Here is a 224681-nt window from a genome sequence, read left to right on the forward strand (position 1 = left end):
CCAGAGCAGTGCATAGGTGGGTTCAAATTGATGATTGGTCATTGGGACTCCTCTGGCATGGGGTTGTTGACCTCCGGTCGACCACTAAAGGGAACAAAAGACACCGCAGAACGGCGAGAGTTGGTGGTGAACTGCTGCGCGGCCTTATTGAACCAAAGCCACTGCGTGTAGTGCTGTACATCGCCGTTGCGTTGCTTATGCAGCTCCAGCTTTGCATCTGGCTTGTCGGGGTCTACAGACGTGTCGTTTTCGTCCTTGCGGGCGCTCCAGACTGTGAACACGTTGTCTGCCCCGTCCGTGATCTTGGAAGACCCAGCTACATCCAACTTTCCCGGTCCCTTGCTCTCATCTGCGCCTTTGCGGGGGTGGGCCACCAAGTGCAGGTGGCAGCCATTGCGGCGCGCGAAGTCACACATCTTGCGCATGGCCTCTTTCTGAGCGGTCATAGCGCCTGATCCGTCCTCTGGAACATCGGTCATCATCAAACTGTCGATCACGAAATGACGGATGCCATAGCGCTTGCTGGCGTACAGGAACACTGCCAAAAGGCGATCCAAGCCCGCACTGCCAACCACGTTGAACAACCAGATGCGGTTATGCACCCATTGCCCAATGGCATCGAGGTATTGCATGGATGGGCGATCCAGCCCCGCCGCTTGCTTAGCCATGCGCTTCAATTGGCGCTCCGGGGTCATTTCGCCCGAGAACACCATGAAGCGCTCGCCTTGATCCACAAGGCCCAGCTCAACCTGGGAGAGCATCAAGCTCTTGCCGTGGCCGTTGTAGCCGGTCCAGACTGTTACCTCCCCGTGGCGAAACTCGAACCATTCCAGATCCTTGTCCAGGCGCAAAACCGGGTCACGGTCGTCATCATGGGCCGGGTAGAAAAGCGACTTGACCTTGGACATGAATTCGCTGGCCTGGCGCATCTCCTCAGGGTCCATCGGCTGTGCTTTGTCGATGTACTCCTGAAAATCCTGGTCGATGGCACCCTTCTGCAGGAACTCATTGGCGTCTTTCTCGGGCAGCTTCACGCGCTTGCAGCGGTCGATGCCTAAGCGACGAACCACCTCCTGCGCGCCCTTCTCGCCCGATTCGTCTCCATCAAAGAAGATCAGGATTTCACTGAACCGCTCCAGGCGCTCCCAGTCGTTTTCCAGCCATTGGTGGTTGCCAGCTCCCGCATTGACCGACAGCGCGGGGATACCGCACTGGTGCAGTGTCATGGCGTCGATTTCGCCCTCACAAAGCGCCACAACACGGGCCTTAGGGTCGATCAGGTGCCAGCCGAACAGGCAAGGCTCCGCCCCTCCCTCCTGGCGCATGTCGCGCTTTTCCGCAATGTTGCGGTACTTGACGTTGACCAGCTCGCCGTCTCGCAGGTACGGGAACAGCGCATAGGTCTTGCCGCCCTTGACCTGCTCGGCGATTTTGAAGGCCGCAATGGTCTCGTCCGTTAAGCCGCGCCCTCTCAGCCACTCCAGCGCCCCAGCCTTGGCCGTCTGGCAGCTAGGCTTTTCAGGCCGCTTGAAGTTCGGCTTTTCCCGCTCTGGCATCGTGTCGCGGATACCCAGGTACTGCTTCGCATCGCGCAGGGCCTCTGCCATCGAGCAGCCCCGCACCGCCACAAACAAATCGAGCAAGTCGCCGGATTCGCCGGTGGAGAAGTCCGACCAGACACCAGCCTTTGCGCCCTTGATCCGCACCGACAGCGACTGCCCCGGCTCGCCATTCACGCTGCCAGCCTTCCACTCCTGGCCAGAGCGCTTGCCCTGCGGAAGCAGGAACGAGGCGACGTTGGCCGCGTCTTGTGCGAGTCGCTGAGAGACTTCTGCCGCGTTCATAGCACCACCGCCTTTTTCTTGCCGTCACGGAATTCATGGGCGTTTCGTTCGTTGCAACCCTCGTTCTGGGCCTCCCATCGGTTGGCAAAGCCTGCACTGATCGCCCAGTCTGGCTTGTGTTCATTGCTGGTATGGGCCATCGTTTCGCTCGGTTTCAGCCATTCAGCCTGCAAGCCCTGCGATCCGCGCATGCACCAGACCTGCAGAAACGCCTCCAAGCTCAACCCAGCCTTCTCCGCCTCTTTCCTTGCCCCGATCAAAACCGTGTGGGTGACATTCGCCTTTTTTTGCTTCCGCAGCGCCAACCAGTCCTTCCAGGTTTGGGGCTGCACATCTGCCGGGCATTCCATCGGTGGAGTAGCCGTGCGTTTGCGCGCGGCGGTGCTCTCTCCCTGTCTTACTGATGTATTAATGGTGTCTATGGATGTATCAGGTGCACGTCGTGCCCCCCCGGGTGCATGTGGTGCACGGGTACTGGTGCACGTCGTGCCTGGGTGGTGGTGCACGTCCTGCACGGGTGCATCTGGTGCACGGGTGCATGTGGTGCCTTGGTCTTGGTCAAAATCTAGGTCATCAACCCGTGCACCTGGTGCCTGGGTACTGGTGCACGTCGTGCCTGGGTTAGCAGCCTCTTCACGCAGCTTTTCCAGATCGATTTCGCACCGGCTGTTCTTTCCAGCAATCTTGTTTACCTGAACAATTCCAGCTTGAGCCAGATCATCAAGCGCATTCATGACGGCACGCCGACTAAAGCACGTCCATTCGCACAGCCATGCCAAGGATGGCCAAGCTATGCCGTTGTCATCGGCGCGATCAGCCAGGGCCATCAGAACGCATTTACGCACTGGCTGAAGGCGTAGAGGTCTGCAGAGATTGGTAATGATGTTGCTCATTCCCACCTACTCAGAACGGCACGCCGTCATCGGCCTGCAGAGCACCGCTCTGGGCGTACTCCTTGTTGATCGCATCGCATGCTGCCCGCCACTCATCCAACTCTTGCTGGCTTGGCAGCGACAAAATCCAGAGCGTCCCGTATTCATAGACCTCGGCATACCAGCCGCGTGCTTCTAACCAGGCTTCAAAGCCGGTATGGATGAGGCCGTTGTACTCAGGCATATCCACGTAGCGATATGGCCCAATGGGCTCGCCAGGAGCGATCTCTGCCTCTCCACAGACCACTACGCCGATGGAATCGGTATGTCCTTGCCATGTACTCAAGGAAACCGGTCTGCTGCCAGGGAAGGTTGCTTGCAGCTCTGCGATCAAAGCGATCTCGTCAGAAGCTGTTTTGACTGTTGGTTTCATCAACCCACCTTTCAATCTTTGATTGGCACCTTTGAAAACACCATCGGCAGGCGGAAGGTGGAACCGCTTTTCGGGAGCTACCCTAGCCATGGCATCAAACTTGTCTCAGCTCCTGGGGAGCCTCTTCGTATTCCTGCAGCCACTTTGCTGACTCGATTTGTTCTCGCAGGCTGGCCGCGATCCGCTCTGCCTCTGCTAACTCGGCTTCGAGCTGCTCGACAGACTTTTCTGGGGGCGTCATGCTGGCGCCTCTTCGCGCATCGTGCGCACCGGCAGATCAACATGACGGCGCTCGTCAGCTGGCTTGCCTGCTTTGTGCTTTGCCTGCAAGATGGCGAATAGCCGGGCCTGGGCGGCCATGGAATCAGCAAACTCCTTGGTGATTCGCGTCATTTCTGGGTCGGTGATCTTCTTGTCCGCGTAGCTGCTAGTGGACTCAGCCAGGTACTCGCCAAACTCCCGCGCAGCGGCAGTGAGTTGCTCGATGTATTCCTGGTCTGTGTCGGTTCCCTCTTGGGCGATGGGAACAAGCACATAGCCCAGTGCCTTGGCCATGGCCTGTATTGGCGCGTGATCGCCTGTGAGCTGGCAGATGGCTATCACCTCTTCCGGGCTGCAGTGCGCGCTCGGATAGGTGGGGCTGACTTTATGGCTGAGACTGGTTGAGGTCAGGCCCATGTAGCCAGACAAACCAACAGCTCCATTGGAGTCCTCGGGCTGCGGGCCGCGAAAGCAACGTACTGCGTTGTAGAGCAATGCTCGAATGTTCATTTGTGACTCCTTGCCAGATTTCTGAATTTGTTGGCAGTGACTTTGTGCGCGGCACCGGCCAAACTGAGAAGCATGAAAACGCAAACCACCTCCACCGCCCGCCGCCCCCAAATGCTTGGGAAGTTGATCCACCAATCGACGCAAACTCGACTTGCTGAAAATGCAGACGAATTCGGTAAGACGCACCGCACCCTGCAGACCAGTGCTCTACAAATGACTTGGATTGCTGGGGAGCTGTGCATTGCGTGCCGGGTCAGTCAGGTAGATCTGCCTGGGGCGAGGCGCTAAGTGAAGGCGATCTCACCCATGGGCCACCTCCTTTTGATTGGGGAGAGACTTAGCACCATAGATGTGGTCATAGGTCAACGCGACCCCAAGACCGGCAGCGAAAGTAATTAGGTTCTTGGCGACGTTTGGCGGCAGAGTCTGCCCGCGCTCATAGTTGCCAACATTGCCCTGCGTGCAGCCAAGACCTGAGGCTAGAGCCCGCTGGGTGACACCAAGGTAGGTTCGGATTGGCTTGAGGTTGTGCATGCCTCAATTATCAGTCCGACTAATTTATATGTCAACAGTCCGACTGTTTGATTTTTATCAGTATTACTTATAACCTCGCACCCATGCCTGCCCTGCCACTCACAGACGAACAACTGGCTGATGCTTCTCGCCTCAAATCACTGTATGAACAGTGGAAGTTGCAGCGCAAGGAGGAAGGACAGCCAGCAAGTCAGATGGCACTTGGCCACGCCTTGGAAATTAACCAAAGCTCGATAAGTCAATACTTAAACGGCACGATTCCGCTCAATACTGCTGCTGCAGCAAAGTTCGCCAAAGTGTTTGGCTGTCAGATAGACGACTTTAGCCCTGCCCTTGCCAAAGAAGCCCTGGGAATCGGAGAAGCAGTCAGTGCTCTTGTTTCTGATCCAAGTCCTGTCACTCTTGACCTGACATCTTTGACGAAACTTGAAATGCAGTTGGTTTTGATGTTCAGGCAGATGCCTGATGCGTTCAAAGATGAGGTCTTACATCTAGCCCAACAGCTACACACCGAAGCCAACCCGGTGAAATCAGCGGCCAATCCATTCCCTGCTGCTCCGCCACTTTCAAGATCAGCGCCGTCCCCAGCAAAAGAGAAAGCGCTAAAACGCACAACCAAGAAGACTGGCGAGTCTCAGTCTCATTGAATTCGGTGTACAAAAAACCGCCCTTGAGAGCGGCTAAATAATTTAGGCGGCTGCCCTATTCGATTGGATTGGCCTACCCTCTTCCAGCTCGAAGTCAGAAATCAAGCCGCCTTCACCCACTGCACCCAGGACAGGGATCATGTACGAGCTCCTGTAGTGCACTAGGCCACCCAGCGTGATTGCCTGGGCTTGCTGTTCTGGAGTCAAGCGTTCATAGACTGTTGCCAACCAGGCTGCATAGTAGGCGCCAACGTCACGGGGCCTTGGGATTGGCAGCTCCGGCGAGCTGATCAGCTTCAAGATTTCGTCCTTGGTCATTTCCACTCCTTCTAGATTTTTGCGGTAGCGAATCGTCCGCCGCCAAGATAGTTGTCCAAGCGAACCGGCTGAAAGGGCTCGCCAAACAAGAGCTTGTGCGCACAAACGCAGTACATCGCAGCCAGTTGACCTAGCTGCAGGGCTGACGGGCAACTTGCACCCGTCTCCCACGCGGACACCGATTGCCGCGTCACACCCAGAGTCTCAGCAACAAATTCTTGAGACGCTTCCGCCTCCTTCCTTGCTGCTTTGAGCCTGCTTCCAAGTAGCTGTTTTTGTTCTTTCGTCATCTCAAAAGTACTGTATGTCCTTACAGTGTTGCACAGTATTTTGAACAGTGCAACTGCAAATTGACACTGCGCAAAACAGGTTTGCGCAAGCCAGATTTGCATCTTCGTGAAGCCTTTGCCCTGCCTCAAACCACGCTACAAGAAAAACTTTTTTGAAGAAAATATTAGTCTGACTGTTAACATTAAATATCAGTCGGACTAATATTCATCCATCGCAGCAACAAACGCGATCCAGCAACTCCGAGGCGATTGGTAAGCGCAGGGGAAGCAAAGCCGGTGAATCACCGCTGGCGGCTGGAGGGCAGGCCCGACACACAGGGATGACCTTGCAGAGGTTGCACCAGGCGATGAGTGCCAGTGATCGCGCCAGCACCCTCAAGGTCTTTAAAAGTCTGCCCTGCCGATGTTGCTTGCCCTACCTGTGGGGCATTCGTCCGGCTCAATGCATCTGCGGGCATGGCCGCAGCTCTGTGCGGTGCCCAGCCGTAACCCTGCAAGGTTGAATCTGGTGAGGGGAAGACGCCCGAGAACAGAAATGGTCACGCTGGTTGGAATCCCGGCGCGCCTGCCCGGAGCGGATCCGGGCGGGAAACCCAAGCCTTGTGACAGAGGGCTTAGGTTTACCCCGAACAGTTGCGCTAGGATGAAGTAAGCAAAAATTAAATCACCAAGGGGATAGATGTGCTCAAGTTTGTGATCTTCATGTTGATCTTGCTCACCGCATGGAACATCTACACCCACTATCCAGAGCAACAGTCCCCTGATGCTCCAAACTCCTTGCTCTCCGAAATTCAAGCGGACTCACTTGCTTCGCCGAATCCAAATTTTCAGTGTGATGGGAGAACCCAATGCTCTCAAATGACATCTTGTCAGGAAGCAACTTTCTTTCTGGAAAACTGTCCCAGTACCAAGATGGATGGCGATGGCGATGGAGTGCCGTGCGAGCGACAACTGTGTGCTGTATCAAAGCGGCCCTAGTCCAAGATCTACCTTCTAAATCCCCTGGCAGCAGCTCTACCCGAGCGGGAAGCCCAAGCCTTGTGACAGATGGCTTAGGTTTTCGATTCCAGGCTTGCCCTAAGGTGCCCCCTATTGCGGGAGTTAATGAACTGCGAAATACTTGTTACAAGTATTGATCAACCAGCCTTGATAGCCATCCCATGACAGAAGTTTCCGACCTTAAAAAGTTATCAACTCGCACTGTGAACGCACTGGCGCAGAATGGCATTCATTCGGTTGACGAGATCATGGCGAACTATCCCATAAGACTTTTGCGCCTAACAGGATTTGGAATACATGCTCTTCGAGAGGTGGAGGCTGCATTCTTTCCAGGATTCAAGTACGAACCACGTTCCCGCAAAACAAAGAGGCGGTCTAGCGTGGAACTGCTTATTTACAAGCAATCCACTCTACCGCCTCGCTCAAAAAAGTAGCTCGGCATTCACAACGTTTTCGCCGGTCCAAGCGTGTCCTTCTCCGCGCTTGGCTTGCCCTCACGGGACCGGCACCATTCATCCACCAGCCCGCGGCACCAGCGGGCTTTTTCTTTTCTAGGAGCCCATCATGGCTGATCCCACCCCTACCCCACCCAAGCGCTGCGGAAGCTGCGGCGCACCCGTAGAACGCGAACCAGAACCAGGCGAAGGCCTGCCCTGCGGTCATTGATCAACCCAATGATACGAACGGAGGCCAAACATGGCAAAGCAACTCTCCTTCTTCCTCTGCCTGTACCGCATGCGAAGGCATTCCGCTGGCCCCATTGAAGCGGCCAAATGGGCGTTTGAACTCTGCCACCGCAACCGGCAGACCAACAAGCAGCGCGCCCGTCTAGATCGCCGCGAAGAAGTTGAGCGCGCTGCGCGCCAGCGCCTGTGAAAGAAAACGAATTAAGTAAAACGTTTTCATTGTTCCCCTGCTCCTCATTTTCAGAAACTGCACCCATGACACTCGAAATCACAGGCGCCGAGACCGGCGACCAACTCATCAAATTGCTAGTTAAGGTTCGCCACAATGTCCGCCTGCTCGATAAGACGCGGACGAGCTGGCGCCAGACTCAGGCGATTTGGCAAGACGCACTCAAGAATGCTGGGGATGATTCAGAACTGAAGGATCGCATAACCCAGGGCATCGCCAGGTGCAAAGAAGCGGTCATGGAACTCCGATTTGATGAGATCGAAATTGGAAATTTCACCATGACGCTGTGCCGTCACCTGGACGAGAAGGCAGATCGTGAAAGCGTGCTGGATGCTTTGAATGTTGGCCGCGCCGCACGGAACTCTGACGAGATCAAGAAGTACGGCAAGACAACCGCAGACCTGATCTACGTGCTGCAGCTTGAGAATTCTTCAGACAGACGCGGCGAAGACTGGTACATCCCACCTCTCGCAATGTGCTGCCATCTGGCCTTCATGAACAAGATGAAGACGAACCCAGAGTTCGACCGGGCCGCGCACGACGTGATGAACGAGGTCTTCAATGGCTACTGGGGCGAATATCAAGAGCGGCCCTTGCTGGAGCGGCTTACTGGGGCGGCAGTTTGAAGGGGGTAGCATTTGGCGATCCCATCCACTAGAAAGTTCTAGTGTTTGATCAGGGCTGACGGTTATTTGGCGAGCGCTTCTTCATACCTTCCACTTTGGCTTCTTTTTGATCCAAATACGTACTCAAATGCCACCCAGCTTTGCAGAGCAGGTCGATTGCATCTTTAACCGCCGCAGCAGCAACAGGATGCTCTCTACCTGTTAGGAAGTGCTGAACTGCTTGCGCAACTGTGCGGTACTCACTCTGTTCTAGTAATTCAGCGATTAGCGCCACCACCTGCCGTCCTGCGCCCAAGTCTTCAGCAGTCAGCTTCCCCCCTTCAAACGCAGACTCAATGACCGCGTAATAAGCGTTGAAAAGGGTAGCGAGCTCGTGATATCGCATTCGATACAGCTCGGCCTCCTTCCGCAGCTGGCTTGATTCATCGAGGAATGTATTCCATTGATCTGTGTCCGTTTTCTTCCGCCTGCTTAACTCATGTTGTGTGTTTTCCAGCACCTGATTGAGCACCTGCATCTGCCTATGAAGTTCACCCATTTGCTGCCGCAGATTTGCCGACTCCTCGAGCGATCCAATGATTTCAGCGTTAAGACTCTTAGAGGTTGCCTTGGCTTGCTCGGACAGCCGTTGATGCAAGCTCTTCGGGATGCGCAATGTGATTCGGGTGTAGAGGTCGTCATCTTCCATGGTCTCAATTTTCCACCAAAACAGTGTCACTGGCTATTGACACCATAACAGTGTCACATTCATAATCCAAACGCGACACCATAACAGTGTCACATGAAAGGTTTGCTATGAGCAGCAACCAAGATCAAGTCACCTTCACCCTGAGAGTGCCAGCCGCGTTGCAGGAGGCCGCCAAGACACATGCAAAGCAAGAGCACATCAGCCTGAATAGCCTGATCGTCCGTCTACTTGAGCGCGAAGTCGCACAGAAAGGAAAGCAATGAGTCTCGCCACTCTCGCCGAAGTTGGCATCAAGGCCCTGCGATTGCAGGAGGCAATCGACAAGAAGCGCACCGCACGTCGCGCACTGGATGCAGCCTATACCGCCTACAAGCAACGTCGCCACGGTGGCGGTGGCGGTATTCGCTACGACAGGGACAGTGATGAGTATTCGCTAATGCTGCTCGCCACTGATCGTGAGCATTCAGCCCTCTGTACTGCCAAATACGATTTGGGTCTTGCCCAGCGCAGCTTGGAGCGTGCATGCAAGCGTGCACATAAGGAGTTGAAAGCCGGAGCCTCTGCAGAGGCTGCTGTGCGCCGAATTATGGAGAAAGCTGTATGAGCAATTCCGTCATAGTCCTCGAATACGACGGCACACCCGTGCGCTTCACGGACGAGGGCTGGTTCAACGCCACTCACGTTGCAGCCCAGTTCGACAAAGAGCCATTCGACTGGTTGCGCCAAACCGAAACCGTGAAGTACATGGTGGCGCTATGCAAGGCCATGGGCAATTCCGGTTTCGTACCGGAGTTCAACAAAATCAACGAATTAGCCGAAAAGGGGAAAGATGTTCGCCGACTATTGGTAGATCTCGGGAAGCGCACCGGTCTGGTGAAAACCAAGGCAGGAGCTCCCGAGAACGGCGGCGGTACTTGGATGCATCCAAAACTTGGCGTCCCCTACGCTCGCTGGCTCGACGTGAACTTCGCCGTGTGGTGCGATATGCAGATTGAGAACATCCTTCGCGGCGGCGCGACCTCTCCTGTAGCACTGCGGATGGAATACATCACTGGCTACCACGAACTTCATGACGTGATCCAGGTGAAGTCCGCGGCCTCTTCCAAGCCTTGGGCCTCACACATGAATGTGAATAAGGTCATCAACAAGACTCTTGATATTCAGCCGGGCCAACGTGACTCCTTGCCAGCTGGGAAACTTGCGCTTGCAACAGTAGCGCAGCAGATCGCTTGCGCTGCATTTGCAGTGGCCCACGATCATCACGACGGGTACGAAAACACGAAGGTGGCACTGGCAAGTCTTGGCAAGTTGCTGCCGAGTGAGGGTCCCATCGTGATCGAGCAAACCGCTCACCCGCCTACCCGGAAAAAGCGAAAGGCCAGCAGCGTCAACTGCCAGCCTTTGCCCGAAACCCGCACAGCGTCAACTGTGCAGACCTCTTAGCTCGAAACCCTTCTCACAAGGAACGAACCATGGAAGCGATTATCGCGCACCCCGCGAAGGGTGCCAAGCGGAGCCCTGCCCGCAAGACGGCTGTAAAGCCTGCGCCAGCAACAACCAGCCCCAAAAACGAAGCTGAAGTATTGCAGGAAGCCGCACTGCAAATCCTCATGTTCATGGGGTCAGAGATCGCAAATGCTGATCTTGATGGGCTTGGGAATGCCAAGGAGATTGCCATTGGCGTGGACGGAATTGTGTATTCCATCCTGAACCCAGATCCTGCCGACAGCCATTCCTTTGATGTGCTGGATGACCTTATCACCATACGTCATCAACTCAGCAACCTCTCTGCATGCCTTGAAGGAGCCACGGGCCTCCGGGTCGCTGCAGCAGTGTTTGCGGCTGGCCTGGTTCTGCAGGCCGACCAATACGCTGAGCGCTTGCATGCGGCAATATTCGGCCTGCCCGCCACGCTCGAAGACCTCCGCGCCTTGACTACCTTCGCCGGAGTCAGGCCATTCCGCGACCGCCCTACGCCGCCAATCCGGCGCATTCAGCCGGGAACTGGTGAGAAGACGCCAGCCCAGCTAATGCGGGTGCTGCAGTTCGCGGCGGAACAAGCCGGGAATGCAAACGACATTTTGATGATGCTCCAGGCCATTCCCAAGCTGAGCCATGAAGTTTATGTACTGATCAATTCGGCCCAGGCCATCACTCAATACGTCGGTGCAGCTGCGGATGATGCCCTGGGAGGCGACATTTCCGGAGACTTTGAGCACTGGACCTATGGACCAAATTTCGCTGACGCAGGTAAGGGAGTATGAGCATGGATGCCGTAATTGAAAAGCGCACCACCAAAGCCCGCGCCCACAAAGCTGCAACACCAGAGAAAGCGCCAGCACCGGCTGTATCCAAGGTGCAAACCTTGTTCGCACAAGCAGGCGACTTTCTGGTCAAGGCCAGCGGTACTGATGAAGATCACACATTCAGCGGTGAATCCGACCGGCTACTGAGCATTGGGGCCGGGATTGCCTTGGATGCCGCACAGGGGAAGCTGTCCAACTCGACCCCGGAAAACACAGCCTACGATGTAGCAGCTTGCATCAATGCTGCTCGGCTTGTGCCAGAAGATTCTGAGTCAGTAGATCGCACGATTTATATCGACAACGCCGCGAAGTGTTTGGAAGCCATCACTGGAACAGCGGTACATCGCATGATCTTCACCGATGTGCCTCGGCCAGTCAGGGGCTCAGCGCTGACTCTTGAACCTGCACCAGTTGCAGGTAAGCAGTTCACAGAGGAACAGCTTAAAGAGCTGTACTGGCAAGCCTACCTCTATGCAGACTGCGCGCGCAAAGTTCTATTTCACTATGCGAGTGATGCGGCGTCTGACGAGGTTTTTGCGTTTCGTGACCTTCTGGACAAGTACCTCAGTAGAGCAGAGGCAAGACTGGATGCAGATACGGTCGGAACACTGATTGATGGCGACCTCCCAGAAATCTCTGCGGACCTGTGCAAAGTATTGTCCCTACTCGATCCATACGCTACTGAAAAAGACGACGGGGTTCTCCATGGCGTGGTCTATCAGCTCAGGAGCGCCAAGCGGATCGCAGATGGCGATCTGGGGGTGCTGGAATGACTCAACAGCAAGCGAATCAAGGTGCTCCCGCAGAGAAAACGCAATTGTTGCCAAGTGCTATCAAACCAGCGTCTTCTGTACCTGCAGGAGCGATGCCGAGTGTAGATGACTTGCCGCTCAGTGTCGCAAGTGAATGCGAGGAGGCGAACATTGATTACAAACCACCCGCATCGGCGGCGCTGTTCTACGAGTGCAGGCCAGGATTGAAAAGGAATAGAGAGCATGGCAACCGCAAAGACTGAGCAGCCAGCAGTGAACGCGGCCAGGTTCGTCACTGTAGAGCTGGCCGCTACGATGACCGGCCTTTCTGCTGCGGCTATTCGCAAGCGCACCGAGCGCGGCGTGTGGCTCGAAGGGAAGGAATGGCGGCGCGGGCCTGATGGGCGCGTCTGGATAGACACAAAAGGAATTGAAGCATGGGTGCTCCAAAAATCGGGAATGGCGTAGAAATTCGGGAAAAGAGCATCCGGCTCTTTTTCGTGTGGAACGGGAAGCGATATAGGGAAACACTCACCATCGGCGGAATTGTGGCCCGCCCTACCTCCGCCAATTCCAAGCATGCACACCGGGTTGCCCAAGAGATTCGCCACCAGATCGCAATTGGCACCTTTGACTTGGCAGAGCACTTTCCAGACTCTCCAAGGGCCAAAAAGCTAGCAGGCACTTCCACTCGCACATTTGGCCAGTGGTGCGACCTCTGGCTTGAGACAAAGGGGCGACTTGCCAAAAACACCCTCTCTCAGTACCGCAATGCCTTGCTTGTCTGGAAATCCATGTATGGCGAAGACACGCCTATGGAAGACCTCACTCATGCTGTCGTCGCAGCCAAGGTAGGCAATACGCCATGGAAATCGGCCAAACTCCTGAATAACTACCTGATCTGCTTGCGCGGGGTCTTTGCGCTGGCAGGCCGCGAAATGAAGCTGGATGATCCCATGGAGGGCATCGAGAATAGTAAGCACCAACCTCCGACGCCCGACCCATTGACCCCTGACGAGATGGAACAGATTCTGGAGCGTATCCGCAGGAATTCGGATATTCGGGCCTGGGCCTATTTCGAGTTCGCATTTATGACCGGCATGCGGCCAGAGGAGATTATTGAGTTGCGCTGGAGCGATGTGGATTGGCGAAACAGAACGATCCGCGTGGAAAGAGCACGCACGGCAGGGGAAGCAAAGCCCCTCAAGACCTACAACGCCCGCGATGTAGACCTTGTGACACGGGCAATAGTTGCGCTTGAAACCATGAAGCCATGGACGATGCTCGGAGGGAGCAGCGAAGGGGATGCCGAGCTGGGGCGCAGGATCTTCGAGAACCCAGGCACAAATAAGCCTTGGCACGATGAGCGCAGCCAGCGCGACACCTATTGGCGCCCCGCGCTACGGGGTGCGGGCATACGCTGGCGCAGGCCATACCAAACCCGCCACACCTACGCCACGAACGCCTTGGGGGCAGGAGTAAACCCGGCCTATATCGCTAGGCAGATGGGGCACAAGAACGCGAAGATGCTTTTCACGGTCTACGCCAAGTGGATTGATGGAGCTGACCGGGGCCGGGAGTTGGCCAAGCTGGAGCAGGTGCTCGGAAATGAAAAAACCGCCCTAAGAAAGGCGGTTTGATCAAGTAAGAACCTTGGAGAAGTTCCCCAGCAGTTCCCTGGGTGTCTGAAGTCTGGTTTCCTTCAGAGGGAAAATTTGGTAGGCGCGATTGGACTCGAACCAACGACCCCCACCATGTCAAGGTGGTGCTCTAACCAGCTGAGCTACGCGCCTGTCGTTGAAGACTTGAATTATAGACCGAAAAATTCAGCGTTCTGGTAAACATGGCTACTTTTTCCAAAATCTGCGTTTTTAGCGGCCGGACACACCCGAGGTTACCGCCGCCGCGCCGAACGCACGCCGGAAACCGTGGCTACTGCAGCCAGCACCTTGGCCAGCCGGCCCGAATCCGAAATCTCCACGGTGAAAGTCATCCATGCCGTTCCTTTGACAGACTGGGTCTGCACGCCGATCACATTCGTCTTGTCCCTGGCAAAGACTTCGGAAATATCGCGCAGCAGGCCCTGGCGGTCGTGCGCCTCCACCGCCACATCCACGGGATACACGGCTTCGCTGGCCGCCTGGCGTCCACCATAGCCCCACTCGACTTCGATCACGCGCTCCGGATTGCGCGCGCGCATCTCCCGGAAATTGCTGCAGTCGCAGCGGTGCACGCTCACACCCTTGCCCCGGGTGACAAAACCGCCAATCACATCCGGAGGCGCGGGCTTGCAGCATTTGGCCAGCTGGGTCATCAGTGAATCAACACCCACCACCAACACCCCGCCCTTGCCAGAGCCATCGCTCGCCTTGCGCGGGCGGTTGAGCAGTAATTCGTCCTGCGGTGCTTGTGGTTCAGGCGGGCGCAGTATGTTTTCGATGGCACGCAGCGATAGCTCGTCTTTGCCAACCACCTCGAACAACGCCTCGGCAGTCTTGAAGCCCAGTTGCTCCGCCAGGTCATCGTGCTTGAGAGACGTCTTGCCCTCCCTCTGCAGCAGTTTTTCCACCAGTTCGCGACCCCGGCTCACGTTCTCGTGGGTGATCTGTGCATTGAACCAGGCGCGCACCTTTGCCTTGGCGCGCGAGCTGACCAGGTAACCCAGCTCGGCATTGAGCCAGTCACGCGACGGCCGCCCTTCCTTGACAGCAACCACTTCCACCGTCTGGCCGTTCTGCAGCGCGGTGTTGAGTGGCACCATCTGCCCATCGACCTTGGCACCGCGGCAGCGGTGGCCCAGCTCGGTGTGGACGGAGTAGGCGAAATCGACCGGGGTGGCACCCTGGGGCAGCTCAATCACAGCTGCGTCCGGAGTCAGCACGTAGATATGGTCATCAAACAGACCACTGTCCTGCGTCTGCCCGACCAGATCCTTGCGCCATGCCAGCAGCTGGCGCAGCACGGCAATCTTGGCGTCGTAATCACTGCTGGCAGTGACACCCGCATAGCCCTTGGCCCCGGCTTCCTTGTAGGCCCAGTGCGCTGCCACGCCATTTTCGGCATGGTCATGCATGGCCTGGGTGCGGATCTGGATTTCAATGGCCTTGCCATTGTCATCGCGCACCACGGTGTGCAGCGATTGGTAGCCGTTGGGCTTGGGCTTGGCAATGTAGTCGTCGAATTCAGACTCGATGGGCGCGAATGTTTCGTGCACAAACGACAAGGCTGCGTAGCAATCTTTCACCGTGGGCACCACCACACGCAAAGCGCGGATGTCAAACAATTGCTCGAAATCCAGCGACTTGCCTCGCATCTTCTTGATGATGCTGTAGATGTGCTTGGGCCTGCCCGCCACGGTGGCGCTGATGCTGTGGGAACGCAGCGCCGATTCGAGCCGCTCGCGCAGGGTCACCATGTACAGCTCTCGCTCCACACGGGTCTCGTCCAGCAGCTTTGCTATCTTCTTGTAGGTGTCGGGCTCCAGAAAGCGGAAGGACAGGTCTTCCAGCTCCCATTTGATCTGCCAGATGCCCAGCCGGTTGGCCAGTGGCGCAAACACCTGCAGGCTCTCGCGCGCAATGGCCGGCGACACCGGCCTTTTGCTGGCGGCGTACCAGCGCAGGGTCTGCAGGCGTGAGGTGAGCCGCAGCATCACCACCCGCAGGTCGCGCGAAAACGCCAACAGCATCTTGCGGATGTTCTCGGTCTGGGTGGCAGGGTCGTCCACCAGATGGCCGGCATCGGCCTGGCGTGCCTGAGCCTGCACCTTCATCAGCGCAACGGTCTCGACTGCCAGCGATGCATAGCTTTCGCCAAACACCTTGCCAATGACTTCGCGCGGCTTGTTCAGCTGTTCGCTGGCGTGCACCAGGTAGGCTGCGGCCTGCATCGCTTCGGAGCCCCCAATGTGCTTGAGGATGGCTGCCACCGCATCGGCGTGCTGCAACGCGTTTTCACCCGTATCCAGGGTTTCCTCGGCAATCAGGGGCAACGCGAAGGAGCGTGCCCGGGCCAGCACATCGTCCTGTGCAGGCAGTGCATGGGCGGTTGCAGCCACCAGAGGAGAAACCGGCTCTGCCGGAAGATGTTCTGCGCCGGGCGCAGGCTGAGCGACTGCCGTCAAACTTTTCATGTTGTCACCACACTCTTGCACTCCCCCGCCAGGAATGCACTACGAACCGCACAAAAAGGCCAGCACCGCAGCTACTTGATCAAAAGATACCAGGGTGGGCGCATGGCCGACCCCCGCAAATTCAATGACGCGGGCTCTGGGCCCGCGTTCCGCCATAGATTGGGCTGTTTTGGCAGAAAGCAAGTCCGATTCTGCACCACGCAGCACCAAGGTATCGGCACCAATGCTGTCATACAGTTGCCAGAGGAGCTGCTCGCCTGCGGCTGCCATCTCCGGTGTCATGGCCCGCATGGGCTCACCAATGGCCGGGTCGTAATGCAGGCGCACTGCCAAGCCGCTTTCAGGCCGAAGCATCGGACGCGACAGCGCGAGCCACTCATCCGGCGTATGCGGACCAAAACCCCGGGACAGTTGCCACAGCGCCTCCACCGCCTGCGCTTCGCTGGCATATACCATGTTCTTTCCGACATAGCCACCGATACGGACGAGCGATGCCGGCTCGATAACCGGCCCCACATCGTTCAACACCAGGCGCCGGATCGGCACAGGCAGCACCGGCTGAATGCTTTTTTCTCCCGCCAGCCCCATGCCGATCAGGCCACCCATACTCGTGCCAACCCAATCGAGACTGCCAATGGGTGCCGCCTTGTGCACCTGCTGCAGCAGCGCCAGCATATCGGCCACATACAAGGGCACCTGGTAGCCCTGGGGATTGTCGAGCCAGTCGCTGTAGCCCCGCCCTACCACATCAGGGCAGATCACCCGCGCATGCAGCGCCAGTTGGCTGGCCAGTGCATCAAAATCGCGCCCCTGCCGCGTGAGCCCATGCACGCAGACGATGACATGCGGATGCCGCAGATCGCCGGTATGGTTCCATTCCCAATAGGCCATGCGGTGGGTGGCATTGCTCCGCCCTGCCTCCGTATTGCCAGCGACCGCACAGGTGACATATTGCAAGCGTGGTTGTTCAAGCATGGTTTTCCAAGTGGCAGGCCACCCTTGCATTTGGTTTAGGATGGCCGGTGGGAATGAACCAATAGTAACTGGAGATACTGAATGCTGAAAGGTAAAACCGCGCTGGTCACCGGATCGACAAGCGGCATCGGCCTGGGAATTGCGAAGGCACTGGCGCGCCAGGGCGCCCACACCATCCTCAATGGCTTTGGCGACGCCGAAGGCCCGAAGGCCGAAGTACGCGACGCCACGGCCGGGTCTGGCGCTCGCATTGGCTACCATGGCGCCGACATGAGCAAGGCCGCAGACATCGAAGCCATGTTTGCCTACGCCGCGCAGGAGTTTGGCCAGGTGGACATTCTGGTCAACAACGCTGGTATCCAGCATGTGGCCAATGTGCAGGATTTTCCTGTGGAACGCTGGGACGCCGTCATCGCCATCAACCTGACAAGCGCCTTCCACACCAGCCGGCTCGCACTGCCTGCCATGCAAAAAAGCGGCTGGGGCCGCATCATCAATGTGGCCTCGGTGCACGGCCTGGTGGGTTCTGCCGGTAAATCGGCCTACGTGGCGGCCAAGCACGGCATTGTGGGCCTGACCAAGGTGACTGCACTGGAAAACGCAGCCTCGGGCATCACCTGTAACGCCATCTGCCCCGGCTGGGTGCTGACCCCCCTGGTACAAAAGCAGGTAGACGCCAAAGCCGAACAACTCAAGATCAGCAACGAAGAAGCCAAAAAGCTGCTGCTGGGAGAGAAAGAGCCTTCGATGCAGTTCACCACCCCGGAAGAACTGGGCGAGCTTGCGGTGTTCTTCTGCTCCCCCGCTGCCAACAATGTGCGCGGCGTCGCCTGGAACATGGACGGCGGCTGGGTGGCCCAATAAAAACGGTTTCAATCCTGCACACCAACGGCGCGCATTGCGCCGTTTTTTTCACCCTTTTCATGTAATGCTTTAATTGCATAACCAATGAAACATTTTTCACAGACCCATAGCAATCTAAAAAAATTAATGAAATTTCACGAAAAATAGAGATAGAAAACGGAAATTGAGAACTTGATAGCCTTTCCAGCCATGCATATGTAACGCAAATTTTGTAACTTAGCGTCAAATTTTGGTCCAAAAACGCCTTTTTTCTGAAAAAGAGGTCAAAATGTAAAAGTTACAAATCAGCTGGAGGAAATCACCCATGGTGACTGCAACCAACCGTGTAGACAAAATTCTGGTCGTGGATGACGACGCCCGTATCCGCGACCTGCTGCGCCGCTACCTGTCGCATGAAGGTTTCGAGGTCATGATTGCCGAAGACGGCAAGGGCCTGCAGCGCATCCTGCTGCGCGAAACCGTCGATCTGATCGTGCTGGATCTGATGATGCCCGGTGAAGACGGCCTGTCGATCTGCCGCCGCCTGCGCGCCAGCAACGACCGCACCCCCATCATCATGCTGACCGCCAAGGGCGAAGACGTGGACCGCATCGTTGGCCTGGAAGTGGGCGCAGATGACTACATCGGCAAGCCTTTCAACCCGCGTGAACTGCTGGCCCGTATCCACGCCGTGTTGCGCCGTCGCCCACCCCAGGAAGCGCCTGGTGCGCCTTCCGGCGAAAACGAAGTGGTCAACTTCGGCCCCTTCACATTTGACATGAGCACCCGGGTGCTGACCAAGGATGGCGAAGAGCTACCCCTGACCACGGGCGAATTCGCCATGCTCAAGACCCTGGTACGCCACCCCCGCCAGCCGCTGTCGCGCGAAAAGCTGGCCCTGCTGGCACGTGGCCGTGAGTTCGAACCCTTTGACCGCAGCCTGGACGTGCAGGTCTCGCGGCTGCGCAAGCTGGTCGAAGTCGACCCCGCAGCGCCGCGCTACATCCAGACCGTGTGGGGCGTAGGCTATGTGTTCGTGCCAGACGGCGCCAACTGATCACGCTCTTCATAGAGAACGAGTTGCCAACCGCCCCCAGAGCCCCTGCGGGCGGTTTTTCTTTGCCGGTGCCCAGATTTTCAGCGTCATCTGCTCCATTTGCGCATGGCGCACAATGCTGGAAGACTGCACAGCCCTTTTGAATTGATTTCCCTCATGGCATCCAACCCCGCTCACGACGCAGACCACTCCGGCCTGACACCGCTGGAAGGCACGGCCGGTGCCCGAGCACGCGCCAGCAAGCGCACCCGCGTGGGCCTCAACCTGTTCTGGCGCACTTTCTTCCTGCTGGCCATTCTGCTGACCGGCAGCATTCTGGCCTGGGTGCAGACCCTGCGCTCCCTGGAGACCGAGCCACGCGCCATTCAGACGGCGCAGCAGATTGCCTCGCTCGTCAACCTCAGCCGAGCGGCGCTGCTGCACTCAGACGCGATTGCCCGCGTATCCCTCGTCAAGACCATGGCCGACCAGGAAGGCGTGCGCATCGTGCCGCGCGAGCCCAAGGACACCTACGAGCCCATGGATACCTCCACGCCGCTGGGCGCGCGCCTGACGCAGGAGCTGACACGTCGCCTGGGCCCGGGAACCGTGGTGGCCAGCAGCGTCAACCACGAAGAAGGCCTGTGGGTGGGCTTTACCATCGATGGCGACCAGAACTGGTTCCTCATCGAGCCCTCGCGCTTCAACCCTGCGGGCGGCAAGACCTGGCTGATCTGGGTGCTGACGGCAGCAGCCCTGTCGCTGGCGGGTGCTGCCGTGATCGCAGGCCTCATCAACCGGCCGCTCAAGCAACTGTCAAGCGCCACCAACCGCCTGCGCGAGGGCGATTTCGCCGCGCAGCTGGACGAAGACGCGGTCACCAGCGAAATCCGTGAAGTGAACATCGGCTTCAACCGCATGAGCGAACGCCTGGCCAAGCTGGAGCAGGACCGGGCGGTCATGCTGGCGGGTATCTCGCACGACCTGCGCACGCCGCTGGCGCGGCTGCGGCTGGAGACCGAAATGAGCGTGTTCGACGATGTGGCCCGCGAGCACATGGTGGCCGACATCGTGCAACTCGATGCCACCATCGACAAATTCCTGGATTACGCGCGGCCCGATCATGCTGCCAAGCTCACCCCCGTCAACGTCTATGGCGTCGTGTCGTCCTGCGTCTACGCCGTGCAGGACCACCAGGAGCTGCAGATCAACATGACCGTGCCAGAAGAGCTGATGGCCAGCGCCGATGAGATCGAACTCTCGCGCGTGCTCTCCAACGTGCTGGAAAATGCGCGCCGCTATGGCAAATCGCCCGGCACCAACTACACACGGGTGGACATCACCGTCAAGTTCAGCGATACCACCGTCACCATCCGCATGCGCGACCATGGCCCCGGCGTATCCGCAGACCAGCTGACCAACCTCACCAAGCCCTTCTTCCGGGGCGACACCGCCCGCACCGCTGCAGCGGGTGCTGGCCTGGGTCTTTCCATCGTCGAAAAAACCGTGCAACGCATGGGCGGACGCCTCACCATGGCCAATGCATCCGATGGCAGCACCGGCCTGGTCACCAGCATCTATCTGCGCCGCGCACCTGACCAGCCCCAGGGCAAGGAGCCCAAGCGCCGCCTGCAACGTCCGCAGATCAAGCGCCATCTGCCCGGCCAGCCCACCAACCTGGGAGACCTGCAGTAACAGAGGCACAGCGGGTTGGAGTGAAATCGGGCGACTTCTACGCACTGGCCCTTGCTTGCCACCCCGGTGCAAGCTGCGGCCCAACGCATCGAACCCATCCCGATTGCACTCCAACCCGGCTGCGCAGAGATCGCAAACACATTCTTAAGCACCGGCACTCGGGCGTCATTCTCATTTGAACAGTTGTGCCGAGCGGCCGACCATGTCTAGAATGCGGGCACACTCCCATTCTCCAAGGAAGCTGCCATGCAAGCCCAGTGCCTCTGTGGCGCCGTTCATGTGACTGCGCCCACCTTTCTCCAGGTTCATGTCTGCCATTGCACCATGTGCCAGCGCTGGAATGGAGGCCCGGGCTTCAGTCTCGAAGGCGGAACCGAAGTGGAAGTGAGCGGCCCCGTCACCCGCTACGCCTCGTCGGAATGGGCGGAGCGCGCCTTCTGCAGCCGCTGCGGCACCCATCTGTTCTACCGCCTGGTGGAGAACAATGCGCACTACCTGTCGGCCGGCCTTTTCCAGGACGAAGACGGCTTGCAGCTCACCCAGCAGATCTACATCGACGAAAAGCCCGCCTACTATGCGCTGGCCAATGAAGTGTGCACCCTGACGGGCGCGCAGTTCATGGCCCGGCATGAGGGCGGCGAGGCTTGAGCAGAACATTCAAGGAAGTGCCCCGCTCCCCACAATAGGATCAGTTGCCGCCAAACCTGATCCACAAGCCGCCAGGGCCTTTCCGGAAAGCGCCTCCAGCCACCAAAGCCCTACAAACCCGCGCGCACCAGCAGCACCACGGCACGCGCTTCCATGGCGGCACCCTGCCCCACCGGCCCCATTTTCTCTGCGGTCTTGGCTTTGACGTTGACCTGTGCCTCGTCGATACCCAAGGCCCTGGCGATGCTGGCACGCATGGCGGGAATGTGTGGCGCCAGCTTAGGGGCTTGCGCAATCACCGTGCTGTCGACGTTGTTCACCACCCAGCCCTGCTCGCCCACGCGGCGCATGGCCTCGGTCAGCAACACGGCCGAATTGGCGCCGCAAAAGCGTTCATCCGTGTCCGGAAAGTGTGTACCGATATCACCCAGGCCCGCAGCGCCCACCAGCGCATCGGTAATCGCATGCAGCAGGGCATCGGCATCCGAATGCCCCAGCAAGCCCGCCGTATGTGGAATGGTGACGCCTCCCAGCACCAGATCGCGCCCTGGTACCAGCGCATGAATATCCCAGCCTTCACCAATCCGCATTGCCAACATCACGTACCTTTTTCATTCAAGTTTCAGTTAAACATTCCATGCATGCCCATCCCATGTGGGGCTTGCTTTCGAAGGCCTCATTGCCTGCAGCACGCCCCAGGCAACTCAGCAATTAGCCTCCAGCCCTTATTCATCGCGCGCCGCCTTGCCAAAAATGATAGCAATCTGGCTTTCTCCTGCGGCCATGCGCTGTGTCAACAAGGCCTCTGCCAGCGCAAAATCGTCTGGATAGGTGATCTTGAAATTGAAGCTGCTGCCCGCCACCAGGCGCGGGTGCAGGCCGGCGGCTTCAATGGCGCTTGCCTCGTCCGTTACATCCTGGCATTGCGCCAAGGCATCCAGCAAGGTGCCAATCCGGAACATCTGCGGCGTCTGCGCCAGCCACTTGTCGACACGCGGCAAGGTCGTGCTGACACGGCTTTGTCCATGCGCGTCAATTTTTGCGGCTTTGAGCGTGTCGGGCAACGGCAGGGCCAGCAAGCCGCCCACGGCATCTGCCGCACATTCCTGCATCAGCTGCTCGATCTGGCCGGGCTTGATGAGGCAACGCGCCGCATCGTGCACCAGAACCCAGTCATGGCGCTGTGCGCCTTGATCGAGCAGGCTGCGCAGGCCGCCCGCCACCGTATCGGCACGCGTGGGCCCTCCACAGGGGCTGATCGCAAAGCCAGCGTGCGCGTAGCGCTGCAGAAAATCATCACCACTGCTCACACCCACCAGCACGCCGGCGAGCGGCTTGACCGCCATGAAGGCAGCCAGGGTATGCAACACCAGGGGCCAGCCCGCCACCTTCTGGTATTGCTTGGGCACGTGGGCCGGACGCGTGGCATCCACCGCTCGCGCGCCCACACCGGCGCAGGGCAGAAAAGCCCAATACCGGGCAATCACGTCACGGCTTGCCTCGTCCAGCGTCTGCGTGGCCGCACCCGTGTCTGCGGGCAATGGCGCTGGCTGCGGAATCGCTGCAGCAGGTGCGGCTGCGGGCACCACAGGGATCAAATCATTGCGGACAGACTGGTTCATGCGTCTATTTTAGAATGGTCCGGACTTTTGATTTGACGCACGGAGCCTGGGAAGGCTCTGCAAAACCCTCACCGGATGGAATGGACGCGGATCGCCCGAGACCACGCTCAGGCCATGGCAGCGAGGTTTGCAGAGGCCCCCTTGGGCTTTCCGTGCTTTTGTTGTTCTGCTTCCCGCTGCTAGCCCGCTACCAGCGGGCTCAGTTGTTGTGAAGGTAACCCATTCGCCAAGATGGGTTGTTGATACCATGGATCTCCCCAAACTCACCGCCGGCAAACGCTTCCAGTCCCCGATGCCGCCCGGCAGCGCCGACGCATTGCTGCTGGCGCGCCTGGCCGAACGCGAAGCCTCGGGCAAGCGTGTCACCGCCATCGTCACGGCCGATGCGAGCGACGCGCATCGCCTGCAGGACGAGATGGCTTTTTTTGCGCCCGAGCTGCGCACCGCCCTTTTCCCGGATTGGGAAACGCTGCCGTACGACACCTTTTCGCCGCACCAGGATCTGATCAGCGAACGCCTGGCCACGCTGTGGCGCATCAGCCAGGGCGAGGCGGACGTGGTGCTGATCCCCGCCACCACGGCCCTGTACCGCCTGGCGCCGCCATCCTTCCTGGCAAGCTATACCTTCGCCTTCCAGGCCGGGCAGAAGCTCGACGAGGCCAAGCTCAAGGCGCAGCTCACGCTGGCTGGCTACAACCATGTGTCGCAGGTGGTCAGCCATGGCGAATACTCCGTGCGGGGCGGGCTGATCGATCTGTTTCCCATGGGCTCGCTCGTGCCCTACCGGGTCGATCTGTTTGACGACGAGATCGACTCCATCCGCACTTTCGACCCCGATACCCAACGCAGCCTGTACCCGGTCAAGGACGTGCGCCTGCTGCCTGGGCGCGAGTTCCCCATGGATGACGAGGCGCGTGCGCGCTTTCGCAACCGCTGGCGGGAGCTGTTGGAAGGCGACCCGACCAAGAGCCGCATCTACAAGGACATGGGCAACGGCGTGGCCACGGCCGGCATCGAATACTACCTGCCGCTGTTCTTTGACAGCACCGCCACCGTGTTTGATTACCTGGGGGCGCACGCCACCTTGGTGCTGCATGGCGATCTGGAGCCCGCTTTCCAGCGCTTCTGGCAAGACACCAAGGACCGCTACCGGCTGGTGCAGGGTGACCCGGAGCGCCCGGCGCTGCCGCCTGAAACCCTGTTCCTGACCGCAGACCAGTTCTACACCACCGCCAGGGAAACAGCCCAGTTTGCGCTGCGCCCGCAGGTGGAGGATGTGGAGGACGCAGCCGTTTTCCAGAAACTGGAAGACCTGGCCGTGGTGCGCGGCGCCGAAGACCCGCTTGCCAAACTGCAGCGGCACATTGCATCCGGCAAGGCACGCACGCTGCTCTTGGCGGAAAGCGATGGCAGGCGCGAGAGCCTGCTCGATTTCTTCCGTGCGAGCGGCCTGAACCCGCCAGCCTTTGATTCGCTGGCCGAGTTCCAGCAGACCACGGACGAGAAAATCGGCATCGCCACTGCTGCGCTTGCCAAGGGCTTTCGCTGGGCCGAGCAAGGGATCGACTTCGTCACCGAGACCGAACTGTTCGCCGCCACCGGCAGCGCACGCCGCCGCCGCAGGCAGGAACAGGCCAGCGATGTCGAGGCGCTGATCAAGGACCTGTCGGAGCTCAAGGTCGGCGACCCGGTGGTCCATGCCCAGCACGGCATTGGCCGCTACCATGGCCTCATCAACATGGATGTGGGCCAGAAGAACCCCGACGGCTCGCCCGCGCTGCAGGAGTTTCTGCACCTCGAATACGCAGACAAGGCGGTGCTGTATGTACCGGTAAGCCAGCTCGCGCAGATCAGCCGCTACACCGGAGTATCGGCAGACGAAGCTCCATTGCACAAACTGGGCAGCGGCCAGTGGGAAAAAGCCCGGCGCAAGGCCGCAGAACAGGTGCGCGACACGGCCGCCGAGCTGCTCAACATCTACGCCCGCCGCGCCGCGCGCGAGGGCCACGCCTTCCGCTATAGCCCGCAGGACTATGAGCAGTTCGCCAACGACTTCGGCTTTGATGAAACCGCCGACCAGCGCGCTGCCATCCACGCGGTGATTCAGGACATGATCTCGCCCCGCCCCATGGACCGGCTGGTGTGCGGCGATGTGGGCTTTGGCAAGACCGAGGTTGCGCTGCGCGCAGCCTTTGTCGCAGTGACCGGCGGCAAGCAGGTCGCACTGTTGGCGCCCACCACCTTGCTGGCCGAGCAGCACTACCAGACGCTGGTAGACCGTTTTTCCAAGTGGCCGATCAAGGTGGCGCTGGTGTCGCGCTTCCGCTCAGGCAAGGAAGTCAATGCCACCATCAAAGGGCTGGATGACGGCACGGTCGACATCGTGGTGGGTACGCACAAGCTCCTGTCGGAGAAGACCCAGTTCAAGAACCTGGGCCTGCTCATCATCGACGAAGAGCATCGTTTCGGCGTGCGCCACAAGGAAGCCATGAAGGCCATGCGCGCCGAGGTGGACGTGCTCACGCTTACCGCCACCCCCATTCCGCGCACCATGGGCATGGCGCTCGACGGGCTGCGCGATCTGTCCGTCATTGCCACGGCGCCGCAGCGGCGCCTGGCCATCAAGACCTTTGTGCGCAACGAAGGCACCGGTGTCATCCGCGAAGCCGTGCTGCGCGAATTGAAGCGCGGCGGCCAGGTCTACTTTCTGCACAACGAGGTCGAGACCATCGAGAACCGGCGCCAGAAGCTGGAAGAAATTCTGCCCGAAGCACGCATCGCCGTGGCCCACGGCCAGATGCCCGAGCGCGAGCTCGAACGCGTGATGCGCGACTTCGTCGCCCAGCGCTACAACATCCTGCTGTGCTCGACCATCATCGAGACCGGCATCGACGTGCCCAGCGCCAACACCATCATCATCAGCCGTGCCGACAAGTTTGGCCTGGCCCAGTTGCACCAGTTGCGTGGCCGCGTAGGCCGCAGCTATCACCAGGCCTACGCCTACCTGATGGTGCCGGACATGGAAGGCCTGACCAAGCAGGCGGCGCAGCGGCTCGAAGCCATTCAGCAGATGGAAGAACTGGGCAGCGGCTTCTACCTCGCCATGCACGACCTGGAAATCCGGGGCGCGGGCGAAGTGCTGGGCGACAACCAGAGCGGCAACATGATGGAGATCGGCTACCAGCTGTACAACGAGATGCTGTCCGAAGCCGTGCGCAGCCTGAAAAACGGCAAGGAGCCCGATCTGCTCTCGCCGATGGCGGCCACCACCGACATCAACCTGCACGCCCCGGCCCTGCTGCCCAACGACTACTGCGGCGATGTGCACCTGCGCCTGTCGTTCTACAAGAAGCTGGCAACCGCCAAGACGGCCGACCAGATCGACGGCCTGCTCGAAGAAATCGTCGACCGCTTCGGCAAGCTGCCGGCGCAGGCGCAGACGCTCATCGACGTACACCGCCTGCGGGTGCTGTGCGAGCCGTTTGGCGTGCAGAAGGTCGATGCGGCGCCGGGTGTGATCAGCATCAGCTTCCACCCCAACCCGCCCATCGACCCGATGACCATCATCGGCCTGATCCAGAAGAACAAGGCCATCAAGCTGGCTGGCAACGACAAGCTGCGCATCGAACGCGCCCTGCCCGAGGTAAAGGACCGCGTGCAGATGGTGCGCGATGTGGTGCGCAGCCTTGGCAAGCCGCTGGCAAACACCCCCAGGACCGAAGGTGCAACGGCGTAGAGTTGGCACAGAAAATATAGAAATATGACCGATGGCGCGCGCCCACTGTGCGCCAGCACTCTTTTATTCATAGCAAATTCTTCCCAGTCCTGCCCCGGTGGCCTCGATCCTCGTACCGCGCCATGGACAGCGCCTCTGGGTAGAATCAGCGCCAGACGCCCGCAGCGCCCAAGCAGCGACCCCATCCACGAAAGCATCCACCCCCATGACTGCCACGCCCCCGCCCACCATCGAAATCAAAGGCACGCTTCCCTTCAACAAGCTGGCTGATTACAAGCTGATCGCGTTCGACATGGATTCGACCCTGATCACCATCGAGTGCATCGACGAGATTGCCGACATCACCGGCAAGAAGGCCGAGGTGGCAGCCATCACCGAGGCGGCGATGCGCGGCGAGATTACCGATTACAAGGAAAGCCTGCGCCAGCGCATGGCTCTCCTCAAGGGCGTGCCGATTGCCGACATCGAGCGCGTGCTGCAGGAGCGCCTGCAGTTGACCCCAGGCGCCAAGACCTTGATCGACGCTGCCCATGCAGCAGGCCTCAAGGTGCTGCTGGTATCGGGCGGCTTCACCTTCTTTGCAGACCATGTCAAAGCCCAGTTGGGCATTGATTTTGTGCGCGCCAACATCTTTGAAGTGCAGGATGGCAAGCTCACCGGAGGCCTGGTGGAGCAAAGCTGGGGCGACATCTGCGACGGCGAGGAAAAGCGCCGCACGGTGCTGGGCCTGGCGTCGCTGATGGGCATTGCGCCTGCCCAGGTGATTGCCGTGGGCGATGGCAGCAACGACCTGCCGATGATGCGCGAGGTGGGCCTGTCCGTGGCCTACCATGCCAAGCCCCGCGTACGCGCCGAGGCCAAGGTGGCCATCAATCAGGGCGGTCTGGATCAATTGCTGGAAGTGTTTCCATAAACTCCTCCATGTCCAGCCGCAGGCCCAGCTCGCGGCTGAGCAGGTCATGCAGTTGGCGTGGGTCGATGGGCTTGTGCATCAGGGTGGCGCCCATGGTATTGGCCAGTTGCAACCGCCCTGGCGCGGTGTCGCCCGTCAGGATGATGTAGTGCGGCAGGTGCGTCTGCCATGGCGGGTAATGGGCAATCGCTTCGCGCATCGCCATCACCACCATGCTGCCGTCTTCGGTCTTTGACAGCCGCAAGTCGGTCAGCACCACATCGAACGGGCGGCTTGCACTGTCCTGCGCACGCCGCAGCAGGCGCTGCACCTGGCCAACGGTTGCCGCACTCGCCACCTCGCACTGCCACTGCTCCAGCATGCTTGACAGGCCAATGCGCACCAAAGGCTCGTCGTCCACTACCAGCACCCTCATGCCGGCAAGCGGCTCATACCCCGCATTGTCGGCGTCTTCCCACAGGCCCGACACCAGGCCATAGCCACCCGCAGGCGCGGCCTCTGCCATCAACGCAACGCGGAACACCGAGCCCTTGCCCAGCCGCGATGACAGCGACACCTGCACGTTCAGGATGTCTGCCAGCTCCCGCACGATGGCCAGCCCCAGGCCAAGCCCTTTGCCGCCGGGTCCATGGTCCTCACCGACCTGTCGGAACTCCTGAAAGATCAGCTCATGGTGGGTAGGCGCAATTCCCAGGCCTGTATCCCACACTTCAATGCAGCGCTGCAGGCCGCGCTTGCGCACTGCCAGCAGCACGCCACCCTGGTCGGTATAGCGCAGCGCGTTGGAGACCAGATTGCGCAACAGCATGAAAAGCAGCGACTGGTCGGTGTAGACCCAGTCCTCGCTGTCCCGCACCCGGAAAAGCAGGCCCGCCGCATCGGCCTGTGGGCCAAACTCCTTCTCCAGGCGGCGCAGAATGCCGGCAATGGCCACCGGCTGGAGCTTGGCGTCCAGCACGCCGGCCTCGATGCGCGAGTAGTCCATCAGCGTATCGAGCATCTCGCGGCTTGCGGCACTGGCCGCGCGCGCGTGCTCCAGCACGCTCGCCTGCGGCGGCGTCAGGCCCGAGCCGCGCAGGGTTTCCAGAAACAGGTTGAGTGCCTGCACCGGTTGGCGCAGGTCATGGCTCACACCGGCAAGGACACGGTTCTTGTCGTGCACCGCATTCTGCGCATGACGGGCATGGTCGCTCAGGTGCTTTTTGTACGACGCAATGGCATGCGCCAGCTGATCAATCTCATCGCCATGGAGGTCGGGCGCGGTGTGGATACCGCCGAATTCGTCATCGCGCACTTCGCGTTGCAGACTGACAATCCGCCGCGATACCGAGGCATCCATATAGATGCCGGCAGCGATCACAATCAGAATCAACGCAGTCACCAGCCAGTTGAGGCGCTCCTGCTGGTTGGCCACGTCGCGCGAGAGCTGGCGGCCTCTCTCATTGAGCTCGCGGCGCAGGTCTGCGGCCACATGGCTGGCCAGCAAGGAGAGCTTGGTGGCAAGAGCCTGGCTGCCCGCCACCAGCGCGTCGGTCTGCATCGCTGCTTCGCCATTGACCGAGGGCTCGAACACTGCGCCGCTCAACTGGCCCACCTTCACCCGAAGCGCTTCGCGCGCGGTGACCAGTTGCGGGCCCAGATCGCGCAGATCGCCACTCGCCACCAGCTCGGTCACCAGCTTGTCCAGCCACAGCATGCGGTCGGTCAGCTCCATCATGTTCAGGCGCCGTTCGCTCTGGCTGTTGCTTTGCCCCACCAGGCGCGCGTAGCTTGCCACCATCTCGCTTTGCTGCATCAACCGGGTGCTGGCAACCAGTTGCTCCATTTCGACGTTTGCCAGGCGCCGCACTTCCTGGTCAGTCCGCTTGAGCCCCCGGATCGCAAATACAAAGACCAGGGCAATGCCCAGTGCGACTACCGTCAGGATGATCAGCAGCCTGGCAGTGACCGAAGGCCTGGCGAGCTTCAAGGAGCGGGACATGCGCCTACGCCCATGAACACCAGACAGGAAAGACACCCTTGCGCGCGGCGGCCCGAAAGCCCCGCTTGGCAACGCCCGCCTTCATAACCTGGCTGTAGAGATGGAAAAACATGGTGATTCGTGCTTCTGTTCATTGGATTGCATTGAAACCCGTCACACCCCGATACCCGTGAACACCAATCGCTCCATCGCTCTGTTATTGAAAGGGCTTGCAGAGACTGCATGGCTTCACTCAGTTCTGCCAACGCAGGTTCTCTATCGCAAACACGGGGACCGGGCAGTGCTCCCACATACCTGTCAGCTCGCGACGGATGAAATTTCGCTCGGGCCGCAGCTGGATGAAGAGATTGACCGCATCCTCCGTGATCTGGCGCTGGGCCTGCCCCAACTGTTCGTTGCGTTCGGCGTCGCTGCGCGCGGCGCGGACCTTCTCCCAGATTTTCTTGAAGGCGCGGTTGTCATAGTTGAAGTAGTAGCCGTTGCGGGCGTAGATGTTCAGGTCCATGGGCTCGACGTGCATGATGACGGTCATGTCGTAGTCCTTCTGCTTGAATACCTTGTCCAGCCAGGTCGGCCAGTCCATGGTCACGATTTCGACCTGAATACCGATGGCCTCCATCTGCCGGGCCACGATCAGGCTGCCATAGCGCCCATAGTCCGTGGGCGGCAAGGCCAGCTTCAACACCGTACCCGGCGCCACCCCGGCTTCACGCAGCAATGCCTTGGCGCGTTCCACGTCATAGGGGTAGCGGTTCACCAGGTTCACGTACGCAGGGTGGAATGGCGAGAAATGCGAACCGATGGGCACAGCCTGGATCAGCGGCCCATAGATGCCATGGTATTCACGGCGGTCGATGGCATGGCTCAGCGCCCGGCGTACACGCACGTCATTGAGCGGCGCACGGGCATTGTTCAGCGCCACGATCTGCTTGCCCTCGACGCCGCGCGAAGTCATCACATAGTCGGACCGTCCCGCGAAGGCGCCAGTCAGCCGCGTTACGCTGCTCAGCACATCAATGCGGCCTTCGGCAAGCATGCTCTCCGTCTCGAACGAGGTGGTCATGAAAAGGAACTGCGCCTCACGTATCTGCGGTTTCTGGGAGTTCCACCAGGAGTCATTGCGCACCAGGCTCACCGAATGGCCGCGCTTCCACGGCTGCACCCTGTACGGCCCCGTGCCCACCGGTCGTACGGCATTGGTGTCGGCCGTATCGGGATGCACCATGACGGCGCCCGGCAGCGCCAGCGCATAAGGCAACAGACTGTCAGGTGCGGAAAGGTGGATGCGCAGCATCTGTTCATCCACTGCCTCGACCGACGCGACCTTGTCGAACCATTCGAGGTAGGCATTCATGCCCGTCATCTTCATCATGCGCTGCAGGCTGAAGACTGCCGTATCTGCATTGAATGGTTTGCCGTCGTGGTAGAGCACCTGCTTGCGCAGCTCGAAGTCGACCGTCTTTCCATCCTTGCTGACCTGCCACTGCGTTGCCAGCCGAGGCCGCACCTGACCTTCCCCGTCGATGAAGGTCAGGCCTTCATAGACGTTGGCATAGGTGATCTCACTGGCAGTCCCTGCGCTGGTCGTGGTGATGTCCAGCGATGGAGGCTCCAGTTGGATGCCGATGCGCAGGCTGTCCGAGCCAGCCCAGGCGGGCAGCAGACCCAGCCAGCACACCAGTCCCAACAACCATGACCGCCATTGCCGCAGCAGGCTGACAAGCTGCTGGCCCAACCCGCCTGCCGGGTGTCTGCGCTCAACTCCAGTGCCTTGCTCTGCCATACTGCATTCCTCCTGCCCACCGCCCGCGCCATCTGCTGCATGGGCTGGCGCTTGTGTCTACTTGATCGGCATGGCCGGCAGAACGCCACTGCGCTGCGCGTTCAGCACGGCCTGGGTACGGGTTTCAGCGCCAAAATGCTTCAACACCGATGCCACCTGGTTGCGGATGGTGTGCTCGCTCAGGCCAAACTGCCTGGCAATTGCCTTGTTGCTATAACCCTTGGCCAGCATCTTGAGCACTTCGTACTGGCGCACCGGTAGTTCGCTCTCTCCTTGCGCCAGCGGTGGCACGGTACAGAGGTTCACGGGTTTGCTGCGGCTGACTGGCTCCATTCCCGGGCTCCTGCGCAACCAGTGCTGAACCTGGGCGCATATCGCATCGGGTTGCATGGATTTGGACATGAAGCCTGACGCCCCCTGGCGCACTGCGTCCTTCATCAACTCCGGATGGTCATGGCCGGAGAGCATCACCACGAAGGCACGCGGCCAGCGCTTGCGCACATGGTCAATGCCGGCCAGTCCATCGCAGCCGGGCATGCTGATGTCCAGCAACACCAGATCTGCCCAACACTGCAGCGCAACCGCCTCCTCCACGGAACTCGCCTCATGAATATGGGCCTGCACCATGTCGCTGGTCGACAGCATCATTCGCAGCCCCTTGCGGAACATGGGGTGGTCATCAACCAGCACAACCGATGGCAATGGAAGCGTCATGTTCACCCCTCGTCTTTCTCTTTTGATAATTTTTGGTGCAAACGCATACATGTCGTTACCTTACATCCAAAACAATCCGTAACCAATAGTTCATTTGTACTAATTCCGATACAGCAATGACTTTGCCATCAATTTGCCCAACTATGAAAATTAACAAGCAATTGATAAATATATAAAAAACAATCAAATTGAACCATCGACCCGGCGCGGCTTAATCGATTTTTCCCGCCGTAGCCTAGTACATCTGAACTATTTACGATTGTTCACCAAAAAATGACGATGCAGCCATGCGAAGGCATTGCTGCGATGCAGTCAGTGCACTCGCACTTCCATCCGCCTGGCCTGCAGCAGGCGGATCCACCAATGCGAGGACGACATGAAAAAAACCACCACCTATCTGGCCGTTGGCTTGCTGACGGCGACCGCCCAGGTCCATGCACAGGGCTGGCTCGGCGAATCCGTGCCATGGCAGTTCCAGACCAGTGCCGACCGTGCCAACCGTGCCTTGGTCAACGATCTGGTAGAGAAGAAAAAAGGAGGCTACTACGACGCCTTCAAAAGCACCTACATCACCAACATCGAGCGGCAGGTCAACTGCAATTTCCAGCCCACCTCGGCTGGCAACAGCAGCGCTGCCGACCAGGCCAACAACGTGGCATCGCCAGTGACCAATGCCTCGTCGGGCACCAGTGCCAGCAGCACCGGCAGCTCCAGCGAGAGCCGCGACAACCTCGGCCGCGGCGGGGTCTCCAACAACAACCAGAGCAACACGGGGCCCATCACCAGCGGCGTGCAGGGCAGCCCCTCGACCACTACCACGGCGCCCATCAACAGCGATCGCTCCAATGGCCAGCAGGACATGCAGGTCGCGCAGAACAACAGCGGCAACCAGACCACGAACGTGAACGGCAGCTCCGCCTGCCAGTTCAGCTCCAGCGGTGCCATCAACTAAGCGCGGCGGAGGACACCATGCTCACACTCACCAAGCACACAGGTCCCGCACTGCAGGCGGGGCGCAGCAAAGTCCTGCCCCTGTCCACCCTGGCGTCCGCCTTGCTGTTGGGCGGCTGCGCGCTGCCCACCTACCAGCAGGTGCAGATGGCCGAAGGGGAAGCCGCTGTCATGCAAGGCCCCGGACCGCGCCACAACGGCACTCCGCTCGACGGCGTGCTGGCCTGCATGTCGCACCGCATCGTCGCGCAGCAGGGCGGAAGGGCCCCCCTGTCCGTGGCCGTCGGCGACATCAAGGACTACACCGGCAAGTACTCGCAGGGCGATGGCAATGTCGTCACCCAGGGCGGCGCACTGATGGTCTACTCGGCGCTGGGCAAGCTCGGCGGCGCGATTGACGTGCGGGAGCGCTTCGACACCCGCGTGGCCGAGCTGGAGCTGGCCTACACCGACCGGCGCCAGCTGGGAGACGGCAACTCGCATGCCCTTGCTGACGACAAGGGCCAGCGCGCCGTGCCCTGGCTTCCGTACTACGGTGGCTCCATCCTCAAGTCCGACTACTACATCATCGGCGGCCTGACCGAGGTGAACTACAACATCCAGTCCGGCGGCATCGAGGCCCAGGTCAACCAGATCGGTCCACGGTACCGGGTCTTCACCATGAATGTGGGTGCGGACCTGCGCATTGTCGAGACCCGAACCCTGCGTGTGGTGCGTGCCGTCAGCCTGCAAAAGCAGATCGTGGGCCGGGAAATCGGTGCCGGCATCTTCCGCTTCTTCGGCAGCAACCTGTTCGACATCAACGCCGGCAGCAAGGATCTGGAGCCCGTGCAGTTGGGCGTGCGCACCACGCTGGAGCAAGGCGTGATCGAGCTCATCAGCACCATCACCCAGACACCGGCAGCACCCTGCATGGAAAAACCAGGTACCGCCGAGCAGGTGAAGGCAACCGCCGCAGCACCGGAAGAACCTCCTCCCCCCTCTACCCCGGCCCAGCCCACTGCAGTTGCTCCGCAAGCCGCAGTGGCCACCGAGCCGCTGCAGGAAAGCACAGCCGCTGCACTCACTGCACTGGATGTGGTTTTCGAGGAGAACTCCAACCGCATTGCACAGCAATCGGCTACTGCGGCTGAAACCGTCTCCACGCGCCTGCGTGCCGGCCAGGGCGTGCGCATCGCCTTGCTCGCCCGCGAGCGCGAAGCCGACCAGAACCCCACCCGCCGCGACGAATTGACCGACGCGCGCATTCAGGCCTTTCGCGGCCTGCTGGCACAGCATGGCGTACCGCCCGATCAGATACGTGTCACCTGGCGGCCATCCCCAGGCGACAACACCGTGCATCGCTACGGCGCCGGCTACCGGCTGCTGACAAAGCTGCAGGTAACACCCTGAGACTTCACCGCATGTGGACTGGTATCAAAAACATAGCTGATAGCGCCCAGGTCAAAAGCGCTTGAGGCCAATTTCATCCCTTTTTCAAGAGTTCCTCCCCCGCCACGCTCCATTTTTCCAAGGAGAGCACCATGTCACGTCACACCACATCCCCATCACGCCGCCTTCCACGGCACCATCTGGCGCCCCTGGCCGCAGCCGTGGCCCTGCTGAGTGCTGCCCTCGGAGCGCAGGCACAGATCATCAGTGCTGGCCCGCCCTCGGTCATCGGGTCCACGCCATCACAAAGCAGCAGTGGCCCCATCACTGCAAATGGCGGTGCAAACCTGGTTCTCGGTACTCTGGACCCGGTAACCACCAACAACAGCAACAACAGCATTGGCTCCAGCGCTCACGGCAATGAGCACCAGTTGGCCCCTGGAGCCACAGAAGCGCTCTCCATCACCAGCCAGGCCGGAGCGGTGAACCCCGTTGTAGCCGCAACCCAGTTGGTCACAGGCGCGGTCACTGCCAATACCACCAACTCAACCATCGGCATCGACACCACCGGCGCTGTGAATGCGCTGGCCAATGCGGGCAGCCGCATCGGCGCCACGGCCAATGTCAGCGGCAACGAGGTGTCCTCTCAGGCCACAGGCAATTCCGACGTCGCAACCATGGCCATCAGCGCCCCAACCCTGGTGCTGGCCACGCCTGCGATTGCCGGCTCCGCACAAACAGCGGCAAGCAACATATCGGCCAACACTGCGGTGCGACTGCTGGGCGCCAGCATTCAGCCCCGCAGCGGCAGCTGGACGGATCTGACGATCAACGTCTCCGGCAACGCGGCAGACACCAACGCCACGGCCAACCAATCCAAAGCCGGCATCAGCGTCACCGCACCGGCAGATCTGACCATCTCCGCCAGCGGCGCGCTCATCAGCGGCGCGACCCAGCAGCAGGCCGGCACCACCAGAGCCATCAGCACCGTAGACACGCTCGGCACCCTGATCCAGGGCACCCTCATCTCGCCCAGCCCCTCGGACAGCAGTTTCAACACCAGCGGCAACCAGGCCACGGCATCGGCACAGGGCAACCAGCAAAGCAACCAGATTGCGGTAGCTGCAGGCTCCGTCCAGCTTGATGGCACACTGCCTGCGTTTGCCAACACGATCCAGACAGCCAGCGGCAGCACCCAGGCGCAGAGCGTCGTAGGGACGCTGGGCGTCAGCAACGGGTCTACCAATTCGTCGGGCAACCAATACATCGTCAACGGCAATACCGCAGGCGCCAGCGCCAGCGGCAATGCAGGAAGCACTGGTGTTTCCGTTCTGGCAGACAGCAACATCTCAGGTCCTGCGGCCATGGGACCCGAAGCCATTGTGACGGTGGGTAACACCCAGACCTTTGCGGGCACGGGGGTCAGCGCCCTCACCAAGATCACACTGCTGGGCTCCTCCATGGCTCCATCGCCTCTTGGCAACTCCAGCGGCGACACCCAGACCATTTCAGGGAACAAGGTCTACGCCTCTGCCCAGGGCTCGGATGCCACCAATACCGCCACCCTGCAAGCCAGCGGCGGCATCGACAATACCGGCGCTGCAATGACCAACCTGCAAAACCACGTAAGTGGCAATGTCAGCGCCACCACCGAGGTGACGGCACTGGGCAGCCGGGCACTCTTCTCCCAGGATGGAAGCCAGACGGTGACCGGCAACAGCCTGCAGGCCACGGCGCAAAGCACCCGGGCAAGCAATGCAGTCTCCATTACAGGCGGTGCGCTCGACTTCACCCCTGCAGCCATTGTCAATACCCAGACGCATACAGCGGGCAACACCAGCGCCACCGTGGATGTGGCGCAGTTGGGCAGCGTCCGCACCACGCTGGGCCCCTTGCCCATCAACACCTTCACCCGGGACCAGCAAACGGTGAGCGGCAACACCCTCACCGCCGTCGCCAGCAGCCAGACCGCCAGCAACCAGGCAGCGATCAGCGGCAGCAGCCTGGACAACGCGGGCGCGCTCATCGCCAACACGCAGACCCATGTCTCGGGCAATGTCAGCGCCACGGTGGCCAACCTCAACCAGGTCAGCCCTGCCCCAGCACCAAGCCCCATCATGACAATGGTGGGCGTTGGCGCACTGTCCTTGTCTGGCGGGCAAAGCGTCGTATCGGGCAACAACGCCAGCGCCGATGCCAACATCAACCTCGCGGCCAACAGTGCTGCACTGAAAAGTGACACCAGCATGAATGGCGCTGGCAGCGGTGCCATCCTGGGCAACGTGCAGGATGCGCAAGGCGGTAATGCAAGCTCGCTGGTACAGGTCGATTTCGGGGTGTCGGGCCTGCGCTCGGGCGGGCATGAGGCCATCGTCTCGGACAACAGCGCCAGAGCCAGCGCCAGCCAGAACCAGGCCATCAATGCCATCAGCCTGAAGGCCGGGACCAATCTGGTGGCGCCCACCCTTCAGTTGGGCAGTGACCAGAAGGCCGCTGGCAATACCAGCGCCACGGTCACCACCAACCTGCTGACCGGCACGGGCGCGGGCAACAGTGGAGCCACGACCGTCAGCGACAACCAGGCAAGCACCAGCGCACGCGCCAACGTTGCCAACAACGTACTCGCTCTTGACTCGGTCACCGCCAGCGGCGGCCTTGCAGGCGTGCTGTCGAACGTGCAGGCCAATGGTGGCCAGGTCAATGCCAACACCACCATGACAATCGGAGTGCAGGGCGCCCTTGACACGGGAGCCGTCACCGTCTCCGGCAACGCGGTCGATGCGCTGGGAGCAGGCAATGCCGCGCTCAACAGCATCAACGCTGCGGCAGGCACCGCCTTCAACGGCAACAGTGCGAATCTGTTGAACACGCAGACCAACAACGGCGCCATCACCGCCACTGCCGCGCTGAACGCTCCCGCAGGCCAGCCCATGGTGAGCGGCGGTGCCAGTGGCTCCAATCTGCTGAACAACACGGTCACCGCCACGGCCTATGGCAACAATGCAGTCAACCAGATCAACATTGTCGCCTTGCCCGGCCAATTGGCAGCCAGCACCAACCTGACCTCGACGCAGATCAACACCGGTGCGGTGACCGCCACTGCCGGTGGAAATATCAGCAGCGGCGGTGTGTCGACTGGCAACAATATCTCCGGCAACCGCATCAGCGCCGTGGCCGTGGGCAACAACTCGGTGTCGTCCATGACACTGGGCGTGAAATAAGCGGCACCCTCACTGCCGCCCGGGCGGACGCATCGTCCCTCGCCGTCCGCCCTTTTGCCCACCACCGGTGGGCTCTTTTGCCTCTGCCTTGCTCAGGGCAGCCCGTGATTTTGCACGGCGTCCGAAGCAGCGCAGAAGCACCATGCCCTACAATCAGCTTCAGCTTGCGCTACCCAGAACGAATAACCAAAGCGCAGCCTCCTGGCCACTGTTTCTGCTTGCAACGCGCAGCTTGATATCCGCAGTGGTGGCCCTCATCTCTCCAGGGTCGGCATGACACTGCATTCGCAGGCTGTCACCTGCCTTTGGCTGTTTTTCTTGAATGGGACACTTGTGAATTCTTCGTTTCGTACATCCGCCTCCGTGATCGCTTTGACCGTTGCTGGCCTGGTGCTGCCAGGGCTGGCCCATGCCAAGCGCATGGGTGGCGGTTTCAAATCGCGCCCTGCAGCTACGCAGAAGGCCGCGCCTGCGCCTGCAGCCACGCCCGCTGCCAATACAGCAACCAAAGCAGCCCCCGCCCCTGCTGCACAAACACCCGCCGCTACCAATTCTGCAGCAGCAGCGACGCCAGCCGCTCCTGCCGCTGCCGCCCGCCCCAGCATGATGGGCACCATGGGCGCCGCAGCCGTGGGCGCTGTTGCAGGCACCATGGCAGGCAGTGCCATGGCCGGAGCCATGGGTGGCGACAAGGCCAAGGAAGAGGCCGCCGCCAAGCAAGCCGAAGCCAAGAAGGCAGAAGCCGAGGCAGCCGACTTGCAGAAGAAGGCCGACGAAGCCAAGGCCAAGGCAGAAGCCGCACGCGCTGCTGCCAAGTAAGCAGCCCGCTCGGGCTGTACAGCCCGGTGGTTAAAAAACAAAAGCCCGCAATGCGGGCTTTTTTCTCGTTATGGGGCGAGAAAAGAACCCGGTCCCCCGTGCAGTGCGGTAGCTCCCAAGGTGCTGCCAGCAACCGCTCAACGCTTTGGCTCTGGCAATTGCTCGGCCAGCGCTGCGCGCAAGGGCCGCAGCAGCTCGCCCAGGCCGTTGTGGTCGATTTCATGCATCAGCGCCAGCAGCCTGCCCAGATCGCCCTTGGGAAAGCCTTCGCGGGCAAACCAGTTCAGATAGTTGCCGGGCAAATCAGCAATCGCGCGGCCCTGGTACTTGCCAAAAGGCATGGTGGTGGTCAGCAGGCGCAGCAACTGTGCAGGATCGGAGCCCAAGGCATTGGCGGAGGTCATGGCAGCAAGCATAGCGGAGCGAAACTGCGTCAATATCATATAAAGACATTAATCCTTATAACCAAATCTCTTTATATTCTTTGGACGAGGCTTTTTTTGCCGCTAGACTTGGCACCCATCTTGGTTCAGTCCCATCAAGAAAGACTTCATGTGTTGCCGGGGCTGGTCTTTTTACTATTGCAAAACACCATGTTCAAAAAAACGCTTTCCGTTCTCGCCATCGCGGCTCTGGCCGTGTCTGCCCACGCTGCCGACGTGGTTCTGAAAGTGGCTGCGACGCCCGTGCCGCACGCCGAAATTCTGAATTTCGTCAAACCCAAGCTCAAGACTGAGGGCGTGGACCTGCAGGTCAAGGAGTTCAGCGATTATGTGCAGCCCAACGCCGCCGTCGAAGACAAGCAGCTCGATGCCAACTTCTTCCAGCACCAGCCTTATCTCGACAGCTACAACAAGGACCGCAAGAGCAGCATCGTGGCCGTCCCCAATGGCAAGGTGCACGTGGAGCCCTTTGGCGCCTACTCCAGCAAGATCAAGAACATCAAGGATCTGAAGGACGGCGCAACCGTTGCCATCCCCAATGATCCCTCCAATGGCGGCCGCGCCCTGCTGCTGCTGCAAAAGCATGGCCTGATCGAGCTCAAGGACGCCACCAAGCTGACCTCCACCCCGCTGGACATCGCCAAGAACCCCAAGAAGCTGAAGTTCAAGGAACTGGAAGCGCCCCTCCTGCCACGCGCACTGGCAGACGTGGATGTGGCCCTGATCAACACCAACTACGCCATTGAGGCCAAGCTGAACCCGACCAAGGACGCGCTGTTCATCGAAAGCTCGGATTCGCCCTACACCAACATCGTTGCCGCCCGTGCCGATCGCGCCAATGACGAAGCCATTGCCAAGCTGACCCGCGCCCTGCACAGCGAAGATGTGAAGAAATTCATCCTGGAAAAGTACAAGGGCGCCGTGGTGCCTGCCAACTGAACTGACACCAGCACCTGCTTGCGGCGACAAACCTATGACCCCGACAAGGATTTAGCTGCCGTTAACAATGCTTGCATTGACCGCTGATTACAAAAGGCACTCATTGAGAGTGCCTTTTGTCTTGGTGGCTCCTGTAACATGAAGGGTCTGCGAAGGGCGATGGCCCCATTGCACCCCGATTCCGCGATTTCTCCCTCTGTATGTCCAAACTCATCGTGCACGGCGGCACACCCTTGCAGGGCCGCATCATTCCCTCGTCCAACAAAAACGCCGTGCTGCCCGTGCTATGCGCCACCCTGCTGACCAGCGAGCCGCTGGCCCTGCATGGCGTGCCTGACATCACCGACGTGCGCAAGATTCTCGATATCTTCGAGAAGCTCGGCTCCAGCGTTGACATGGACTACCAGACGGGTGAGCTGAGGCTGCACCACCGCGACACACATTTCGACGCCTGCAAGCACCACCTGCCCGAAGAGATGCGCTCATCCATCATGCTGGTGCCGCCGCTGCTGGCCCGCTTTGGCGTGGCGCGGCTGGAGGACAACGTCAAGGGCTGCACCCTGGGCGTGCGCGAGATCGATCCGCATATCGAGGTCTTCCGCCGCTTTGGCGGGCGCGTGGAGCACGGCGAAGGCTCGCTGATCGTGCGTGCCGACGAGAAACTGCACGCTACCCAGCACTGGCTGGATTACGCCTCCGTCACCACCACCGAGAACTTCGTGCTGTGCGCAGCCACGGCCCAGGGCACCTCAGTGCTGACCAATGCAGCCTGCGAGCCGCATGTGCAGGAGTTCTGCCGCTTCATGGCCATGCTGGGCGCGCAGATCGAAGGCATCGGCACTTCGCGTCTGACGGTGCATGGCGTGCAGAAGCTGGGCGGCGGCGATTTCCACTTCGAGGAAGACTTTCACGAAATCACCACCTTCCTGGCGCTCGGCGCCATCACCGGTGGTGACGTGCAGGTACGTAACCGCACGCCTGATAACTTTCCGCTGATCGACCGCACCTTTGCCAAGTTCGGCGTGCAGATCGAACACAAGGACGGCTGGTCGCGTGCCATCCGCACCGGCCCGCTCAAGGTCGAAACGCCCTTCACCCGCAATGTGCTCACCAAGGTCGAAGCGGCTCCCTGGCCTTACTTCCCGGTCGACCTGCTGCCGATCTTCATCGCCCTGGGCGTGCGCGCCGAAGGCAATGCCATGTTCTGGAACAAGGTGTACGACGGCGCTCTGGGCTGGACGGGCGAGCTGTCCAAGTTTGGCGCCCACGTCTTCTCGTCCGACCCGCACCGTATTGTGACCCTGGGCGGCAACCCGCTGAGCCCCGCCGTGGTCGAGAGCCCCTACATCATCCGCGTGGCCATCGCCCTGTTCATGGTGGCCGCCAGCATCCCCGGCCGCTCCGAGATTCGCAACGCCGCCCCCATCAAACGCGCGCATCCCCGTTTTGTTGAAAACCTGCAAAGCCTGGGCGCCAAGGTGGAATGGGCTGGCGAAAACTAAAGCTACACTTTAGATAGCAAAAAGCGCTTGCTGCATCTGCGGCAAGCGCTTTTTTATTACCCGTTTCAGCCAAGAAACGCCGTCAGACAACCGCCTGCGTATCTCTTGCAGCCTTCTGCGGCACGGGCGCTGTGGCAGGTGCTGGCCTTGAGGTGAGCGCGCTGCCCATGGCCGCCACCATGATGGCGCCGATGGCCGACCACTGGACCGGGCTCAGATGTTCCCCGAGCACCAGCATACCGGCAATCGCCGCAATGGCAGGTTCTGTGGCCAGCATGGTCGAGAACGTACCGGGCGACAGCCGCTTCAAGGCAAACATTTCGAGCGAATACGGGATCGCACTCGACACGGCGGCCACAGCCAGCCCGTAGAGCAGGATCGAAGGGCTCAGAAGCTTGGCGCCCGCCTCGGCAATGCCAAACGGCACCACCACAAATGCAGCGGCCAACAGCCCCAGCGACACGACCATGCCGCCATGCATATGGCCGGCCCGCTTGCCCAGCACGATGTAGCCGGCCCAGCAGGCGGCGGCAATGCCGGCATACAGCAGGCCCAGCGGATCGAGGTGCCCCACCTGCACGCCGAACATCGGCAGAATCAGCAGCATGAACAGACCCGTGGCCGCCAGCCCCAGCCAGAAAAAGTCCAGCCAGCGCCGCGATGTGAGCACGGCCACGGACAGCGGGCCGATGAACTCGATTGCCACCGTCACCCCGAACGGCAGGCGCTTGATCGCCATGTAGAACAGCAGGTTCATCAAACCCAGCACAGCGCCGAAGATGGCAATCTGCCGCAGATTGGCACGGCTTGGCCCAAAACGCCATGGGCGCCAGATGGCCAGCAGCAGCAGCGCCGAAAAGCCCACCCGCAGCGCCGTGGTGCCCTGCGCACCAACGACAGGAAACAAGTGCTTGGCAAAGCTAGTGCCCAGGCACAGAGATGTGACCGAAGCCAGGACCGCCACCGATGGCAGCACGCGCTGCCCCAAGGAATTTTGCATGGACGAGATAATATTGCGAAGCTGCCAAGTAAATTGCGCAAAATTGCACTGCAACATGCAACTTCCACTCTGTCCGCCATGGCAATGTGAGCCTCGCCGATGAAAGCCGATCTCGACCCCTTTGACTGGGCCATTCTGGCCATTCTGCAAAGGAACAACCTCACCCCGCAACGCGAAATTGCCGAACGGGTGCATCTGTCGCCCGCCGCCGTGCAGCGGCGCATTCGTCGCCTGCAGGACAGCGGGGTGATCGCGGCCAATACCGCCCAGCTCAACCCCGAAGCCGTCGGCCGGCCACTGACGATTCTGATCGAGGTGCAGCTGGTCAATGAGCTCGATGCACTGACCGCCGGATTTCGTACCCGCGTGGCGGCCGAGCCCGCCGTGCAGCAGTGCTACAGCACCACAGGGCACACGGATTACCTGCTCGTCGTCACGGCCGCCGACATGCAGGAGTACCAGGCCATCACCCAGCGACTGTTCGGCGGCGACCAGAACATCCAGCGCTTCACGACCTCCATCGCCCTGGCTACTCTCAAGCGCAGCCTGCAGATGCCATTGCCAGGCTGAACAAACCGTGTCCGCATCGGAGTCTGAATTCGCTATTCAAAATATAGCAATCCGTATTCACCGGCTGCACGGAATGGCCTGATCCATTGGTATATCTGCAGAATTTGGGCGTCCGTTTTAGGTCCATTTGGCAGCTTTCGCCCGCACTCTACCGAGCATTGCATTTGACCTTCTCACCACCATCTACTTGCTATCTGTAGCAGGCGGGCAGAAGCCTCCTGCGCTCTCTTCAAGAGGACGCACCATGCAAGACAACCACCCCACCATCATCCTCAGCGCCCAGGCCCTGGACCAACGCCTGCCGGGCATCGATCCGTTCATCTTCGGCATGTACCACCAGGACCGCTATCCCGCAGGCAATGGCCAGTTGGGTCCCGGGCAGGAGTTGCTGCAAGGCCGCGAGATCGGCATGGACTTCAGCGGCAAGGACGGCTTCAGCATGTACCACGGCGAGCAGGTGCCGGGTTTTCCTGCGCACCCGCACCGAGGGTTCGAGACAGTCACCATCGTGCGCAAGGGTCTGGTGGACCATGCAGACTCCCTGGGCGCCACAGCCCGCTATGGCGAAGGTGATGTGCAGTGGCTCACCACCGGCTCGGGCGTGCAGCATGGAGAGATGTTTCCCCTGGTGCACGAGGACAAGGACAACACGCTCGATCTGCTTCAGATCTGGCTGAACCTGCCCGCCAAGAACAAGATGGCGCCGCCCGATTTCACCATGTTCTGGGCGCATGACATTCCGCATGTGCGGCAATCCGATGCCCAGGGCCGCCAAAGCGAGGTGGAAGTGATTGCGGGCGATTACGTACCCGTTCATTCAGGCGCTGGCGACAGACCGACGCTGGCGAGGGCGCTGGTACCGCCCACCCATTCCTGGGCCAGCGAGCCGGGGGCTGATGTGGCGATCTGGATCATCCGCCTGGAGCCCGGTGCCAGCCTGGTGCTGCCCGCCGCCAGCAGCCAGGCGCGCCGCGCACTCTATCTGACAACAGGCTCTACCCTGACGGTGGACGGCCAGCGCTTTCACCAGCCGGTGATGGTGGAAGTGCTGCCCGATCACCCTGCGCCGCTGCGCAACGACGGCAACGAGGTGGTCGAAGTGCTAATGCTGCAAGGCAAGCCCATTGGCGAGCCCGTGGCATCTCACGGCCCGATTGTGATGAACACCCAGCAAGAGGTCATTCAGGCGGTGCATGATTTTCAGCGCACCCAGTTTGGCGGCTGGCCCTGGCCCAGCCATGCCCATACCCATGGCACCAGGGGCCGGTTTGCCCAGCATCCCGATGGCCGGGTGGAAACGCCGCAGGCCTGACCTGCCGCTACTCGAAGAAATGCCACAAAAGCAGAACCCGCCAATGGCGGGTTCTCTTCGTATTAATCAGTGCATGGCACCCATCCTGGGTGGAAATTGATATTCATCAAGATCGTAAATTACGCAGCGATCTGATCCAGCCCGCCATACACCCACCAAGCCAGGGTCAGCATCATCACGCCGGTCAGCCCATCAAGAATGCGCCAGGAAAGCGGATTGGCAAACAGCTTCTGCATGCGCTTGCCCGCATGTGCCAGGGTGACGAACCAGGTGAGGCTGGCACAGGCTGCGCCCAGCACAAACACCCATTTGAGCATGCCGTCCTGGCGGGCGCCGATGGAGCCGACCAGCACGACCGTATCCAGGTATACGTGCGGGTTGAACAAGGTGATGACCACCAGCGCGCCCAGCACGCTCCAGAGGCTGCGACGGGCGGCGGCGGTGGTCTTCTCGGCAGCGTCGCCATCGGCGCTCGCGCCCAAAGAAGCATCAGGCGCCGTCACCATGCGCCACAGCGCCATCAGGCCGTAGGCGAGCAGAAAGATCGCGCCGCCCAGCGTGAGGTAATAGGCCAGCCTGGGCGAATCGCCCAGCACTTGCGCCATGCCAGCCACACCGATACCGATCAGCAGGGCATCGGCCAGCACGCACCAGGCCACGCAGGCTCGGATGTGCTGCCCATTGACGGCCTGGCGCAGCACATACAGGTTCTGCGCGCCGATCGACACGATGAGGGACAGGCAGACGGTAAAGCCTGCCAGCCAGGTAGAAGTCATTGTTGTAGTCCACATAGGCGGTGATTGTGCGCCGCCGCAATAATTAAGTAAAATTAAATAATCTGAATCATATGAAGCAATGCTAAATGCTGGACTACCTGGGATTGGCCGCTCTTGCCGCCGTGGTGCGTGAAGGCAGCTTTGAGCGCGCCGCCAAGAAATTGCATGTCACGCCTTCGGCGGTGTCGCAGCGCGTCAAGCAGCTCGAAGAGCGCACCGGCCAGGTGCTGGTGCAGCGCGGCAACCCTTGCACCGGCACCGAGGCGGGTCGGCGCCTGTGCCTGCATCTGGAGCAGGTGGCACTGCTGGAAAACGAGCTGCGCCGCAGCAACCCCGATCTGCTGCCCGAGGCGCCGGTGGCACCCACGCTCAAGCTGGCGGTGAACGCGGATTCGCTCTCCACCTGGTTCATGGATGCCATGGCCGAGTTCACAGCGGGCGGCAATGAGCTGCTTGATCTGCGCATCGATGACCAGGACCACACGGCGCAGGCCCTGCGCGAGGGCGCCGTGATTGGCGCGGTCACCGGCACCAGCAGCCAGATCCCCGGATGCAATAGCTGGCCACTGGGAACCATGCGCTATGTTGCCGCTGCCAGCCCCGGCTTTGTGGCGCGCTACTTTGCGAACGGGGTGACCGCAGAGGCGCTGGCCCGTGCACCGATCATGACGTTCGACCGCAAGGACCGCCTGCAGGACCAGTGGATGCAGGCCAACGGTCTGGCCTCGCGCAACAGCGGTCCACGCCATTTCCTGCCGTCCAACTACGGCTACGTGCGCGCCTGCGAGATCGGCATGGGCTGGGGCATGCACCCGGAGGTGCTGATTGACGAGCAGTTGGCGCGCGGCCGCCTCGTGCCCTTGATTGCGGGCACGCCGCTGGACGTGCCCCTGTTCTGGGCCTTGCCGCGCAGCGCGCAAACCAGCCTTGGGCGGCTGACCGACTGCGTCATGCGGGCGGCGGCAGAGGTGCTGACGCCCGCTTGATCAACAGCCGCAGTATCGAAACTGTAGCAACTATGCCGCACTACCTTTGACCGCCTGACGCAAAATTCTGGTAAACCGCAGCAAGCACTCCTATCATTGCGGAAATAAAAACATCCACATCCTCGAGGGGCAGCGCCAGGCTGAGCGCGAGAAGGATGCCGCCCTCCACGGCGGCATGCCCAGCGGTCCCTGCAACACACTGCATGCCATGGCTTTATCCACCGATTTCACGCCTCTATCACTGGCCGTGCTGCCCCGCCGCAAGCGCAGCCTGCTCAAGCGCCTGCTGAGGCTTTTCGTGATTGCCTTGGTACTGCTGGCAATTGCAGGCGCCGCCGCCTGGTGGCAGTTGACCTACCCCGGCGTCAAAGCCCGTACCCTGCCCGCAACGGCGCAATCGCTGCGTGGCTCTGGGGGCGCCTCGGAGGAACGCCTGCAAGCCCATGTCAGAGCGCTGAGCGAGAACTTTCCCGGTCGCAGCTTTGACCAGCCCGCACAGCTCGATCTGGCGTCCAACTACATCCACGCCCAATTGCAAGCCCTGGGCGCCGCGCCTTCTCGCCAGCCCGTACGGGTGGATGGACAAGCGCACTACCACAATATCGTTGTGCGCCTCGGCCCCAAAAAAGGCGAGGCAGGGGGCGATGCGCCGCTGCTGGTGATTGGCGCGCATTACGACGCAGTGCGCACCAACGGTGTCGCAGCAGACTCTGCCCCAGATGCCCATAGCCACACGCCCGGTGCAGACGACAATGCAAGCGGCGTAGCGGGGTTGCTGGAACTGGCCCGCATGCTGGTCGCCCACCCACCCAGGCAACCTGTGGAACTGGTGGCATACACCTTGGAAGAACCACCCCAGTTCCGCACTCCGCAAATGGGCAGCTACCAGCACGCAGCTGCATTGGCCAACGCCAGGCAGCCGCTGCGCATGATGCTGTCGCTGGAAATGATTGGCTACTTTGACGACCGACCTGCCAGCCAGCACTATCCGGTGCCGGGCATGACAGCCATCTACCCCAGCGCAGGCAATTTTCTGGCGCTGATCGGGCAGTTGAGCCACTTTGCAGCAACGCGCGAAACCTATGCCCAAATGCTGGGTGGCGCACAGATCGACGCCGCTGGCACCGCGCCGCTGCCCGTGCGCGCACTCAGCGCGCCTGCGTCGCTGCGCGGCATCGATTACTCCGACCACCAGAACTACTGGCGCTTTGGCTACCCCGCGCTGATGGTGACGGACACCTCGTTCATGCGCAACCCGCATTACCACCGCAGCACGGACACCTGGGACAAACTCGATTACCGCCGCATGGCACAGGCGGTGAACGCCGTGCTGGCCGTGGCCCTGGCCGACCCTGCAGACCCCGGCCAGGGCGTTGTGCCCCGGGCCGGTGATTTTTTGCGCTAAATTGCATAGCTCAGGCAAGGCAGGCCCGCGCACAGGAATGCGCCTGGAGCGCGCCACCGGCCATGCATTGGACAGCAATGAAATTTTCTGCAGAACAGGCACCATGATTGAGGTACAGAACCTGATCGTTGACTACCCCGGCCACCGGGCATTGCATGGCATCAGCCTGCAGATTGCCGCGGGAACGGTCACGGCGCTCGTCGGCCCCAATGGCGCGGGCAAATCCACCTTGTTGCGCTGCATGGCCGGGCTGGAATCACCGCTCGCCGGCAGCGTGCATGTGGCTGAAGTGGATGTGCAGGAAAACCCGCGCCGCGCCCACCAGCACATGGGCTACCTGTCCGATTTCTTCGGCCTGTACGAGGCCTTGTCCGTTGCCCAGTGCCTGCAGTACGCGGCAGAAAGCCAGGGCCTGAGCCGCCAGGCCGCCGCCCAGCGCGTGCAAGCCGTGGCCCGCCAGTTGGCACTGACCGACAAGCTCGGCAATGCAGCGCGCAACCTCTCGCGCGGCCAGCGCCAGCGCGTGGCCATCGGCCAGGCCATCATCCACCAGCCGCAGGTGCTGCTGCTCGACGAGCCCGCCAGCGGGCTCGATCCGGAGGCGCGCAGCAGCCTCTCGGCCCTCTTTCGCCAGTTGCACGCCCAGGGCATGACCCTGGTGGTATCCAGCCATATCCTGAGCGAGCTGGATGAGTACTGCACGCACATCCTGTCGATCCGGGAGGGCCGCATCACCAGCCATGAAGCGCTGAATGCGGCCCCGCACACCAGCGGCACCGGCGCGCAGACGGGCGAACTGGTGATGCAGGTCGAGCTGGCTGCACCATTGGCAAACAGCAGTACGGCCCTGGATGGCTACCGGCTCGTGGACATGCGCGCCACTGGCGAGGCGAGCCACGCGCTTTGGCTTGCCCTGCCCGCCAACAGCGACGCCGCGCGCGTGCAACTGCTGCAACAACTGGTCGCCCACGGGGCCCAGGTGCTGAGCTACCACCCGGCCCGCACCAGCCTGCAGGAGCGCTACCAGCAGAGCCTGCAGACGGGTACCGCACCCGTCGCTGGTGCTCCTGCCGATCTTTTTGCCAAGGAGCCGGAATGAACCCGGAACTGCGCCGCCAGCTCTCGCTGGAGCTCACCTCGTCGCGCCTGGTGCTGATGCCCGCCATCCTGCTGCTGATGGCGGTCTGCGTCTTCATGATCGAGCAGCAGGAGCCGCTGCTCTACCTGCACCAGGGTGCGCTGGTCGTCATGGGCCTGCTCGCCGCCTGTGTAGGCACATTCACGGCCCTCTCCAGCATCAATGACGAGGTGAACGAACGCACCTGGGACCAGCAGCGCATGAGCGCCATGGGCCCCTGGCGCATGGCATGGGGCAAGTTACTGGGCGGCCCGAGCTACGCCTGGTACGGCGCCCTGCTGTGTGCGGCGGCAGCCTTTGCAAGCGGCGTGCTGCTGGGCCGCACCGGCCACACACTGCAGACCGTGCTGCTGTGTGTGCTGGGTGTGGGTGCGCTGCACTGCGCACTGATGGCCAGTCGGCTGTATGGCATGGACCCGGCCAAACCTGCAGGCAGCCGCAGCACCTGGGGGCTGGTGATCATCGTGTTCATTCTGGTGCAGATGGTTGGCGGCCTGGTCGTCGGGCTCGACAGCCTGCTCGGCAATCGGGAAGCGGTGCGCTGGTGGGGCATGCCGGTGGCAGCCCCTCGGCTGGCGCTGTTTCTCGCGGCATTCGCCCTGCTGCTGGGCCTGCTGGCGCTATGGCGCGCCATGGCCATGCAACTGTCGGTGCCCACCACGCCGTGGGCGTGGGCGCTGGGCAATGCGGCCGCCTGTGTGCTGCTGCTCGGCCTGGTACCAGACAACACGGCCCGCGTGCTCGGCGCCATCGCCTTGCTGGTGCTCGCCACCTACTATGCTGCGGCTCTGGAGAACCAGGTGGCCCAACGCTGGCGCAGCGTGCTCTACAACGCCCGCCATGGCCGGTGGCGGCGGGTCTTGCAAAGCCTGCCGCTATGGCCCGTGAGCTGGTGCATGGCTTTTGCGGTGCTGCTGCCCGCCTATATCCTGTGGAACGCAGACCCACTGGCGGCACGCGACCACCTCGGTCCCTTTGTGCTGATGGTATTGCTGCATGTGCTGCGCGACTGCGGCATCCATCTGTTCTTTGCGCTGCGCAACAGCTACCGCTCCCCGCTGGGCATGACGATGCTGGTATTGCTGGTACTGGGAGGCATCCTGCCCGCCATGCTCTGGTCCACCGGCCTTGCCCCGCTGTTCGAGCCCTTGTTTGGGGCCTTGGCCGCTCCGCTGCGCCACACCATGACCAATACCCCGGCCCTGGGCTGGTTGGCCTGGATCGGCATGCTGGTGCAGTTGGTCGCCGTGGCTGCGGCCATCCTGTGGCGCTTTCGACAGCTGGCCCCCACAGCACAAGGCACGCAGTGGCCGCTACAGGCAACCGGCAGCTGAACGCCAGGGGTCACCATGGCGCAGGCAAGGCCGGTGCTTGACCTCCGTCCAGTCCGGCGCACCGGGTGTTTTTTGCGCAAAGCAAGCTTGGCACTCACCCTGCGATGGCCTCAAGCTACCTATCTGCGAGCAAATACCCCCACATCACCCAATGCATCAGAACGCCGAAGAGCGATCCTCTTCGGCCTTGGCTGCCTGCCGCAACGGATGAAAGTTCAGCAGTCGGGTTGCCATCATGGTCTCGATCATGAAGCAGCACAGCGCCGACACGAAGCTCACCACCCCGAGGCCAAAGCTGATCATCGCCGCCATCGACCAGGCCCGCGCATCGATTTCCGCCGCCGCCGTCTGGCCGATGAACAGCAGGATGATGGTCAGCGCAATCAGCGCGCCACACCCCGTAAGCAGCCCGATGCAGACATTGGCCAGGCGCCCGCGCCGGCGCAGGAAACCCAACTCCAGCATGGAGCGCTGGATGTAATCCGCATCCTTGGAGGCGCTCATGCGGTCCTCGAGCACACGGCCACGGTCGATGATGCGCGCCAGCCGCCCGGCCACCGCACCGATCATTCCGGCCACGCCGGTCAAAAAGAAAACAGGAGCCACAGCAAGCTGGATGCTGTGGGTGATATTGCTGACGTCGATGGCCATGGTTGCGATAAAAACTTAGGGAAAACCAGTATTGCCAAACGATTTTAAAGATCAAGGCAGTACCTGTCTCAGCTATCGCAAGAAACGGGCCAAATAGAGGGCACTAGAGTGGTGCCTAAGCGACGCCCTTTGGAATCACTGGGAGAAATGGCGTCTGAATCTTATCCAGCATGCGCTATTAGCTACAAATTAAATAGCATATTGCAGTGACTCCTGGCAAAGTGGGAGGCCTCAATAGTGCGGCGGCAGCTCATCCCGCAGATTGCGTACGTTGGCGCCACCGCCCTGCTCGGGCAGGCGCTGCTGCACATCCAGCAGCATTTGCTGCAGGCGGTCAATCTGTTGCTGCTGCTTGTAGATCGTCAGGTTCAGATCTTCCAGCAGGTCTTCGGCGTAGGCCGATTTGATCTCCAGCGCTTCAACGCGGGCCTGGAGCTGTTCGGTAGTGGTCATGGCAAATCCTGCAAGTGCAAGTGCAAGTGCGTTCCGGAACGATAACGCCGGTGTGTGAAACCTCACACACCGGCGTCAGGAACGAAACGTGTTTATAAAATCAGAACGCCTTGGCCAGACGTGCCATGCCTTCTTCGATCTTGGGGATATCAGCCGTGGCAAAGGACAGGCGCAGGGTGGAAGGGTCGGGGTTCTGCGCAAAGAACGGCGTGCCGGGCACAAAGGCCACACCTTGCTCGATGGCCCGCTTGGCCAGAGCGTTGCCGTCCTTCTCCTGGCCGTTGGCTCCGGTCAGTTGCACCCAGATGAACATGCCGCCTTGCGGCTGCACAAAGCGCACCGCATCTCCCAGGTGGCTGCGCAGCGCATCGCCCATGGCCTTGCTGCGTGCCGCGTAGGTTGTACGCACACGTGCCAGCGTGGCTGGCATGCGGCCCGCCTTGAGGTACTGCGCAGCGGTGGCCTGCGTGAAGGTGCTGGTATGCGCATCGCTGAACTGCTTGCACATCACACATTTGGCCAGCAGCTCGGCCGGTGCGATCAGCCAGCCCAGGCGCAGGCCGGGGCTGAGCACCTTGCTCATGCTGCCGCAGTGGGCGAGATACTCGCGGCTGCCCGGCACGGTGTGGGAGAGCGCCAGCATGCTGGGGGGCGGGGGAGCGTCGAAGTACAGGTCACCATAGGGATCGTCTTCCACCACCAGGGTCTGGTGGCGCACGGCCATCTCCAGCACCTGCTTGCGGCGCTCCAGGCTCAGCAATGCACCGCTGGGGTTGCCAAAGGTGGGCACCAGGTACACCAGCTTGGGTTTGTGCTGGGCGATCAGCCGGTCCAGCTCTTCTGTGATCACGCCATGCTCGTCGATCGGTGCGCTGATGACTTCAGCCCCGTAGAGTCGGAAACACTGGATCGTGGCGAGAAAGGTCGGCCCTTCAACAATCACCTTGTCGCCGGGCGAGATCATGGTCTTGCCCAGCAGATCCAGCGCCTGCTGGCTTCCGGTCGTGGTGATCAGCTGCTCGGGCGCAAGATTCTGCACGCCCTTGCCAGCCATGAAGCTGGCAATCTGCTCGCGAAAAGGCTGGTAGCCCTCGGTGGCGCCGTACTGCAAGGCCGCGCCCGGCTCTTCCTTCAGTGCAGCATTCGCCGCCTGCTGCACACCATCCACATCGAACATGGCGGCATCTGGAAAGCCCCCGGCAAAGCTGATGATGCCGGGTTTGCCCAGCAGCTTGAACAGTTCACGGATGGCGGACGTCTCGACATTGTCGAGGCGAGAGGCGAAACGCAGTGTCATGGAGCTTTCTCTCAAGGATCAAAAACAGGACAGCCCGGCACCTGGGCCGGTGGCCAGTGCCGCAAATTCAGAGGTGCGCGGCATGGCAATTCTGCCATTTTGCAGCTTTTTGCCGCCCACAGGCGTCGCTCTGGCATCGGCCGACAACCAGCTCAGTGCCGGCGCGCCCCTGCGGGTGGCAGTTTTGAACAGGTTCTTGGGTTTTGCATACCCGCGCATCGTCTATGCTTGCAGCCAGACAGAATCTGCGGACGGGCGCTCCCGTTCTGCAGCCACAAAGCCTACGCCCCCTGGGCATGAATGACATGCGGATTGCCGGTTTCTTTTTTGCCATTGCCAAGCTGATCGCCTCGCTCCTGATGCTGGCCGGTGTGGTCTGGGCCTGCGGGGCTCTGTGGTTTCAGTTGGCGCAAACAGTCAAATCTGGCTCGGCGCGGGGCCTGATTCTGGGCATCTGGGTCGGCTTTGGCCTCTACAGCATCTATCTTTTGTGGCAGCAGCGCGTGCCCAAGGGCTTGCTGATCTACGGCGTGCTGCTGGGCGCCATTCTCGTGTGGTGGAGCACCATCCACCCCTCGAACACGCGCCGTTGGGCGCCCGATGTGGCCCAACAGCTATCCGGCAGCATCAGCGGCGACATCGCCACGCTGCACAATGTCCGCAATTTTGACTGGCAGACCGCCACCCGCGCCACCCCGCGCTGGGAAGACCGCAGCTATGACCTGAACCAGCTGGTATCGGTGGACATGGCCACCTCGTACTGGATGGGACCGGCCATTGCGCATACCCTGGTGTCGTTTGGCTTTGACGATGGCAAGGGCCCGCGCAGGTACCTGACGTTCTCGGTCGAAATCCGCAAGGAGGCGGGCGAGTCGTTCTCGGCCATTGGCGGCTTCTTCAAGCAGTTCGAACTGAGCCTGGTTGCCGCCGAAGAGCGCGACATTCTGCGCGTGCGCAGCAACCTGCGCGGCGAAGAGGTCTACCTCTACAGCATTCAGATGCCGCGCGCCGCCATGCGCTCGCTGTTTGCCGCCTATGTCGACAAGGCCAACGCCCTGGTGGAAACGCCTGCGTTCTACCACACGGTATTTGCCAATTGCACCACCATCGTGTTCGACATGGTACGCAGCATCGTTCCCGGCCTGCCGCTCGATTGGCGCCTGCTGGCCAGCGGCTATCTGCCGCAGTATGTGGACAGCCTGGGCGCGCTGGCCCGCCCCCATGATTTCGAAGCGCTGCGCAGCGCAGCCCATATCAATGACCGCGCCAGGGCAGCGCTGCCCGGCGAGGATTTTTCAGCAGCCATCCGCAAAGGCGTGCCGCAGGCGCCCGCCCTGCCCTGATCCGCTGCACAAATCTTGATGCGAATCAAGAATCAAGCGCTTGTCCGGCCATACAGCCGCGTCAGACGCCTTGCAGCAGCGGGCTGCGCAACTGGCTGTAGCCGCTGGCCTGGTCATAGGCGTGGCCGAGCTGCAGCACCGCCCAATCTGCCCGCAGGCCGCCCACGATCTGGATACCGGCCGGCAATCCCTGGGCGCTGATGCCGGCAGGCACGGCAAGCGTGGGCAGGCCCGCCATGGTGGCAGCAATCACCACTTCCATCCAGCGGTGGTAGGTGTCCATCTCGCGTTCGCCCACCATGTGCGGCCAGTCCAGTTCCACCGCGAATGGGTAGACCTGGGTGCCGGGCATCGCCAGATAGTCAAAGCGCTGCAGAAGGCCGTGCAGCTGGAGGTACCAGCTGCTGCGCACCTTGGCAGCCTCGTAGATGCGCATGCCTGACAGACGCATCCCACGCTCGATCTCCCACACCGCTTCGGGCTTGAGCAGGCTGCGCTTGGCCGGATCGGTGTAGAGCACCAGATTGGCACCCGCCACCTGCAGGCTGCGCACATCCAGCCAGGCCTCCCACAATTGCTCCAGATCGAAGTCGAGCACGGCAGGCTCCACCACCGCCCCCAGGCTGCGAAAGTGCTCCAGCGCCGCCTCCTGCTGCGCCAGCAGGCCGGGCTCCATGGCCAGATGGCCGCCCCAGTCGCCCAGCCACCCGATGCGCGCGCCCTGAAAATCGCGCTGCAGGCCGTCCACCGCAAAGGCACCGGTGGGCCACTCGCGCGCCAGCGGGGTGCGGGTGTCGGCGCCGGCCATCACCTGCATCTGCAGGGCCAGGTCGGGCACATTGCGAGCCATGGGGCCGTTGGTGCTGTACTGCTGCAGGAACAGTTCCTCAGCCGGGCCATAGGGCACGGCCCCCAGCGATGGCCGAAAGCCAAACACGTTGTTGAAGGCCGCTGGCGTGCGCAGCGAGCCCATCATGTCCGAGCCATCGGCAAACGGCAGCATATGCAAGGCGGTGGCAACTGCCGCGCCGCCCGAGCTGCCTCCGGCCGAGCGCGTGGGCGCCCAGGCGTTGCGTGTGGCGCCGTACACCAGGTTGTAGGTATGGCCGCCGAGGCCGAATTCGGGTGAATTGGTGCGGCCGACAAACACCGCACCGCTGGCGCGCATGCGCTCGAAGTGAATGGCATCGGCCTCGGACACCTGGCCTGCAAACAGTGGTGAGCCTCGCGTTGTCACCATGCCCTGCACCGGCAGAATGTCCTTGGGGGCTTGCGGAATGCCATGCAGCAGCCCGCGCGAGCGGCCCTGCGCCAGCTCCAGATCCAGCCGCTGCGCCTGGGTCAGCAGGGTTTCGCGGTCCTGCAGGGCCACAATGGCGTTGACCTGCGGGTTGAGCGCATCGATCTGCGCCAGGTAGGCATGCAGCACATCCACGCAGGAGACGTGGCGCGCATGGATGGCGGCGGACAGCGCAACACCCGATAGTTCGGTGATCTGGGCGGGCAGGTTGGGCATGGCGGCTCCTTGAAGGCTTGGCATCCATACTAACCAGCGCGCACAAATCCCCGGCAAGCCGACTGTCGCCTCCGTGCATGGCGATAATCGCGGTCAAATCCATCAACGACGGATGCAGATCAGGCGCAGGCCAGACGCTTGCCTGCCAGAGGCTCCCCCTTGGCACCTCGGCTTTGTGCCAGACCATGCATCAAAACAAGTTGCCCCCATGAAAACCGCCGATATCGAACCGTTTTTCGCCACGCTGAAGGCTGCCAACCCCTCGCCACAGACCGAGCTGGAGTACACCTCGGTGTTCGAGCTGCTCACCGCTGTGCTGCTGTCGGCCCAGGCCACCGATGTGGGCGTGAACAAGGCCACGCGCAAGCTCTTTCCGGTTGCCAACACACCGCAGGCCATTCTGGACCTGGGCCTCGAAGGCCTGGAGAGCCATATCAAGACCATTGGCCTGTACCGCAGCAAGGCCAAGCACCTGATGGAAACCTGCCGCATGCTGGTGCAGCTCCATGGCGGCAAGGTCCCCGACACCCGCGAAGCGCTGGAGGCCCTGCCAGGCGTGGGCCGCAAGACGGCCAATGTGGTGCTGAACGTGGCATTTGGCCAGCCGACCATGGCAGTCGATACGCACATCTTCCGCGTCGGCAACCGCACGGGTCTGGCACCTGGCAAGAACCCGCTGGAAGTGGAAAAGCAGCTGATGAAGCGCGTACCCGACGAATACGCCGTCGATTCGCACCACTGGCTGATTCTGCTGGGCCGCTATGTGTGCCAGGCGCGCAAACCGCGCTGCTGGGAATGCGTGGTGGCGCCCTACTGCGATTTCACGCCAAAGACGCCAGCGCCAGCTTCGGGCATGCGCTGAGCAGAAAACGCTACCAAAATAATAGCAAATTGCGCTTCCCCATTGGGCGCGAGCAGCCTCTTTTGATCAACTCTGCTGGCTGACCCCGGCAGATGCAAAGCTCGCCATCTCGCGCAGGATGGCGCAGGCCGACTGCAACAGCGGCCAGACCAGTGCAGCGCCCGAGCCTTCGCCCAGCCGCAGTTGCCAATCGAGCAGCAGCTGCGCATGCAGATGGGCCAGCATGCGCGTGTGGCCCGGCTCACCCGAGCGGTGGGCGTAGACGCAGCGCTCCAGCACGGCAGGCTGCAGGCGGCTGGCCACCAGCACGGCCGCCGTGGTGATGAAGCCATCGACCACAATCACGCGGCGCTCCACGGCAGCCTGCAGCACGGCACCCACCATGGTGGCGATCTCCAGCCCGCCCATCGCGCACAGTACATCCAGCGGCTCCTGCGCGCCAGCATGCAGGTCCAGCACCTGGCGCAGCACTTCCACCTTGCGCGCAAGGCCTGCCGCATCGAGCCCGGTGCCGACGCCAGTCACCGCCTCGATCGGTTCATTGCACAAACGCGCCAGCAGCAGCGAAGCGCTGGAGGTGTTGCCGATCCCCATCTCACCCAGCAGCAGTGCATTGCCCGGCAATTGCTGCACCAGCACCATGCCGTTGCGCAGGGCCATCGCGCATTGCTCTGCCGTCATCGCCGGGCCCGCGCTGCAATCGGCAGAACCGTAGGCAATCTTGCGGCGCCACAGACGGGGCTCGCCGGGCACGGGCAGCTTGTGCGCCGGGTCCTGCTCGCGCGCGGCAAAATCCCTGGCCACGCCGCAATCCACCACATTCAGTGCAATGCCGTTGTGCCGCGCCAGCACGCTGACGGCAGCGCCTCCTGCCAGAAAATTCTCGACCATCTGCCAGGTCACATCGACCGGATATGCCGAAACCCCCCGCGCCGCCAGGCCGTGATCGGCTGCAAACACCAGCATCTGCGGCGCCTGCAGCACAGGCTGCTCATCTCCCAGAATGCAGGCAATGCGCAGCGCGAGCTGCTCCAGCTGGCCCAGAGAGCCCACCGGCTTGGTCTTCTGATCAAGCAAATGCTGAACCCGGCTTTGCAGGCCAGCGTCGTGAAGCGAGGAAACGGAAGGGATGGATGCGATCGTGCGGATATCAGACATGGTGCGAAATGCTGGGGACAGGCTTGGGGCACAGCGGCGCAAGCCATCCAAGCCAGAGGCGCATAGTATCGCGCTACCGCCAACACGTTGCAGGGCCTCTGGCCCATACCAAAAGAAAACGCTCTGACCGGTTGCCCGGCCAGAGCGCAAATTCGGATGGGTGCACTGGCGTGTTACACACCCGTCCGAGAGAGCTCAGGCGTGATCGGATGCGTGCAGACGCACCTACGCGCTGCCTCAGAACGTGTTTACGATCTCAGGGCTTGGCCGGAACGGTGTAGGTGTATTCGCGCAGAATACCGCCGCCCTGCACGGAGCCGCTGTCCTGGCCGTTGGTCACCCGATCCACGCAGGCACGCCTGTCTTCTTCGACCCGAAACACGCCGCAGCGGGCCACGGCGTTGCCGGCGTACTGGTCACTGCTGCGGTCGGTCAGTTGTCCCTGTCGGCCGGCCTGAAGGGCGGCGGCGGCCTCTCGGGCGCTGGAGCTGCCATCGGCCACGTTGCGATCCGCGCGTTGATGGGCTTTGCCGCCCTTGTGCGGATGCTGCGCGTGTTTGGCGGGAGCTTTTTCGGGCGCGGCTGGCTGTGCAGACGCAAAACCGGTCACACCCAAGGCAACCGCAGCAATGGCAATTTGCAAGGATTGGCGGACAACATTTTTCATGGTGATCTTCCTTCTGTCTGGTAAGGGGCAATTGCAACCAACAGCATGCGTGTGATCCCTGGCTGTCGTTATCGGCCCAGCCCGCCAGACCATGCAGTCCATGGCCTACATGTCGCCATGACGCACATGTTGCTCATGCGCCACCGCCTTTTCGGCGCGTTCCGTGAACGCCCCTGACGCCCAGCTCTGACCACGGTCTTCACATATACCTAGTTTTGTTGTGATTTTTGAACATAACTGAAACCAAAATATTTGTTGTCAATTTAATTTCATTTATTAATTAATAATATAAATAAATTCTTTATAACAGAGGACAGGGATGAGAACCACGAGAGAAATGTTGGGGCTGTGCTCAGCCCTGCTGGTGTGCATTGCTGCGCACGCGGAAACCCCGGTGGCGGCCAATTCACAGTATTTCACCGGCTGGAAAATGGCCAAGTTTGTGACGGCGGTTCCCACGCCCACAGCAGGCGTGCCGATCAATGCGACGATCGGCGGGACTCCGTTCACGATCAACACCGTGGGCACACCGCCCACCACCTGGGCGACCTGGGGCAGCGGACAAAGCAACGCGCTCATGAGTTCTACCGATCTGCCGGCCAATATCGGGCTTCCGACGGACCCGGGCAATGTGTGGGAAGTGGGCGCGGGCGAGGTCTCGATGAAGTTCCAGGCGCCGATGGTGGTGGGAACGACCCTGTTCAGCCATGATTTCGACTCAACCGATGCCATGGAGTACCGCTTCTACCGCTGCGACGGCACGCAGGTGGATGCAAGCCTGGTCGAATACCTGCAGATCGCCACGGCCAACAACCCGGTGCAGACGCCTCCGGTGGCCAATGCCACCGATTCCTTCTGGAAATTGGCAAGCCCGACCACCGGCCCTCTCAATGGCACCACAGTGGGCCTGGTGGTAAAAGCTGCCGATGTCTGCGAAATCCGGGCCAAGGAACTGGGACTGCCAAGGCACTCCACCATTGACATGATGCTGGGCATTCCGCCCACCCCCAACCCGGTTGCCGACACCAGCAATACCGTGCAAGGCCAGCCCGTCACCCTGGATGTGCGCGCCAATGACACCACGTCCTCGCCACCGGCAACCCTCGCGCCGCCCACCATTGCGCAGCAACCCGCCAACGGCACGGTCACCGTCGATGGTTCCGGCAAGGTGGTCTACACACCCAACGCAGGATTTTCGGGGACCGATACGTTCACCTACCAAGTGTGCGTGCAGACCGCCCCCACCCAGTGCAAAACGGCTACGGTGAGCGTGAACGTGCTGGGAGCAACCGCCACGGCAGACTCTGCCGCCACCAAGGTGGATACGCCAGTGACCGTCAGCATTCTGGCCAACGACGCTTCTTCCGATCCTGCCAATGCCCCGCTGGCTGGGCCCGCCACAGCGGTTTCTGCCCCCACGCATGGCACCGTCGTCTACAACGCCGATGGCACTGCCACCTATACCCCTTCGGCAGGGTTTACCGGCACCGATACCTTCCAGTACCAGATCTGCACCGCGCAAGGCACTTACCCTACACCGGCGTGCGCGACGGCCCAGGTGACGGTGGTCGTAGCTCCCACCGTAACGCCACCAACGCCCGGTGCGACCTCATCCGTTCCGGTGGACAGCCCCTGGGCACTCTTGCTGGCATCGATGGGCCTGATGGCTCTGGCCGTGCGCCGGACCAAACGCTGATCTGACACGATCCGCATCGCCCCGTAACGGTAAAAGCGCCAGCGCATGATGAATGTGCTGGCGCTTTTCATTCGGTCAGACAGAAGGGCAGGTTTTACCGGAGCGCGAGAGCCTCCGCTTCAAACCACTCGCCAACGCCCTGCGCCAGCCGATCGAAAACCTGCTCCAGGCTGGGCGCGCCATGGCCGAACAGGGCATGAATGACCTCCCCGTTCTCGAACAAGCCATGCAGATAGGTGCCCAGCACCGCTGGGTTTCCGCCCTGCCACAACAGGCCCGGCAGCAGCTCGTGTGCGGGATGGCTGGTGCCCGCCTGCATGTCGGCTCGCAGTTGAGTCTGTCCATGGTGGATTTCATAACCGCGCACCTGCACGCCGCCCAAAGCCTGCCACGGCGCCTGCAAGGCAGGCAACGCGAACGCAGTGGGCTGCACCGTCTTGTCCTGCGCAAACAGGGTGGCCAGCGGCAGCAGGCCCAGACCGGCTGCGTTGCCATCGACGCCATGCAGATCGATCAACGCCTCGCCCAGCATCTGCAGGCCTCCGCAAATGCCCAGCACCCGCTTGCCTGCCTGGGCGTGCGCCGTCACGGCGGCATCCAGCCCCTGCGAGCGCATCCAGGCCAGATCGGCGGCCGTGGCCTTGCTGCCCGGCAGGATGACCCAATCGGCACCCGCCAGCTGCGAGGGCGAGCGGGCCCAGACCACCCGCACGCCCGGCACCTGCAGCAGCGGCTGAAATTCATCCAGATTGCTGATGCGCGGATAGGCAATGATGGCGATGGTGGTGTGCACCGCCTGCCCCGCGCCGGCGCTGCCACGGTCGTCAAACACGCCGTCTTCTTCCGGCAGGCCGTGCGCAAACTGCATGGGGATGCAGGCCACGGTAGGCACGCCGGTTCTCTCTTCCAGCATCTGCGGCGCGGGCGCGAGCAGGCTGGCATCGCCCCGGAACTTGTTGAGCACAAAGCCTTTGATGAGCGCCTGCTCCTCAGGAGGCAACAGAGCCCAGGTGCCATAGAGGTGCGCAAACGCGCCGCCCCGGTCGATGTCGGCCACCAGCAGGCAGTGCGCGTCGCAGTGGCGCGCCACGCGCATGTTGACCACGTCACTCGCGTGCAGGTTGATCTCGGCGGGCGAGCCCGCCCCTTCGATCACCACCACATCGTTTTCGGCGCGCAACTCATCCAGCGCCTGGGCGATCTGCGGCCAGACCCGGGCACTGCGGCCGCGCCAAGGCATGGCCGTCAGCTCGTCATTCACCTGGCCGAATAGCACGACCTGGCTTTTGGTATCGGCCTCGGGCTTGAGCAGCAGCGGGTTCATGCGCACATCGGGTACGGCGCCTGCGGCCAGCGCCTGCAGGTACTGCGCGGTACCAATCTCGCCCCACTGGCCATCAGGCGTGGCCACCACGCGCGCATTGTTGCTCATGTTCTGCGCCTTGAAGGGCGCCACCTTGTAGCCTTGCGCCCGGTACCAGGCACACAGCGCCGTGGCCACCCAGCTCTTGCCTGCACCGCTGCTGGTGCCCAGCACCATCACACACCGGGCGGTCATGCGTGCACCTTGGGTTGCAGGGGCAACACCATGCGCTGCAGGATGCGCTCCAGCGCATGGTCGCCATGCAGGCACAGGCCCGTGTGCACAGCCGAGGTCTGGATGATGCTGCTGCGCTTGGCAGTAAGCCAGTGAAAACGCGCGCGGAACGGCAATTGCGCAATCGGCCCGCCTTCAGGCCGGCCCTCGCAAATGGCGATGATGCTGCCCAGGTGCCGGTACACCATCTCCAGATCGGCCTGCGGGTCCAGCGCCAGCAGCCGCGCCTCATCCAGCGCCATGGCAGCCTGCAGGTAACCGCTGCGCTGGCAGGAGACGATCACCCCGGCGTTGATGAATTCCTCGCGCTCCACCCGGGGTACCACGCGCACGACAGCGTAGTCATATACATCATGCGCGTGCATCGATGGCTCCTTGCAACCAGCGGCCACGGTCCTGCAGACGGGCCAGAAAATAATTCACATAGGCGGCGCGGTGGGCCTGCGGATCGGCCAGCGCATCGCTGTGGCGGTCTTGCGCCGCCTGGTTCAGAAAGCAGTCGGGCACGGCCGCCACAATGGCCTCCAGCACCGGGGCAGTCAACTGCCCTGCCATCGCCGCGTCCACCTGTGCAAGCTGCGAGGCTTGCGGCAGCAGCACATGGTCCGCAATCGGGGCATAGGGCTTGCCAGGGTCAGCGACCACCCCTTCCCAGGCGTGGTGAAAGGTGAGCGTAGCCCCATGGTCGATCAGCCAGGGGCGGCGCTGCCACATCAGCAGATTGGTGTTGCGCGCCGTGCGGTCAACGTTGCTGACCAGGGTGTCGAACCACACCAGGCGCGATGCAAAGCCGCTGTCCACCATATCGACTGCGGGGTCGAAATTCACCGACCCGGGCAGGTAATCCAGCCCCACGTTCAGGCCGTCACTGGCACGTATCAGGTCCTGGATTTCAGGATCGGGTTCGGTCTGCGCCAGCTTGGCATCCAGCCGGGCCAGCACGATCTCGGGAATGGGCAAGCCAAGCGCCCGGGCAATGCCGCCCGAAATCAGCTCGGCCATCAGGGCGCGCACGCCCTGCCCCGCGCCGCGGAACTTGAGCACGTACAGGCCCAGATCGTCCGCCTCGACCACGGCGGGCATCGAGCCGCCTTCGCGCAAGGGGGTGACATAGCGCTCCACCACAACGGAGCGCAGGGAAGGAATTGGTGAGTCCATGCGAAATGGTAGCGCCGGTTGGATGCCCTCGGGGCTGGTCGCGCTGATTCTCTATGAGTTAGGGCAAAGCGCTCCAGGCCTGCTCCAGCGCTGCCTGCGACGCAGGCGGCAGCACGCCCAGGCGCACGTGGCCGGGCAAGCCGAAACTGGCACAGTCGCGCAGCTTGATGCCCTGCGTACGCAGGCAGGCCAGGCGTTGCACGAGTGCTTCTTCGTCCAGAGATGGCCGTGCCACAAAGTAATTGGCCTGGTGGCCGGGCTCCACCGCCCAGCCCAGCTGCTCACACAACGCCAGTTGCTGTCGCTTCCAGATTCGCAGGCTTTGCAGGCCCAGGGCCAGCCATTGCTGCACTTCGTCGGTCGTCCAGGCGTCCAGCATGGCCACGCCGTGCGCGCCCACCACCCAGGATGGCGCCAGCGCGTGCAGCGCGCAAAGCGCCTCATCCGTGGCGTGGAGCGGGGCAATCGCGTAGGCGGCACGCACCCCCGTCATGCCCAGGGCCTTGTTGGGCGTCCACAGCTGCCACAGGCCATCCAGGTTGCGCTGAGGTGCTTCACCTTCCAGCCACAGAGGGCGGTAGGCACAATCCAGAACATGCAAGCCCCGCCCTGCAGACGCTGAGACGGTATCCAACTGGCCAAGCGGGCTCGATGGCTCACAGAACCAGTGCAGATCACCATGCCCCATGCCAGCCTCTGCGCTGTCGCGCCGCTGCAGCGCCAGCCCCCACACCTGTGCGGCATGCGCATAGTCGCCGTAGTGGCGGCGGGGCAAGGTAACGGCCGATGCACCATTGCGCGCCGCATATTGGGTGATCCGGTGAATCAGCTCGCTGCTGCTGCCGCCGATGACGATGCGCCGCTCCTCCACCGCGTGAAAGGCCGCCAGCCGCTCCCGCAGCCCTGTATAGAGCGGATCGGGGTACTGCGCTACATGCGCAGCCTGCAGGGCCGCCACCGCCGCAGGGCACGGCCCGAAAGCGTTGCGGTTGGTGGAAAAATCGTGCGCGGGCACACCCAGCGCGTCGGTGCCGCCATGGAGGCCTTCAAGCATGGCGAGTCCCCATCCACAACGCTATTGAAAAAATAGCTACCAGCACGCATACCACCTGCGCCACAATCACTTTGGAGGCCAGCTTTACGGCCTGCTGCAGGTGCGGCGCCCCGGGTGCCATGCCCTGCGGATTCAGCTGGTACACCCCCGGCTTGGACAGGTGCACGCCCAGCGCCAGTGCCATCGCACCCATGGGCCAGCCGCCATTGGGCGAAGGCGTCACACGCGCATCACGCCGCAGTGCACCCCAGGCAACGCCGCCTGCCAGCAGCGCCAGCCAGGCGGCGGTAAGGCGTGCAGGCACCCAGTTGAGCACATCGTCCGCCCGCGCCGCCCATTTTCCAGCCCACTGCCAGTAACGGCGATCTTCGCCCTGCCCGCGCCAGCCGGGGTAGCCCCACATGGCATCTGCCGTGTTGGCCAGGCGGTACACCGCCGCACCTGGCACGCCTGCAATGGCAAACCAGAAGAGCGGCGCAATGACGGAGTCGCCCAGGTTCTCGGCCAGGGTTTCGATGGCGCTTTCACGCACGGTGGAGGCATCCAGTTGGGAGGTATCGCGGCTCACCAGCCACGACAGGCGCTCGCGGCCCGCTGGCAATGACTGCTGCAGCGCAGCTTCAACGGCCAGCACCTCGTCCCTCAGCATGCGCCAGGACAGCAGCGGCTTGAGCAGCACCCCCATGAACACACCAGCCAGCCACCAGGGCTGGTGGGGCAGCAGAAAGAGAATGGCCCAGTAGACTACAAAAACAATAGCTGCCAGCGCGCACCATGCAACCATTCCCAATACAAATCGCATCCAATCTTGCGACTGCTCTGCGCGGGGCGCTATGTATTTTCCTATCACGCCCAGCAGCTTGCCCATGTAGACGACCGGGTGCAGCCAGGCAGGTGGCTCGCCCCACAGCCGGTCCAGCGCCAAGGCCACCAGCACGGCAATCAAGGCGCACAGCAGATTCTGCGACCACAGCACCGCCGCATCTGGCGCGGCCGTGAGCGCCCGGTACAGCCAGCCCAGCGGGCTGAAGGACCAGGCGAGCAGTTCCGACCAGGTGATGGCCGTCATGCCGCAGGCGGCCCCTCGGTCCAGACATCGTCCATCAGCATGTCTTCCAGCGGTGCACGGCAGGCCCATTTCTCCTGTTGCAGCATCGGCTCGGCATAGTAGGCGGCAACAGGTCCCAGGCATAACACGCCCAGCGGGTGGGCGCCTGCTGGCATTTGCAGCAGTTGCGCCAGCGCCTGCGGATCGAAAATGGATACCCAGCCCATGCCCAGCCCTTCGGCGCGCACGGCCAGCCACAGGTTCTGGATGGCGCAGGCTGCACTGGCGATGTCCATCTCGGGCAGGGTGCGGCGGCCAAAGATGTGAGCCTCGCGCCCTGGCGGCATGGCCACCACCAGCACCTCGGCGGCATCCAGCACGCCCTGCACCTTGAGCTTCATGAAATCTTCCTCGCGCTCGCCCAGTGCGCGGGCAGTGCGTACGCGCTCCTCCTCGACCAGTGCATGGATGGTCTGGCGCAAGGCAGCGTTTTTCACGCGGATGAAACGCCAGGGCTGCATGAAGCCCACGCTGGGCGCATGGTGCGCCGCGCGCAAGAGGCGCAGCAATACCTCCTCAGGCACAGCGCCACCGGCAAAGTGACGCATGTCGCGCCGCTCGTAGATGGCCCGGTAGACAGCCGCGCGCTCCGCCTCGGTGAACGGCGTGGCGGCAATCATGGCCGCCGCTGGGGGAGGAATCGGTGTATCGGGCATGGTTCGATTGTGGACCTTTATGTCACCGGCGGGTCAGCAGGGCAACAGGACTGGAGTCCGTTAACGCTCAATCCTCAATGCCCCGTTGGGCAGGAATACCCGCCTGGAAGGCATGCTTGATGAGCTTCATCTCGGTTACCGTGTCGGCGATGTCGATGATCTCCTGCGGGCAGCGCCGGCCCGTGAGGCAGACGTGCACGTCCTTGGGTCGCGCAGCCAGCGTATCGAGCACCTCCTGCAACGGCAGCCAGCCGTAGATCAGCGGGTAGGTGACTTCATCGAGTACCACGAGGAAGTACTCGCCCGACAGGATGGCCGCCCGGGCCTTTTCCCAGCCGTCGCGCGCCAGCTGGCCCGACTGCTCCAGATCCTTGCTCTTCCAGCTGAAGCCGTCGCCCAGGCCTTCGATGGGCAGCCCCACCTGATCGGCCAGCCGGTGCTCGCCAAAGCGCGCCGTGGGCACCTTCATGAACTGGAACACCTTGACGGCCTTGCCCCGGCCCGTGGCACGGAAGGCCAGGCCAAAGGCAGCCGTGCTCTTGCCCTTGCCGTCGCCGGTGTTGACGATGACGAGGCCGCGGCGTTCACCCTCGGGCTTTTCGTAAGGTTTTTCGGTGGGAGGAGTTTCGATCTGCATGTTTTTCCTTCTCAGGGTTGCAAGCGGCACACACCACCCACAGCGTTTAAAAATTTGACGCATCCGGGATGAGACACGCCGGACAGAGCCGCCCAGGCAGCGGGATTCTTCATTTCGCCATACGCGGCAACGCCATCCACAGGCCATCGATGCTGCGCACCTGGATGCGGTCGTCAAACACCGCTTCGAGCGCCGCATGGGTGGCAAGATCGCTGCAGGCGCCCTGGTGTACCACCCGGCCCTCCTGCAGGATCAGCATGTCATCTGCCAGCAGCGCCACCGAGATTTCGTGCAGCACGCTGATGACTGTGGTGCCCTGGCTGGTGAGCGCACGCACGCTGTCCACCCAGTCGGTCTGGTGCGGCGGGTCGAGGTTGGCGAGCGGTTCATCCATCAGCAGCACCTGGGCCTGCACCGCCAGCGCCCGGGCCAGCAGCACCCGCTGGCGTTCACCGCCCGAGAGTTCCACCACCGGGCGGTGGCGCCACTCCCAGGCCTGGGTCTGGCGCAGGCAGCGCTCCACAATGGCGTGATCTTCGTGGCTGGGCGCCGCCAGCCAGGGCTGGTGCGGCAGGCGACCGAGCAAGGCCACATCCAGCACCGTCAAGTCTTCGGTGGTCACCTCACCCTGCCCCAGCCAGGCCAGCGCCTGGGCGCGCGCCTTGCGCGGCCACGACTGCAGCGGTTTGCCCAGCAGATGCACCTGGCCCTGCAGGCCATGCGCGGGCCACAGGCCGCTCAGGACCTTCAGCAGGCTCGATTTACCTGCGCCATTGGGGCCGACGATGCTGGTCCACCGGCCCTTGGCAAACCCGGCAGACAGGCCATGCAATATCGGCTTGGAATGCACGCTGGCGCATATCTGACGAGCAGCAATAGCTATGATTTCGGTAGTATTTTGCAGCATCACATGGCTCCTGCCGCCCGGGTACTGCGGTGCATGCGCCACAGCAGATAGGTGCCGCCCAGTGCGGCAGTCAGCACGCCTACCGGCAACTCCTGCGGCGCCACCAACCACCGCGCCAGAATGTCTGCGGCCAGCAGCAGCGTGCCGCCCATGGCAGCGGCCAACAAGGTGCTGCGGCCGTGGCCGATGCGCACCAGGCTGCGCACCAGGTGCGGTGCAGCCAGCCCCACAAAGGCAATCAGGCCAGTCTGGGCCACAGACGTTCCCGTCGCCAGCGCCAGCACCGCCACCAAGCCGTAGCGCAGTTGCGTCAGCGGCAAGCCCAGGCTGGTGGCCGTGGCTTCGCCCAGCGTCAGGCCATCGAGCACCCGCGAGCAGGCCCAGGTGGCCAGTGCACAGACCAGCAGTACCCCGCCCATCAGTGCGCAGCCCTCCCAGCCCACAAAGGCCGAAGTGCCCAGCGTGAAGGCCTGCATGGCTTGCAGGATGTCAGGGTGCTTCAATTCCAGCAGATCGCGCACGGCGCCCAGCACCACGCCCACAATCACACCCGCCAGCAAGAGGCGCAAGGTGTTTTGCACATTGCGCGCCAGCACCACGGTCAGGCCCACGGCGCAGGCAGCGCCGGCAAAGGCCATGCCCGTCATGCCCAGCCGGTAGACGAAGCTCAGGCTGGTGAGGGACGAGCCCATCAGCACCAGGCCCACGGCGCTGCCCAGCGATGCACCCGATGCGCTGCCCAGCAGGTACGGATCTGCCAGCGGGTTGCGAAACAGGCCTTGCGCCACCGCCCCGGCAAGGCCAAGCAGCGCGCCTGCCAGCCAGGCGCCCAGGGAGCGCGGCAGGCGGATGTCCATCACGATCTGCCAGGCGGTGGCGTCGTCCCGCATGCGCAGCACGCTCTCCCAGCCGGTGCTGCCCACGCTGGCGCCCACCATCAACAGCGCGACGGAAAGCAGCAGCAACACCAGCGCCAGCCAGCCGCTGCGGCGCTGGCCGGGGGCGCATTCGTGCCGTAGCGCCTGCTCTGCCGAAGCCGCCATCAACGCTGCCCTCCTTCGGCCGGCTTTTCTGCGCCTTGCTTTTTTGGTGCCTTGTCAATCAGGCACTGCGCAATCAGGTGGGCGGCCTCTGCCATGCGCGGGCCGGGGCGCACAATGGTGTAGGAATCCTGGTCGTTGAAGACACACAGGTTCCCGCCCTTGATGGCCTTGAGGCTGTTCCAGCCCGGGTAGCTGGTGGCAGCCTGCATGCTGCGATTGCCCAGCATGATCACGTCGGGCTGGGAGCGCAGCAGAAACTCGGGGCTCAGGCGCGGAAACGGCCCCAGTTCGGCAGGCACCACGTTGTCCACCCCCAGCTGGGCCAGAATTTCTCCGATGAAGGACTGCGGACCTGCCGCATACGGGCCCCGGCTCACTTCAAAATACACCCGGCTGTTCCTGGCAGAGGCAGGTACACGCTGCGCTGCATCGGCCACGCCCGCCTGCAGCTCGCGCCACACCCGGTCGGCACCTTCTGCTGCAGGCACGCCCAGCACCTGGCCCAGTTGTTGCAGCACCTTGTGCACACCGGCCTGCGATTTCACTTCCAGCGCCGCCACTTTCACGCCCAGCGCTTCCAGCCGCTCGGCCACCTTCGAGGCATGCGACATCAGCACCAGGTCAGGCTTGAGCGCCACGATGGATTCCACGCTCGGATCCAGCCCTCCGCCCACTATCGGCAGTTTCTTGACTGCCAGGGGCCAGTCCGAATAGCGATCCACCCCGACCAGCCGGTCGCACAGGCCCAGGGCGCAGGTGCTTTCGGTCAGCGAAGGCAGCAGGCTGACGATGCGCTGCGGCGGCCGTGCCAGTTGCACGGTCTTGCCACGATCGTCGGTGATGGGCTGGGGAGCGAGGCGCGCGGATTCGGCCAGCACCGGAATGGCTGCGGCACGCCCGGCGGTGGGCAATTCCTTCGCACTGGCCGCTACTGCGCCCAGCAATGCTGCTGCCACTGCGGTACCTGCGGTACGCACGGCAAGCAGCAGGAGGGAGGAATTTGGAAAATGCATAAAACGGGCCATCATTTCATGTGCAGAGGCAAACCTGCGGCCATCAGTGTGACGCGGTTGCACACCGCAGCCGTTTGTTGGTTGAGCACGCCCAGCGCATCGACAAAGGCGCGTACTTCGCGGCCCATGGGAATCACGCCCAGGCCGATCTCGTTGCTGACCAGGATGACCGGGCCGGGCGCACGCTCAATCGCTCCTAAAAAAAGAGCTTGTTGCGCTTGCCAGTTGTGCGCTAAAGCCTGATTTTTCTCAAGTTCTGGTGCAGGCATCAGCCAGTTGGTCAGCCACAGGGTCAGGCAATCGATGATCAGCAGATGCTGCGGCCCGCTGCATGCGGCTATCGCCTGCGCCACATCGCGCGGCGCTTCCACCGTGCCCAGTTGCGCCACGCGTGCGGCGCGGTCGCTCTGGTGGCGGGCAATGCGGGCTTTCATTTCATCGTCGTAGGCAGTGCCGGTGGCGATCAGACTGGCGGTGTAACCCGCGCCCTGCTGCAGCCATTGGCGCGCCAGCAGCTCTGCCTGCCGTGATTTACCGGATTTCTGCCCGCCCAGCAGCAAGAGCTTGAGCGCTGCACCATTCACTGAAAACGAAGGTTCTGCCATGGCTGCCATCTTATGCAGTCTCGGAGGCCGATGCGGCACACGCACCTGGCCAGTCCTGCTGTGCGGTCTGCTGCAAGGTCTGCAGTACATCCGCCCCCAGCAGCGCTGCCACGGCCTGCGGGCAGGAAGGGAACCAGGCATGGAAATAGCTGGCATGAATGCTGCCATGGCAGTACACCGCTTCCCCCTTGCCGCTTTCGGGTTCCTGGCCCGGCCGGCTGCTGCGAGCAACCAGGCCCGCATCGCTGTCCAGGCGTGAATAGTGGAAGGTGTGGCCACGCAGCACGCCCCAGGGCGTCGCCAGCTGTTGCATGCCCAGACCCGCCAGGCGCTGCTGCATGCGCGCCTGTGCAGGCAGCAGGCTCCACAGGCTGTGCCAGCGGCCCTCCAGATCGGTCAGTCCTTCGGCCAACGCCACCATGCCGCCGCATTCGGCCCACACGGGCTTGCCTTGCTCCACATGCGCCTGCAGATCGAGCTGCAACCCTGCATTGGCCTGCAGGGCCTGCAGGTGCAGCTCGGGGTAGCCACCGGGCAGCCACAAGGCATCGCACACAGGCAGGCGCTCGCCCGCCACGGGCGAAAAGAATGCCAGCTCCGCCCCCATGGCGCGCAGGCATTCCAGATTGGCCGCATAGATGAAACTGAAGGCCGCATCACGCGCCACGGCAATGCGACGCCCAGTCAGCAGCGCAGGTATCTCGGTCTCATCGTCCTGGGCTGCAAAATCCACCGACCAGCGCTCCTGCCAGTCCGACCAGGACAGTTGCCCCAGCGGCGTCTGGGCCAGCGCATCGGCTGCTGCATCGAGCCGCTCCAGCGCATCGGGCAGTTCCTGGGCTGCCACCAGACCCAGGTGGCGCTCCGGCAGCAGGTTGGCGCGCGGGGCTCCGCCCGCCAACGCCACGTGGGGCATCGCCCCGAGCCAGAGCGCCGGGTCGCGCAGGCCATCGCGCAGCAGTTCGCCGTGGTAGTTGCTTGCTACACGATTGGCCAGCGCTCCGGCAAGCTTCATGTCAGGATCAAAGTGCTGCATGCCATAGGCAATGGCGCCAAAGGTGCCAGCCATGGCCGATGCGTCAATGACGACGACCACCGATACACCAAGGGATTTGGCCAGATCTGCGGCGCTGCTTTCGCCATCAAACAAGCCCATCACACCTTCGATCAGCAGCACGTCATGGCAAAGGGCGGCCTGGTACAGGCGGGCACGCACATCGTGCTCGCCGTTCATCCAGCGGTCGAGCGTGTGCACATCACCGCCACTGGCGAGCCGGTGCCATTGCGGATCGAGAAAATCCGGCCCGCACTTGAACACCTGCACGCGCCGCCCGGCGCGCGCGTGCAGGCGCGCCAGCGCCGCCGTCACCGTCGTCTTGCCCTGCCCGGACGCGGGCGCCGCCACCAGCAGCGCCACGCACCGGGAGGTCTTCTGGCCATCGCTTCCACTCACCGCTGCATCCATCACCCTGTTATCTCCCGACTTCCTGATTTCCTGGATGCTCTTATTGGGGCATCCACTTGATGCCGATGTACGCGCTGCGCCCTTCCGAAGCGTAGGTGCGTGCGGTTTCGTACTTCTTGTCCGCCAGGTTGTTGATGCGGGCGATCAGGCTGAAATCCTTGGCAATCTGCGTGCTGGCCGACAAGTTGAACAAGGTGTAGCCGCCCAGCACATTGGTGTTGGCCGCGTTGTCATAGCGCTTGGCAGTGGCCTGCATTTCGGCGCCCAGGGTCCAGCCGGCCACGCGCGTGTCACCACCCAGCGTGGCATAGCGCTTGGCGCGGCGCGCCAGCAATTTGTCCGTGGTCTGGTCGCGCGGGTTCTGGAAATCCACCGAGCCATGCAGGTTGAACTGGCCCAGCTTGGTGGTGCCGGCCAGGGTGATGCCTTCGAGACGTGCCTTGCCGACGTTCGCGTAGCAGCCACCGAAAGCACCATCCTTGCCAACGCAAGTACCCGTACCGCCCACCCAGTTGATCAGGTTGGTGACGTTGTTGCGGTACACGGTGGCAGAGAAGCTGTCTGCGCCCTGTGCCCAGCGCAGGCCCAATTCGGCATTCTTGCTTTTCTCCGGAGCCAGCGATGCGTCGCCGTACTCGCTGAACCGCTGGTACAGCGTGGGCGCGCGGAAGGCGGTCCCCACGGTTGCGGTGGCGCGCCAGTTGGGTGCAAATTCGTAGCCATAGGCTGCGCTGCCCGTGGTCTTGCCGCCGAATTCACTGTCGTCGTCGCGGCGCAGGTTCAACTGCACGGTGTGTGCACCGCTGTGCATGCCGTAGCCCAGCGCCAACGCATTCTGGCTGCGGTCGCGGTCGATGCCGCCGTTCACCAGCGAATCCTCACGGCGCTCCAGCGCGGCCGTCATGGTGTGAATGCCGTAACGCCACTCGTTCTGGAACAGGTAGTTGTGCAGGCGGGTATCGGTCTGGTAGGGCGATGGCCGGGTTTCGTAGTAATCGCGCGATTGGGTGAGTTGCAGCTTGGTGCTGTAGTGGTCGGTCCACTTGGCCTGCCAGTTCAGGCCCAACGCATACATCTTGTTGATGCTGCGGTCATCTTCCTTGGGGGAGACGTCGTAGCCCGAATTCATGTTGCTGGCCATCATGGTGGCTTCCAGCCGGTGCTGCTGGTTGAGCTGGTAGCCCAGGCGCGCATTGACCGCGTTGTTGCGGTAGCCGTCCTTGTCGGGGTTGGCGGTAGGGGTGGTGCGCGCGTTGAAGCCATCCGATTGTGCGCGGTTGAGGCCAATCGAGTAATCCCACGCCCCTTCGCCACCAGAGATGCCGGCTTCGGCCGTATAGGTGCCACGGTTGCCAACGCCAAAGCCCACATAGGGCTTGGGCGCGCCTTCGCCCTTCTTGGTGAAGATCTGCACCACGCCACCCATGGCATCCGACCCATACACGGCCGCTGCCGGGCCGCGCAGCACTTCAACGCGGTCGATGAGCGCCAGCGGAAGGTTTTGCCACGAGGCACCGCCGGTGGACTGCGAATCGACACGCACGCCATCCACATACACGGCGGTAAAGCGCGTCTCGGCACCTCGAATGAACAAGCTGGTACTGGTGCCCGGGCCGCCATTGCGGGTCATCTGGATACCCGGCACGCGTGCCAGCACATCGGCCACACCGCCTGGCCCCTGACGCTCGATGGTCTTGCTGTCGATGATGGACATATCGGCCGTCAGATCGGACAGCGGTTGCTCGATGCGGTTGGCGGTGACTACCATCGCCTCCAGGGTTTTACCCTCTGTTTCATTCGTAGTCTGGGCCTGTGCCGACAGGCTGGCAGCCATCAGGGCCGCCGTCAGAGCAATACAGGTGTGTGGCGAGCGCAACGAAGAAAAAACGATAGCAGAATCGGGCGCGCACAGGCGCACCACTGGCGAATGGGAATGCATCTACATCTCAAGCGATGAAGTACCCCGCGCCAGCCTCCCCGCCGGCAAATGGGGAAAAACAGAAGCGGCGCGCTATGCAGCGCACCGCCATCCACAGTGTTGGCCGGTATCCGGGCTGACGATGACACAGCGCGCGCCTTCCCAGAGACTTGTTCAAGGTATCCAGTGGCTTAGAGTGCGGGCTGCGGAGGGCAAAATACCGTCCATCGCTTACCGTTGCGGGGGCAGCGCAGGTTGAGCATGGCTTGTAGGGCACAAGCGCACTCCCCTGCTTCCCGTTGAACTGCCAGAATGTGAACCACCATGGCGAGCACCAACGGGTACAATTTTATCGTCTTTACTGTTGCGCTTTAATAAAACTGTCTCTCTATGGTCACTACGCCTTCTTTGGACCTGATGCTTGAGCGGGTGGAAACTTTGCTGACCCGCTACGAACAACTGCAGCGCGCGCATGCCACTCTGCAGGAACAGGTGGATACCCTCACCCATGAACGCGACTCCCTACAATCGCGCCTGACGGCCGCCCGCTCGCGCGTTGACGCGCTGATCGAACGCCTGCCCAAGACTTTTGACCAGGACGAATCATGAAGCAGCTTGAAGTTCACATCATGCAGCAAAGCTATATGCTGGGCTGTCCCGAAGGCCAGGAAGAGCGACTGATGGCCGCCGTCAAGCAGGTGGATGAAGCCATGTGCGGCATCCGCGACGCCGGCAAGATTCGTGGGCGCGAGCGCATCGCCGTGCTGGCTGCCCTCAACATGGCCTTTGATCTGCTCGATCTGAAAACCCAGAACACCGAGCTGAACCAGGAAGCCGAACAGGCCCGTACCCAGGCGGCCCAGGTTGAGCAGGCCGAACCCGCTACCGCCCAGGCTTCGCTCGACTGGGAGGAGCCCCGCCTGCAATCCATCATGCAGCGCCTCGATGCCGCCACTGGACAACCAGCCGCAGGCAATGCGGCGCAGACGGTGTAGGTTTTCGCAAAACACCTCCATCGGTTCGCACACAACACCAGATCGCGGCCGCATGCAAGCATTTGCTGAAAAATCGGCATTGAGCCCATATTCAGCAATCAGTGGTCGCTATTGTTTTTGCCCAGCCTCTGGGCATTGAATTGGTTTTTTACGGCCATCCACCCCTGGCTGCCGGTACAATGGAGTCGTTCGCAGCCCTGCCAGACTTTATAGTTCCTTGAACCAATGCTCTACGAGCACGGGCTTGGTACATCACCTATTGAGCGTGATCGTCTCGCGTCAGATGAACCCAACGATAGGTTGCCCTTGCCCACCTGAACCCCCGGTTCAGGATGACGGTCTGGTGGATCCGCTGCGAACACCTGTTTTCGGCCTGGCTGGCCTGATCCGAAGCAATGAGGCCAGCCACTTTCAACTTCTCCTCTCCGCCGCGGCGGGGTTTCAGGCCACCTGGTTCAGGTGGCCTTTTTACTGGGCGTACCACAACCGTCCAGGTGGATACTGGTGCCCATGACTGATCCCATCGTTCTGCTTCCGCTCTCGTGCGTGGGCTTGATCACCGGCTTTCTGGCGGGCCTGCTTGGCATCGGCGGGGGCATGGTGCTGGTGCCTTTCATGACCTACATCCTGGGCACCCAGGCCGTTGCCCCGGAACTGGCCATCAAGATGGCGATTGCCACGTCGATGGCAACCATCATGTTCACCTCCATCTCCAGCGTGCGCGCCCACCACCAGCGCGGCGCCGTGCGCTGGGACATCGCCCGGCGCCTTGCGCCCGGCATCGTGCTGGGCGGACTGGTCGCGAGCCTGGGCATCTTTTCGCTGCTCAAAGGCCAGTATCTGGGCCTGTTCTTCGGGCTGTTTGTCGGCTACTCGGCACTGCGCATGTTTCGCAAATCCCAAACCGCAGCCACGCGCACCATGCCGGGCACAGGTGGCCAACTGGCAGCCGGCGGCGTGATCGGTTGCCTCTCGGGGCTGGTTGGTGCAGGCGGGGCCTTCATCAGCGTGCCGTTCATGACCTGGTGCAATGTGCCCATCCACAACGCAGTGGCCACCAGCGCAGCGCTGGGCTTCCCGATCGCCGTGACCAATGTGCTGGGCTTCATGGTGGCGGGGCTGCATGTACAAGGCCTGCCGCCCCACTCGCTGGGTTATATCTGGCTGCCCGGCCTGCTTGCGGTATCCATATGCAGCGTGCTGACCGCGCCACTGGGCGCCAGGGCAGCGCACCGGCTGCCAGTGGCCCAGCTCAAGAAGATATTTGGCGGCATTCTGCTGTGCCTGGCGGTCTACATGCTCTACAAGAGCCTGAGGGCCTGGTAACGCGTTGAGCCTCAGGCAGGCTCCTAGATGATTTTCGAGAACCGGGCCCGCGTGCGATCCGCCTGCAGGTGCTTGTCAAACACCATGGCCACGCCACGCACAAAGTACCAGCCCAGCTCGGTCACGGACACGGCATCGCCAGTGATCTGAACCAGCCCCTGCTCCTGCATGCTGCGCAGTTGCTCCAGCTCGGCGGCAAAGTACTGGCGAAAATCGATCAGCCAGGCCTGCTCCACCGATTCGATCACCAGGCTGCCCTGGCACATCAGGCCCATGATCACAGAGCGGCGCAGCATGTCATCGCGCGAGAGTGCCAGGCCTCGCACCACAGGAATCTGCCCCTGGTCGATCAGGTCGTAGTACTCCTCCAGCGTCTTGGCATTCTGGCTGTAGGTAGCGCCGATCTTGCCAATGGCCGAGACACCCAGCGCCAGCAGATCGCAATCGGGCTGCGTGCTGTAGCCTTGAAAATTGCGGTGCAGGCGCCCTTGGCGCTTGGCCACGGCCAGTGCATCATCAGGCAGCGCGAAGTGGTCCATACCTACATAGACGTATCCGCCCGCCTGCAGGGCTTCCAGCGCCTGGGCCAGCATGGTCAGCTTGTCAACGGGCTTGGGAAGATCCTGCACGACAATGCGGCGTTGGGGCTTGAAACGTTCAGGCAGATGCGCATAGGCATACAGCGCAATACGATCGGGCCGCAGTTGGCTCACCAGTTCCATCGTGCGTGCAAAACTGACCGGCGTCTGGTGAGGCAGGCCGTAGATCAGGTCAATATTGATGGATTCAAAGCCAATCAACCGCGCCTGGGCCATCAGGGAAAAAACCTGCTCCGAGGGCTGCTCGCGGTGCACTGCCTTTTGCACTTGCGGGTCAAAATCCTGCACGCCGAAACTCAGGCGATTGAAGCCCAGTCGAAACAGGTGTGCGAGGCGCTCCCCGCTCACGGTCCGTGGATCGACCTCGATCGAGTATTCACCCCCCGGCTGCAGCTGGAACCGGCTTTTGAACATGTCCATCAGGCGTGAGAGCCCATCGTCGGAGAGGAAGGTGGGCGATCCGCCGCCGAGGTGCAGCTGGCTCACGGTCTGGCGGGCCGGGCAGTGGGCCAGTTGCAGATCCAGTTCACGCTCCAGATAATCCAGGTATTCGTCGGCGCGTTCGGGATGCTTGGTGATGATCTTGTTGCAGGCGCAGTAGTAGCACAGTGATTCGCAGAACGGAATGTGCACATACAGCGACAAGGGTGCCAGGCGGGTACCCAGCCCCGTTCGCCGCTGCTCCAGCGCCTGCTTGTAGCCATTCGCACCAAAGGCTTCAACAAATCGGTCTGCGGTAGGATACGAAGTGTAACGGGGGCCGGGTACATCAAACCGGCGCAACAAATCGGGGGTCAGGGAAATCATGGTCTCAATTCCGTACGGATGCCCCAATGTGCCGCAACCGGCCGGCCACGTCCTTGACTTACATCAAGAGTATTTTTTTGTCTGCGTAGACAATGGAAGCATTCAAGGAACCTCCGCCCCCGCGCGATCTTTTTGTGAACGGATATTGACTCATGACAGCCAACACAATCAAAGTGGTCTGCTCCAACTGCAACCTGCGAGAGCTGTGCATGCCCGTGGGTCTGTCGCCCGACCAGATGGATCGCATCGATGAGATCGTGGCCACGCGCCGCAGAATCAAGCGCGGGGGAGCGCTGTTTCGCAACGGCGAGGCGTTCACATCGCTGTACGCGATTCGCACCGGTTTTTTCAAGACCAGCGTGGCCACCGAAGATGGACGCGATCAGGTCACCGGTTTTCAGATGGCAGGCGAAATCATTGGCCTGGACGGCATCGTCAACGACCAGCATTCCTGTGATGCCATTGCGCTGGAAGATGCGGAAGTCTGCGTGATGCCCTATTCCAAGCTGGAAGAGCTGTCGCGCGAAGTGAATGCCTTGCAGCACCACGTTCACAAGGTGATGAGCCGCGAAATCGTGCGCGAGCACGGTGTGATGCTGCTGCTGGGCAGCATGCGCGCCGAGGAACGCCTGGCCGCATTCGTGCTCAATCTGGTGCAGCGCCTGCACGCGCGGGGCTTCTCGCAGTCCGAGCTGATACTGCGCATGACGCGGGAAGAAATCGGCAGCTATCTGGGCCTGAAGCTGGAGACCGTGAGCCGCACCTTCTCCAAGTTCGCGGAAGACGGCATCATCGAAGTCAAGCAGCGCCATGTACGCATCCTGGATACCGACAAGCTGCAGGCCCTGATTAACAGCCAGCAATGCACGGTCTGAGCGGGCCTGCCGTGCTCCCGGCAAACATATGCTGCCATTGTCTGCTCTGACACAGCGCAAGGCAGCCTTTGCGCCAATGGGTTAAGGTACAAACATGCAGCCGCCCCGGCTGCACCCTCGAAAGGAGCTGAAGATGTACAACCATATCCTGCTCGCCACCGATGGATCCGAGCTGTCCGAAAAAGCAGTGCAGCATGCGCTTGCTCTGGCCAAGCTGGGACAGACCCAGATCACTGTGGTCAATATCTCGCCCAACTACCCCCGCAGTTACTTTGAAGGCAGCGCGGTCATCGACCTCAAGGAGGTGGAACGTATCCAGCAAGGCTGGCTGGACGCTGCCCAGGTCGTGGTCGACAAGGTCGTTGCCCAGGGAACTGCAGTGGGCGTGCCGGTAAAGGGCATTGTTCTGCAATCCGATCTGGTGGCCGAATCGCTGCTCAAGACCGCGGAAAAGGAACACTGTGACCTGATCGTCATGGCCTCGCATGGCTATCGCGGCATCAAGCGCCTGCTGCTGGGCAGCGAGACCCAGCATGTGTTGACGCATGCCACGATTCCGGTGCTGGTACTGCGGTGAGTTTCTGGCAAATCCGGCCTGCAGCGCATGCGGGCCAAGGACAGCCACCTTGTTTTCAGTAGCAGAGCGAACGGCAGGTTTGAGTGCCCGCCGCTTATAAAAAGAGAAGGCTTTTGGCCTTCTCTTTTGCTTTACGGCCTCCAGCCCCCCTGGTTCATGGATTGGCTTGAAGGCGCCAAGAGCTTCAACCCTTGAACAGGTCCTGGTATTGCGCCCGCAGCAGATTCTTTTGCACCTTGCCCATGGTGTTGCGCGGCAACTCGTTCACCACAAAGCAGCGCTTGGGAATCTTGAAATTGGCCAGCTGTTTTTTCAGCGTCGCAATGATGCCTTCGGCATCTGCGGCCTGGCCTGGCTTGGCAATGACCACGGCAACCCCCACTTCGCCAAAGTCAGGGTGCGGTACGCCAACCAGGGCACTTTCGGCCACGCCGGGCAGTTCGTTGATGAAGCCTTCGATCTCTGCAGGGTAGACGTTGTAGCCGCCCGAGATGATCAAATCCTTGCTGCGGCCCACAATCGTCACGTAGCCGCGCGCGTCCACCTTGCCGACATCACCGGTCTTGAACCAGGCATCCTTCGTGAACTCTTCGGCGGTCTTCTCCGGCATGCGCCAATAGCCACTGAACACATTGGGGCCTTGTACCTGGATGTTGCCGATCTCGCCAGCCGGTAGCGGCTGACCATCATCGCCCTGCACGCGCACGCCCACACCCGGCAGTGGAAAGCCGACGGTGCCGCCCCGGCGCTCGTCCTGCCCGTCGTAGCGGCTGTCGGCACGGTAGGGGTTGGAGACAAGCATGATGGTTTCGCTCATGCCGTAGCGCTCCAGGATGGTGTGGCCGGTGCGCTCCTGCCATTCGCGGAAGGTCTCGATCAGGAGCGGCGCGGAGCCGGAAATGAAGAGGCGCATGTTCCGGGTGGCGGCCCTCGTGAGCGTGGGCTCGGCCAGCATGCGTACATACAGGGTGGGAACACCCATGAAGACGGTAGCGCGCTCCATCGCAGCGATCACGGCCTTGGGCTCGAACTTGGAGAACCAGATCATCTTGCTGCCATTGAGCAGAGCCGCATGGATGGCGACGAACAGGCCGTGCACATGGAAGATCGGCAGTGCATGGATCAGCACGTCACCCTCCTTCCAGCCCCAGTAGTCCTTCAGCATCACTGCATTGCTCAGCAGGTTGCCGTGGCTCAGCATGGCCCCCTTGCTGCGGCCGGTGGTGCCACTGGTGTACAGAATGGCGGCCATGTCGTCGACTTGCCTGACGGCAGGCTCATGCGTATCGGCACAGTGCACAGCACGCTCCAGCAAGGTGCCGCTGCGGTCATCGCCCAACGTGAAAACGCTTTGTGTGCCGCACTGGAAGGCGATTTTGGACACCCAGCCAAAGTTCTGCGGCGAGCACACCACCACGGCTGGTTCCGCATTGGTGATGAAATATTCGATCTCGGCACTTTGGTAGGCGGTGTTCAGCGGCAGGAAAACGTAGCCTGCTCGCAGGGTGGCCAGGTACAGCGCCATGGCTTCCACCGATTTCTCGACCTGTACCGCCACGCGGCTGCCTGCGGGTATCTTCAGGCTGCCCAGCAGATTGGCAATGCGGGCACTCATGCGGTCCAGATCACGCCAGCTGTAGTTCAGCGGCTCACCGCTGGCCGATGTGGTCTCCACGGCGATGGCATCCAGGTCTTTGGGAAAGGCTGCGCGCAGCGCGCAAAACAGGTTGTCGTTTTTCATGTCTGTCTCTGGTTGGTTAGGTCCTGGGCGTCTTGGCAGGCGCCTTCAGAATTGGGGAGCCCGCTTGGCCACAAAGGCTGCAATGCCTTCGCGGTGTTCGGCAGAATCGGCATAAGCGTATGGCTGCGCCAGAGTGGGGGCCGCCATGTCGCCTGCCGTCAGCGCACGCAGGGTTTGTTTGTTGAGCCTTGCCGCCTGGGGAGCCAGACTCGCCACGCGCGCCGCAGTTTCGGCAACGTGCGCGGCCAGCAGGTCAGGTTCCATGCAGCGGCTGACAAACCCGGCGGCCTGCATCTGGTCTGCGCCAAACACCGCAGCTTCGAGCAGCATCTGCCGGGCTTTCATGGCGCCCACCTGGCTGGCTACCAGCGCAGCTTCCTTGGGTGCCATCGGAAAACCCAGCTTGGCAATGGGCGCGCCAAACTTGGCATTGGTGGCGGCAATACGGATGTCGCAGCAACTGGCAATCTCCACCCCGGCGCCCATGCAGGCGCCACGGATGACCGCGATGACGGGGATGTCACAACGGAGCATGGCATCCAGGCCTGTCCAGACTTCGCCTTCGTGAAAAGCAGCCAGGGTGTCAGGGGCGAAGCGAAAGCGCTCGTACTCCGAGATATCGCCACCGGCGCAGAACGCATCCCCTTCACCTTCAATCACGATGCAGCGCACATCCGGATTGCTCTGCAAGCTCTCAAAAACAGAGCGTAGCGCCCGCCACATGTCGCGCGACATGGCATTGAGCTTGCCCGGGTGGCTGAGCACCACGCGCACGATATGCGCATGGACCCGGCCATCCGCCGCCACCCACGCCTCCTGCCTGATCTGACCTGCCATCACCCCACTCCCATGTGATTCGATTCCTGCATCCGTCAATGGCTGGCCAGCTTCGCAGGCGGAATGTCTTCCAGGCCTGCGCCTTGCATTTTCACCATCGGTTGATGAAGAAACGGAATGCATGCCTTTATTCGATCTTGGCACCCGAGGCCTTGACCACCGCCGCCCAGCGCTTGACCTCGTCGTTCACAAAGGCGGCAAACTGCGGCTGCGTCATGCTGCCATAGTCCGCCCCATTTTTCGCCCAGACCGCCTTGATTTCTTCGGAAGCCCCCATTCGCCTGACCTCCTCCACCATGCGCGCCTGCACCTCGGGTGCCGTTCCCTTGACGGCCCACAGGCCGTACCAGGTGGTGACGTTGTAGTCGGGCAGCCCCACTTCGGCAGCACAGGGCACATCAGGCAGTGAGGGGTTGCGCTTGTCACCGGCCACCATCAGGCATTTGATGCGGCCCGCAGCAATGTGCGCCGCCGATGAGCCCAAGCCGTCAAACAGCATGTCCACATTGCCCGCTATCAAATCCTGCAGTGCCGGCCCCGCACCCTTGTAGGGCACATGCAGGATATCGGTCTTGCTCTGTATCTTGAACAACTCGCCTGCCAGATGGTGGCTGGAGCCTGCCCCCGCAGATGCGAATGTCATCTTGCCGGGGTTGGCCTTGAGCTGGGCCAGCAGCTCCTGCATGTTCTTGATAGGCAGTTTCTTGGGGTTGATGACCAGCACCTGCGGCACTGTCGCGAGCAGCGCCAGCGGCACCAGATCCTTCTGGATGTCGTAATCGAGCTTGGGATAGACCGAGGGTGCGATCACGTGGTGCGTGCCGCCCATGAAGAAGGTATAGCCATCGTGCGGCTGGCGCGCCGCGTAGCTGGCGCCCAGGGTTCCACCCGCGCCGCCCTTGTTGTCGATCACGAGGGTTTTGCCGGTGGTCTTGGAGAACTGCGAGGACAGCGGGCGCGCGAACGCGTCCGTACCGCCGCCCGCAGGAAAGGGCACCACCCAGGTCACCGGTTTGCTTGGCCAGTCCTTGGCAGATTCCGCCATGGCCCATAGCGGTAGACCGCCCGCCGCCATGCCTGCTGCCATCTGGCCCAGGAAATGCCGGCGCGGCAAGGGGTGGAAAGAAATTCCAGGATTGCGCTTGCTCATGTTTGTCTCCTTGCTATTTTTTGCTGCCGCGGGGTGGAACCTGTTCCGGCTCTCTGCTGCAGCCTGTCTCCTGCACTACCAAACCGGCCCGGCAGACGGATGGGCCAGCGTCGATGCTCCTTCTTCACTGCCGTAGGGCGGCAAATTGCAACCAATCACTCGTCAATAAGAGCTGCAGGCGCCTGTCGCTATTGGTTTTCAAGGTCTTTTCCATCGAAAACCGAATAAAGACAGGCGCAACCAGCTATTGTTTCTGAAGGCCTGCTCAAACCTTGGCCTGCGATTCAATCGCCGATGACACCGGCACCTTGCCCTGGGCTAGCAGGCTGCGGTGTTTGTCCAGGCGCTTCAAGTCATACAGGTAGTTCACCATCAACCCGTAGGATTGCTTGACGCCCTTGGCAGAAGGGTCGCCCGCCCAGTTGAGCCGCTCCACCCGCGCGCCATTGCCCAGATGGAAACGCGCCACAGGGTCCACAGGCCGGCCCTGCACCAGGGTCTTGCCCAGGTAGACGGCGGCGGCATGGGTCAGCAGCTTGGCCTGTACGCTGTCGGCGGCAAGCTCGGTGGGCTTGTCATACATGGCCAGCCATTGCGCGCCATCCATGGTCTTGTTGCCCAGTTCCTTGGCGAGGTCCGCACGCAGGCGCTTGTCAGCGCCTTCCCAGACGGCATCTGCATGCTTGCCCAGCCAGTGGCGAAAGCCCGGAATGGGCGACAGGGTGGCAAAGGTGCGCAGCTTGGGAAACTCCTGCAGCAATTGCTCCACCACGTTCTTGATCAGGGAATCGCCAAAGCTCACGCCGCGCAATCCTGTCTGTGTATTGCTGATGGAATAGAAGATAGCCGTGCTTGCCTTGGTCAGATCAGCTGCGGCGGCCGCTTCATCGAGCAGGGGCGTGATGGAATCGGACATCTTGCCGACCAGCGCCACCTCCACAAAGATCAGCGGCTCGCCCGGCAGACGGGGGTGAAAGAAGCCATAGCAGCGACGGTCACTGTCGAGCCGGTTTTTCAGATCGGCCCAGCTGCGGATGTCGTGCACGGCTTCGTATTTGATGAGTTTTTCCAGCAGCGACGCAGGCGAATCCCAGTTGAGGCTGCGCATTTCCAGAAACGCCACGTCAAACCAGGTGGAGAACAGGTACTCCAGATCGGCATCGAGCGTACCGAGCCACTCCTCGGTCTTGAGCAGCGGCAGCAGATCGGCACGCAGATCCAGCAAAAAACGCATGCCTTGGGGCGGTACGGCAAAGCGCTGCAGCAGACGCATGCGCGGGGTCTGCAAGGCGCGGCGCAAGTGCTTTTCGGCAGCGCCCATGCCAGAGGTGCCCAGCGCATCCTCATAACGCTGGCGCGCCTGCTGGATCTTGGCCACATCGGGCACGAACTGATCGCACAGCAGGCGCCACAGATCCTGCCGCTCTGCGGGTGCCGCACCGGCATACCACTGCATCACCTGCTCGGCCAGGCGTCCGCCCTCCACATCGCTCACCTCGCTGGCAGCCGCCCCCTGCAAGTCAGCCAGTACACGGCGCAGCTCGCGCGGGGACAAGGCCTCGGCGCCACGGCGCAAGGTGGCCTTGAGGCGCTCGGTCGTGTTGCGCTCCCCTTCAGGTACATCGTTGCCCAACTCGGCAGGAATGCCAACCGAGCGCAACCAGGCCGCGCTTTTTTGCAACCAGCCGGAGGCCATCGACCCGATATCGGTGGCAGCGCTTGCTGCGGTTTCGTTGGATTCAGAGGTCTTGGTCATAAGGCGATTCTCGACAGGGACAAGGTGGTCATGCGCTGCAAAGCCTTGCGCTGCTGCAGCAAATGGTGGCGCATGGCTTGCTCGGCAGCATCTGGCTTGCCCGCCACCATGGCTTCGTAAATGTTCAGGTGCTCCTGCAGGCTGCCCGCCAGGCGGCCGGGCGCACTCAGTTGCTGCAGACGCGCCAGCCGCAGGATGCGACGCAGATCGGCAATGGTCTGCGCCAGCCAACGGTTATCGGCCAACGTGATGAAGGCTTCATGAATCTGGTGGTTCATGCGGTAATAACCCGCAATATCGCCCGATTGGGCGCAATGCGTGAGCTGCTCGTGCATCACGTCGAGCACGGCGCGGTCGGCGGCGCTCAGCTTGTGGGTGGCTTCGAACGCCGCCCGTCCTTCGAGCAGAGCAATCACCGGAAAGATGTCATCCAGGTCACGGTCGGTGATCTTCTCGACAAAGCAGCCCCGGCGCGGCTCGTGGCGAAGCAGCCCCTCCGAGACCAGCAGCTTGAGCGCCTCGCGCAGCGGCGTGCGCGATACTTCCAGTTGATCGCACAGGGCCTTCTCATCCAGCAATTCGCCGGGCTCCAGCTCGCCCGCAAAAATGAGGTCGCGGACCTGGGTGGCGACGGTGTCATGCAAGGGTTGCGCGGCTGTGGCCATTCACGTGCTTCCTCAAGACAATGAAGAATCCGCAGTTGCAGGAAACGCTGTCCAGCCATGCGAGCGATATGCACAGGCATGTCGAACTCAGTAACCATTGCGTGCGGCTGCTGTAATTATGGAAAATAACACAGCATTTCGCATTGCGTATTTACACCAAGTCCGCTCTGTTACCGTTGCCTGACACCCCCTGCCCGCAGCTTGCCTCAAGCCTCGAAATGACCCGGCAATAAAAAAGCAGGCACAAAGGCCTGCCTGGTGTGGAGCGGTAGAGGATCAGTCCTTGCCGTACGGATCAAAGTCAAAGTACTTGTCGGCAATCTTCTTGTAAGTGCCGTTGGTGCGGATCGCGGCGATCGCATCGTTCAGCTCCTTCTTCAGCTCCGGCTGGCCCTTGCGCAAGGCAATGCTGGCACCTTCACCAAAAATCTTCTTGTCGACCAGCGTGTCGCTGACGAATTCGAATTTCTGGCCTTCCGGCTTCTTCAGGAAACCATAGGCGATTTCAACGCTGTCAGCCACGGAACCATCGAGGCGGCCCGAATTGATGTCCAGGTAGACGGGGTCGCGGCCAGGGTAGGACACCACATCGGCACCTGCGGGCTTCAGATAGGCCAGCGCCCATTTTTCCTGAATGCTGGCCTTGAGCACGCCAATCTTCTTGCCCTTGAGCGATTCGGGGCCGGTGTACTTGAAGCCCTTGGGCATCACGACACGGGCGCCGGTGTGGTAGTACTTATTGGTGAAATCCACCACGCGGGCACGGTCTTCGGTCTTGGCCATGGAGCTGATGATCACGTCGTACTTCTTGGCCTGCAGTCCGGGAATCATGCCGTCCCACACCTGCTCGACAAACACGCACTTGCGCTTGATCTGCTCGCACACCGCATTGGCGATATCGATATCGAAACCTGCGGGCTGGCCCGATGGCAGCTTGTAGGTGAAGGGCTCGTACGACAGATCGACGGCCACCTTCAGGTCCTGCTGGGCAAACGCCTTTGCAGACAGGCCCATCAGCGCACAGGCGGCCAGGGTAACAGCCAAAACTTTCTTCATTCCACGACTCCAAGAACTAGACGGATGAGGGAGGCCGTGCCACAGGCGCAGCCATTGGCGGACGCGTGGCAGCCTTTGTTTGAAACAAACGGTCAGTATAGTGCCGGCCCGGGCCCCGTCAGGGGTTTGTCACACGGCTGCCGCAATGGGCTGGCTGCGGCCGCGGTTCCACAGGAAGAGGCCAAACAGCACCATGGGTACGCACAGCCACTGGCCCATGCTCATGCCCAGCGACAGCAGGCCCAGGAAATCGTCCGGCTCGCGGAAGTACTCGGCCGTGAAGCGCAGCACACCATACCCCACCATGAAGATGCCTGCCACCTGGCCTTCACCACGCGGCTTGCGCGAGTACCACCACAGCAGAATGAACAGCAGCACACCTTCCAGCAGAAACTGGTAGATCTGCGACGGGTGGCGCGGCAGCATGGACCCGCTTTGCGGAAACACCATGGCCCAGGGCAGCTCGGGGCTGGCAAAGCGGCCCCACAACTCGCCGTTGATGAAGTTGCCGATGCGACCCGATGCCAGCCCCAGTGGGATGCAGGGCGCTACAAAATCGGCCACTTGCAGCCAGGGGCGCCCCTTGAGCCGGGCAAACAGCAGCATGGACACGATCACACCGATCAGCCCACCGTGGAAACTCATGCCGCCTTGCCAGATGGCAAACACTTCCAGCGGATGGCTCAGGTAATAACCCGGTTTGTAGAACAGGCAGTAGCCCAGGCGCCCCCCTGCAATCACACCCAGCACGCCATAGAACAGAATATCTTCCACGTCCTTGCGCACCCAGCGCGACGGTGTGGTGATCGATGCAAAAGGCTGGTCCTTGAGGCGGCGAATGCCCAGCAGCAGGAACAGGCCAAAGGCAACCAGATACGTCAGGCCATACCAATGCACGGCCAGCGGACCGATCTTGATGGCGATGGGATCGAATTGGGGATACATCAGCATGGCAGGCATTGTGCCGTAGAACCTTGGCCGCCCTGTGAGAACGTGTTTACGATCTCGGCGCAACTGCGTTGGCGCCAGCAGGCGAATTCGGTACAGTGGAATATGGTCTGCATCCGGGTACCGGCAGGCATCCGCCAGGGCCAGCGCATTCGATTACACAATCAACGGCAATGTTTTGTCGCTTTTATTTTCGCCGTTTTGACAATTTTCAATCGTCATTTTCGACGATTTGAATTCATTGAGTTTAATTTTCAATGCAATATGTCAGAAAAGCTTCCTGCGGGCGATATACTGCCCGGGCGAATGCAGTCCGGCACTCGCTAGAATCCCTTTTTCCGCCACGAGCGTACACATTGCCATGACCTCCACCAGCGTTCCTCTGACCGGTAGTATTGTTGCCCTGATCACTCCCATGCAAGCCGATGGCAGCGTGGATTACGGCAGCCTGCGAAAACTGATCGACTGGCATATTGCCGAGGGCACCAATTGCATTGGCGTGGTCGGCACCTCCGGGGAATCGCCCACGGTGACCGTGGAAGAGCACATGGAGATCATCCGTGTGGCAGTGGAGCAAGCCGACAAGCGCGTCCCCATCATGGCCGGCTGCGGCGCCAACTCTACCCATGAAGCCATCACGCTGGCCAAGTATGCCAAGAGTGTGGGCGCTGACAGCCAGCTGCAGGTCGTCCCCTACTACAACAAGCCTACGCAGGAAGGTCAGTACCAGCATTTCAAGGCCATTGCCGAGGCGGTGGGTGATCTGCCGATCTTCCTGTACAACGTGCCCGGCCGAACCGTCGCCGACATGCAGTACGAGACCGTGCTGCGCCTGGCCGAACTGCCAGGCATTGTCGGCATCAAGGAAGCAACCGGAAACATCGAGCGCGCGCAGTGGCTGATCAAGGATGCGCCGGCAAATTTCGGCATCTACTCGGGCGACGACCCGACCGCAGTCGCCCTGATGCTGTGCGGCGGCCACGGCAATGTGAGCGTGACCGCCAACGTCGCGCCACGACTGATGAGCCAGTTGTGCGAAGCGGCAATTGCCAAGGATGTGCGTCGGGCTATGGAAATTCAGAATAAACTGCTGCCGCTGCACAAGAGCCTGTTCTTGGAGGCCAATCCCATTCCTGTAAAGTGGGCGGCCAACAAGATGGGGCTGTGTGGCCCAACCCTGCGCCTGCCAATGACTGAGCTCTCACCCAGCCTGCATGGCACGGTGGAAGCTGCGATGCGTGAAGTCGGCCTGCTGTAACAAGGCTTTCCACGCGTTGTCTCTGTTAAGGATTTGAACGTGAATTCCCTCGCAAAACTTAGCGTCCTCGGCCTGTCGATCACTTTGGCTGCCTGCAGCAGCACCAGCGACCTGCTCTCTGGTGACAAGATCGACTACAAGAGTGCCACCAAGGGCCCGACGCTGGAAGTGCCTCCCGACCTGACCCAGCTGTCCAAGGACACCCGCTACGTGGTGCCTGGCGGCACCGTGTCTGCGGCTGCCTACCAGGTGCAGCAGGACAACAAGCCCAAGGGGCAGGTCAACGCCGCCGTCAGCAAGATCGGCGATGTGCAGATCGAGCGCGATGGCAACCAGCGCTGGCTGGTGATCGACCGCTCCGCCGACAAGGTGTGGGAACCCGTCAAGGACTTCTGGCAGGAAAGCGGTTTCTCGCTGACCATCGATCGCCCGGACATCGGCATCATGGAAACCGACTGGGCCGAAAACCGCGCCAAGCTGCCGCAGGATTTCATCCGCAAGTCCATTGGCAAGATCTTCGACTCGATCTACTCGACCGGCGAGCAGGACAAGTTCCGCACCCGCATCGAACGTCGCCCTGACGGCAAGACCGAAATCTACGTGAGCCACCGCGGCATGGAAGAAGTCTATTCCAACAAGGAAAAGGACAGCACCATCTGGCAGCCACGCAAAGCCGATCCAGAACTGGAAACCGAGTTCCTGCGTCGCATCATGGTCAAGCTGGGCGTGAGTGAAGAGCAGTCCAAGGCGATTGCGGCGGCACCACTGGCGCCTGTCACCACCTCCAAGATCGCCACGCAAAATGGTGCCCCGGTGCTGGAAGTGGCCGATCCGTTCGACCGCACATGGCGCCGCGTTGGCCTTGCACTTGATCGCACGGGCTTTACCGTCGAGGATCGCGACCGCAGCCAGGGCATCTACTACGTGCGCTACATCGATCCGACCGATCTGAACAAGAAGCCCGATGGTTTCTTTGCCAAGATCTTCAATCGCAACCCCGATGCACCCGAGCCGATCAAGTACCGCATCCAGGTCAAGAGCGACAACGCCACCAGCGTGGTTTCGGTGCTGAGTGCCAGCGGCCAGGCAGACACATCGGCCAATGCCCAGCGCATTGTGAAGGTGCTGGCTGACGACATGAAGTAAGCCTTCAAAGCCGCCTCAACCAACCGCAAGCCACTGCCTCACCGCAGTGGCTTTCTCATGGTGCGGAACCGCCTGCGCTCCCAATCCTTGCTGGCCCCAGAAGGACCACCAGCATGCTTGTAGCGAGGGACTCCGTAACGCTGCCAATGCCTGCGCTTGCGCTTTGCTTCCGCCTAAAAGAAATCCACCTCCAGCGTGACTGGCATACACCTTCATTCATTTTTTAATAGCAAATAACACCAACCAGGCAAAGTGCCTTCTTGCGTTCCGTTGCGCTGCCTGCATCCGTAAACATCGAAATCCCAAAAAGCAAAAGCCCGCGCGAAGCACGGGCTTTGTAGATTGACCGAAGCCGCCTGCGGCACAGGGCCACAGGCAACGCCATCAATTACTTGGTGGCAGCATCCTTGGCAGCGGTAGCAGCGTTCGAAGCGGCATCAGCAGCAGCCTTGGCAGCGTCAGCAGCAGCGGCGCCAGCGTCCTTGGCGGCATCCTTGGCAGCGTCAGCAGCGTTGCCAGCAGCAGCAGCGGCATCCTTGGCAGCTTCCTTGGTGGCATCAGCAGCAGCAGCACCGGCATCCTTGGCGGCGTCAACAGCGTTCGAAGCAGCGGTACCAGCAGCAGCGGCAGCGTCCTTGGCGGCATCAGCAGCGGCGTTGGCAGCATCCTTGGCGGCTTCAACAGCAGGTGCAGGAGCTTCAACAGGAGCTGGCGCAGGAGCAGCAGCTTCTTCCTTCTTGCCGCAGGCGGCCAGTGCAACAGCAGCGATCAACGAAGCGAGAACAACGGACTTCTTCATTTGGATATTCCTAACCACGGTGGATTCTTGTGATTCAAATCAGAGGCAAACGATTTACCCCAGGCAGAGCGTGCACAGCACTAGGCTTTTAACGCACCAGACTCGTCGTGGGATTATAGGGATTACCCCTGAACACCGACTATGCCTGTGTTGCCGTTATTGTTGCTGCTTAGCAACAATTTATCGAACTTGACGAACTCCGCTTACAAGCCCAGCACGCTGGCTGGCAACGCCGGAGCGCTCTGATGTCTGATCCACTCCTGCAGCATCTCACCCCGGGGCGCGATGACTGCACGTGCTGCACTGGCCACGCCAACGCAGCGCTCCACGTCAAGCCGCTCTACCACCCATTGCGGCGACCACAGCACACTGGGCACCAGCGACACATCGCGCGCCTGCAGCAGGCGGCATTGCAGCTTGTGGTCCCACACCGTGCGCCATTGCATCCAGCGCGGATGGCGGCGCGGCAATGCATCAAAGCGATAGGCCAGCACGGTCATCCGGCGTCCGTGCCGAGCCCAGCGTTGCAGCAGGTCGGTAGCCGCGCGCGTTCCCCATGGCCAATCGGCGAAATCCGGATCGGCCACGATCAGCTCGGGCCACCGCTCGTCTGCTGCCCTTTGCAAGAAATGCAACACATGGTTATCGAATGCGGCTCGCCCCTCGAACCGGCCTTCGCATGGCGCAGTTGCAACTGCCACTGGAGCAGATGCGGCGCCGGATACGGATGGTGGAGGCAAAGGCTCCTGCATGTCCGTCATGGCGAATGCGTCATTCAGAGACCGCGTGGGCCCAGCCGTCTTCGCACCACTGCGACAGCAGCGACAGTGCGTCGTCGCTGGCCCCACTCACATCGCGTCGATCAAGGCGGCGTGTATCGGCAAGTTTCTTCATCAGGGTGAAATCCTTGCCGCCAGCCCGGTAGCTCTCGCCATTGATGAAGACGTGGTGACCGTCGTACATCATGCGTGTCTTGCGGTCCAGGGCCACCGCCTCCAGCATCGCAGGATTGCCTTCAGGCTCAAACCAGACGTTGGCCTTGGGCTCGGTAAGCGACTCGCCCAGCGCCCGGGCCAGCGCCAACGGCTCTGCCAGGCGCTTTTCCAGACCGATGCGGGCAAATTCCAGCATCTCGGGCGGAATGGCACCGGGCGCCTCCACCGCTGCCTGCTTGGGATCCTTGTAGATGGGCGTGGCAGCCTTCGCACTGCTATCGCAGTCGTCCACATCGTCAACATCCGACAGGCGCATGAGCAGATCGCCTGCCAGTTCATGCTGCGCCGGAGAACGAAAACCGATGGAGTACGTCATGCACTCGCCTTCAGCCACGCCATCGTGGGCGTAGCGCGGCGGCAGGTACAGCATGTCACCCGGCTCCAGCAGGTATTCCTCCTCCGCCTCGAATTCGGCCAGTATCTTGAGCGGAATGCCGTCCTTGAGCGCCAGGTTCTTCTGTTTGCCAATGCGCCAGCGGCGTTTGCCATGTGCCTGCAGCAAAAACACGTCGTAGCTGTCAAAATGCGGCCCCACACCGCCGCCATTGCTCGCATAGCTGATCATCAGATCGTCAAGGCGGGCTGCAGGAACAAAGGCAAAGCGTTGCAGCAACTGATGCGCCGCAGTATTGTGCAGATCGACCCCTTGCACCAGCAAGGTCCAGTCCTCGGTCTTGAGCGAGGGGATCGCGCGGCGGCTGAACGGGCCGTGCTTGATGCTCCAGGCGCCGCCCTTCTGCTGAATCAAGCGCGATTCCACGCCCTCCTGCCCCGCCAGTTCAAACAGTTCTGCACGCGGCAGTGGCAATTGCAGATTTTTCCAGTCGGTCACGGCGCCGCGCACCAGCAGCGGCTTCTTCTGCCAGTAACGGCGCATGAACTGGGCTGGAGAGAGTCCGCCGAGCAGCGGCAGTGCTTGTTCGATTTGCATGGATTTCCCGGAATTGCGATGGCACCAGATGGCCAAACTGCGACAATTGTCCTATGGAAATCACTGATCAATGCGTGGTCGCGCTGACCTGGACCCTCAAAGACACACTGGGCGAAGAGCTGGACGTGCTCGACGAGCCCGTGGAATTCCTCGTCGGCGGCAATGATTTGCTCTCCCGCGTGGAACAGGCCTTGCAAGGCCACACGGTGGGCGACCGCCTGCAACTGCACCTGGAACCCGAAGACGCCTTTGGCGACTACGACGAGGAAAAGGTCTTTCTGGAGCCCCGCGCCCTCTTCCCCAAGGACTTGGAGGAAGGTATTACCATCGACGGCCATGCCTTGCCCCAGGGCACCAATCCTGATGCGCCGCGTGACATGCTCTACACCGTGACTGAGCTGTACCCCGAGCATGTGGTGCTGGACGGCAACCACCCGCTTGCGGGCATTGCGATCCGCTTGGACATCAAGGTGGAAGCCGTGCGCGAAGCCACCGAAGAGGAAATCGGCAACGGCACCTGTGGCACCGGCTTTTTCAAGGTGCAGCCGCAAGCGCCAGGCAACAACCTGCTGCACTGAGCAACACTGTTTTCTGCATCAAGGCAAAAGCCGCAACCGGGCGCCCGGATTGCGGCTTTTTTGATGGTTTTGGCCTCGGGAGCCCGCCCTGCGGGCGGCAGCCCATCAATATGCATAGCAAATACGGCCACCAAGCAGACCTTGGCCGTGACCGGCAGCGGCCTCAAGAGAGCTACAGCCTATTAACGACTTACCTCACTTCGGCATTCACTGACCTTACCGCTTGCTGCGCGCGGCAAACCAGGCGTCCACATCCTTCTGAAACGCAGGCAACACAGCCATCTGCGGTTCGGAATGCTCCACCGTCGCAGCAGGCTGGTCCATCGGCGGTTTTGCATCACCAGCAATAGGCGCAGACTGCACCAACTCCTCCGCCGCAGCGGGCAGCTTGGCCTCCCACTGTTCCACCAGGGTTTTGGCCTTATCGAAGGCATCGCTCAGGTTGGCCGCCTGAGGCAGGCTTTCCTTGAACAAGGCCCGCCCAAAATAGGTGAAATCGTTCTCATCGGCGCAGCCAAATGATGTGCGGTCCGCACGTGATGCCGTCAGCACCCAGGTGGTGGGGCCCTGCAGCGGCGCGATGAAGCCGCCCGAATAGCAGGCCGAAACCACCACCACCTGCCGACGGATGCCCGATGCCTTCAGGAGCTCACCCAGACGCCTGGCCGAGAGTTGCGGGATCTGCAAGCCACGCATGCCCAATTGCAGATCGTGCTCACGCGAGCCATGGCTGGTCAGGTACACAAACAGCAGATCGCGCTCCTTGTTCATCTTCTGGCCCAGAGCCCCCAAGGCACGTTCGATGCTGGCCGTGGTGGCCAGCGGCAGACGGGCGACGGAGCTGCGGCTATTGGCCAGCAGCATGCTGCGCCCTTGCGTTCCATAACGCTGGGCAAATTCCTGGCTGACGTATTCGGCCTCGCGGCGGAACACCTCCTGTGTGCCATCACCCGCAATGAAGAGCGCGTACATCTGCGCAGCCGTGCCACCGCTGGGCTGCAGCGCTGCCATCTGCCGGGCCAACAAGGCGTTTTGCGCATACAGAGCCTGCTCATTGTTGCGAGCGGCCTGCTCGGGACTGTTGTCTTCGGGCACACCGGCCTCGCCAGCGCTCACCAGCTTGCCACGCCGCCATTGGCCGGTCTGCACGGGCTTGCCTCTCTTGGCGAAGGTCAAGGTACCGCGGCCATGCGGCTGGTCTTTGGCAAACTGGCCTTCGTACACATCGCCATTGGCATACACCATGCGCCCCTTGCCATAGGCCGCCGCCGCGTAGAGCGCGCCGGTGTAGCGATCTCCGTTGGGGTAGTCGATCTCGCCTTCGTCGGCACTGGAGCCGTCGAAATCCGCACGGATGCGTTTGCCGTCGGCCAACTGCAACTCGCCCCTGCCCTTGGCCTGGCCGTCACGCATTTCCACTTTGAAGACCACGCCTCCGGGATAGGTCACCTCCATCAGGCCATCAGCCTGGAAGTTCTTGAACGGCCCTGTCATGGTCTGGCCGCCTGCTTCTGTCAGGGTGCCATGCACAAAATGGCCCTTCTCGAACCGCCCTTCGTAGCGGTTGCCGTTGGGGGCCGAGAGCACACCCTGCCCGTCGTATTCGCCATCGACAAAGTGGCCCTCGTACACTTCGCCCTCCTTGCTGGTGTAGCGCCCCGCGCCGTTCAGGTCGCCATCCTTGAACAGCCCCTGGTACACGCCATAGGCCAGGGTAAGCGTGCCCTGCCCTTCCATACGACCCTGGTGAAAGGCGCCTTCGTAGCGCCGCAACTCGTTCCACACCAGCCGGCCCGTACCCTCCAGCATGCCACCCTTGAGCGGGCCGTAGTACCTGCCGCCATCGGGCAGCACCAGGGCAGGTGTTTCGGCCTGCACACCGGGTACCGGCGCGGGCAGGGCCTGCGCAGCATACAGCTGGCAAGCAGCCGCCATGCACGCGGCCAAAACGGAAGTGCGAAGGGAAAAATGACGGGAGCGGGTGTTCATCACATGGGATCCATTGCGATCTGTAGAGACGTGCAAAGCACTGTGCCACAGCTGCAGGGGCTGGCAGCCAGGCTTGTTGGATGGATCCCACGCGAAGCTGCAGGATTGCGCCCATTGCGTACTAGAGGCCACATTCGACGAAAGGGGTGGATTGCCAGTCCGATCCATACTGCCAGAGCAGACGTTCATTTACATGTCAGGCCTATTCTTGGAAATGAATTTCTGTATTGACAGAAATAAATGAATATCTAGAATCACAAACATGCAACTGTCCGACATCCAAAAACAATTTGTACTGCACTGGGGCGAGATGGGTTCGCTGTGGGGCGTGAACCGCACGGTGGCGCAGATCCATGCGCTGCTGTTTGTGCATGGCAAGCCGCTGAACGCCGAGCAACTGAGCGAAACCTTGAACGTGGCGCGGTCGAACATCAGCAACAGCCTGAAGGAATTGCAGGCCTGGAACCTGATCAGGGTTACCCACGCATTGGGCGACCGGCGCGATTACTTCGAGACCAGCGTGGATGTCTGGGAGCTTTTCCGCACCATTGTGCGCGAACGCAAGGAGCGCGAATTCGATCCGACCACCCGGCTGTTGCAGTCACTGGTGGCAAGCCCTGATTTCGAGCGCGAGAGCGCTGACGCGCAGGACCGCATCCGCGCCACCATGGAACTGATGGACAAGCTCGGGGCGTGGAGCGAAGAGATGCTGCGCCTGTCACCCGCCACGCTGGACAGGATTCTGACGCTGGGTGCCACTGTGCAGCGCTTTGTGCGCGGCGCGCCTGCCCCTGTCGACAACCTGGAGGCCAGCACCAGCCAACCCTGATGCACGGGCCTGCCACGGAGAGTGCAGGCCTTTTTTATCACTCTTGATTTCTGTTCAGACAGAAATATCGAAAGAAATCTATGCCAGCATCCGCATCTGCTCCCACACAGTTCCCGCTGACGATCTACTACGACGCCAGTTGCCGCATGTGCAATGCGGAGATGACCAACCTGATGCTGCGCAACGATGCTGGCAGGCTCATTTTTGTGGACGCGAGCAGCGCCGATCTGCGTGATGCTCCAGCCACCAAGGACGCGTTGATGCGCGCCATCCATGGCGTGGCCGCCGACGGCAGGGTCTACATCGGTGTGGACTGCCTCGTCCGCGCCTACCTGGGCATTGGCTGGGCGTGGGTGCCGAATCTGGTGAACCTGCCAGGCATGGCGACGGCTGCACGCAAGCTCTATCCCTGGATTGCACGCAATCGCTACCGCTTGCCGCAAACACCCATCGTGTGGGTGTTCGAACGCGCCATGCGCCGCGCAGCGCAACGTGCCGCCACCCGCAGCGCCGCTTGCGCTGGCGGTACATGCGATACGGATCGACCACAGCACTGAATCACTCAGGAGAATGTCATGAGCAACAGCCACCCCCCATCTCCTCCACCCACAGACCAGACGGTGCTGCTATGTGGTGCCCAGGGTTTTATTGGCCAGGCGCTGGCCGCGCAACTGCGCTTGCAAGGATTTCATGTCATAGCGGCCAGCAGAAGTGCGCAGAATGCTATCAATTATGCAGCAATGCGCCACACATCCGACTGGCTGCCGCACCTGCAGAACGTCCAGATGGTCATCAATGCCGTAGGGAGCCTGCGCAGCCAGCCCGGTGCCGGCGGCGCAAATCTTGAGACGCTGCACCACATCGCACCCCAGGCCCTGTTCGATGCCTGCGCGCAGGCAGGCGTGCGGCGCGTACTGCAGCTGTCCGCCCTGGGCGTGGAAGGCAACGATACCGACTATGCCCGTACCAAGCGCGCGGCCGACGCCCATCTGCTGCGGCTGACGGCGCAAGGCCTGCTCGATGGCCTCGTTGTGCGGCCCAGCATTGTCATGGGCGCGCGTGGCGCAAGCACCCAGTTGTTTCTCAATCTGGCCAGACTGCCAGTGCTGGTGCTGCCTGCGGTGATGCGAGAGCGCCTGATTCAGCCGGTCGTTGCCAGCGAACTCGCCGAGGCCATGGCGCGGCTGCTGCTGTCGCCCACCACCGGGGTGGTGGAACTCGGCGGCCCGGTACAGCTGACCATGGCTGCCATGATTGCCAGCCTGCGCCAGCAAGCCGGGCATGCGGCGCCTGTCACCATCACCCTGCCCCGCTTTGCCAGCCTTGCCAGCGCACGGCTGGGTGATGCATTTGCAGCAAGCCCCTGGTGCAGCGCATCGCTGGAACTGGCTTCGCACGACAACAGCTGCGACCCCGCCTCCATGGCGCACTGGCTGGGACGCACACCCACCTCACCGGCGCAGATGCTGGCAGCCATTCTCCCTGTAAGCAGCTAGGAACCGGCCAGTAGCGCCTATCCATCAATCGCCAAACGCCAGCCAACAGGTAGCAAGTCACCGTCTCCTCTCTCCGCTATGCCAGCCTTGTCAGGCTTTCAGCCGATACCTCTGGTTTATCCGCATAAATACCGTTTGCATTTGGGTCGAAATTTATTTAACCTATTAAATAAATGAAGACCTCACTCAAACACCGCAACCTGCCCAGCCTGCTTTTGCAGGCGCGGGAATCGATCATGGGGCATACGCGGCCATTTCTGCGCTCGCACGGGCTGTCCGATCAGCAATGGCGTGTACTGCGCGTGCTGGGCAATGGCGAATCGCTGGAAACGGGCAAAGTAGCCCAGCAAGCCTTTCTCCTCGGCCCCAGCCTGACTGGCGTGCTCAGCCGCATGGAACGCGACGGCCTGATCGAGCGCCAGAAGGACCCGGCGGACCAGCGCCGCTCAGTGGTCAGCGCGACTCCCCACGGACTGAACCTGGCTCGTCAACTCTCCAAGGATATCGCTCTGCACTACCAGGGGCTGGAGCAGGCATTTGGCAAAGACCAGCTCGAGGCGCTTTACCAACTGCTCGATGAGTTGATTGCACTGGAGCATTCATGATCACCAGCTTCCCCGCAGCGTGCGCCACGGTGTACGGCGTGCTACTCAACGACCGCGCCACCTTGCAGCGCCTCGCGCCCCAGTTCGACAGCGCGCCCTACAAGGCTGCGCCCCGCGCCCCGGTGCTCTACATCAAGCCGCGCAACACCTTTGCAGGCAACCACGCTGCAGTGGCCATTCCTGCCGATCCTGGCGAAGTGCGCATCGATGCCACGATCGGTCTGGTGATTGGCAGCACTGCCACCCGCGTGCCCGCAAGCAAGGCCATGGAGCATGTGGCGGCTTATGCAGTGGTGAGCGATGTCACACTGCCGCACGAGAACTACTACCGCCCCGCCATTCGTCAGCGCGACCGCGATGGCTTTTGCCCCATGGGTGAAGTGGTAGCGACCCGTGATTTTGATGTGAGTCAAGCAGCGCTGCACATCGCTATCAATGGCCAACCGGTGTACGAGCGCCGCTTTGACCAGTTGGTACGCCCGGCAGCCCAGTTGATTGCCGATGTGACGGAATTCATGACCTTGTCTGCAGGCGACGTCTTGCTGCTGGGCTCGGGCGAAGGATCTCCGGTGGCGCGTCCAGGCGATACGGTACGCATCACGGTACCCGGTCTGGGCGAGCTTTGCCACACCGTGATCCTGGAGGTGCAGCCATGAAGCACGGGCGTGTTGTCTACCAGGGCCAGACCGTAGCCGTGACCGAAAGCGCCGATGGCAATGTGCAATTGCCGGATGGCAGCATCGTCGCAGAGGCCGCTGTGCAGTGGCTCCCCCCCATGGATTTCGGCACCATCTTCGCGCTGGGCCTGAACTACGCGGACCATGCCAAGGAAATCGCCTTTAACAAGGCCCCCGAGGAACCGCTGGTGTTCCTCAAGGGGCCGAATGCGCTCAATGGCCACCGCTGCCGCACACGCCGACCATCTGACGTCACCTATATGCACTTCGAGTGCGAACTGGGCGTGGTGATCGGCAAGACCTGCCGCAACGTCAAGAAGGAAGACGCGTACAGTGTGGTTGCCGGTTACGTCACCGCCAACGACTATGCGATCCGCGACTACCTGGAGAACTACTACCGCCCCAATCTGCGCGTCAAGAACCGCGACGGCGCAACGCCGGTGGGGCCCTGGCTGGTGGATGCGGCTGATATCGCAGACCCGATGCATCTGCGCCTGCGCAGCTGGGTCAACGGCGAGTTGAAGCAGGACGGCAACACGGCCGACATGGTGCACAGCATCCCTTCGCTGATCGCTCACCTGTCGAGCATGATGACCCTGAACCCCGGCGACCTGATCCTGACCGGAACGCCTGACGGTGTAGCCGATTCCAGGGTGGGCGACGAAATCGTGACCGAGATCGAAGGCGTTGGCCGCCTCGTGAATTTCATTGGTGGTGATGAACTGTTAAGCGTGCACTGAGAACGCAAACACGTTCTGAAAGCCACCGCAGGAGACACAAGCATGCGTATTGACCATTTGATCAACGGCAAGAGCGTTGCCGGCAAAGACTATTTTGAAACCATCAACCCTGCCACGCAGGAAGTGCTGGCCGAGGTGGCCTCGGGCGGTGCCGCCGAGGCCGACGCTGCGGTAGCGGCAGCCAAGGAAGCATTTCCCAAGTGGGCGAACACGCCCGCCACAGAGCGTGCCAGGCTGGTGCGCAAACTCGGCGACCTGATCGCCCTGCATGTGCCAGAGATCGCCGAGACGGAGACCAACGACTGTGGTCAGGTGATCGCGCAGACCGGCAAGCAACTGGTGCCGCGTGCGGCCGACAACTTCTACTACTTTGCCGAAATGTGCACGCGGGTCGATGGCCACACCTACCCGACGCCTACGCATCTGAACTACACGCTCTTCCACCCGGTGGGTGTGTGTGCGCTGATCTCGCCGTGGAACGTTCCTTTCATGACGGCCACCTGGAAAGTCGCGCCATGCCTGGCTTTCGGCAACACCGCCGTGCTCAAGATGAGCGAGCTCTCGCCCATGACGGCCGCACGCCTGGGCGAGCTGGCCCTCGAAGCCGGCATTCCTGCAGGTGTGCTCAACCTGGTGCATGGCTACGGCAAAGATGCAGGCGAGCCGCTGGTGGCGCACCGCGACGTGCGGGCCGTCTCATTCACAGGATCGACGCAGACCGGCAACCGCATCGTGCAGGCCGCGAGCCTCAAGAAGTTCAGCATGGAGTTGGGCGGCAAGAGCCCCTTTGTGGTCTTCGATGACGCCGACTTTGACCGCGCACTCGATGCCGCCATCTTCATGATCTTCTCCAACAATGGCGAGCGCTGCACGGCTGGCAGCCGCATCCTGGTGCAAAAGAGCATCTATGTGAAGTTCGCCGACCGCTTCGCCGAGCGCGCCCGGCGCATTACTGTGGGCGACCCGCTCGACGAAAAAACCATCGTCGGCCCCATGATCAGCCAGGCCCATCTGGCCAAGGTACGCCATTACATCGAACTGGGCCTCCAGGAAGGCGCCAGCATGCTGTGCGGCGGCCTGGACGCGCCTGTGGTGCCAGACCGCGTGAAAAATGGCAATTACGTTTTGCCCACCGTGTTTGCCGAGGTGAACAACCGCATGCGCATTGCACAGGACGAGATCTTCGGCCCGGTAGCCTGCATCATCCCGTTCAGCGATGAAGCCGAAGCCATACGCCTGGCCAACGACACCCAGTACGGGCTCTCCAGCTATGTATGGACCGAAAACATCGGCAAGGCCCACCGTGTGGCTGCGGCCATCGAGGCAGGCATGTGCTTTGTCAACAGCCAGAACGTCCGCGACCTGCGCCAGCCGTTTGGTGGCACCAAGGCATCGGGCACGGGCCGCGAAGGCGGCACCTGGAGCTACGAGGTGTTCTGCGAACCCAAGAATGTGGCTGTCTCCATGGGTTCACACCACATTCCTCACTGGGGAGTCTGAACAGTACGCCATCAAAGAATAGCGATCAACGCAATCGCAGAGCGCACCCGGCATACAAACGAAGGAGACATAGATGCAACGCCGCCAATTCATCCAATCCGCTGTTGGCACGATTGCCACGCTACCTGCGTGGCAGCTCGCCCGCGCAGACGCCTGGCCCAGCCGCCCTGTACGCATCATCGTTCCATTCACGCCTGGAGGAACCACGGACGTGGTGACACGCCTGGTCAGCAATGAACTGGGCAAAAGCCTGGGGCAATCGGTGATTGTGGAGAACAAGCCGGGTGCAGGCACCGTGATCGGCGTGGACGCCGTAGCCAAGGCCGCGCCCGACGGCTACACCTTCGGTACCATCGCCAACAGCTTCACGGCCAACAAGACGCTGATCAAGAGCCTGCCCTACGACAGCGCCAGAGATCTGCGTCCTGTGGCGCTGATGGGGCTGTCGGAGCATGTGCTGGCCACCCATCCGGCCAGTGGGCTCAAAACCCTTGCAGACCTGAAAAAAGCGGCACTGGCCAAGCCCGGCTCGCTCAGCTACGCATCGTTTGGCAATGGTACATCTGCGCATCTGTCTGGCGCCCTGCTCTGCCAGATGCTCGGCATCGACATGGTGCATGTGCCCTACAAGGGCCAGGGCCCGGCCATGGCAGACCTGATCGGCGGACAGGTCACCGTCATGTTTGGCAACTGGCCCGAGTTCCGGGGCCAGATCGCCGGCGGCAAGCTGGTGGCATTGGGCATGGCGACCTTGCAGCGATCGCAGTTTGCACCCGATGTGCCTACCCTTGCGGAACAGGGCGCGGCGCTGGAATCCAATTCCTGGCAGGGCCTGCTGGCGCCCGCCAAGACCAGCGATGCCATCGTGCAGCGCCTGAACCAGGATGTGAACCTGGCACTGGCAAGCCCCGCCGTCATCAAGACGTTCCAGGAGGGCGGCATTGTCTCGAAGGCCGGCAGCGTGGAACAGTTTGCAGCCTTCATCCGCAGCGAGGAAGATAAATACGCCAGGATCATCCGCGCTGCCAACATCAGCATCGGCTAGGGGGGCTCATGAGCTTGTACGCAATGCAGAAGTTCCTCTTCCACCTGAACCGCGAACCCGAAGTGCAGCGCCGCTATCGCGAAGACCGAGAAGCGCTGCTCGCCGGCTATCCGTTGACCGACGAGGAGCGCGATGCCATCCACCACGGAGATATCGGCAAGCTGTATGTACTGGGTTGCAACGGCCAGTTGCTGATGCACTTTGCCCCCCTTTTGGGTCTGGCCTGGGCTGACTATCTGCAGGCCATGCGCGACGGAGTTGCAAAGTACGGCCCGGTACGCGCCGGCGTGTATGCGATGACAACGGCAGTGGACGAGAAAGTAGCAGGGGTTTGATATGAGTCTGGTTTTTGCAGGCGTATGCAGCCACGCCCCCGGGATTACCGGCCGCGCCCATCTGGCCGATCCAGCGGTGAAGGATGCGTTCCACGCCGCATTCCACGGCATGGGGGCGCAATTGGCAGCAGCCCGGCCTGATGCGGTCATCGTCATCGCGGCCGAGCATTTTGCGAACTTCTTCATGAACAACATGCCCGCCTATGCAATCGGCATGGCCGCGCAGTACGAGGGGCCAATTGAAGATCCACAGTGGCTGGGCATTGAAAAGCGCACGATCCCCGGCAACCCCGATCTGTCTCGCCGCATCATCACCGAAGTGCTGCAAACCGTGGATACCGCCTTTGCCGAAGAGTGGAGATTCGACCACGGCATCATGGTGCCGCTGCACTTTCTTACCCCACATTTCGACACGGACATCATCCCTGTCAACATCAACTGCCAGGGGCCTCCGCTGACACCGCTGCACCGCGCCTGGGCCTTTGGCGAAGCACTGCGCCGCGCCTGCGACAAGGCGCCTGAGCGCATTGCGATCATCGGTACCGGCGGCATCTCGCACTGGCCTGCCACGCCCGACTCGGGCAAGATCAACTGGGAGTGGGACCAGCAGTTCATGGATCGCTGGTGCCGCAACGACAAGGATGCCATGCTTGGCTACACCGATGCCGAAACCTACCGCGATGGAGGCCAGGGCGGCTTCGAAATCCGTACCTTCATCAGCGTGGCAGCCGCCGCACGCGGGCCGGGCCAAGTGCTCTACTGTGAGCCCATCCCCATCTTTGCGGTAAGTTGTACTGCGGCCACCATGGAGGTGCGGTGATGCCCCATGTCGTCGTGCTCTACACCGGCAATCTCGACCAACGCAGTGACATGGCGGCCCTGTGCCGCAGCCTCGCCGACACCATGCTCACCGTGCACGCCGAGGACGGCAGCCAGGTCTTCCCCACCGGCGGCACGCGTGTGCTCGCCTACCCTGCACCGCACTTTGCCGTAGCCGATGGCGGTGCGGCGGGCAAGGCGGCAGGCGGCGATGGCGACTACCACTTTGCCTACATCAACCTGCGCATGGGCAAGGGGCGATCAAACGCTGTCAAGACCCAAGCAGGCGACGCGCTGCTGGCCTGCGCCAAAGCACACTTTGCCACCCTGTTGGATGAACGGCACATGGGCCTGACCGTGCAGGTCGACGAAAGCCCCGGCCAGGTCTATGACGGCAAGCACAGCAGCCTGCACCCTCTTTTCAGATAGCGCCCTGAGTGGTTTCGCTGGCCCCATGTCACGCATTCAAGCAACGAACAACTGAGATGTTTACCCAAGAGCTTCTTTCCCAACTGGCCCAGGAACTTGACCACAGCGAGAGAACGCGCGTGCAGATCGAGCACTTCTCCAAACGCTATCCCGGGATGACCGTGGACGACGGTTACCGCGTGGCACGCGAATGGGTGCGTCTGCAGATCGCAGGTGGCCGCAAGGTCATTGGCCACAAGATCGGCCTCACCTCGCGTGCCATGCAGCTGTCCAGCCAGATCGACGAGCCCGACTACGGCACCCTGCTCGACAACATGCTCTACACCTGCAGCAACGGCCAGGTACTGGACATTCCCATCCAGAACTTCATTGCACCGCGTGTCGAGGTGGAGTTGGCTTTTGTGCTGAAAAAGCCGCTCAAAGGCCCAGGCCTCGCGGAAGGCAGGCAGCTTGGCATTGCCGACGTGCTCGATGCCACTGACTATGTGACGCCAGCCATTGAAATCATTGACGCGCGCATCGAACAGCTGGACCGTCACACGAAGGCCATGCGCAAGGTGTACGACACCATCAGCGACAATGCTGCCAATGCCGGTATCGTCATGGGTGCCGGGCGAGCCGCACCGACAGAGGTGGATCTACCTTGGTGCGGCGCTATTCTGCGCCAGAACGGCGCAGTGGAAGAGACGGGCCTCGCAGCAGGCGTGCAAGGCCACCCTGCGGTGGGCGTAGCCTGGCTCGCCAACAAGCTGGCACCGTGGGGCGAATTCTTGAACGCTGGCGAAATCGTTCTGGCCGGCTCCTTCACCCGCCCTGTTGCGGCCAAGGCGGGAGATGTGTTCGAAGCCGACTACGGAAGACTGGGCAAGCTGGAATTCCGCTTCGTATGAGCAGATAGTAAAAAGCAGAGAGCTGGCAGCATGCGCGGCCAGCTCTCTCTTTTTTGGGGATTCTCGACAGCGGATCAGAACCGCGCACCAATAGATCAACGGATCAGCGGATCAATGTGCGACAGCCTCCTGCCTTCCCGCGCCCAGATAGGTATCGATGATGCGCTGGTCGTGCAGCAGATCGCGTGCATTGCCGCTGAGCGCCACGGCGCCCATCTCCAGCACATAGGCGCGGTCTGCCACCTTCAGCGCAGCACGCGCATTCTGCTCCACCAGCAGCACCGATACGCCGCGATCACGCAGCGATGCCACCACCTGCAGCACCTCGCGCACAATCAGTGGTGCCAGGCCCAGCGATGGCTCATCGAGCATCAGCAGGCGCGGCTTGGCCATCAGTGCGCGGCCAATGGCCAGCATCTGCCGCTCACCGCCCGACAACGTGGATGCCATCTGCGCACGGCGCTCCTGCAGGCGCGGAAAGATGTCAAACACCTCCTGCAGGCGCGCTCCCTGGTCACGCTCGCCCTTGCGCCACAGCGAGAATCCGCCCAGCCGCAGATTGTCTTCCACCGACATCTCGCCAAACAGTTCACGCTTCTCCGGCACCAGCCCTACGCCATGCGACACCATGGCCTCCACCGTGGGGCGAGCGATCACGCCACCCGACAGGGATACCTGGCCCTTGGAGGGCAGCAGACCCATGGCCGCCGACAGCAAGGTCGTCTTGCCCGCGCCATTGGGGCCAATCACGGTCACGATCTCTCCTGCCGCCACATGCAGATCGACCTGGTGCACGGCTTCCACCGGCCCGTACGATACGCACAACTGCGACAGCTGCAACAAGTGAGGGGTGCTGTTCATGCGGCCACCTCGTCTTCATCGGCGCCACCCAGATAGGCATCCAGCACGCGCTGGTTCGATTGAATCTCGGCAGGTGTTCCCGTGGCAATCACGGTGCCGAACTCCAGTACCGTGATGCGGTCAGCCAGGTTCATCACAAACTCCATGTCATGCTCCACCACCAGAATACCCAAACCTTCGGCGCGCAACTGGCGCAGCAACTGGGCAAGCGATTGCTTCTCTAGGTGCCGCAGGCCCGCCGCCGGTTCGTCCAGCAGCAAGGCTGCGGGCTGTCCCGCCAAGGCGCGAGCGATTTCGACAATGCGCTGCTGACCCAAGGCCAACGACCCCGCAGGCACATCGGCAAACGCGCCCAGGCCGCAGCGTTCGATCTGCTTGCGCGCCTCGGCCAGCAACGACGCCTCTTCGTGCCTGTCCAGTCGCAGCATGGATGCCAACCACCCCTTGTGCGCACGCAGATGGGCACCCAAGGCCACGTTTTCCAGTACCGTGCGCTGGCCCAGCAGGCGCACATGCTGAAAAGTACGCCCCAGGCCCAATGCGGCAAACCTGCGTGATGGCGCATCGGCCATGACATGGCCCATCAGTTGCACCTGGCCTTCGGTCGGCGAATCCACGCCCGAGATCATGTTGAAGAACGTACTCTTGCCTGCACCGTTCGGCCCGATCAGCGCGTGCACCTCCCCGGCCTTCAGCGACATGGACACATCATTGTTTGCGACCAGGCCACCAAAGCGCTTGGTGACATGCTCGGCTGCCAACAAGGTGGTGCCTGCCGCAGGCGCCGTGCGCTGGTCCAGCGGATGAGATGTGGCCTGGACCTGCCTGCCTGCAGGCTGTTTGATCCAGCGCGCAGTCAAGCGCTGCAAGGTGGGCCACAGCCCCTGGTCAAAACGCTGCAGCACCAGCACCATCAGCAGGCCGAAAACGATCACTTCAAAATTTCCGCTGGTGCCCAGCAGGGCGGGCAGAATGTCCTGCAGCTTCTCCTTCAGCAAGGTGATCAGGGTAGCGCCCAGCACGGCACCCCAGAGGTGACCCGCACCACCCACCACTGCCATGAACAGGTACTCGATACCGATGTTCAGGTTGAAGGGCGCGGGGCTCACAAAGCGCTGCATGTGCGCATACAGCCAGCCGGACAGGGTAGCGAGCAACGCGGCCAGCACAAACAGCTTGACGCGGTGGCGCGCGGTGTTGATGCCCATTGATTCGGCCATCACCTGCCCGCCCTTGAGCGAGCGGATCGCCCGCCCTTCTCGCGAATCGAGCAGATTGCTCAGCAGCCACAGTGCCAGCAGCAGCACGACCCAGACGAGCACACCCATGACCCGGGGCGACGCAAAGGAGGCGCCTGCAATCACCAATGGTGGAATGCCTGTGATGCCGGTCTGGCCACCCAGAAATTCCATGTTGCCAAACAGGTAGTACAGACTCAGGCCCCAGGCAATGGTGCACAGCGGCAGATAGTGCCCTTGGAGCTTGACGGTGACGGACCCCAGCACCCAGGCAACGATGAAGGTGATCACAAAGCCCAGCACCAGGCCCACCCACGGCAGGCCGGCCGCGCCCACCGCACTGCCGAAAAACTGTACCGCCACCGGCGACGTGCATGCCCACGCCGTGGCATAGGCGCCGATGCCGACAAAGGCGGCCTGCCCAAACGATGTCATGCCGCCCACTCCGGTCAGCAACACCAGGCCGGCAGCCACCATGGCATAGAGGCCAATGTAGCTCAGGATCACCACGGTGAAATCAGGCAGAAATCCCCAGGCCAGTGCAAACAGCACAATGGCGGCGGCGGTGAGCATCCGGGGAGTGACAACACCTGCAGCGCTTGCGGGCGCGGAGTTGGCCATGGGGCCAGATTTGGGTACCGGCGCGCTCATTCTTCTTCCTCCACATGGCGGCTGTTGCGCGATCTCCACCACAGCACCGGAATAATCATCGCAAACACCAGCACCTCCTTGTACGCGCTGGCCCAGAAGGTGGAAAAGGACTCCAGCAGGCCCACCAGCAGCGCGCCTGCCAGTGCCAACGGATAGCTGGCAAGACCGCCGATGATGGCCGCTACAAAGCCTTTGAGCCCCACCATGAATCCGGTGTCGTAATACACCGTGGTGAGCGGCGCGATCAGCAAGCCCGAGATGGCGCCGATCAAGGCAGCGAGAGCAAAGCTCAGATCGCCCGCCAGCGCAGTTGGAATGCCCATCAGGCGCGCGCCTACCCGGTTGATGGCAGTTGCGCGCAAGGCCTTGCCGAGCATTGATCGTTCAAAAAACACGAACAGCGATATCACCAGTACCAGCGCAACACCCAGCACCACCAGGGACTGGCCCGAAATGGAAATGTCCGCAATGTCGAACTTGGACTCCGAGAAGGGCGTGGTACGCGAGCCCTCTGCACCAAAGAACAGCAGGCCCAAGCCCACCAGCACGCCGTGAAGCGCGACCGAAATGATGAGCAGCAGCAGCACGGAAGCATTTGCCACTGGCCGGTACGCCACACGGTAGAGCAACGGGCCCATGGGCATCACCAGCACCAAAGCAGTGATCGACTGCAGCAGCAGCGAACTGGGCTTGACGCCCAGGGCCAGCACCGCCGCCACGGCGGGAAAGCCTATGCACCACAGCAGGGTTGCGGGCCAACTGCCGCCCTGGCCGGAACGGGCACGCCACAGCTCCGCCACGAGCGCAACGGCAGCCATGACCAACAGCAGCCACAACGTGGAAGGCGTCTTGCCCGCCTGCATCATGGCCATGGTGAGCGCGCCATAGGCGACAAACTCTCCCTGCGGAATGAAAATGATGCGTGTGACGGAAAACACCAGCACCAGGGCCACCGCCATCAGCCCGTAGATGGCGCCATTGACGATGCCGTCCTGCCCCAGCAGCAAGGCAATTTGCAAATCCATAGTCGACTTTCGAAAACGCGGAAAGATGAAACACCCCGGAGCTGCCTTGCGGCGCACCGCAAGGGAAACTGCGGCCCCATCAGCAAAACGGCTTTTGCTGACCGTCTCGCAGATGGGGCCGCGCCTGTTTCATGCGTTGCAGGCGTATATCAGGGTTGGTACTTCCAGGTGCCGTTTTCGATCTTGACCATCACCACACCATTCTGGATGCCGAGGTGGTCAGTGGGTGACATGGAGAAAATGCCGTGTGCGCCAGGTACATTCTTGGTCTGCTCCAAGGCATCGCGCAACGCCGCGCGGAACTCCGGTGTGCCAGGCTGCGCCTTTTTCAGCGCTTCGGGCACAGCGGCGAACAGGATCTTTCCTGCATCCCATGCATGTGCGCCAAAAGTGGCTGCAGTGCCCTTGCCATACTTGCCCTCATAGGCCTTGACGTAATCCACGCCCTCCTTCTTGACCGGGTTGCTGTCAGGCAACTGATCGGCCACCAACACCGGGCCCGCAGGCAGGAAAGTGCCTTCCACGTCCTTGCCGCCTACGCGCAGAAAATCTGCATTGGCCACACCGTGGGTCTGGTAGTACTTGCCCTTGTAGCCACGCTCCTTGAGGGTTTTCTCCGGCAGGGCCGCCGGTGTGCCCGAACCCGCCACCAGCACCGCATCGGGCTTGGCAGCCATCAGCTTCAGTGCCTGACCGGTCACGGACGTGTCCGCGCGCGAAAAGGCTTCGGTCGCCACGATCTTCAAGCCCTTGGCTTCACCGGCCTTTTTGAACTCCTGCAGCCAGCTCTCGCCATAGGCATCGTTGAAGCCGATGTAGCCGACGGTCTTGACGCCACTCTTGGCCATATGGTCTGCAATGGCACCTGCCATCAGTCCATCGTTCTGGGGCGTCTTGAAGACCCACTTCTTCCTGTCGTCCATCGGCTCGATGATCTTCGCAGAAGCCGCCAGGGTGATCATGGGGGTCTTGCCTTCTGCCACCACGTCGATCATTGCCAGAGAGTTGGGCGTGATGCTGGAGCCGATGATGATGTCGGCCTTGCTCTCGCTGATCAGCTTGCGGGTGTTGGAGACGGCTGCGGTGGTGTCGGACGCATCATCGAGAATGATGTAGTTGACCTTCTGCCCCCCAATGGTCTGCGGCATCAGCGCAATTGTGTTTTTCTCCGGAATGCCCAGTGATGCAGCCGGGCCGGTTGCCGACAGCACCACACCCACATTGATGTCGGCCCAGGCCGAACCCCATGCTGCAGCCAGTGCGGCAGCAACAATTCCCAGTTTTGCAAAGCGCTTCATATATTGTCTCCTTGAAGATGGCTCTTACTAAACGACCCCTACGATTGCGGTGATGGCTGCGATGCAATGGGCAATGTCGGTGCGAGATCCATGGCTATCACAACGGCACAACAATTTAACTTATTAAATAATTTTTCACCAGTATTTTTCAGCGTTTCTGACCTGGGGTTTGCACTGCCCCTACGCCTCCCAGAAACAGATCGGCGACAACAGGCGCCATGGCGTCGTAGCTCAAGGCACCATGGGGCTTGAGCCAGGTGAACATCCAGTTCATCATGCCGAACAACAGCATGGTGAGTGCCTTGGTCAGCCCCGCCTGGTCCGTCTGGGGGCGCAGCTCACGCACAGCGCGTGCCACGCTCTCCACCACCTGACGTTCACCGTTCAGAATCCGCTCCTGATCCTCTTCATTCAAGAAACGCACATCCTCGGTCAGCACCCGGTGCTCGTTGACGGCATGGGCATACTCCTGCACAAAGCGCTCGATCAACAAGCGCAGGCGAGGCTCGGCAGGCAGCTGCTGATCCACCCCGTCCACCAGGGCAATCAGTCGCGTGATATGCGCATCGCAAATCTCAAGCAGCAACGCATTCTTGTCCTTGAAGTAATGGTAGAGCGCCGGCTTGGACAGGCCACAGGCACTCGCCACCTCATTCATCGAGGTTGCCGCGTAGCCTGCGCGGGCAAACAGCTCCGCAGCCTGGTGCAGGATATGTTCTCTCTGGTCTTCATAACCGGGTGCCCGTCCTCGAGCCATGGCGTCTTCCTTGTTGATGATGGTGGCGCTCATCATGCCTCAAACCATTCTCCCTTCCAGGGTATCAACGCTCATCAAATGAGAGCACAACGCGCTCTGTCAACGGGTGCGCCTGGCAGGTGAGGATGAAGCCATCGGCCACCTCCTTTTTATCCAAGGCAAAGTTGCGCTCCATCCGCACCTCGCCTTCCACCAGCTTGGCCCGGCAGGTACCGCATACACCGGAGGTGCATGAATAAGGTACCTCCATGCCAGCAGCAGATGCCGCATCGAGAATGCTGGGCTGTCCTTTGGTAAACGGAATCTCGCGTGACAGGCCATCACGGATGATCACAATGCGCGCGGCCTCGGCGTCTCCTGGCTTGGCTTCGTGCACCACAGCGCCCACCGTGCCAGCAGCCTGCAGCGCCACGCCAAAGCGCTCAATATGGATGCGCTCTTCCGGAACCCCTGCAGCCAGCAAGGCAGCCTCGGCCTCGTCATTCATCTGGAAAGGGCCGCAGACATAGACATGGTCAATGCGACCAGCCGGCACTACGCTTGCCAGAAATTCACCGATCTTTTCACGGTTCATCGTGCCGCTGTTGATCGGCGCATCGGTGTGCTCGTCCGAAAACACGTGCTGCAGCACCAGACGCGACATGTAGCGGTTCTTGAGGTCTTCGATCTCTTCCTTGAACATGGTCGAGCGCAATGCGCGGTTGCCATAGATCAGGGTGAACCGGCTTGCGGGCTCGCGCGCCAGCACGGTCTTCATGATCGAGAGAATCGGCGTGATGCCGCTGCCACCAGCAATGCCCACATGGTGGCGGGCGGCATCGCTTTCGATGGGTACGAAGAACCGCCCTTGCGGCGCCATCACCTGGATAGTGTCACCGGGCTGCAGGTGTTCGTTGATCCAGTTGGAGAACACGCCGCCGCGCACCTTGCGCACGCCCACGCGCAACTCACCATCGTCTACGCCTGCGCAGATCGAATAGGAACGGCGCAGGTCCTGGCCGTCGATATTCGCGCGCAAGGTCAGATACTGGCCCTGTGTGAAGCCAAATACTTCGCGCAGGTCCGTGGGCACGTCAAACGACACCACCACCGCTTCTTGCGTATCCGGCTCGATCTTGCGCACGCGCAGCGGATGGAAACTGATGCTCATACTGGATTCCTCAACTCAAATAGGCTTGAAGTGCTCAAAGGGTTCGCGGCAAGCCAGGCACCGGTACAAGGCCTTGCAGGCAGTGGCACCAAAGGCGGACAGCCGCTCTGTCTGCGCGCTTCCGCAACGCGGGCACGCGGGTGTTGCAGTGCTCATGCTGCGGCCGAAGAACCGGATCGGCACTGCGGCATCCTTGTCCACCATGCCTGGCGGCGCGATGCCGTATTCGGCCAGCTTGCGCCGGCCTTCTGCACTGATCCAGTCCGTCGTCCAGGCAGGTGCGCGGCGCAACGTCACCCTCGCAGGTCCCAGTCCTGCGGCGTCGATGGCGGCCAACACATCGCTCTCGATCACCTCGGTCGCCGGGCAGCCCGAGTAGGTCGGCGTCAGCACGATCTCCAGCCCCGCCTCCCCGGCAACCACGTCGCGCACAATGCCCAGGTCGCACACCGATACGGCAGGCACCTCGGGGTCCAGCACGGTGTGGAGCACTTTCCAGGCGGCACTCACCCGTGCTTCCTGCGCAAGGTCAGCTGCATGCATCACCATGCTCCTGCAGGAAAGGCGCGCTGCAGATATTGCATATCGGCCAGGATGAAGCCCATGTGCTCGCTATGGCGGCCGCGCTTGCCTTCGCTCAGAAACTGTGACGCTGCGGGCTCTGCCAACTGCGCCTCGGCCAGAACTTCACCCATTTGTGCGTACCAGTCATCCTTCAATGCAGACCAGCGCGGGCCCCAGCCAGCATCTGCGGCGGCCTCGTCAGCTGCGTCGGTATCGAACAACTCCGGCGCATAGCGCCACAGTTGTTTCACCGCAGCTTCCATGCGGGTGCGCGACTCGTCCGTGCCATCACCCAGCCGCACCACCCAGTCTGCGGAGTGCTGCTGGTGGTATCGCACTTCTTTCACGGCCTTGGCGGCAATCGCGCGCAACTCTTCATTGCAGCTCTCCACGCTCACCTGCTCCCACAGCAGCATCAGCCAGGTGGCGAGCATGGTGTTGCGCAACACGGAGAATGCAAAATCTCCTCGTGGCAATTCGGCCAGCGTCACGTTGAAGTAATCGCGTTCATTGCGCAGAAAAGCCAGCTGATCTTCATCATGGCCGTTCCCTTCCACCTGCCCGGCCAGGGTGAGCACGGCGCGCGCCTGCCCGATCAGATCGAGCGCAATGTTGGACATGGCAATGTCCTCTTCCAGGACCGGTGCATGGCCACACCATTCACTGATGCGTTGGGCCAGGATCAGGCAGCTGTCGCCGATGCGCAGCAGGTATTGCGTCGCGGGCGTAAGTGCAAGTTGTATGGATTCAGCAGGCATGGTTTCTCCCGGGATCACATGTGATCCACTTCCTTGGGCAACTGGAAGAAGGTGGGGTGGCGATACACCTTGTCTTCTGCAGGATCGAAATACATGTCCTTGTCACCGGGATCGCTCGCCACAATCTGCTCGGATTGCACCACCCACACGCTGCAGCCTTCCTGCCGACGGGTGTACACATCACGCGCCATCTGGATGGCCATTCTGGCGTCCGCTGCATGCAGGCTGCCGCAGTGCTTGTGGTCCAGGCCTGCCTTGCTGCGCACAAATACCTCCCACAGAGGCCATTCCATTTTGATACTGTCGTTCATGCGGCCTCCTTGATGGCGCGACTCTGTTGTTTGCGGGCATGGGCCAGCGCTGCTTCGCGCACCCAGGCCCCGTTGTCCCAGGCTTGCACACGGGCACCCAACCGCTCCTGGTTGCAGGGCCCGTCTCCGGCAATCACGCGCCAGAATTCATCCCAATCGATGGGCCCGTGGTCATGGGCACCACGCGCCTCGTTCCATTTCAGCTCCGGGTCCGGCAGAGTCACGCCCAGGATCTGCGCCTGCTCCACGGTCGCGTCGATGAACTTCTGGCGCAGCTCATCGTTGGAGACACGCTTGATGCCCCAGCGCATCGATTGCGCACTGTTGGGCGATTGGTCATCGGGTGGACCGAACATCATGATCGATGGCCACCACCAGCGGTTGACCGCGTCCTGCACCATGTCCTTCTGTGCCTGGGTGCCGCTCTTCATCATCGTGAGCAACGCGTCAAAGCCCTGACGCTGGTGAAAGCTCTCCTCGCGGCAGATGCGGATCATGGCACGTGCATAGGGTGCATAGGAGCAGCGGCAGATCGGCACCTGGTTCATGATGGCCGCGCCATCCACCAGCCAGCCGATGGTGCCGATATCGGCCCAGGTCAGCGTGGGGTAGTTGAAGATGGAGCTGTACTTGGCCTTGCCGCTGTGCAGCGCGTCAAGCATCTGGTCACGCGAGGTGCCCAGTGTTTCAGCCGCCGCGTACAGATACAGGCCATGACCACCCTCGTCCTGCACCTTGGCCAGCAGAATGGCCTTGCGCTTGAGGGTGGGCGCACGGCTGATCCAGTTGCCTTCGGGCAGCATGCCGACGATCTCCGAGTGCGCATGCTGGCTGATCTGGCGCAGCAAGGTCTTGCGGTAATGGTCGGGCATCCAGTCCTTGGCTTCGATGAACTCGCCCGCGTCGATGCGCTCATCAAAGCGCTCCTGCAGGCGCGCCTCTTCGGCAGAGCGAACGGGCTTGTTGCCGTCTCCCGGCTCTTTGCCCATGGTGTCCATGGCTTGGGTGTACATGGTGAACCTCCTGAAATGTGTGGGTCGTACTGGATTTGCTCAATAGCGGAGTACCTGAACCGAAGTGGCACGGCGATCCACCTCTGCAGCTGTCAGCGCTTCGCGCTTGCAGCCAAAGTTCTGGAAGAGCTCCATCTGATCGGCGTAATGCGGCGACTTGGTGCCATCCGGCGCAACAAAGCCGCTCTGGCCGGGCGGTGCAGCAGTGCACAGGCTCACGCCCTTGGCACCGAGCACCACCTTGTCGTTCTGGGTACCGCGGTTCATATAACTTGGCAGCGTGAGCAACTCATCGGCATTGGCTTGCGGCGCACCGATGAAGTTCTTGGTCAGAAAGACATGCCTGGTGACAGGCATGCGCCATGCGGCGGTATCCGCGCCATGGCGCTGCTGCAACTCTTTCATGGCTTCGGCCAGCGTAGCGCGCAGTACCGTGTTCTTGTCCTGGCCGTTGAAGAAGTCATAGGTCTGCGGTACACCCGCCTTGGCACCCAGGAGCGCGTTGTAGACCAGCTTGAGCCCATTGCCTGGCCGAATGCTCGCCACCTGCGTATCGCCTGCATAGCCGCCACCTGCATAGGCGGCAAACACCTCAGGCGGCAGATCATCGGCCAGCACCGCCTTGAAAAGAACCGGCAGCCAGGTCATCATCAGCGTCGTGGCCGGGCTGTCATAGCTGCCACGCTCCGATGGGTCTTCATTGAGCATATTCCAGCCAGCCAGAAGTTGTGCTGCGCGGCGGGCCGGATCATTGGGAGGCAGGCCGCGCGTGGCCTCGGCCACAAAGGGCAGCAGATAGCGCGCATTGGTGTCTGCGTAGGCGGTGGCACGGTTGAGGTCCCACAACTCCTCAGGGGTGAGACGGGCCTTGGCATTGAGCCTGGCGCTGAATTCGTTCACACGGTCCACCACCGAATAGTTGCCGCCGTCACTCACGGCGCCGGGTGCCGACTGGTTGTTCCAGTTCACCACATAGCCCTGCTCCGGATTGAGCACCTGCGGGTCCTCGCGGAAAGGCCGGATGCCTTCCCACTCCATGGAGCCGTCGCCCAATGCAGGAAGGCGGATATCCTGGTGTGCAGGGCGGATCGGCAGGCGACCGGGCGAAACGTAGCCGATGTTCCCTTCGGTGTCTGCGTAATACCAGTTGATGGTGATGGCCACGCGCGAAGCCTGGGCCAGCCATTGCAGCCAGTTCTGCGCCCGCATTGAGTGGATCCAGCCCAGCAGGGACTCCAGCTCGTAACCGTCCCAGCTGCGCTTCATCGAGTAGGCAACGCCGTTGGGTATGTCGAAGTTGGTGACCGTGCCATGCACCGTCGAAAAAATATCCAAGCTCTGGTCGGCTTCTGCCTTGACCTTGATGGTCTCGGTCCGCTTCGCCATGGTTCGCATCGTGCCGTTGAACCGGTACTCATGTGGATTGGCCGGGTTCAGCTGCTCCTGGTACATGTCGTTCACATCCAGCGGGCCCGCTGTGGCGCCCCAGGCGATCTTGCCGTTGGTACCGAACAGCACCACAGGGTGCGCAAAGGGGGTGTTTCCGGTCACATCGAAACCTGCGCCGTGCAGGCCGATGCCAAACACGTATGACGGGTTGAACCAGTTGAACTGCGGCCCATTGATGAAGACCGTGCTGCCGTCGCTCGTCTTTTGGGGACCGGCGATCCAGAGGTTGCTGGCAATCGGCCGCTGCCAGGGCTGCGCAACGCCTCGGTGCGCGGCATCCATTTCGTCGCGCGCTGCCAGCAATTCTGGTGAGACGGGCGCGAGCTTGGCCATGTGCCCGTCATTCGTGGCGATCGGTCGGATTGCACCATTGATGCGAGGCACCGTGGTGGGAGCCCGGGTGTCTTCCACCCAGCGGATCTGATCGAACAACTGCCTGCCCTGCACATCGCCGTTGGCCTTGCGCAACTGCTCCAGCAGGCGCAGATTGGCGAGCTCGCTGCTCACATTGGAATAGCGGTTGGCCATGGTACCGACCCAGATCATGGCCACGTCGTAGCCCGACCAGTCAGCCTTGGGCTCAAAGCCGGCATCAATGAACTGTTTGGGCAACAAGGTGGCACGCGCTGCCAGCACCTCGTTCACGCGGGCATTGAAGCCGGCAGCATAGCCATCGAAGATGGCCTTGTCGTCTGGTGACAGACGGGCCATCTGGCCTCTGATCGATTCCGGCGAGAAACTGGCGCGACTGCCCTTGTCGAGCGCGACGTAGGCCGGCCCCATTACTTCGGAGACGGTGCCCAGCACAGCGCGGCGTGCCATCTCCATCTGGAAAAGGCGGTCTTGCGCCACTGCATAGCCAAAACCATGGAACAGTCCGCGCACGTCATTGGCGTATACGTGCGGTACACCGAAGTCATCACGCTTGATGGTGACCTGGCCATGCATCGTTGCAGCGCCCATCGGGGCAACGGCAGTCGAGGCACAGCCCGCTGCCAGCAGTGCGGCAGCAGTGATCAGGGAAATGCGGCGGAGCGTGAAGGTCATGGGGTTGGCCTGGAGCAGGGAATCAAGTTGAACAATGGTCTGTCAGGCCATCAACGGGGCCGCTTGTCGAACACGCGCCGGGCCTTGCCGGTCTGCGTGCGCTCGATACCATCCGGATCGAACACCCGCACCATCGTGGAGATGCCCACCAGCGTCTTGATGCGGTGCTGCACCCATTGCGCGATTTCAATGCGCTCGCCATCGGCCATGCCGCGCAGCTCGGGCACCAATTCGCAATGCACCTCCACAGTGTCCAGCAGCCCCTCACGGTTGATATGCAGCTGATACACGCCAGTGAGCTTCTGGTGCGCCAGCACGATCTCTTCCACCTGGGTGGGAAAGACATTGACGCCACGGATGATCATCATGTCGTCGCTGCGGCCCACGATCTTGCCCATGCGGCGGAAGGAGCGCGCCGTCGGCGGCAGCAGGCGTGTCAGATCGCGTGTGCGGTAGCGGATGATGGGCATGGCCTCCTTGGACAGGGAGGTGAAGACCAGCTCGCCTTCTTCGCCATCGGCCACCACTTCGCCGGTGTCCGGGTTGATGATCTCGGGGTAGAAATGGTCTTCCCAGATGACCGGGCCGTCCTTGGTTTCAACGCACTCGCTGGCCACGCCCGGGCCCATCACTTCGGACAAGCCATAGATATCCACGGCATCCAGACCCGCCTTGTGCTCGATATCCTTGCGCATGGCTTCGGTCCAGGGCTCGGCGCCAAAGATGCCAATCTTGAGCGAGCTGGCGGCAGCGTCCAGCCCCTGGCGCTGGAACTCTTCCACCAGCACCTGCATGTAGCTAGGAGTCACCATGATGATGTCGGGCTTGAAGTCGGTGATCAGTTGCACCTGCTTCTCCGTCTGTCCACCCGACATGGGCACCACGGTGCAGCCAGCGCGTTCCGCTCCGTAATGCGCCCCCAGGCCACCGGTGAACAGGCCATAGCCATAGGCCACATGCACCATGTCACCCTGGCGCCCACCGGCTGCACGAATGGAACGCGCCACCAGATCCGCCCAGGTATTGATGTCCTTGAGCGTATAGCCCACGACAGTCGGCTTTCCTGTCGTGCCACTAGAGGCGTGCACGCGCGCCACCTTGTTGCGCGGCACGGCAAACATCCCGAAGGGGTAGTTGTCGCGCAATTCCTTCTTGGTGGTGAATGGAAACTTTGCCAGGTCCTTGAGACTCTTCAGATCCGACGGATGCACGCCTTTGGCATCAAAGGCCTGGCGGTAATGCGGCACGTTCTCATAGGCGTGCTGCAGCGACCAGCGCAGGCGCTGCAGCTGCAAGGCCTCGATTTCGTCGCGGCTGGCAGTCTCTATGGGGTCGAAAACGTTGACTGGGGAAACTCGGTCATTCATGGTGGGAACCTCTAGGCATCTTGACAATCAGTCTTGGGCGGGCACGGTCTGCTTGCCCTTCATGCGGTATGAACGCCCCCGGAACAGGGCGATCACCTCTCCCGCCCCATTGCAGATCCGTACGTCGTACACGCCGGTACGGCCTGCCTGTGAAACCTCTCTGGCTTCGGCCACCAGCACGTCGCCGGGCTTGCCGGGCGCCACAAAATCCACCGACAGGCCCGATGCCACTGTCATTTCGTTGTAGCTGTTGCAGGCATAGGCAAAGGCGGTATCGCCCAAGGTCGTGATATAGCCGCCATGGCAGATGTCAAAGCCATTGAGCATGTCGCTGCGCACCACCATCTCGATGGTGGCCTCGCCTGGTGCCATGTGGGTGACGCGCATGCCCAGCCCCTGCGCAGCACGGTCACGGGCAAACATGCCGTCGCGCACGCGCTCGGCGAGCTGCTGCGAAGTCATCGCGGCGGAAATGGTGGCATCCATTGGCAATCTCCAGAATGAAAGGTGTGCATCAGCGATCACTGAAAGCGGGTGCGCGCTTGGCCATGAAGGCAGCAACCCCTTCCAGGTAGTCGTGGGCGCTGCCCAGCCGCTTTTGCTCGCGTGCTTCCAGCGCGAGCGATGCGGAAAATTCGAGGTCCTGCGCCGCATCCATGGCGCGGCGCGTGGTCACGAGGGCCTGGGTCGGCATGGAGACAAGGCGGCTGGCAAGGATTTCCACCTCCGCCAGAAAGGTGGTATCCGGCACACAGCGCCATATCAACCCGATGCGCTCTGCCTCGGCTGCGGGCAGCTTGTCACCCAGCAATGCCATGCCCAGTGCGCGCTGGCGCCCCACCAGGCGCGGCAGCAACCAAGTGCCTCCACTGTCAGGCAGCAAGCCGATCTTGGTGAACGCCTGGATGAAATTGGCCGATTCTGCCGCCACCACCAGGTCGCAGCACAACGCGATATTGGCGCCCGCGCCAGCCGCCACGCCATTGACCGCCGCGATCACCGGAACCGGCATGGCGCGCAACTGCTCGCACAGGGGCTGGTAATGGCGCTCGATCAGCACGCTCAAATCCGTAGGCTCCTCGCCTGCAGGCGCTGGTGCGGCACCCTCATCGGCCAGATCCTGCCCTGCGCAGAAACCACGCCCGGCTCCAGTCAGCACCACGCAGCGCACGTCAGCATCGGCAGCCGCTGCCCGCAACGCAGATGCCAGTGCGCGGTGCATGGCCTGCGTGAAACTGTTGAGCGCTTGCGAGCGATTGAGCGTAATGATGCATACGCTGCCCCGGCGCTCCTGCAGCACCAGCGGTTCGCCGGATGGATTCGTGGTTGGGCTCGCTTCTGGCATGTCCGTGCTTTCTACAACGTGGTACCTGGCTGGCTTTTGTCGTTGATGCTGGTCAAATTTCAGCAAATCTCTTTGACCGACCGTTCGGTAAATAATATACTGACTCTCAGGTGTTGATGCAAGTCATAAAAGCCTCAGAGAAAACCCGCAGTCACCAAAAAATTTGCCTTGGTTCATGCGGTGGCTTTCTGGCGTCTATTGCAGCATCCGCACCCAACCCCCACCCACCCGGAGACATGCATGACCTTGTTTGACAAGCACCAAGCCTTGCTGGACCAAGCCGTCCGCGCCGCCAAGACCCGCGAATACTGGAGCGCCTTTCCCGAAAACCCCTCACCCAAGGTGTATGGCGAAACGGCGCAGGCCGACGGTCAGGCTGCCGCCCAGGCATATTTCAACAGCGACTTTCCGCTCGAGCAGACCGCAACACGCGGCTGGGTGGCGACCGAGCAATCGCCCTACGGCGTGGCTTTGAATGTGCGCTACCCCGATTGCGCACCAGCAGATCTGGTGGCTGCAGCACAGGCAGCGGAGCCCGGCTGGCAAGCGCTGGGCGCGCAAGGCCGTGTCGGCCTGCTGCTGGAGGCGCTCACCCGCATCCACCAGCGCACGCACGAGATCACCCACGCCGTCATGCTGACCAGTGGCCAGGGCCCGATGATGGCCTTCCAGGCGGGAGGGCCTCATGCGCAGGACCGCGCACTCGAAGCCATTGCCTATGCATGGATGGCGCAAGCCGACATTCCTGCATCCGCGCACTGGGAAAAGCCGCAGGGCAAGAATCCGCCCCTGGTCATGCAAAAGCATTTCGAGGTGGTGGGACGCGGCATCGGCCTGGTGCTGGGTTGCGCCACCTTCCCCACCTGGAACACCTATCCCGGCCTGTTCGCCAGCCTGGCGACCGGCAACCCGGTCATCGTCAAGCCGCACCCCAATGCCGTGCTGCCCATGGCAATCACGATTGCGATTCTGCGTGATGTGCTGCGCGAGCAAGGCCTTGACCCCAATGTGGTGCAGCTGGGCCTGTGCCCCCATAACGAAGACACGCAGGCGCTCGCAACCAATCCTGCGGTGGCACTGATCGACTTTACCGGCAGCACCGCCTTTGGCAACTGGCTGCAGAGCAATGCCAAGCAGGCGCGCCTGTATGCCGAGATGGCAGGCGTCAACACCGTGATCCTCGAATCGGCCAGCGATTACGCGGCCACCATAAAGAACCTCGCCTTCACGCTGGCGCTGTACAGCGGGCAGATGTGCACCACCACGCAGAACATCCTGATTCCGCAGGACGGCATCGCCACCAACGAAGGGCACAAGAGCTTTGACCAGATCGGCCGGGATCTGGGCGCGGCGCTGGCCACCCTGCTGGACGATCCGCGCGTGGCCACTGCGGTGCTGGGGGCGATTGCATCGCCTGCCACATCCGAGCGAATTGCGACCTCTGCACGAGTGGGCCGCGTGGTACACGCTTCACAAAAGATAGCACATCCGCAGTTTCCGCAAGCGGTGTTGCAGACGCCGCAACTGGTTGCGCTGACCGAGGCCGACGGCGCCATCTACAACCAGGAATGCTTTGGCCCGGTGGCGTACCTGGTGGCGGTCAAGGATGGTGCGGCAGCCCTGTCCGTTGCGCAGAACACCCTGCAGCAGCATGGCGCGCTCACGCTGGGCGTGTACTCGCAGAACCCGGCCTATATCGATCAGGCCGTACGGGTCAGCCTGCGCGGCAGGGTGGCGCTGTCCATCAATCTGACACAGGGCATTTACGTCAATCAATCCGCGGCGTTCTCTGATTTCCATGCCACCGGCGGCAATCCGGCTGCCAATGCCAGCTACACCAACCTGGCCTTTGTGGCAGACCGGTTTGTGGTGGTGCAACGCCGCGCCCACGTGTAACGCACGTCTATCGATGAAAAAAGCTGCCAGCGCCCATTGATAGGGCGCTGGCAGCTATCATTTTTTTAATTTAGATATCTTGGCCGTGATGGCCGACGCATATTGTCTGGCGCTTACAGGCCCAGCGCGCGCAGGTCCAACTTGCCATCCTTCATGGGCGGGCACCAGTAGTACGAATTCTTCACCGGATTGGACATCTGGAACAAGCCATCGACAATGCCGTCCTCCTCGCCCGCCATGCGGCGCATCTGCACCTCAAAAGCGTAGAAACTGCGGCCAAAGCCCGCAAAGATGGTGCCGATCTCGTCGCTGCCATCCGCCTTGACTCGCCACCAGGGCATGTTGCGCCGCAAAATGAACGCTTCGGGCGTGAAGCTCTCCTGTGCGGTGCGCTTGACGTGGGCGGACTCGGGCGCATCTTCTAGCTCCTCGTTGTCCGACAGGCGGCGACCAATCATGTGATCCTTCTGCAGGGCCGTCATGCGAGCAAAGGCCTCCTGGTCGTGCAGCCATTCCTGCACCGCAAAGTAGCTGCCGCCATCCAGCCCCTGCCCCATGCCATCGGCAATGGCCGCGTGCACGGCTTCGCCATCCTTCGGGTTTTCGGTGCCGTCTTCATAGCCCGTCAGGTCGCGCACCACATCCTTGCCATTCCATCCGTGGCGGAAGCAGTCGAGCACCTGCACGCAGGTGAATGCAGGCGCCAGAAAAGCAGCCGCCTCGCGCGACGCCTTGAGCAAGTCGCCCTGCTCGGCGCCACGCAGCCACAGGCACAGCGCGTGCGGCGTCAGCGGCAACTCGCCCTTGGGCCCCTTGATGGAAGGAAAGTTGCGCAGCCCCGGCACCTGCACGCCCAGCAATTGGGCCAGTGGCTCGCCCAGGGCCACCACGGCATTCACGCCATCGGCCCAGTTCTGCAATTGGCCAAGCGCCTTGCGCACGGCTACCGCGTCACCGGACACGTTCCAAAATTGATAGCGGCTGACCGCTGGCAGATCTTGCAGGATTCCTGGCTGGTGTAATGGCTTCATGGCATCTTCAAGTGAATTGGCTGGCATGCAACCTCTTTGTGCACACCCACCGTGGTGATTTTCAACCGCCCATTGTGTACCAGTCTGGCTTCATGAGCGGCTTCTTCGGCTTTGCGCTGTCTTACCGTCGATAGAGCATTCAGGCCTCGTCGCCCGCGCGTTGCGGGGGGCTCTCCACGCCCAGCGCATCGCACAGTTGCTGCACCGTGGCACGCAGCTGGGCAACTTCCGTCTCCAGGGATTCCACACGGTGCTGCAGGCCGGCGGATACAGGCGCACTGCCGGTTGCACTTTGCAGTGCTGCCACATCAACGGGGCCGCACAGCAGATGTGCCCAGCGCTGCTCGCGCGCGCCTGCAGCGCGTGGCAGTTGCAGCACCAGTGGGCCGCCTTTCTCTTCGCTGCGCTCGCGCAGTTCCTCCAGAAAGGCCTCGACCGAAGAAATATCAGCAAAGCGGTGCCAGCGCTCGGAATTGATACGCAGCTCCCCGGCAGTCTGCGGGCCGCGCAACATGAGAAGCGACAGCAGCACCGCCGATTGATCGGGCACACCCACACCGCGCGGAAAGTTGTGTTCCCAGCGGGTGGCTCGGCTGCCGCTGATCTGCACTGCCAGCCCCTGCTGGCGCAGCTCGTCCAGCGCCTCTGCGGCTTCGCCTTCGGTCACCTCCATCACGGGATCGCGGCTGGATTTCTGGTTGCAGCCGGTGACCAGGGCATTGAGCGTGAGCGGGTAGCTGTCCGGCACGGTACGGGCTTTTTCCATCAAGGTGGCAAGCACACGAGCCTTGACAGGAGTCAACGGGTTTGAGCGGTGATCGAAGGGCATAAAGAGTTTCCTGAAATATTGCGCACATCGTAAACAGGTTCTGATTCCATTCCCGCTCCACCCGACTGCTTTGTAGGCATTGCCAACCGGCTCTTTCACTGCGCTTTTCTGATGGTGTGTGGCCGTTGCAACGCGTTCACCGAGCTGAGCAGCGTCAGAACCCTGCGGTCTCTCTTTCAGTAAATGGCTGAATCTGTGCGATCAATGTCATTGCGGCCAAAGCATTTTTTTCGCACACTGGCGGCATGCCTCTCCCCCAGCCACCTGCCTCAAACGCCGCCACCTGTGCCGCCCAACCAGGCCACCGCGTGGTCTGCGTGACCTACCCGCGCGCAATGAGCCTGGACATCACCGGCCCCATGCAGGTGTTTGCCACAGCCAACGATGTGCGCAGGCGCCAGGGCCTGCCAGCCTTCTACCAGCTGACTTTTGCCGGGCTGGATGCGGGGCCGGTCATGCTGTCTTGCGGACTGCAGATGGTTGCGAGCCACGGCCTGCGCCAGTTGCGCCTTGCGGCCAATACCACGGTGCTGATCCCTGGGGGAGACGGCATCGAAGACGCCCAGCACAACGCAGCGCTGCGCCAGTGGGTGCAGCGCGTGGCGCCCAGGGTGCAGCGGCTCGGCTCGGTATGCTCGGGCGCTCTGGTGCTGGCGCGCGCGGGCCTGCTCGATGGCCTGCCTGCCACCACACACTGGTGTCGCCTGCAGGATCTGGCGGGGCTCGCACGTAATATCCATATCGATGGTGACCGGCTCCACACCTACGACGCCGCGCATCCACAGCAGCGGCACATCTTCACTTCGGCCGGAGTCACCTCAGGCATTGATCTGGCCATCAGCCTGGTGGAGGCCGATCTGGGCCGTGCCATGGCGCTCGCCGTAGCGCGACAGTTGGTGATGTTTGTGCGCAGGCCGGGCGGGCAGGCCCAGTTCAGCCCATTGCTGGCCGCCGAAACCACCCAGGCGCCGCGCCTCGCGCGCCTGCTGGAGTGGATTCCCAGCCGCCTGGGCGACGACCTGGGCGTCGAACAACTTGCGGCCCAGGCCTGCTTGCCGCCACGCACTCTGGCCCGCGTTTTCCGACAGGAATTGGGAACCTCACCCGGCAAGTATGTAGAGCGGGTGCGGGTCGAAGCCGCTGCCACCTTGCTGAGCCAACGGCAAGCGTCGATTGCCACCGTGGCGCGGCTGTGCGGTTTCGGTCACCCGGAAAACCTGCGCCGTAGCTTTCACAAGACGCTGGCAGTCAGTCCACAAGCCTTTGCCGAGCGTTTTGGCGCAGGCTAGGCGGCTGCCGTTTCCTCTTTCTTACAAAAACCTGCCCTGATGACCGCCATCAGGGTGCGGAACGCTCATTTTTGATAACAAGGAAAGCTCTGTATGCTCGTGCGCCGCCACCCTCAACTGCTCACGCTCAGCATTGCCCAGGCGCTGTACTGGTCGTGCTCCATCATCGGCATCGCGCTCACGGCACTGGTGGGGCAGCGCCTGGCACCATGGCCGGTGCTCGCCACCGTACCGCTGACCCTGCTTGTCGCTGGCAACCTGCTGGCAATTGGGCGCCTCTCGCGCTGGATGCAACGCCATGGCCGCGCGCGCGGCCTGCAATATGGCGCGCTGATGGGCGTGGCCGCTGGGCTGCTGGCTGCCTGGGCGGTGTACATCGGCAGCTTTGCGTTGTTTTGCGGCGCCATGGTGCTGCTGGGCTGTTACCAGGCATCAGCCGGGTTTTATCGTTTTGCGGCGCTTGATGGCATGGAGCCACAGTACAAGGGCAGCGCCGCAGCCTGGGTACTGGCCGGCGGCATTGCAGCCGCCCTGCTCGCTCCCAGCCTGGCCATTCATGCCTCAGGGGCGCTCACCATGCCCATGGCGGGTGCCTATGTAGCGATTGCAGCCCTCGCGCTACTAGCCTGCGCACTGCTGCAGCTCCTTCCCGCCAGCCTGAAAGCGCCGATGACCGGTGCAGCCTCCTCTGGCTCCAGCGCCAGCCTTTCGCGTCGCCAACTGTGGCAGCGTCCCGCCATTCGCCAGGCCATCATGCTCAGCGCCTGCGGCCATGGCTTGATGATTCTGGTGATGAATGCCACACCGCTGGCCATGCATGGCGCGGGGCACTCGTTGGCAAACTCCACCCATGTCATCCAGTGGCATGTGCTGGGCATGTTTGTGCCATCGCTCGTTGCTGGCAAGGCGGTGGATCGGTTTGGCGCGCGCCGCATCGCCTGGCTGGGAGCAGTGCTGCTGGCCATCAGCGCTGCGGTGGCGCTGACAGGGCAGGCGTTCTTTCCGTTTCTGGTCAGTTCCTTGCTGTTGGGCGCAGGTTGGAACCTGATGATTCTTGCAGGAACGACCCTGCTGTCGCAGGCCTGCACCCCGCAAGAGGCACCGCAGGCCCAGCCCTTGATGGAATGGGCCAACAATGGCAGTGCGGCGGCCATGTCCTTCAGTTGCGGCGTTCTGATCCAGACCCTGGGCTGGTCTGCGATCAACGCAGTCATGCTGCTGGTTTTGGCAGCGCTGGGCTATTCCCTGCTGCGCCAGGCCCGCCAACCCGTATTGGCCGAGTGAGGCACGCGGTGCGGGTACTCAGCGCAGCGCAAGAACGCCGCGCAAAAAGCCTGCCTGTGCCTGCTGGGCTTGCGGCAAGTTAAACAGCGTATGCGGCGCGCCTGGAATCAGGACAATGCTTGAGACTTTGTTCATGGCCAGGGCTTCTGCGCAATGGCCTTTTGCATCCGGGTTGTCCAACCATGGGTTGGCCTTGGAAAAATACATGTCGGTACTGCTCATGATATTGAGCACCGGCAGCGTCTGCGGCAACTGCGAACGGTGGGCCTGCACATGGTAGTTGTCCTCACAACTCCAGCTGAAGATCATGCGACCCTTCTCCTGCGGCGCGGATGCTGCCTGGTAACGCGCTACCGCCACCGCGCCTTCGCTGGTACCGGCAATCACCAGCCGCTGCGGATCGGCCCAAGGCAGCGCAGTTACGGCGCCAACCGCTGCAGCCAGTTCCTGTGCGCGCATGGCGTGAATCTTTTCATAAATTTCCGGCGCCACGGGTGACTTGTAAGTCATGCGGTCCGCCAGTTGCATGGAGTCAGCGGTCAAGCTCGCAATGCCCAGCGAATCTGCAAGCCACTGCTGCCATGTCTTGATGGCCGGAGCCACACCCGAAGATCCATGCACAAACACCACCAGTGGCGCCTTGCCACGCGTTGGTGGCGCATTCTTCAGCAAGCCCGCGTACACCGCCCCACTGGTTACGGAAGCAGGCAGTACCACCCAGGCGTTTTCAACGGCCGCTTTCAGGCTGGCATCGGTATGCACCCAAGCCGATCCCTGGACGGAGCCCATTGGCGTAGCCTGCTTTGGAGATGGCGTCTCTTGCGCAGTGAGCGATCCACTCGATGCACACGCCGACAATACGGCCACAGCGCAGACGGCCATCGACATTCTGAAATAGCGATACAAATCCACCTCCTTGTGATCAGGCCCGTCACCCCTCTTCCGCTTGTACACCCCGTGGAAAGCAGCCAACGCCAGCCTGGGTAGCTTATCGCCCCAAAATGCCCAGCCCATACTGATATTGATCAAGCTGCAAGCCTGCCATGTCCGTCCGGTAAGCGCAGAGGCATCAAATTCAATAGCAGGCATCGTCACCAGACGGTGGCCCCCGCGTCGCGCGAGCGACTGGCAGCCCGACTGGAGGAACTTGCCGGGGGACTTGCGCGCTCTACAGTGCGTTGGCAATCACACCACCAGGAGACACCATGTACACCCCATCCCCTTCATACCGCCTACACATCAATGGATGGATAGCGGCAGCAGGCATTGCTTTGTGCGCAGCACCAGTGTGGGCTGGCAGCATCGAGGCTGCCGAATTCAACAGCCCGACCTTGCAGCGCAGCTGGACCTACAACGTCTATCTGCCCACAGGCTACGACACCAACAGCAAGCTGCGCTACCCGGTGATGTATCTGTTGCACGGCAATGATGGCGCGCGCAACGACTGGCCCGTCAAGGGCAACCTGCTGCAGACTGCCGACCAGTTGATCCAGAGCGGCCAGATCCCGCCCGCCATCATCGTGATGCCCGATGCCGGCACCACCTGGTATGTTGATCTGAAAGAAAAGATGGAAACCGCTTTCTTCAATGACCTGGTGCCGCATGTCGAAGGCAAGTACCGTACCCTCAAGACCCGTGATGGCCGCGTGATTGGCGGCCTGTCGATGGGCGGATACGGTGCGCTGCGCTACGTGCTCAAGTACCCGGAGAAATTCCAGGCTGCTGCTCTGCTGAGCCCGGCCATCTACAACCCTGAGCCGCCCGCCGACTCCTCTGCCCGGTTTGTGAAGGTGTTTGCCGAGCCCAATACCGACGGCGCGTACAGCCGAACGGTTTGGCAAAGCTACAACTACCCGGTGCTGTGGGAGCAGTTCCTGGCCAAAAAGGTCAGCGTGCCGATGTACATCAACAGCGGCGATGACGATGAGTTCATGATCGAATCCGAAGCCACCCAGCTCTACAGCCTGCTGCGCAAGAACAAGCAGCCGGCCGAGTTGCGCATCGTCAACGGCAAGCATGAATGGCCCGTGTGGGAAAGCACCGTGGGCGATGCGCTGAAGTATGTTTTCCGCACCGTGCGCCGTCCGCAGTCTGACCAATAGGCAGCGCGCTCTGAAAAAAAGCGCTTTCCTTGTCAGAACGCGCAGGAAAAAGGGATCCGGCCTGCGGATCCCTTTTTCACACCAGCAACGGTGCTTACAGGTTGCCGACCATCTGCTCCGGCACCACCCATTGGTCGAACTGCTCGGCCGTCACATGGCCGCTGGCAATCGCCGCATCACGCAGGCTGGAGCCTTCCTTGTGCGCCTTCTTGGCGATGAAAGCTGCCTTGTCGTAGCCGATGTGGGTGTTCAGCGCCGTCACCAGCATCAACGAACGCCCGACCAGCTCTGCAATGCGCTCGCGGTTGGGCTCAATCCCCACAGCGCAATGGTCATTGAAGCTGACCATGCCATCGGCGAGCAACCGCACGCTTTGCAGGAAGTTATGCGCCACCAGCGGACGGAATACATTGAGCTCGAAATTGCCCGATGCGCCCCCAAAGTTGATGGCCACGTCGTTGCCGAACACCTGGGCGCACAGCATGGTCATGGCTTCGCACTGCGTGGGGTTGACCTTGCCCGGCATGATGGAAGAGCCCGGCTCGTTCTCGGGAATGGAGAGCTCACCCAGGCCGCTGCGCGGGCCACTGGCCAGCCACCGCACATCATTGGCAATCTTCATCAGGCTGGCAGCCAAGGTCTTGAGGGCACCATGCGCATGCACCAGACCATCGCAACTGGCCAGCGATTCAAACTTGTTGGGCGAGGTGATGAAGGGGTAGCCGGTGATGGCCGCCAGCTCCTGTGCCACGCCTTCCGCATAGCCCTTGGGTGCATTCAAGCCCGTGCCCACCGCCGTGCCGCCCAGCGCCAGCTCGTACAAATGCGGCAGCGCGGCCTTGATGTGGCGCTCGCCATGCTCCAGCTGTGCCACCCATCCTGAAATTTCCTGCCCCAGTGTCAATGGCGTGGCATCCTGCAGATGGGTGCGGCCGATCTTGACGATGTCGGCAAATTCGATGCTCTTGGCCTTGAGCGTACGGTGCAGTTGCGCAATCGCAGGCAGCAGCTTTTGCTCGACGGCCGTCACCGCCGCCACATGCATGGCCGTGGGGTAGACGTCGTTGCTCGACTGGCTCTTGTTCACATCGTCATTGGGGTGCACCAGGCGTGATTCGCCGCGCTCACCGCCGAGCAGCTCGCTTGCACGGTTGGCCAGTACCTCGTTGACATTCATGTTGGTCTGCGTACCCGAGCCCGTTTGCCACACCACCAGCGGAAACTCATCCGGGTGCTGGCCTGCAATCACTTCGTCGGCTGCAGCCACGATGGCCCGCGCTTTCCTTTCATCCAGCAGGCCCAGCTTGTGGTTGACCGTGGCAGAGGCCCTCTTCACCTGGGCCAGCGCGTGAATGATCTCGCGCGGCTGGTGTTCACCACTGATATTGAAGTTCTGGATCGAGCGCTGTGTCTGCGCGCCCCATAGCTTGTTGCTGGGCACATCGATCAAACCGAACGTATCTTTTTCCTGCCGAACCGCCGCCATGAAATGACTCCTGATGAAAAATGATGATTCCTGACCCTGCGCTCAGCCCTTGCCCAACTCACGCCAGCTCTTTTCGCTGATGGCAACACCGAACTTTCTGGCCGCACTCCGTATGCGCGACCATGCATAGTCACGCTCATCATCGCTGACATCGCCCACCTGGTTGAAACGGGCAACCGCGTTGCGCACATGGGATGCATCTTCCCGCGGCAATTTGCGCTGGTGAGGAAAGGCGAATTCATCATTGGGCAATGCATTGCGGTGCCTGGTATCCAGTTCACTCATGACAACCTCTCTGGTCTTTGAGCCGCGGGGCAGCTACCACAGCCATCGCCACTGGCGACTCACCCCATTGCACCATGTCCTGTGCGAGCCCGCCTGACAGGAAATGCCGTCAATTCAAACAGCACTGATCTCTCATCCCACAAATCCAGGAGACCAGCGTCGGTTACAAATTTCGACCCGCGCATGGCGCCATCCATGAATAATTGGCTGCACCATCTGCCCCATGGGCACCAGCCATATTCAATCCAAAACCAAGGAATTCCATGCGCATCTCTCGTCCATCCATCGCCTCCCGATATACCGCACGCGTCACTGCAGCTTGTCTGATTGCAGCAGCGATACCACTGACCGCGTCCGCACTCGACTACCCTGCCCGCAAGGCCGGCCTGTGGCAGATCACCACCAACGGCACCACCGGGGCCACCAAGAACCCCGAACAGGTCACGCTGCAGTGCGTGGACAAGGCCAGCGACCAGGCGCTCCAGAAGATGGGGGCAGGCATGATGGCCGGCATGAAATGCGAGAAAAATGACAACGCCAAGGAAGGCAACAAGTATGTGGGCCACTCCATCTGCCAGATGGGACCGTCCAAGCTGGAATCCAAAAGCGTGATGTCCGGTGATTTCGAGCAGGAATACACCATGACTGCCGACTCGACCTTCAGCCCGCCAATGGCCGGTATCTCGGGCAGCAAAACCACCATGGTTGCCAAATGGATCGGGCCCTGTAAGGCAGACCAGAAACCAGGGGACGTGATCGTCAATGGACAAAAGATGAACCTGCTGAACATGGGCGCCAAGCCGTAAAGCCTGCGGCAGACGCCGCCGGGACACAGCGCAGGACACCTCCGGGTGTCCTTTTTTGTCACCTGTACGAGCTAGCGACCCGCCACAGACCACATTTCGTGCCATGTATTCCTGACAGTCTTATAGAAGAGTTCTCGGGCTTTGCCTGCACGGGAATCCCAGTAGCGCCGATAATTAGCGGGTTTTCCCGCGCCAGCCAGGCGCCCTATAACCCGAGAAGCTTCACGATGACCACCTCCATCCGTCAGCAGGACCTGATCGACTCGATCGCAGGCGCCCTCCAGTACATCAGCTACTACCACACGCCCGATTTCATCCAGCACCTGGCCCGCGCCTATGAGCGCGAGCAGAGCCCGGCGGCCAAGGATGCGATGGCGCAGATCCTGACCAACTCGAAGATGAGCGCCACCGGCCAGCGCCCCATCTGCCAGGACACAGGTATCGTGAACGTGTTCCTCAAGGTGGGCATGGATGTCAAATGGGAAGGCTTCACCATGGGCCTGGAAGATGCCATCAACGAAGGCGTGCGCCGTGGCTACAACCACCCCGACAACACGCTGCGCGCCTCTGTTGTGGCCGACCCGCAATTCGCCCGCAAGAACACGAAGGACAACACGCCTGCCGTCATCAACGTGCAGATCGTGCCCGGCGACAAGCTCGACGTGACCGTGGCAGCCAAGGGCGGCGGCTCGGAGAACAAGTCCAAGATGATCATGATGAACCCGAGCGACAACCTCGTCGACTGGGTTCTGAAGACCGTACCCACCATGGGCGCTGGCTGGTGCCCACCGGGCATGCTGGGCATCGGCATCGGCGGTACTGCAGAGAAAGCTGTCCTCTTGGCCAAGGAAAGCCTGATGGAAGACCTGAACATGTACGAGCTGCAGCAAAAGGCGGCTCGGGGTGAAAAACTCGATCAGGTCGAAGAACTGCGTCTGGAACTCTTCGAAAAGGTCAATGCCCTGGGCATTGGCGCGCAAGGCCTGGGCGGTCTGACCACGGTGCTGGACGTCAAGATCAACATGTACCCCACGCACGCGGCCTCCAAGCCCGTGGCCATGATCCCCAATTGCGCAGCCACGCGCCACGCCCATTTCGTGATGGACGGCTCGGGCCCCGTGTACCTGGAAGCGCCTTCGCTGGATCTGTGGCCCAAGATCGAATGGGCCCCCGACTACAACAAGTCCAAGCGCGTCGACCTGAACACCCTGACCAAGGAAGAAGTGGCCAGCTGGAAACCCGGCGACACCATCTTGCTCAACGGCAAGATGCTCACCGGCCGCGACGCAGCGCACAAGCGCATCCAGGACATGCTGGCCAAGGGCGAAAAGCTGCCCGTGGACTTCACCAACCGCGTGATCTACTACGTGGGCCCCGTAGACCCCGTGCGCGACGAAGTCGTTGGCCCTGCAGGCCCCACCACCGCCACCCGCATGGACAAGTTCACCGACATGATGCTGTCCAAGACCGGCCTGATCGCGATGATCGGCAAGTCCGAACGCGGCCCGGTCGCCATCGAGGCCATCAAGAACCACAAGAGTGCCTACCTGATGGCCGTGGGCGGCGCCGCCTACCTCGTCTCCAAGGCCATCAAGCACGCCAAGGTTGTGGGCTTTGAAGACCTGGGCATGGAAGCCATCTACGAGTTCGACGTGGTCGACATGCCCGTGACCGTGGCTGTCGATGCCGGCGGCACCAGCGCCCACAACACCGGCCCCGCCGAGTGGAGCAAGCGCATCGCCTCGGGCGAGTTCAAAGGCATTGCCCTGGCTGGCGCCTGATGCACTGAGCTGCCCAGCATTGGAGTAAACAGGACCGCCTTTGGGCGGTTTTGTTCTTTTTGGGGGATGTGCCAGACGCCTGCAGCCAGCCCATGCCCGTCGCAAAGCCAGCGCGCTGAATTGCACCCGGTTACGCAACTGGCGGAACCTGCGGTACAACGCCTTGTCCAATAGGCTCTTTCACGACCAGGATCACCGCCCATGACCGCTGACGAAATCCGCGCCACATTAACGATTTGCCTGCTGGCATCCTTTGCCGATGGCGAGAAACATGACCGTGAACGCGAGCAGATCCGCCAGGTCGCCGAAGGACTGGCCGGTGACCATCAGGTGAACCTGCCCAGCCTGTACCAGGATGTGCTGCTGCGCCGGGTGCAATTGGCCGATGTGCAAGCACAGCTCAGCAGCGCTGATTCGCGCCAGCTGGCATACGAAATGGCCGTGTGCGTGTGCGAGGCTGACGGCCAGACCAGCGCCAAGGAAGAAGCCTTCCTTGCATCGCTGCGGCAAGCCTGGCAGCTCGGTGGCAATACTGCCAGCGCGGCTGTTACAGCGGCTGCAAGTCCTGCGCCAATGACGCCCCCGACTTTTGAGCGCGATGCCCAGACCATTGCCGAGGCGCCGCTCAGGGCAGCCACACCCCAAGGGGCTGTGCCTGTTGCCATCGGCAGTGGCCCGGTTCCGCACCCGGCAGCTGTTGATACCCTGCCCAGCGGAGCCGACCAGCGCCGCCCCAGCCAGCTGACCGCAGCCGACATGGATAGCAAGATTCTCAAGGCGTCGATTCTGAACGGTGCCATCGAGCTGCTGCCAGAAAACCTCTCCACCCTCGCCATCATTCCGCTGCAGATGCGATTGGTCTACCAGATTGGCCAGAGCTACGGCTATGAGCTGGATCGTGGTCACATCAAGGACCTGCTGGCTGCACTGGGTGTCGGCCTGACATCGCAATACCTGGAGCAAGCTGGCCGCAAGCTGCTCGGTGGCCTGCTAGGCAAGGCTGGCAAAGGCCTGTTGGGCGGGCTGGGCCGCCAGGCCGTCAGCAGCGGCATGAGCTTTGCCAGCACCTACGCACTGGGCCATGTAGCCAACCAGTACTATGCAGGAGGCCGCCAGTTATCCACAGAGATGCTGAAAAACGCCTACCAGCATGTGATGCAGGACGGACGCGTGCTGCAGGAGCGCTACCTGCCGCAGATGCAGGAGACCGCGCGCGGGCTGAATACGGCCAAGATCATGCAGATGGTGCGGGGGGCCTAAACACCCACGTGTTCATACCCAGGCTGCCTGCGGCATACTCGGCAGCTCGCTTTTTGCCCCCGCAATATGATCGATCTGCCCTTCTCCCAAGCCTGTGAAAACAACCGAGAGCCGATCCTGGCCGTGCTGCGCGATGCAATGAAGGGACGGCGCCATGTATTGGAGATTGGCTCAGGCACGGGCCAGCACAGCGTGTACTTTGCGCCGCAGTTGCCACAGCTGGTATGGCAAACCAGCGATCTGCCTGAGCACCATGCCGGCATCCGGGCCTGGCATGCCGCGCACCCGGCGCCCAATCTGCGCGCGCCGCTGCCACTGGATCTGAACACGGCGCAGTGGCCCCAGACCGCTGACGGTGCTTTTGACGCCGTTTTCACGGCCAATACCCTGCACATCATTGCGTGGCCCCTGGTAGAAAACCTGGTGGCACTCGTGGGCGCTCACCTGCCGGTGGATGGAATCTTTGCCGTCTATGGCCCTTTCAACGATGGAGGCCAATTCACCAGCGACAGCAACCGTGCCTTCGACGCCTGGCTGCGCCAGCGCGATGCGCAAAGCGGCATCCGCCACTTTGAGGATGTGCTGGCGCTCGCCCAACACCATGGCCTGCAGCTGCTGCAAGACCACGCCATGCCAGCCAATAACCGCGCGCTGGTGTTCCAGCGCCAGGGCAAATGATGGCGATGACAGATGATCTGCAGCACTGGCAGGTACGTTGTCAGCAACTGGCCGCGCAGGAGATGGATCAGGATGCGGCCCACGACACCTCGCACCTGCAGCGCGTATGGGGAAATGCGCAGCAACTGCTGCAACAATACCCTCAGGCTGATGCATTGGTCGTGCTGGCTGCCTGCTATTTGCATGATGTGGTGAACCTGCCCAAAAGCCACCCCGATCGCGCGCAGGCATCACGCATGGCTGCCGAACGTGCCACCGAACTGCTGCTCGCCCAAGGCTTTCCCGCAGAGAAGCTGGAGTCCGTGGCCCATGCCATTGCAGCCCACAGCTTTTCTGCCCGGATCACGCCCGCCACCCTGGAAGCACAGATCGTGCAGGATGCCGACCGGCTTGATGCCCTGGGCCCTGTGGGCCTGGCGCGCATGTTCCATATCGGCGGCCAGTTGGGCCGCACGCTGGCGCATGCAACAGATCCGCTTGGCACAGAGCGCACCTTGGACGACCAACAGTTCACGCTGGACCATATCGCCGCCAAGCTACTGCAGTTACCTCCCACCATGCAGACCGCAGCGGGCAGGCAGAAGGCAGAGCGACGCGCGCAGTGGGTTGCAGATTTTCGCCAGGCCTTCGTGCAGCAGTGGAATGCAACCCCTACCGCCCAGGCGCAGGGCTGACCGGAGCACCGCAGCGCCCGCCCGTCGTCCATCGACTGAAAAGCAAAAGGCCTGCATTCCCATGCAGGCCTTTCATCATCAGGCAGCGCCGCTTACTTCTTGAGGCACTCGCTCATGAAAGCCTTGCGCTCGTCACCCTTCTTGCCGGTAGCGTCCACGTTGCAGGCCTTCATGCGTTCCTGCTGGCGCTTGCGGCCATCAGACAGGCAACTGGACATGAACTGCTTGCGGTCGTCACCCTTGAGTTCCTTGGTCTTGGCTTCGGTGTTGCAGGTGCCCATCAGCTGTTGTTGCGCGGTGGGTGCCTTGTCGGCAGCCAAGGCAAACTGGGATGCCAGCGCGATACCGGCGAGAACGATGAGTTTTTTCATGGAATAGGCTCTTTTAAAAACTACGCCGAAGACCAGCGCAGGCGCATTTCGGCACAAGTTGCACGCGCTGTCAATGGGCCATACGCGCTCTGCCTACCAAGAACTACATTTTGCGAAAATTTTTTCGCCGCAGACATAAAAAAAGCAGCCACACGGGCTGCTTCAAGGTGATGTTGCACATGGCTCAGTCAACCAGGCCCACGTAGACGTGCTGCACGTCGTCATCGTTTTCAAGACCGGCCAGAAAGGCTTGCACTTCTTCCTGTGCCTCGGGGGGCAAGCCACCCATGCTCACGGGGTTTTTGGCCTTGTAGCCCAGCTTGGCAGACAGCACCTTGATGCCTTGCTCAGGCAGCGCCTTGCTCACGGTGTCCAGGTCGGTGGGCTCGGTGATGAACAGGGTCACACCCTCTTCCTCGCCCGGCTCGAAATCCTGCGCACCCGCTTCGATGGCTGCCAGCTCCACATCTGCGCCGTTTTCAGCTTCGCCTTCAATCATGCCGACATGGTCAAAATCCCAGGCCACAGCCGTCAGCTGCCCCTTGCGGAAGCACACACGCATATTGGGGGCGGTGCGGTTGGGGTTGTCGGTCAGGCATTCCACCATCACCGGCACGCGGTGCGGAGCATAGCCTTCGAACAGCACGGTCGAGTAATTGACCGCATCCGCCCCTGCGCCAGAGCCCTTCTTGATGGCACGCTCTAGCGTATCCTTGGGCATGGATGCCTTGCGGGCAGCTTCCACTGCCATGCGCAGGCGCGAGTTGCTGGCCGGGTCTCCTCCGCCCAAGCGTGCGGCCACGGTGATTTCCTTGACCAGTTTGCCGAAGAGTTTGCCTTTGGCATCGGCGACCAGCGCCTTGCCCTTTGCTTTCCATTGCGCGCCCATGGCTGCGATTTCCTTGTTGTTGGTTTGGCAGCGCGAGAGCTGCGGATGGTGCGCCTTCGTGCCGAAGCCGCTCCCATTTGACGAAGGCAAATTTATACACCCGCGCCCATTGTCCTGCTTGCACAACGGCCAGAGGCTGAGTCAGGATTATGGGTCAAAGCAACAGATATTCTGCATCGAATCATTCCCATATTTTTATATTGCAGCGCTTTAAATCAAAGCGCCTATAGCTATCATTTTTGATATTCGTATCCCAAGGCACAATGCAGATATGGCAGTTTTGCAAAATCTGTGGGGCTGGGTCATACGACAGCGTGTCCCCTTGCTGTGCACAGCGGCAGGGCTGGTGCTGTCTTTTGTCTTTCTGGGCCTGCCTGGTTTTGCCAGCTATTGGCCGGCCGAGCAGTTGTTTCTCCTTGCTGGCGACGCAGCGCTGCTCGATCGCATCCAGGGCGACAAGCTGTGGCCGGTGCTCATCTCGGCCAGCTTTCTTCAGGCACTGCTGATCACCCCCGCCCACTGCCTGTTGCGCCGCTGGCAGCCCACCTTGCCTCGCGCCTTGCATGTGGTAGCCACGGTGCTGCTGGTGCTCACAGTCAGCATTGTCGCCACATCGTTGATGCTGTTGGCCCAGGTGGATGCATAGGTACCCGGGCCTGCCTACAATCTGCGGCACCTTGTTGACGGACAGCATACACAGCCATGCCTACTCCCACCTCTCCCATTGGCGTCTTTGACAGCGGCATCGGCGGCCTGAGTGTGCTGCAGGCACTGCGCGAAGTACTGCCTGGCGAGCGCTTTGTGTATCTGGCCGATAGCGGCAATGCGCCCTATGGCGAACGAGGAGACGCCTTTGTGCAGGCGCGCAGCGCCCGTATCACCGACTGGATGCGCAACCAGCACGATGTGAAGGCCTTGGTCATCGCCTGCAACACCGCCACGGCAGCGGCCATTGACAGCCTGCGCGATGGCAATCCCGGCCTGCCCATCATTGGCGTGGAGCCTGCGCTCAAGCCTGCCGCCCTGTACAGCAAAACCCACAAGGTGGGGGTGATTGCCACGCAAGGCACAGTGAGCAGCCATCGCTTTGCCGCGCTGCAGGCTGCCCATTCGGCGCATACACAATTTGTAGTACAGGCCTGTGCGGGCCTTGCGCGGGCCATTGAGGACAGCACTCTCCCCAGTATTTCAGCGTCTCAGAATGCTACACAAATAAGAGCACTTTGCGCACAATACACAAGCGCCATGGGCACGTTTGGCACTGCGCCTGGCGAGATCGACACCTTGGTGCTGGGCTGCACGCATTACGTATTCGCAGCCGATACCCTACGCAGTCTGGTGGGCCCCGGAGTCACCCTGGTCGACACCGGCACCCCGGTGGCCCGGCGCACGTACAGCCTGCTGCATGCCACCGGCATGCTGCGCAAGCAGGACGTGGAGATGGGGACGGCGGCAGAGGCTTGCCAGCTCTTCACCACAGGCGATGTTTCCGCTCTGCGCCATGCAGCAGAGCAATGGCTGGGTCTGCCGACGACATGCGCCAGTTCAGCGGCCATCGCCTGAATCGTCGCTGTCTCGGGCATCTTTCCACAACCGCTTGCCGCCAGCATCCAGCCATGTCAGATACAGCCGCGTCTCCAGCTCCAGCTGGTGGTAGGCGGGCTCCATGTATTCGCACAACTGGTAGAACGCCTTGTTGTGGTCTGTTTCGCGCAGATGGGCCAGCTCGTGCACGGCGATCATCCGCAGGAATGGCTCAGGCGCGTGCTTGAACAGGCTACCAATGCGAATCTCATGCCGCGACTGGGTTTTGCCACCATGGTTCTTGCCACTGCGCATATGAATGCCCAGCGCCTGGTACACCAGTTGCAGCTTGCTGTCATAGACCACCTTGGCCAGCGGCGCAGCATTGCGCATGTACTCGGTCTTCAATCCGGTCACATAGCCATGCAAGGCCTTGTCCGAGCGCATCTGGTGCGCCTCTGGGTGGCGCTGCAGCAACCAATCGCCCAGCTTGCCCGATTGCACCAGACCCATCGCCTGCTGCTGCAGACTGGGCGGGTAGGCTTGCAGATAGGGCAATGGAACAGAGGAAGTCATGGCTGGAAAGCAGCCAAGGCAGCACGTGGCTGCCTTGGTCAGAAAAACAAAACTACAAAATTGATAGCTGTCAGCGCCCATCCATCAAGCGCTAACACCCCATTCAATGCAAATGACGGGGGCGGCGGCCACCGCCGTGCCCGCCCGAGCCACCGGCACCACGCGGCGGCTTGCCGATCTCCAGCGAATCAACCAGGGCATCAAACCGCTGGCTGAACAGCTTGTCGATCTCACCTACAACGCCTTGCAGCTCGCTCGCATCAAAGTGGCGCTCCATCATGTTGACCACATCCTGCACCAGCATGTCGCGCTGCACCTGCATGATGGCTGCGGGCGTCGGGCCGACGAACAGCATCATGAAGTCATCGCGCGACTCTGCGCTGCGGTCCTGGTCTTCGTCGTCGAACTCGGCGTCGTAGAACGTAACCTCGATGGCCGCGCCCTGCTCGGCCAGCTCGTTCAGGTTCATGCACATGTCATCAAGCGCCTGGCGGAAATCGTCGTCACCGCGTACCGTCCAGCACATCTGCAGGATATGGTCCTTGGGCTCGAACAGGATGCCGGGCTCTTCCTCGTAGGCGCTTTCAGCGCCATCGACCAGCGACTTCGCGCCCGCATACTGCCACAGGGGCTTCAAGGCCTCCTGCAGCTGGTCGAAGCCGACATCGGCCCGCAGCAACACCTGGCCGTGGACATGGATCTCAAAGGGTGGGTTGTAACTGGGCATGTTCTGTACCTTCCTCAATCGAAGCCGCCGCTTGCGCCAGCTGCTCCACACTAGATGACACGGCACGCCGCATCGCCGTTGCGCAGGCCGCCCACCCGAGCGGCGCCGCATCCACACTATCAGGCATTGTGCCCGGTTTGTCGATGACACCCGAAGAAAAAGCCAACAGGGCAGGCCTGTTGGCTTCGCTTGACTGGTGCCTCGGGCCGGGATCGAACCGGCACGCCACTTTCGCGGCACGGGATTTTAAGTCCCGGGTGTCTACCAATTTCACCACCGAGGCAGCACATCCGCTTATTCTAGCGGGGCAAGCCCTGCAGTTTGGCGATTTGTGAGCCGACAACAAAAAAGGAAGCCGAGGCTTCCTTCTTGTCGTATTGGAGCGGGAAAACGGTCTCGAACCGTCGACCTCAACCTTGGCAAGGTTGCGCTCTACCAACTGAGCTATTCCCGCATTGCCAGCATGATCTGCATCACACCAGCCTTGAAAACTGGAGCGGGAAAACGGTCTCGAACCGTCGACCTCAACCTTGGCAAGGTTGCGCTCTACCAACTGAGCTATTCCCGCATTGCCAGCATGATCTGCATCACACCAGCTTTGAAAACTGGAGCGGGAAAACGGTCTCGAACCGTCGACCTCAACCTTGGCAAGGTTGCGCTCTACCAACTGAGCTATTCCCGCAAAAATGTTCGTTTTTCCACGAACCCAAAACATACTGACAAGCATCTTTTGGAGGCGCGAACCAGAGTCGAACTGGTCTAACCGGATTTGCAATCCGGGGCATAACCGCTTTGCTATCGCGCCTTGGATTGTTTGCAGCACCGGTACACCAGCACTACGAATCTGGAGCGGGAAAACGGTCTCGAACCGTCGACCTCAACCTTGGCAAGGTTGCGCTCTACCAACTGAGCTATTCCCGCATGTATCCGTTTTATCGGAAGACAGCGATTATATACCGTCTCCGCGATGGAATGCATTGTATCGCACTTTTTTTGGCGTTTGAGCGAAACGGCCCCGTTTTATTCGCGCGAAGCCGTTTCGCTTTCCCGTCAGTGCTTGACCGCCCGACTGCGGCGTGCAGGCTCTGCCTTGGCCGCCGTGGCAGCCACAGCAGCGGCAGGCACAACCGGGGTATCCGCCGAAGCGTCATCAGTCAAAGGCATGGGCTTGGCTTCCAGAGCAATGTCCAGCACCTTGTCGATCCAGCGCACGGGCACGATTTCCATGGCGCTCTTGACGTTGTCTGGAATCTCGGCCAGGTCCTTGACGTTCTCTTCAGGGATCAGCACCGTCTTGATGCCGCCTCGCAGTGCCGCCAGCAGCTTTTCCTTCAAACCGCCAATCGCCGTCACCTCGCCACGCAGCGTGATTTCGCCCGTCATGGCCACATCGGCGCGCACGGGAATGCCGCTGAGGGCCGATACCAGCGCCGTCGTCATCGCCGCACCTGCGCTCGGGCCATCCTTGGGAGTGGCGCCATCGGGCACGTGGATGTGGATATCGCGCTTTTCAAACACGTCATCACGGATACCCAGCGAACGGGCACGGCTGCGCACCACGGTGCGGGCAGCCTCCACCGATTCCTTCATCACATCGCCCAGCGAGCCGGTGCGGTTGATGACGCCCTTGCCGGGCATGGCCGCCGCTTCAATGGTCAGCAGATCGCCGCCCACTTCCGTCCATGCCAGACCGACTACCTGGCCGACCTGGTTCTTCTGCTCGGCGTGGCCATAGGTGAACTTGCGCACACCCAGATAGTCGGGCAGGTTGTCAGCGGTCACCAACACCGGCGCCTGCACCTTGCCCAGCTGGATGTTCTTGACCACCTTGCGGCAGATCTTGGAGAGTTCGCGCTCCAGCGAACGCACACCAGCTTCGCGGGTGTAGTAACGCACGATGTCGCGCACGGCGTCTTCACGCAGCTCCAGCTCGCCATCCTTGACGCCGTTGTTCTCGATCTGCTTGGGCAACAGGTAGCGCATGGCGATATTGGTCTTCTCGTCTTCGGTATAGCCCGAGAGACGGATCACCTCCATGCGGTCCAGCAACGCCGGTGGAATGTTCATGGAGTTGGAAGTCGCCACGAACATCACATCGCTCAGATCGAAGTCAACCTCGACATAGTGGTCGCCGAACTTGCTGTTCTGCTCCGGATCCAGCACCTCAAGCAAGGCACTCGATGGATCGCCACGGAAATCCATGCCCAGCTTGTCGATCTCGTCCAGCAGGAACAGCGGGTTGCGGGTGCCCACCTTGGTCAGGCTCTGCAACACCTTGCCCGGCATGGCGCCGATGTAGGTGCGGCGGTGGCCGCGGATTTCCGCCTCGTCACGCATGCCACCCAGCGCCATGCGCACGTACTTGCGGCCCGTGGCCTTGGCAATCGACTGGCCCAGTGAGGTCTTGCCCACGCCAGGGGGCCCCACCAGGCACAGGATGGGCGCCTTGACCTTGTCTACGCGCTGCTGCACAGCAAGATACTCAAGAATGCGGTCCTTGACCTTTTCCAGGCCATAGTGGTCAGCATTGAGCACCTCTTCGGCGGCCACCAAATCCTTTTTGACCTTGGTCTTCTTGCTCCAGGGCAGATTCGTCAAGGTTTCGAGGAAGTTGCGCACCACCGAAGCCTCTGCCGACATCGGCGACATCAGCTTGAGCTTCTTCAACTCGGCCTCTGCCTTCTTGCGCGCTTCCTGCGGCATCTTGGCCAGCTGGATCTTCTTTTCCAGCTCTTCAAGGTCAGCACCGTCCTCGCCTTCGCCCAGTTCCTTCTGGATGGCCTTGACCTGCTCGTTCAGATAGAAGTCGCGCTGGCTCTTTTCCATCTGCTTTTTGACGCGTCCGCGGATCTTCTTGTCGACATTGAGGATATCGACTTCGCGTTCGAGCTGGTCGTACAGGTTCTCCAGCCGGTCCTGCACGTTCTGCAACTCCAGCACAGCCTGCTTGTTTTCCAGCTTGAGCGGCAGATGCGCCGCAATGGTATCGGCCAGACGTCCTGCGTCCTCCAGACCGGCAATCGAGGTCAGGATCTCGGAGGGGATCTTCTTGTTGAGCTTGACGTACTGGTCAAACTGCTGCATCACGGCACGGCGCAATGCTTCGATCTCGCTGGCCTTCTCGGCCGCATCGCCCGGCTCCACAGGAGCTACCTTGGCGGTGAAATATTCTTCGCCTTCTGCGATTTCAACCACCTGGGCACGCTGCACGCCTTCGACCAGCACCTTGACCGTGCCGTCGGGCAGCTTGAGCATCTGGAGGATGGTGGAGACGCAGCCTACATCGAACATGTCGGCTACCGAGGGATCGTCCTTGGCGGCCGTCTTCTGCGCCACCAGCATGATCTTGCGGTCGGCCTCCATGGCCGTCTCCAGCGCCTTGATGCTCTTGGGGCGGCCCACAAACAGCGGGATCACCATGTGCGGGAATACCACAACGTCCCGAAGCGGGAGCATGGGCAATTCCGAAGGGAGAGTGGTGAGGGATTGGGTATCGGACATGAAAATCCTTTTAAAACTTTTACGAAGATGCTTCGCAAAAGCAATTTTTCAACCCTGCGGCTTGCGAAAAACCACGGGTAGGGACAGAGATCGCCTCTCACAGGCACCCACAGCCTGCCAAAGGGCAGAGCCTGCAAAAGCAGGCTCATCAAAAACAATAGCTACTGGCGGTTACCAGATATAGGCTGAGGCACTCAAGCCTTCTTGGCGGCTTCCCGGTAGACCAACAGTGGCGGCTTTCCTTCGTTGATGGTTGCCTCCTCAACAACGACCTTGGCGACATTGTCGGTCGTCGGCAGGTCGAACATGGTGGTCATCAGCGATTGCTCCAGAATGGAACGCAGGCCACGGGCACCCGTCTTGCGCGCCAGCGCCTTCTTGGCAATGGCGGTCAGGGCGTCGGGACGCACTTCCAGTTCCACCCCTTCCATGCCCAGGAGCTTGTTGTACTGCTTGACCAAGGCGTTCTTGGGCTGGGTCAGGATCTGCACCAGGGCATCTTCCGACAGCTCGGCGAGTGCCGTCACCACGGGCAGGCGCCCCACCAACTCGGGAATGATGCCGAACTTGATCAGGTCTTCAGGCTCGATATCTCGGAAAGTTTCCGAGATGGAGCGCTGCTGCTTGCTCTTGACCGTGGCACTGAAACCGATACCGGATGCTTCGGAGCGGTTCTCGATCACCTTTTCCAGACCTGCGAACGCACCGCCGCAGATGAACAGGATGTTGGTGGTGTCCACCTGCAGAAAATCCTGGTTCGGGTGCTTGCGGCCGCCTTGCGGAGGAATCGAAGCCATCGTGCCCTCAATCAGTTTAAGCAGCGCCTGCTGCACACCCTCGCCAGACACGTCACGGGTGATCGATGGGTTGTCGGCCTTGCGGGTGATCTTGTCGATTTCATCGATATAGACGATGCCACGCTGGGCACGCTCCACATCGTAGTTGCAGCTTTGCAGCAGCTTCTGAACGATGTTTTCCACGTCCTCGCCCACATAACCGGCTTCGGTCAAGGTGGTGGCATCGGCCATCACAAACGGCACGTTCAGCTGACGCGCCAGCGTCTGGGCCAGCAAGGTCTTGCCGGAGCCCGTCGGGCCGATCAGGAGGATGTTGCTCTTGGCCAGCTCCACCTCGTCCTTGCCAGCCTTGTCCTTGTGCAGCAAACGCTTGTAGTGGTTGTATACCGCCACGGCCAAGGTGCGCTTGGCAGGGTCCTGGCCAATCACATAGTTGTCCAGATTGGCCTTGATATCGGCTGGCGTTGGCAGGTCATTGCCCTTGAGCTTTTCCCCTTCCTTGCCTTCTGCCGCCACTTCGTCGCGCACGATGTCGTTGCACAGGTTGATGCACTCATCGCAAATGAACACGGATGGGCCTGCAATGAGTTTCTTGACCTCATGCTGGCTTTTGCCGCAGAACGAGCAGTACAGGGTTTTTTCGCTGGATGAGCCTTTTTTCTCGGCCATGGGGGCAATGCCTTCAATCGAATCTATATGGAAACAATGATAACCAACTACAAAGCGGCCTCAACCGGGTAGGGTTGAGGCCGCCTTTACCGGTTTGGTTTGATCCTGCTTATGGGCGCTTTTCTACCACAGTATCAATCAGACCGTATTCATGCGCCTCGTTCGCCGTCATGAAGTAGTCGCGCTCGGTGTCGTTCTTGACCTTCTCGTAGCTCTGGCCCGTGCGTTCGGCCAGGATGCGGTTCATCTGTTCCTTGGTACGGATGATGTCGCGGGCATGGATTTCGATATCCGTTGCCTGGCCGCGCGCGCCGCCCAGCACCTGGTGGATCATGATCTTGGAATTGGGCAGCGAATAGCGCTTGCCCTTCTCGCCCGCAGCCAGCAGGAACGCACCCATGCTGGCTGCAAAGCCCAGGCACATGGTGGAGACCTGCGGCTTGATGAACTGCATGGTGTCATAGATGGCCATACCAGCCGTCACGCTGCCGCCTGGCGAGTTGATGTAGAGGGAAATGTCCTTGTCTGGATTTTCGCTCTCCAGAAACAGTAACTGGGCAACCACCAGGTTGGCCGTCTGGTCGTTCACTTCGCCGACCAGGAAAATCACGCGGTCCTTGAGCAGGCGCGAGTAAATATCAAACGAGCGCTCTCCACGGCCCGATTGCTCGATCACCATCGGGATCAAACCCAAGTTCTGAATATCTTGTGCGCTCATTGCATCTCCATTGAGGATAGGTGGAAGCTAGCTTCGAATTCTGTGTGAATCGACTAACTGTACCCCAACAAAATGGGGCCTGCGCCCAAAAGCACAAGCCCCTGCGTGGGTTGGCCGTCAAACGGGGGGTTGCCGACGCGGCAATCCCCTGTCTGCCACAGCCGATCAGGCCTGCTGGCCCATCAGTTCGTCGAACGACACCGTCTTGTCGGTGACCTTGGCCTTGCCCAGCACGAAATCCGTCACATTGTTTTCAATCACGACGGCTTCGACTTCGGCCAGACGCTGGCGGTCGCCAAAGTACCAACGCACCACATCTTCAGGCTTTTCGTAGCTCGAAGCCAGATCGTCCACATGGGCCTTGATCTGCTCGGGCGTTGCTTCCAGCTTGTTGGACTTGACCAGCTCGGCCACCACCAGGCCCAGGCGCACGCGACGCTCGGCTTGTGGCAGGAACACGTCAGCAGGGATTTCTGCCTTGTCGGCATCCTTGATGCCGCGCTGCTTCAGCTCGGCACGGGCGCCTTCGAGCAGACGACCGACTTCAGCGTCGATGCTGGCCTTGGGCAGGTCCAGTTCGGCCTTGGACACCAAGGCTTCCATCACGGCTTGCTTGTTGCGCGACTGAACGCGGAACTTCACTTCACGCTCCAGGTTCTTCTTGATGTCGGCACGCAGTCCTTCAACGGAGCCGTCGGCAATGCCCAGGGTCTTGGCAAAGGCCTCGGTCACTTCGGGCAGGTTGGCGGCTTCCACCTTCTTGACGGTCACCAGGAAGTCGGCGGTCTTGCCAGCCACATCCTTACCGTGGTAGTCCTCAGGGAATGCCAGAGGGAAAGTCTTGGACTCACCCGTCTTCATGCCGCGCACTGCGTCTTCGAATTCCTTGAGCATCTGGCCTTCGCCGATCAGGAACTGGAAGCCTTCGGCCTTGCCGCCGGCAAAGGGTTCGCCGTCGATCTTGCCTTCGAAGTCCACGGTCACGCGGTCGCCGTCCACAGCGGCTGCATCAGCAGGACGCTGGGCAAACGTGCGGCGCTGCTTGCGCAGGATGTCGATGGTCTTGTCGATGGCGGCGTCGTCCACATCGGCGGTCAGCTTTTCCACTTCTGCAGTGGCCAGATCGCCGATCTTGACTTCAGGGAACACTTCGAACACGGCGTCGAATGCCAGTTCACCCTCTGGAGCACCTTCCTTTTCGGTGATCTTGGGCTGGCCTGCCACACGCAGTTCTGCTTCATTGGCAGCCTTGGCAAACGCCTCACCCACCTTTTCGTTCAGCACTTCGTACTGGACAGAATAGCCATAGCGCTGTGCCACCACATTCATTGGCACCTTGCCTGGACGGAAGCCGTCCATCTTCACGGTGCGAGCCAGGCGCTTCAAGCGGCTGTCCACTTCGGTCTGCACCGAAGCCAGGGGCAAGCTCAGCGAGATCTTGCGCTCGAGCTTCTCAAGGGTTTCAACATTCACTGCCATGGTAATTCCTAGTTGGGCACGAACCCTGCTGGCAACAACACCGATGCAGTGCACCGGCACTGTCTCGTACCTGGGTTCCATCGAAGCGGCGCCCGAGCGGCAAATTTGCCCATCAACACGCCAAAAATCAATGGCTTATAGCGCATGCATCACAAATACCTTGGGTATGGCAATGCCTGGCGCAGTAAGCCGAAACCAAGCATTATATATAATTGCCGTCCGGTGGCCGCAATTTAAAGGAATGAGCCAGCCACGCCCAATAACACGCCGCCACACCCCTGCCAGCGGGCAGGCATGTCAGCGCATGGGGCCGGTCTGCTCCAGCACCAGCCAGGCGGCGCGAATGAACTCGTAATCCGGTGCACTGGCCTGCAATGCAAGCAGGCGCTCGTAACATTTCTTCCAGGTGGCTTGGCTGATCTGAGAGCCATAGGCCTGGGATTTGAAGTCGGGTGACAGAATCCAGGCCACCAGCAGGCGCGGGTCCGTCTGGGGATCCAGCACGATGGACAGCATTGCATCGGCACGCGCCGTACCGTTCTCGGCCTGCATCAGGTTGGCCATCGCCGACAACCACAATTGCAGGTTGCGCACCACCAGGCTCCCAAGCCCCGGCTGCAAGCGCAGCACGACCCCCTGCCATTTGCCCAGAAAACCGCGAACAGCCTGAAGCTCCTCTGCATCCATCTTCTGCAGGGTGGAGGGTTTGCCCCACACTTCCACAAGCTTGATTCGGCTGGGCATCATGTCGCCTTGCAGCAGCAGCTTCATGATCTCCATCCGCCAGGGCTTGCTGGCACGCGGGTACAGTGCCGCCAGGCTGCGGTAGAACAGGGGTTCGGCCAGTTGCTTTTTGCCCCAGGCGGCGACCAGGAACGGCACGTTCTCATCAGCAGCTCCCGTGCCCATCAAAACCCGAATGGCATCGGGCTTCAATACGTCCTCTCCGCTTTCGATGGTTTTCTGCATTTCGGCACGCAAGGCCAGCAGTGTGGCTGTATCGCGCAGCTCGTCTTGCAGGTCCCGCATTTGCTGCAGCAGCATCAGCTTCTCTGTTACGGTGCGGGCCTGCTGGAAGCGCTCTATGAGTTCACGCATGTTGCGTGCTGCAGCCTCCTGGCTCTCCGCCGTGGAGCTGACCGGCTCAGGTGACAGCAAGGCATCCAGCGTTTGCGCATGGATTTGCGGCGCCCCTAGCAGTAACACGCAGAACGCCGCTTGCTGGATTTTTGTCATTACAGATATCTGTGCTGCATGAATGGCTGAACCAGCGACAAATCATGCCAGCAAGCCGCCGATTGTCAATCCAGAGACAGGCCGAAATCCTCATTTTTTGTTGGCACAAGCCTGCACCTGCAAATAAAAAGCCGGCCCCAGGAGAAGCCGGCTTTCAAACAAGGCATGCACACCTTCTGGTAGAAGGATTGCCATCTAATTGTGGTGCGCGGGGGGGGACTCGAACCCCCACAGTGTTGCCACCGTCAGGACCTAAACCTGGTGCGTCTACCAATTTCGCCACCCGCGCGGTCCGGGTCATGGCAGGCGCCATATCCCGTTCAGGTCAATCCGCAATTCTACATGCAAGACCTGCGCCTTCTGGTCCGTTCTGCGCAAAAAAGCGCTGCATCTGCCTGCAATCGGCTGCTCAGACAGCAGCGGACAGCGGGGTGTCGCTGTGCTCCTTCTTCACGCGGAACCAGGCGGCATACATGGCAGGCAGCGCCAGCAAGGTCAGCACCGTGGCCACGATCAACCCGCCCATGATGGCTATCGCCATCGGCCCCCAGAAGATGCTGCGCGAGAGCGGAATCATCGCCAGCACTGCGGCAGCTGCCGTCAGCGCAATCGGGCGCAGGCGGTGCGTGGCCGCTTCGACGATGGCGTCGAAGGTGGACAGCCCCGCAGCATGGTTGGCCTCGATCTGATCGATCAGGATGACGGAGTTGCGCTGGATCATACCCATGAGCGCAATCACGCCCAAAAGCGCCACAAAGCCGAACGGCCGGTTCAACAGCAGCAGCGCCGCCGTCACCCCCGAAATTCCCAGGAAACCAGTGAGGTAGACGAGCACCGAGCGGCTGAAGCTGTGCAACTGCAGCATCAGCAGGGTAAAGACGAGGAACACCATGATTGGCATGCCTGCCATGATCGAGTCCGAGCCCTTGGCGCTTTCTTCCACGGCGCCGGCGATCTCGATGCGGTATTGGTTCAGTCCCTTGGCTGCCCAGCCCTCTTGCAGCTTCTGCAGATCGGGCCAAAGCTTTTGCGTGACGGTCGGGCCCTGCAGTCCGGCCACCACATCGCCCTGCACCGTGATGGAGTACTCGCGCCCCTGCCGCCACAGAATGCCCGGCTCCCACACGAAGGTGGGTTTGGCGATCTGCGACAGCGGAATCGCCCGCCCGCTGCTGGATGCCACATAGGCATTGCCCACATCGGTGACCGCCTTGCGCTCGTCCACGGGCTGGCGCAGCACCATGTCGATCAGCTTGTCGCCTTCGCGGTACTGACCGATGGTGTTGCCCGACAGCTGGGTGCGCGTGGCCTGGGCAATGTCCTGGTTGCTCACGCCCAGGGCCCGGGCCTTGCTCTGGTCCACCTCCAGGCGCAGCACCTTGATGGCTTCGTTCCAGTTGTCGTTCACGCCGCGCATGTCTGGCGATGCTTCCAGCTTCGCGCGCACCTCGTTGGCCAGCTCACGCAGCAGCTTGGGGTCTTGCCCCATGACGCGAAACTGCACCGGATACGGCACCGGTGGCCCGCTGGGCAACAACTTCACGCGCGCCCGCACCTCAGGAAACTCCTGCGCCAGCATGGTTGGCAGCTGTTGCATCAACCGGTCGCGCTCGGCCAGATTGGTGGGCAGCAGTATCAGCTGCGATACGTTGGACTGCGGGAAGATCTGGTCGAGCGGCAGATAAAAGCGCGGCACGCCCGAACCGACCCAGGAAGTGACCGATTCCATGCCCTGCTGCTCCTGCATGCGCTTTTCGATGCGCTGGGTCACCTCTTCATTCGCAGCTACGCTGGCGCCCTCGGGCAGCCACACGTCCAGCAGGATTTCAGTGCGGTTTGAGTCGGGGAAGAACTGCTGCTGCACCTTTGTCATGCCGAACAGGCCCAGTGCAAACACCAGCAGGGTGGCGCCAATCGTCAGCCAGCGGTGTTCCACGCACCAGCCCACGGTGCGGCGAAAGCGGTTGTAGAACGGCGTGTCAAACATTTCGTGGTGACCAGCGCCTTCGCTCTCCGGCGCATGCCTGGGCTTTTTGAGGAATACGGTTCCCAAATACGGAACAAAGTACACCGATGCCACCCAGCTGATAACCAGCGCAATCACCGTCACCGCAAAGATGGCGAAGGTGTACTCACCGGTGGTGGATTTGGCAATGCCAATGGGCATGAAGCCCGCTGCCGTAATCAGGGTGCCGGTCAGCATCGGTTTGGCCGTGATGTCGTAGGCCGCCGTGGCCGCACTTACCTTGTCGTAGCCCTCCTCGAGCTTGCGCACCATCATCTCCACGGCAATGATCGCGTCGTCCACCAGAAGGCCCAGCGCAATGATCAGCGACCCCAGCGACACCTTGTGCAAGCCGATTCCCCAATACCACATGGCCAGGAAGGTAGCCGCCAGCACCAGCGGAATGGTGATGCCCACCACCAGGCCCGGGCGCGGATCGACGGAGACACGGCGCCACAGCGGCTCCTTGCCCTTGCGGATGTGCAGTCCCAGGCTCAAAAAGCTCACCGCCAGCACGATCACCACTGCCTCGATCAAGGTCTGCACAAATTCATTGACCGAGGTTGCCACGGCCTTGGGCTGGTCCTGCACGTTTGCGAGGCCCATGCCAGCGGGCAGGGTCGGAGCAATTTTGTCCACGGCCGCACGCAGGTTCTTGCCCAGCGCAATCACGTCGCCGCCCTTGCGCATCGAGATGCCCAGCGCCACCGTGGGTCGCCCCTGGTAGTGCACCTTGGTCTTGGCCGGATCGATGTAGCCACGGTAGATGTCGGCAATATCGCCCAGCTTGAGCTGCACGCCCGCCGGCCCCCGGATGGGCATGGCCTTGACATCGTCCAGCCGCGTGAATTCGCCCGTCACCTCGACCTGTACGCGGTCAGCGCTGGCCTGCACCTCGCCACCGCTTTGCACGGCGTTCTGCTGGCCCAGCTGGCCAATGACCTGGTTCATGTCCAGCCCCAGTTGCGCCAGCTTCGCACGCGAGATTTCGATGAACAGCTTCTCGTCCTGTACCCCAAACAGCTCCACCTTGGCTACATCCTTGACGCGCAGCAAGCTCTGGCGCACGCTGTCGGCGTACTCCTTCAACTCGGCGTAGCTGTAGCCATCACCCTGCAGCGCGTAGATCACGCCGTACACATCGCCAAAGTCGTCATTGAAGAACGGCCCCAGCACGCCTTGCGGCAGGGTGACCCGCATATCGCTCACCTTTTTCCGCACGGTCAGCCAAGTTTGCGGCACGTCGCCCGGCTTGGTGTCTTCGCGCAGGTTCAGGATGATGAGCATCTCACCCGGCTTGGAGTAACTCACGATCTTGTCGGCGTTGGGAACATCCTGCAGGGTGCGCTCGATCTTGTCGGTCACCTGCTCAGCCACCTGCTGCGCCGTAGCACCCGGCCACGCGGCAGACACCACCATGGCGCGGAAGGTGAAGGGCGGGTCTTCATCCTGACCCAGCTGGAAGTAGGCCCCCAGGCCCAGCAGCAGCAGCACGATGAGCAGGTAGCGCGTGAGCGGGATATGCTGCAGCGCCCAGCGCGACAGGTTGAAGCCTTTGGTGTCCAGGTGCTTTTCCTGGTCGCTCTGCAGCGGCGTGCCTGGTGTTGCGTTGTCTTGCATGGCCACCTCTTACTTGGTCGCCGCAGGCAGCGTCTCACCAGAGCCACCAGACACTACAGAATTGGTAGCATCTGGCGCCTTGCTGTCTTGCGCAGGAGCGTATTTTGATTGAAAAACGGTCACCTTCTGCCCGGCATTGAGCACATGCACCCCGGCAATCACCACCTGCTGGCCCGGCTGCAGGCCGCTTTGGATGACGGCATCGTTGCCGTCCATGCGCGCCACCTTTACCGGCTGCGGCTGCACGGCCGAGGTTGCCGGGTCAAACACCCAGACGTTGCTGACACCCGCCTTGTCCCACAGTGCCGCCAACGGCAGCTTGATGACGCCTGCATCCTGCGTTGTATTCGCCTGCACGCTCTGCGGAATGACGGTGACCGTTGCGCCCAGCTTGGGCAGCACATCGGTATCGGCCGCATCGAGCGATGCCTTGATCTGGTAGGTACGCGTGGCAGCGTCTGCGCTGGCAGCCACTTCGCGGATGTGTGCGCTGAGCGTCTGCCCGTCGGGCCACACCAACACCTGCGCCAGCTGCCCGGCCTTGAACTGGGCAATGCGATCCTCGGGCACGGCAAACACGGCGTCGCGTGCGCCGTCCTTGGCAATGCGCAGCACCGGGCTGCCTGCGGCCACCACCTGACCGGGCTCCACATTGACCGCAGTCACAACGCCCGCCACATCGGCCACCAGGCGCGTATAGGCGGTCTGGTTGCCCTGGGCAGCGGCATTGGCTTTGGCCTGGTCCAGCTGGGCCTGCGCCGACTTGAGCGACGCCGCATGGCGCTCCATCTCTGCCGCGCTGATGAAATTCTTGTCGCGCAGTTCTTTGAAACGGTGGTAATTGGCAGCCGCCAGATCGCGCTGCGTCACTGCGGCCTGTACCTGGGCCTGGGCGCCCTGCGCAGCCAGCGCGTAATCCGCGCCATCGAGTTGCGCCAGCAACTGGCCGGGTTTCACCGCCTGGCCCAGCTCCACATTGCGGCTGAGCACCTTGCCCGCCACGCGAAAACCGAGCTGCGCTTCGGTACGCGCGCGAATATCACCGGCAAATTCGGCCTTGGCCACCAAAGGAGCCGCACCCACCGTTTGCAGCTTGACGGCGCGGATTGGCTCGGGTGGCGGTTCTTTCTTGGAGCAGGCCGCTATCAAAATGACAGCTGCCAGCGCAGCAGCCGTGCGCACAGAACGCTTGAAAAGAACTTGAGACATGGTAGTGGGCCGGAATAAGGAGAACAGACCGCCACGGCAGCTCCCATCCATTTCATGGGTCCTCCCGGCAGTCATTTAATGACCAATGGGTCATTAATCTAGGGTTTTCATCCCCAGTTGTCAATCGGCTCCCATGGCAAAACGCTTGCTGTCCCGGCAAAGCATTGCGGGCGCACCTCGGTGGCCCCTGGCCATGGACGGCATGGCTGGCCCGTCAGCCCACCCCGGCTCGGGCAACACCGCTCGTGGATCGGCTAGCATCCCGGCTGTGAACGAATCCCGCCCCCCTGCCCACCGAGGCGCCGCGCCAGCGGTCACCCACTACGAGAACTTTCCCGTCGCCTCGTGGCTGTGCCCGCCTGCACTGCGCTCCCCTATCGCCGCCATCTACCACTTTGCCCGTACAGCCGACGACATTGCCGACGAAGGTGACGCCACTGCCGCCCAACGCATTGCCGAGTTGCAGGCCTACCGCGACGAACTCGCCCGCATTGCCAAGGGCGAGACACCTGCAGACCGCTGGCGCGGCGTGTTTGCGCCGCTGCAGGCCACCATTGATCAGTGGCAATTGCCAGTACCGCTGCTGGACGACCTGATCAGCGCCTTCATGCAGGACATCGGCAAGACCGAGAATGCCAAGACCTATGAAAATCGGGCAGAGCTGCTGGATTACTGCCGCCGCTCGGCCAACCCGGTGGGGCGCCTGCTACTGCATCTGTATGGCGTGCAGGACGCTACATCGCTGGTACAGAGCGACGCCATCTGCAGCGCGCTGCAGTTGATCAATTTCTGGCAGGACTTGAGCGTGGACATTCCGCGCGGGCGCTACTACCTCACCGATGCTGACCGCGCACAACACGGTGTCAGCCTGACCGCCATGCAGCAACGCCAGGACAGCCCGGCATTGCGTCAGTTGGTCATGCAGCAGGCACGCTGGGCCCGCGAGTTGATGAACAGCGGCGCCCCGCTGGTGCACCGCGTTCCCGGCCGCGCCGGCTGGGAACTGCGCCTGGTGGTGCAAGGCGGCCTGCGCATTCTGGACAAGGTTGATACCCTCCAAGGCCGCAGCCTGTGGGAGCGGCGCACCATCGGCAAGACAGACGTGCCGCGCATGCTCTGGCGCAGCCTGTGGATGTAGACATCTGCTGCCCATAAAAGAGGCCGAACCCGCAGGGATTCGGCCTGAAAAGGGGTTCAAGACCCCCGAGGAGAGTGCTTACAAAATGTGGTGCGGCAAGAAGCGCTTCAGCCCAACTGTACCGGCACGAAAATCTTCTGCCCGTTGCGCTCGATCAACAAGGCCACCGATTTGTCGGATTGCGCCACTTGTTTACGCAGTTCGTCAATTCCCGTCACCGCAGCGCCGTTGATGGACAGCACCACGTCCCCCGGCTGCACGCCAGCCAGGGCTGCCGGGCCAGCCGCCTGCTCTACGATCAGGCCGCTCTTGCTGCCGCTGGCCTGCTTTTCCTGCGGCGTCAGCTCGCGCAGCGCCAGGCCCAGCTTGCCTTTGCCCACCTTGTCCTTGCTGGCCACCTGATCGCCCTTGTCGGTATTGCCGCCCAATGTGGCCTGCACCGTGGTCTGCTTGCCCTGGCGCCAGACCTGCAGGCTCGCTTCTGCGCCGGGCCTGGCGGTGGCAATGGCGGCGGGCAGGTCATTGGAGGAAACGATGGCCTGGCCGTTGTAGCCGGTGATCACATCGCCGGGCTGCAGGCCTGCCTTCTCGGCAGGGCCGCCCTTTTCCACACTCGCCACCAGCGCGCCTTCGGGCTTGGGCAGCTTGAATGAATCGGCAAATGCCTGATTCACTTCCTGGATCACGACGCCCAGCCGCGCGTGGTTCACCTTGCCGTGCTCCACAATCTGGTCCTTGATGTTGACTGCCAGGTCGATCGGGATCGCAAACGACAGGCCCTGGTAGCCGCCGCTCTTGCTGTAGATCTGCGAGTTGATGCCAACCACCTCGCCCCGGGTGTTCAAAAGCGGCCCCCCCGAATTTCCGGGGTTGACAGCCACATCGGTCTGGATGAAAGGAACTGCGCTGTCATCGGGCAAGGCACGCCCCTTGGCGCTGACCACACCGGCAGTCACCGAATTCTCGAAACCGAAAGGCGAACCGATGGCCAATACCCACTCGCCCTGCTGAACGGCCTTGGAATCGCCCAGCCGTGCGACTGGCAGGTCCTTGGCGTCGATCTTGATGACGGCGATATCGGTCTTGGGGTCGGTACCCAGCACCTTGGCCTTGAATTCGCGGCGGTCGGTGAGTTTGACGGTCACGGTTTTGGCGCCCTTGACCACGTGCGCATTGGTCAGGATCGTGCCATCGGGGCTGATGATGAAACCCGAGCCCTCGCCCGCCGTCGGCACTTCCTGCGGAATCTGGCGGCCGAAGCCGCGCATGCCCTGCTGCGGCACTGCAAAGCCAAACTGCTTGAAGAACTGCAGCATCGGATCGCCAGGATCGATCTGCTGGCCGCGATTGGCAGACGGGGCAGTGTCGCCGTCATCATCATCGTCCTCGTCGTTGCCGACCTTGCGCGTGCCACGCACGCTGATATTGACCACAGCAGGCCCAGCCTGTGCAGTGATGGCGGTGAAATTGGGCAGATTGACCGATGGCGCCATGGCGCCCGGGGCCTGTGCCACGGCAGCAGGCACGTTCTGCGCGTTCGCGCTCCAGTGCACGTGCTGCATGGCGGTGGCGCCAACGCCACCCAGCACACCGGCGGTGAGCAAGGCAGCCACCAGCTTCTTGGAACCCAGTTGGAGAGAAGGGGTCGACATTTTTGAACTCCTCTGATGCATTCAGTCTGTTGATGCCGCTACTGTGCATGCGCAGACTTAGAGGAAACTTAGACGGGAGTGGGAAACCGCTGCAAACTCCCCCGCAAATGCCTGGGCAGGTCAAAGGAATATGGCAGCTTAACTATTAAATTGATAGCAATTTGCACAACCGACTGGCGATACGGAAAGCCTTTTCCTGCGCTCCACTTGAAAAGGCATTTTCAGGACCGATTGCACCGCACCGGACATTGCGGCGCAAGATTCGCAGCAAGCCCGGACTTCTAGCCAACGACACTGCATTTCGTCCTTTCAACGCGCTCTCCGCAATGCAGCAGTCTTCACCACTTCCCTCTCCCTTTCAGCGCCTGTCTCTCGCCAATCTGGCTGCGCAGTCTGCCGAGCAGCTGAGCCTCGCAACCGTGCCCCTGGTCGCCGTGCTGGTGCTGGGCAGCAGCGTGGGCGACATCGGCCTGCTGACAGCCATGGGAACCCTGCCGTTCCTGCTGCTCTCGCTGCCGCTGGGCAGCCTGGCCGATCGTATGCCGCGCCAGCAATTGATGCTGTGGGGCGAGGTGCTGCGACTCACCGCCCTGCTGCTCATGCTGGTTGCCCTGCACAGTTCGCATTTACAAGTGGGGTGGTTGGCCGCGCTCAGCTTTGCGGGGGCCATCGGCACGGTGGCTTTCAGCGTGGCGACTCCTGGTCTGGTGTCCGATCTGGTTCCACGCCCGGCCCTGGCTCAGGCCAATGCCCGCCTGGAAGTGGCCCGCAGCATTGCATTTGCCAGCGGCCCTGCTGTGGCGGGGAGCCTGGTGGCATGGGCTGGCAGCCTGCCTACGATGGCACTCGCGGTTGCACTGTCTGGCTTTGCCGTTCTCGCGCTTCTCGGGCTGCGCTCCGGTGCAACGCCCGCTCTGGCACAGCAGCTTCCACAACGCAGGCACCTGCTGCGTGAAGTGGGAGAAGGCGCGCGTTTCGTCTGTCAGCACGCCTTGCTGATGCCTTTGCTGGTGACAGGCGCGGTATTCAATCTGGCCTGGTTCATGCTGCAGACCGCCTTCGTGCCCTATGCCGTTCGCAGCCTGGGCATGGACGCCGGGGCCGTAGGCATGACCATGGCCTGCTATGGCGCGGGCATGCTGGCAGGTGCACTGGCCAGCCCGCGCCTGATGGCTGCCCTGCCCTTTGGCCGGGCTGTGCAACTGGGGCCGGTGGCGGGCTTGGCGGCTGCAGCATGTCTGGCGGCGACCCTGGCATGGCCTGGTTCTGCCCTAGCAGGTCTGTGCTTTTTCCTGCTCGGATCGGGCCCCATGGTGTGGACCATCAGCACCACCACCTTGCGCCAGCACGTCACACCCAATGCCTTGCTGGGCCGCGTGTCCTCGGTGTTTCTGATGGTGAACGCCGGTGCCCGGCCCATTGGCGCCGCCCTGGGCGGCTGGGTGGGCACGGGTTGGGGCGAAGGCACCTGCCTGCTTGTTGCCCTGGCAGGCTTTGCCGTGCAGGTGGTCGTTATTTTTGCGTCCCCATTTTCGCGACTGCAGCATATGCCCCGGATACAGGCTCAGCCATAGGCATATGGCATAGGCACAGACAAAAGTTCCACTCGCCCATCACTGGTCTCTTCTCGATCCAAGCCTTCCATTGCAAGCCGATCAGGCACCAGTAATTGCAACAGGATCAAAAAACACCCGCACCCGCAATCCGCCCAGAAGGGGCGAATCATCCAATGCCAGGCGGGCGCCATGCTGGCGCGCCACCGCATTCACGATGGCCAGGCCCAGGCCGCTGCCATGGGCCGCCGTGCCCGGCACCCGGTAGAAGCGGTCGAGCACACGCTCCCGCTCAGCAAAGGCAATGCTGGCTCCGCTGTCCTCCACGCTCAGCACCGCAGGGCCTCCGGCATCATTGCTGCCATTGGCATCCTTGCCCCAACTGCAGCGCACCTGGCCTCCCTCAGGCGTATAGCGCAGCGCGTTTTCCAGCAGATTGCGCAGCAGAAGCGCCAGCGCATCTGGCTGGCCGGCAATGGCAGGTGATGCAGCATCGGCTGCAAACGCCAGATGCAAGCCAGCCTGCTGTGCCTGCGGCTGCAGCTCTTCCACCGTGCGCTGGCACAGCACGGCCATGTCCACGGGTTGCGGCGCAGCAGCCTGCATCTGTCCCGCTTCCTGCCGGGCCAGCGACAGCAGTTGCTCCACCATGCGGGTGGCCCGGTCGATACCGGCAGTGACGCGCTCACCGGCAATGCGGCGGGCTGCGTCATCCGGGGCGCGAGCCAGGCTTTGCACCTGCAGGCGCAGGGCTGCCAGGGGCGAACGCAGCTCATGGGCTGCATCCCCCACAAAGCGCTGCAGTGCATCAAATGCGGCCTGGAGACGGGCCAATAGCAGGTTCATCTCTTGCACCAGGGGCTGCACCTCTTGCGGCAGGTCGGCGTCAGGCAATGGCGAGAGGTCGTCGGCCCGCCGCGCAGCCAGCTGGCTGCGTGTACGCTGCAGTGGCGCCAGGGTGCGCGTCACCACCCACCACACCACCAGCATGATGAGCGGCGCAAGCAGCAGGACAGGCACGATGGAGCGCAGTGCCACATCGCCCGCCATTTTGCGACGGGATGCGGCCTCCTGCGCCACCTGTATCACCTGCGTCGGCGTTTGCAGCGCATAGATGCGGTACGCCGTACCGTGCGCCCGGGCATCGCTGAAGCCCAGCACCGCCACCTGGGGCAGCAGGCGGGCATTGCTCGAACGGTAGAGCATGATGCCGTCGGCACGCCAGATCTGGACAATCATGTCCTGCGCCTTGGCCTGCGGGTCGGCCAGCGCATCGGACGCGACCTCCGACGCCAGCCCTGCCGACAAGGCCAGCGCGATACGCTGCATCTGGCCATCGAACAGTGCTTCGGTCTCCGTACGCGCCGTGCGGTAGATACTGAAGGCCTGTAGGCAAGCGGCCACCGCCACCACGGCAAGCAAGGCCCAGGTCAGCCTCGCCCGCAGCGAGAAAGGCTTGGCCGTCTGCATCTGGAGACCAGCGGCCCCAGTAGAAGAACGAGACTCCCCGGAAGCGTTCTGCGTCACTGCGCGCTCCCGGCGTCTGGCTGCTCCGCGGGCACCAGATAGCCCAGGCCACGCACGTTCTGGATCAGGTCCGCCCCCAATTTCTTGCGCACGCCGTGGATATAGACCTCGACGGCATTGCTGCTGATGTCGTCCCGCCAGGAATACAGTTTCTCTTCCAGCTGGGGACGGGACAGCACCCTGCCTGGGCGGGCGATCAGAGGCTCCAGCACCGCCCATTCGCGGGCCGACAGGCCGACCGGGCTGCCATCAACGAAGGCTTCGTGCGTGGCCGGTACGATGCGCACCTTGCCCCATACATACTCCGGCTCGGCCCTGCCGCTGGCACGGCGCACCAGTGCGCGGATGCGGGCAAACAGTTCGTCGAGGTCATAAGGCTTGATGATGTAGTCGTCCGCCCCGGCGTCCAGCCCGGCGACCCGGTCGGCAATGGCGTCACGCGCAGTGGCAATCAGCACGGGTACGCGCATCTTTCGGGCGCGTATGCCACGCAGCACCTGCAGGCCATCCACGCGGGGCAGGCCCAAGTCCAGCAGCACCAGGTCATAGCCGCCGGTGGACAGTGCGGTTTCCGCCATGGCACCGTCCTTGACCCAGTCCACCGCCCAGGATTCGGCGCGCAGCGCGTCCAGCACCACCTCGCCAATCATCTGATCATCTTCTACCAGCAGTATGCGCATGCCAGGATTATGGCGCCCAGAAGGAAAAAGGGCTGGCAGCCCCAATGGCCGCCAGCCCTATCCCGGAACAATGGGCGTAAAAAAATCAGCTGCAAACAGTGTGTCAATCACACTGCCTGCAGCTGACCTTCACGCACGGCATTGGTTGACCAATGCCATCGGCAACATCTGCATGTTCTCACCCTCATGAGACAGATGTGCTCTCCTCTTCCCCCTCCTTGGAGAGCTTTATTGTATTGAAATTACACTGTAGATATATATAAACTATTAAAAAGAAGTCTGATCCGCAATTAAATTACGGTGCTTCGAGGCATCTCCTGCGCCAAAAACAGATGAATGGAAACGCTTAGCTTTTGTTTTTCATGGGAGAAATGCCGTGCTTCCCATGAAAAGCCGCCCAACTCATGCAATTGTGAACAAATTTGATAGCAGTCTCTTTCATGCGCAACATGGACCCCGGCGCGCTGAATAACCCAATGCCCGCGTTGGATATGCCCCAAGCCCCGGCCAGCCGGCCTCCTGCGGCTTGTGCTTGCGCCATGGGACAATACGCCCCCTATGACCACGCCCCAGCAGTACGTTCAAGACAAGGCCGCCGCATCCGGCAGCAGCTTCTACTACGCCTTTCTCTTTCTTCCCAAGGACCGCCGGGCCGCCATCACGGCCTTCTATGCCTTTTGCCGCGAAGTGGATGATGTCGTCGATGAAGTGAGCGACCCGGGCGTTGCAGCAACCAAGCTGGCCTGGTGGCAGTCCGAAGTCAGAAAGAGCTTTGCGGGCCAGCCCAGCCACCCGGTGATGCAGGCGCTGATGCCTTATGCCGCGCAGTTCGGGATCCAGGCCGAGCATCTGCTGGCTGTCATCGAAGGCTGCCAGATGGATCTGGAGCAGACGCGCTACCTCGACTTTACCGGCCTGCAGCGCTATTGCCATCTGGTGGCAGGGGTGGTGGGCGAAGTTGCCGCACGCATTTTTGGCCAGACCAGTGAGCAGACCACGCAGTACGCCCACAAGCTGGGACTGGCGTTTCAGTTGACCAACATCATCCGTGATGTGGGCGAAGACGCCATGCGCGGCCGCATCTACCTGCCGGTGGAGGAGTTGCAGCAGTTCGATGTGAAGGCTCACGAGGTTCTGAACCGCAAGTACTCCGACCGCTTTGCCGCGCTGATGCGTTTTCAGGCCGAGCGGGCACACCGGCTGTACGACGAGGCCTTTGCGCTGCTGCCCCCGCAGGATCGGCGCACGCAAAAACCCGGCCTGATGATGGCCAGCATCTATCGCACCCTGCTGCGCGAGATCGAGGCAGACCAGTTTCAGGTGCTGCACCAGCGCGTGAGCCTGACGCCACTGCGCAAGCTGTGGCTGGCCTGGCGCGTGCAGGCGCTGGGGCGCATGTAGGCCGGCATGGCGACGCACAAGCGCATTGCCGTCATCGGCGGCGGCTGGGCCGGCATGGCCGCTGCAGTAGAACTGGCCTTCACCACACCGCACAAAGTTACCGTGTACGAAGCCGCCGCCCAATGGGGCGGGCGTGCACGCGGTCTGGCCTTGCAACTGCCCAATGGGGAGACATGCACGGCCGACAACGGCCAGCACATCCTGATCGGCGCCTACACCGCCTGCCGCACGCTCATGGAGCGCGTGGGCATTCATGCCGAAGCGGCTTTCACCCAGGTGCCGCTGTCCCTGCGCTACCCCGATGGCAGTGGCATCCGGTTTCCGGACTGGCCCACGCCCTGGGACGCACTGTGGGGCATTGCCAGCGCGCGGGGCTGGTCGCTGGCCGAGCGGGCACAGCTGCTCGCCCGCGCCACGCGCTGGCGGCTTCAGGGCTTTGGTTGTGCGCCGAGGGCAACCGTGGCCGATCTGTGCGCAGGGTTGCCACAGCGCCTGCTGACCGAGTTCTTTGATCCGCTGTGCATATCGGCACTGAACACACCTATCGACCAGGCCAGCGGCCGCGTTTTCCTGCGGGTGCTGCAAGACAGCCTGTTTGCCATCCGCAAGGGCTCGCAGTTCTGGCTGCCGCAGATCGATCTGGGCAACCTCTTTCCCGGCACAGCGGTGCAGTGGCTGGCCGCGCGCGGCCATAGCGGCTATACCAGCCGGCGCGTGCAGCACATCAGCGCCGCGCCCCAGGGCGGCTGGCTGGTTCAGGGCATTCCGTTCGATGCCGTGGTGCTGGCCGCATCGCCCTGGGAGGCGGCGCGCCTGGTGGCAGACGCGCAGATACCCGCTGCCGACTGGCTGCAGGCGACCTGCGCGCTGGAGCATACGGCCATCGCCACTGTCTATGCCTGGAACCCGGCTGCGCCCCCATCCGGCCACAGCCTGCCTGCGCCACTACTGGCATTGCGCAGTACGGCCGAGCACCCTGCGCAGTTCGTGTTCGACCGTGGTCAATTAGGCGGCCCCGCTGGCTTGCTGGCTTTCGTCATCAGCACCAGCGTGGGCGGTCGGGCACAGATCGAGCAGCAAGTCATCGCCCAGGCGCAGGCCCAGTTGGGCCTGGCTCTGCAGCCACTGCAAACCGTGGTGGAAAAGCGCGCCACCTTTGCCTGCACGCCGAGCCTGGTGCGGCCTGATATTCAGGTGGCGCCCGCATTGGTGGCCTGCGGCGACTACATCGATGGCCCCTACCCCGCCACGCTGGAAGGCGCGGTACGCAGTGGAGTTGCGGCGGCACGTGCGCTGGCCCATCTTTAACGCTATCCAATCAATAGCTTTCTGCGCAATACCAGAAAGCGCTGCAAGCCGATTTCTTCTGTTTCAATAAAGTTTATCGGGCCGCTCGCCCAAGCAGCAGGCACAGCTCGGTCAGATCGCGCACCATGGCCTGGGGTGCCTGGCTGGCAAGCGGCCACTGCAGATGGGTGGCACTAACGGCAGCCTGGTGGTAATCCAGCTCCTGGCGTTGCACCCAGGCAGCCTGCATGCCGCAGGCCAGTGCGCCTTCCACATCCAGCGCGGCATCGTCTCCCACATGCAGAAATGCCGCCAGCGGCACAGCAATCGCCTGCGATGCCGCCGTGAAAATGCCCGCATGGGGCTTGGCCACACCCACCTCATGGGCGCTGGCACAAGCAGCAAACCAGGGCGCAAGCCCGACCCAATCCAGCCGGGCATTGCCGTTGGAGACGGCCACCAGGGGATAGCGCGCCGACAGCCACGCCAGCGAATCCTCCACCTCGGCAAACCATGTCACCTGGTTGCGCGCCGCGTAAAACTGCGCAAACGTGGGCTCGACGAGTGCCTCGTCCTCCCCGGCCTGCAGCAGCGCGCGGCGGATGAACTGCTGCCGGAAATGCGTCATGTCGTGGGCCTTGTGCACATAGTCGTCACGTACCGACTGGCGGATGGCTCCGGCCACCGCCTTGTCCTGCAGCAAGGTGGCCGTTGCGGGTGCATGTTCGCTCAGGAAGCGGTGCTGCGCTGCTTCGGCAGCCTTGAGGGTGGGTAGCACGGGCCACAGGGTGTCATCCAGGTCAAGGCTGATGGCACGGATACGGTCAAGATCAAGCATGGCATGTATTTTGCCTACTTTGAACAAGCTCTTGGCCCTCACCCCCACGGCCAAGCTGCCCAAGCTGCGACAATGGCCGCATGGTTTCAAGCCCCAGCCCTCTCCCAGGCACCGAACCCCAGAACACCACCGGCATTCTGCTGTGCAACCTGGGCACGCCCGACGCTCCTACCCCCGCCGCCACCCGCCGCTATCTGGCCGAATTTCTGAGCGACCCCCGTGTGGTCGAGATTCCGGCCGTGGTCTGGAAGCCACTGCTGCACGGCGTGATCCTGCGTACCCGCCCCGCCAAATCGGCCGCCAAGTACCAGACCGTGTGGATGCCCGAAGGCTCGCCGCTGGCCGTATGGACCAAAAAACAGGCCAAGCTGTTGCGCGGCTGGCTGGGCGAAGCCGGGCACCGCGTGCGGGTGCGACCTGCCATGCGCTATGGCAACCCCTCCATTGCGAGCCAGCTTGACGCCTTCATGGCCGAAGGCGTGAGCCGGGTGCTGGTATTGCCGCTGTACCCGCAGTATTCGGCCACCACCACGGCGAGCGTGATCGACGCCGTGGGCGCCTGGAGCCGTGGCGTGCGTGCCCTCCCCGAGCTGCGCTTCGTGAACGATTACCACCGCCACCCCGGCTACATTGCCGCGCTGGCCGCATCGGTGCGCAAGCACTGGCAGCAGGAGGGCCGCGCCGAAAAGCTGGTGCTGAGCTTTCACGGCATTCCCGAGCGCAATGTGCGCCTGGGCGATCCATACGAGCGCCAATCGCGGGAAACCGCCACGCTGCTGGCTGCGGCGCTGGGCCTGCGTGAGGGCGAGTACATGGTCACCTTCCAGTCGCGCTTTGGCAAGGCCAAGTGGCTGGAGCCCTACACCGAACCCAGCCTGATCGCCCTCGCGCAGCAAGGAACCCGGCACGTGCAGGTCATGTGCCCCGGCTTTGCCGCCGATTGCCTGGAAACCCTGGAAGAGATCAACCAGGAGGTGCGCGAAGCCTTCATGCACGCTGGCGGCGAGCGGTTCGACTACATTCCCTGCCTGAACGACCAGCCCGCATGGATCACCGCACTGTCCGAGCTGACCCAGCAGCATCTGCAGGGCTGGCCAACCCGGGGAGCCACATGATGCAGCTTTACCCTCTTGAAGCGGATGCCTCCTGGGAGATTCAGGTACGCCAGCTGACCATGCATCCGCAGCAGCAGCCATTCATCGGCGATCTGGATGCACTCCTGCAATCGCAGGAGCCGGGAATCAGCCGCCATGTGATGGTACAAAACGGCCAGGCCGTCGGCTTTTTCCGGCTCGACACGCAATTTTCCACCAGCCACCCGTTTGCACCGGAAACTGCCCTGGGCCTGCGCTCCTTCTTTGTCGGCAGCAACTACCAGGGCCAGGGCCTGGCAAAGCATGCGCTGCAGGCCATGCCTGCCTACATCCGCCACCTGGGCCTGCCCGCCAGCCGGTTGTACCTGACGGTGAACTGCAAGAACGATGCGGCCTACCAGCTCTACCAACGTTGCGGATTCGTGGCAACCGGCGAACTGTACCTGGGCGGCGGCTACGGGCCGCAACACATCATGTACCTGGCACTGGCTGCGCCAGCTCCTGCCCCAGCTTCCGCTCTCTAATGACCAAGGAATACTCCCCATTGTCTGATTCCCGCATTCCTGCCTCTCCGACTCCCGTCTGCGCCGAGCTCCTGCACGCGCGCCAGCTGCGCCTGTCCATCGATCCTGCCAGCCTGGGCTTTGCCAGCACTGCCGAACTGGTGAACGAGCCGTTTTCCTGGATCGGCCAGCAGCGCGCCCAGGCGGCTGCCGAATTCGGCCTGGGGCTCGACCAGCCCGACTACCACCTGTTCGTGCTGGGCGAAGAAGGCAGCGGCCGCACCTCGTTGCTGCGCCAGGCCATGCAGGCTGAGGCCGCGCGCCGCCCTGCAGCGCCAGACATCGCCTTTGTCCACAATTTTGCTGTGCCCGAGCGCCCGCTGGCGGTGCGCCTGCCCGCCGGTCAGGGCCGCGTCTTGAAAAAGCGTATCGAAGGCCTGATCGACAAACTGCCCGAGCAGCTGGACAAGGCCGTCAACGAAGCGCAGCACCGCCGCCAGATCGAGCAGCTCTACAACCAGGCGCGCCTGGCCGAAGAAGCAGGCTTTGCCAGCCTGCGCGACTGGGCGAGCTGCGTAGGCCTGCGCATTCGCCGCGAGGAAGGCCAGCTGGTGGTGGAATCGGCAGCCGATCCCGCCGAGAACGCCGACAGCGCCAGCCCCGCAGACCCCAACGCCCAGGCCGAGCCCGGCGCCGAGGACAGCAACGACAATTTTGAAGAAAATGAGGCTCTGGCGCAGTATGGACAAGCGCCATTAGCTATCAATACAGAAGCATCTATTACGGAAGCAATCGGTACCGAGCCCAGCGGTGCAGCAGCCATCAGCGCCACAGCGCCCGCCGAAGGCGCCGTGGTGGTGCAGCTCAACCTGCCGGCTGCAGACAGCGCGCCACAGGCCGCTGCAAGCGCAGAAGCACCCGCCAACCCTGCTGCCACAGCCGAGCCGCCGCCACCCACGATTGATCTGGAATACCAGTTGCGGTTGCAACTTGCCCAGTTTCGCGGCCAGTTGCGCCAGGCGCACAGCGCGCGCGATGCGGCGCTCCACCTGTTCTACCAGTCGCTCGCCACGCCGCTGTGGCAGGCTGGCGCCGCCCAGGCGCTTGACGGCCTGAACCCCGCGCCCGAACACGCCGCGACCTTGCAGCGCTGGCTGTCCCAGATGCAGGCCGAATGGCTCAAAAACATGACGCTGTGGGTGCCGCGCAGCATCGCGCAGGATGCCGATGCGCTGCTTGATACCACCGACAGCATTGAAGGCGAAGGCGAATCGCAGGATGCGCGCGACGACGCCCGCGCCCGCCTCGAAGCGCGCCGCCAGGCGCTGCGCTCGCTCAGCCAGCTCAACCTGGTGGTCGATCACCATGGCGAGACGCGAGCGCCTGTCATCACCGAAGACCAGCCCAGCCTGCGCAACCTGTTCGGCACCATCGACCCGCCCGAAGACGACGAGCACCGCAGCGATTTCTCGTGCATCCGCGCGGGCAGCGTGCTGCGCGCCGACGGCGGCTTTTTGCTGTTGCACCTGCGCGACATGGTGGGCGACGAAGCCTGCTGGCAGGCGCTGCGCCGCGTGCTGCGCACCCGCCAGCTGCGCATCGACGACGTGCACGCCGCCCAGGGGCCCAGCAACAGCGGCGGCATGCAGCCGGAGTTGCTGCCGTTGCACTTCAAGCTCGTGCTGGTAGGCTCGGAAGAGAGCTATTACCAGATGCAGGAGCATGACCCGGACATGGCGCGGCGCTTCCGCGTCAAGGTCGATTTTGCCGAACACTTCAAGGCCACGGCAGCCACCTACCGCGCCACCGCCGCCTTGATGGCGCAGCGCTGCGCGCTCTACCAATTGCCGCACTGCGACGCCAGCGCCGTGGCGCGGCTGCTGGAGCAATCGCACCGCGAGGCCGATGACCAGCAGCGCCAGAGCGGCCAGTTGAACCAGCTCGAAGCCCTGCTGATCGAAAGCGCGCAACGCGCCCGCCAATCGGGCACCGGCCGCCTGGTGCAGGCCGCCGATGTGGAAGCTGCGCTGGCCGCGCACCGCGAGCGCCACAACGCCATGGAAGAAGCACTGCACGATGCCATCGCCGAGGGCGAACACGTCATCTCGTTTGCCGGCAGTGCCGTAGGCCAGCTCAACGGCCTGTCGCAGATCGATACCGGCGACCACCGCTTCGGCCTGCCCGCACGCATCACCGCGCGCACCTATGCGGGCCAGGAGGGGGTGCTGAACATCGAGCGCGAAGTCGCCCTCTCCGGCCCCATCCATGACAAGGGCGTGCTGATCCTGCAAAGCTACTTGACGGCGCTCTTTGGTCATCTGGCGCCGCTGGCGCTCAATGCCTCGGTGGTGTTCGAGCAGGAATACAGCGGCGTCGAAGGCGATTCGGCCAGCTGCGCCGAGCTGTATGCGCTACTGTCATCGCTGTCGGGCCTGCCGCTGCTGCAGAACATTGCAGTGACCGGGGCGCTCAACCAGCATGGCGAAGTGCTGCCCGTGGGGGGCCTGAACGAAAAGATCGAAGGCTGGTTCGACCTGTGCGCCCAGCAGGGTCTTGACGGCAGTCATGGTGTGCTCATCCCCGCGCGCAACCAGCGCCACCTGATGCTGGCCCAGCGCGTGGTGGACGCCGTGCAGGCGGGGCTCTTCCATGTCCATACCGCCGAGCATGTGAGCCAGGGCATTGCACTGATGATGGGCCAGTGCGACGTACCGGCCGACACCCATGTGGGGCCGCGCCGCCTGCCCGCCGCCGTGATGCAGGGCGCAGAAGCCACCTTGCTGCAATACCGATTGGCCTGTCAGAAGGCCGAAGCGGCCCGCCCGCGCGCGCAGCGGGCCCGCCAGCGCCAGATGCGCAATCTGGCGCAGCAGAACCGGGCTTAAAGCAGATTCAGGAGAGAAGGCATCAGCCTCCTCTCCTCGACTTGAATCAATGCGCTCAAGCGCGGCGCAAGCGAACTGCAGCAAGCCCCGCCAAGGCAAGGGAAACCAGCATCAATGCCCACTGGCCTAAAGATGGAACGGGTGCAGGCTGCGAGCCCGTTGCCGCGATCGCGGTCACGCTTGCAGTTGCGCTGTTGTTAGCCATATTGGACTCGGTAGTTACCGTACTGGCAGTGGCAACCAGTGGGTAGGTGCTGCCTGCTGCGGCAGATGCGGGAATGTGCACCACCACGGTCACCGTAATGCTCTGCCCCACCGCCATGCTGCCCAAGCTGCATGCCAAGCCACTGCAAGGTGCCGAGGTGGAGACCAGGGTTGTGCCTGCGGGCAGGATGCTGTTCAGGCTTACGCTGTCTGCTGCTGCGCTGCCCTGATTGGTAACGGTGATGGTGTATGAGGCGTTGCTGTCAGGCATAACAGTAGCGGGCAATGCGCTGGCCGAGACAACGAGATCTGGCAAGGGTGCTGCAACCACGCTGACACTGGCAGTGGCGCTGTTGTTGGTGGTAACGGGTTCAATGGTTGCGGTGCTGGCGTTGGCAGTAAGCGCATAACTGCTACCCGCCTGTGCTGTAGCAGGAATTTGGACAATGACATCAACGGTGACGGTTTGCCCCGTGGTCAAGGTGCCAAGACTGCAAGCGAAGCCACCAGCGCACGGGGTGGATGTTGAAACAACGGTAGCGCCAGCAGGCAGAACAGTGCTGAGGCTGGAGAGGTCAGCAGCGGCACCGCCCTGATTGGTAACAGTGATGGTGTAGGTAGCCGTACTGCCCGCTGCAACAGGGTCAGGGGCGGCATTCACAGATACCACCAGATCTGGCACTGCCGGGCAGGCCAGCGTGGCAGTGGCAGGGGTTTTGACATAGCCTGCGCCAGTCACCGAGAAATCAGTGCCAGGGGTGATGGTGTTTGTGACGCCTGAGCCTGTTGTAGTGCACTGGCTGGCTGCACTGACAGGCCAGATTACCGGAACGGTAATGGAACAGCCACCGCCAGGCACGGCACCACCACTCAGCGTAACCGAGCTACCGCCCATAGGAGCCGTCAGTGTGCCACCGGTGCAGGTGGTGGTAGCTGCCCCGCCAACTTGCAAAGGAGCTGGCAGATTGTCAGTCACGGTCAAGCCGCTGATAGGTGTGGCACCCGTGTTGCCGACGCTAATGGTCAGAGTGCTGGTCTGCCCTACATTGACCGAGGTGGGGGAGAATGTCTTGGCGATTGAGGCGGGGATGCCGCAGCCGCCGCCCGACGAGAGGGCAGCAGAAAAAGCTGGGGCGATCTTCCCCTGGTTGGTAACACCCGAGTTATTGGTCACGCCAGAGGAGGTGCCACCAAAATAATTTCGGCTCTCGAACATGGAGATATCCGACATGGCAAACAGACAGGCACCACTGCCGCCAAAGGATTGTGTGCTTGGGATGAACACAGCAGCGACGTTGTTCACCATAGTGCCGGTCGCTGGCAGTGGTTCGCTAGGCGGCAGGTAAAGCACGTTGGCAGCAGGCACATTGTTCATGTAGAACATATAGCCTCCACGCAACGGATTGAGACCCGAAAAGCTGCTAACGACGGATGGAGAATTGTTCGTGTTGAGCTGAAAATTCACATCCATCACCACAGGCGCAGACGCTACTGCGTCAATATTGGCTGCCAACTTAAGCTCTGCCAGCAGATCAGCGGCAGCACCACCCGAAGCAGCTCCGCCCGTGTCATACAGCAGCGCAAATCCATTAGCACTGCGGTTGGCAATGGCTTGGTTGATGGCAGAGAGATTGCCCGCTTCAAAAGGCGCGACGAGCCTGGCAACCACTACGAGATCATAAGCACTGGAGCTGAATGTGGCAGCCGAAACCGCACCGGCTTGATCCAGTGTCTTGATGTGCGTGACCGTATCGCCTGCGCTGGTGAATTCGGTCACCAAGTTATCCATTGAGTCTGTCGCAGAATTGGGGATCGCACCGTAGGAATTATAGGTAGACAGTACCAGCACATTTTTGGCATTGGCTTGCGTGTATGCCAACAGGCCCATGGCCAGAACAAATAAGCAGCGCAGCATTATTTGGACAAAACGGCTCTTTGGGAGAGATTCACGGAGCCATTCATTTATTCCAAACTGCTCCCTTGACAAAGAAATCAGCATATTTTTAACCCCTCTTAATTTATACAACCGTAATTTCATCCACCGCACCAATTACCATTCCCGATGAAATAAACGAATATATAACTGATTTTAATTTACCCTAAATAAACCAGTTGACCGCTTATATTCATACCCTCAAGCTGTTGCGCACTTCGTTTACCCGGTTGATGGAGCGTGTCAACTCGCCTGCACGATCCTTCTCCCTTGGCGACTTGGTAAAGCTTGAGAGTTGACCCCCCCTCTTCAATGGTTTTGATTTTGATACTGGTTGCGGATGTTTCCCTATCGTTGACCAATTTGGTCTTGCTTTTCGCAGTAATGGCTGAGCCATCAAAATACTCACCTAACGCCTCTTTTTTGCAGACAACCGAGCAACCAGTAGCAATCATCAGTATCGCCGAGACAGCGCTGATCGTAAAGCTTTCATTATTTAGAAAAGCCATAAATTGGCTTTCAATCACCAGATTACTGCAAAGTGAACAAATGTTAAGCGTAGCGAGTGAACAACCTAAAATCAACCATATCGATGCAGGCTGCCCTACAAGTTTCATGCAAATGAGGGCTACGACGACCAGCGATATCAGTCGTACACAATTCGAGACCCTCAGGCCGTTGAGGAGACTTTAAACACGTTCTTAGAACGGCGACTCGTCCGGCACCGGCAGGTCGCTGGAAGCCGCAGCGGCCAGTTGCAGGCGCAGCTGGGCGTTTTCGGTTTCCAGCTCCTGCACCCGGGCGCGCAGGTCGCTGATCTGCTGCTGCGCCTTGTCAAGCGCTGCATCCACCGCCTCGGCGCCGTGGGCGGCGCTGGGTGCGGGCTCTGCAGCACCTTCGGGCTTGTCTTCCTTGGGCTTGCGCTTGGCTTCGCGCACGCGCTTGACCACCTGCTTGAGCTCGTCCTTGCCGCCCTGCGCGGCAGCCTGCTGCTCTTCGCGCGGCAAGGTGGCCACCACGGCGGCAGCATTGATCGAGATATCGCCTGCCTTGAGCGCCTCCACCAGCTCAGGGGCGGCACTTTTCTGGATCTTTTCGATCTGCGCCACCTGGCTGCTGGAGAGGCGTGCAGCCTTGGCAATGGCTTCGCGTGTGGCGACTTTCTCCAGCTCGGCTGCGTCCACAGGCGAGAACGCCTCATCCGCATTGGCAACCGCCGCCGCTTCGCCTTCTGCCGAAGGCTCTGCCGCCACCGGGTGGGCCTTTTCCAGCTTGCGGTGCTCCAGAATCTCACGCTTGCGCAGCGCCAGCACGCCCCGCTGGAAGTCAGACACGCTGCGGCGGCCCAGGTGCTGGTCGATCATCCATAGATAGACGTCTTCCATCGACTGGAAATGCGTGTTCTGCACGGTGTTGAACGGCAGCCCGTGCTTCTGGCAGATGCCATAGCGGTTGTGGCCGTCCACCAGCACATTGCCCCACAGCACCAGCGCATCGCGGCAGCCTTCGGCCAGGATGCTGCGCTCCAGGGCGGCATGCTCGTCGGGGGTCAAGGGGTCGATGTAGGCTTTGAGTTCTTCGTTGACAACAATATCCATCACGCAATACGGCGGCTTGGCGCCGCCGTAGTCCAAATCAATAACAGGTTGCGGCAATTGTAGAAGTGCGCGACAGTAGCAGCCGCTTGACAAGGGTTTGCCAACCATGAACAAAACGCAACGACAGCAACTCATCGCCACTCTGAAGGCGCGCTTTGACGCCCATCCACAGCGGCACACCGGTATCACCTGGGCCAGCGTCGAAAGCCGCCTGGAAGCCGCGCCCGGTGCGCTCTCTTCGCTGCAGCAGATGGAGACCTCGGGCGGCGAGCCCGATGTGATCGGCGCAGGCGCCGCAGGCGGCAGCGTGCTGTTCTGCGACTGCGCCGCAGAAAGTCCCGCAGGCCGACGCAGCCTGTGCTTTGACGACGCGGCACTTGCCGCGCGCAAGGAAAACAAGCCTGCAGGCAGCGCCACCGGCATGGCCGCGGAGATGGGCGTGCAACTGCTGGACGAAGCCCAGTACCGCCATCTGCAGACCCTGGGAGCGTTCGATCTGAAGACATCGAGCTGGCTGGCCACGCCCGATGCCGTGCGCGCCCTGGGCGGCGCCCTGTTTGGCGACCGCCGCTACGACCGCGTGTTCACCTACCACAATGGCGTGCAGTCGTACTACGCCGCACGCGGCTTTCGGGCTTGCATCGAGGTGTGAGCGGGCTTGGTGCCTCGGCTGTGGTGGCGACCATGCAATTGATATTCCTGAATTGCATATAACCTTATCGCCATATATTCAATCCATAAGAATAGATCCACAACGCCAGAGATGGCGGGACAATACCGTCTGTCAGAAAGTCAAACGGTAATGCCATGAAAACCATTCGCCTGCTGAGCGTGGTCGGCGCGCTGGCAGCCACCTCGTGGTTCGCCCCCGCTGCCCATGCAGCCCAGCCCTTGCTCACCCCAGCCGAGCTCTCTACCGCACAGCAGGCATCGCCTGCGGCGGTGGTCATTGATATCCGCGAGCCCAAGCTGTACGCGCAGGGCCATATTCCCGGCGCGCTCAATGCGCCGTATGGCAAGTGGCGCGGCCCGGCCACCAATCCGGGCGAGCTGCCCGATACCGCCAAGCTGACGGCGCTGGTGCAATCGCTGGGCCTGACACCGGCCAGCCACGCGGTGGTGGTGTCCACCGGCGCTGATGCCACTGATTTTGGCGCCATGGCCCGCGTGTACTGGAGCTTGAAGGTGCTGGGCCTCAAAGAACTGTCCATTGTCAATGGCGGCATGAAGCGCTGGGTGGCCGATGGCAAGCCCGTGAGCACCGAAGTGCCAAAGGTGGCAGCCAGCAACTACCAGCCCACGCTGGATGACAGCCTGATCGCCACGCGCGACCAGGTGCGCCAGCATGTGGATCTGAGCAATGCAGCGCTGGTCGATTCGCGCCCCGACGCCTTCTACAAGGGCGAAACGCGCGCACCAGCAGCCAAGCTCTCGGGCACCTTGCCCGGCGCGCAGCAGCTTGATTTCAATCAATGGTTCGTCAAAGGCACGGCGCAGTTCGTGGACCGCGACACGGCCCGGCAGATCGCGCAGAAGATCACCCGCCAGGACGGCCAGGACACGGTCGCCTTCTGCAATACCGGCCATTGGGCCGCCACCGACTGGTTTGGCCTGAGCGAAATGGCGGGCTTGCCGCACGTCAAGCTCTACGCGGGCTCGATGGTCGACTGGACGCAGCAACCCGATGCGCCCGCGATGCAGAACCAGCCCGGCCGCGCACAGTCGCTCGCCTATGACGCCCAGCAGTGGTGGCAGCGCAAGTTCAAATAATTCAATTCATTTTGGCTGCTGGCGCAATACCATTGCTCGCCGGTAGCTATTATTTTTATAGCAATACCGCGCATTGATATGAAGCGATTTCCCCTGTCGATCCTGATGGCTGCCTTCTTTGGCTGGCTGTTGTGGAGCGTTTCCCTGCGCCAGGCGGCGCTGTTCCTGGTCGGCATCGGCCTGGGCGCCATCCTGGCAGGCCAGCGCTTTGGCTTTACCACCGGCTGGCGCATGCTGGTGGAAGAAAAGGACCCGCGCGGCGTGTTCGGCCAGTTGCTGCTGCTGGCCCTGGCCGCCGCCATGGCCATGCCGCTGCTGGGCCACTACCCCGAGCTGACCGCCGCCCTGGGCCCGCCCAGCGTGAGCCTCCTGGTGGGCGCCTTCGTGTTCGGCCTGTGCATGCAGATTGCCGACGGCTGCGGCAGCGGCACACTGTACAAGGCGGGCATGGGCATCCCCATGAACACGGCCATCCTGCCGATGTTCGCGCTGGGCAGCTTTCTCGGATCGATGCACCTGGGCTGGTGGCTTGACCTGGGCCGCATGCCCGCAGTGGGCCTGGTCAGCACCTGGGGCTGGGCACCCGCGCTGGGAGCCACACTGGCGGCGCTGCTGGTGATTGGCCTGGGCGTGCAGGCCTACTGCACCAAGGCCAGTGCTGCGCAACAACGCAGCGCGCCACCGGTGTGGCAGCGCAAATGGGTCGTGGGAGCCATTGGCCTTGCCATTTTTGCCACGCTCAATCTCGTCATTGCCGGCCAGCCCTGGGGCGTGGTGTACGGTTTTGGCCTGTGGGCGGCCAAGGTGGCCAACGGCGCGGGCCTGGTAGACCTCGGCACCAACTGGTTCTGGAGCCAGCCTGGCAATGCCCAGCGCCTGCAGGAGACGGTGCTGCTCGACATCACCAGCATCACCAACATCGGCATCCTGGCCGGGGCCCTGTGGATTGCTGCAGGCAAGCCGGCCGCCGCCAAGGCACTGACCGGTACGCAATGGCTGGTGGCGCTTGTGGCAGGCCTGGTGCTGGGTTACAGCTCGCGCCTGGCCTTTGGCTGCAATGTGGGCGCCATGCTCTCGGGCATCAGCACCGGCAGCATCCATGGCTGGATCTGGGTGCCGCTCGCCTTTGCCGGGACGATTTTCGGGCTGCGCATCCGCCGCCATTTTGGATTCTGAGCACTAGGAAAACCGCCATGAACATCCCCCTTCTACGCAGCGCTTTCTGGATCGTGCTGGTCGCATTCATCGCCTGGGACTACAGCCACAGCAAGCCAGTGGACCTGCGCTTTGAGGCCCCCTTGATCGCCGCCGGCTCCGGCCAGCATGCCAACGGCGGACACTGCTCGATGCCGGACTGACAGCCCAGGCACGCGTCTCCGCCACGACCACCCACAACCATGTGCAGCTTTTTGCCCACATGGTTTTTTTACGCCCTGGCAGGCCCTGTAGCGTGGGCAGGCGCATTCCCCTTGTCGAAAATTTGTCAAATTTCTGTCATATGGCGAGCAAACAATCAGGTTCCAGATCTTCATGGGTTCAACCATGCCAACAACAACATTGAACACTTCAGCCCCTCTGTACCTGCCAAGCCCGCCATACACATACGGGCGGTACAGGCTGCACAGCCGCCTGTTCTGATTGCGCCGGAGTGGACCTGTCTTGACTTCTGAGCCTACGGCGACCGCAGGGTCTCCTCCCTTCTTCACCCCTCCCGACAACAGCGGCCTCATCTGGGGCTACGCCTTCACGGGCACGGCGGCAGCCGAGCCACTGACCGCCGCACAGGCGCAGGAGTGGCTGGCCGCCCCGCAGGCCAACGACAGTTTCATCTGGCTGCATTTCAACCTGTCGAATGCCCACTGCCTGCGCTGGCTGGAGCAGTACGGTCAGCTGGATGAACAATACTTTGAAGCGTTGCGCGACGGCGTCGCCTCCACCCGCATCGAGCGGCTGGACGATTCGCTGCTGGCGGTGATCAACGACATCGACTTCGATTTCAACTTCGAGTCCGGCGACATCCACACCATGTGGATTCAGGTTTCGCCACGGGTGGTGATTTCGGCGCGCGCACACCCGCTGCGCTCGGTCGATGCGCTGCGCCAGCAGATTCGCCAGGGCGGCATCCCGGAGTCGAGCACCCAGCTGCTCGAACGCCTGCTACGCGCCCAGGCCGATGTGCTGGTGCGCATCGTGCGCAATGTGACCCAGCGCGTGGACCAGATCGAAGACCAGATGCTGGGCGGGCGTGTGCCCATGCGCCCGCGCCAGCTCGGCGCGTTGCGCCGCCTGCTGGTACGCTTCAAGCGCCTGCTGGCACCGGAGCCCTCGGCGCTGCTGCGCCTTCTGCAGACGCCACCGCGCTGGATGGGCAATGACGACCGGCAGGCCCTGCGCGCCGCAAGCGAGGAGTTCTCGGTTTTCCTGCGCGACATGCAGTCGCTGGAAGAGCGCATCAAACTGCTGCAGGAAGAGATTGCCGCCAGCATCAACGAAGACACCAACCGCTCGCTCTATACCTTGACGATGATCACGGTTCTGGCCCTGCCGGTGAACCTGATGGCAGGCCTGTTCGGCATGAATGTGGGCGGCATTCCGTTGAGCCAGGACCCGCTCGGGTTCTGGATTGTCATGGGTGTGGTGGTGGCGTTCTCCGTGCTGCTGGCCATCTGGGCCATCCGCAAGCGGCGTGGGCCTAGGGATATTTGAAGCTGGCCAGTTTCTTCCGTCGGATAAAATAGGGGCAGGGTGTCGTCACATGGGGTGCAGCGGCAGGTATAGCGAAGGTCGGGCCGCCTCGCGGATTGTGCAATGCTGACAGGGCTTTGCCGGTGACGCCTCGCATCCATGGGGAGTGAGCCGGATGAATCGCCCTTCTCCAGCCTTGCATGGGAACTACCTCTTCCATGCCCTCGATTGAAATTCTCGCGGCAGGCATCTTTGCCATTGCCCTCACGCACACCTTTCTCGCCAAGCAGTTTGAGCGGCTCTCGCACCGCTACCCTCGCCACGCAGGCGTCTTCCATCTGCTCGGAGAGGTAGAAATCGTCTTCGGCTTCTGGGCCATGGTGCTGATCGCCGCCATGGCCGTGGTGGCGGGCCCGCAGCAGGCCATCGGCTACGCCGAATCACGCAACTACACCGAGCCACTGTTTGTATTCGTGGTCATGGTGTTGGCTGCCTCACGCCCCATTGTGACAACCGTGCAGAACCTGCTGGCAGGCATTGCCAAGGCAGTACCGCTGCCTACCCCGCTGGCCTTGGCATGGCTTGGGCTGGCCGTGGTTCCGCTGATGGGCTCGCTCATCACCGAGCCAGCCGCCATGACGATTGCCGCCCTCACACTGGCGCCGCTGGTGTTCACGCCCGCCATGCCCTCCCGCTACAAATACCTGGCGCTGGGTGTGCTGTTTGTCAATGTGTCGATCGGCGGCACGCTCACCTCGTACGCAGCCCCTCCGGTGCTGATGGTGGCCGGCGCCTGGGGCTGGGACAGCGCCTTCATGGTGCAGCATTTTGGCTGGAAGGCGGCGATTGCCGTGATCATCAATGCCAGTCTTGCCACCTGGGTGATTCGCAAGCACCTGGTGGCGAGTACAGTGCAGCCAGACAGCGCGGCGCATGCCATTCCGTGGTCCGTCGTGGCCGTCCACCTCGTCCTGCTGGCGGCCGTGGTGATGCTGGCGCACCATGCGGTGCTGTTTCTGGGCATTTTTCTGCTGTTTCTGGGATATACGCATGCCTATGCGCGCTACCAAAGCCCGCTGATCCTGAAAGAAGCATTGCTGGTGGGATTCTTCCTGGCAGGCCTCGTGGTGCTCGGTGGCCTGCAGAGCTGGTGGCTGCAGCCGCTGGTGGCCAGCATGGACCCGCTCACCCTGTTCTTCGGTGCCCTGGGCCTCACAGCCATCACGGACAATGCCGCCCTCACCTACCTGGGCTCGCAGATCAGCGGCATGAGCGATGCTGCCAAGTACATGCTGATGGCGGGCGCCGTGGCGGGCGGCGGCCTCACCGTGATTGCCAACGCCCCCAACCCTGCAGGTGTCGCGCTGCTCAAGCACGGCTTCAGCAATGCATCCATCAGCATTGGCGGCCTGCTGCTGGGCGCCCTGCTGCCCACGGCCATTGCCTCGCTATTCTTTTTGATGTTCTGACGCAAGTCTGGCAAGCACCAGCGGCTGATTGTGGCCAATCAGGCCGAAGGCACCGCCTGGCGCGTGCCAGCCCCATGCACGCCGTAACCCGCATCCACCCAGGCATCGATGCCGCCCAACAGCGGGCGCACCCTGGGGATGCCTGCCTTGCGCAGCAATTGGGCCACGCGCGCGGCCGAGACCTCGTTGGGACAGGCGCAGTACACCACCACCTGCGTCTGCGGATCAATCGCAGGCAACACCGCCCCCTTGTGCAACGGATCGTAGGAGTGTGCACCGGGAATGTGCGAGGCATCAAACGCCATGCTCGGCCTTACATCCAGAATGACGGGCTGCTCGCCGCCTTGGAGCATATCGCTCAACTCAGCCACCGTCAGCCGTTCCATGCGCAATGAGCAGATCACCTGGCGGCGGCTCCACCAGCGCCGGGCAATGAACACGGTAAACGCCAGTGCCAGCAGCAGCAGGCCCCATTGGCCCAGTTGCGCCAGCACGGCCAGCAGATCGGCCACCGTGGAGCTGAACAAGCCGCCCAGAAATACCGCAGAGCCCACCCACAGCAAGGCGCCCAGGCCATCAAACAGCACAAAGCGGCCCGGCGTGGTGCCTACCGCCCCCGCCAGAGCGCTGGCGATGGATGCAAACCCCGGTACAAACTTGGCCACCAACAGCGATTTGGCCCCCCAGCGGCCATACACCGATTCGGTGTTCTGCACGCAGGAGTCGGGTGAGAGCGAAATCTTGCAGATGCGCGAGAGCACACGGCGGCCAAAGCGGCGACCCAGTGAGAACCAGACATAGTCGGCCACCAGCGCCGCGAAAACTGCCACGGCCACCAGCTGCAACTGGTCTGCCAGCGCACCGCCGTGGATGGCTGCCGTCACCATCAGCACCGGGTAGGCGGGAATGGGCGCGCCCAACTGCTCAATCAGCACATTGAGAAAAACGATCCCCACGCCGTATTCGCGGATCAGGGCGATGATGAAATCCATGTGATGGGCCTTCTTCCAAACTGGAAATTCCTCGCACGCATGGCGTCGCTAGTAGCACCTTACGGCATTGCAAGCGGGTGGCGAAAAGAAATGTCCAACCTGGAACATTAATGGAACCTGGAAACCCGTGGTGTTCGAGGCATAAGCAACCGGTTGCAGCGCCACCGCTGCCGATGCAAAAACCATAGCTGACTGCGCTCTCCACGCTTAGAATTCAAATGCAAAAGCTCCTGAATTCCAATACCGGAAAGCGCTAGCCGCTCCTGTTATTGAAGTTCAGTTCTCCCTTGGACTTGGAGATACGCACCGGCAGGCTCCCAAAGAAAAAGGCAATGGGCCCGAAGACCCATTGCCTTTGCAGCGCATGCCGGCAGCCATGCTGCCAGCCGCACAGATGCTTAGACGTGCTCGCCGTAGACGGACACGTTGACTTCCACCACCACGTCGGTGTGCAGAGCCACTTCCACGGTGTTTTCGCTCACGGTCTTGATAGGACCGTTAGGCATACGCACTTGCGACTTGACAACCTGGAAACCCATCTTGTTCAGTTCGTCAGCGATGTCGTGGTTGGTCACCGAGCCGAACAGACGGCCGTCGACGCCAGCCTTCTGGGTCAGCTTCACGGTCTGGCCAGTCAGCTTCTCGCCTTGCACTTGAGCAGCGGCCAGCTTTTCAGCAGCAGCCTTTTCCAGCTCAGCGCGCTTGGCTTCGAATTCAGCCTTGGCAGCTTCGGTAGCGCGACGTGCGCGGCCCGAAGGGATCAGGAAGTTACGTGCGTAACCGTCCTTGACCTTGACGATCTCACCCAGGTTACCCAGGTTCACAACCTTGTCGAGCAGAATGATTTGCATGTTTCGTGCTCCTTAGATCTTGTGCTGGTCAGAGTAAGGAACCATGGCCAGGAAGCGGGCGCGCTTGATGGCAGTGTTCAACTGACGTTGGTAGATGGCGCGCGTGCCGGTCAGGCGTGCGGGGATGATCTTGCCGTTTTCAGCGATGAAGTCACGCAGGGTGTCGACATCCTTGTAGTCGATTTCTTCGACGCCGGTCACGGTGAAGCGGCAGAAGCGCTTGCGCTTGAACAGCAGCGACTGGGTGTTGCGCTTGGGGCGCTTGTCTTTGTTGAATTTCTTGAACGTGGCCATTTCGGACCTCTCAATATGTATCTGGTTGAATATCCTGGATGTGCAGAACCAGCGATTTGCTGTTGCGCGGTGTGGCGAGAAACCCCTGAAATGTCCAGTTGCTCCCTACAGCCTGCCGGGCAATCCGCTCTGCCAGTGCCCCGAAGGCCACGGCTTTGAGCAGCGCGTTCACTTGTCTTGCCTGCCCGGCTTCGGTCTGGGTGGAGCGGTGCTCCAGCACAACATCGATGGCAGGCAATCCAGCCGGGGTAAATCGCAGAATCTTGATCTCTGCGAGGGCGGCTGTCACAAGTACGCGGTTCTCCACCTCCTACTGTGAATTAACGCTCGGCGGCAGCGTGCTCAGCCTGGTTGGCCTTGCGTGCTTCTTCGCGCTCCACGGTCTTCATCATGGCCGAAGGAGTGGTCTCAGCCTTCTTCTTCTGCACAGTCAGTTGACGCAGCACGGCGTCGTTGAACTTGAACGCGTGTTCCAGTTCAGCCATCACAGCCTGGTCGGCTTCGATATTCAGGCACAGATAGTGGGCCTTGGCCAGCTTGTTGATCAGATAGGCGAGTTGACGACGGCCCCAGTCTTCAACGCGGTGGATCTTACCGCCGCCGGCCGTAATCATGCCCTTGTAACGCTCCAGCATTGCTGGAACCTGTTCGCTCTGATCGGGGTGGATCAGCAGCACGATCTCATAGTGACGCATGCAAACTCCTTATGGATTGCGCCACCCGCATCTCACTCAAAATAGCATTCTTTTCAAGCGCGTCTTGTTGCGGTGTGGCAAGGGGAAACCGTGCATTATAGAAAGCCTGGTAAACCCTGTCAATGCGCGCAGGCTTCAGCCCGTCACCCGGGTAAAAGCCAGTATGGCAGAACGGACGCCATTTTTCCGCCACGCGCGTAGCCAACCCCTTGAAAAGCATGCATGCATACCCACATGCGCTCCAGAGTTTTTGTTTTTAGGGAATACGAGAAAGAACAATGTCAGACAACCTCAACCCCATGGACGGTCAACCCCTGTCTCCGGAAGAGATCGAAGCGGCGGCTGCAGCCAACGCGGCCGATGCCCAGAATGATCTGCAAGCCCAATTGGCCGAACTGCAAGCCAAGAATGCCGAACTGGCCGACCAGTACATGCGCGCCAAGGCCGATGTGGAAAACGCCCGCCGCCGGGCTGATGAAGATGTGGCCAAGGCCCGCAAGTTCGGCATCGAGGGCTTTGCAGACAGCCTGCTGCCTGTGATCGACAGCCTGGAAGCAGCCCTGGGCATCCAGAACGCCACCCCCGAGCAGTTGCGCGAGGGCTCCGACGCCACCCTGCGCCAGCTCAACGCAGCGCTGGAGCGCAACAAGGTCATCGCGATCAACCCGCCTGCCGGAGAAAAGTTCGACCCCCACCACCACCAGGCCATCTCCATGGTGCCCGCCGACCAGCCCGCCAACACCGTGGTTGGCGTGCTGCAGAAGGGCTACATGATTGCCGACCGCATCCTGCGCCCTGCCCTGGTCACGGTGGCTGCACCGAAATAACGCACCTCCTGGCGTTTTTTGCAACCCGCCCCTTGAAGGGTGCAAAAAGCGCCACAGATAACAGTCAATTCGGACGGGGATACCGTCCAACGGAATAAAAGGAGTTAGAGAAATGGGAAAGATCATTGGTATTGACCTGGGAACGACCAACAGCTGCGTGGCTGTGATGGAAGGCAATAACACCCGGGTTATCGAAAACAGCGAAGGCGCACGCACCACCCCGTCCATCGTGGCCTACCAGGACGACGGCGAGATCCTCGTCGGTGCCTCGGCAAAGCGCCAGGCGGTCACCAACCCCAAGAACACGATCTATGCTGCCAAGCGCCTGATCGGCCGCAAGTTCGAAGACAAGGAAGTGCAAAAGGACATCGACCTGATGCCCTTCCAGATCATCAAGGCCGACAACGGTGACGCCTGGGTACAGGTGCGCGACCAGAAGCTCGCCCCTCCACAGATCTCCGCAGAAGTGCTGCGCAAGATGAAGAAGACTGCCGAGGACTTCCTGGGCGAAGCCGTGACCGAGGCCGTGATCACCGTGCCCGCGTACTTCAACGACGCGCAGCGCCAGGCCACCAAGGATGCAGGCCGCATTGCCGGTCTCGATGTCAAGCGCATCATCAACGAGCCTACCGCCGCAGCCCTGGCTTTTGGCCTGGACAAGGGCGGCAAGGGTGATCGCAAGATTGCCGTGTATGACCTGGGTGGCGGTACCTTCGACGTCTCGATCATCGAAATCGCCGATGTGGATGGCGAAAAGCAGTTCGAAGTGCTGTCGACCAACGGCGACACCTTCCTGGGCGGCGAAGACTTCGACCAGCGCATCATCGAATACATCATTGGCGAGTTCAAGAAGGAACAGGCCGTCGATCTGTCCAAGGACGTGCTGGCCCTGCAGCGCCTGAAGGAAGCTGCCGAAAAGGCCAAGATCGAGCTGTCGAGCTCGGCTGCCACCGACATCAACCTGCCTTACATCACCGCGGATGCCACGGGCCCCAAGCACCTGAACATCAAGCTGACCCGCGCCAAGCTGGAATCGCTGGTGGACGACCTGATCGAGCGCACCATCGCTCCTTGCCGTACCGCCATCAAGGATGCAGGCATCTCCGTGTCCGACGTTGACGACGTGATCCTGGTCGGCGGCATGAGCCGTATGCCCAAGGTGCAGGAAAAGGTCAAGGAATTCTTCGGCAAGGATCCACGCAAGGACGTGAACCCTGACGAAGCCGTGGCTGTGGGCGCTGCCGTGCAGGGCCAGGTGCTGGGCGGTGATCGCTCCGACGTGCTGCTGCTGGACGTGACGCCTCTGTCGCTGGGTATCGAAACCCTGGGCGGCGTGATGACCAAGATGATCGCCAAGAACACGACCATCCCGACCAAGTTCGCGCAGACCTATTCGACTGCAGAAGACAACCAGCCTGCCGTGACGATCAAGGTGTTCCAGGGTGAACGTGAAATCGCCAGCGCCAACAAGCTGCTGGGCGAGTTCAACCTCGAAGGCATTCCTGCTGCACCCCGTGGCACGCCACAGATCGAAGTGACCTTCGACATCGACGCCAACGGCATCCTGCACGTGGGCGCCAAGGACAAGGGCACGGGCAAGGAAAACAAGATCACCATCAAGGCAAGCTCCGGCCTGTCCGAGGAAGAAATCCAGAAGATGGTGAAGGATGCCGAGCTGAACGCTGCCGACGACAAGAAGAAGCTGGAACTGGTGCAGGCCAAGAACCAGGGCGAAGCCGCTGTCCACAGCGTGAACAAGAGCCTGGGCGAACACGGCGACAAGATCGACGCAGCCGACAAGACCGCGATCGAAGCCGCCGTGAAGGAACTGGAAGAGGCCTTGAAGGGCGAAGACAAGGACGCCATCGAAGCCAAGACCACGGCCCTGATGACTGTCAGCCAGAAGCTGGGCGAAAAGGTGTATGCCGACGCCCAGGCCGCTCAGGCTGCAGGCGCAGCGGGTGCTGCGGGCGGAGCCAGCGCCGCCGCTGCTGACGACAACGTCGTGGATGCGGAAGTCAAGGAAGTGAAGAAGGACTAAGTCCTTCTCGTAACCGGGCCTCGCGCCAATCGCCAATGAACCCCATGCCGGAGTCCGCATCGCCGCACTCCGGCATGGCTTTTCTGCAAAACCCTATTGTTTTTGTAACTGATAGCGATTTGTCGGCGGGCGCCAAGCCCTGTTTTTATTCAAGTATCCAAAGGCACACGATGACATCTTCCACAGCACCTGCGACCGACGCACTGCATGTTGCAGAGCTCAGCCGTGTCAACCAGAAGATCACCGATGGCGCGGCCGCATTGCCCGCCGTCACGCTCAAGGACGGAAGCCGGGTACAGACCGGCACCGTGGCCACCATGCTCTACAACATCGCGCTCTACAACGCCGGCGAGCGCGGCACAGTCGAAGAAGAGCTGAAGATGGCGATTCCCACGCTGTTCAAGGTGGGGTTGTTTGAGCTTTTTCCCCCGCAGCAATGGATTGACGGCGACAATCCCGGCCGCAGCTTTGTGGGCATCCATGCCCGGGCATACCTGCACGGCGCTGGTTAATCACCCACAGAATTCAAGAACACCATGTCCAAACGCGATTATTACGAAGTCCTCGGCGTCACCAAGACCTCCACGGAAGTCGAGATCAAAACGGCCTACCGCAAGCTGGCCATGAAGTACCACCCCGACCGCAACCAGGGCGAAAAGGCCAAGGAAGCGGAAGAAAAGTTCAAGGAGTGCAAAGAAGCCTACGAAATGCTCTCCGACAGCCAAAAGCGTGCCGCCTACGACCAGTACGGCCACGCTGGCGTGGACCCCAGCATGCGTGGCGGCATGGGCGGTGAAGGCTTTGGTGGCTTTGCCGAAGCGTTTGGCGACATCTTTGGCGACATGTTCGGCAGCGGCGGCGGCCGACGCGGCGGTGGCCCGCAGGTCTATCGCGGCAACGACCTGTCGTATGCGATGGACATCACGCTGGAAGAAGCGGCCAACGGCAAGAACGCGCAGATCAAGATTCCTTCGTGGGACGAGTGCGACACCTGCCATGGCAGCGGCGCCAAGCCCGGCACCCAGGTCAAGACCTGCTCCACCTGCCATGGCAGCGGCACGGTGCAGATGCGTCAGGGCTTCTTTGCCGTACAGCAGGCCTGCCCGCACTGCCGGGGCACCGGCAAGGTTATCCCCGAGCCTTGCGTCGCCTGCCATGGCCAAGGCCGCATCAAGTCGCAAAAGACGCTGGAAGTGAACATCCCAGCCGGTATCGACGACGGCATGCGCATCCGCTCCGCTGGCAACGGCGAGCCCGGCCAGAATGGTGGCCCGCCCGGCGATCTGTACATCGAGATCCGCGTGCGCAAGCATGAAGTGTTCGAGCGCGATGGCGACGACCTGCACTGCGAGGTACCGGTCAGCATGGTCACCGCCGCGCTGGGCGGAGAGATCGAAGTGCCCACCCTGGGCGGCAAGGCGGCCATCGACATTCCCGAAGGCACGCAGACCGGCAAGCAGTTCCGCCTGCGCGGCAAGGGCATCAAGGGCGTGCGCGCCAGCTACCCGGGCGACCTGTACGTGCACATCGTGGTCGAAACCCCCGTCAAGCTGACCGAACACCAGCGCAAGCTGCTCAAGGAGCTGGACGAGTCGCTGAAAAAAGGCGGAGCCAAGCACACGCCCAATAACCAGTCATGGGCAGACCGCCTGAAGAATCTGTTTACCTGATTGGAATTGCCATGCATTGCATGGCTCATGACAGCCCACTCAAAAGCACCAGCACGCTGGTGCTTTCTTTGCGGAAGAGCCAGGGAGGTCCAATAAGAGGCGCATTCGTTGCCTACCCACACCAACTGCCAAGAGTTAGGTAGAAGACAGCAGACCAGAAGTTGACGGTATGACACTGCTTTGCCGCAAGGTCTGCACCAGCAGTTGCTGCAGCCCATCAACCGCCGCGTTGCCGCGCGATGCCCGGCTGCGGTAGGCAGCCACCTCCATGGGTGCCAAGGGCCCCAGGCCGTGTTCGATGCCCAGTTGCTGCAGATGCGCAGGCGCGCTGCACTGGGTGAGCGCGGCCACAGCCAGCCCGCTTTCGACGGCGGCAATCTGCCCAGCCAGGCTGGAGCTGTTGTAGACCACCTTGTAGCGCCGCCCCTGCTGCGCGAGCGCATGCATGGCGCCCCGCCGCGCCAGGCTAGCCTCCTCGTACACGGCAATGGGCAGCGGATCGCGCCGCCACAGCTCAAACTGCGGCGAGCCCACCCAGACCATGGGCTCGTGAAACAGCAGGATGCCGCGCCGCGCATGGTCGCGCGAGACCAGCGCCACATCCAGATCACCCTGTGCCACACGGGGAATGAGCGCCGTCGATTGCTCGCAATTGAGCTCGATCTCCACACTGCTGTGGCGCAGCGCAAAGCGGCGCAGCACGGGCGTCAGGTACTTTTGCGCATAGTCATCGGGCACCCCCAGTCGCACGCGCCCGGTCAGCGGCTGGTTGTGCAGCGCCTGCTGCGCCTCGGCCTGCAGGTCGAGCATGCGACGCGCATAGCCCAGCAGAGTCTGGCCTTCGGGCGTGAGCTGCAGCCTGCGGCTGCTGCGGTCCAGCAGGCGATGGCCCATCGCGTCTTCCAGCTTCTTGATCTGCATGCTGACCGCTGATTGCGAACGGAACACTTCCGTCGCGGCACTGGACAGCGTTCCCGTGTCCACCACCGCCACAAAGCATTTGAGCCAATCGAGCTGCATGTCGCGCAGGTGTTCCATGGGCCCTCATTTATTCGATTATCGAAATATTGGATGCCAAATTATGCGCTTTTCGTTTTTTGCAGACAACAGGACACTGGGTTCATGCATCCCTCACCCAACGCCGCCATGGCGACCTCCATTCCCATTCCCCGGCAACATGCCGTCACCAGTGGCGCCTTGCCCTTTCTGCTGGGCTGCATGCTGCTTGGCACGGTCGGCGTGTTTGTGCAGGAAGCACATGCCGCCCCCATCACCGCCACCTGGTTTCGTTGCGCCTTCGGCCTTTTGGGGTTGACGGCGTGGATGGCCTGGCGAAGGCAATTGCCGCTGCTGCGTCTGCCGCGCCGCGCGGCACCATGGGTGCTGGCATCGGGCGTGCTCATGATTGCCTCCTGGGCTCTCTTCTTTCAGGCCATGACTTACACCTCGGCGGGGATGGCGATTGTGCTCTTCCATGTGCAACCTCTGTGGCTGTTGCTGTTTGGCGCGCTGTGGCTGGGCGAGAGGGTGAGAGGGCAGCGCCTGGCTGCCGTGCTGGTGGCGCTGTTCGGCCTCGCCCTCGCCACTGGCGTGCTGCAGCACCTTCCGCTATTTGGAGCAGAAGACCTTCACCAGAGCGGCTACTGGCTGGGCGTATCACTGTGCATGGCGGGCGCGGTATGCATGGCCGGCGTCACGCTCTGCGCCAAGAAGGCGCAAACCAGTGCCAGCGCCCTGGCGTGGTGGCAATGCCTGCTTGGCGCGTTGACGCTGTGGATCTGGCCCGTGCAATACGGATGGCCCGCCTGGGGAGGCGCATGGCTCTGGCTTGCCGGCCTGGGCCTCGTGCATACCGCACTGGCCTATACCCTGATCTATGCCGGCACGCTTCGCCTGCCCACATCGCGTATCGCCATCTTCCAGTTTGTCTATCCAGCCGTGGCGATCGTGATCGACTGGCTGTATTTCCGCCAGGCGCTGAGCACCGCGCAACTGATCGGCATTGCGGTGCTCACCGTCGCTATCAGCATGGCGGAGCGCCCCTCCCGCCCGCTCCCAGTCCGGCAATAGCGCAGGTGATCGGCAGGTGCACTCGCGCTGTGCTCATTCCACCGGGACAGGCCCATTGGCCACAGATTTGGCAGCCGCAGCGGCAGCCCGGCGCGCAAAGCGCCTGCGCAGACCCAGCCACAGCGGCACGCCAATCACCACCAGTACCAGGAGCCAGGGAATGAGCCCCGCAACCGTGACGACCAGGCTTTGCGCACTGAAGGCAAAGGTATCCCAGCTGCGCTGCCAGGTCTGCCGCCAAGGGCTGTAGGTACCGCTGACGATGACCCGCTGGGGCTGGAACTGCATCTGCACCAGCTGCTTGGCTGTTTCGCGCTCCAAGAGGGCGCGCTGGGTAGCGGCGGCATCGATTTCTGCCTGCACCTGCGACATGGTGTCGCGGATCTCGATCAGGTCCTGCAAGGTGCGCTTCACATTTTTCTCGCGCAGCAGCTCGCGCAGGCTGTCGCGGTATTCGCTGCGGTTATTGATCTGCGCTTCCACATCGATCACCTGGCTGGTCTTGTCTTCGGTGGATGTCTGGTGGTTGAGAATTTTCGCGTTGCCGCCCAGGGTGGCCGTCAGCATGGCAAAGTCGCGTGGGTTGATACGCATCGTCAGGTACGCACTGGCAGCGGATTGCGCAGTTTCCCGTTGCAGCGCAGAGCCCTCCACATAGCAGTCAAGCCGCTCACAGGTAGATTTGACCGTTTCCCACAAGCCTGCCAGCTCGGCGGCCGGGCTTTCAATCTGCATGCGGTGGCTGACCGCCAGAAAGCGCTGGCTGGGCGCCGTGCTGGCAGGCTGCGCGGTATCCATGCCTGCGCCAGCAGCGATGGAAGCCGGTGCTGGCACCGGTGCAGACATCAGCTTGGCAGCAGCCGCCTTCCCCGGCGCGGCCTCCTCCAGCATGGCACGCGGGCGAGCCCGCCTCTCCAGCGCCGCACCATCGTCCTGGGCCGTGCCAGATGTGAATGCTGCGGAATCGGCCACCACACCCTGCGAATCAGAAGCATTGGTAGAGGCATCTGGCGAACAGGCTGCTACCAGGGTGGTAGCAGCCAGCACCAAGGCCAGCAGGCGGGCCGAACGCGGAAATGCGGGCAGGCGCGGCTTGTCTGAATGAAATGGTGTGCGAAGGGTCATGGCAGCTTTCTCCGATGAAATGTCTTGGACAAGGACTGAATCGGTGCAAGGCCGGCAAAGGGGTCAATCCGTTACACAAGCAAACAAATTACTCCCAGCCCGACAGGCGGACGCGTCATGCCCTGCGGGCCAAGGGACAGCCACAGCGCTGTCACCGCATCGTCAAATTTCGAACACGCAAGCCATCGCAAATGGCGATGTCAAATTGCCTTTTATTGCGTAAAATGGCTTTTGCTTTCTAAAACCACGATACCTCCCCACCATGAAAAGCTCCGAGCGCAGTTTTGCGCGCCGTATCGACCTGACCTCGCTCCAGCTGTTTGTGGCCGTGTGCGAGCTAGGCAGCATCGGCCGCGCGGCGGAGCGCGAGTTCATTGCTGCATCGGCTGTCAGCAAGCGCCTGTCGGACCTCGAAACCGCGGTCGACACCCAGCTGCTTTACCGCCACAGCCGTGGCGTGACCTTGACACCTGCGGGCGAGAGCTTGCTGCACCACGCCCGCAATGTGTTGTTCGGGCTGGAGCGCATGCAGGGAGAGCTGTCGGAGTACGCCGATGGCGTGCGCGGCCATGTGCGCGTGCATGCCAATATCTCGGCCATCGTGCAGTTTCTGCCCGAGGATCTGGGCAGCTTTGCGCGCGAGCACAGCCAGATCAAGATTGACCTGCAGGAGCACCTGAGCGCCGACGTGGTCCAAGCCGTGCATGAAGGCACGGCAGACCTTGGCATCTGCAACCCGGACGCCGTGCAGGGCGCGGCCGAAATGGAGCTGCAGTCACGCCCCTACCGGTCTGACCACCTGATGCTGGTGGTGCCGCTCTCGCACGCGCTGGCCAAGCGCGACGCAATCAGCTTTGAAGAAGCACTGGAATGGGACATTGTCGGCCTGCAATCGGGCAGCAGCATCAGCCAGGCCATGCGCTCGGCATCGGCCCAGTTGCGCCGCCCGCTGCGCCAGCGCATCCAGGTAACGAGCCTGGACGCCATGTGCCGCATGATCGACAACGGTCTGGGCGTCGGTCTGGTGCCCGACCGGGCCTTCACTCTGATGCACGGCGTGGGCAACCTGCGCGGCATCCAGCTGACCGACGACTGGGCACACCGCGAGCTGCGCCTGATGGCACGCGATTTTGATGCCCTCCCCGTGACCGCACGCCTGCTGGTCGAGCACCTGAGCCCCCGGCTTGTCGCCGACGCGCTTGCGCCCGGTGACGATGCCGCCCATACAATCCGCGCCCTGCAACCGTCCATAGGACTTGGCGCGCTATAAATTTTGAAATTCCCCCATTACAAACACTTGACCGAAAGAGACCACGATGACCGGACGCACCCTCTACGACAAGATTTTTGACGAGCACGCCATCCACACCGAGGAAGATGGCACCACCATCCTCTATATTGACCGCCATCTGGTGCACGAAGTGACCAGCCCGCAGGCCTTCGAAGGCCTGCGCATGGCCGGCCGCAAGCTGTGGCGCGTGAGCTCCGTGGTGGCTACTGCCGACCACAACACGCCCACCACCGGCTGGGAACGCGGCTATGACGGCATTGAAGACCCGATCAGCAAGGAGCAGATCACCACGCTGAACGACAACATCGGCGAATTCGGCGCTGCCGCGTTCTTCCCCTTCATGGACAAGGGCCAGGGCATCGTCCACGTGATGGGCCCCGAGCAAGGCGCCACCCTGCCCGGCATGACCGTGGTCTGCGGCGACAGCCATACCAGCACGCATGGCGCATTCGGTGCACTGGCGCACGGCATCGGCACCAGCGAAGTCGAGCACGTGATGGCCACGCAGACCCTGCTGGCCAAGAAAGCCAAGAACATGCTGATCAAGGTGGACGGCAAGGTGGCACCGGGCGTTACCGCCAAGGACATCGTGCTCGCCATCATCGGCAAGATCGGCACAGCAGGCGGCACGGGCTACACGATCGAGTTTGCAGGCTCCGCCATCCGCGACCTGTCCATCGAGGGCCGCATGACGGTGTGCAACATGGCCATCGAAGGGGGCGCACGCGCCGGCCTCGTGGCCGTGGATGACAAGACCATTGAATACGTCAAAGGCCGCCCGCTCGCCCCGACCGGCGTGGAATGGGATCAGGCCGTGGCGTATTGGAAGACCTTGCACTCCGACACCGATGCCAAGTTCGACACCGTCGTCACCCTGCGCGCCGAAGACATCGTGCCGCAGGTCACTTGGGGAACCAGCCCCGAGATGGTGCTGGGTGTGGACGCCATCGTGCCCGATCCTGACAAGGAAAAGGATCCGAACAAGCGTGGCGCCATTGAACGCGCGCTCACCTATATGAATCTGGAACCCGGCAAGCCGATCAACGACATCTTTGTCGACAAGGTGTTCATCGGCAGCTGCACCAACAGCCGCATCGAGGACATGCGCGAAGCAGCCGCCGTCGTCAAGAAACTGGGCCAGAAAGTGGCCAAGAACGTGAAGCTGGCCATGGTGGTGCCCGGCTCTGGCCTGGTGAAGGCGCAGGCCGAAGCCGAAGGCCTGGACAAGATCTTCACCGCCGCAGGCTTTGAGTGGCGCGAGCCCGGCTGCAGCATGTGCCTGGCCATGAACGCCGACCGGCTGGAGCCCGGTGAGCGCTGCGCATCCACCAGCAACCGCAACTTCGAAGGCCGCCAGGGCGCCGGTGGCCGCACCCACCTCGTCAGCCCCGCCATGGCCGCTGCCGCTGCAGTACACGGCCACTTTGTAGATATCCGCCGTTTTGCCTGATCCAAGGAGCTATTGCGATGAAAACCCGTTTTGCATTCGTCACCATCGCGCTCGCCGCGCTGCTATCGGGCTGCAACACCGTCCATGGCATTGGCCAGGATGTGCAGGGCGCGGGCAACGCGATCTCGCGCGCAGCGCGCTAAAACTATCAAATATGTAGCTGTCAGCGCTTGGTACATGAGCGCTGATGGCCAAAAAGGGCTTCAACATGCAAAAATTCACCATCCACAAAGGCCTCGTGGCGCCCATGGACCGCGAGAACGTCGATACCGACGCCATCATTCCCAAGCAGTTCCTCAAGTCCATCAAGAAGACCGGCTTTGGTGTGAACGCGTTTGACGAATGGCGCTACCTGGACCAGCCCGGCCAACCCGGCGTGCCTGAAAGCGCCCGCAAGCCCAACCCCGACTTTGTGCTCAACCAGCCACGCTACAAGGGCGCCAGCGTGCTGATCGCGCGCAAGAACTTTGGCTGCGGATCGAGCCGCGAACACGCACCCTGGGCATTGGACCAATTCGGCTTCCGCGCCATCCTGGCTCCCAGCTTTGCCGACATCTTCTTCAACAACTGCTTCAAGAACGGCCTGCTGCCCATCGTGCTGCCAGAGTCCACCATCGACCAGCTGTTCCACGAGGTGCAGGCCTTCCCCGGCTATGAGCTGACCATTGACCTGGAGCGCCAGGTAATCGTGCGCCCGCAGGGAGAGGAAATCCCATTCGACGTGATCGCCTTCCGCAAGTACTGCCTGCTCAATGGGTTTGACGACATTGGCCTCACCCTGCGCCAGAAAGACAAGATCCAGGCCTTCGAAGCCAACCGCCTGGCCACCAAGCCCTGGCTGGCGCACAGCCTCGTGCAGGCCAAGGCCTGAATACCGGGCCGCGCCCACCACCCCCAAAAAACCCATCTAGCGCTTGATGGTCAAGCGCAACCAGCTATCAATAAGTGAGTCAATTATGAAAATTGCAGTATTGCCCGGAGACGGCATTGGCCCAGAAATCGTTGCAGAAGCCGTCAAGGTGCTGGATGCGCTGAAGCTGGATCTGCAGATGGAGTCTGCCCCTGTGGGCGGAGCCGCATATGAGGCCGCAGGCCACCCGCTGCCACCTGCCACCCTGAAACTGGCGCAGGAGTCCGACGCCATCCTGTTTGGCGCCGTGGGCGACTGGAAGTACGACACGCTGGAGCGCGCGCTGCGCCCCGAGCAGGCCATTCTGGGCCTGCGCAAGGCGCTGGGCCTTTTCGCCAACTTCCGCCCCGCCATCTGCTACAAGGAGCTGACCCACGCCTCCAGCCTCAAGCCCGAGTTGGTGGCAGGCCTCGATATCCTCATCATCCGCGAGTTGACCGGTGACATCTACTTTGGCCAGCCACGTGGCCGCCGCGTCTCGCCCGATGGACACTTTCCCGGCGCCGAAGAAGCCTTCGACACCATGCGCTACACCCGCCCCGAAATCGAGCGCATCGGCCATGTGGCCTTCCAGGCCGCGCAAAAGCGCGGCAAACGCGTGACCAGCGTGGACAAGGCCAACGTGCTGGAAACCTTCCAGCTGTGGAAGGACGTGATGACCGAAGTGGGCAAACAGTACCCCGATGTGCAGCTGGACCACATGTATGTGGACAACGCCGCCATGCAGCTGGTGAAGGAGCCCAAGCGCTTTGACGTGGTGGTGACCGGCAACATGTTCGGCGACATCCTGAGCGACGAGGCATCCATGCTGACCGGCTCCATCGGCATGCTGCCATCGGCCAGCCTGAACGACAAAAAGCAGGGCCTGTACGAGCCCAGCCACGGCTCGGCACCCGACATTGCCGGCAAGGGCATTGCCAACCCGCTGGCCACCATCCTGAGCGCAGCGATGATGCTGCGCTTCAGCCTCGGCCAGGAAGCCGCCGCGCAAAAGATTGAAGCGGCCGTGCAGAAGGTGCTGGCCCAAGGCCTGCGCACGCCCGACATCTACAGCGAAGGCACCACCAAGGTCGGCACGCAGCAGATGGGCGATGCCGTGGTCGCTGCGCTGTAAGACGCCAGCGCCATCACCATAGGCAAGGCGAGCAAGGGCAGGGATTCTCCCCTGCCCTTTTTCATTGTTGCGCCAGTTTGGAAGCCTTTGTTTGATCGGAACAACGGTCTATTCAAACGATGCAGAACTGATTTCGTCGATTTGACGATATTTTTTATAAATTTACGACGTAATTTATACTTTTTATACATATCGCCATTCGCTTCGATGCGTCAACACTTAAAAAGTATAAAAAATGCGTGCGCCGCAGCAAATTTTGGCGCTAGAATAGCTTCCACTATGTTTGCGCACCGCCCTGTTTCTTGGCTGAACACCATCTCCGCTATTGCAGCGGGTATGGCTGCGCGCGCAAGCATTTCCAAAACCACGACGATTACCGGCTGATCCAGCCTGGTTCGTCGTGCGCCTCCCACTGGCCAGACGAGCCAGGCAAATCAGCCCCGTGGCACAATTTTTTTGGCACACAAGGGCGTTATATGAGCAAGCAATTGGTAGGTTTGGTGGGCTGGCGCGGCATGGTCGGCTCCGTGTTGATGGATCGCATGCAGGCCGAGGGCGACTTCGAACTGATCGAGCCGGTGTTCTTCTCCACATCCAACGCGGGCGGCAAGGCCCCTGCCATGGCTGCGGTGCATACCCAGCTCAAGGATGCGAACGATATCGCCGAGCTGGCCAAGTGCGACATCATCATCACCTGCCAGGGCGGCGATTACACCAAGGACGTCTTCCCCAAGATCCGTGCCGCAGGCTGGAATGGCCACTGGATCGACGCCGCTTCCTCGCTGCGGATGGAGGGCGATGCCGTCATCGTGCTCGACCCTGTCAATGACGATCTGATCAAGCAAAAGCTCGCCGCCGGCGGCAAGAACTGGATTGGCGGCAACTGCACCAACTCCATCCTGCTGATGGGCCTGGGCGGACTGTTCAAGGCGGGTCTGGTGGAGTGGGTCTCTTCCATGACCTACCAGGCAGCATCGGGCGGTGGCGCCAACCATATGCGCGAACTGCTCAAGGGCATGGGTGTGGTGCACGCCGCCGTGGCGGACGAGCTGGCAACGCCTGCATCTGCCATCCTCGATATCGACCGCAAGGTCGCTGCCACCATCCGCGAAGACGTGCCGACCGAATTCTTTGGCGCTCCACTGGCTGGCGGCCTGATCCCCTGGATCGACGCCCAACTGGACAATGGCCAATCCAAGGAAGAATGGAAGGGCCAGGCCGAGGTCAACAAGATCCTCGGCACGGCAAGCCCCATTCCTGTTGACGGTCTGTGCGTGCGCATTGGCGCGATGCGCTGCCACTCGCTGGCACTGACCCTGAAACTCAAGAAGGACTTGCCCCTGGCCGAGATCGAAGCCCTGATCAAGAGCGGCAACCCCTGGGTCAAGTTCGTGGCCAACGAGCGCGCACTCACGGTCAAGGAGCTGACTCCAGCGGCCGTCACCGGTGGCCTCGAAGTGGCCGTGGGCCGCGTACGCAAGCTCAACATGGGCCCAGAGTACGTATCAGCCTTCGTGATCGGCGACCAACTGCTGTGGGGCGCTGCCGAGCCGCTGCGCCGCATGCTGCGTATCCTGCTGGGCAAGTGATCGCACTTCCCTGATTCTTCGGCCCCCGATACAGCACACCCTTTTGGCGCCCTTCAGCGCCAAAAAGGGTGTTTTTTCTTGCCTCAGGCCAATTTTCAGCATCCCCTTGGCGAAGGACAGATGCTGGCAAAGTTGTGCCTGAACAACATTATGAGTTGTGGAAATTTATGAGAATCCGTTTATCAGTACACAACCGCATTCGTTAACTTGTCACTCCAACACATTACTGGTAAGGTACTTTTTACTGATAATTACCAATTTTCGCGTCTGGGGGGAGGGATTCGGCATGAGTACAAAAGCAACCCCGTGCGCTTTCATAAATCAATCAAGTAGCACTATGCATCGCTGGAAAATCACTGCACTGGCCGCGGCCGTGGCCGCCATCGGCCTGTATTCGGGAGAAGCATCGGCTTTGGCACTGGGTAAGATCAATGTGAAGTCGGCTCTGGGCGAGCCCTTGCGCGCCGAGATCGAAGTCCAACAGATCACGCCGGCTGAAGCCGAGACCTTGCAGGTCAAAACCGCCTCCTCCTCCGTCTTCCGTGCCCAAGGCATGGATTACACGGGCACTGCCAGCAGCGTGAAAGCGCAATTGCAGCGCCGCGCCAATGGCACGGCTGTCATCGTTCTGTCTACCCAACGGGCCGTGAATGATCCGTTTGTCGACTACGTGATTGATGCCAACTGGAACTCCGGGCAGGTGGTGCGCAGCTACACCATGCTGTTCGACCCTCCCAATCTGAAGAAGGCCGAAGCAGCCGTCACCACCGCTCCGCAGATCACCAGCGATGCAGCGCCAGCCCCTGTTGCACGCCCTGCGCCTCCGGTGCGCGTGATCGAAGAACCACTGACCTCGGCAGACAGCACGCCTGCACCTAGCACCGGCAGCAGCAAGGCTAAATCCAGCTCCCGCGCCAACATTCCAGCCACGGCATCCAACCAGTCGGGCAGCGGTGATTCCGTTCTGGTGCAGCGTGGCGATACGGCAGGCCGTATTGCTGCCATGAACAAGCCATCCGGCGTATCGCTCGACCAGATGCTGATCGCCGTGATGCAGGCCAATCCGCATGCCTTCATTGGCGGCAACGTCAATCGCATGAAGTCCGGCGTGACGCTGAATATGCCAAGCGCCGAGCAGGCACGCTCCGTATCGGCCAGCAAGGCACGCCAGATGGTGGCAGCCCAGAGCCGCGACTTCAACAACTACCGCCACCAACTGGCCTCCAAGGCAGCGCCTGCCAATGTGGCAAGCGACACGCGCTCCGCCAGTGGCAAGGTAGAGGCCTCTGTCGACGACAAGAAGAGCAGCAATGTCGCACCAGATCAGCTCAAGCTCACCAAGGAAGCAGGCGTCAAGGGCAAGAAGTCGGCCGAAGCCAGCGTAGCCAAGGCCCAGGAGGCCAACGCTACACAAGAGCGCAAGTCCGAGCTGGACAAGAACCTGGAAGAGCTCAACAAGATCAAGGAGGCTGCTGCCAATAAGGCCACGGTGGTCGCGTCAACGGCAGCGCCCGCAGCCGCTCCAGCCCCGGCAGCAGTGGACAAACCTGCAGACAAGGCCCCTGGCATTGCCGTCACGGCGCCTGTGACCGCAGCAGCGACCTCCCCGGTGCCAGCGCCAGCAGTGACGGCGCCAGCCCCTGCGCCTACACCCGCCCCGGCACCCGCAGAAGCCGCTGCGTCGCCAGCTCCCGCAGCGGAAGCACCTGCGGTCGCTCCTCCACCTCCGCCAGCTCCCAAGCCGGCACCCGTTCCACCTCCCGCACCCGTCGAAGAGCCCAGCTTTGTTGACGACCTGATGGAGAATCCGCTACTGCCAGCGGCGGGCGGCTTGGCCGTGATCGCTTTGCTGGGCGGCCTGTGGTACCGTAACAAGAAGCGCAAGGAAGCGGCGGCTGGCGTTTCGGACTCGGTCATGGAAAGCAGCCTGTCGCAAGATTCCTTCTTCGGCGCCAGCGGCGGTCAGCACATCGACACGTCAGTCAGCGCCATGACGACGGGTGCATCCTCGCTGGCCTATACCCCCAGCCAACTGGATGCAGGCGATGTGGATCCGGTTGCCGAAGCCGATGTCTATCTGGCGTATGGCCGGGACCTGCAGGCAGAAGAAATCCTGAAAGAAGCACTGCGCACCAATCCCACGCGTAGCGCCCTGCATGCCAAGCTGGCAGAAATCTATGCCAAGCGCAAAGACCGCCTGGCACTCGAGAGCATCGCCAAGGAAGCGCGCCAGCTCACCAACGGCTCCGGCCCTGAGTGGCTGCGCATTGCTGCGCTGGGCCAGGAACTGGATCCGGCCAATGCGCTGTACCAGAACACCGCTGCAACCGTGCCACCCGTGGATGTCATGTCCGCTGCTGCGGTAGCGGCAGCCGCCGAAGCGGCACGCGCACAGCCTCTGGCCTTTGAAAACACGCAACCACCAAGTGCCGTCAATCGCAGCCAGAACGACACCCCCAGTGACTTTGGCCCGATTTCCGGTCTGGACTTTGCCATGAGCAGCCAGCTGACGGAAGCACCTGATGCGGCACCCGCATTCTCGGCGCCTCCTGCGAGCCCTGCGGCAGCTCTCGCAACCGGTGCCGCGGCGTTAGGTGCAGGCCTTGCCGCTTCTGCCGCCAGCCATCCTGCATCTGCACCGGCAGCCCCTGCGGCAACGATGGACGATTTTGATCGCCAGCTTGCAGAAGCCTTGAACATTCCTTCGGAACTCTCGCCCACGCCTTCCGCGCTGAGCGTACAAGGTCTGGAGACACAGCCTGGTGCGCTCGATTTCAAGATGAGCGATTTCGATACACCCAGCACCGCGCAGTTGCCGATCACCGACGCAACCACGCGCAGCATGGATTTCGACATGACGTCGCTGTCCGTGCTGGATCTTCCCCTCAATGGCGAACCCGAACGCACCCACCCCGCCTCATTGGCAGAGGACGTGCAAGGCCTGGAGATGGATGACAGCGATCCGCTGACGACCAAGCTGACCCTGGCCCAGGAGTTTCTTGCCATTGGCGACAAGGAAGGCGCGCGCTCGCTGGCGCAGGAGGTTCTTTCCGAATCCACCAGCCCGACCATCAAGGCACAGGCTCAGCGCCTGGTTGACCAGAGCCGCTGATGGAAACGGCCCCGCAGGGGCCGCCATATTTGACGAAAGCCAGTCTGTCACCAGACTGGCTTTTTCACATGGCAGCCTCGCCGCCTTTTGTTCCATTTGGCATCGATTACCAAAACATTGAAGAAATTACATGCTACAATACGCAGCTTAGCGGCTGTAGCTCAGCTGGATAGAGTACTTGGCTACGAACCAAGGGGTCGTGGGTTCGATTCCTGCCAGCCGCACCAAACGACAAGCCTCAGAACAGCAATGTTCTGAGGCTTTTTCGTATTCCCGTCAGTCTCTGCTATACATTTTTGGCCGCAAAAAAAAGCCGATGACATCCGCCATCGGCTTTGCCGGAGAGACGGGCCACACGCCCGCCCCACCTTAGTCTTCGCCCTACTTCAGCGGGCGGATCAGTACATACTGGGTCCATTCGCCCCGGCGGAACAAGACATTCACAGGCTTGGATTTATCCGCCTTGGCCACAGCCGCATCAAACTGTTTGACATCAGCGATCTCCGTGTTCGCGATTCCCAGGATGACATCGCCTTGCTTCAGACCGGCTCGGGCAGCGGCCTCGTCTGCAGAAACAATCTGAACACCCCCCTTGAGGTTCAAAGTCTTGCGCTGGGCATCGGTCAGATCGCTGACCACCAGGCCCAATTGCTGCGCGGCAGTGGAAGGCTTGGCTTTTTCAGGCTCCTTGCCTGCACCCGTCTTTGCCGCGGTTTCCGACGGAATCTCCACAATGGTGATGGGCAGGTCCAGGGTCTTGCCACGTCGGAATACGGTCACCGTGCTCTTGGAGCCGGGCTTGGTATTGCCAACCCAACGCGGCAGATCCGCCAATTTCTCCAGCGGCTTGCCATCGAACTTGGTGATCACATCACCCGCTTCCACCCCCGCCTTTTCGGCAGGCGATCCGCTCTCCACGCCAGTGACCAGCGCACCCTGCGCCTTGCCCAGGCCAATGGACTCCGCCACATCCTTGTTGACAGTCGAAATCTGCACACCGATCTTGCCACGCACGACACGTCCCGTTGCTCGCAATTGGTCGCTCACGCGCACCGCTTCATCAATCGGGATGGAAAAGGAAATCCCCATGAAGCCGCCCGAGCGGGAATAGATCTGGCTGTTGATACCGACTACTTCGCCACGCATGTTCAGCAGCGGACCACCTGAGTTGCCAGGGTTGATGGCAACATCGGTCTGGATAAAGGGGAGGTAGTCACCCGTATCCCGCTGCTTGGCAGACACGATGCCGGCAGTGACCGAGTTTTCCAGGCCAAAAGGCGAGCCGATTGCCATGACCCACTCGCCTACGCGCAGACGGTTCACATCGCCGATCTTGACCGCAGGCAAGCCCGTAGCTTCGATCTTGACCACAGCCACGTCGGTGCGCTTGTCCGCACCAATGATCTTGGCCTTGAACTCCCGCTTGTCGGTCAGGGTCACGATCACATCATCGGCGCCTTCAACCACATGGGCGTTGGTCATCACATAGCCATCCGAGGTCAGGATGAAACCAGAACCCAGGCCACTGGGCTGCTCTTCGTCGCTATCGGGTTTTTGCGGACGTTGCTGCCGGGGGATGCTTGGCACCGGCAAACCAAAGCGCTTGAAGAACTCCAGCATCTCCGGGTCCATGCCGCTTTGCGCATTTCGGCTGGAAACTTTTTCCATCGTTCGAATATTGACCACCGACGGACCTACCTGATCCACAAGATCAGTGAAATCCGGCAGTCCACGCACGACCGGCGCGGTGGTCTGCGCCTGCGCTGCCACCGGCAGCATCACCGCACTGCTGATCGACAGAATGGCCGCCAATGCACTGACCTGGAAAGGTTTCCAACGCTTGATAGACATATCACTCCTCACAAAGATGACTGTGCGCTGCAGAAGGCTTGCCTCCAGGAACACAGCGCAATGCAGCATTGGAGACACAAACCTTTGCGAGGTTCCTCCGATGCATCCTTTGACAGATGCGCCATAAAGCACGGGTTTCAAGAGAGGAAAACCGCTTTGGGAATAAAAAACACCTGCCAAGGCAGGTGCTGATTGAATTAACTGGGTTGAACTACCTACTGAGAGATGCTCCGTCCGTCAGCACAGTCGCGAGGGTTTGTCCGCACAGCCCCCTGCTTTCTTTTCCGCATTGAAGGTGGCATTGCGCAAGAAACTGGCCGGCATCTGCAGATTGGCAGTGCCGCCAATCTGGCCACGCGCAGCCATCAGCTCGTCCAGACGTGGATCACGCAGCATGATGGTGGCATTCTGCCCCACAGTCACCGGCATCTGCACCAGCCCCTGGGTGGATGCTGGTGCTGCACTCGCCAGTTGCTGGCCGCCCTTGTCGGGACCGGAGGACAGCAGAGAGATGGAATTCCATCCCACCATGGCCACCGCCGCCACGGAAGCAAGCCCTGCCACCATCTTCCAGCGGAATACGGAGTGGTTGGCCGCCTCTTGCACCGCCACCGGGCGTGGGGCTTTGGCCAGGTCAGGCACTTTCACTTCACCCACCTGGGGTTGGTTGAATGCCGCAACCAATGGTACCTCTTGATCGATCTGGCACTGAAGACGGGCCCAGAAGGCCTGAGGGTCCGTATGGATCGGTGCGGCCTGCATGGCCAGGGGGCCACGCATGGCTTCACCGATCAACAGGTAGGAATGCAGCGACGTTGCGGCCGACGCGGCCACGCCATCTGCCTCAGGCATTTCAGCCAGCAACTGCGCAAGCCCATCGTCATCGAGCTCGTCATCGATACATGCAGACAACTGCTCCAAAGCAGCCACCGACATCCTGTTTGGTGCTTGGTTTTCGAGATTCATAGCCATATTCCTCGCGGGCCCATGCCTTTGCAACCAGTCCTCAAATGATCGCTACCAACGCTTGCCAGACTGGCGTTCAAGCATCGGTTTTACCTTGGTGGAAATAGCCTCTCGGGCACGGAAAATGCGCGAGCGCACCGTTCCGATAGGACAGTCCATCGTCTCGGCAATGTCTTCATACGACATGCCTTCTATCTCCCGCAGCACGATCGCCTGACGCAAATCTTCAGGCAAGGCATCCATGGCCGCATTGACCGCCTGGGCGATCTCCTGGGCCGCAATGACCGTCTCCGGGGTTTCGTCGCTGGTTAGTTCTCTTGTCGGCGCAGAAGTTTCATCGTCGTCATCATTTCCACGCAATGCACTCTCTGTCATCACCGGATTGCGGTTCAGCTCCACCATGGCCTTCTTGGCCGTATTGACCGCAATACGGTAAAGCCAGGTGTAGAACTGCGCCTCTCCGCGAAATTGCGGCAGCGCACGGTAGGCGCGCAAGAAAGTCTCCTGCGCCAGATCCGGCACCAGATCCACATCGCGAATCATTCGCGCAATCAGCCGTTCGATGCGTCGCTGGTACTTCATCACCAGCAAACCGTAGGCCTTCTGGTCACCTGCAACGGTGCGCTGCACCAATTGCAGGTCGGTATCGTTCGCGCCTGGGGCTGGTGCCATTGGCGTTCCCGTCATAGGTTGTGTTCTCTTCGCGCTACAGACATGCAGCTCTTGTTGTTGGTTGGTCAGCTGCAGGCGTCACGCCACAGGGGCGCTCTGTTGGTCAGCAACGATGGACGAGTATAAGACCCGCCGAATATCCGGCCAATGTTCTGGATTAGTGGCTTGCGCAATCAGCAGCCATCGAACCCTGGTCGTCGATGGCCGCAGTACCGTCGCACGCAGCAGAATCCAGCGCTGGGCATCCATGGCCACCGTGCACCGCACCAGTTCCTCTCCATCCGCAACTGGTGATGCTCCTCCATGACAAATGCGCCACTTGGAGCCATTCCAGTGCAAAAAAGTTCCGGGGCGCCAGAGGGATAGGTTTGTAACAGCCAGACCAGCCAGCACCCACGCGACGCCCAGCAGCCACTGCTGCCATTGCAGAGGATCCGAGGCCAGGCGCCACGCAGCACCAAGCCCACCCGCGCCCAGAAGGCCAGCGAGCACTCCACAGCGAATCCAGCCGGGACGAACCAACGGATACGCAACGGGTGTTGCCAGCGCAACATGTGGGGACCGGCGGCGAACGTTTACCTCCATGGCATCGATTGTGCTGGCTTTCAGGCCACCAGTGCACATCGCAGCGCAGGTGTTGGAAACGCGCAAAATCAATGCACAAAACAAAAGGTCTCCCAAAGGGAGACCTGATGATGGGTTTGGGCCAGGTTTTCAGGCGCGCTCAAACACGCTTGAATACCAAGGTGCCGTTGGTACCGCCAAAGCCAAAGTTGTTCTTGACAGCGATTTCCAGCTTGGCATCACGCGCCGTATTGGCGCAATAGTCCAGATCGCACTCTGGGTCCTGGTCCACCAGATTGATGGTCGGAGGAATCTTCTGATCCTTGAGCGCCATCACGGTGAACACGCTTTCCAGGCCGCCTGCGCCACCCAGCAGGTGACCCGTCATCGACTTGGTCGAACTGATCACCATCTTCTTGGCATGGTCACCCATTGCCGCCTTGATGGCATTGGTTTCGTTCAGATCGCCCAGCGGAGTCGATGTGCCGTGCGCATTCAGGTAATCCACCTGATCGGCGTTCACACCGGCATTGCGCAGCGCGCCCTGCATGGCCCGGCGAGGGCCATCCATATTGGGAGCGGTCATGTGACCCGCATCAGCGCTCATGCCGTAGCCCAGCAATTCGGCATAGATCTTGGCGCCACGGGCCTTGGCATGCTCGTATTCTTCAAGCACTACCACGCCTGCGCCTTCACCCAGCACAAAGCCGTCACGGCCCTTGTCCCAGGGGCGCGACGCCGCCTTGGGGTCATCATTGCGAGTGGAAAGTGCGCGCATTGCGGCAAATCCGCCCACTCCCAACGGGGAAACTGTAGATTCGGTACCGCCTGCGATCATGACGTCGGCATCGCCGTACTCGATCAATCGACCTGCTTCACCAATGCAGTGCAAGCCAGTCGTGCAAGCCGTCACTACCGAAAGGTTGGGCCCCTTGAAGCCAAACCGCATCGATACATGGCCTGCAACCATGTTGATGATGGAGGCAGGTACAAAGAAAGGCGTGATTCGGCGGGCGCCACGGCGTTCGTATTCGCTGTGGGTGTCCTCAATCAGCGGCAGACCGCCGATGCCGGAACCAATCACCACACCGATACGCGCAGCCAACTCCTCGTCCAGCGCCTGGCCAGTGGCCAGACCGGCATCTGTCACTGCTTCTTGTGCAGCGGCAATGCCATAGTGGATGAAGGTGTCCATCGTGCGTGCTTCCTTGGCACTCATATAGGACTCAAGATTGAACCCTTTGACCTCGCCTGCAATCTTGCAGCTGAAGTCGGTGGTGTCAAACTTGGTAATGAGGTCAATGCCGGACTGGCCAGCCAATATGTTGGACCAGGCTTCAGCAACCGTGTTTCCCACGGGGCTGATGCAACCCAGACCAGTCACGACGACGCGACGGCGACTCATGCGTTACAGCTTTCTTGTTGGTCTCTCGGAGTTGCGGCAAGACACTTGCGCCCTGTCGGGCGCCAAGTGCATGCGCAATCAATTAGGCCTTTTGGTGGCTCTTGGCGTAGTCGATGGCGTTCTGCACCGTCGTGATCTTTTCTGCGTCTTCGTCAGGGATCTCGATCTCGAACTCATCTTCCAAAGCCATCACCAGTTCCACGGTGTCCAGCGAGTCTGCACCCAGATCGGCTACGAAAGCCTTTTCGTTTGTTACTTGAGACTCTTCCACGCCGAGTTGTTCGGCAATGATTTTCTTGACACGTGCTTCGATATCGCTCATGGTTTCCCTCTGGGGGTTGTGAATGAACCCGCGATTCTAGCTGCTTCAGCAATACCTGAGTGCAACTTGCCGTCGCGAGGAAACGGCTTTTAACTTCTGCCAAACCTACATGTACATGCCGCCATTGACATGCAACTCCTGCCCGGTCACATAACCGGCACCATCCGATGCCAGATAGACCACAGCGTTGGCAATGTCTTGCGGCTGTCCCAGCTTACCCAAAGCGATCTGCGATTGCAGCGCTTTCTTCTGATCCTCAGGAAGCTGGGCCGTCATGTCGGTCTCGATAAAACCAGGCGCCACGCAGTTTACCGTGATGCCGCGGCTGCCCAACTCCTTGGCCAGCGAACGCGTCATACCGGCGACGCCCGCCTTGGCCGCAGCGTAATTGGCCTGCCCGGCATTGCCGGAAGCGCCCACTACGCTGGTAATGCTGATGATACGGCCAAAACGCTGCTTCATCATCGGACGGATCGCAGCGCGGCTCGCTCCGAAGACTGCCTTCAAGTTGGTGCCGAGCACGGCGTCCCAATCCTCATCCTTCATGCGCATGGCCAGGGTATCGCGCGTGATACCGGCGTTGTTCACCAGCACATGCAGGCCGCCCTGGTTCTTGACCAATTCGTCAATCAGCGCCTCGACGGCCGTGCCATTGTTCACATCCAGCGCCACGCCGCGTGAACCAGGGAAGGCTGACAGGGCCTGCGAAATCTTGGCAGCGCCGTCTTCGGTGGTAGCCGTGCCCACCACCTGGTAGCCGGCAGCGCCCAATGCTTGCGCAATGGCAGCGCCAATACCGCGCGATGCACCTGTGACCAGGGCTACTTTGGCTGTTTGGGTTGCTTCAGTCATGCAATTGCTTCTTTGGTTTCCTGCAGGGTAACAGGGTCATACAGGGCTACGCCCACCATATCCGGATCGATGCGCTTGGTCATGCCGGTCAGCACCTTGCCGGGGCCGCACTCTACCAGATGCGTAGCTCCCATGGAGCGCAGCTTCTGCACGCATTCCACCCATCGCACCGGGCCAAAAGCCTGGCGGTACAGCGCGTCGCGAATGGCATCGGCCTCCGTTTGCACCGCCACATCGATATTGTTGAGCACCGGGATCTGCGGTGCAGCGAGCTGCAGGCCCGCCAGCGCAGCCTTCAGCTTTTCCGCAGCCGGTTTCATCAGGCTCGAATGGAAAGGTGCCGATACCGGCAGTGGCAGCGCACGCTTGGCACCCGCCTCTTTCACCGTCACGCTGGCTGCTTCGACTGCCGCCTTCGAGCCGGCAATCACGGTCTGGCCGGGGTCGTTGAAGTTCACGGCCTCCACCACCTCCGTACCGCCCATCCTGGCAGTCACTTCGGCACAAGCCGCCTTGACCTTCTCCGCATCCAGACCCAGTACGGCAGCCATGGCGCCAGCGCCCACCGGCACGGCTTCCTGCATGGCGGCACCGCGCAGACGCACCAGCGGCGCCGCCTGGGCCAGCGTCAACACGCCAGCAGCAACCAGTGCCGAGTATTCACCCAGCGAATGTCCAGCCACTGCCATGGGCAGCGCGCCGCCTTCTGCACGCCATACGCGCCATGCAGCCACACCGGCCACCAGCATCACAGGCTGGGTATTGGCGGTCAGCGCCAGTGTTTCCTTGGGACCACCATGAATCAGAGCACCAATGTCTTGACCCAGCGCATCGGAGGCCTCCTGCAGCGCCTCTCGCACAGCAGGATGGTCGCCCCAGGCGTCGAGCATGCCAACGGCCTGCGAGCCTTGGCCGGGAAATACGAACGCAAAAGAATTCATGTCTCGATTTTCATTGAATTTTTGAATGATATACGGCAATAGCCCAAGCAGACCAAGCGCTTAAAGCTACATTTTCAGGAGTACCGCACCCCAGGTAAAGCCACCACCCACGCCTTCGAGCATCACGTTGTGACCCGGCTTGACCTGGCCTGCGCGCACCGCATGGTCAAGCGCCAGCGGAATCGATGCCGCGGACGTGTTGCCGTGCTGATCAACCGTGACCACCACCTTCTCAGGCGAAAGCTTGAGCTTGCGCGCCGTGCTCATCATGATGCGCAGGTTGGCCTGGTGCGGTATCAGCCAGTCGATATCAGCTTCTTGCATGTCGGCCTTGGCCAATGCGGCGCGGGCCGCCTTGTCGAGCACGCCCACCGCCAGCTTGAATACGGCCTGGCCGTCCATGCGCAGCATGGGCGAGCCAATCACCTCGCCACCCGAGACATGGCCCGGCACGCACAGGATGTCGACGTGGCTGCCGTCGGCATGCAACTCGGTTGCCAGGATGCCTGGCTCGCTCGATGCCTCCAGCACCACAGCGCCGGCGCCATCGCCGAAGAGCACGCAGGTGGTACGGTCATTGAAATCAAGGATGCGGCTGAACACTTCAGCCCCCACCACCAGCGCGCGCCTGGCGGTGCCGGCCTTGATCATCGCGTCAGCCACCGTCAGGGCGTAAACAAAGCCGCTGCACACTGCCTGCACATCGAACACCGGGCAGCCATTGGTGATACCCAGCTTGTTCTGCAAAATGGCTGCCGTCGAGGGGAACACCATGTCCGGCGTGGACGTGGCCACAATGATCAGATCGATGTCTGCAGCCGCAAGCTTGGCAGCTTCGAGTGCCTTTTTCGAGGCTTCCACGGCCAGATCGCTGGCTGTCACGTCCGGGGCGGCAAAATGGCGCGCCTTGATCCCGGTACGCTCGACTATCCACTCATCCGAGGTTTCCAGACCGCGCGTAGCCATTTCGGCCGCCAGATCATCATTGGTGACGCGGCGTGGTGGCAGGTAGCTGCCAGTGCCGGTGATGCGTGAATAAATGCTCATCGATTTCAGATAGAAGACGTCACAGTTGCGGCAGCAGCGGCGCTGTCTGCCGGCATCAGCAAGGGCGCAGCCGTCTGGATCTTGGTCTGCACACGCCCCAGCAAATCGTTACGGGCCGCATCATAAGCGCGGTTGAGCGCATGCTCATAGGCCACCACATCGGCCGAGCCATGGCTTTTGAACACCAGGCCGCGCAAACCGAGTAACGCAGCCCCATTGTAGCGGCGGTGGTCCATGCGCTTCATCAGGCGCGAAAGCACAGGATAGGCAACAACGGCTGCCAGCTTGGTGAGCAGGTTGCGCTTGAACTCCTGCTTCAAGCCCCCGGTGATCATGCTGGCCACGCCCTCGCTCGCCTTGAGCGCAACGTTGCCGACAAAGCCATCACAGGTCACGATATCAACCGTGCCCTTGAAGATGTCATTGCCTTCGACATTGCCCTGGAAATTGAGGTAACCCGACTGCCCGGCCGCACGCAGCAGCTCGCCGGCGCGCTTGATGACTTCGCTGCCCTTGATGGCTTCTTCGCCAATGTTCAAAAGGCCTACGCTGGGGTTTTCCTTCTCCTGCAGGGCGCTCACCAGCGCCGAGCCCATGACGGCAAACTGCACCAGATGTTCTGCTGTGCAATCGACGTTGGCCCCCAGATCCAGCACCGTGGTGGCGCCCCCCTTGGCATGGGGAATCTGTGTGGCGATGGCCGGGCGGTCAATGCCCTCCAGCGTCTTGAGCAGGTAGCGCGCAATCGCCATCAAGGCGCCGGTATTGCCCGCAGATACCGCCGCCTGCGCAGCGCCTTCCTTGACCTGGCTGATGGCCACGCGCATGGAAGAGTCCTTCTTCTTGCGCAACGCCACTTCCACGGGATCGTCCATGGTGACGACTTCGCTTGCCGGCACCAGGGTTGCACGCTCGTGCTGGAATGACTGCAATGCCTCGGGCTGACCCACCACCAACAGGCGGGCATCAGGATGGGCATCCAAAAACTTCTTGCATGCAGGCAGGGTGACACGGGGACCCGCATCACCACCCATGCAATCCACGGCCAGTGTGATCATTCGCTCTGCAGTTCTTTGATGTTGCGCCAACGCACTCTATTAAGGAGTGCGCAGCAATCTTGCAACAGAATAAAAAAGGCCCGCGCTACACATGCGGTAGCCGCGGGCCTTTTTGTACAGCTATGGCTTAGGCTTCCGACTTGTTCTTCAGCACTTGGCGGCCACGGTAGAAGCCGTTGGGGCTGATGTGGTGACGCAGATGGGTTTCGCCGGTGGTTGGCTCCACAGCGATACCAGGCACGTTCAGTGCATTGTGCGAACGGTGCATGCCGCGCTTGGAAGGAGATTTCTTGTTTTGTTGAACAGCCATGATGGCTCCTGAGTCTTGAAAGGGTTGGTGACACGGCCTGCGTAAAACAGACGCATGCCCTAAAAATACGCGATTAGCCCATTAAAGACACGAGGGGGATTCGCGCGAAGCCTCAAATTATAGCAAAGATCGCTGGCAGGCTTCAATCCTCGTGCATCAAGGTTTGGTTTTATCCAGCCGCAGAGATGCCAAAGCAGCAAAAGGATTGGCTTTTTCCGTATTCGCCACCTCGAAATCCTGGGTAGCAGACTCCAGTTTCAGCTCCACCGGGCATTCGTCGTGCATGGGAACCATGGGGAGCGCCATCAGCAATTCGTCCTCGATCAGCTCATGGGCATTGAAGTGCGGCTCCAGCACCAGCACATCCTCCTCGCTCTCGTCATCCAGGGCGGCGGCGGTCGCCTCATCCTTTACAAAGCGGAAAGACCGCTCGGTCTGCACGGCGATATCGGCCGGACGCAGGCAACGCTGGCACTGCATTTGCACCACGGTATCGGCCTGCAGGTGCAGCCAGGCATGTCCGGGGCCCCCTGCGGCTTCGCGCCACTCGCCATCCAGCGACCAGCGCACGGGCTGGTCAGTTGCAGCTTCGCCGCGCAGGTCCTCAGCCATCAGACGGGGAAACTGCCCCATCGGCTGATCGCCGTCAAGCTCGGCTTCATGCTGTGCAAAAGCCTTGATATCAAGGCGGTTGACTGAAAATTCCTTTGTCATGCGCGCCAGTGTAAGAGAATCTGGGCATGTCTGAATCCCACTCGCCCCGCGCCCTTGTTCTGGGCTCCACCTCCCGCTACCGGCACGAGCTGCTCTCTCGTTTTCGACTGCTGTTTGAAACCGCCTCGCCCGATGTCGACGAAACCCCGCAGTCTGGCGAAGCACCGGCCGCCCTGGCGTTGCGCCTGGCCCTGGCCAAGGCCCATGCAGTGGCCGCACAGTTTCCCGAAGCCATCGTCATCGGCTCCGACCAGGTGGCCGACCTGAACGGCCAACCACTGGGCAAGCCCCTGGTGCATGACAGGGCAGTGGCCCAACTGCGCGCCATGAGTGGCCAGAGCATGCAGTTCCACACCGCCGTCGCCGTGGTCTGCAAGGCCACCGGCTTTGCGCAGGCAGACACCGCCGTGGTGCGAACCGTGTTCCGCAACCTGAGCGATGCCGAGATTGAACGCTACCTGCGCGCCGAAGAACCGTACGATTGCGCCGGCAGCGCCAAGAGCGAAGGCCTGGGCATCACCTTGCTGGACGCCATCGAGAGCGACGACCCGACGGCGCTGATCGGTCTGCCCCTCATCCGCACCGCCCGCCTGTTGCGCGCTGCAGGAGTGATCCTGCCATGAGCGAGAACACCCGCAAGGGACGACTTTTTCTCGTCCCTACCCCGCTTGATTTCGGCTGCACCACCGACGCGCCACTGACCGATGTGCTGCCCGCCCATACCGTGCAGGCCGCAGCCCGCATTACCCATTGGGTCTGCGAAAACGCCAAAAGCTGCCGCGCCTTCCTCAAACGGGTGGACGCCGTGGCGCCGTTGGCCACACCCCTGCAGCAGCAAGCCATACAGGAGCTGCCGCGTGAGGCGCACAAAAAAGGCGACCACCTCCCGCAAACGGCCTCTGGCGCCGACGCCAGCATGTTGATTGCCGCTGCCTTGCAAGGCCATGACATCGGCCTGGTCAGCGAAGCGGGCATGCCAGCGATAGCAGACCCAGGCAGCTCGGTGGTCCGTGCCGCGCATGATGCGGGCGTTGAAGTGGTGCCGCTGGTAGGCCCCACCTCTCTGCTGCTGGCTCTGGCTGCCAGCGGACTCAATGGGCAGAACTTCGCCTTTGTCGGCTATGTGCCCAGCGATGGGGCGCAACGCGTCGCCCGGCTGCGCGAGCTGGAGCAACTGGCGCTGCGGCAAGGACAGACACAGATCTTCATCGAAACGCCTTACCGCAACCCTGCCCTGATGAGCGCCCTGCTGCAGACCCTGCAGGCCAACACCCGCCTGTCAATCTCCAGCGGCCTCACGCTGGAAAGTGCTCGTACCCAAAGCCGCCTGGTCAAGCAATGGAAGCCGCTGAACCCCGAACTGGACAACCGCACCCCCATGGTGTTTGCGATTGGGCGCTGAGGCGATCATGCCAGGCGCGCACGCCTGCTTTTCGGGCTGTTCATCAAGTATTGGCTGACCACAAGGCTGCGCTACCCCTCCCAAAGGGGTTTGCGCATCCTCTCGGTTAGATGGCATAAAAAAAGCGGTGCTCGTGCACCGCCTTTGTGTTTATAGCTATTAAATAGCTAGCATTCAAATCACCTGATCAGCGCAGGCTGGGCATCATTGACCGCATGGTACTGACAGCCCCCGCGCCCACTGAAGCGCCAAACTTCTTGGCAAAGCGCTCGGCCACGTTCTCGCGGCGGGTGTAGTCCACCACATCTTCGGCGCCCACCACATCGCGCGCCACCTGATCGAGGCTGCCCAGGCCGTCAGCCAGGCCCAGCTTGACCGCTTCCTGCCCGGTCCAGAACAGGCCGCTGAAGGTGTCTTCGGTCTCCTTCAGGCGCTCGCCACGCCCCTGGCGCACCACAGCGATGAACTGCTGGTGGATCTGCCCCAGCATCTGCTGGGCATAGGCTTTCTGTTTGTCATTCATGGGGCTGAATGGATCCAGCATGCCCTTGTTGCTGCCAGCGGTGAGCAGGCGGCGCTCCACGCCCAACTTTTCCATGGTGCCGGTAAAGCCAAAACCGTCCATCAGCACGCCGATGCTTCCCACGATGCTGGCCTTGTCGACATAGATGCTGTCCGCTGCGGCTGCAATGTAATAGGCAGCAGAAGCACAGGACTCCTCCACCACCGCGTACATGGGTTTTTTATGCAGGGCCTTGAGGCGCACGATCTCGTCATTGATCATGCCGGCCTGCACGGGGCTGCCGCCGGGAGAGTTGATCAGCAGCACCACAGCCTTGGCGCCATCGTCCTCGAATGCGGTGCGCAGTGCAGCAATCACGTATTCGGCACTCGCGTCTGCGCCAGACGCGATTTCGCCTTTCAGCTCCACCACGGCCGTATGCTCGGTCGACGAGGCAGACGAAGCGCTTTCCGAACTGAACAGGTAGATGACCAGCGCAATGAAGGCGATGAGCCAGGCCAGTCGAAAGAAGATCTTCCAGCGACGCGCGGCGCGCTGCTCCTTGAGCGTATCAAAGGCCAGGCGCTCCAGCACGGAGCGCTCCCAGCCGGGCGCCTGCGCTGCCGCTGTGGATACAGCCGCTGCCGCTGGAGCGGCCTGTCCCCACAGATCAGGCGCAGGTTGCGGATTCTGCTCGGGGTTCTTGTCCATCGGATTCATCTTAAAACTCAAGAGGTTGGAGGCGGTAGTCAGTGTGCCAGTACACCACCCCGCCTTGTTCGCTCAACACGATTTTGACCAGGCCACCACGGCAAGGGCCGCCAGCGCAGGCTCCAGTATCCGGCACATAGGCAGCACCATGGGTTGCGCATAACAACCAGTTACCGGTGTCATCAAAAAAACGGTCGGGCTGGTAGTCCATTTCCATCGCCACATGGGTGCAACGGTTCAGATAGGCGTGCACCACATCGCGGTAGCGAACGGCGAATGCGCGACAGGTCTGGCCAGCAAAGATCACATCAAAAGGCACGGCACGCCCACCATTGCTCAAGTCTTTGCTATTACAAAGTGCTATTGCCCGGGCTTGTGCCTCTGCCATTGTTGCTCCTGCTTGCTGCGCGCCAATCACTGTACATGCAAACAGTAATCAGGCCATACGCTAGGCATTGCCTGCCATCCATTGTTGCAAATCAGCAACAGAATGCGCAATGAACAGCGGGCCAAAGGCCTCAAAGCCATCAGGGTGGTGAGCGCCATAGCTCACGGCCACACTGGCGCAGCCTGCGTTGACTGCCATCTGCAGATCATGGGTGGTATCACCCACCATCAACAAGCGCTCGGGCGCCACATCCATCTCGGCCATCAACTCCTGCAGCATCAGCGGGTGCGGCTTGCCTGCGGTTTCGTCGGCGGTCCGCGAAGCGTCAAACCGGCCCTTGAGCAGGGTCGAATCCAGCACTTCATCGAGCCCCCGGCGATTCTTGCCGGTGGCCACTGCAAGCAGGTGCCCGCTGGCAGTCAACTGATCCAGCAAGGGCAGCACCCCGTCAAAAAGGGTCACTTCCTCCTGGCGCTTCAGATAGTGATAGCGGTAGCGGTTGGTCAGTTCCACCATGCTGTCTGGCGGCACATCGGGCGCGGCATGCCGCAAGGCGCCTTGCAGGCTCATGCCGATCACATACTTGGCTGTTTCCAGCGTCGGCACGGTGCCGCCCACATCGCGCACCGCGTCCTGGATGGAAAGCGCAATGGCAGCAGTGGAATCGAACAGGGTGCCATCCCAGTCAAAGGCGATCAAGTCAAAGCGACGCGTCATAAATAAGGTAATCGGTTGGTTTGCTCGCTATAACAATAGCTGGTAGCGGTTGCTGCGCAATGAATTCAAAATATTTTTGCTATAAAAGCCAAGAGCAGCCTGCGCTAGTTGCTATGGTTTTCATCTGCCTGCTCTGCAGCCCCTACGAAATCTGCCAACTCCTCCGGCAACTCCGCTCCCAACTGCACCCGCTCCCCACTCTGCGGATGGGTGAACTGCAGGCGCCAGGCATGCAGAAACATGCGCTTCAAGCCGTGCTTGACCAGCCGCTTGTTCAGATCGAAATCGCCATACTTCTCGTCGCCGACGATTGGATGGCCGCTGCTGGCCAGGTGCACGCGAATCTGGTGGGTGCGTCCGGTCTTGATTGTCACCTCCAGCAAGGTCATGGCCGGCAGACCAAGGCCATGGCGTGCCGGCAGCGCTTTCTGCACCTTGACGAGTGACACCGAACGCATGCCTTCCGCATCGTCCGCCGTGGTGGCGCGCACGCGACGCTCGCCATCGGGCAACAGATACTTGCGCAGCGGTGTATCAATCACCTTTTTGTTGGCTGGCCACTCCCCGATCACCAGCGCCAGATAGGTCTTGCCCGTCTCGCGCTCGCGGAACTGGTCCTGCAGGTGGGTGAGCGCCGAGCGCTTCTTGGCTACCAGCAGGATGCCTGAGGTTTCGCGGTCCAGCCGGTGCACCAGTTCCAGAAAGCGCGCGTCGGGCCTGGCGCGGCGCAATTGCTCGATCACCCCGAAGCTCACGCCCGAGCCGCCGTGCACGGCCACGCCCGCTGGCTTGTTGATGGCCAGCACCGCATCGTCGTCCAGCAGCAGCGGGAACTCCCGGCCAGGAATGGCGCGCTCCGCCTCCTCTGGCTTGGCAGACACCCGCACTGGCGGAATACGCACCACATCACCGCCCTGCACCCGGGCGTCTGCAGCAGTGCGCCCTTTGTTGATGCGCACCTCTCCATTGCGGATGATGCGGTAGATATGGGTCTTGGGCACGCCCTTGAGATGGCGCATCAGAAAATTGTCCAGGCGCTGGCCGGCGTCGTCGGGATGGACTTCTACCAGCCTTACAGCCACTGGGGGTGCTTCTGGACTGCGGGGCTCGCCCGGTTTGCCCCCTATAATGTGTTTCACCTGCGCAATAAAGTTATTGGTTGACCGGTGAGCAGTTTAATTCACCCACCAGTACCCGCGCAGGCCGGTCGATGTCTGACCGACGACCTTGCCTCAGCGTCTGCATACCAAGAAATTGCGCAGGCCATGCAAGCAAATCGGGTGGACGGACACATTGAAACAACGAAACTACAGATTCCCAGCGGCAGTTGCTGCAGTGGTCAGGACTCCTGGCCCGGCCCCAACTGACCGCTCACACACTGACATGCTGATTTTGTGGGCTTGGATGGCAACTCTCTGGCGCAGCGCCTGCTGCACGCCAGTGCGCCGTGCCGCGCCCGCCGTGCGCATGTTTTCAGGGCAGATCTCACCACCGGCGGCAGCTGTTCGCTGGCTGGCCGGTTATTTATATGCCCTCTCCCGCGTGCCCAAGCCTCCTGTGCTGACATAAGTATTACCAGCAAGCATGGCACGCTCTGTATCTTCATTCGTTTCTCTGCGTCTGTCCCGGCATCTGTGGCTCCAGTAAGAGCCTGTTTATTGTTGGGGATTGGAGACTGGCACCTGTCTGACAAAGGTGGCCGGTCCCGCATTACGAAGGACGCGCATCATGAAACGGATGCTGATCAACGCCACGCAAGCTGAAGAGCGACGCCTCGCCATCGTGGATGGCCAAAAGCTGCTGGATTACGAGATCGAAATCGAAGGCCGCGAACAACGCAAAGGCAATATCTACAAAGCCGTTGTTACCCGGGTAGAACCCTCTTTGGAAGCCTGCTTTGTCGACTACGGCGAAGACCGTCACGGCTTCCTGCCATTCAAGGAAATCTCCAAGCAGTATTTCGCCGAAGGCGTATCGCCCAGCCAGGCCCGCATCAACGATGTGATCAAGGAAGGCCAGGAGCTGCTCGTCCAGGTTGAAAAGGAAGAGCGCGGCAACAAGGGCGCGGCGCTGACCACTTTCGTCTCTCTGGCTGGCCGCTACGTGGTGCTGATGCCCAACAACCCCCGTGGCGGTGGCGTATCACGCCGTATCGAGGGTGACGAGCGCGCCGAGCTGAAAGAGGCGATGGACCAGCTCGAATACCCCAAGGGCATGTCCATCATCGCCCGTACCGCAGGCATCGGCCGCACGGCGCCCGAGCTGCAATGGGATCTGAACTACCTGCTCAAGCTCTGGAGCGCCATTGACGGCGCCGCCAAGGCCGGCAAGGGCGCCTTCCTGATCTACCAGGAATCGAGCCTGGTGATCCGTGCCATCCGCGACTATTTCAACAATGACATCGGCGACATCCTGATCGACACCGATGACATCTATGAGCAGGCCCAGCAGTTCATGGCGCACGTGATGCCTGAACACGCCGCCCGCGTGAAGCGCTATCGCGACGATGCACCGCTCTTCAGCCGCTTCCAGATCGAGCACCAGATCGAGTCGGCTTACTCGCGCACCGTGACCCTGCCTTCCGGCGGCGCCATCGTCATCGACCACACCGAAGCGCTGGTCTCCATCGACGTGAACTCGGCCCGCGCCATCAAGGGCGGCGACATTGAAGAGACCGCCACCCGCACCAACCTCGAAGCAGCCGACGAAGTGGCCCGCCAGATGCGCCTGCGCGACCTGGGTGGCCTGATCGTGATCGACTTCATCGACATGGAAGAGTCGAAGAACCGCCGCGACGTCGAAAACCGCCTGCGCGATGCACTGCGCCAGGACCGCGCCCGCGTGCAGTTCGGCACCATCAGCAAGTTCGGCCTGATGGAGATGAGCCGCCAGCGTCTCAAGCCCGCATTGAGCGAAGGCGCCCACATCAACTGCCCACGCTGCGGTGGCTCCGGCCACATCCGCGATGCGGAAAGCTCTGCGCTGCAGATCCTGCGCATCATTCAGGAAGAATCGATGAAGGACAACACGGCAGCCGTCAACTGCCAGGTGCCCGTCGAAGTCGCCTCCTTCCTGCTCAACGAAAAGCGTACCGAAATCCAGAAGATCGAGCTCAAGCAGCGCGTCTCCGTCACCATGGTGCCCAACAAGGCCCTGGAGACGCCGCACTACAAGCTCGAACGCATGAAGCACGACGACCCGCGCCTCGACTCGATGGAGGCCAGCTACAAACTGGCAGATGCCGAGGAAGAGCAGGTCGGCTTTACCCGCCGCTCGCAAGAACCTACCAACAAGCAAACCCCGGTCATCAAGGGCGTGCTGCCTGATGCGCCAGCCCCCATTGCCGAACCCCGCCCGGCGCCTGTGGCACGCACCAATGCCAGCAAGCCAGCCGCTGCCGTGCCTGCAACGCCTGCTCCCGTGCCCGAAACCGGGCTGTGGGCAGCCATCAAGCGCTTCTTCGGATTTGCAATGCCAGCGCCCGTAGCCGCTCCCGCCCCGGCAGCTCCTGAGCCCGCCAAGGATGCCCGCAAGGAAAACCGCGAAGGCCGTGGCGGCAATCGCCGCAATGGCGAGCGCGGCGAGCGCAATGGATCGGCCAATCGGGACGGCAATCGCCGCAACAGCGAACGCGCCGAAGGCGAACGCAATGGCCGCAACCGCAATGAACGCGGCGAAGGCCGTGGTGAAGCCCGCAGTGGCGACCAGGAAGGCCGCGACAACCGCCGCCGCAATGAGCGCGGTGACCGTCCGGAGCGCAGCGAACGCAATGACCGCCCCCGCCGCGACGATGCCGTCATCAACGCACAAAACGGCGATAACGCAGCAATCGAGGTAACCAGCGAACGCCAGGAGCGTGCGCCCCGTCCAGAGCGTGCTCCGCGTGAGAATCGCCGGGATCGCGGCGAACGTGGTGAGCGCAACGAGCGCCGCAACCAGGGCGAAGAATCGGTGCGCGACAACGCCGCCGTGGCTCCTGCGCCGATGGACTCCGAAGCCGTGATCGCCGCCCTGCCCTCGCTGGACCTGGATGGAAACGCCAACGCGGCAATGCCTGTTGATGGCGAAACCTCGCCAGAGCGTCGCGAACGCCGCTCCCGTGACCGTTATGGCCGCGACCGCCGCAACCGTGGTGACCGCGAGCGCCTGCCACGCGATGAGCAAGCCGCAGATGCACAAACCGAAGCTGCCCCAGCAGAAGCCGTGTTTGAAGCGGAAAACGCCCCTGCACCACGCCGTAGCTACTTTGATGCGGCAGCAGCAACAGACACCGCAGCACCGGTAGCACCGGCTGCGTTGGACCTGGCAGTGCCTGCTGGCGAACCCGCAGTCAACGCAGCCGCCGAGGCCTTTGAGGAAAAACCAGCTCCAGCGCCCGCCGCTCATGCACCAGCAGCTACAAAACAAGTAGCACCTGCTGTCGCTGCCGTGGTGACGCCCGCTCCGGCGGCCGAGCCCGCAGCCTCGCAAGGGCTGCCCAGGATCGCCAGCTACACGCTGCCCCTGGAGCAGTTGAACACCATCGCTGCCCAGGCTGGCCTGCAATGGGTCAACTCGGACACCGACAAGGTGGCGGCCGTGCAGGCTGCGATTGCAGCGGAGCCCAAGCCCGTGCATGTGCCCCGCGAGCGCCCCCCGGTCGTCATGCTCGACGAAGGCCCGCTGGTGCTGGTTGAAACGCGCAAGGATCTGGCTGCCATGGTGCTGCCCTTTGAACGCGAATCGCAAACCGCTTAAGCCGTTTCGCTAGAGCCCACAGGCCGGATTTCCTCCGGCCTGTTTCATTCCTGGAGCCCTTACGACATGCTTTTTCTGCTCTCCCCCGCCAAATCGCTGGATTACGAGACCCCTTTGCCTGCCGGTATGCCGCACACGCAGCCGCAGTTCATCAAGCAGTCGCAAGCGCTGATTGAGGTGCTGCGCGAAAAATCGCCTCAGCAGATTGCCAGCCTGATGGACATCAGCGACAAGCTGGCAGCCTTGAACGTGGCGCGCTACGAGGCCTGGTCGCCCAAGTTCACCGCCAAAAACTCGCGCCAGGCCATCATGGCCTTCAACGGCGATGTCTACGACGGCCTGCAGGCCCACAGCCTCACCGCCCAACAGCTCGATTGGGCCCAGTCGCATGTGTGCATGCTCAGCGGCCTGTATGGCGTGCTGCGCCCGCTGGACTGGATGCAGCCTTACCGGCTGGAAATGGGCACGCGCCTGCCCACGGCCCAAGGCAGCAATCTCTACCATTTCTGGGGCACGCAGATTGCCGACTATCTGAATCACCAGCAGCAAGGTGAAGACGCACCCGTCGTCGTCAACCTGGCTTCGCAGGAGTACTTCAAATCCGTTGACCTGAAAGCGCTGCGCGCCCGTGTGGTGACCTGCAGCTTTGAAGACTACAAGAGTGGCCAGTACAAGGTCATCAGCTTCTTCGCCAAGAAGGCCCGTGGATTGATGGCGCGCTATGCGATTGAGCACCAGGCCAAGACGCCTGCAGCGCTGAAGAAGTTCAACATCGACGGCTATGCCTATGCCAGCGATGTTTCGACTGCTGACCATTTCCTGTTCCGTCGCAAAGTGGATTGATACCGCTTTGGTGCACAATGGCCGCGAAAGGAATGTCATGACAGCCTCGCAACCCATCACCCCGGAATTGCGCGCCTGGATTATTGAACAGGCGACTGCCGGTGTCAGCGCCGAAAATGTCTTCAAGGCCATGTGCGACGCCGGGTGGAACGAAGATATAGCCGAATCCGCCATGGAAAAGGTGTTGACCGAACACCTGCAGCACCTGCACGGTGCCAATACCGAAATTGCCTCCGTCATCCACCGTCCGCTGCCCGAACCTCCGCTGGCCGATGCACCTGGCTCCATCCATGTCGGCGACCGCGATGTGAACGTGCTGCTGAGCATGAAACACCCGCGCGTGGTGGTATTTGGCAATCTGCTGTCCGATGAAGAGTGCGACGCCATCATTGCCGCGGCCAGGCCGCGCATGAAGCGGTCGCTGACTGTGGAAACCAAGACCGGCGGTGAAGAAGTGAACGCCGACCGCACTAGCGACGGCATGTTCTTCCAGCGTGAGGAAACCCCGGTCGTAGCCACCCTGGAGCGCCGCATTGCCAAGTTGCTGAACTGGCCGGAGAACCACGGCGAAGGCCTGCAGGTGCTGCATTACCAGCCTGGTGCAGAGTACAAACCGCACTACGATTATTTTGACCCCACCCAGCCTGGCACGCCCACCATCCTCAAGCGAGGCGGCCAGCGTGTCGGCACCCTGGTGATCTACCTGAACAACCCGGAAGCCGGTGGCGGCACCAGTTTTCCCGACGTGGGCGTCGAGGTCGCACCGCGCCGTGGCAATGCCGTGTTCTTCAGCTATGCAGCCCCGGACCCTTCGACCAAGACCCTGCATGGCGGCTCGCCCGTGGTGCGTGGTGAGAAGTGGATCGCCACCAAGTGGCTGCGCGAAAGCGAATTCAAGTAAAAACAGCTGCTGGCGCTCTCTCATAAAGCGCTTTTAGCTATTCATTTAATAGCATGACTTTTTCTTCCCAGCCCGAGCAATCGCCCCTGGGCCAGCGCTCGGCCTATATCGACCAATACAACCCGACCCTGCTCTTTCCACTGCCGCGCGCTGCCAAGCGTGCCGAGATCGGATTGCAGGACGACCGGTTGCCGTTTTTTGGCGCCGATCTATGGACGGCGTATGAGGTCTCGTGGCTCAACCTGCGGGGCAAGCCACAGGTGGCCCTGGTGAATTTCACCATCCCCTGCGAAACACCCAACATCATCGAGAGCAAATCCTTCAAGCTGTATCTCAATAGCTTCAACAACAGCCGCTTTGCCAGCGCGGGCGATGTGCGCGCCAAGCTGGTGGCCGACCTCAGCGAAGCCGTATGGCGCGGCGCGCCGCACAGCGCCACCATCGGCGTCCAGCTGATCGAGCCCGAACTGTTTGATGCCCAACCCGTACAGGAGCTGGACGGCCTGAATCTGGATCGCCTCGATATCGATTGCGACCGCTACGAACCCGCGCCTGAACTGCTGACCGCCGCATTCGACGAGCCACCCGTCACCGAAACCCTGACCAGCCGCCTGCTCAAAAGCAACTGCCTGGTCACCGGCCAGCCCGATTGGGGCAGTGTGCGCATCAGCTACAGCGGCCCGGCGATCAACCAGGAAAAGCTGCTGCAATACATCGTCAGCTTCCGCAACCACAACGAATTCCACGAGCAATGCGTCGAACGCATGTTTGTCGATATCTGGCACCAGTGCCAACCCATCCGGTTGACGATATACGCACGCTATACCCGCCGTGGCGGGCTTGACATCAATCCGCTGCGCACCAGCCAGCCGATGGCCCTGCCGGCCAACGTGCGCACGGCGCGCCAATAAACGCCTTTTCCGGAAATCTGCGCAAAGGCGACTTCATTCGTCCTTGAACAGCGGCAAGGTGTAAGGATCGGCAGTTCGCTCCTGCCCTTCCCGTTGCGCGCGCATCTCCGCTGCCTTGATTGCCTGCGCGTCGCCCACCATACCCTGGGCCGCTGCCTGCTCCTGCGGCAGCAGGTTGCCCACTCGCACGCCCAAAAGGCGCAGGCGCTGCTCCAGCGGCGCGCGCTTCAGGCACTGGCCTGCGGCATGGCGAATGGCCCTGGCATCACTGGTATAGAGCGGCAGGCTGTGGTCTCGGGTGGCGATGCGGAAATCGGTAAAGCGCAGCTTGATCCCAATCGTTCGCCCGACATAGCCCTTGCGCTGCAGGTCGGCAGCCACACTCTCGCACAGCTCGGTAAAGATCGCGCCCAGTTCCGCCCGGTCGCGCACCGCGTGCAGGTCACGGTCGAACGTGGTCTCGCGGCTCATCGATACTGGCTCGCTCTCCGTCACCACGGGCCGGCTGTCCTGCCCCCAGCAGGAAGCATGCAACCAAGCGCCATAGCTACGGCCAAAGTGCTCCACCAACCAGTGCAATTCCTTGGCCGCCAGATCGCCCAGGGTGTTGATGCCCAGCGCCTGCAATTTGGCATCGGCCTTGGGGCCCACGCCGTTGATCTTGCGACAGGCCAGCGGCCAGATCAGTGTCTGAAGGTCACTCTCCAGCACAATGGAGACGCCATTGGGCTTGTTGAACTCGCTCGCCATCTTGGCCAACTGCTTGTTGGGCGCCACGCCGACCGAGCAGGTCAGGCCTGTTGCGGCATGTATCTCGCTTTGCAGGCGCAGTGCCAGGCTGCGCCCATGGTCATTCTGCCCGCCATCGACATGGGTGAAATCGATGTACACCTCGTCCACGCCCCGGTCTTCCATCTGCGGGGCAATGGAGGTGATGATGGCCTTGAACTGGCGCGAAAACTGCCGGTAGCGCGCAAAATCCACAGGCAGCAGAATCGCCTGCGGGCACAGCTTGGCCGCCTTCATCATGCCCATGGCCGAGCCCACCCCAAAGGCGCGCGCCTGGTAGGTGGCCGTGGTGATCACCCCGCGCCCGACATAGTCCTTGAGCAGGGGAAATGCCTCTACCGGAATATCTGCGAGGCGCCCGCCATAAGCAGCGACCAGCGCGTCGTCCTCACGCCGCCGCCCGCCTCCGATGACCACCGGCAGCCCCTTGAGCTGCGGATAGCGAAGCAGCTCGACCGATGCGTAGAACGCATCCATGTCCAGATGCGCCACGCGACGGCGTGGCGGCAATGCTGGCAGTACGGACTCTGGGGCGAAATCGTGGCTCACGCCTTATTGTCGCCGCGCACAGCAAACCCGGCACAGTGGCCGGGTTCGGTCAGGGACACACGTGACGCATCAATGGTCATGATGCAGGTAGGCAGCCTGCTTGGGCAGCCGCAGGCTGAACAGGAACGCCACCACCATCATGACCGACACGTACCAGAAAAACGCGGTCTCATGGCCTGCGTTCTTGAGCGCCAGCGCCACAAATTCGGCTGACCCGCCAAATATGGCGTTGGCCACCGCGTAGGCCAGCCCTACGCCCAGCGCACGCACTTCGGGCGGAAACATTTCCGCCTTCACAATGCCGGAGATCGAGGTGTAGAAACTCACGATGGCCAGGGCCACCACAATCAGAAAGCCGGCCATCTCCGGCGACGTGGCACTGTGCATGGCCGTCAGAATCGGCACGGTACAGATGGCCCCCAGAGCACCAAACAGCATCATGCTGGTGCGCCGGCCAATGCGGTCTGAAAGCGCACCGAACAGCGGCTGCATGCACATGTAGATGAAGAGGCAGACGGTCATCACATAGCTGGCCGTCTTGATGGGCAGGCCTACACTGTTGACTAGGTACTTCTGCATGTACGTGGTGAAGGTGTAGAAAATCAGCGAGCCCCCGGCGGTATAGCCCAACACCGTGACGAAGGCGCGCCAATGGTGCTTGAACAGATTGGCGAGCGTGCCCGTTTCCTTGTCGTGCATGGCTTCCTGCGATTGCGTCTCGTGCAGGGTGCGGCGCAGCAGCATGGCCACCACGGCAGCGACAGCGCCGCAGACAAAAGGAATGCGCCAGCCCCAGGCGCGCAGCTCGGCATCGGTGAGCACCGCTTCCAGAATCACGATCAGCAGCACGGCCAGCAACTGGCCACCGATCAGCGTCACATACTGGAAGGATGAGAAAAAGCCGCGCTGCCCCTTGAGAGCCACCTCGCTCATATAGGTGGCAGTGGTACCGTATTCGCCGCCCACCGACAGCCCCTGGAACAGGCGGCACACCAGCAGCAGAAACGGCGCCAGCGCACCGATCTGCGCGTAGGTGGGGAGGCAGGCAATCACCAGGGAGCCGGCACACATCATGGTGACCGAGATCAGCATGGACTTCTTGCGGCCGTACTTGTCGGCAATCCGGCCAAACAGCCAACCGCCGATCGGACGCATCAGAAAACCCGCAGCAAACACGCCAGCCGTATTGAGCAATTGCACCGTCGGATCGCCCTTGGGAAAGAACGCCGCGGCAAAGTAGATGGAAGAAAAGGCGTAGACGTAAAAGTCAAACCACTCAACCAGGTTGCCTGATGAGGCCGCCATGATGGCGAAGATGCGGTGGCGCTTTTCTTCCGGGCTGTAATGTGGCGGCGTGGCCGAGGTGGCGGAATTCGGAGTGGTAGTTGTCATTGGCATGGTCCGATGAAAGAAACCATGATGCGCCGCGCGCATGTACCCTCCTTGTCGGACGGACGCTGAAAACGGTTACTGGCAATTACAGCTGGGTGCAAATAATGACAATGCCCACCAGCATCAGCGCAATGCCCCACTTCTCGTTCACGCGCAGCTGCTCCTTCAGAAAGCGACGTGAGACGATGTAGCTGAAGATCACCTCAACCATGCCCAGGGTTCGCACCGAGGCTGCGCTCTGCAGCGCATAGGCGCTGAACCAGGCAAGCGAGGCAGCGCTGCCCATGCAACCCGCAATCAGCGAAACCCGCCACGCCTTCGCAATGCGCACCAGCACACCCGGGCTGCGCCAGGCAAACCACAAACCCATGGCCACGGTCTGCATGCATTGGGCAACAAAAACACCCCAGGCGCCGGACAGCAAGGCGCCCGGTGCCTTCAATTCAAGAGCAGCACCCCGAAACCCCACGGTAGCGATCGCAAAGCACGCGCCACATACCAGGCCATAAAAAGCCGCTTTGCTGCGCCATTCAAACCGCGCGCCAGGCAGGCGTGGCGGCATCGACAGCAAGGCAACGCCCAGGGTGGCTATAGCCATCGCCCCCACCGCCCATGCGGTTGGCAGCTCATGCAGGAAAACCGCGCCGAACAGCGCCACCTGCAGTACCTCGGTTTTGGACAGGGTCACCGCTACCGCAAAATTGCGCTGCTGCATCGCCAGCAGCAAGGCACCGGTGGCAGCAATCTGAAAGAACGCCCCCAGAGCAATCCAGCCGAAATAGGCCCAGCTCCAATGGTCGATCCTTGGAGGTGTCTGTGGCAACGTATAGAGCAGCACCAGCGCCAATGCCGCGAGTGGCAACCCGTACAGAAAACGCACGAGAGTCGCAGGCCAGGTACCCAGGTCTGCAGTGAGCGAGCGTTGCGCCGCGTTGCGCGCCGTCTGCGCCACTGCGGCAAACACCACCAGCAGCATCCACCAGCCACCCCATTGCATTTCCCCATCCGCCATACCCTGCCCGCTCCTAGAAAGTGCCTGCGATCGTAGATGAATGGCACTGCGGCGGCCCATGCATTTGGCGATGTGCGCCCCTCACAAAAAAGGCCACCCGCAGGTGGCCTTGCTGGAAAGTTGCATCGCCTCAGTTGGCGCGCAGCACCACATCCACACGGCGGGAGGCCGCATTGGTGTTGCCGGTATCGGAGGTTTCCGCAGGCTTTTCAAGTACCGTACGGTCAACAGGCACACCAGCCGCTGCCAAGGCTGTCTGTACCGCCATGGCACGCTGCTTGGACAGCTCTGCATTCTTGGCGGCATCACCCGTGGGGTCGTTGAAGCCCGATACGACCGCCTTCACGTCGGTGTGCGATTGCAGATAGCCGACCAGGGCCTTGGATTTATCCGCAAATTCAGGCGGCACCTCGGTCTTGCCGGTGTCAAAGAACACCTGAAGCTTGGGCACATCCTGCACCATGCTGTCGATCACGGCAGCACCCGCAGGGGCTGCGTCGGCAGTTGGCGCCGATGCCGCGGCGGGAGCGGGAGCTGCAGGCTCTGGTGCAGGAGCGGGAACCGGAGCGGGCTCAGGGGCCGGAGCAGGTGTTGCCGCTGGTGCAGCAGGCGCGGGCGCGGTATCTGGAGTTTTCTTGCCGCAATAGCTGATCCCGAAAATCACCACCAGCGCGCCGATGATCCAAGGCAGCCACTTGCCGATACCGCCTCCTGCTGCAGTCGCCGTACTGGCGGCAGCAGTGGAGACTGTCGATGCCGCAGACGATACCGCTGCGGTGCCTGCGCCCACCACCCCTGCTGCAGCTGCGGCACCGCTGCCCAGTAGGCCGCCAAGCAGGGATTTTCCGCTGCCGATCAATGCCACCGCTTCTGCAGGCAAGGTGGCGGGGAGCATTCCATTGGGCGAGAGACGCGAAACCAGCGCAGGCAGCAAAGCCCCAACCGCCGATGTCACGGCATCCTTGGGCAGGTGCAGCTTGTCGCTCAACGTGGACAGCAAGCCTCCGGATGCACCGAAAACGCTGCTCACCTCGTCATTGGTAGGCGTGCGGGATTCTTCCGTGGTGCTTAGCCAGCTGTCTGCCAACCCACCCAGGCCCGCAGAACGAAAGCGGTCCAGCAAGCCCGATAGACCTCCGTTGGCCGGGTCCGTGATGTAGGCCAGCACCATGGCAACCAGGTCTTTGGCCTTGTCGCCCAGACCAAAGCGGTCTGCCATGTCTCGAATCAAGGTGTCGAACATTCTCGTCCTCCTGTGATGGGAATCGCCAACCAGCGGATGCCGTTAGCGATTAAACCAGTGTAGGAAGAGGAACGCGCCGAGCTTGTAGGACAATGCGCAGGCGTTCAGAAACGCTTTCTATATTTTCAAATGATGACAAATACTTGCAACATGGCGTCCGGCGCGGGCCGCTGGCTCGCACGGCAGTCATTCGCGCCTCAATAAGGCAGAGGATAGGTTCCCGGCACCAGAATCTTGCTGTCCACCTGGTTGATGTTGGTGTGGCCGCAGAAGGCCATGGATACATCCAGCTCCTTCTGAATGATCTGCAAGGCCTTGGCCACGCCCTCCTGGCCGAAGGCACCGAGCCCGTACAGAAAGCTGCGTCCGATCAAGGTGCCTTGTGCGCCTAGCGCCCGGGCCTTGAGCACGTCCTGCCCGCTGCGGATGCCGCTGTCCAGCCAGACCTCGATGTCCTTGCCCGCTGCCTGGGCAATGGAGGGCAGCGCATCGATGGTGGCAGGCGCACCGTCGAGCTGGCGGCCACCGTGGTTGCTCACGATCAGGGCATCGGCGCCCGTCTGCGCCGCCAGGCGCGCGTCTTCCGCCTCCATGATTCCCTTGAGGATCAGCTTGCCGCCCCAGCGCTTCTTGATCCACTCCACGTCACTCCAGTTCAGGCGCGGGTCGAACTGATCCGCCGTCCACGACGCCAGGGAGCTCACATCGCCCACGCCATCGACATGGCCCACGATGTTGCCGAAGGTACGGCGTTTGGTGCCCAGCATGCCCATGCACCAACGTGGCTTGGTTGCCAGATTGATCAGGTTGCTGATGGTGGGTTTGGGGGGCGTCGACAGGCCATTCTTGATGTCCTTGTGGCGCTGGCCGAGGATCTGCAGATCCAGCGTCACCTGCAGGGCCGAGCAATTGGCGGCTTTGGCACGGTCGATCAGGCGCTCCATGAATCCGCGATCACGCATCACATACAACTGAAACCAGAATGGATGGCGGTCGGTGCCTGCGGCAACGTCCTCCAGCGAGCAGATGCTCATCGTCGAAAGCGTGAACGGGATGCCAAAGGCCTTGGCCGCCCGGGCCGCCAGAATCTCGCCATCGGCATGCTGCATGCCGGTCAGACCTGTCGGAGCAATCGCCACAGGCATGGACACATCGTGCCCCGCCATGGTGGTACGGGTGCTGCGGCCTTCCATATTGACGGCCACGCGCTGGCGCAGCTTGATTTTCTGAAATGCAGCTTCGTTGTCGCGGTATGTACTCTGGGTATAGGAGCCTGAATCCGCATAGTCATAAAACATGCGCGGAACGCGCTTCTGGGCCACTACGCGCAAGTCTTCGATACAGGTGATCTTGGATAAATCGGACACAAATCTTCCTCTGATGAATGCAGTGTTTGGTATAGGCAGCGTCTCATATGCTCGATGCGCCCTGTCATCACCAACCCCTGCCGACTGTCACAAAAGCAACAGCTTGGGCGTTGGTTTATAAGGAGCTACGGGTTTTTCTGAACTGCAAACCAAATGTCAGGCCGACATTATGTCGAGGTTCGATAGCGCTGGGGCCTGCTCACATACCCTCGGAATCGCGCATGCCCTGGTCTCAGTTCCCATGACGGTTGCAGCACCACCTTGCCTTGGTTGCGCAGACTCCGAACACCTGCGCCGTGGAGCACCGCCACAACGAGGAGTCAGGTATGGTTTGGCAGCAGATCTACAACCCCCTGGGCAATATGGTGCTCTCCACCTTGCTGGCGGCATTGCCCGTCGTCGTCATGCTGGTGGGATTGGGCTTTTTACACCTCAAGGCGCATATCGCAGCGGGCGCGGGCCTGCTGTGCGCCCTCATCATTGCGATCGCCGTGTATGGGATGCCAGCCGACATGGCAGGGCGCGCCGCCGTGCTGGGTGGCCTCACCGGCCTGCTGCCCATCGGCTGGATCGTGCTGAACATCATCTTCCTGCACCAGCTGACCGAGCAGAACGGCAGCTTCAAGATCCTGCAGGATTCGATCGCCGGCATCACGGAAGACCGGCGCATTCAGTTGCTGCTGATCGCCTTTGCCTTTGGTGCCTTTTTTGAAGGCGCCGCTGGTTTTGGCACGCCGGTGGCCGTTACGGCCGCCATTCTGATCGGCCTGGGATTTTCTCCGCTGGCGGCCTCCGGCCTGTCGCTGATTGCCAATACCGCACCGGTGGCCTTTGGTGCCCTGGGCACGCCAGTCATCACGCTGGCCAAGGTACACGGGTATGACGTCATGGAAGTGACCGCCATGGTGGGCCGCCAGTTGCCTTTCTTCTCGGTGCTCGTGCCGTTCTGGCTGATCTGGGCCTTTGCCGGGCGCAAGGCCATGATGGAGATCTGGCCCGCCATCTTGGTGACCGGCCTGTCATTTGCCATTCCGCAGTACCTGGTCTCCAACTTCATCGGCCCCGAACTGGTGGACATCATCGCCGCCATCGTCTCGATGGCCTGCCTCATCGGCTTTCTGCGCATCTGGCAGCCCAAGAACATCTGGCGCAGCACCTCGCTCAAAGGCCGCGACAACGGCGAAAGCGAGGGCGATGCACCCCGCGCCATCACCCAGCACTCGCGCGCCGATGTGATCCGTGCCTGGACGCCCTGGGCCATCCTGACCGTGTTCGTCTTCATCTGGGGCCTGCCCTCGGTCAAGGCAGCGCTCAATGGCCTGTTCTCGCCATCCTTCCCCATGAGCGGCCTGCACAACATGATCGAGAAGGTGCCACCCGTCGTACCTAATCCGACCAAGGAAGGCGCGGTCTATGTGCTGAACCTGCTGTCGGCCACCGGCACCGGTATCCTGCTGTCGGCCATTGTTGGCGGGTTGGTGATGAAGTACAGCCCGGTGGCACTCGTCAAGCAGTTCTTCAAGACGATCTGGCTCGTACGCTTTTCACTGCTCACCATCGTGCTGATGCTGGCGCTGGGTACCCTCACCCGCTACTCGGGCACCGATACGACACTGGGCCTTGCCTTCGCCAATACCGGCGTGCTCTACCCCTTCTTTGGCACCATGATGGGCT

General features: G+C 61.5%; 213 protein-coding genes, 9 tRNA genes and 1 riboswitch (2 of these 223 cut by a window edge). Of the genes, 99 read left to right on the top strand and 123 right to left on the bottom strand.

Annotation, left to right across the window (positions count from 1 at the left end; all coding sequences use genetic code 11):
* From LAD35_RS15165 to LAD35_RS22440, 7 genes are all read right to left on the bottom strand, one after another.
* Window positions 1-42: the 5' end (the start) of a hypothetical protein gene (locus LAD35_RS15165; RefSeq protein ID WP_224149835.1), read on the bottom strand. 297 nt of this gene lie to the left of the window's left edge; 42 of the gene's 339 nt are visible here — the first part of the coding sequence; it begins with the start codon at window positions 40-42; its stop codon lies off the left edge, out of view.
* Window positions 39-1844, bottom strand: coding sequence for a bifunctional DNA primase/helicase (locus tag LAD35_RS15170; protein ID WP_224149836.1), 1806 nt, complete (start codon window positions 1842-1844; stop codon window positions 39-41). The genes LAD35_RS15165 and LAD35_RS15170 overlap by 4 nt, the downstream gene beginning before the upstream one ends.
* Window positions 1841-2737 (bottom strand): helix-turn-helix domain-containing protein, encoded by an 897-nt coding sequence (locus tag LAD35_RS15175; RefSeq protein ID WP_224149837.1) that lies wholly within the window; start codon window positions 2735-2737, stop codon window positions 1841-1843. Before LAD35_RS15175 ends, LAD35_RS15170 begins: the two co-directional genes overlap by 4 nt.
* Before the next feature lie 10 nt (window positions 2738-2747).
* Window positions 2748-3239 carry a hypothetical protein gene (locus LAD35_RS15180; protein WP_224149838.1) on the bottom strand — a complete coding sequence of 164 codons (492 nt, stop codon included), beginning with the start codon at window positions 3237-3239 and terminating at the stop codon, window positions 2748-2750.
* Between the two features lie 4 nt (window positions 3240-3243).
* Complete coding sequence (locus LAD35_RS15185) at window positions 3244-3390, bottom strand: hypothetical protein (protein ID WP_224149839.1); 147 nt, start codon at window positions 3388-3390, stop codon at window positions 3244-3246.
* A complete protein-coding gene (locus tag LAD35_RS15190; protein WP_396022751.1) occupies window positions 3387-3920 on the bottom strand; it encodes a phage regulatory CII family protein in 534 nt (177 codons plus the stop codon). Before LAD35_RS15190 ends, LAD35_RS15185 begins: the two co-directional genes overlap by 4 nt.
* 300 nt (window positions 3921-4220) lie before the next feature.
* Window positions 4221-4454: a helix-turn-helix domain-containing protein gene (locus LAD35_RS22440; protein ID WP_396022752.1), complete on the bottom strand. Its 234-nt coding sequence runs from the start codon at window positions 4452-4454 to the stop codon at window positions 4221-4223.
* An 83-nt stretch (window positions 4455-4537) separates the two neighbouring features.
* On the opposite strand from LAD35_RS22440, the gene LAD35_RS15195 reads away from it, so the two are divergent.
* Window positions 4538-5101, top strand: coding sequence for a hypothetical protein (locus tag LAD35_RS15195; protein WP_224149841.1), 564 nt, complete (start codon window positions 4538-4540; stop codon window positions 5099-5101).
* A gap of 42 nt (window positions 5102-5143) precedes the next feature.
* On the opposite strand, the gene LAD35_RS15200 is transcribed toward LAD35_RS15195, so the two are convergent.
* Together LAD35_RS15200 and LAD35_RS15205 are read right to left on the bottom strand one after the other, a co-directional pair.
* Window positions 5144-5419 (bottom strand): hypothetical protein, encoded by a 276-nt coding sequence (locus tag LAD35_RS15200; protein WP_224149842.1) that lies wholly within the window; start codon window positions 5417-5419, stop codon window positions 5144-5146.
* Between the two features lie 11 nt (window positions 5420-5430).
* Window positions 5431-5811, bottom strand: a complete 381-nt coding sequence (locus tag LAD35_RS15205; protein WP_224149843.1) for a helix-turn-helix transcriptional regulator — start codon at window positions 5809-5811, stop codon at window positions 5431-5433.
* Between the two features lie 600 nt (window positions 5812-6411).
* Between LAD35_RS15205 and LAD35_RS22320 the strand changes: the two genes are divergently transcribed.
* From LAD35_RS22320 to LAD35_RS15225, 4 genes are all read left to right on the top strand, one after another.
* Window positions 6412-6687, top strand: a complete 276-nt coding sequence (locus LAD35_RS22320; protein WP_263434676.1) for an excalibur calcium-binding domain-containing protein — start codon at window positions 6412-6414, stop codon at window positions 6685-6687.
* Between the two features lie 182 nt (window positions 6688-6869).
* Entirely contained in the window at window positions 6870-7142 is a 273-nt protein-coding gene (locus tag LAD35_RS22445) for a DNA-directed RNA polymerase subunit alpha C-terminal domain-containing protein (protein ID WP_224149844.1), read from the top strand.
* 262 nt (window positions 7143-7404) lie between these two features.
* Window positions 7405-7584 (top strand): hypothetical protein, encoded by a 180-nt coding sequence (locus LAD35_RS15220; RefSeq protein WP_224149845.1) that lies wholly within the window; start codon window positions 7405-7407, stop codon window positions 7582-7584.
* A gap of 65 nt (window positions 7585-7649) precedes the next feature.
* Window positions 7650-8249 carry a hypothetical protein gene (locus tag LAD35_RS15225; protein WP_224149846.1) on the top strand — a complete coding sequence of 200 codons (600 nt, stop codon included), beginning with the start codon at window positions 7650-7652 and terminating at the stop codon, window positions 8247-8249.
* A 49-nt stretch (window positions 8250-8298) separates the two neighbouring features.
* On the opposite strand, the gene LAD35_RS15230 is transcribed toward LAD35_RS15225, so the two are convergent.
* Window positions 8299-8937 (bottom strand): toxin-antitoxin system HicB family antitoxin, encoded by a 639-nt coding sequence (locus tag LAD35_RS15230; protein WP_224149847.1) that lies wholly within the window; start codon window positions 8935-8937, stop codon window positions 8299-8301.
* Between the two features lie 107 nt (window positions 8938-9044).
* Between LAD35_RS15230 and LAD35_RS15235 the strand changes: the two genes are divergently transcribed.
* The 8 genes from LAD35_RS15235 to LAD35_RS15270 are packed head-to-tail and all read left to right on the top strand — an operon-like array spanning window position 9045 to window position 13635.
* Complete coding sequence (locus LAD35_RS15235) at window positions 9045-9200, top strand: toxin-antitoxin system HicB family antitoxin (protein WP_224149848.1); 156 nt, start codon at window positions 9045-9047, stop codon at window positions 9198-9200.
* Window positions 9197-9541 (top strand): hypothetical protein, encoded by a 345-nt coding sequence (locus LAD35_RS15240; protein WP_224149849.1) that lies wholly within the window; start codon window positions 9197-9199, stop codon window positions 9539-9541. Before LAD35_RS15235 ends, LAD35_RS15240 begins: the two co-directional genes overlap by 4 nt.
* A complete protein-coding gene (locus tag LAD35_RS15245; protein ID WP_224149850.1) occupies window positions 9538-10380 on the top strand; it encodes a KilA-N domain-containing protein in 843 nt (280 codons plus the stop codon). Before LAD35_RS15240 ends, LAD35_RS15245 begins: the two co-directional genes overlap by 4 nt.
* A gap of 29 nt (window positions 10381-10409) precedes the next feature.
* Window positions 10410-11201, top strand: a complete 792-nt coding sequence (locus LAD35_RS15250) for a hypothetical protein (protein ID WP_224149851.1) — start codon at window positions 10410-10412, stop codon at window positions 11199-11201.
* 2 nt (window positions 11202-11203) lie between these two features.
* Window positions 11204-12016: a hypothetical protein gene (locus LAD35_RS15255; RefSeq protein WP_224149852.1), complete on the top strand. Its 813-nt coding sequence runs from the start codon at window positions 11204-11206 to the stop codon at window positions 12014-12016.
* Window positions 12013-12258, top strand: a complete 246-nt coding sequence (locus tag LAD35_RS15260; protein WP_224149853.1) for a hypothetical protein — start codon at window positions 12013-12015, stop codon at window positions 12256-12258. Before LAD35_RS15255 ends, LAD35_RS15260 begins: the two co-directional genes overlap by 4 nt.
* A complete protein-coding gene (locus LAD35_RS15265; RefSeq protein ID WP_224149854.1) occupies window positions 12239-12463 on the top strand; it encodes an excisionase in 225 nt (74 codons plus the stop codon). Before LAD35_RS15260 ends, LAD35_RS15265 begins: the two co-directional genes overlap by 20 nt.
* Entirely contained in the window at window positions 12433-13635 is a 1203-nt protein-coding gene (locus LAD35_RS15270; protein WP_224149855.1) for a tyrosine-type recombinase/integrase, read from the top strand. Before LAD35_RS15265 ends, LAD35_RS15270 begins: the two co-directional genes overlap by 31 nt.
* A 76-nt stretch (window positions 13636-13711) precedes the next feature.
* Here LAD35_RS15270 and LAD35_RS15275 read toward each other — a convergent pair.
* The 3 genes from LAD35_RS15275 to LAD35_RS15285 form a co-directional block, all read right to left on the bottom strand.
* Window positions 13712-13788: transfer RNA gene (locus LAD35_RS15275), tRNA-Val, on the bottom strand.
* Window positions 13789-13889: 101 nt separating this feature from the next.
* Entirely contained in the window at window positions 13890-16127 is a 2238-nt protein-coding gene (locus tag LAD35_RS15280; protein WP_224149856.1) for a RelA/SpoT family protein, read from the bottom strand.
* Between the two features lie 39 nt (window positions 16128-16166).
* Entirely contained in the window at window positions 16167-17102 is a 936-nt protein-coding gene (locus LAD35_RS15285) for an alpha/beta fold hydrolase (RefSeq protein WP_224149857.1), read from the bottom strand.
* Between the two features lie 81 nt (window positions 17103-17183).
* On the opposite strand from LAD35_RS15285, the gene LAD35_RS15290 reads away from it, so the two are divergent.
* The 4 genes from LAD35_RS15290 (at window position 17184) to LAD35_RS15305 (ending at window position 21324) form a co-directional block, all read left to right on the top strand.
* Window positions 17184-17966, top strand: a complete 783-nt coding sequence (locus tag LAD35_RS15290) for a 3-hydroxybutyrate dehydrogenase (protein ID WP_224149858.1) — start codon at window positions 17184-17186, stop codon at window positions 17964-17966.
* A 304-nt stretch (window positions 17967-18270) separates the two neighbouring features.
* Window positions 18271-19002, top strand: coding sequence for an osmolarity response regulator transcription factor OmpR (gene ompR / locus LAD35_RS15295; protein ID WP_021027409.1), 732 nt, complete (start codon window positions 18271-18273; stop codon window positions 19000-19002).
* A gap of 156 nt (window positions 19003-19158) precedes the next feature.
* Window positions 19159-20676 carry a sensor histidine kinase gene (locus LAD35_RS15300; RefSeq protein WP_224149859.1) on the top strand — a complete coding sequence of 506 codons (1518 nt, stop codon included), beginning with the start codon at window positions 19159-19161 and terminating at the stop codon, window positions 20674-20676.
* 246 nt (window positions 20677-20922) lie between these two features.
* Window positions 20923-21324: a GFA family protein gene (locus LAD35_RS15305; protein ID WP_224149860.1), complete on the top strand. Its 402-nt coding sequence runs from the start codon at window positions 20923-20925 to the stop codon at window positions 21322-21324.
* Window positions 21325-21434: 110 nt separating this feature from the next.
* On the opposite strand, the gene ispF is transcribed toward LAD35_RS15305, so the two are convergent.
* Window positions 21435-21914, bottom strand: a complete 480-nt coding sequence (gene ispF / locus LAD35_RS15310; protein WP_377780137.1) for a 2-C-methyl-D-erythritol 2,4-cyclodiphosphate synthase — start codon at window positions 21912-21914, stop codon at window positions 21435-21437.
* Window positions 21915-22049: 135 nt separating this feature from the next.
* On the bottom strand, window positions 22050-22946 hold the full coding sequence (locus LAD35_RS15315; RefSeq protein WP_224149862.1) for an IspD/TarI family cytidylyltransferase: 897 nt from the start codon (window positions 22944-22946) through the stop codon (window positions 22050-22052).
* Between the two features lie 247 nt (window positions 22947-23193).
* On the opposite strand from LAD35_RS15315, the gene mfd reads away from it, so the two are divergent.
* On the top strand, window positions 23194-26682 hold the full coding sequence (gene mfd, locus LAD35_RS15320; protein ID WP_224149863.1) for a transcription-repair coupling factor: 3489 nt from the start codon (window positions 23194-23196) through the stop codon (window positions 26680-26682).
* 205 nt (window positions 26683-26887) lie between these two features.
* The gene (gene serB / locus LAD35_RS15325; protein ID WP_224149864.1) at window positions 26888-27595 is read left to right on the top strand and encodes a phosphoserine phosphatase SerB; all 708 of its coding nucleotides are present in this window, start codon (window positions 26888-26890) and stop codon (window positions 27593-27595) included.
* Here serB and LAD35_RS15330 read toward each other — a convergent pair.
* The 3 genes from LAD35_RS15330 to LAD35_RS15340 all read right to left on the bottom strand — a co-directional run bounded on the left by LAD35_RS15330 (window position 27552) and on the right by LAD35_RS15340 (window position 32073).
* Window positions 27552-29576 carry an ATP-binding response regulator gene (locus LAD35_RS15330; protein WP_224149865.1) on the bottom strand — a complete coding sequence of 675 codons (2025 nt, stop codon included), beginning with the start codon at window positions 29574-29576 and terminating at the stop codon, window positions 27552-27554. The genes serB and LAD35_RS15330 overlap by 44 nt on opposite strands.
* A 232-nt stretch (window positions 29577-29808) precedes the next feature.
* Window positions 29809-31359 (bottom strand): ABC transporter substrate-binding protein, encoded by a 1551-nt coding sequence (locus LAD35_RS15335; protein ID WP_224149866.1) that lies wholly within the window; start codon window positions 31357-31359, stop codon window positions 29809-29811.
* Between the two features lie 57 nt (window positions 31360-31416).
* Window positions 31417-32073 carry a response regulator gene (locus tag LAD35_RS15340; protein ID WP_224149867.1) on the bottom strand — a complete coding sequence of 219 codons (657 nt, stop codon included), beginning with the start codon at window positions 32071-32073 and terminating at the stop codon, window positions 31417-31419.
* A 376-nt stretch (window positions 32074-32449) separates the two neighbouring features.
* On the opposite strand from LAD35_RS15340, the gene LAD35_RS15345 reads away from it, so the two are divergent.
* The 4 genes from LAD35_RS15345 to LAD35_RS15360 all read left to right on the top strand — a co-directional run bounded on the left by LAD35_RS15345 (window position 32450) and on the right by LAD35_RS15360 (window position 38435).
* Window positions 32450-33025: a hypothetical protein gene (locus LAD35_RS15345; RefSeq protein WP_224149868.1), complete on the top strand. Its 576-nt coding sequence runs from the start codon at window positions 32450-32452 to the stop codon at window positions 33023-33025.
* A gap of 17 nt (window positions 33026-33042) precedes the next feature.
* Window positions 33043-34416 (top strand): CsgG/HfaB family protein, encoded by a 1374-nt coding sequence (locus tag LAD35_RS15350; RefSeq protein WP_224149869.1) that lies wholly within the window; start codon window positions 33043-33045, stop codon window positions 34414-34416.
* Between the two features lie 131 nt (window positions 34417-34547).
* Window positions 34548-37616, top strand: a complete 3069-nt coding sequence (locus LAD35_RS15355; RefSeq protein ID WP_224149870.1) for a beta strand repeat-containing protein — start codon at window positions 34548-34550, stop codon at window positions 37614-37616.
* 273 nt (window positions 37617-37889) lie between these two features.
* Window positions 37890-38435, top strand: coding sequence for an ABC transporter substrate-binding protein (locus LAD35_RS15360; protein ID WP_224149871.1), 546 nt, complete (start codon window positions 37890-37892; stop codon window positions 38433-38435).
* A gap of 137 nt (window positions 38436-38572) precedes the next feature.
* On the opposite strand, the gene LAD35_RS15365 is transcribed toward LAD35_RS15360, so the two are convergent.
* The gene (locus LAD35_RS15365; RefSeq protein ID WP_224149872.1) at window positions 38573-38839 is read right to left on the bottom strand and encodes a DUF3820 family protein; all 267 of its coding nucleotides are present in this window, start codon (window positions 38837-38839) and stop codon (window positions 38573-38575) included.
* Window positions 38840-39028: 189 nt separating this feature from the next.
* Between LAD35_RS15365 and LAD35_RS15370 the strand changes: the two genes are divergently transcribed.
* Together LAD35_RS15370 and LAD35_RS15375 are read left to right on the top strand one after the other, a co-directional pair.
* On the top strand, window positions 39029-39817 hold the full coding sequence (locus LAD35_RS15370; protein WP_224149873.1) for a MetQ/NlpA family ABC transporter substrate-binding protein: 789 nt from the start codon (window positions 39029-39031) through the stop codon (window positions 39815-39817).
* A 200-nt stretch (window positions 39818-40017) separates the two neighbouring features.
* Window positions 40018-41319, top strand: coding sequence for a UDP-N-acetylglucosamine 1-carboxyvinyltransferase (locus LAD35_RS15375; RefSeq protein WP_224149874.1), 1302 nt, complete (start codon window positions 40018-40020; stop codon window positions 41317-41319).
* A gap of 82 nt (window positions 41320-41401) precedes the next feature.
* On the opposite strand, the gene LAD35_RS15380 is transcribed toward LAD35_RS15375, so the two are convergent.
* Window positions 41402-42319, bottom strand: a complete 918-nt coding sequence (locus LAD35_RS15380; RefSeq protein WP_224149875.1) for an EamA family transporter — start codon at window positions 42317-42319, stop codon at window positions 41402-41404.
* A gap of 99 nt (window positions 42320-42418) precedes the next feature.
* Here LAD35_RS15380 and LAD35_RS15385 point away from each other — a divergent pair, with 99 nt between their 5' ends.
* The gene (locus tag LAD35_RS15385; protein ID WP_224149876.1) at window positions 42419-42889 is read left to right on the top strand and encodes an Lrp/AsnC family transcriptional regulator; all 471 of its coding nucleotides are present in this window, start codon (window positions 42419-42421) and stop codon (window positions 42887-42889) included.
* A 244-nt stretch (window positions 42890-43133) separates the two neighbouring features.
* Window positions 43134-44201, top strand: coding sequence for a pirin family protein (locus tag LAD35_RS15390; RefSeq protein ID WP_224149877.1), 1068 nt, complete (start codon window positions 43134-43136; stop codon window positions 44199-44201).
* A gap of 119 nt (window positions 44202-44320) precedes the next feature.
* On the opposite strand, the gene LAD35_RS15395 is transcribed toward LAD35_RS15390, so the two are convergent.
* Window positions 44321-44992: a LysE/ArgO family amino acid transporter gene (locus LAD35_RS15395; protein WP_224149878.1), complete on the bottom strand. Its 672-nt coding sequence runs from the start codon at window positions 44990-44992 to the stop codon at window positions 44321-44323.
* A gap of 71 nt (window positions 44993-45063) precedes the next feature.
* Between LAD35_RS15395 and LAD35_RS15400 the strand changes: the two genes are divergently transcribed.
* The 4 genes from LAD35_RS15400 to LAD35_RS15415 all read left to right on the top strand — a co-directional run bounded on the left by LAD35_RS15400 (window position 45064) and on the right by LAD35_RS15415 (window position 49840).
* Window positions 45064-45963, top strand: coding sequence for an HTH-type transcriptional regulator ArgP (locus LAD35_RS15400; protein ID WP_224149879.1), 900 nt, complete (start codon window positions 45064-45066; stop codon window positions 45961-45963).
* Between the two features lie 208 nt (window positions 45964-46171).
* The gene (locus LAD35_RS15405) at window positions 46172-47368 is read left to right on the top strand and encodes a M20/M25/M40 family metallo-hydrolase (RefSeq protein ID WP_224149880.1); all 1197 of its coding nucleotides are present in this window, start codon (window positions 46172-46174) and stop codon (window positions 47366-47368) included.
* A 103-nt stretch (window positions 47369-47471) separates the two neighbouring features.
* Window positions 47472-48467, top strand: a complete 996-nt coding sequence (locus tag LAD35_RS15410) for an ABC transporter ATP-binding protein (protein ID WP_224149881.1) — start codon at window positions 47472-47474, stop codon at window positions 48465-48467.
* On the top strand, window positions 48464-49840 hold the full coding sequence (locus tag LAD35_RS15415; protein WP_224149882.1) for a hypothetical protein: 1377 nt from the start codon (window positions 48464-48466) through the stop codon (window positions 49838-49840). The genes LAD35_RS15410 and LAD35_RS15415 overlap by 4 nt, the downstream gene beginning before the upstream one ends.
* 156 nt (window positions 49841-49996) lie before the next feature.
* Here the strand turns inward: LAD35_RS15415 and LAD35_RS15420 are convergent, their stop codons facing one another.
* From LAD35_RS15420 to LAD35_RS15430, 3 genes are all read right to left on the bottom strand, one after another.
* Window positions 49997-50491 (bottom strand): DUF2721 domain-containing protein, encoded by a 495-nt coding sequence (locus tag LAD35_RS15420; RefSeq protein WP_224149883.1) that lies wholly within the window; start codon window positions 50489-50491, stop codon window positions 49997-49999.
* Between the two features lie 231 nt (window positions 50492-50722).
* Complete coding sequence (locus LAD35_RS15425; protein ID WP_224149884.1) at window positions 50723-50944, bottom strand: SlyX family protein; 222 nt, start codon at window positions 50942-50944, stop codon at window positions 50723-50725.
* 100 nt (window positions 50945-51044) lie between these two features.
* Window positions 51045-52241 carry an aminotransferase-like domain-containing protein gene (locus LAD35_RS15430; protein WP_224149885.1) on the bottom strand — a complete coding sequence of 399 codons (1197 nt, stop codon included), beginning with the start codon at window positions 52239-52241 and terminating at the stop codon, window positions 51045-51047.
* A gap of 296 nt (window positions 52242-52537) precedes the next feature.
* Between LAD35_RS15430 and LAD35_RS15435 the strand changes: the two genes are divergently transcribed.
* Entirely contained in the window at window positions 52538-53584 is a 1047-nt protein-coding gene (locus LAD35_RS15435; protein ID WP_224149886.1) for a lipoprotein N-acyltransferase Lnb domain-containing protein, read from the top strand.
* 61 nt (window positions 53585-53645) lie between these two features.
* Here the strand turns inward: LAD35_RS15435 and LAD35_RS15440 are convergent, their stop codons facing one another.
* The gene (locus LAD35_RS15440) at window positions 53646-55100 is read right to left on the bottom strand and encodes an amidase (protein ID WP_224149887.1); all 1455 of its coding nucleotides are present in this window, start codon (window positions 55098-55100) and stop codon (window positions 53646-53648) included.
* Between the two features lie 208 nt (window positions 55101-55308).
* Here LAD35_RS15440 and nth point away from each other — a divergent pair, with 208 nt between their 5' ends.
* Window positions 55309-55962, top strand: a complete 654-nt coding sequence (gene nth / locus LAD35_RS15445) for an endonuclease III (RefSeq protein ID WP_224149888.1) — start codon at window positions 55309-55311, stop codon at window positions 55960-55962.
* A gap of 66 nt (window positions 55963-56028) precedes the next feature.
* Here nth and cobT read toward each other — a convergent pair whose 3' ends face one another.
* Together cobT and LAD35_RS15455 are read right to left on the bottom strand one after the other, a co-directional pair.
* Window positions 56029-57120: a nicotinate-nucleotide--dimethylbenzimidazole phosphoribosyltransferase gene (gene cobT, locus LAD35_RS15450; RefSeq protein WP_224149889.1), complete on the bottom strand. Its 1092-nt coding sequence runs from the start codon at window positions 57118-57120 to the stop codon at window positions 56029-56031.
* Window positions 57121-57376: 256 nt separating this feature from the next.
* Window positions 57377-57787 carry a hypothetical protein gene (locus LAD35_RS15455; protein WP_224149890.1) on the bottom strand — a complete coding sequence of 137 codons (411 nt, stop codon included), beginning with the start codon at window positions 57785-57787 and terminating at the stop codon, window positions 57377-57379.
* Between the two features lie 319 nt (window positions 57788-58106).
* Here LAD35_RS15455 and LAD35_RS15460 point away from each other — a divergent pair, with 319 nt between their 5' ends.
* On the top strand, window positions 58107-59483 hold the full coding sequence (locus tag LAD35_RS15460; RefSeq protein WP_224149891.1) for an Ig-like domain-containing protein: 1377 nt from the start codon (window positions 58107-58109) through the stop codon (window positions 59481-59483).
* A 94-nt stretch (window positions 59484-59577) separates the two neighbouring features.
* Here the strand turns inward: LAD35_RS15460 and LAD35_RS15465 are convergent, their stop codons facing one another.
* From LAD35_RS15465 to LAD35_RS15525, 13 genes are all read right to left on the bottom strand, one after another.
* Window positions 59578-61041: a cobyric acid synthase gene (locus tag LAD35_RS15465; protein ID WP_224149892.1), complete on the bottom strand. Its 1464-nt coding sequence runs from the start codon at window positions 61039-61041 to the stop codon at window positions 59578-59580.
* Window positions 61038-61445: a DUF3037 domain-containing protein gene (locus LAD35_RS15470; RefSeq protein ID WP_184708430.1), complete on the bottom strand. Its 408-nt coding sequence runs from the start codon at window positions 61443-61445 to the stop codon at window positions 61038-61040. Before LAD35_RS15470 ends, LAD35_RS15465 begins: the two co-directional genes overlap by 4 nt.
* Window positions 61432-62238: a HipA family kinase gene (locus LAD35_RS15475; protein ID WP_224149893.1), complete on the bottom strand. Its 807-nt coding sequence runs from the start codon at window positions 62236-62238 to the stop codon at window positions 61432-61434. The genes LAD35_RS15470 and LAD35_RS15475 overlap by 14 nt, the downstream gene beginning before the upstream one ends.
* A gap of 58 nt (window positions 62239-62296) precedes the next feature.
* Entirely contained in the window at window positions 62297-63292 is a 996-nt protein-coding gene (locus tag LAD35_RS15480) for an aminotransferase class I/II-fold pyridoxal phosphate-dependent enzyme (RefSeq protein WP_224149894.1), read from the bottom strand.
* Window positions 63285-64361, bottom strand: coding sequence for an adenosylcobinamide-phosphate synthase CbiB (gene cbiB / locus LAD35_RS15485; RefSeq protein WP_224149895.1), 1077 nt, complete (start codon window positions 64359-64361; stop codon window positions 63285-63287). Before cbiB ends, LAD35_RS15480 begins: the two co-directional genes overlap by 8 nt.
* Complete coding sequence (bluB, locus tag LAD35_RS15490) at window positions 64358-65056, bottom strand: 5,6-dimethylbenzimidazole synthase (protein WP_224149896.1); 699 nt, start codon at window positions 65054-65056, stop codon at window positions 64358-64360. Before bluB ends, cbiB begins: the two co-directional genes overlap by 4 nt.
* Window positions 65057-65123: 67 nt before the next feature.
* Window positions 65124-65693 carry a cob(I)yrinic acid a,c-diamide adenosyltransferase gene (gene cobO / locus LAD35_RS15495; RefSeq protein ID WP_224149897.1) on the bottom strand — a complete coding sequence of 190 codons (570 nt, stop codon included), beginning with the start codon at window positions 65691-65693 and terminating at the stop codon, window positions 65124-65126.
* 109 nt (window positions 65694-65802) lie between these two features.
* Complete coding sequence (locus tag LAD35_RS15500) at window positions 65803-66600, bottom strand: ABC transporter ATP-binding protein (protein WP_224149898.1); 798 nt, start codon at window positions 66598-66600, stop codon at window positions 65803-65805.
* Entirely contained in the window at window positions 66600-67643 is a 1044-nt protein-coding gene (locus LAD35_RS15505) for a FecCD family ABC transporter permease (RefSeq protein WP_224149899.1), read from the bottom strand. Before LAD35_RS15505 ends, LAD35_RS15500 begins: the two co-directional genes overlap by 1 nt.
* On the bottom strand, window positions 67643-68656 hold the full coding sequence (locus LAD35_RS15510; protein WP_224149900.1) for an ABC transporter substrate-binding protein: 1014 nt from the start codon (window positions 68654-68656) through the stop codon (window positions 67643-67645). Before LAD35_RS15510 ends, LAD35_RS15505 begins: the two co-directional genes overlap by 1 nt.
* A gap of 11 nt (window positions 68657-68667) precedes the next feature.
* Window positions 68668-69261, bottom strand: coding sequence for a bifunctional adenosylcobinamide kinase/adenosylcobinamide-phosphate guanylyltransferase (locus tag LAD35_RS15515; RefSeq protein ID WP_224149901.1), 594 nt, complete (start codon window positions 69259-69261; stop codon window positions 68668-68670).
* 10 nt (window positions 69262-69271) lie between these two features.
* A complete protein-coding gene (locus LAD35_RS15520; protein ID WP_377779333.1) occupies window positions 69272-70726 on the bottom strand; it encodes a cobyrinate a,c-diamide synthase in 1455 nt (484 codons plus the stop codon).
* Between the two features lie 40 nt (window positions 70727-70766).
* Window positions 70767-72560, bottom strand: a complete 1794-nt coding sequence (locus LAD35_RS15525; protein WP_377779339.1) for a TonB-dependent receptor domain-containing protein — start codon at window positions 72558-72560, stop codon at window positions 70767-70769.
* A 189-nt stretch (window positions 72561-72749) separates the two neighbouring features.
* A riboswitch (cobalamin riboswitch) is annotated at window positions 72750-72997 on the bottom strand.
* A gap of 37 nt (window positions 72998-73034) precedes the next feature.
* Here LAD35_RS15525 and LAD35_RS15530 point away from each other — a divergent pair.
* From LAD35_RS15530 to LAD35_RS15540, 3 genes are all read left to right on the top strand, one after another.
* On the top strand, window positions 73035-73253 hold the full coding sequence (locus LAD35_RS15530) for a PspA/IM30 family protein (RefSeq protein WP_224149904.1): 219 nt from the start codon (window positions 73035-73037) through the stop codon (window positions 73251-73253).
* Window positions 73250-73639 carry a cell division protein ZapA gene (locus tag LAD35_RS15535; protein ID WP_224149905.1) on the top strand — a complete coding sequence of 130 codons (390 nt, stop codon included), beginning with the start codon at window positions 73250-73252 and terminating at the stop codon, window positions 73637-73639. The genes LAD35_RS15530 and LAD35_RS15535 overlap by 4 nt, the downstream gene beginning before the upstream one ends.
* 510 nt (window positions 73640-74149) lie before the next feature.
* A complete protein-coding gene (locus tag LAD35_RS15540) occupies window positions 74150-74965 on the top strand; it encodes a sulfite exporter TauE/SafE family protein (RefSeq protein WP_224149906.1) in 816 nt (271 codons plus the stop codon).
* A gap of 23 nt (window positions 74966-74988) precedes the next feature.
* Here LAD35_RS15540 and hemN read toward each other — a convergent pair whose 3' ends face one another.
* The gene (hemN, locus tag LAD35_RS15545) at window positions 74989-76371 is read right to left on the bottom strand and encodes an oxygen-independent coproporphyrinogen III oxidase (RefSeq protein ID WP_224149907.1); all 1383 of its coding nucleotides are present in this window, start codon (window positions 76369-76371) and stop codon (window positions 74989-74991) included.
* Window positions 76372-76523: 152 nt separating this feature from the next.
* On the opposite strand from hemN, the gene fnr reads away from it, so the two are divergent.
* Window positions 76524-77246, top strand: a complete 723-nt coding sequence (gene fnr / locus LAD35_RS15550) for a fumarate/nitrate reduction transcriptional regulator Fnr (protein ID WP_224149908.1) — start codon at window positions 76524-76526, stop codon at window positions 77244-77246.
* Window positions 77247-77379: 133 nt separating this feature from the next.
* Window positions 77380-77823 carry a universal stress protein gene (locus LAD35_RS15555; protein ID WP_224149909.1) on the top strand — a complete coding sequence of 148 codons (444 nt, stop codon included), beginning with the start codon at window positions 77380-77382 and terminating at the stop codon, window positions 77821-77823.
* A 184-nt stretch (window positions 77824-78007) separates the two neighbouring features.
* Here the strand turns inward: LAD35_RS15555 and LAD35_RS15560 are convergent, their stop codons facing one another.
* The 7 genes from LAD35_RS15560 to lgt form a co-directional block, all read right to left on the bottom strand.
* Entirely contained in the window at window positions 78008-79564 is a 1557-nt protein-coding gene (locus LAD35_RS15560) for a malonate--CoA ligase (RefSeq protein ID WP_224149910.1), read from the bottom strand.
* Between the two features lie 45 nt (window positions 79565-79609).
* Window positions 79610-80401: an enoyl-CoA hydratase/isomerase family protein gene (locus tag LAD35_RS15565; RefSeq protein ID WP_224149911.1), complete on the bottom strand. Its 792-nt coding sequence runs from the start codon at window positions 80399-80401 to the stop codon at window positions 79610-79612.
* Between the two features lie 127 nt (window positions 80402-80528).
* Window positions 80529-81551 (bottom strand): Bug family tripartite tricarboxylate transporter substrate binding protein, encoded by a 1023-nt coding sequence (locus LAD35_RS15570; protein WP_377779332.1) that lies wholly within the window; start codon window positions 81549-81551, stop codon window positions 80529-80531.
* 265 nt (window positions 81552-81816) lie between these two features.
* Entirely contained in the window at window positions 81817-83247 is a 1431-nt protein-coding gene (locus LAD35_RS15575; protein ID WP_377779338.1) for a malonyl-CoA decarboxylase, read from the bottom strand.
* A 56-nt stretch (window positions 83248-83303) separates the two neighbouring features.
* On the bottom strand, window positions 83304-83972 hold the full coding sequence (locus LAD35_RS15580; protein WP_224149913.1) for a GntR family transcriptional regulator: 669 nt from the start codon (window positions 83970-83972) through the stop codon (window positions 83304-83306).
* Between the two features lie 276 nt (window positions 83973-84248).
* Entirely contained in the window at window positions 84249-85028 is a 780-nt protein-coding gene (locus LAD35_RS15585) for a transporter substrate-binding domain-containing protein (RefSeq protein ID WP_224149914.1), read from the bottom strand.
* A 129-nt stretch (window positions 85029-85157) separates the two neighbouring features.
* The gene (lgt, locus tag LAD35_RS15590) at window positions 85158-85979 is read right to left on the bottom strand and encodes a prolipoprotein diacylglyceryl transferase (RefSeq protein WP_224149915.1); all 822 of its coding nucleotides are present in this window, start codon (window positions 85977-85979) and stop codon (window positions 85158-85160) included.
* A 358-nt stretch (window positions 85980-86337) separates the two neighbouring features.
* On the opposite strand from lgt, the gene dapA reads away from it, so the two are divergent.
* Both dapA and bamC read left to right on the top strand, forming a co-directional pair.
* Window positions 86338-87234, top strand: a complete 897-nt coding sequence (gene dapA, locus LAD35_RS15595; RefSeq protein WP_224149916.1) for a 4-hydroxy-tetrahydrodipicolinate synthase — start codon at window positions 86338-86340, stop codon at window positions 87232-87234.
* A gap of 39 nt (window positions 87235-87273) precedes the next feature.
* Complete coding sequence (gene bamC / locus LAD35_RS15600) at window positions 87274-88380, top strand: outer membrane protein assembly factor BamC (protein ID WP_224149917.1); 1107 nt, start codon at window positions 87274-87276, stop codon at window positions 88378-88380.
* Between the two features lie 388 nt (window positions 88381-88768).
* On the opposite strand, the gene LAD35_RS15605 is transcribed toward bamC, so the two are convergent.
* The 3 genes from LAD35_RS15605 to LAD35_RS15615 all read right to left on the bottom strand — a co-directional run bounded on the left by LAD35_RS15605 (window position 88769) and on the right by LAD35_RS15615 (window position 91105).
* Window positions 88769-89179, bottom strand: coding sequence for a hypothetical protein (locus LAD35_RS15605; protein ID WP_377779331.1), 411 nt, complete (start codon window positions 89177-89179; stop codon window positions 88769-88771).
* A gap of 203 nt (window positions 89180-89382) precedes the next feature.
* Window positions 89383-89940, bottom strand: a complete 558-nt coding sequence (locus tag LAD35_RS15610) for a hypothetical protein (RefSeq protein ID WP_224149918.1) — start codon at window positions 89938-89940, stop codon at window positions 89383-89385.
* Between the two features lie 10 nt (window positions 89941-89950).
* On the bottom strand, window positions 89951-91105 hold the full coding sequence (locus LAD35_RS15615; RefSeq protein WP_224149919.1) for a JmjC domain-containing protein: 1155 nt from the start codon (window positions 91103-91105) through the stop codon (window positions 89951-89953).
* Window positions 91106-91158: 53 nt separating this feature from the next.
* Between LAD35_RS15615 and LAD35_RS15620 the strand changes: the two genes are divergently transcribed.
* Window positions 91159-91683, top strand: coding sequence for an FKBP-type peptidyl-prolyl cis-trans isomerase (locus tag LAD35_RS15620; RefSeq protein ID WP_224149920.1), 525 nt, complete (start codon window positions 91159-91161; stop codon window positions 91681-91683).
* 216 nt (window positions 91684-91899) lie between these two features.
* Here LAD35_RS15620 and LAD35_RS15625 read toward each other — a convergent pair whose 3' ends face one another.
* Window positions 91900-93672, bottom strand: coding sequence for a C13 family peptidase (locus LAD35_RS15625; protein ID WP_224149921.1), 1773 nt, complete (start codon window positions 93670-93672; stop codon window positions 91900-91902).
* A gap of 262 nt (window positions 93673-93934) precedes the next feature.
* Between LAD35_RS15625 and LAD35_RS15630 the strand changes: the two genes are divergently transcribed.
* The 12 genes from LAD35_RS15630 to hpaH all read left to right on the top strand — a co-directional run bounded on the left by LAD35_RS15630 (window position 93935) and on the right by hpaH (window position 103037).
* Window positions 93935-94501: a GbsR/MarR family transcriptional regulator gene (locus LAD35_RS15630; RefSeq protein ID WP_224149922.1), complete on the top strand. Its 567-nt coding sequence runs from the start codon at window positions 93935-93937 to the stop codon at window positions 94499-94501.
* 80 nt (window positions 94502-94581) lie between these two features.
* Window positions 94582-95058, top strand: coding sequence for a thiol-disulfide oxidoreductase DCC family protein (locus tag LAD35_RS15635; protein ID WP_224149923.1), 477 nt, complete (start codon window positions 94582-94584; stop codon window positions 95056-95058).
* A gap of 18 nt (window positions 95059-95076) precedes the next feature.
* Window positions 95077-95997 carry an NAD-dependent epimerase/dehydratase family protein gene (locus tag LAD35_RS15640; protein ID WP_224149924.1) on the top strand — a complete coding sequence of 307 codons (921 nt, stop codon included), beginning with the start codon at window positions 95077-95079 and terminating at the stop codon, window positions 95995-95997.
* A gap of 173 nt (window positions 95998-96170) precedes the next feature.
* A complete protein-coding gene (gene hpaR, locus LAD35_RS15645; RefSeq protein ID WP_224149925.1) occupies window positions 96171-96602 on the top strand; it encodes a homoprotocatechuate degradation operon regulator HpaR in 432 nt (143 codons plus the stop codon).
* On the top strand, window positions 96599-97258 hold the full coding sequence (locus LAD35_RS15650) for a fumarylacetoacetate hydrolase family protein (protein ID WP_224149926.1): 660 nt from the start codon (window positions 96599-96601) through the stop codon (window positions 97256-97258). The genes hpaR and LAD35_RS15650 overlap by 4 nt, the downstream gene beginning before the upstream one ends.
* Window positions 97255-98019 (top strand): fumarylacetoacetate hydrolase family protein, encoded by a 765-nt coding sequence (locus LAD35_RS15655; RefSeq protein WP_224149927.1) that lies wholly within the window; start codon window positions 97255-97257, stop codon window positions 98017-98019. Before LAD35_RS15650 ends, LAD35_RS15655 begins: the two co-directional genes overlap by 4 nt.
* Before the next feature lie 42 nt (window positions 98020-98061).
* Complete coding sequence (gene hpaE / locus LAD35_RS15660) at window positions 98062-99519, top strand: 5-carboxymethyl-2-hydroxymuconate semialdehyde dehydrogenase (protein WP_224149928.1); 1458 nt, start codon at window positions 98062-98064, stop codon at window positions 99517-99519.
* A 73-nt stretch (window positions 99520-99592) separates the two neighbouring features.
* A complete protein-coding gene (locus tag LAD35_RS15665) occupies window positions 99593-100564 on the top strand; it encodes a tripartite tricarboxylate transporter substrate binding protein (protein ID WP_224149929.1) in 972 nt (323 codons plus the stop codon).
* 8 nt (window positions 100565-100572) lie between these two features.
* On the top strand, window positions 100573-100899 hold the full coding sequence (locus LAD35_RS15670; RefSeq protein ID WP_224149930.1) for an aromatic ring-opening dioxygenase subunit LigA: 327 nt from the start codon (window positions 100573-100575) through the stop codon (window positions 100897-100899).
* A gap of 1 nt (window position 100900) precedes the next feature.
* Window positions 100901-101719 carry a DODA-type extradiol aromatic ring-opening family dioxygenase gene (locus tag LAD35_RS15675; protein ID WP_224149931.1) on the top strand — a complete coding sequence of 273 codons (819 nt, stop codon included), beginning with the start codon at window positions 100901-100903 and terminating at the stop codon, window positions 101717-101719.
* Window positions 101719-102147, top strand: a complete 429-nt coding sequence (locus tag LAD35_RS15680; RefSeq protein WP_224149932.1) for a 5-carboxymethyl-2-hydroxymuconate Delta-isomerase — start codon at window positions 101719-101721, stop codon at window positions 102145-102147. Before LAD35_RS15675 ends, LAD35_RS15680 begins: the two co-directional genes overlap by 1 nt.
* A gap of 56 nt (window positions 102148-102203) precedes the next feature.
* Window positions 102204-103037, top strand: coding sequence for a 2-oxo-hept-4-ene-1,7-dioate hydratase (gene hpaH, locus LAD35_RS15685; protein ID WP_224149933.1), 834 nt, complete (start codon window positions 102204-102206; stop codon window positions 103035-103037).
* Window positions 103038-103148: 111 nt separating this feature from the next.
* Here the strand turns inward: hpaH and LAD35_RS15690 are convergent, their stop codons facing one another.
* From LAD35_RS15690 to LAD35_RS15755, 14 genes are all read right to left on the bottom strand, one after another.
* Window positions 103149-103898, bottom strand: coding sequence for an ABC transporter ATP-binding protein (locus LAD35_RS15690; protein ID WP_224149934.1), 750 nt, complete (start codon window positions 103896-103898; stop codon window positions 103149-103151).
* Window positions 103895-105787 carry a branched-chain amino acid ABC transporter ATP-binding protein/permease gene (locus LAD35_RS15695; protein ID WP_396022753.1) on the bottom strand — a complete coding sequence of 631 codons (1893 nt, stop codon included), beginning with the start codon at window positions 105785-105787 and terminating at the stop codon, window positions 103895-103897. The genes LAD35_RS15690 and LAD35_RS15695 overlap by 4 nt, the downstream gene beginning before the upstream one ends.
* Complete coding sequence (locus LAD35_RS15700; protein WP_224149935.1) at window positions 105784-106812, bottom strand: branched-chain amino acid ABC transporter permease; 1029 nt, start codon at window positions 106810-106812, stop codon at window positions 105784-105786. The genes LAD35_RS15695 and LAD35_RS15700 overlap by 4 nt, the downstream gene beginning before the upstream one ends.
* Window positions 106813-106961: 149 nt before the next feature.
* Window positions 106962-108110, bottom strand: a complete 1149-nt coding sequence (locus LAD35_RS15705; protein WP_224149936.1) for an ABC transporter substrate-binding protein — start codon at window positions 108108-108110, stop codon at window positions 106962-106964.
* Window positions 108111-108258: 148 nt separating this feature from the next.
* The gene (locus tag LAD35_RS15710) at window positions 108259-108867 is read right to left on the bottom strand and encodes a TetR/AcrR family transcriptional regulator (RefSeq protein WP_224152737.1); all 609 of its coding nucleotides are present in this window, start codon (window positions 108865-108867) and stop codon (window positions 108259-108261) included.
* 64 nt (window positions 108868-108931) lie between these two features.
* Entirely contained in the window at window positions 108932-110017 is a 1086-nt protein-coding gene (gene paaE / locus LAD35_RS15715) for a 1,2-phenylacetyl-CoA epoxidase subunit PaaE (protein ID WP_224149937.1), read from the bottom strand.
* A gap of 15 nt (window positions 110018-110032) precedes the next feature.
* Window positions 110033-110560, bottom strand: coding sequence for a 1,2-phenylacetyl-CoA epoxidase subunit PaaD (gene paaD / locus LAD35_RS15720; protein ID WP_224149938.1), 528 nt, complete (start codon window positions 110558-110560; stop codon window positions 110033-110035).
* Window positions 110560-111339: a 1,2-phenylacetyl-CoA epoxidase subunit PaaC gene (paaC, locus tag LAD35_RS15725; protein ID WP_224149939.1), complete on the bottom strand. Its 780-nt coding sequence runs from the start codon at window positions 111337-111339 to the stop codon at window positions 110560-110562. Before paaC ends, paaD begins: the two co-directional genes overlap by 1 nt.
* 14 nt (window positions 111340-111353) lie before the next feature.
* Window positions 111354-111650, bottom strand: coding sequence for a 1,2-phenylacetyl-CoA epoxidase subunit PaaB (gene paaB, locus LAD35_RS15730; RefSeq protein ID WP_224149940.1), 297 nt, complete (start codon window positions 111648-111650; stop codon window positions 111354-111356).
* Window positions 111647-112663: a 1,2-phenylacetyl-CoA epoxidase subunit PaaA gene (paaA, locus tag LAD35_RS15735; RefSeq protein WP_224149941.1), complete on the bottom strand. Its 1017-nt coding sequence runs from the start codon at window positions 112661-112663 to the stop codon at window positions 111647-111649. Before paaA ends, paaB begins: the two co-directional genes overlap by 4 nt.
* Window positions 112664-112702: 39 nt before the next feature.
* Window positions 112703-115159 (bottom strand): penicillin acylase family protein, encoded by a 2457-nt coding sequence (locus LAD35_RS15740; protein ID WP_224149942.1) that lies wholly within the window; start codon window positions 115157-115159, stop codon window positions 112703-112705.
* A gap of 50 nt (window positions 115160-115209) precedes the next feature.
* Window positions 115210-116526 carry a phenylacetate--CoA ligase PaaK gene (gene paaK / locus LAD35_RS15745; RefSeq protein WP_224149943.1) on the bottom strand — a complete coding sequence of 439 codons (1317 nt, stop codon included), beginning with the start codon at window positions 116524-116526 and terminating at the stop codon, window positions 115210-115212.
* Window positions 116527-116553: 27 nt separating this feature from the next.
* Window positions 116554-117012 (bottom strand): hydroxyphenylacetyl-CoA thioesterase PaaI, encoded by a 459-nt coding sequence (gene paaI, locus LAD35_RS15750; protein ID WP_224149944.1) that lies wholly within the window; start codon window positions 117010-117012, stop codon window positions 116554-116556.
* Window positions 117013-117040: 28 nt separating this feature from the next.
* On the bottom strand, window positions 117041-117871 hold the full coding sequence (locus LAD35_RS15755; RefSeq protein ID WP_224149945.1) for an enoyl-CoA hydratase-related protein: 831 nt from the start codon (window positions 117869-117871) through the stop codon (window positions 117041-117043).
* Window positions 117872-118111: 240 nt separating this feature from the next.
* On the opposite strand from LAD35_RS15755, the gene paaN reads away from it, so the two are divergent.
* A complete protein-coding gene (gene paaN, locus LAD35_RS15760; RefSeq protein WP_224149946.1) occupies window positions 118112-119767 on the top strand; it encodes a phenylacetic acid degradation protein PaaN in 1656 nt (551 codons plus the stop codon).
* Window positions 119768-119880: 113 nt separating this feature from the next.
* Here the strand turns inward: paaN and LAD35_RS15765 are convergent, their stop codons facing one another.
* Both LAD35_RS15765 and LAD35_RS15770 read right to left on the bottom strand, forming a co-directional pair.
* On the bottom strand, window positions 119881-120798 hold the full coding sequence (locus tag LAD35_RS15765) for a Dyp-type peroxidase (protein ID WP_224149947.1): 918 nt from the start codon (window positions 120796-120798) through the stop codon (window positions 119881-119883).
* Between the two features lie 139 nt (window positions 120799-120937).
* Window positions 120938-121627: a YceH family protein gene (locus LAD35_RS15770; RefSeq protein WP_224149948.1), complete on the bottom strand. Its 690-nt coding sequence runs from the start codon at window positions 121625-121627 to the stop codon at window positions 120938-120940.
* Between the two features lie 245 nt (window positions 121628-121872).
* Here LAD35_RS15770 and LAD35_RS15775 point away from each other — a divergent pair, with 245 nt between their 5' ends.
* Window positions 121873-122916, top strand: a complete 1044-nt coding sequence (locus tag LAD35_RS15775) for a GlxA family transcriptional regulator (protein ID WP_224149949.1) — start codon at window positions 121873-121875, stop codon at window positions 122914-122916.
* 93 nt (window positions 122917-123009) lie between these two features.
* On the top strand, window positions 123010-124200 hold the full coding sequence (locus tag LAD35_RS15780; RefSeq protein ID WP_224149950.1) for an MFS transporter: 1191 nt from the start codon (window positions 123010-123012) through the stop codon (window positions 124198-124200).
* Between the two features lie 18 nt (window positions 124201-124218).
* Here the strand turns inward: LAD35_RS15780 and LAD35_RS15785 are convergent, their stop codons facing one another.
* Entirely contained in the window at window positions 124219-124989 is a 771-nt protein-coding gene (locus LAD35_RS15785) for a dienelactone hydrolase family protein (RefSeq protein WP_224149951.1), read from the bottom strand.
* Between the two features lie 416 nt (window positions 124990-125405).
* Between LAD35_RS15785 and LAD35_RS15790 the strand changes: the two genes are divergently transcribed.
* Window positions 125406-126302, top strand: coding sequence for an alpha/beta hydrolase (locus tag LAD35_RS15790; protein WP_224149952.1), 897 nt, complete (start codon window positions 125406-125408; stop codon window positions 126300-126302).
* A gap of 94 nt (window positions 126303-126396) precedes the next feature.
* On the opposite strand, the gene fumC is transcribed toward LAD35_RS15790, so the two are convergent.
* Window positions 126397-127788, bottom strand: a complete 1392-nt coding sequence (gene fumC / locus LAD35_RS15795; RefSeq protein ID WP_224149953.1) for a class II fumarate hydratase — start codon at window positions 127786-127788, stop codon at window positions 126397-126399.
* A gap of 42 nt (window positions 127789-127830) precedes the next feature.
* On the bottom strand, window positions 127831-128073 hold the full coding sequence (locus LAD35_RS15800) for a DUF6582 domain-containing protein (RefSeq protein WP_224149954.1): 243 nt from the start codon (window positions 128071-128073) through the stop codon (window positions 127831-127833).
* Window positions 128074-128336: 263 nt separating this feature from the next.
* Between LAD35_RS15800 and LAD35_RS15805 the strand changes: the two genes are divergently transcribed.
* From LAD35_RS15805 to LAD35_RS15825, 5 genes are all read left to right on the top strand, one after another.
* Window positions 128337-128879 carry a DUF3617 domain-containing protein gene (locus LAD35_RS15805; protein WP_224149955.1) on the top strand — a complete coding sequence of 181 codons (543 nt, stop codon included), beginning with the start codon at window positions 128337-128339 and terminating at the stop codon, window positions 128877-128879.
* Window positions 128880-129106: 227 nt separating this feature from the next.
* Window positions 129107-130660 carry a fumarate hydratase gene (locus LAD35_RS15810; RefSeq protein ID WP_184708317.1) on the top strand — a complete coding sequence of 518 codons (1554 nt, stop codon included), beginning with the start codon at window positions 129107-129109 and terminating at the stop codon, window positions 130658-130660.
* Window positions 130661-130861: 201 nt separating this feature from the next.
* Window positions 130862-131920: a YcjF family protein gene (locus LAD35_RS15815; protein ID WP_224149956.1), complete on the top strand. Its 1059-nt coding sequence runs from the start codon at window positions 130862-130864 to the stop codon at window positions 131918-131920.
* Between the two features lie 66 nt (window positions 131921-131986).
* Window positions 131987-132598: a DUF938 domain-containing protein gene (locus LAD35_RS15820; protein ID WP_224149957.1), complete on the top strand. Its 612-nt coding sequence runs from the start codon at window positions 131987-131989 to the stop codon at window positions 132596-132598.
* Between the two features lie 5 nt (window positions 132599-132603).
* A complete protein-coding gene (locus LAD35_RS15825) occupies window positions 132604-133272 on the top strand; it encodes an HD domain-containing protein (protein ID WP_377779325.1) in 669 nt (222 codons plus the stop codon).
* A gap of 92 nt (window positions 133273-133364) precedes the next feature.
* On the opposite strand, the gene LAD35_RS15830 is transcribed toward LAD35_RS15825, so the two are convergent.
* Complete coding sequence (locus LAD35_RS15830) at window positions 133365-133643, bottom strand: PsiF family protein (protein WP_224149958.1); 279 nt, start codon at window positions 133641-133643, stop codon at window positions 133365-133367.
* Between the two features lie 184 nt (window positions 133644-133827).
* A complete protein-coding gene (locus LAD35_RS15835; RefSeq protein WP_224149959.1) occupies window positions 133828-134532 on the bottom strand; it encodes a YebC/PmpR family DNA-binding transcriptional regulator in 705 nt (234 codons plus the stop codon).
* Window positions 134533-134803: 271 nt separating this feature from the next.
* Here LAD35_RS15835 and LAD35_RS15840 point away from each other — a divergent pair, with 271 nt between their 5' ends.
* Together LAD35_RS15840 and murI are read left to right on the top strand one after the other, a co-directional pair.
* Complete coding sequence (locus tag LAD35_RS15840; protein ID WP_224149960.1) at window positions 134804-135178, top strand: hypothetical protein; 375 nt, start codon at window positions 134804-134806, stop codon at window positions 135176-135178.
* A 56-nt stretch (window positions 135179-135234) separates the two neighbouring features.
* Window positions 135235-136095 carry a glutamate racemase gene (gene murI / locus LAD35_RS15845; protein WP_224149961.1) on the top strand — a complete coding sequence of 287 codons (861 nt, stop codon included), beginning with the start codon at window positions 135235-135237 and terminating at the stop codon, window positions 136093-136095.
* Here the strand turns inward: murI and LAD35_RS15850 are convergent.
* The 16 genes from LAD35_RS15850 to LAD35_RS15925 form a co-directional block, all read right to left on the bottom strand.
* A complete protein-coding gene (locus LAD35_RS15850) occupies window positions 136078-136632 on the bottom strand; it encodes a YgjP-like metallopeptidase domain-containing protein (protein ID WP_224149962.1) in 555 nt (184 codons plus the stop codon). The two genes, murI and LAD35_RS15850, sit on opposite strands and share 18 nt — an antisense overlap.
* 103 nt (window positions 136633-136735) lie before the next feature.
* The gene (locus LAD35_RS15855) at window positions 136736-137359 is read right to left on the bottom strand and encodes a DUF6806 family protein (RefSeq protein WP_184707490.1); all 624 of its coding nucleotides are present in this window, start codon (window positions 137357-137359) and stop codon (window positions 136736-136738) included.
* 194 nt (window positions 137360-137553) lie between these two features.
* A tRNA-Leu gene (locus tag LAD35_RS15860) sits at window positions 137554-137642 on the bottom strand.
* A 95-nt stretch (window positions 137643-137737) separates the two neighbouring features.
* Window positions 137738-137813 (bottom strand) — tRNA-Gly (locus LAD35_RS15865).
* Between the two features lie 38 nt (window positions 137814-137851).
* Window positions 137852-137927: transfer RNA gene (locus tag LAD35_RS15870), tRNA-Gly, on the bottom strand.
* 38 nt (window positions 137928-137965) lie between these two features.
* Window positions 137966-138041: transfer RNA gene (locus tag LAD35_RS15875), tRNA-Gly, on the bottom strand.
* 49 nt (window positions 138042-138090) lie between these two features.
* Window positions 138091-138164 (bottom strand) — tRNA-Cys (locus LAD35_RS15880).
* Window positions 138165-138204: 40 nt separating this feature from the next.
* Window positions 138205-138280 (bottom strand) — tRNA-Gly (locus LAD35_RS15885).
* A 129-nt stretch (window positions 138281-138409) separates the two neighbouring features.
* Window positions 138410-140860 carry an endopeptidase La gene (gene lon / locus LAD35_RS15890; protein WP_224149963.1) on the bottom strand — a complete coding sequence of 817 codons (2451 nt, stop codon included), beginning with the start codon at window positions 140858-140860 and terminating at the stop codon, window positions 138410-138412.
* A gap of 194 nt (window positions 140861-141054) precedes the next feature.
* Window positions 141055-142326 (bottom strand): ATP-dependent Clp protease ATP-binding subunit ClpX, encoded by a 1272-nt coding sequence (clpX, locus tag LAD35_RS15895; RefSeq protein ID WP_224149964.1) that lies wholly within the window; start codon window positions 142324-142326, stop codon window positions 141055-141057.
* 109 nt (window positions 142327-142435) lie between these two features.
* Window positions 142436-143044 (bottom strand): ATP-dependent Clp endopeptidase proteolytic subunit ClpP, encoded by a 609-nt coding sequence (gene clpP, locus LAD35_RS15900; protein WP_224149965.1) that lies wholly within the window; start codon window positions 143042-143044, stop codon window positions 142436-142438.
* A gap of 165 nt (window positions 143045-143209) precedes the next feature.
* The gene (tig, locus tag LAD35_RS15905; RefSeq protein ID WP_224149966.1) at window positions 143210-144523 is read right to left on the bottom strand and encodes a trigger factor; all 1314 of its coding nucleotides are present in this window, start codon (window positions 144521-144523) and stop codon (window positions 143210-143212) included.
* Between the two features lie 297 nt (window positions 144524-144820).
* Window positions 144821-145759, bottom strand: coding sequence for a hypothetical protein (locus tag LAD35_RS15910; RefSeq protein ID WP_224149967.1), 939 nt, complete (start codon window positions 145757-145759; stop codon window positions 144821-144823).
* Between the two features lie 202 nt (window positions 145760-145961).
* Window positions 145962-146048: transfer RNA gene (locus LAD35_RS15915), tRNA-Leu, on the bottom strand.
* 120 nt (window positions 146049-146168) lie between these two features.
* Window positions 146169-149384 carry an efflux RND transporter permease subunit gene (locus tag LAD35_RS15920; RefSeq protein ID WP_224149968.1) on the bottom strand — a complete coding sequence of 1072 codons (3216 nt, stop codon included), beginning with the start codon at window positions 149382-149384 and terminating at the stop codon, window positions 146169-146171.
* Between the two features lie 9 nt (window positions 149385-149393).
* Window positions 149394-150593: an efflux RND transporter periplasmic adaptor subunit gene (locus LAD35_RS15925; protein ID WP_224149969.1), complete on the bottom strand. Its 1200-nt coding sequence runs from the start codon at window positions 150591-150593 to the stop codon at window positions 149394-149396.
* 133 nt (window positions 150594-150726) lie between these two features.
* Between LAD35_RS15925 and hpnC the strand changes: the two genes are divergently transcribed.
* Window positions 150727-151731 (top strand): squalene synthase HpnC, encoded by a 1005-nt coding sequence (gene hpnC / locus LAD35_RS15930; RefSeq protein ID WP_224149970.1) that lies wholly within the window; start codon window positions 150727-150729, stop codon window positions 151729-151731.
* 107 nt (window positions 151732-151838) lie between these two features.
* Here hpnC and LAD35_RS15935 read toward each other — a convergent pair whose 3' ends face one another.
* Window positions 151839-153383, bottom strand: a complete 1545-nt coding sequence (locus tag LAD35_RS15935; RefSeq protein WP_224149971.1) for a DegQ family serine endoprotease — start codon at window positions 153381-153383, stop codon at window positions 151839-151841.
* A 326-nt stretch (window positions 153384-153709) separates the two neighbouring features.
* On the opposite strand from LAD35_RS15935, the gene LAD35_RS15940 reads away from it, so the two are divergent.
* Window positions 153710-154957, top strand: a complete 1248-nt coding sequence (locus LAD35_RS15940; RefSeq protein ID WP_224149972.1) for an MFS transporter — start codon at window positions 153710-153712, stop codon at window positions 154955-154957.
* An 81-nt stretch (window positions 154958-155038) separates the two neighbouring features.
* Here LAD35_RS15940 and LAD35_RS15945 read toward each other — a convergent pair whose 3' ends face one another.
* Together LAD35_RS15945 and LAD35_RS15950 are read right to left on the bottom strand one after the other, a co-directional pair.
* On the bottom strand, window positions 155039-156463 hold the full coding sequence (locus tag LAD35_RS15945; RefSeq protein WP_317986712.1) for an ATP-binding protein: 1425 nt from the start codon (window positions 156461-156463) through the stop codon (window positions 155039-155041).
* A complete protein-coding gene (locus tag LAD35_RS15950; RefSeq protein ID WP_224149973.1) occupies window positions 156460-157143 on the bottom strand; it encodes a response regulator in 684 nt (227 codons plus the stop codon). Before LAD35_RS15950 ends, LAD35_RS15945 begins: the two co-directional genes overlap by 4 nt.
* A 558-nt stretch (window positions 157144-157701) precedes the next feature.
* Between LAD35_RS15950 and hpnD the strand changes: the two genes are divergently transcribed.
* Window positions 157702-158544: a presqualene diphosphate synthase HpnD gene (gene hpnD / locus LAD35_RS15955; protein WP_224149974.1), complete on the top strand. Its 843-nt coding sequence runs from the start codon at window positions 157702-157704 to the stop codon at window positions 158542-158544.
* A gap of 6 nt (window positions 158545-158550) precedes the next feature.
* Window positions 158551-159852 (top strand): hydroxysqualene dehydroxylase HpnE, encoded by a 1302-nt coding sequence (hpnE, locus tag LAD35_RS15960; protein ID WP_224149975.1) that lies wholly within the window; start codon window positions 158551-158553, stop codon window positions 159850-159852.
* A gap of 73 nt (window positions 159853-159925) precedes the next feature.
* On the opposite strand, the gene LAD35_RS15965 is transcribed toward hpnE, so the two are convergent.
* Window positions 159926-160669 (bottom strand): HAD family hydrolase, encoded by a 744-nt coding sequence (locus tag LAD35_RS15965; RefSeq protein ID WP_224149976.1) that lies wholly within the window; start codon window positions 160667-160669, stop codon window positions 159926-159928.
* A gap of 80 nt (window positions 160670-160749) precedes the next feature.
* Here LAD35_RS15965 and hemH point away from each other — a divergent pair, with 80 nt between their 5' ends.
* From hemH to LAD35_RS15980, 3 genes are read left to right on the top strand one after another with little or no spacing between them, the layout of a single operon-like run.
* Window positions 160750-161784, top strand: a complete 1035-nt coding sequence (gene hemH / locus LAD35_RS15970) for a ferrochelatase (protein WP_224149977.1) — start codon at window positions 160750-160752, stop codon at window positions 161782-161784.
* Window positions 161781-162287 (top strand): GNAT family N-acetyltransferase, encoded by a 507-nt coding sequence (locus tag LAD35_RS15975; protein WP_224149978.1) that lies wholly within the window; start codon window positions 161781-161783, stop codon window positions 162285-162287. Before hemH ends, LAD35_RS15975 begins: the two co-directional genes overlap by 4 nt.
* 20 nt (window positions 162288-162307) lie before the next feature.
* The gene (locus tag LAD35_RS15980) at window positions 162308-165151 is read left to right on the top strand and encodes an AAA family ATPase (RefSeq protein ID WP_224149979.1); all 2844 of its coding nucleotides are present in this window, start codon (window positions 162308-162310) and stop codon (window positions 165149-165151) included.
* Between the two features lie 55 nt (window positions 165152-165206).
* Here LAD35_RS15980 and LAD35_RS15985 read toward each other — a convergent pair whose 3' ends face one another.
* From LAD35_RS15985 to LAD35_RS15995, 3 genes are all read right to left on the bottom strand, one after another.
* Entirely contained in the window at window positions 165207-167354 is a 2148-nt protein-coding gene (locus LAD35_RS15985; RefSeq protein WP_224149980.1) for a COG1361 S-layer family protein, read from the bottom strand.
* Between the two features lie 95 nt (window positions 167355-167449).
* Window positions 167450-167815, bottom strand: coding sequence for a hypothetical protein (locus tag LAD35_RS15990; RefSeq protein WP_224149981.1), 366 nt, complete (start codon window positions 167813-167815; stop codon window positions 167450-167452).
* A 174-nt stretch (window positions 167816-167989) separates the two neighbouring features.
* Entirely contained in the window at window positions 167990-168886 is an 897-nt protein-coding gene (locus LAD35_RS15995; protein WP_224152743.1) for a plasmid replication/partition related protein, read from the bottom strand.
* Window positions 168887-168992: 106 nt separating this feature from the next.
* Here LAD35_RS15995 and LAD35_RS16000 point away from each other — a divergent pair, with 106 nt between their 5' ends.
* The 6 genes from LAD35_RS16000 to LAD35_RS16025 all read left to right on the top strand — a co-directional run bounded on the left by LAD35_RS16000 (window position 168993) and on the right by LAD35_RS16025 (window position 174810).
* On the top strand, window positions 168993-169538 hold the full coding sequence (locus LAD35_RS16000) for a DUF4256 domain-containing protein (protein WP_224149982.1): 546 nt from the start codon (window positions 168993-168995) through the stop codon (window positions 169536-169538).
* A 155-nt stretch (window positions 169539-169693) separates the two neighbouring features.
* The gene (locus LAD35_RS16005; protein ID WP_224149983.1) at window positions 169694-170656 is read left to right on the top strand and encodes a sulfurtransferase; all 963 of its coding nucleotides are present in this window, start codon (window positions 169694-169696) and stop codon (window positions 170654-170656) included.
* 78 nt (window positions 170657-170734) lie between these two features.
* Window positions 170735-171832 carry a YeeE/YedE thiosulfate transporter family protein gene (locus tag LAD35_RS16010; RefSeq protein WP_224149984.1) on the top strand — a complete coding sequence of 366 codons (1098 nt, stop codon included), beginning with the start codon at window positions 170735-170737 and terminating at the stop codon, window positions 171830-171832.
* A 17-nt stretch (window positions 171833-171849) separates the two neighbouring features.
* On the top strand, window positions 171850-172014 hold the full coding sequence (locus LAD35_RS16015) for a hypothetical protein (protein WP_224149985.1): 165 nt from the start codon (window positions 171850-171852) through the stop codon (window positions 172012-172014).
* A gap of 301 nt (window positions 172015-172315) precedes the next feature.
* On the top strand, window positions 172316-173362 hold the full coding sequence (locus LAD35_RS16020) for a transporter (protein ID WP_224149986.1): 1047 nt from the start codon (window positions 172316-172318) through the stop codon (window positions 173360-173362).
* 197 nt (window positions 173363-173559) lie between these two features.
* The gene (locus LAD35_RS16025; RefSeq protein WP_224149987.1) at window positions 173560-174810 is read left to right on the top strand and encodes a putative Na+/H+ antiporter; all 1251 of its coding nucleotides are present in this window, start codon (window positions 173560-173562) and stop codon (window positions 174808-174810) included.
* A 38-nt stretch (window positions 174811-174848) separates the two neighbouring features.
* Here LAD35_RS16025 and LAD35_RS16030 read toward each other — a convergent pair whose 3' ends face one another.
* The 5 genes from LAD35_RS16030 to rpsF form a co-directional block, all read right to left on the bottom strand.
* A complete protein-coding gene (locus LAD35_RS16030) occupies window positions 174849-175802 on the bottom strand; it encodes a DedA family protein/thiosulfate sulfurtransferase GlpE (RefSeq protein WP_224149988.1) in 954 nt (317 codons plus the stop codon).
* A 398-nt stretch (window positions 175803-176200) separates the two neighbouring features.
* Entirely contained in the window at window positions 176201-176653 is a 453-nt protein-coding gene (gene rplI / locus LAD35_RS16035; protein ID WP_224149989.1) for a 50S ribosomal protein L9, read from the bottom strand.
* A 12-nt stretch (window positions 176654-176665) separates the two neighbouring features.
* Entirely contained in the window at window positions 176666-176947 is a 282-nt protein-coding gene (gene rpsR, locus LAD35_RS16040; protein WP_184707545.1) for a 30S ribosomal protein S18, read from the bottom strand.
* Between the two features lie 10 nt (window positions 176948-176957).
* Window positions 176958-177254 (bottom strand): primosomal replication protein N, encoded by a 297-nt coding sequence (gene priB / locus LAD35_RS16045; protein ID WP_224149990.1) that lies wholly within the window; start codon window positions 177252-177254, stop codon window positions 176958-176960.
* A 13-nt stretch (window positions 177255-177267) separates the two neighbouring features.
* Window positions 177268-177642 carry a 30S ribosomal protein S6 gene (rpsF, locus tag LAD35_RS16050; protein WP_184707549.1) on the bottom strand — a complete coding sequence of 125 codons (375 nt, stop codon included), beginning with the start codon at window positions 177640-177642 and terminating at the stop codon, window positions 177268-177270.
* Between the two features lie 278 nt (window positions 177643-177920).
* Here rpsF and grpE point away from each other — a divergent pair, with 278 nt between their 5' ends.
* From grpE to dnaJ, 4 genes are all read left to right on the top strand, one after another.
* Window positions 177921-178469 carry a nucleotide exchange factor GrpE gene (grpE, locus tag LAD35_RS16055; protein WP_224149991.1) on the top strand — a complete coding sequence of 183 codons (549 nt, stop codon included), beginning with the start codon at window positions 177921-177923 and terminating at the stop codon, window positions 178467-178469.
* Window positions 178470-178581: 112 nt separating this feature from the next.
* Complete coding sequence (dnaK, locus tag LAD35_RS16060) at window positions 178582-180510, top strand: molecular chaperone DnaK (RefSeq protein WP_224149992.1); 1929 nt, start codon at window positions 178582-178584, stop codon at window positions 180508-180510.
* Window positions 180511-180680: 170 nt separating this feature from the next.
* Entirely contained in the window at window positions 180681-181022 is a 342-nt protein-coding gene (locus LAD35_RS16065; protein ID WP_224149993.1) for a DUF7709 family protein, read from the top strand.
* Window positions 181023-181046: 24 nt separating this feature from the next.
* A complete protein-coding gene (gene dnaJ, locus LAD35_RS16070) occupies window positions 181047-182180 on the top strand; it encodes a molecular chaperone DnaJ (RefSeq protein WP_224149994.1) in 1134 nt (377 codons plus the stop codon).
* 135 nt (window positions 182181-182315) lie between these two features.
* Here the strand turns inward: dnaJ and LAD35_RS16075 are convergent, their stop codons facing one another.
* Entirely contained in the window at window positions 182316-183218 is a 903-nt protein-coding gene (locus LAD35_RS16075; RefSeq protein ID WP_224149995.1) for a LysR family transcriptional regulator, read from the bottom strand.
* An 84-nt stretch (window positions 183219-183302) separates the two neighbouring features.
* Between LAD35_RS16075 and LAD35_RS16080 the strand changes: the two genes are divergently transcribed.
* Window positions 183303-184250 carry a DMT family transporter gene (locus tag LAD35_RS16080; protein ID WP_224149996.1) on the top strand — a complete coding sequence of 316 codons (948 nt, stop codon included), beginning with the start codon at window positions 183303-183305 and terminating at the stop codon, window positions 184248-184250.
* A gap of 33 nt (window positions 184251-184283) precedes the next feature.
* Here LAD35_RS16080 and LAD35_RS16085 read toward each other — a convergent pair whose 3' ends face one another.
* A complete protein-coding gene (locus LAD35_RS16085) occupies window positions 184284-185375 on the bottom strand; it encodes a DUF4349 domain-containing protein (protein ID WP_224149997.1) in 1092 nt (363 codons plus the stop codon).
* A gap of 262 nt (window positions 185376-185637) precedes the next feature.
* Between LAD35_RS16085 and LAD35_RS16090 the strand changes: the two genes are divergently transcribed.
* The 8 genes from LAD35_RS16090 (at window position 185638) to LAD35_RS16125 (ending at window position 195068) form a co-directional block, all read left to right on the top strand.
* Window positions 185638-186645 (top strand): LysR substrate-binding domain-containing protein, encoded by a 1008-nt coding sequence (locus LAD35_RS16090; RefSeq protein ID WP_224149998.1) that lies wholly within the window; start codon window positions 185638-185640, stop codon window positions 186643-186645.
* A 46-nt stretch (window positions 186646-186691) separates the two neighbouring features.
* A complete protein-coding gene (gene leuC, locus LAD35_RS16095; RefSeq protein WP_224149999.1) occupies window positions 186692-188116 on the top strand; it encodes a 3-isopropylmalate dehydratase large subunit in 1425 nt (474 codons plus the stop codon).
* 17 nt (window positions 188117-188133) lie between these two features.
* The gene (locus tag LAD35_RS16100) at window positions 188134-188259 is read left to right on the top strand and encodes an entericidin A/B family lipoprotein (protein ID WP_224150000.1); all 126 of its coding nucleotides are present in this window, start codon (window positions 188134-188136) and stop codon (window positions 188257-188259) included.
* A gap of 65 nt (window positions 188260-188324) precedes the next feature.
* A complete protein-coding gene (gene leuD, locus LAD35_RS16105; protein ID WP_224150001.1) occupies window positions 188325-188987 on the top strand; it encodes a 3-isopropylmalate dehydratase small subunit in 663 nt (220 codons plus the stop codon).
* An 85-nt stretch (window positions 188988-189072) separates the two neighbouring features.
* Window positions 189073-190140 carry a 3-isopropylmalate dehydrogenase gene (gene leuB, locus LAD35_RS16110; RefSeq protein WP_224150002.1) on the top strand — a complete coding sequence of 356 codons (1068 nt, stop codon included), beginning with the start codon at window positions 189073-189075 and terminating at the stop codon, window positions 190138-190140.
* Between the two features lie 476 nt (window positions 190141-190616).
* Window positions 190617-191729, top strand: coding sequence for an aspartate-semialdehyde dehydrogenase (gene asd, locus LAD35_RS16115; protein WP_224150003.1), 1113 nt, complete (start codon window positions 190617-190619; stop codon window positions 191727-191729).
* Window positions 191730-192066: 337 nt separating this feature from the next.
* The gene (locus tag LAD35_RS16120; protein ID WP_224150004.1) at window positions 192067-194841 is read left to right on the top strand and encodes a FimV/HubP family polar landmark protein; all 2775 of its coding nucleotides are present in this window, start codon (window positions 192067-192069) and stop codon (window positions 194839-194841) included.
* Window positions 194842-194991: 150 nt separating this feature from the next.
* Window positions 194992-195068: transfer RNA gene (locus tag LAD35_RS16125), tRNA-Arg, on the top strand.
* Between the two features lie 154 nt (window positions 195069-195222).
* Here the strand turns inward: LAD35_RS16125 and LAD35_RS16130 are convergent.
* From LAD35_RS16130 to rpoE, 3 genes are all read right to left on the bottom strand, one after another.
* Window positions 195223-196620 (bottom strand): DegQ family serine endoprotease, encoded by a 1398-nt coding sequence (locus tag LAD35_RS16130; protein ID WP_224152745.1) that lies wholly within the window; start codon window positions 196618-196620, stop codon window positions 195223-195225.
* Window positions 196621-196929: 309 nt separating this feature from the next.
* Complete coding sequence (locus LAD35_RS16135; RefSeq protein WP_224150005.1) at window positions 196930-197658, bottom strand: sigma-E factor negative regulatory protein; 729 nt, start codon at window positions 197656-197658, stop codon at window positions 196930-196932.
* A 51-nt stretch (window positions 197659-197709) separates the two neighbouring features.
* On the bottom strand, window positions 197710-198345 hold the full coding sequence (gene rpoE / locus LAD35_RS16140; protein ID WP_224150006.1) for an RNA polymerase sigma factor RpoE: 636 nt from the start codon (window positions 198343-198345) through the stop codon (window positions 197710-197712).
* Window positions 198346-198495: 150 nt separating this feature from the next.
* Here rpoE and LAD35_RS22325 point away from each other — a divergent pair, with 150 nt between their 5' ends.
* Window positions 198496-198624, top strand: coding sequence for a hypothetical protein (locus LAD35_RS22325; RefSeq protein ID WP_263434661.1), 129 nt, complete (start codon window positions 198496-198498; stop codon window positions 198622-198624).
* Window positions 198625-199054: 430 nt separating this feature from the next.
* Here the strand turns inward: LAD35_RS22325 and fabF are convergent, their stop codons facing one another.
* From fabF to LAD35_RS16180, 8 genes are all read right to left on the bottom strand, one after another.
* A complete protein-coding gene (fabF, locus tag LAD35_RS16145; RefSeq protein ID WP_224150007.1) occupies window positions 199055-200299 on the bottom strand; it encodes a beta-ketoacyl-ACP synthase II in 1245 nt (414 codons plus the stop codon).
* 82 nt (window positions 200300-200381) lie between these two features.
* Window positions 200382-200621 (bottom strand): acyl carrier protein, encoded by a 240-nt coding sequence (gene acpP, locus LAD35_RS16150; protein ID WP_184707587.1) that lies wholly within the window; start codon window positions 200619-200621, stop codon window positions 200382-200384.
* A 105-nt stretch (window positions 200622-200726) separates the two neighbouring features.
* A complete protein-coding gene (fabG, locus tag LAD35_RS16155; RefSeq protein ID WP_224150008.1) occupies window positions 200727-201473 on the bottom strand; it encodes a 3-oxoacyl-ACP reductase FabG in 747 nt (248 codons plus the stop codon).
* A complete protein-coding gene (gene fabD, locus LAD35_RS16160) occupies window positions 201470-202414 on the bottom strand; it encodes an ACP S-malonyltransferase (protein WP_224150009.1) in 945 nt (314 codons plus the stop codon). The genes fabG and fabD overlap by 4 nt, the downstream gene beginning before the upstream one ends.
* Before the next feature lie 66 nt (window positions 202415-202480).
* Window positions 202481-203461, bottom strand: a complete 981-nt coding sequence (locus tag LAD35_RS16165) for a beta-ketoacyl-ACP synthase III (RefSeq protein ID WP_224150010.1) — start codon at window positions 203459-203461, stop codon at window positions 202481-202483.
* A 5-nt stretch (window positions 203462-203466) separates the two neighbouring features.
* Window positions 203467-204519 carry a phosphate acyltransferase PlsX gene (gene plsX / locus LAD35_RS16170; protein WP_224150011.1) on the bottom strand — a complete coding sequence of 351 codons (1053 nt, stop codon included), beginning with the start codon at window positions 204517-204519 and terminating at the stop codon, window positions 203467-203469.
* A gap of 127 nt (window positions 204520-204646) precedes the next feature.
* Complete coding sequence (gene rpmF / locus LAD35_RS16175; protein WP_005794249.1) at window positions 204647-204829, bottom strand: 50S ribosomal protein L32; 183 nt, start codon at window positions 204827-204829, stop codon at window positions 204647-204649.
* 156 nt (window positions 204830-204985) lie between these two features.
* Window positions 204986-205543, bottom strand: a complete 558-nt coding sequence (locus tag LAD35_RS16180; protein WP_224150012.1) for a YceD family protein — start codon at window positions 205541-205543, stop codon at window positions 204986-204988.
* A 26-nt stretch (window positions 205544-205569) separates the two neighbouring features.
* Between LAD35_RS16180 and LAD35_RS16185 the strand changes: the two genes are divergently transcribed.
* Both LAD35_RS16185 and LAD35_RS16190 read left to right on the top strand, forming a co-directional pair.
* Window positions 205570-206166: a Maf family nucleotide pyrophosphatase gene (locus LAD35_RS16185; RefSeq protein WP_224150013.1), complete on the top strand. Its 597-nt coding sequence runs from the start codon at window positions 205570-205572 to the stop codon at window positions 206164-206166.
* The gene (locus LAD35_RS16190) at window positions 206163-206945 is read left to right on the top strand and encodes an SAM-dependent methyltransferase (protein ID WP_224150014.1); all 783 of its coding nucleotides are present in this window, start codon (window positions 206163-206165) and stop codon (window positions 206943-206945) included. Before LAD35_RS16185 ends, LAD35_RS16190 begins: the two co-directional genes overlap by 4 nt.
* 187 nt (window positions 206946-207132) lie before the next feature.
* On the opposite strand, the gene LAD35_RS16195 is transcribed toward LAD35_RS16190, so the two are convergent.
* From LAD35_RS16195 to LAD35_RS16210, 4 genes are all read right to left on the bottom strand, one after another.
* On the bottom strand, window positions 207133-208167 hold the full coding sequence (locus LAD35_RS16195) for a S49 family peptidase (RefSeq protein WP_184707602.1): 1035 nt from the start codon (window positions 208165-208167) through the stop codon (window positions 207133-207135).
* Window position 208168: 1 nt separating this feature from the next.
* Window positions 208169-208546, bottom strand: coding sequence for a Rieske (2Fe-2S) protein (locus tag LAD35_RS16200; RefSeq protein ID WP_224150015.1), 378 nt, complete (start codon window positions 208544-208546; stop codon window positions 208169-208171).
* A gap of 60 nt (window positions 208547-208606) precedes the next feature.
* Window positions 208607-209263 carry an HAD family hydrolase gene (locus LAD35_RS16205; RefSeq protein WP_224150016.1) on the bottom strand — a complete coding sequence of 219 codons (657 nt, stop codon included), beginning with the start codon at window positions 209261-209263 and terminating at the stop codon, window positions 208607-208609.
* A gap of 104 nt (window positions 209264-209367) precedes the next feature.
* Window positions 209368-210402, bottom strand: coding sequence for an RluA family pseudouridine synthase (locus LAD35_RS16210; protein WP_224150017.1), 1035 nt, complete (start codon window positions 210400-210402; stop codon window positions 209368-209370).
* 589 nt (window positions 210403-210991) lie between these two features.
* Here LAD35_RS16210 and LAD35_RS16215 point away from each other — a divergent pair.
* The 4 genes from LAD35_RS16215 to queF all read left to right on the top strand — a co-directional run bounded on the left by LAD35_RS16215 (window position 210992) and on the right by queF (window position 216655).
* On the top strand, window positions 210992-214000 hold the full coding sequence (locus LAD35_RS16215; RefSeq protein ID WP_224150018.1) for an Rne/Rng family ribonuclease: 3009 nt from the start codon (window positions 210992-210994) through the stop codon (window positions 213998-214000).
* 66 nt (window positions 214001-214066) lie between these two features.
* Entirely contained in the window at window positions 214067-214843 is a 777-nt protein-coding gene (yaaA, locus tag LAD35_RS16220; RefSeq protein ID WP_224150019.1) for a peroxide stress protein YaaA, read from the top strand.
* A gap of 37 nt (window positions 214844-214880) precedes the next feature.
* On the top strand, window positions 214881-215744 hold the full coding sequence (locus LAD35_RS16225; protein ID WP_224150020.1) for a 2OG-Fe(II) oxygenase: 864 nt from the start codon (window positions 214881-214883) through the stop codon (window positions 215742-215744).
* Between the two features lie 53 nt (window positions 215745-215797).
* On the top strand, window positions 215798-216655 hold the full coding sequence (queF, locus tag LAD35_RS16230) for an NADPH-dependent 7-cyano-7-deazaguanine reductase QueF (RefSeq protein WP_224150021.1): 858 nt from the start codon (window positions 215798-215800) through the stop codon (window positions 216653-216655).
* A 33-nt stretch (window positions 216656-216688) separates the two neighbouring features.
* On the opposite strand, the gene dinB is transcribed toward queF, so the two are convergent.
* The 5 genes from dinB to LAD35_RS16255 all read right to left on the bottom strand — a co-directional run bounded on the left by dinB (window position 216689) and on the right by LAD35_RS16255 (window position 223007).
* Window positions 216689-217921, bottom strand: a complete 1233-nt coding sequence (gene dinB / locus LAD35_RS16235; RefSeq protein WP_224152747.1) for a DNA polymerase IV — start codon at window positions 217919-217921, stop codon at window positions 216689-216691.
* Between the two features lie 141 nt (window positions 217922-218062).
* Window positions 218063-219385: an MFS family transporter gene (locus tag LAD35_RS16240; protein WP_224150022.1), complete on the bottom strand. Its 1323-nt coding sequence runs from the start codon at window positions 219383-219385 to the stop codon at window positions 218063-218065.
* Between the two features lie 85 nt (window positions 219386-219470).
* Window positions 219471-220397, bottom strand: coding sequence for a DMT family transporter (locus LAD35_RS16245; protein ID WP_224150023.1), 927 nt, complete (start codon window positions 220395-220397; stop codon window positions 219471-219473).
* Window positions 220398-220527: 130 nt separating this feature from the next.
* Window positions 220528-221640 (bottom strand): YidB family protein, encoded by a 1113-nt coding sequence (locus tag LAD35_RS16250; RefSeq protein WP_224150024.1) that lies wholly within the window; start codon window positions 221638-221640, stop codon window positions 220528-220530.
* A 197-nt stretch (window positions 221641-221837) separates the two neighbouring features.
* Window positions 221838-223007 carry an alpha-hydroxy acid oxidase gene (locus LAD35_RS16255; RefSeq protein WP_224150025.1) on the bottom strand — a complete coding sequence of 390 codons (1170 nt, stop codon included), beginning with the start codon at window positions 223005-223007 and terminating at the stop codon, window positions 221838-221840.
* 326 nt (window positions 223008-223333) lie between these two features.
* Between LAD35_RS16255 and LAD35_RS16260 the strand changes: the two genes are divergently transcribed.
* A protein-coding gene (locus LAD35_RS16260) for an L-lactate permease (RefSeq protein WP_224150026.1) crosses the window boundary here: on the top strand, window positions 223334-224681 show its 5' portion. It continues 314 nt past the right edge of the window; the window shows 1348 of its 1662 coding nt (coding positions 1-1348); the start codon lies at window positions 223334-223336; its stop codon lies off the right edge, out of view.

It is taken from the genome of Comamonas odontotermitis, from assembly GCF_020080045.1.
GTDB lineage: Bacteria > Pseudomonadota > Gammaproteobacteria > Burkholderiales > Burkholderiaceae_C > Comamonas > Comamonas odontotermitis.

What these genes read in the sequence shown, in the direction of transcription:
- LAD35_RS15170 (WP_224149836.1), bottom strand. Translation starts at nt 1,844, where the DNA reads ATGAACGCGGCAGAAGTCTCTCAGCGACTCGCACAAGACGCGGCCAAC.
- LAD35_RS15175 (WP_224149837.1), bottom strand. Translation starts at nt 2,737, where the DNA reads ATGAGCAACATCATTACCAATCTCTGCAGACCTCTACGCCTTCAGCCA.
- LAD35_RS15180 (WP_224149838.1), bottom strand. Translation starts at nt 3,239, where the DNA reads ATGGCTAGGGTAGCTCCCGAAAAGCGGTTCCACCTTCCGCCTGCCGAT.
- LAD35_RS15185 (WP_224149839.1), bottom strand. Translation starts at nt 3,390, where the DNA reads ATGACGCCCCCAGAAAAGTCTGTCGAGCAGCTCGAAGCCGAGTTAGCA.
- LAD35_RS15190 (WP_396022751.1), bottom strand. Translation starts at nt 3,920, where the DNA reads ATGAACATTCGAGCATTGCTCTACAACGCAGTACGTTGCTTTCGCGGC.
- LAD35_RS22440 (WP_396022752.1), bottom strand. Translation starts at nt 4,454, where the DNA reads ATGCACAACCTCAAGCCAATCCGAACCTACCTTGGTGTCACCCAGCGG.
- LAD35_RS15195 (WP_224149841.1), top strand. Translation starts at nt 4,538, where the DNA reads ATGCCTGCCCTGCCACTCACAGACGAACAACTGGCTGATGCTTCTCGC.
- LAD35_RS15200 (WP_224149842.1), bottom strand. Translation starts at nt 5,419, where the DNA reads ATGACCAAGGACGAAATCTTGAAGCTGATCAGCTCGCCGGAGCTGCCA.
- LAD35_RS15205 (WP_224149843.1), bottom strand. Translation starts at nt 5,811, where the DNA reads ATGCAAATCTGGCTTGCGCAAACCTGTTTTGCGCAGTGTCAATTTGCA.
- LAD35_RS22320 (WP_263434676.1), top strand. Translation starts at nt 6,412, where the DNA reads ATGTTGATCTTGCTCACCGCATGGAACATCTACACCCACTATCCAGAG.
- LAD35_RS22445 (WP_224149844.1), top strand. Translation starts at nt 6,870, where the DNA reads ATGACAGAAGTTTCCGACCTTAAAAAGTTATCAACTCGCACTGTGAAC.
- LAD35_RS15220 (WP_224149845.1), top strand. Translation starts at nt 7,405, where the DNA reads ATGGCAAAGCAACTCTCCTTCTTCCTCTGCCTGTACCGCATGCGAAGG.
- LAD35_RS15225 (WP_224149846.1), top strand. Translation starts at nt 7,650, where the DNA reads ATGACACTCGAAATCACAGGCGCCGAGACCGGCGACCAACTCATCAAA.
- LAD35_RS15230 (WP_224149847.1), bottom strand. Translation starts at nt 8,937, where the DNA reads ATGGAAGATGACGACCTCTACACCCGAATCACATTGCGCATCCCGAAG.
- LAD35_RS15235 (WP_224149848.1), top strand. Translation starts at nt 9,045, where the DNA reads ATGAGCAGCAACCAAGATCAAGTCACCTTCACCCTGAGAGTGCCAGCC.
- LAD35_RS15240 (WP_224149849.1), top strand. Translation starts at nt 9,197, where the DNA reads ATGAGTCTCGCCACTCTCGCCGAAGTTGGCATCAAGGCCCTGCGATTG.
- LAD35_RS15245 (WP_224149850.1), top strand. Translation starts at nt 9,538, where the DNA reads ATGAGCAATTCCGTCATAGTCCTCGAATACGACGGCACACCCGTGCGC.
- LAD35_RS15250 (WP_224149851.1), top strand. Translation starts at nt 10,410, where the DNA reads ATGGAAGCGATTATCGCGCACCCCGCGAAGGGTGCCAAGCGGAGCCCT.
- LAD35_RS15255 (WP_224149852.1), top strand. Translation starts at nt 11,204, where the DNA reads ATGGATGCCGTAATTGAAAAGCGCACCACCAAAGCCCGCGCCCACAAA.
- LAD35_RS15260 (WP_224149853.1), top strand. Translation starts at nt 12,013, where the DNA reads ATGACTCAACAGCAAGCGAATCAAGGTGCTCCCGCAGAGAAAACGCAA.
- LAD35_RS15265 (WP_224149854.1), top strand. Translation starts at nt 12,239, where the DNA reads ATGGCAACCGCAAAGACTGAGCAGCCAGCAGTGAACGCGGCCAGGTTC.
- LAD35_RS15270 (WP_224149855.1), top strand. Translation starts at nt 12,433, where the DNA reads ATGGGTGCTCCAAAAATCGGGAATGGCGTAGAAATTCGGGAAAAGAGC.
- LAD35_RS15280 (WP_224149856.1), bottom strand. Translation starts at nt 16,127, where the DNA reads ATGAAAAGTTTGACGGCAGTCGCTCAGCCTGCGCCCGGCGCAGAACAT.
- LAD35_RS15285 (WP_224149857.1), bottom strand. Translation starts at nt 17,102, where the DNA reads ATGCTTGAACAACCACGCTTGCAATATGTCACCTGTGCGGTCGCTGGC.
- LAD35_RS15290 (WP_224149858.1), top strand. Translation starts at nt 17,184, where the DNA reads ATGCTGAAAGGTAAAACCGCGCTGGTCACCGGATCGACAAGCGGCATC.
- ompR (WP_021027409.1), top strand. Translation starts at nt 18,271, where the DNA reads ATGGTGACTGCAACCAACCGTGTAGACAAAATTCTGGTCGTGGATGAC.
- LAD35_RS15300 (WP_224149859.1), top strand. Translation starts at nt 19,159, where the DNA reads ATGGCATCCAACCCCGCTCACGACGCAGACCACTCCGGCCTGACACCG.
- LAD35_RS15305 (WP_224149860.1), top strand. Translation starts at nt 20,923, where the DNA reads ATGCAAGCCCAGTGCCTCTGTGGCGCCGTTCATGTGACTGCGCCCACC.
- ispF (WP_377780137.1), bottom strand. Translation starts at nt 21,914, where the DNA reads ATGCGGATTGGTGAAGGCTGGGATATTCATGCGCTGGTACCAGGGCGC.
- LAD35_RS15315 (WP_224149862.1), bottom strand. Translation starts at nt 22,946, where the DNA reads ATGAACCAGTCTGTCCGCAATGATTTGATCCCTGTGGTGCCCGCAGCC.
- mfd (WP_224149863.1), top strand. Translation starts at nt 23,194, where the DNA reads ATGGATCTCCCCAAACTCACCGCCGGCAAACGCTTCCAGTCCCCGATG.
- serB (WP_224149864.1), top strand. Translation starts at nt 26,888, where the DNA reads ATGACTGCCACGCCCCCGCCCACCATCGAAATCAAAGGCACGCTTCCC.
- LAD35_RS15330 (WP_224149865.1), bottom strand. Translation starts at nt 29,576, where the DNA reads ATGTCCCGCTCCTTGAAGCTCGCCAGGCCTTCGGTCACTGCCAGGCTG.
- LAD35_RS15335 (WP_224149866.1), bottom strand. Translation starts at nt 31,359, where the DNA reads ATGGCAGAGCAAGGCACTGGAGTTGAGCGCAGACACCCGGCAGGCGGG.
- LAD35_RS15340 (WP_224149867.1), bottom strand. Translation starts at nt 32,073, where the DNA reads ATGACGCTTCCATTGCCATCGGTTGTGCTGGTTGATGACCACCCCATG.
- LAD35_RS15345 (WP_224149868.1), top strand. Translation starts at nt 32,450, where the DNA reads ATGAAAAAAACCACCACCTATCTGGCCGTTGGCTTGCTGACGGCGACC.
- LAD35_RS15350 (WP_224149869.1), top strand. Translation starts at nt 33,043, where the DNA reads ATGCTCACACTCACCAAGCACACAGGTCCCGCACTGCAGGCGGGGCGC.
- LAD35_RS15355 (WP_224149870.1), top strand. Translation starts at nt 34,548, where the DNA reads ATGTCACGTCACACCACATCCCCATCACGCCGCCTTCCACGGCACCAT.
- LAD35_RS15360 (WP_224149871.1), top strand. Translation starts at nt 37,890, where the DNA reads ATGACACTGCATTCGCAGGCTGTCACCTGCCTTTGGCTGTTTTTCTTG.
- LAD35_RS15365 (WP_224149872.1), bottom strand. Translation starts at nt 38,839, where the DNA reads ATGACCTCCGCCAATGCCTTGGGCTCCGATCCTGCACAGTTGCTGCGC.
- LAD35_RS15370 (WP_224149873.1), top strand. Translation starts at nt 39,029, where the DNA reads ATGTTCAAAAAAACGCTTTCCGTTCTCGCCATCGCGGCTCTGGCCGTG.
- LAD35_RS15375 (WP_224149874.1), top strand. Translation starts at nt 40,018, where the DNA reads ATGTCCAAACTCATCGTGCACGGCGGCACACCCTTGCAGGGCCGCATC.
- LAD35_RS15380 (WP_224149875.1), bottom strand. Translation starts at nt 42,319, where the DNA reads ATGCAAAATTCCTTGGGGCAGCGCGTGCTGCCATCGGTGGCGGTCCTG.
- LAD35_RS15385 (WP_224149876.1), top strand. Translation starts at nt 42,419, where the DNA reads ATGAAAGCCGATCTCGACCCCTTTGACTGGGCCATTCTGGCCATTCTG.
- LAD35_RS15390 (WP_224149877.1), top strand. Translation starts at nt 43,134, where the DNA reads ATGCAAGACAACCACCCCACCATCATCCTCAGCGCCCAGGCCCTGGAC.
- LAD35_RS15395 (WP_224149878.1), bottom strand. Translation starts at nt 44,992, where the DNA reads ATGTGGACTACAACAATGACTTCTACCTGGCTGGCAGGCTTTACCGTC.
- LAD35_RS15400 (WP_224149879.1), top strand. Translation starts at nt 45,064, where the DNA reads ATGCTGGACTACCTGGGATTGGCCGCTCTTGCCGCCGTGGTGCGTGAA.
- LAD35_RS15405 (WP_224149880.1), top strand. Translation starts at nt 46,172, where the DNA reads ATGGCTTTATCCACCGATTTCACGCCTCTATCACTGGCCGTGCTGCCC.
- LAD35_RS15410 (WP_224149881.1), top strand. Translation starts at nt 47,472, where the DNA reads ATGATTGAGGTACAGAACCTGATCGTTGACTACCCCGGCCACCGGGCA.
- LAD35_RS15415 (WP_224149882.1), top strand. Translation starts at nt 48,464, where the DNA reads ATGAACCCGGAACTGCGCCGCCAGCTCTCGCTGGAGCTCACCTCGTCG.
- LAD35_RS15420 (WP_224149883.1), bottom strand. Translation starts at nt 50,491, where the DNA reads ATGGCCATCGACGTCAGCAATATCACCCACAGCATCCAGCTTGCTGTG.
- LAD35_RS15425 (WP_224149884.1), bottom strand. Translation starts at nt 50,944, where the DNA reads ATGACCACTACCGAACAGCTCCAGGCCCGCGTTGAAGCGCTGGAGATC.
- LAD35_RS15430 (WP_224149885.1), bottom strand. Translation starts at nt 52,241, where the DNA reads ATGACACTGCGTTTCGCCTCTCGCCTCGACAATGTCGAGACGTCCGCC.
- LAD35_RS15435 (WP_224149886.1), top strand. Translation starts at nt 52,538, where the DNA reads ATGAATGACATGCGGATTGCCGGTTTCTTTTTTGCCATTGCCAAGCTG.
- LAD35_RS15440 (WP_224149887.1), bottom strand. Translation starts at nt 55,100, where the DNA reads ATGCCCAACCTGCCCGCCCAGATCACCGAACTATCGGGTGTTGCGCTG.
- nth (WP_224149888.1), top strand. Translation starts at nt 55,309, where the DNA reads ATGAAAACCGCCGATATCGAACCGTTTTTCGCCACGCTGAAGGCTGCC.
- cobT (WP_224149889.1), bottom strand. Translation starts at nt 57,120, where the DNA reads ATGTCTGATATCCGCACGATCGCATCCATCCCTTCCGTTTCCTCGCTT.
- LAD35_RS15455 (WP_224149890.1), bottom strand. Translation starts at nt 57,787, where the DNA reads ATGAAAAATGTTGTCCGCCAATCCTTGCAAATTGCCATTGCTGCGGTT.
- LAD35_RS15460 (WP_224149891.1), top strand. Translation starts at nt 58,107, where the DNA reads ATGAGAACCACGAGAGAAATGTTGGGGCTGTGCTCAGCCCTGCTGGTG.
- LAD35_RS15465 (WP_224149892.1), bottom strand. Translation starts at nt 61,041, where the DNA reads ATGACCGCCCGGTGTGTGATGGTGCTGGGCACCAGCAGCGGTGCAGGC.
- LAD35_RS15470 (WP_184708430.1), bottom strand. Translation starts at nt 61,445, where the DNA reads ATGCACGCGCATGATGTATATGACTACGCTGTCGTGCGCGTGGTACCC.
- LAD35_RS15475 (WP_224149893.1), bottom strand. Translation starts at nt 62,238, where the DNA reads ATGGACTCACCAATTCCTTCCCTGCGCTCCGTTGTGGTGGAGCGCTAT.
- LAD35_RS15480 (WP_224149894.1), bottom strand. Translation starts at nt 63,292, where the DNA reads ATGCTTGAAGGCCTCCATGGCGGCACCGACGCGCTGGGTGTGCCCGCG.
- cbiB (WP_224149895.1), bottom strand. Translation starts at nt 64,361, where the DNA reads ATGACGGCCATCACCTGGTCGGAACTGCTCGCCTGGTCCTTCAGCCCG.
- bluB (WP_224149896.1), bottom strand. Translation starts at nt 65,056, where the DNA reads ATGCCCGATACACCGATTCCTCCCCCAGCGGCGGCCATGATTGCCGCC.
- cobO (WP_224149897.1), bottom strand. Translation starts at nt 65,693, where the DNA reads ATGCAGATCGAAACTCCTCCCACCGAAAAACCTTACGAAAAGCCCGAG.
- LAD35_RS15500 (WP_224149898.1), bottom strand. Translation starts at nt 66,600, where the DNA reads ATGCTGCAAAATACTACCGAAATCATAGCTATTGCTGCTCGTCAGATA.
- LAD35_RS15505 (WP_224149899.1), bottom strand. Translation starts at nt 67,643, where the DNA reads ATGGCGGCTTCGGCAGAGCAGGCGCTACGGCACGAATGCGCCCCCGGC.
- LAD35_RS15510 (WP_224149900.1), bottom strand. Translation starts at nt 68,656, where the DNA reads ATGCATTTTCCAAATTCCTCCCTCCTGCTGCTTGCCGTGCGTACCGCA.
- LAD35_RS15515 (WP_224149901.1), bottom strand. Translation starts at nt 69,261, where the DNA reads ATGGCAGAACCTTCGTTTTCAGTGAATGGTGCAGCGCTCAAGCTCTTG.
- LAD35_RS15520 (WP_377779333.1), bottom strand. Translation starts at nt 70,726, where the DNA reads ATGGATGCAGCGGTGAGTGGAAGCGATGGCCAGAAGACCTCCCGGTGC.
- LAD35_RS15525 (WP_377779339.1), bottom strand. Translation starts at nt 72,560, where the DNA reads ATGGCTGCCAGCCTGTCGGCACAGGCCCAGACTACGAATGAAACAGAG.
- LAD35_RS15530 (WP_224149904.1), top strand. Translation starts at nt 73,035, where the DNA reads ATGGTCACTACGCCTTCTTTGGACCTGATGCTTGAGCGGGTGGAAACT.
- LAD35_RS15535 (WP_224149905.1), top strand. Translation starts at nt 73,250, where the DNA reads ATGAAGCAGCTTGAAGTTCACATCATGCAGCAAAGCTATATGCTGGGC.
- LAD35_RS15540 (WP_224149906.1), top strand. Translation starts at nt 74,150, where the DNA reads ATGACTGATCCCATCGTTCTGCTTCCGCTCTCGTGCGTGGGCTTGATC.
- hemN (WP_224149907.1), bottom strand. Translation starts at nt 76,371, where the DNA reads ATGATTTCCCTGACCCCCGATTTGTTGCGCCGGTTTGATGTACCCGGC.
- fnr (WP_224149908.1), top strand. Translation starts at nt 76,524, where the DNA reads ATGACAGCCAACACAATCAAAGTGGTCTGCTCCAACTGCAACCTGCGA.
- LAD35_RS15555 (WP_224149909.1), top strand. Translation starts at nt 77,380, where the DNA reads ATGTACAACCATATCCTGCTCGCCACCGATGGATCCGAGCTGTCCGAA.
- LAD35_RS15560 (WP_224149910.1), bottom strand. Translation starts at nt 79,564, where the DNA reads ATGAAAAACGACAACCTGTTTTGCGCGCTGCGCGCAGCCTTTCCCAAA.
- LAD35_RS15565 (WP_224149911.1), bottom strand. Translation starts at nt 80,401, where the DNA reads ATGGCAGGTCAGATCAGGCAGGAGGCGTGGGTGGCGGCGGATGGCCGG.
- LAD35_RS15570 (WP_377779332.1), bottom strand. Translation starts at nt 81,551, where the DNA reads ATGAGCAAGCGCAATCCTGGAATTTCTTTCCACCCCTTGCCGCGCCGG.
- LAD35_RS15575 (WP_377779338.1), bottom strand. Translation starts at nt 83,247, where the DNA reads ATGGCCTCCGGCTGGTTGCAAAAAAGCGCGGCCTGGTTGCGCTCGGTT.
- LAD35_RS15580 (WP_224149913.1), bottom strand. Translation starts at nt 83,972, where the DNA reads ATGGCCACAGCCGCGCAACCCTTGCATGACACCGTCGCCACCCAGGTC.
- LAD35_RS15585 (WP_224149914.1), bottom strand. Translation starts at nt 85,028, where the DNA reads ATGAAGAAAGTTTTGGCTGTTACCCTGGCCGCCTGTGCGCTGATGGGC.
- lgt (WP_224149915.1), bottom strand. Translation starts at nt 85,979, where the DNA reads ATGCTGATGTATCCCCAATTCGATCCCATCGCCATCAAGATCGGTCCG.
- dapA (WP_224149916.1), top strand. Translation starts at nt 86,338, where the DNA reads ATGACCTCCACCAGCGTTCCTCTGACCGGTAGTATTGTTGCCCTGATC.
- LAD35_RS15605 (WP_377779331.1), bottom strand. Translation starts at nt 89,179, where the DNA reads ATGAAGAAGTCCGTTGTTCTCGCTTCGTTGATCGCTGCTGTTGCACTG.
- LAD35_RS15610 (WP_224149918.1), bottom strand. Translation starts at nt 89,940, where the DNA reads ATGACGGACATGCAGGAGCCTTTGCCTCCACCATCCGTATCCGGCGCC.
- LAD35_RS15615 (WP_224149919.1), bottom strand. Translation starts at nt 91,105, where the DNA reads ATGCAAATCGAACAAGCACTGCCGCTGCTCGGCGGACTCTCTCCAGCC.
- LAD35_RS15620 (WP_224149920.1), top strand. Translation starts at nt 91,159, where the DNA reads ATGGAAATCACTGATCAATGCGTGGTCGCGCTGACCTGGACCCTCAAA.
- LAD35_RS15625 (WP_224149921.1), bottom strand. Translation starts at nt 93,672, where the DNA reads ATGAACACCCGCTCCCGTCATTTTTCCCTTCGCACTTCCGTTTTGGCC.
- LAD35_RS15630 (WP_224149922.1), top strand. Translation starts at nt 93,935, where the DNA reads ATGCAACTGTCCGACATCCAAAAACAATTTGTACTGCACTGGGGCGAG.
- LAD35_RS15635 (WP_224149923.1), top strand. Translation starts at nt 94,582, where the DNA reads ATGCCAGCATCCGCATCTGCTCCCACACAGTTCCCGCTGACGATCTAC.
- LAD35_RS15640 (WP_224149924.1), top strand. Translation starts at nt 95,077, where the DNA reads ATGAGCAACAGCCACCCCCCATCTCCTCCACCCACAGACCAGACGGTG.
- hpaR (WP_224149925.1), top strand. Translation starts at nt 96,171, where the DNA reads ATGAAGACCTCACTCAAACACCGCAACCTGCCCAGCCTGCTTTTGCAG.
- LAD35_RS15650 (WP_224149926.1), top strand. Translation starts at nt 96,599, where the DNA reads ATGATCACCAGCTTCCCCGCAGCGTGCGCCACGGTGTACGGCGTGCTA.
- LAD35_RS15655 (WP_224149927.1), top strand. Translation starts at nt 97,255, where the DNA reads ATGAAGCACGGGCGTGTTGTCTACCAGGGCCAGACCGTAGCCGTGACC.
- hpaE (WP_224149928.1), top strand. Translation starts at nt 98,062, where the DNA reads ATGCGTATTGACCATTTGATCAACGGCAAGAGCGTTGCCGGCAAAGAC.
- LAD35_RS15665 (WP_224149929.1), top strand. Translation starts at nt 99,593, where the DNA reads ATGCAACGCCGCCAATTCATCCAATCCGCTGTTGGCACGATTGCCACG.
- LAD35_RS15670 (WP_224149930.1), top strand. Translation starts at nt 100,573, where the DNA reads ATGAGCTTGTACGCAATGCAGAAGTTCCTCTTCCACCTGAACCGCGAA.
- LAD35_RS15675 (WP_224149931.1), top strand. Translation starts at nt 100,901, where the DNA reads ATGAGTCTGGTTTTTGCAGGCGTATGCAGCCACGCCCCCGGGATTACC.
- LAD35_RS15680 (WP_224149932.1), top strand. Translation starts at nt 101,719, where the DNA reads ATGCCCCATGTCGTCGTGCTCTACACCGGCAATCTCGACCAACGCAGT.
- hpaH (WP_224149933.1), top strand. Translation starts at nt 102,204, where the DNA reads ATGTTTACCCAAGAGCTTCTTTCCCAACTGGCCCAGGAACTTGACCAC.
- LAD35_RS15690 (WP_224149934.1), bottom strand. Translation starts at nt 103,898, where the DNA reads ATGAACAGCACCCCTCACTTGTTGCAGCTGTCGCAGTTGTGCGTATCG.
- LAD35_RS15695 (WP_396022753.1), bottom strand. Translation starts at nt 105,787, where the DNA reads ATGAGCGCGCCGGTACCCAAATCTGGCCCCATGGCCAACTCCGCGCCC.
- LAD35_RS15700 (WP_224149935.1), bottom strand. Translation starts at nt 106,812, where the DNA reads ATGGATTTGCAAATTGCCTTGCTGCTGGGGCAGGACGGCATCGTCAAT.
- LAD35_RS15705 (WP_224149936.1), bottom strand. Translation starts at nt 108,110, where the DNA reads ATGAAGCGCTTTGCAAAACTGGGAATTGTTGCTGCCGCACTGGCTGCA.
- LAD35_RS15710 (WP_224152737.1), bottom strand. Translation starts at nt 108,867, where the DNA reads ATGGCTCGAGGACGGGCACCCGGTTATGAAGACCAGAGAGAACATATC.
- paaE (WP_224149937.1), bottom strand. Translation starts at nt 110,017, where the DNA reads ATGAGCATCAGTTTCCATCCGCTGCGCGTGCGCAAGATCGAGCCGGAT.
- paaD (WP_224149938.1), bottom strand. Translation starts at nt 110,560, where the DNA reads ATGCATGCAGCTGACCTTGCGCAGGAAGCACGGGTGAGTGCCGCCTGG.
- paaC (WP_224149939.1), bottom strand. Translation starts at nt 111,339, where the DNA reads ATGCCTGCTGAATCCATACAACTTGCACTTACGCCCGCGACGCAATAC.
- paaB (WP_224149940.1), bottom strand. Translation starts at nt 111,650, where the DNA reads ATGAACGACAGTATCAAAATGGAATGGCCTCTGTGGGAGGTATTTGTG.
- paaA (WP_224149941.1), bottom strand. Translation starts at nt 112,663, where the DNA reads ATGTACACCCAAGCCATGGACACCATGGGCAAAGAGCCGGGAGACGGC.
- LAD35_RS15740 (WP_224149942.1), bottom strand. Translation starts at nt 115,159, where the DNA reads ATGACCTTCACGCTCCGCCGCATTTCCCTGATCACTGCTGCCGCACTG.
- paaK (WP_224149943.1), bottom strand. Translation starts at nt 116,526, where the DNA reads ATGAATGACCGAGTTTCCCCAGTCAACGTTTTCGACCCCATAGAGACT.
- paaI (WP_224149944.1), bottom strand. Translation starts at nt 117,012, where the DNA reads ATGGATGCCACCATTTCCGCCGCGATGACTTCGCAGCAGCTCGCCGAG.
- LAD35_RS15755 (WP_224149945.1), bottom strand. Translation starts at nt 117,871, where the DNA reads ATGCCAGAAGCGAGCCCAACCACGAATCCATCCGGCGAACCGCTGGTG.
- paaN (WP_224149946.1), top strand. Translation starts at nt 118,112, where the DNA reads ATGACCTTGTTTGACAAGCACCAAGCCTTGCTGGACCAAGCCGTCCGC.
- LAD35_RS15765 (WP_224149947.1), bottom strand. Translation starts at nt 120,798, where the DNA reads ATGAAGCCATTACACCAGCCAGGAATCCTGCAAGATCTGCCAGCGGTC.
- LAD35_RS15770 (WP_224149948.1), bottom strand. Translation starts at nt 121,627, where the DNA reads ATGCCCTTCGATCACCGCTCAAACCCGTTGACTCCTGTCAAGGCTCGT.
- LAD35_RS15775 (WP_224149949.1), top strand. Translation starts at nt 121,873, where the DNA reads ATGCCTCTCCCCCAGCCACCTGCCTCAAACGCCGCCACCTGTGCCGCC.
- LAD35_RS15780 (WP_224149950.1), top strand. Translation starts at nt 123,010, where the DNA reads ATGCTCGTGCGCCGCCACCCTCAACTGCTCACGCTCAGCATTGCCCAG.
- LAD35_RS15785 (WP_224149951.1), bottom strand. Translation starts at nt 124,989, where the DNA reads ATGGGCTCCGTCCAGGGATCGGCTTGGGTGCATACCGATGCCAGCCTG.
- LAD35_RS15790 (WP_224149952.1), top strand. Translation starts at nt 125,406, where the DNA reads ATGTACACCCCATCCCCTTCATACCGCCTACACATCAATGGATGGATA.
- fumC (WP_224149953.1), bottom strand. Translation starts at nt 127,788, where the DNA reads ATGGCGGCGGTTCGGCAGGAAAAAGATACGTTCGGTTTGATCGATGTG.
- LAD35_RS15800 (WP_224149954.1), bottom strand. Translation starts at nt 128,073, where the DNA reads ATGAGTGAACTGGATACCAGGCACCGCAATGCATTGCCCAATGATGAA.
- LAD35_RS15805 (WP_224149955.1), top strand. Translation starts at nt 128,337, where the DNA reads ATGCGCATCTCTCGTCCATCCATCGCCTCCCGATATACCGCACGCGTC.
- LAD35_RS15810 (WP_184708317.1), top strand. Translation starts at nt 129,107, where the DNA reads ATGACCACCTCCATCCGTCAGCAGGACCTGATCGACTCGATCGCAGGC.
- LAD35_RS15815 (WP_224149956.1), top strand. Translation starts at nt 130,862, where the DNA reads ATGACCGCTGACGAAATCCGCGCCACATTAACGATTTGCCTGCTGGCA.
- LAD35_RS15820 (WP_224149957.1), top strand. Translation starts at nt 131,987, where the DNA reads ATGATCGATCTGCCCTTCTCCCAAGCCTGTGAAAACAACCGAGAGCCG.
- LAD35_RS15825 (WP_377779325.1), top strand. Translation starts at nt 132,604, where the DNA reads ATGACAGATGATCTGCAGCACTGGCAGGTACGTTGTCAGCAACTGGCC.
- LAD35_RS15830 (WP_224149958.1), bottom strand. Translation starts at nt 133,643, where the DNA reads ATGAAAAAACTCATCGTTCTCGCCGGTATCGCGCTGGCATCCCAGTTT.
- LAD35_RS15835 (WP_224149959.1), bottom strand. Translation starts at nt 134,532, where the DNA reads ATGGGCGCGCAATGGAAAGCAAAGGGCAAGGCGCTGGTCGCCGATGCC.
- LAD35_RS15840 (WP_224149960.1), top strand. Translation starts at nt 134,804, where the DNA reads ATGGCAGTTTTGCAAAATCTGTGGGGCTGGGTCATACGACAGCGTGTC.
- murI (WP_224149961.1), top strand. Translation starts at nt 135,235, where the DNA reads ATGCCTACTCCCACCTCTCCCATTGGCGTCTTTGACAGCGGCATCGGC.
- LAD35_RS15850 (WP_224149962.1), bottom strand. Translation starts at nt 136,632, where the DNA reads ATGACTTCCTCTGTTCCATTGCCCTATCTGCAAGCCTACCCGCCCAGT.
- LAD35_RS15855 (WP_184707490.1), bottom strand. Translation starts at nt 137,359, where the DNA reads ATGCCCAGTTACAACCCACCCTTTGAGATCCATGTCCACGGCCAGGTG.
- lon (WP_224149963.1), bottom strand. Translation starts at nt 140,860, where the DNA reads ATGTCCGATACCCAATCCCTCACCACTCTCCCTTCGGAATTGCCCATG.
- clpX (WP_224149964.1), bottom strand. Translation starts at nt 142,326, where the DNA reads ATGGCCGAGAAAAAAGGCTCATCCAGCGAAAAAACCCTGTACTGCTCG.
- clpP (WP_224149965.1), bottom strand. Translation starts at nt 143,044, where the DNA reads ATGAGCGCACAAGATATTCAGAACTTGGGTTTGATCCCGATGGTGATC.
- tig (WP_224149966.1), bottom strand. Translation starts at nt 144,523, where the DNA reads ATGGCAGTGAATGTTGAAACCCTTGAGAAGCTCGAGCGCAAGATCTCG.
- LAD35_RS15910 (WP_224149967.1), bottom strand. Translation starts at nt 145,759, where the DNA reads ATGACAAAAATCCAGCAAGCGGCGTTCTGCGTGTTACTGCTAGGGGCG.
- LAD35_RS15920 (WP_224149968.1), bottom strand. Translation starts at nt 149,384, where the DNA reads ATGCAAGACAACGCAACACCAGGCACGCCGCTGCAGAGCGACCAGGAA.
- LAD35_RS15925 (WP_224149969.1), bottom strand. Translation starts at nt 150,593, where the DNA reads ATGTCTCAAGTTCTTTTCAAGCGTTCTGTGCGCACGGCTGCTGCGCTG.
- hpnC (WP_224149970.1), top strand. Translation starts at nt 150,727, where the DNA reads ATGGCAAAACGCTTGCTGTCCCGGCAAAGCATTGCGGGCGCACCTCGG.
- LAD35_RS15935 (WP_224149971.1), bottom strand. Translation starts at nt 153,383, where the DNA reads ATGTCGACCCCTTCTCTCCAACTGGGTTCCAAGAAGCTGGTGGCTGCC.
- LAD35_RS15940 (WP_224149972.1), top strand. Translation starts at nt 153,710, where the DNA reads ATGCAGCAGTCTTCACCACTTCCCTCTCCCTTTCAGCGCCTGTCTCTC.
- LAD35_RS15950 (WP_224149973.1), bottom strand. Translation starts at nt 157,143, where the DNA reads ATGCGCATACTGCTGGTAGAAGATGATCAGATGATTGGCGAGGTGGTG.
- hpnD (WP_224149974.1), top strand. Translation starts at nt 157,702, where the DNA reads ATGACCACGCCCCAGCAGTACGTTCAAGACAAGGCCGCCGCATCCGGC.
- hpnE (WP_224149975.1), top strand. Translation starts at nt 158,551, where the DNA reads ATGGCGACGCACAAGCGCATTGCCGTCATCGGCGGCGGCTGGGCCGGC.
- LAD35_RS15965 (WP_224149976.1), bottom strand. Translation starts at nt 160,669, where the DNA reads ATGCTTGATCTTGACCGTATCCGTGCCATCAGCCTTGACCTGGATGAC.
- hemH (WP_224149977.1), top strand. Translation starts at nt 160,750, where the DNA reads ATGGTTTCAAGCCCCAGCCCTCTCCCAGGCACCGAACCCCAGAACACC.
- LAD35_RS15975 (WP_224149978.1), top strand. Translation starts at nt 161,781, where the DNA reads ATGATGCAGCTTTACCCTCTTGAAGCGGATGCCTCCTGGGAGATTCAG.
- LAD35_RS15985 (WP_224149980.1), bottom strand. Translation starts at nt 167,354, where the DNA reads ATGCTGATTTCTTTGTCAAGGGAGCAGTTTGGAATAAATGAATGGCTC.
- LAD35_RS15995 (WP_224152743.1), bottom strand. Translation starts at nt 168,886, where the DNA reads ATGGATATTGTTGTCAACGAAGAACTCAAAGCCTACATCGACCCCTTG.
- LAD35_RS16000 (WP_224149982.1), top strand. Translation starts at nt 168,993, where the DNA reads ATGAACAAAACGCAACGACAGCAACTCATCGCCACTCTGAAGGCGCGC.
- LAD35_RS16005 (WP_224149983.1), top strand. Translation starts at nt 169,694, where the DNA reads ATGAAAACCATTCGCCTGCTGAGCGTGGTCGGCGCGCTGGCAGCCACC.
- LAD35_RS16010 (WP_224149984.1), top strand. Translation starts at nt 170,735, where the DNA reads ATGAAGCGATTTCCCCTGTCGATCCTGATGGCTGCCTTCTTTGGCTGG.
- LAD35_RS16015 (WP_224149985.1), top strand. Translation starts at nt 171,850, where the DNA reads ATGAACATCCCCCTTCTACGCAGCGCTTTCTGGATCGTGCTGGTCGCA.
- LAD35_RS16025 (WP_224149987.1), top strand. Translation starts at nt 173,560, where the DNA reads ATGCCCTCGATTGAAATTCTCGCGGCAGGCATCTTTGCCATTGCCCTC.
- LAD35_RS16030 (WP_224149988.1), bottom strand. Translation starts at nt 175,802, where the DNA reads ATGGATTTCATCATCGCCCTGATCCGCGAATACGGCGTGGGGATCGTT.
- rplI (WP_224149989.1), bottom strand. Translation starts at nt 176,653, where the DNA reads ATGCAAATCATTCTGCTCGACAAGGTTGTGAACCTGGGTAACCTGGGT.
- rpsR (WP_184707545.1), bottom strand. Translation starts at nt 176,947, where the DNA reads ATGGCCACGTTCAAGAAATTCAACAAAGACAAGCGCCCCAAGCGCAAC.
- rpsF (WP_184707549.1), bottom strand. Translation starts at nt 177,642, where the DNA reads ATGCGTCACTATGAGATCGTGCTGCTGATCCACCCCGATCAGAGCGAA.
- grpE (WP_224149991.1), top strand. Translation starts at nt 177,921, where the DNA reads ATGTCAGACAACCTCAACCCCATGGACGGTCAACCCCTGTCTCCGGAA.
- dnaK (WP_224149992.1), top strand. Translation starts at nt 178,582, where the DNA reads ATGGGAAAGATCATTGGTATTGACCTGGGAACGACCAACAGCTGCGTG.
- LAD35_RS16065 (WP_224149993.1), top strand. Translation starts at nt 180,681, where the DNA reads ATGACATCTTCCACAGCACCTGCGACCGACGCACTGCATGTTGCAGAG.
- dnaJ (WP_224149994.1), top strand. Translation starts at nt 181,047, where the DNA reads ATGTCCAAACGCGATTATTACGAAGTCCTCGGCGTCACCAAGACCTCC.
- LAD35_RS16075 (WP_224149995.1), bottom strand. Translation starts at nt 183,218, where the DNA reads ATGGAACACCTGCGCGACATGCAGCTCGATTGGCTCAAATGCTTTGTG.
- LAD35_RS16080 (WP_224149996.1), top strand. Translation starts at nt 183,303, where the DNA reads ATGCATCCCTCACCCAACGCCGCCATGGCGACCTCCATTCCCATTCCC.
- LAD35_RS16085 (WP_224149997.1), bottom strand. Translation starts at nt 185,375, where the DNA reads ATGACCCTTCGCACACCATTTCATTCAGACAAGCCGCGCCTGCCCGCA.
- LAD35_RS16090 (WP_224149998.1), top strand. Translation starts at nt 185,638, where the DNA reads ATGAAAAGCTCCGAGCGCAGTTTTGCGCGCCGTATCGACCTGACCTCG.
- leuC (WP_224149999.1), top strand. Translation starts at nt 186,692, where the DNA reads ATGACCGGACGCACCCTCTACGACAAGATTTTTGACGAGCACGCCATC.
- LAD35_RS16100 (WP_224150000.1), top strand. Translation starts at nt 188,134, where the DNA reads ATGAAAACCCGTTTTGCATTCGTCACCATCGCGCTCGCCGCGCTGCTA.
- leuD (WP_224150001.1), top strand. Translation starts at nt 188,325, where the DNA reads ATGCAAAAATTCACCATCCACAAAGGCCTCGTGGCGCCCATGGACCGC.
- leuB (WP_224150002.1), top strand. Translation starts at nt 189,073, where the DNA reads ATGAAAATTGCAGTATTGCCCGGAGACGGCATTGGCCCAGAAATCGTT.
- asd (WP_224150003.1), top strand. Translation starts at nt 190,617, where the DNA reads ATGAGCAAGCAATTGGTAGGTTTGGTGGGCTGGCGCGGCATGGTCGGC.
- LAD35_RS16120 (WP_224150004.1), top strand. Translation starts at nt 192,067, where the DNA reads ATGCATCGCTGGAAAATCACTGCACTGGCCGCGGCCGTGGCCGCCATC.
- LAD35_RS16130 (WP_224152745.1), bottom strand. Translation starts at nt 196,620, where the DNA reads ATGCTGCCGGTGGCAGCGCAGGCGCAGACCACCGCGCCGGTCGTGCGT.
- LAD35_RS16135 (WP_224150005.1), bottom strand. Translation starts at nt 197,658, where the DNA reads ATGAATCTCGAAAACCAAGCACCAAACAGGATGTCGGTGGCTGCTTTG.
- rpoE (WP_224150006.1), bottom strand. Translation starts at nt 198,345, where the DNA reads ATGACGGGAACGCCAATGGCACCAGCCCCAGGCGCGAACGATACCGAC.
- fabF (WP_224150007.1), bottom strand. Translation starts at nt 200,299, where the DNA reads ATGAGTCGCCGTCGCGTCGTCGTGACTGGTCTGGGTTGCATCAGCCCC.
- acpP (WP_184707587.1), bottom strand. Translation starts at nt 200,621, where the DNA reads ATGAGCGATATCGAAGCACGTGTCAAGAAAATCATTGCCGAACAACTC.
- fabG (WP_224150008.1), bottom strand. Translation starts at nt 201,473, where the DNA reads ATGACTGAAGCAACCCAAACAGCCAAAGTAGCCCTGGTCACAGGTGCA.
- fabD (WP_224150009.1), bottom strand. Translation starts at nt 202,414, where the DNA reads ATGAATTCTTTTGCGTTCGTATTTCCCGGCCAAGGCTCGCAGGCCGTT.
- LAD35_RS16165 (WP_224150010.1), bottom strand. Translation starts at nt 203,461, where the DNA reads ATGAGCATTTATTCACGCATCACCGGCACTGGCAGCTACCTGCCACCA.
- plsX (WP_224150011.1), bottom strand. Translation starts at nt 204,519, where the DNA reads ATGATCACACTGGCCGTGGATTGCATGGGTGGTGATGCGGGTCCCCGT.
- rpmF (WP_005794249.1), bottom strand. Translation starts at nt 204,829, where the DNA reads ATGGCTGTTCAACAAAACAAGAAATCTCCTTCCAAGCGCGGCATGCAC.
- LAD35_RS16180 (WP_224150012.1), bottom strand. Translation starts at nt 205,543, where the DNA reads ATGACAAAGGAATTTTCAGTCAACCGCCTTGATATCAAGGCTTTTGCA.
- LAD35_RS16185 (WP_224150013.1), top strand. Translation starts at nt 205,570, where the DNA reads ATGTCTGAATCCCACTCGCCCCGCGCCCTTGTTCTGGGCTCCACCTCC.
- LAD35_RS16190 (WP_224150014.1), top strand. Translation starts at nt 206,163, where the DNA reads ATGAGCGAGAACACCCGCAAGGGACGACTTTTTCTCGTCCCTACCCCG.
- LAD35_RS16195 (WP_184707602.1), bottom strand. Translation starts at nt 208,167, where the DNA reads ATGAATCCGATGGACAAGAACCCCGAGCAGAATCCGCAACCTGCGCCT.
- LAD35_RS16200 (WP_224150015.1), bottom strand. Translation starts at nt 208,546, where the DNA reads ATGGCAGAGGCACAAGCCCGGGCAATAGCACTTTGTAATAGCAAAGAC.
- LAD35_RS16205 (WP_224150016.1), bottom strand. Translation starts at nt 209,263, where the DNA reads ATGACGCGTCGCTTTGACTTGATCGCCTTTGACTGGGATGGCACCCTG.
- LAD35_RS16215 (WP_224150018.1), top strand. Translation starts at nt 210,992, where the DNA reads ATGAAACGGATGCTGATCAACGCCACGCAAGCTGAAGAGCGACGCCTC.
- yaaA (WP_224150019.1), top strand. Translation starts at nt 214,067, where the DNA reads ATGCTTTTTCTGCTCTCCCCCGCCAAATCGCTGGATTACGAGACCCCT.
- LAD35_RS16225 (WP_224150020.1), top strand. Translation starts at nt 214,881, where the DNA reads ATGACAGCCTCGCAACCCATCACCCCGGAATTGCGCGCCTGGATTATT.
- queF (WP_224150021.1), top strand. Translation starts at nt 215,798, where the DNA reads ATGACTTTTTCTTCCCAGCCCGAGCAATCGCCCCTGGGCCAGCGCTCG.
- dinB (WP_224152747.1), bottom strand. Translation starts at nt 217,921, where the DNA reads ATGGATGCGTTCTACGCATCGGTCGAGCTGCTTCGCTATCCGCAGCTC.
- LAD35_RS16240 (WP_224150022.1), bottom strand. Translation starts at nt 219,385, where the DNA reads ATGACAACTACCACTCCGAATTCCGCCACCTCGGCCACGCCGCCACAT.
- LAD35_RS16245 (WP_224150023.1), bottom strand. Translation starts at nt 220,397, where the DNA reads ATGGCGGATGGGGAAATGCAATGGGGTGGCTGGTGGATGCTGCTGGTG.
- LAD35_RS16250 (WP_224150024.1), bottom strand. Translation starts at nt 221,640, where the DNA reads ATGTTCGACACCTTGATTCGAGACATGGCAGACCGCTTTGGTCTGGGC.